Here is a 230,686-nt window from a genome sequence, read left to right on the forward strand (position 1 = left end):
CTGCAGATTGTCGGCCGTGAACGTCTGCTCCGTAGGTCCGAAAGCGATCAGATGTACGTTAAGCAGCATCAGCCAATCGAAATATTCTTGGACCGTCGCGAGGTCATGGTGGACGACCAGCACGGTCTTGCCCTGCATCTTGAGCTCGTTCAGCAAGGTAATGATGGCTTTCTCCGTCGCCGCATCGACGCCGACGAACGGTTCATCCATGAAATAAAGCTTGGCGTCTTGGGCTAACGCGCGCGCCAGGAAGATCCGCTGCTGCTGGCCGCCGGACAGCTGGCTGATCTGCCGATCGGCGTAATCGGCCATGCCGACCTTGGCAAGGCATTCCATGGCGAATTTTCTCTCCGCGCTGCCTGGGCGTCTGAACCAGCCCAGATGACCGTAACGTCCCATCATCACGACATCGAGCGCGTTCGTAGGAAAGTCCCAATCGACGGATTCCCGCTGCGGCACGTAACCGACCAGCTTACGCTGCTCCGCGTATGGCTTTCCGTAGATGGATACGTCGCCGGCCAGCCTCGGGATCAACCCCAGCGCCGCTTTGATCAGCGTCGATTTGCCGGCGCCGTTCGGACCGACGATGCCGATCAGCTTGCCCTCGGGCACCTGAAAGGTAATGTCCCGAAGCACGGGCTTCTTCTGGTAAGCGACCGACATATTGTGTATCGTCAGCGGATTTGCAGGCATGGTCTTCTCTCCCTTAGCCATTATTTGAGCGCAGACACGATCGTGTTTACGTTGTGCCGAACCATGCCGATATAGGTGCCTTCGGGCGTTCCTTCCTCGCCCATGGCATCGGAGAACAATTGGCCGCCGATGACGACCTCATGCCCCTTTTGTTTCGCGCCCTGGATGACGGCATCGATAGCTTTGCGAGGCACGCTGGATTCGATAAAGACCGCTTTGATTTTGTTGTCGACGAGATAGTCCCGCAGATCCGTGACGTCCTTCGTCCCGGCCTCGGAAGCCGTGCTCATCCCTTGCAGCGCCTTGACTTGCAGCTGATAAGCATCGCCGAAATAACCGAATGCATCATGCGCCGTCACCAGAATGCGGCTCTCTTCCGGAAGGGAGGCGATGCTTTTGGCGACATCTTCATGCAGCTGCTGCAATTGCTTGAGGTAGGCTTCGGCGTTGCTGCGGTAATCGGAGGCATGCTCCGGATCGTGGCTGACGAGGGTGTCCCGTATCGACTCCGCCGCTGTCATCCAGTGCCGTACGTCAAACCAGATATGGGGATCGTATTCGGTGTTCACCATTCCGTTCTCGGCTCCGGTCCTCAGCGCGGCGCGGTCGATATTGTCCGATACGGCGACGGTCGTCTTCTGTTTGGCCATTTTCTCGAAAATTTCGACCATTTTCCCTTCCAGATGCAGACCGTTGTAGAAGATGATATCCGCCTTATCCAGCTTGCCGATATCTCCTTGGGATGCTTTGTACAAGTGGGGGTCTACGCCTGCTTTCATAAGTCCCGTTACTTCCACGTGCTCCCCGCCGATCTGCTGGACGACGTCCGTGATCATGCCGATCGTCGTGGTCACGTTGATCTTTTCGTCCGGCCCCTTCGAACCGGCGTTCCCGCACGCGGCCAAGAGGCTCAAGCAGCCGATGCAGATAAGCGCGAACAACCTTCTAAGCGTCCTGCTTGATCTTGCGTTTGCCAAGAATTCCATCGATTCATTCTCCTCTTCCGTAGCGATTCATGCGTCCTGCTTGCGAAAGTCGAACCCTGAATTTACGTCGGACAACTCTCTTTCCTTAAGGAAATTAAGTTTACCAAAGGAAACTTTAGTGGTAAAAAAAGGGCCGATGCCTCGGTTGTAGTGTTATACTACTCCAAAAGTGTTTCATTGGCAACAAAAAGTTTCCCCGGGGAAACTTGTCCTCGGTATTTTTTCCGATCGCTCCGCGGCCGTTTAAGGGGCATCCAAATAAGCCTTGCTATTAAAACGCTTTCAATATACTTTTATGGTAATACAAAACAGCTGCCTATGGTCGAGGGGGATTAGCATGTATCGCATGTTCATCGTGGACGACAACAAATACGAACGCAACGGCCTTCGAAATCATATCGACTGGGCATCGCTCGGCATCGAGGTGGTCGCAACATTCCCGAACGGCGCGGCAGCGCTGGAACGGATCGAGGAACTCAGGCCGCATCTGATCATTACCGATATCGCCATGCCGATCATGAACGGCGTTCAATTATCCGAAGAAATCTATCGGCGTTATCCGGAGATCAAGGTCATATTCATCAGCTGCCACAGCGATTTCGAGTTTGCGAAGTCGGCCGTTGATCTGGGGATCTACGGCTATGTGCTTAAGCCGATTATTGCCGATGAGCTTGTTGCGGCAGTGAAGAAGCTGGTCCAAGATATCGATAGCCGGCAATCGCAGTCGTTGGAGAAGGAACGCATGCTGCAGCAGCTGGAGATGATGCTGCCGCTCGTACAGGAGCAGTTTTTCAAGGAGCTGCTGCTCGGGAATTTCCGCGATGAAGCGGATATCGTGGGCCGGCTGGCGTTTCTGAAGGTCGCGGCGCGGCCTCGGGACCGCATCCGCGTGCTGTCTTTTCAGCTTCAAGCTGCCGACGCTGAAGAAGCAGGCAAGACTGTCGTCGATACCTATTTAGTTTCCTACTCCGTCAAACAGAGCATAGCTTCGCTGAGCGGAAGCGGCCGAACGGTTTATCCGGTTCAATTTTCCGCCAGCGAGTACGCGGCTATTATTTTCGATTCGGAGACGGAGAACGGCGTCATGAATACGGCCGTTGCCATCAGCATGGAAATAAGCAGAAGGGCAGAGCTTGCGGCAATGACCGGGATCAGCAAGGAATCAAGCGCGCTTGCCGATATCGCCATGCTGTATCAGCAGTCTCAGAAGGCGGTCCATACGCGGTTTTACAGCGGAAGCAACCCGATCATCACCTTCGAGGAGATCGAAGAACGAACGTACAGCCCGATGGAAGAGCTTCCGAATATGGAAGCCGTCTATCAGGATTTGAAGACGCTCCTGCTTTACAGCACGGCTTCGGAAGTGAGGGAATTCGTCGACAATTACTTGGCTCGTCGCGTATCCAAGCAGGATGGCGGCTATGTGAAGAGCTTTGCCTTCATGGTCGTGCATATTACGCGGATCATACTGCAGGAATCGAATCAATCGCTGCGGGATCTGGCCGAGAACGATATGGCGGTGTGGGAGTCGTTCAGCCAGCCCGATGCGCCGGCCAACGTAAGCGAGAAGATCTATCGGTGGCTCATGACCGTCATCGATCGCCTGTCCGAGAAGAGCGAGAACAAGAATACGAAGGTCGTCGAAACCATCAAGCACATCGTGAAGGAGAAGTATCGGGAGCAAATTACGATCGAGGATATTTCCAAGTCCGTGTACTTGAGCGGCAGGTATGCCAACGCGCTGTTCAAGAAGGAAGTCGGCAAAACGATATTCGACTATGTCATCGAAGTGCGGATCGAAGCGGCGAAGAAGCTGCTGAAGCATCGCGACAGCCGGGTCGCGGCGGTGGCCGAAGAAGTCGGCTATATGAATACGTCGTATTTCTGCCTTGCTTTCAAGAAGAATGTCGGCATGACGCCCGCGGAGTTCAAAGGCAAGGCTGTCCTATGATCGGGAAGCTTACCTACCGCCACAAGATCGCCGTCATCATCTTCGTGTTCGCTCTCCTGCCGATGATCATTCTCGGCTCGCTCATGGTTCATAAAGCTTGGAGCACCAAGGCGCAGGATATTATCACGAAGAACGATATTCAACTCACCAGCAGCGTCAACGGCATCAACAATCTGTTGTCCTCGAACATGGATAAGCTGATGGCGATCAATAACAACTTCTATATCTTTAATTATTTGGATACGCGCACGGACCAGAATTTGGTCGGGGTGATGAATTTCAGCGACTACCTGCAAAGCGTGATCACGTCATTGAAATCGGATAATCCGAGCGTCAACTTCCTGATCTACGCGCTCGAGGATACGAATTACGACGGGGATTACCTGCGCAGCATTCAGAATTTGGAGCAAGTGCGCGAGTCCGCGAGCAGCAGTCTGAAAGACGAAATTCTGAACTACGACGACGCCCAGATCCTATGGAAATATCGGACCGTGGAGGCCAAGCCCGGGGAACAAGCGAGCTACCTCTACGGCTACAAGAAAATGATGTCGCTCGGCGATCCTCTGGCGATCATTGAATTGCAGATTCCGATCGCGCAGATCACAAGCTTCCTCGATTACGGCGTTCCGACCGGAAGTTTCATCGTATACGACGCCGGAGCGGAGAAGCGCTTCATCAAGGGCGATGAAGAGAAAGGGAAAGCGATGTCGGCGGAGAAGGCGGAGGACCGCTATTATGCCATCCACAAACAGCTGAAGCCGGGCATCGGCGAAGTGACCATGTACGTTCCCAAGAGCTTGGTGTTCAAGGAACTGAAGGGATACTTGGCTACCGTACTCGTTATTTTCATTCTGATTATCGGGATTCTCTTCGTAACGGTGGAGATGGTGTCCTATTTTCTCACGAAAAAAATCGAGACGCTCTTCCGCAAAATGAACACGAACGTGGAAAGCCTGATCGCCAGCGACAGCTTCGTGCCGTTCGAGGAAACGGACGACGAGTTCGGCAAGATGGGGAAGGTCTTCTACGAGCTGACGATGAAGATCAAGGAGTATTATCGCCAAATTACGAATTACGAGCTGGAAAAAACGATGCTGGAGACGCAGCTGCTGCAGGAACGGTTCAATCCGCATTTCCTGTACAATACCCTCTCGACGTTCCGATGGATCTATAACGATCCGAAGGTGCATGAAGTGGTGGATTCCATGGTGAAGTATTATCGGATCGCGCTGAACAAGGGAAGCAGCATCATTACGATCGAGCAGGAGCTGGAGATGATTCGCGAATATCTCCGCCTGCAGATGTTCGCGTACGGCAGCGAGTTTCAATACGACATTCGAATCGAAGAGGACGCCGGCCAGCATTTGGTGCTGAAGAATCTTCTCCAGCCGATCGTGGAAAACGCGTTCCTGCACGGGATTCACGGCAAGGAGAACGGCGGCGTCATTCATATTCATGTCCGCAGATCGGATGACGTGATCCGGTTCGAGATCGTCGATAACGGGCTCGGAATGGGCCAGGATAAGGTCAAACAGATTCTCGAAGGCGCCATGGAGAGCAAGTATACCGGCTACGGCATGAAGAATGTACGGAACCGAATGGAGATTTATTACGGGGCAGGGTACGGCCTCGAGATCGAGAGCGAGCCGGGCCTGGGAACGAAGGTCATGCTTACCGTCCCCAGCCATTACGACGCGGAGCGCAACATATTCGTCGCCGCCGCTTCCAATTAACCATCCGCCTTATGCCGATGTCGCTATCGGCATAAGGTCTTTTTTTGTCCAGCACAGCCATATTCCGTTATTTCGTATCCGTATATTTACTATTTCCGCTCATGAAAGCGTTCTATAATGCAATCATACCGAAGAAAAGCTAGTGATGAGAGAAGAGGGAATGGATTGAAAACGATTGCAACACCGGCGCAAGCGCCAATAAAGAAATCCGTAAGCACCCGGTTCCGGCGGAACATCCAGACGAATCTGTTCGGCTATCTGCTGATGCTGCCATCCATCGTGCTGACGTTCGTGTTCGCTTACATGCCGATGCCCGGCTTGCTGGCGGCTTTCCAGGATTACAACATGTTCGCCGGACTTTGGAAGAGCGATTGGGTCGGATTAGCTCATTTCAAGGAGATTTTCCAAATTCCCCTCCTGTGGGGCTCGGTCGTCAACACGCTGAAGTTAAGCGTACTGACCATTATCGTCGGATTCCCGGCGCCGATCGTTCTGGCGCTCATGATCAATGAATTGAAGAACGGCATCTACAAGCGAAGCGTCCAAACGCTGACGTACTTGCCTCACTTCTTGTCCTGGATTGCCGTCGTCGGTCTCTGCTACTCGTTCTTCGATTCCTACGGTCCGCTGAACGATCTGCGGGTCGCGGTGTTCGGATCGGGCACGGAGCGCGAGATGTACCTGTCCAAGCAGGGGCTGTTTCTTCCCTTGCTGCTGCTGCTGAGCGTGTGGAAGGAGGTCGGATGGGGCACGATCGTCTACCTCGCGGCCATCACTTCCATCGACCCGCATCTCTATGAAGCGGCCAAGATGGACGGGGCGAACCGCTTCAAGCAGCATCTGTTCATTACGCTGCCCGGACTGAAGCAAACGACGATTCTCCTGCTGCTGTTCACGCTCGGATCGCTGTTCGCCAGCAACTTCGAGCTCGTCTACGGGATGCAGAACGCGTTCATTAACTTCGATGTCATCGCGACCGTCATCTACTCGTCCGGCATTCAGCAAGGCAGCTATTCCTTGGCCACGGCCGTAGGGTTCGCGCAAGGGCTGGTCGCCCTGCTGCTCATCGTTATCGCAAACAAGATCGCCAAGAAAATATCGGGCGTATCGATATGGTAGGAGGACAAGATGAGTCACGAATCGAACGCATACAAAGTATTTAAATACGGCAACATCAGCCTGCTGTTCATCCTGGTCGTCGTCATGATCTTCCCTTACGTGAACGTGCTCGCGATAGCCTTTAACGATCCGATGGATTCTCAGTTCGGCGGCATTACGTTCTGGCCGCGTGTCTTCACCCTCGATAATTTTGAGGTATTGCTTCGGAACAAAGATGTCATTACGGCTGCCGGCGTATCGATCCTGCGCGTCATCATCGGCACGTTCATCGCGCTGGTCGTCCAATATATGTGCGCCTATGCCTTTACGATCAAAGACTTTAAAGGCAAAGCGGTCGTTCTGCTGTTCCTGATGATTCCGATGTACTTCAACGGCGGACTCATCCCGCAGTACCTGCTCTTCTCCAAATTGCACATGCTGAACAGCTTCCTCGTCTACGTGCTGCCGGTTTCCTTCAGCCTGTACAATATGGTGATCATTCGGTCGTACCTGTACAGCATACCGGCAAGCCTTGCGGAATCGGCCCGAATCGACGGCGCCAACGAGTTTATCATCATGCTGCGGGTCTATGTCCCGTTGTCGTTGCCGATCATTGCGGTTCTGGCGCTGTGGAGCGCGGTAGGGCATTGGAACGACTGGACGACGACGCTGTATTTCATTACCGACAAGCATCTGTATACGCTGCAATACATTTTGATGCAGATCTTGAGGGAAGGCGAGCGAGTGACGAAGCTGATGGAGGAAGCGATCAAGATGGGGACGATGGGCCAAACGAGCTCGCCGCGCCAAATGACGCCGGCAGCGATCCGGGCAGCCAATATTATCATTACGACGATCCCGATCGTCGTCGTGTATCCTTTCCTTCAGAGGTACTTCGTGCAAGGCATTACGCTGGGTGCGGTGAAAGAATAACCGGATTTAGCAGTGAATGCTGACCAGTCGTCTATTGCCGGCTGGCTGCTAGTAGAGGAGGTGAGGCCGGAGCCGAGATTATTGCGCAGCAGGTTAACGGGTCATTAAGGGGATCATCGTTCATGCGGTCAAAAAAAAAGAACACGTCGATGAGAGAAGGATGGCTAATCTGTCGCCAAACCTACTAGCCAGCCCATCTCATGAACATGTTCTCTTGCATGTGAAACTACAGCTATTATCGCACATATCTACCAAGCAGCACCATACCTAGTTAGACCATATAAGGGAGGATACTGGCGTGAAGAAACATTTAACGACGGGCGTACGACTGTCGCTGGCTGCAGCATTGTCCGTGGCCATGCTGGCAGGCTGCTCGAATAATAATAATGAACCTGCAAAGAACGATACGAATAAGGATACGGCCGCGAATACGACGGCAGCGGCTGATAATAATGCGAATACGGCTCCGGCGGAGAAGTTTTATTACGATATGTACGATCAAGTAAAGGACAGCTCGGATTTCCCGGATTGGACGGGGAAGCAGCTGAAGCTGAAAATGTGGTATGCGCACGGAACGGGAGAGCCGGAGCATCACGAGGCGGAGCAAGATGTCGTAACGCCCGAAGCGAAGCGAGTAACGGGCGTCGAGATCGATCAAGAGAATTCGTTCGATAACGGCGGCCAGGATTTGAACGTGAAGATGGGCATGCTGAACGCGGCGAACGACTGGCCGGATATCATCATGAACTCCTCCGTCACGAATTTAACGGAATTGATCAAAGCAGGCAAAGTCTACGATCTGACGGACGTCATCGCGAAATACGCGCCGAACCTGGCGAAGAGAATGCCGGCGGATAAGCTTCCTAAAGTACAAGATACGATTACGGCGGAGCATCTGGATGGCAAAACGTATGCATTCCCGCTGGAGCTCGGCGACCCGGACAACACGCTGAAGATCCTGGATCCTTCGTTCGTCAGCCCGAATTCCCAAAGCGCGCCGGATGGATCGGGCTCGATCTGGGTGCGTGACGATTTGCTGAAGAAGCTCTACCCGACGGCGAAAACGCAGGATGAAATCGATGCGCTGTACGTGAAGAACGGCGGTAAATTCACCAAAGAAGAGATATACGACGTGCCGCTCAAAACCAAAGAGGACTTCTACAAGTTCCTCCACGACATGCAGGGCCTGATTAAGAAAGAAGATATCAAGGAGAACGGCAAGCCCGTCGAAACGACCTATGCTTTCGGCGGCGGCGACAACTGGAGCACCTTGACGATGCTTCAAACGTACTTGAACCGTCTTCCTGCCAACAACAACTACTTCACGTATTATGACAAGCAGGCGAAACAGATCGAGTTCATGTTCCAGCAGGACTGGTTCAAGCAAACGATGCTGGAGTTCAACAAGCTGGTTCGCGAAAAAATCATGGATCCGAAATCCTTGCTCGAGAACCAAGCGACGCACACGGAGAAGCTCAATAACGGTCAATACGCAGTCGCTTATCTGTTCGATACCCCGGACGAGAGCGTCATGAAAGCAGCCGGCAAGAAATTCAGATACAGAAAGGTGTTCCTGGATTCGCCGGCCAACACGGATCAATTCATCTCCCCTGCCGGACCTGTCGGCAATAACCAAAGCATCCTGATCTTCAAAGACAAAGTAAAGGAAGAAGATCTGCCGCAAATCGTCCATTACCTCGATTACATGATCTCCGAAGTCGGCGAGAAGATGTACACGTGGGGACCGAAGAGCGCAGGCTTGTTCGACGAGACGGACGGCAAGCGCGTATTCAAGGATAAAGAGCTTGAAGATGCCATGGTGTACAACAAAGACAACGGAGCCAACAACAAGTACAACCTGCATAACAACAGACTCAGTTCTTCGTCCAAACAATGGCCGCCGTATCCGACTTACATGTGGGGCGGTTCTACCGTAACGCCTGGCTATGCGTACGATCGAGTGCTGTCTCCGGCCGATGGATTGAACTTCTTCAACCCGGGCAACCTGCCGAACAATACGACGTCGACGATCACGACGACCGTGAAGGTCGATCCGGCCATCTGGAATTTCAACGGTCCCGTACCGAGCATCGATAAGTTCTGGAAAGGCCGGGACGCCTTCGAGAAAGCGCTGACGAAAACGATGGCGGCGAAGGACGACGCGCAATTCGAGGATTTGTGGAAAACGTTCAGCGATATCGCAACGAAGAACGGCGCGACGGAACAAACGCTGAAGGAAGTCAACGATTACTTCCTTAAAGGCAACGAAGGCCTGCTGCCGTAACGTCTAAGCTTGCCATGCAATGCCTGATAACGCAACTGCTTCACGCATGACTTTTAGCCTCATAAAGCAGAGCCCTATAAAGCAGAGCCTCTTAGACCTACATTCCCTGGTTCCCTATTGCATTTACGCGCATAGGGGGGCCAGGGAAAAATATTGCCTTTTTTGTGCGTCGGGCACTAAAAAAACGCGGATTGCTGTAAGCGATTACAATTAATTAGGAGGTTTACTTATGTTCGCATGGCAACAATGGAATCGACCGAGGCTGCTGAGAGCCGCAGGCTCCACGCTGCTCGCATTGACGATAATCTGGCCGAACCTGGCACCTGTGCAGAAGGCGGAAGCCGCCGAACTCGGATACTATGTCGGCGGAGACAACGCGTCGGATACGAATCCGGGCACGGATTCGGCGCCCTTCGCTACCATTCAGAAAGCAGCGAGCGTTGCGGCGGCAGGCGATACGGTGTTCATCCGGAGCGGAACGTACCGCGAAACCGTCACTCCGGCCAATTCCGGGACAGATGGCCATCCGATCGTGTATCAGCCGGATGGCGATGCCGATGTCACCATCAGCGGAGCCGATGTCGTCTCCGACGATAGCTGGTCGGTGTACCAAGGCAGCATTTATGAGACCACCGTCGCGCTTCCGGTCAACGGCTACAATGATCATATGACATCGAATGATACGCTGATGGCCAACCAATTGTTCGTCGATGGCAAGATGATGATCGAAGCGCGCTGGCCGAACGTATCGAATTCGGACGACCTGCTGAACCGCGCCGATTGGAGGCCGGCGGACAACGGCACTTGGGCTGCCGCGAGTCCGAGCGGCATGACGCTTAACGATGCTGGCATTCCGGATATCGAGGGAGGCTGGGCCGGCGGTCAATTGTGGACGACGGGATGGTTCATTCCTTCGACCGCGCAAATTACGGCCCAGAGCGGAACGCAGCTTACGCTGTCGCGCAACGTGGACAGCGCGTTCCGGGAGTATTATTACCTGACCGGCAAGCTGGGCGCGCTCGACAGCGCGAAAGAGTGGTTCTATGACGGAACGAAGCTCTATCTGTGGGCACCGGATGGCGGAAGCCCGAAGAACGTCGAAGTGAAGAAGCGGAACTATGCGTTTAATTTGAACGATCGTTCCAATATCGCGATTAACGACATCCACGTGCAAGCGGCATCCCTCGTGACGAACGAGAGCAGCGCGAACATCGCCATTGACGGGCTGCAAGCCCAATATATTAATCACAGCGTGACGCTGCCGGGTCCGGATTTGACCTACTCTCACTCGGACGAGACGGGCATTCGGCTGATCGGGCCGGGAAGCAGCATCCGAAACAGCGTCGTCGCGTACGGCTCCGGATCGGGTATCGTGCTGGGCGCGGGCAACAGCGCGACGAACAACCTGGTCCATGACATTGCCTACGATGGCACTTATTCAAGCGGTATCGTGCCTAAGCCGTATACGGACAACCAATCGATCACGCACAATACGATCTACCGCACGGGCCGATCGAGCATCGACATGTACAATAACCGCAATGTCCTCATTGCTTATAACGATCTGTACGAATACGGCTTGTCCAATATCGACATGGGCGGCATCTATTCATCCAGACACTCCGATCTGACGGGCACGCATATCCACCACAACTGGATCCATGACAGCAAGGCGCCGACCGACGGGGAAGGCATCCAAGTCGGCGTTTACCTCGACCAAGGGTCCGGCCCGGCGCTGGTCGACCACAACGTCATGTGGAATAACATGGTGGACTATTACAATCAGCATGAAGAAGTCAATCCGATGAAAATATTTGATACGTACAATAATACGTTCGGTTCCATGCAATACGCTTCCTATCTGACCTATCAGAATCCGCCGATCGACAATAACGTGAACAATATTCATCGGGATTCGATTCTGTCTGCGGATAATGCGACCCATGCCATCAAACAGAAGACGGATCCGGAATTCGTGAACGAGGGCCATGGCGGCTTGAAATATCGGCTGAAGCCGGAATCCCCGGCCGTCGATAAAGGGGCTGTCGTCGAAGGCGTAACGGACGGGTATCTAGGCGCCGCGCCGGATATCGGGGCTTACGAGCTTGGCGGCGAGGAGTGGGTTCCTGGTTATTCGGCGGAAGGCTACGTGCCGACTTACTATGCAGCGGAATTGCCGCTCGAACCGACGCCCGTGCCGTCCGGCGGCCAATCCGCAATCGGAACGGTAACGGTCGACGATGACGAGACGGGTACGGGCGAGCTTCAGTACGAGTTCTCCGGCACTTGGAATGCCAGCGCCAATCCGGATGCTTACATGGAAACCGATCACTATAACAACAAAACGGATGATTACTATCAGGTGAAATTCACCGGCACGCAAGTGAAGGTATACGGCGAGAAGAATGCATCCTTCGGCATCGTCGGGGTATCGGTGGACGGCGGGCCGGAACAGCTCGTGGACTTGTACAATCCGACGAGAAAAGCGAATGCGCTGCTCTATGCAAGTCTCGTGCTGCCGAACGGCAGCCATGCGGTCAAAGTCAGATTGACCGGTACGCATAATTCGCTATCGGACAATACTTATTCCACGGCCGATCGGGTCGTCGTTACGACAGGCGTCGCAACGATCGACGATGCCGAGACCGGAACGGACAATTTGCAATACGAGTTCGTGGGCGGCTGGAATGCCAGCGCGAGCGAAACGGCCTACTCTCATACGGATCATTACAATAACAAAGCAGATGATTATTACCAAGTGAAATTTAACGGAACGGGCATCGAGGTATACGGCGAGAAGAACGCTTCTTTCGGCATCGTCGGCATTTCCGTGGACGGCGGAGACGAGACGATCGTCGATCTCTACAGCGCCGACAAGATTCCGGATACGCTGTTATTTACCGCGGGCGGACTGACTCAGGGCAGCCATACGGTGAAAGTGCGCATTACCGGCACCAAGAACGACAGCGCGAATAACAATTACACGACTGCCGATAAAGTCGTCGTTCGCTTGGGCAACTCGCTCGTCGATACGCTGACAGTCGACGACGACGACACGGGTACGGACGAGAGCCAATACGACTTCGTCGGCACATGGAGCAGAAGCGCCAACGGGCAAGCGTATATGGAAACCGATCATTACGACAACAAAGCAGGCGATTATTACCAAGTGCCTTTCACGGGCACGCAAATTCAGCTGTATGGCGAGAAAAATAACGGGTTCGGCATCGTGGCCGTCTCCATCGACGGCGGGCCGGAGGTTCTGGTCGATCTCTACAGCGCCGAACGCAAAGTGAATACGCTGCTCTATACGAGTCATGCGCTGCCGCTTGGCGGACATACGCTGAAGGTCAGAATCACGGAGCTGAAGAGTAGCAGCTCGGGCGGAAACTTCCATACGGCCGACCGTGTCGTCGTAACGGCAACGGAGCTGCCGCCGGCAGCAACGGTGACCGTGGACGATGCCGAGGTTGGGACGGAAGAGCTCCAGTATACATTCGCGGGTACGGGCTGGGGAGCCGGGACATCGAACGAAGCGGCTTATCAATCGACCGACCATTACAGCAATATTGCCGGCGACAGCTATCAAGTCCGATTCACGGGCACGCAGGTGAAGGTGTACGGCGAGAAGAACGCCTCGTTCGGCATTATAGCCGTTTCCATCGACGGCGGTCCGAATACGCTGGTCGACTTGTACAGTGATACCCAAGCCGCGAATACCTTGCTGTACACGAGCCCTGGACTGCCGGATGGCAGTCACACGGTGAAAGTAAGCATCACCGACTCGAAGAACGACGCTTCGGAAGGCAACTTCGCAACGGCGGACCGCATCGTGGTAACGACCAGCGGCGCGATCGACGTGCCGACGCCGTCTACGCTGCCTGCGGCCGGCGGTCCAGTAGATCCTGGAGAGCCGACGGATCCGGATCCGACAGTGGAATCAGAGCCGGACCCGGGCGTGGTCTATGAAGCGGAAGACGCCACGCTTGCGGGCGGGGCGGCGCTGAACACCGACCATGCCGGCTTTACGGGAACGGGCTTCTTGGGCGGTCTCGGCAGCCAAGGCTCCGGGGCGACCTTTACCGTGAACACCCTTGCCAAAGTCACGAAGGACGTCACGCTTCGGTATGCCAACGGGGATTCCGATATTCGTTCGCTCAGCTTATATTTGAACGGCGTGAAAGTGAAGCAAACGCGATTGATCGGCACCGGCAGCTGGGATGGCTGGGGCTATCGCACCGAGCAGCTGGTGCTGGAAGCCGGCGAGAATACCATTACGTATCAGATCGACGCCGGCGATACGGCTGCCGTGAATCTCGATCATATCAGCATTCCGTACGATGCCGACCATGTGCATGCGGTAGGCACGAAATACGAAGCCGAGTCTGCCGTGCTGACGGGCGGCGCGAAGGCGAACAACGATCACATCGATTACTCCGGCGATGGCTTCGTGGACGGCACCGGAAACGAAGCGGCATCCCTGGCGTTTACGGTGAATGCCGCCTCCGCGGGCAGCAAGGACGTGACGGTGCGCTATGCGGACGGCGACGATGACAGAACGATGTCGCTCTACGTCAACGGAACGAAGGTCAGACAGGTTCATTTCTCCGGTACCGGCAGCTGGGATACATGGGGCAGCAGAACCGTGAAGCTGGCGCTGGCCGCAGGCGAGAACACGATTGCGATCGCGAAGGACGCAGGAGACACCGGCCTTATTAATTTGGACTACATCAGCATCGCCAATGATTCGACGGATCCGACGGACCCGACAGATCCAACGGGTCCGACAGGCCCAACAGGTCCGACGGGACCGACTGCACCAATGCCGACGCAATCTCAGAAGTCGATCGATAGAAGCGCAGACGGCACGGCGTCGCTCACGGTGACGACCAACGCCGGCTATCTGCTCGAGCAGTTGAGAGGCACGGATAAACAGCTGATCATCGACGCTTCGACGACGGAAACGGTGGACCATGTTGAGCTCGTGCTCTCCGGCGAGGTCATCGCGAAGGCTGCCGAGCTCGGCAAGGCGATTGTCATCCGAAGCAATGGCGTGCAGCTGCAGTTCGACCCTGGCGCCATACACGCTAAACCTACGGATGTCGTCAAGCTTAGCTGGTCGATCGCGCGCAGCCAAGCGGAATTAGACGGGATGAACCCGGTGTCCGACGTTTATGATTTCGGCTTGACGGTCGGCCAAGAGACCATTCAATCATTCGGCGGCACGGTAGAAGTCCGCTTCGCCGTAGACAGCGCCAAGATCAAGGATAAAGAAAAGGCAGGGGTTTACGCCTACGACGAGACGACGGCACGATGGGAATATGTCGGCGGCACGCTCGTCAATGACGATGAATTCGGCGTTCAACTGCCGCACTTCTCCCGCTACGCGGTACTCGAGTCGAGCAAGACGTTCGGCGACATTCAAGGCCACTGGGCGCAGGCGGCCATCGAGCGACTCGCGGCCAAACAAATTATCGAGGGCGTAAGCAGTAAAGTGTTCGATCCGAATGCGACCGTAACCCGCGCGCAATTCGTCTCCATGATCGCGCGTGCCTTGCAGCTGCCGGCTTCGGCGAACAAGAGCGCATTTAATGACGTGGCTGACTCCGTTTGGTATAAGGACAGCGTATATGCGGCAAGCGCTTCAGGCATTATCACGGGAACGACTGCCGCGACTTTCGAACCGAACGCGGTCATTACGCGCGAGCAAATGGCGCAAATCATCGTCAATGCTTATCGCTATGCATCCGGCAATAAAAGCCCTGAGCCCGCAGCAGGTGGATCGTTCACGGATGAAGATGCTATTGGCACTTGGGCATTGAACGCGGTTCGAACCGCTGCGGGACTGCAGCTGATTCAAGGCTTTACGGACGGCTCCTTCGGTCCGAAAGCCGATGTAACGAGAGCGCAAGCGGCAGCAGTAATCGATAAGCTGCTGGCCATTGCCAAGAAGTAACGAAGAAGCAGTCAAGAAGCAGCCAACTGTTTTACCGGGAGGGCGGCGGCCGTTTACGAAAGTCCGCCGCCTTCCCGTCTTTATAATCCTTAAAGGATCAAAGGGGGTGGATGACGAGTTCGTTTGGCCAGATCGAGATCGTTTGGAGGAGGATGAAGCATGAACGTTTCCATGAAGAGCAGCATGCGCAAGATGGTCTTATTCGTAATGGCGGCTGCGGTCAGCATCCCTATTATTTCGCCGATTCAACCGGCAGCGGCGGCCGGCGCCGTCTACTATGTAGGCGGAACCGGCGCTTCGGACGGCAACCCGGGTTCTTCCTCGCAGCCGTTCGCGACGATCCAGAAGGCATCGACGGTCGCGGCTGCGGGGGATACGGTGAGAATACGCACCGGCACGTATCGCGAAACGATAACGCCTGCCAATTCCGGATCGTCGGGTAACCCGATCGTCTATGAACCGGATGCGGGCGCCGACGTAACGGTCAGCGGCGCGGATACCGCGGATGGCGGCTGGACGGTGCACAGCGGCAATATTTATAAGAAAACCATCTCGATGACGAACGGCTACAACGCCAACATGACCAACAACACGACGCTGCTCGCGAACCAAGTGTTCGTGAACGGTCTAATGATGATCGAAGCGCGCTGGCCGAACCTGCCGGACTCGAACAATCTGTTCAATCGCGGCGATTTCCGCGACGGCACGATCGGCAGTTGGTCAACGACGGGCGCCCAGACGGTGAACGACGCGGGCATTCCGAGCATCAGCGGCGGCTGGGTCGGCGGAACGATGTGGGTGAACGGCTGGTTCATCTCGCAGACGCGCACGATTACGGCCCAAACGGGAACCCAGCTGACCTTGTCCGGCGGCATCATCGGCGGAGATGACCGCCTTCGGAAGTTTTATTACTTGACGGGGCGTCTAGGCGCGCTTGACGTGGCGAAGGAATTTTTCTACGACGGCACGCAGCTCTACCTGTGGGCGCCGGGCGGAGGCAGTCCGACGAACGTGGAAGTGAAGAAACGGAACTACGCGTTTGACCTGAGCGGCAAATCGTACATTACGATTCGGAACATGAAATTGTTCGCGGCTTCGATTACGACGAACGCGAGCAGCACGAACATAACCCTTGACGGGCTGAACGCCAAGTATATCAATCATGGCGTGACGATCACGGATTCGGACCTGACGTATACGCATACCGGCCAAGTCGTGACGGGCGTCGGCACGGGCATTCGATTGATGGGCGCGAACAGCATCATCCAGAATAGCGAAATCGCCTATAGCTCCAGCGTAGGCGTAGCTCTCGGCGCGAGCGCGACGGCGAACAACAACCTCATCCACGATATCGATTACGAAGGGACGTACGCAAGCGCGGTCATGCCCGTGGACGGCACCGACGGCCAGACCGTCACGAACAATACGATCTATCGCACGGGCCGCTCGAGCATCGACTTCATGAACAGCAAGAATGTCAATGTCGGCTACAACGACATGTACAACTTCGGGATGCTCAATATGGACATGGGGGCGATCTACTCGTCCAGAGACTATGTCACGGACGGCTTGCGCATCCATCACAACTGGATCCATGATTCCTCGGCGTTGTCGACGGGCGAAGGCATTCAAGTCGGCATTTATTTCGACCAAGGCTCAGGCTTGTCGCAGTCCGATCATAACGTACTGTGGAACAACGTCGTTGCGGATTACTACGTTCAGCATACTTCTGCCGCCGACGTGCAGAAGATCTTCAACAACACCTTTGCGACGTCGGGGTACGCTTCCTACGTCACCTATCAGAATGATGCATTGGATAATATGAAGAATAATATTTTCCGCGACGACGTCATTAACTACAACCCGTCTACGACATCGCTCTTCCAGACGACGAATCCGCTGTTTGTCGGCAGCGGAACAGGCGGGCTGCAGTATCGCCTTGCTTCGGCGTCCCCGGCCAAAGACGCGGGAGCGGTCATCTCCGGCGTAACCGACGGCTATATCGGATCCGCGCCGGATATCGGGGCATACGAATACGGCGGAACGGATTGGGTTCCGGGCTATGTCGCGCCGGTGACGGGCACGGCAACCGTCAACGATACGGTTACCGGCACGGGGCAGAACCAGTTCGAGTATGCCGGAACAGGCTGGGCATCAGGGGCAAGCACAGGGGCTTATCAGGATGACGAGCACTACTCGGGCACGACCAACGATTATTATCAGTTCGATTTTACGGGCACGAAGGTCGAGGTGTACGGTCAGAAATACACGTCGTCCGGCATCGCTGCCATTTCCGTTGACGGCGGGGCGGAAACGAACGTGGATCTCTATAACGCCTCGATGCTCAAGAACACGCTGATCTACGCGAGTCCGACGCTGACTAGCGGCACGCACACGGTAAAACTCCGCGTAACCGGAACGAAGAACGCCAGCTCGTCGAGCTACTGGCTCGTTGCGGATCGCATCGTAGTGACGGCCGGAACTGCCGCAACGGCAGCCGCGCCGACGCTGAGCCTGGCGGCAGGCACGTACGACGGCACGCAATCCGTGACGATGTCGACGGCCACCTCGGGCGCGGCCATTCGGTACACGACGGACGGCAGTACGCCGACTTCGGCTTCCGCCTTATATACGGGAGCGGTCAGCGTAGCGTCCTCCGCGAACGTGAAGGCGATCGCGGTGAAATCCGGTATGACGGATTCGGCCGTCACTTCGGTTGCCTATACGATAACGAAGACGGTCAATGATTTCGTTACGGGTACGGGACTGAACCAGTTCGAGTTCGCCGGAACATGGGGGTCGGGCGCGAGCACCGGCGCTTACCTGGACGACGAGCACTATTCCGGCAATGCCAATGATTATTATCAAGTCGATTTCGCGGGGACTAAGATCGCGATCTATGCGCAGAAGTACAATTCATCGGGCATCGCGGCGATTTCCATCGACGGCGGAGCCGAGACGACGGTGGATCTCTATAATGCGACGCTGCTGAAGAATACGCTGATTTATACCAGCCCGACATTAACCAGCGGCAGCCATACCATCAAGATTCGCGTAACGGGAACGAAGAATGCCAGTTCTTCCTTCACGTGGGTCGTGGCCGACAGAATACTCATTACGACATAAGCCATCATCTGCGAACAGCCAGCCGCGCATGCGGCTGGCTGTTCGTTCAATTCCGGATTGCAGCATAAGTCAGCCGGATATTCACTATTTCCATGATACCGCTTGCATATAGAATGGAGAAGGCGGCACGGATCCGGCGAGCCTTCACGCTGGATCAAGAAAATTGGATTCTGAAAAGGGTTCGAACCACAAAGGAGCGCTAAGATGACGACGTATCGAGTAAACAGAGGCGTGGTGGAATGCGGGAAAGGAATTCCGGAATCGCCGAGATGGTTCTCGGACAGCCGGTTGAATTTTCAAATCAACGAGCACGCGATTACGCAGGTGAACTATCATAATCCGCTGGCCATTCGGGGCTGCAACACGATATTCCTGCAGCGGCTCTGGGATGGGTTTAAACATTATGTCGAGCTGGAGGGCGTGACGCATAGACTCTCGTATGCGAATTCCGCATTATGGCCTTTCGGCATAGCGTCTGAATGCGTCGTTAACGGAGCGATGCTCCGTCACCGGCTGCTGGCGGTCGAAGAATCGATCGTGCTGCAGGTGATTACGCCGGCAGAGCTGCCCGCTGGATTCACGTACAAGCTGGAGTTCTACAAGGATTTTGCCTTGATTCCGGCGGATTCGCAGGATTTCCGTTTCAGCGCGGGCAGTACGAGCCGCAGCTGGTCGGCATGGCAATATGACGCGGCAGCCGGGCTGCTTCAAGGCTCCTTCGTGGAGACGCCTACGGAGCGGGAAGCGGGCCACCCCGATGACGTTAACATCAACAACCCGGATGTAAGCCAGTCACGTGGCGACGATCCGGTTCCGCTTCATATCGGCATAGGCGCGAATTTCCCTTTGCGTTTCGCGGAGCGCCCGCTCAATGCCAAATACATGTTATCCAGCGCGGCGCATCTGGAGCCGAATCGGACGTACAGCTTCATCATCGCCATGCATCCGGCCAAGGAGGAGCTGTCGGACAAGATAAGCCGCCTCACGGCCGGCATGGAGGAAGCCGTCGCCAAGCAGTTCGCCCGGTATGAGCGCGTCCGCGAGAGCACGCCAGTCCTGGAGAGCCCTTATTCGTCGCTGAACGATTTCGTGAGTTTAATTCCGATGTATCACGAATCCTGCAAGGTGACGGACGTTCCGGGCGCCATCAAGGCCAAAAACAAACAATATTGGGTATGGGGCTGGGACGGCATCACGAGCAATTACGCCACGCTCTACTGGGGCGATCAGTCGTTTATCGGCGATATGCTTCGCTTCTACGAGGAGACGGCAGATGCGGACTGGGGCATCGCCCACAGCTACCGTCACGACATGTCCTTGAACAGCGTGAGCGCCCTGCCTGCGCAGAGCATGTATATCTCGCTGCTGCAGCAGTATTATGCGGCTACGGGCAGCAAGCAGGAAGTGCTGGACCGGTATGCATTCGCGAAAAGAATTTTCAATCTGATCCTGACCCGGGAGGTGCAGGGCACCGGATTTTGCGAAGGGGCTTCGTTGTTCCCGGATTTCCCGTCGTTCATGCATGAAACGGGAACCAGCGACATCAGCAGCCTGAACAATACGATCTTCTACTGCGCCGCCCGATCGATGGAATATTTGGCGGAGCTTGTCGGCGATCGCGAGACGAGCGAGCGGGCTCGGGCGGTCTTCGGAGGCATCGAGCACCATTTTCTGCCGTTATTCTATGATGCCGAGAAGCAATTCGTCGTCAGCTCGGTCGATTCCAAGACGCTGCGGAAGCGGAATTCCTTCAATGCCAACGCGGTCAAATGGGAAAGCCATTATTTGAGCGATCTTATGGATCCGGTGAAAGCGGGAGCCTTGGAATTCTTCGAGCGGAATATCGTCTGCAAAGCAGGCCTGCGGGAAGTTCCGGTCTGGTCCGATGCCTTCGACATGGATGCCAACCAGCTGCACTGCTGGTGGCCGGTCACGGGCGAGTATTACATGCAGCTGATCAACGGCGCGGACAGGAAAGATCTGATCGAGCAGTGGATCGGCTGGGTGAGCTATTGGACCGGGAAGCTGACGTGTCCGGAGGGCATCTCGTGTTATGTCGATACGGACGAGCCGGAGCTCGACCGCTGGAATACGGAGCAGGGAACGTGGCATGCCTATTCGATGCGGGGCTGGTACCAGGCGGCCATTCATGGCGTAGTAGGCGTCTCCATGGAAGCTGGCGGACTGACGTTCCATCCCTATGACGGCGAGGAAATGACGCTGCGGGGGTTGCATTACCTGGACCGACGCTTCGATATCGTCATGCTGGGCTCGGGTCCCTGCATTCAAGCGATTGAAGTGGACGGCCGGACGATTCAAGCGACCCATAAGCTTCCGGCAGACGCAGCCGGCGAACAGCCGGACGAAGCCGTTACGATCATCGTGCACCGGGTGCGATCGAATCCTTATCCAGTGAGCATCGAGAAAGCTTACGGCATCGATCTGACGAATTACGCGTACGACGATGGGGTTATTCGCGCATGCATGCAGGGAGCGGGCACGAGCAGATTGAAGCTGAACGCGCAGCGGAAGCCGATTGTTCTGCTGGGCGGACAGCCTGCCGAAGTGCACTACGATGCCGAGGCGGGCAAGGCAACGGTACAAGTGGATTTGCGTGCGGGGCAAGCGGTGGAGCTCGAGATTCAATAGTCGCTTCCAATGTGCGCGGAGATGAAAGAAGAGAGGGGAAGACCCATGTTCTCGGCACCGATCATGCTGCTGCTCGATACGAGCATGACGCTCGACCATGCCCGCATTCGCGAGGCTGTTGCCGATATTCGCCGGCAAGGCTTCGATACCGTTTGCGTGGAGTTTCGCAACAGCATCTACGATGAGTACGACCCGCAGGGCAAAGCGGCGGCGAAGGTTGTATCGGAGGAAACGCAGAAGCTTGGCATGCAATTTCTGATGATCATGCCGATGCTGGGACCGAATATCGTCAAGGATTACCCGGAAGCGCGTCAGACCTGGGCGGTCGAGCATTCGGGCCGGGTGATCGATAACAGGTTTTCCATTGCGATCAGACGCGTGAACAATGTCGGCTTTGTCCATACCGATCCGAGAGCGAGAGGAATAACAAAGGCGTTCCGCATCGTTCGCGAGGAGGGGAGGATCGTCCAGGCGGTCGACATTACGGACCGGATCACGTATGCCATCGACATGAATATCGAGACGACGCTGTCGGGCACCTGCGAGCAGGACGGGGAAATTCTCGTGTACGCGAAGTACGACACGGACTATATCGATTTCGCTTTCGGCGGCATGCATCGATCGGTAGATTCCTTCTTGGAGCAGTACGCCGGCTTGCCGCTGGACGGCTACGCGATCGATGAATTCGGCGCGGGCAGCAGGTCCAGCGAGGATGTGTACTGCGTCGGCGAACATTTCCTTCAAGCGTTTCAGGACAAATACGGCTATGATTTCGCGGATCATCTGTATTTGATGAAGAACGAGGCAGAGGGCGGCTGCGCGGGCAAGGTGCGATACGATTATTACCAGCTGACGCTCGATCTCACTTACGGCCTGCAGAAATACGTGAAGGAACGCTACACCGAACGGTTCGGCACCGAGCTGTTCGGCGGCTTCCACAGCACCTGGTGGGGAGAGGGCAATTCGGGTGACCTGTGGGCGGGCAATATCGACTATTTCAGGCTGACGGACAACTTGAGCGGCGGCTTCGTGGACGCGCAGTTCGACGCGGAGCGGACGATGGTTTCGATGACCATGCTGTCGGAATCGCTGGCCAAATATTCGTCCAGCGGGCTGGCGTACAACATGTGCTGGGACCGGAATACGACACGCGAGAAGCTCGATTATTACCAGCGGCTGCTCGCCGTCCGCAACGTGCGGTGGGTCGGCCATGCTTACGGCTACGTCGGTCCTTTCGGTCCCGGTTACCCGGATCACGTGACTTGGGAGGATACGAAGGTTTGCTTGGATCGTCAGAAGGCTTTCCAGACGTTCATCGGCAAAGCGGTCAGCAGGCCGAAGCTTGCGATGATGTATGTGTGGGAGTCGGTTGCTTTCTTCAATAACGACGATATGCACTATCACCGGCTCAGCTTGAAGGCCGTACTCGACAAAATGCTGCAGCGCCACTACGAAATCGATCTGATCCCGACAACCGAAGGGGAGTTGGAGCGATATGACGCGCTCATCGTGCTATGGCCAGCCATGATGCCGGAGTCAACATGGCAATCGATACGCGCTTACGCCGCAGCCGGCAGAAGATTGATCTTCATCGGTCCGCCGGCGCAGTGCACGACGGAAGGACGCGATATTCGCGGCGAGTTCTTGCAGCTGACAGGCGCTCAGACCGGTCCTATATTCTCGGGTAAAGCCTATGCGGGCGAGTATGAATATGCGGAATGGGATATGTGGTTCTCCGCATCCAAAATCGAGATGAAAGCATTCCCGATCACGCCGCAAGGCAGCGAGGCCAAGCTGCTTCATGACGGCGATATCTTCGGCGTCAGCAAGGGGAACGTGGACTATTACGCGTTCGAAATTGCGCTCACGCCTTATTTTGAACCCATATTAGCTTCCTTGGAGCCCATTCGCGAGTTGGATCTTCCGGATGCTGTCATTAGCAAAGTGTCCTATGACGGCGATATCGCCGTTCTATCACTGACAGGACGATGGGATTCGCGAATAAACGCCAGGTTTGCCTTCAAGGGGAATACGATCGCGATTCGCGACGGCGTGCTGGTCGGCATTCGTCTGCAAGGCGACGTCGTAATTGAAATCATCAGCGAAGCGCATGCCACGATCGAAGTGAACGGCCGCAAGATGGATTACGCGACGATTAGATAGCTGCTTCTGCTGTGGACTAAACGTTATTAATAGGCTCTGCTTAATTGCTAGTCATATCGATTCTAGGAGGGTATCTAGTGAAAACGAAACGGGCATTTCTCACGGAACCGCGGACATTCGAGCTGCGGGAAGTCGACATTCATCCGGGGCCGGATGATGTGATGATTCGAGTCGCCGTATGCGGCTTGTGCAACTGGGAGCAGAATCATTGGAAAGGACGCATGGGCGAGTATCCCCAATCGCTCGGTCATGAGATGGCGGGAACGATCGTCGAGGTAGGAGAGCGGGTGAAAGATTTCGCCGTCGGAGACGTCGTAACCGCCTTGCCTTACGGACTGACGGGCTTTTCCGAATATACGGTTCTTGAAGCAAGGACTTGCTTTAAACTCGCCCCTCACATCGATCCTCGGCACGGATTGGGCGAACCGTTGAAATGCGTCGTTACCGTGCTGCGAGCCAGCCGTCCCGAAGCTGGGGATTTCGGCGTCGTGCTCGGCAACGGACCGATGGGATTGTGGTGCATACAAGCGCTGTCGGGAAATTTGCTGGCCGGGCTCATCGCGATCGACGTCGACGACCGCAAGCTGGAATTGGCGAAGAAGTATGGTGCGACGCATACGATCAATCCCAAGTCGGAGGAAGCCTTGGAGCGAATCTTCCAAATCACCGGCGGCCGTCTGGCCGATTTCGTGATCGAGGGCACGGGGAATCCGAACCTGATCAATACGGCGGTCAGCTATTTGCGCAGAGGCCGAGGCAGACTGGTGTTGATGAGTTCCTACGAAGAGGAGAGCAAGTCCGTCAATGCGGAGCAGATTCTGAAGAAAGGGATCGAGATCATTGCCGCGCATCCCGGGTACTCGCTTGACGGCGTGGATGATTTGCGGCGGGCGGTGCAATTGCTGAACGGAGGGGTGTTCAGAATGGAGGATTTGTACAGCCATACCTTCTCGCTCGACAATATTCAAACGGCCTTCGAGACGCTGGAGAATAAACCGGCCGATTATTTGAAGGGCGTCGTTCTGTTCTGATCTGATTGTTATGCTCAGACCGTTCAGACCACTCGGACCGTTCTCCTTTGAACGTTTTCTTATGGCTGTTTTCTGTTAACAAACAGCAAAACCGCCTGCCGGCGATCATCGCCGGCAGGCGGTTTCTTTGTCCGCGTAATCGGTCACGACGGGGGCGCGTCGGTTCCCTATTCCGCGTATGCGATCGTTTGAATCGTGCCGTATTCAAGATAATGAAGCTCCGTGAATTTCACGCTGCGTTTATGGTCGACGCCGCCGGACAAAGAAGCGTCATGGTAGAACAGGTACCACTTGTCCTGGAATTGCACGATGGAATGATGCGTGGTCCATCCGAGGACGGGCGTCAGGATCGTTCCCTTGAACACGAACGGTCCTTGCGGATCGGCGCTCAACGCATAGACAATCTTGTGCGTGGTGCCCGTAGAGTAAGACAGATAATACATATCGTTATGCTTATGCAGCCAAGGGCCTTCGAAATATCTTCGTTCCTCGTCTCCGGCAAGGAGCGGCTGCCCGTTCTCGTCCACGATCGCAATCTCCTTCGGCGCCGATCGGAACGTCAACATGTCTTCGTTCAATTCCGCGACTTGCGGTCCGAGCGCAGGGGCCGATGCCGCCGGGCCTTCGCCGTCCGGCTTGAAGACGCCGGTCTGCCACTTCTCCAATTGTCCGCCCCACAAGCCTCCGAAAACCATATACGCCCGGCCGTCATCGTCGACGAATACCGCTGGATCGATGCTGAAGCTGCCAGGGATATAACTCTCTTCGGCCCGGAACGGACCGGCAGGATTCGTGCCGGATGCCACCCCGATTCGGAAGATGCCATCCTTGTCCCTGGCCGGAAAATACAAATAGTACGTGTCGTTCTTGAATGCTGCGTCAGGGGCCCACATTTGCTTCGACGCCCAAGGAACATTCCGAATATGAAGCGCTTCTCCGTGATCGGCGCATGGCGAATTCACGTCGTCCAAGGACAAGACATGGTAGTCTTCCATCGCGTACTGGTCGCCGTTATCGTTGGTTGGACCGTCATGGTCGATATCATGCGAAGGATAGATATACAGTTTCCCTTCGAATACGTGCGCAGAAGGATCTGCCGTATAGATGTGCGTAACGATCGGCGCGTTAGGCGCCGCGGGTTTCATGGAATGGGACATGCGCGTACACTCCTTCGATAGTGAAATGGAACACTCTCGCGGCTGGAAACCGAGAGGCCGAGAGACGATGCAGTCGCTAACGTCCATGTTCAGCATACATGCAGCGCCCCCGTTGGCATAACCCTACGAAGTATAGAACGTCCTGCAATTTTTTTAGATTTGCGGCCGTTGGACTGCCGATATGACGAGGTTAACCAGAACGGTCTCTTCATTTGAGCGTAAGAGCTATAATTTTCAAAGGAATATGTAAACTTTATAGGTTTCAACCGATCGGGATTTCAGGCTATAATTAGACCCTGGTTTGGAATTCTCCTAGCAACTATACTTGCAAGCGGTTACAGATACGGGCGGCATGAATCGGGAGGGGACGTCAACATGAACGAAAACGCGCGTCAAGGCGCATATTATACGGGAACCTACAGGAACGTTTTCCGCGAACTCGGCTATTCGGAGGATGAAATCTCCGATCGCGTCGAGGATACGTGGTCGAAGCTGTTCGGACCGTCGGAAGACACGCGGATCTATCATGAAGCCGGCGAAGAGATGGGCTATCTGCTCGACACGGGCAACCTCGACGTCCGTACGGAAGGCATGTCTTACGGAATGATGATGGCGGTGCAGATGGACCGCAAGGACGTGTTCGACCGAATCTGGAAATGGACGTTTACGCACATGCTCCTGACCGAAGGAGAAAATGCCGGCTACTTTGCCTGGTCCTGCGGCCCGGACGGCACGAAGCGCTCGAACGGGCCGGCGCCCGACGGCGAAGAGTTCTTCGCGATGGCGCTGCTGTTCGCTTCGCATCGCTGGGGAGACGGGCCTGGTCCGTTCGACTACGGCCGGCAGGCAAGGGAGCTGCTGCGCGTCTGCATTCACAAGGGGGAGGACGGCGTCGGTCATCCGATGTGGAATCCGGATAACAAGCTGATCAAGTTCGTTCCGAGCTGCGAATACACCGATCCGTCGTATCATGTGCCGCATTTCTACGAGCTGTTCGCGCTGTGGGCGTATCCGGAGGACCGCGATTTCTGGCGGGAAGCCGCGGCGGCCAGCCGGGCTTATCTGCATCTTTCGTGCCATCCCGTAACGGGTCTTGCGCCCGAATATGCCCATTACGACGGCACGCCGAATGACGATCGGGGCTACGGCAAGTTTTTCAGCGATTCGTACCGCGTGGCGGCGAACGTCGGCTTGGATTACGAATGGTTCGCGGCCGACGGGTGGCAGCGGGAGGAAGCCGATCGCATCCAGTCGTTCTTCGCGGAGATCCCGGCAGGCGACTATCGCCGCTATACCATCGATGGCGAGCCTTTCGAAGAGAAGGCGCTGCATCCCGTCGGACTGCTGGCTACGAATGCGATGGCATCGCTTGCTTCCGAGGGACGGCATGCGGAAGCAAGCGTCCGCCTGCTGTGGGACACGCCCGTTCGGGACGGAGACCGCCGCTATTATGATAATTGCCTCTATTTCTTCGCGATGCTGGCGCTTAGCGGACGTTTTCGGATCTGGATGCCGGCCGGCCGGTCTATAGCTTAATCTTGAGCAGCCCTTCTTCCCATCGAACGATGCGGGGAGGGGCATGTCTATTGGAAGAGGGGATTCCCATGCACAAGATCTTATTGGTAGACGATGAAATCTTCGCCAGACAAGGGCTGCGGAGCTTAATCGATTGGGAAGGGCTCGGCTTCCAAGTCGGCCATGAAGCGGATAACGGGGAAGAAGCGCTGCGGATTATTAAGGACGTCAAGCCGGAGCTTGTCATTACCGATATTCGGATGCCGGTGCTCGATGGATTGGAGCTGATCCGGGCCGTCAGGGAATCCGGCAATACGGACACGAGGTTTATTATCATCAGCGGTTACGGCGATTTTAAATATGCTCAGCAGGCGATCAAATTCAACGTCATGGATTTTATTCTGAAGCCGATCGATGAGGAGGAGCTCACGCATTCGCTTATCAACCTGTCGAAGCAAATCGATAGCGATAAGCAAATGAAGGAGGAGCAACCTGCATATCCCCTGCGTCAAGCGACGGAACGTCTGCTCTCGGGCAAAGCGGATGAAACCGAAATCGCTGCTCTCGAGAAGGCGCTGGGCTGGGATCGAGTTGGCCGCTATTACTGCCTGCTTGTCGAAATCAATTCTATTCCCGAGATCGCGGACGTGCTCGGGAATAATCTAGCGACTCGGCCCGCAAACCGACAATCCATAGAATCCTCCGACAAGGAGCTCCATCTTATGATTGCGCGTACGGCAGCGGATCAGGGGCTGGCCGTGCATCCCATTCAGAGTTTTGATCATAAGCCGAGGGTGTTCGGTCTGCTGATACGTGCCGGAGCGTCCGGTCCGACCGTCATGAAGGATTCGGCCGAGCGGCTAGCGCGCAGGCTGCGGGACCGGCTTGCGGAGCCGGTTATCGTGTATGCCGGCGACGAGGTCGCGAAGCTGGACCTTGCTCGCGAGGCGTATCGCACCGCTTGCGCGGCAATGGACTACAAATACGCGTTTCCCGGGCGCCAAGCGCTGTCGTACGAGGAGATGCGCGGCGTCGAGCTTCGCTACGAAGACTTCGAGCCGGCGGATTACGCCAAGCTCCTGGAGCAGATGGAGGAAGGCCGCAAGGACGAAATGATGGCAACCGTAGACTGGCTGTTCGAGCAGTTCCAAGCGAAGCGCTATGCGCCGGAAGCGGTGCAAAACGCGATCGGCCGCGTGGTCTTCGGCGTCATCGGCTCGATCCGTTCGATGAACGGAGACGAGAGCGAATTGGCCTCGCTCGAAGCTATCCTTCAATGGCGCAAGCATCCTTTGACGCTGGATGGCCTCAAAGCTTATTTTCAGAGCTTCATTACGGAGAGCGCATGTTTGGCCGCGAGCTTGCGCAAGAACAATGCCAAGGGCGATATCGTGAAGATCAAACAATACGTCGAGCAGCATTACAACGAGGATATCAGCCTGAAGCACATGGCCTCCCGGTTCTATATGAATCCTGTTTATCTGGGCCAGTTGTTCAAGAAGACATACGGCCTCTATTTCAACGATTTTCTGCTTCAGCTTCGCATCCACCATGCGAAGCGGATGCTTCGCCAGACGGAGATGAGAGTGTACGAAATCGCGCGGACCGTCGGCTTCGATAATCCCGACTACTTTGTCTGCAAATTCGAAAAGGTGGAAGGCCGGACTCCGACCGCGTATCGGAACGAGCTTCTTGCCAAGTAACGACGGGGGCTTCCAATGCGACTTAGCTTAAACCATGTGCGGCTGCGCGGCAAAATGATCATCGTATACGTGCTGTCCGTATTCGTGCCGATCGTGCTGACCAATCTGATTTTCTACCAAGTAACGACGCACCATGTCAAGCAGCAGAAGATGAACGACATGTCCAAGGCGATGGAGCAGGTGAGGGGCGATTTCCTGGCGCAGATCGACGTCGCGATCGGCATCTCTTCCGTGCTGTATACGGATAATCTGTTAAACGACGCGCTGGAGACCGATTATCCCGATGCCTCGTCATACGTCGAGAGCTATTACAAGAATGTGAGCCCTACGCTGTACCGCTATTCTCCGATCTACAAAGCGATTCAAGGCATAGCCATTTATACGGACAACGCATCAATCGTCGGTGGAGGCGGAGTTTTGCCCATTTCGGCAGACGTGCGTACGGAACCATGGTTCCAAGCGTTTACGGCCGAGAAGAATCAATCGCCCATGCTGATCCGCAATACGATTCAAACCAATAAAGGACCGACGGCAATCTATTCGATCATTCGCAGACTGGATTACTTCAAATACCAGAATACGATGACCAAAATATTGAAAATCGACATCAACCTCGATACCATCGCGAATTTGTTCCGCAAAACGGTGCTGCAAGGCGATTTGTACCTGGTCAATCGGCGGGGGGAAATCGATTATGCGACGGATGCAGGCCTGAATTGGCAGGATGCCAGTCTCCCCTTCGCGTCCATCGACCAGCCGCCGGACGCGCTCGCCTTTACCGAAACGTTCGATAACGTCAATTATTTGCGCAATTGGCATATCGTCGGCCTCTTTCCCGAGAAAGGCGTGTTAGAGGATGTCTATCGTTCGCGCAATTTCGTCCTTTATCTCGCCATTCCCAATATCGTCTTCCCATCGCTGATCGTCGTCTGGTTTACCAGCTCGCTTAACGTGCGGATCAAGCGGATTCTGAGGCATATGAAGAAAGTCCGCAGCCATCAGTTCGAGACGATCGACCACCGGCAATACCGGGACGAGGTCGGCCAATTAACGAATGAGTTCAACCGGATGACGCTGCAGATCAAGAGCTTGATCGACGACGTCTACGTGGCGGACATTACCCGCAAGGATCTGGACATCAAGCGCAAGCAGGCGCAGCTGCACGCGCTGCAAAGCCAAATCAATCCGCACTTCCTGTTCAACGCGCTGGAGACGATCCGAATGCGCAGCTTGATCAAGCAGGAGACGGAGACGGCCAAGATCATTCAGCATATGGCGAAGATCTTCCGCAAATCGCTGTCCTGGGAACGGGACTGGGTGACGGTGCGCGAGGAGCTCGAATTGATCCTTTGTTTCCTGGAGATTCAGAAATACCGGTTCGGGGACAAGCTGGAGTACCGGATCGACGTCGACGAATCGGCCTATGATTGCCTGATTCCGAAGATGGCCCTGCTGCCGTTCGTGGAGAATGCGAGCATTCACGGCATCGAGCAGTTGAAGGGCAAAGGGCTGATCGAGCTGATTATCCATCTGAACGGGGGAACGCTGGAGGCCACGGTAAGAGACAACGGCATCGGGATATCCGAGGCAAGGATCGCGGAGATCTATCGGCAGCTGGAACGGGAAGAAGAGTCGATGGGCGATCATGTCGGCATCCGCAATTCGTATTATCGGCTGAAGATGCACTATCAGGAACGGCTTTTCTTCCGGCTCGAAAGCATCAGCGGCCTCGGGACCGTCGTGCGAATCGCCATCGCTTCCGCGATTGACGAGAACCCGGGTCCGTGAGTCAGGATCTATGGTTTTCAAAGGAGCGTCTAAAGTTTGTGCGGTACTCAACTTTCGCGGCGGGTTCTATACTGAAAGAGCTTACAGAAAGGGCTTACATTTCAAGCGCTTTCCGGCAGCTACAGCGATATTGATATGCGAGAGGGGATTCGCTACGATGGCTCAGAAGAAATTGGCACTGCTTGGTCTTACCGTTGCCATAACGGCAGCGCTTGCTGGATGCGGAAACAATAACAACAACTCCGGTGATGCCGGTACAAGTAATACGGGGAAGGATAACGGCGCTGCCGCCGCGAACGGCAATGCCGGGACTGCGGGCACGGCGGACGAGAATACGTCCAAGGAGGACTTGAAACCGGTCACGTTCACCTATTTCAATGCAGGCTCGCAGGTGCCGGATATCGATTCCAACAAGACGGAAATCGGCAAGAAGCTCGAGGAGCAGACAGGCGTCAACTTCACGCTGCAATTCCCCGTCGGCGACGTCAACACGAAGATCGGAACGATGATCGCGAGCGGCGATTATCCGGACGTGCTTGCGCCTGATACGGCGATCGACAAAGTGCTGGATGCCAAAGCTTTTATTCCTCTGAACGAGCTGATCGACCAATACGCGCCGAACCTGAAGAAGGTCTACGAGCCTTATTACAATCAGATGAAAGCGGCCGACGGCAACATCTACTTCCTGCCGTTCAGCCCGGTCGTCGGCGATTACATCTCAAGCCCGACGATCGACCAAGGCGCGTTCTTCATTCAACGCCGCGTTCTGAAGGAAGCCGGTTATCCGAAAATCAAGACGCTGGATCAGTACTTCGATCTGATCAAGACGTATAATGACGCGCACAAGGCGGAGAAACTGACCGGCTTTACCTCCCTGATCTACGATTGGCGCACGATGGGCATCTTCAATCCGCCGATGCATCTCGCGGGCTATCCGAACGACGGCGATGTCATCGTGGACATGTCGACGCACAAGTCCAACGTCTACGCCGACGACGATACGACGAAGAGATGGCTCCAGAAGCTGAACGAAGTCAACAATGAAGGCTTGTACGACCAGTCCTCCTTCGTCAACAACTACGATCAATATTTGGCCAAAGTCTCCACCGGCAGCGTACTCGGCTTCTTCGATTACGGCTGGCAGGTCAACCAAGCGCTTCAAAACATCAAGAAAACCGGCAACGACGATATCGATTACTTGCCGATGCCGATCGTGTTCGACGAGAATACGAAGGATCAATATCTCGACCCCGCCTCCTTCGTGAACAACCGGGGCATCGGCATTACGACTAGCGCCAAGGATCCGATCCGCATCATTAAGTACTTCGACAACATGCTGAAGGAAGAGAACCAGATCATGACGCAATGGGGCATCAAGGGCGAGACGTACGAAGTCGACGACAAAGGCCGCTTCTATCGAACGCCGGAGGAGATCGACAAGCTGAAAGACAATGCGACGAATCAAAAGATCGGCCTCGCCTACTTCGAATACAGCTGGCCGATGTACGGCCAAGGCTCGACGCTCTCGGACGGCAACTCGTTCAATGCAGGCCGCCAACCGGAAGTCGCGCAAGCTTCCTTCACCGACGGCGACAAGACGATCCTCGAGAAATACGGCGTCAAAACGTTCTCCGAGCAGTTTGCCGAGCCGGATGTCCGTCCATGGTACCCGGCATGGAGCATCACGATCGAACAGGGCTCGCCGGCGCAGATCTTCCAGCAGAAGTCGAAGGACGTGAAGCTGAAATATTTCCCTAAGCTCGTACTGGCGAAGCCGGATCAGTTCGACGGCATCTGGAACCAATATGTGGCGGAGTTCGATAAGCTCGACGTGAAAGGCTTCGAAGGCACGATGGATAAACTGATCGCGGATAAGATCGCCGTCGTAACTGGCGGTAAGTAAGCTAGCTGTTGAATAGCCGGTCCAGGCCTGCGGCAGCAGGCCTGGTATAATCGGCAGTCAGCGTAAGCGGCCGCAGGGCGCGGATCCGCGACAGGGAAGGAGAGGGAGCCGTGCGCAGCCAAACAGCTACAACATCCGCAGAATCGCGCGTATTGCCGCGGCCGACGGGAGTCAGGCTCTTTTTCAAGCTTCTATTGAAGCAGAAATCGCTTGTACTGATGTCCATGCCGTTCGTGCTTTGGATTTTCGTCTTCAAATACGTTCCCTTGTGGGGATGGACCATCGCCTTTCAACATTACCGGCCGAACCTCGGCATGTTTGAACAAGAATGGGTGGGTTTATCGCAGTTTCGGTTTTTGTTCTCCGACGATTCGTTTCTACGGGTTTTGCGTAATACGTTGGCCATGGCCGTCATCAAGCTCGTGCTTGGATTCGCAACCTCCATCGTGCTCGCCATTCTGCTGAACGAATTGCGCATGGCGATGTTCAAACGATTCGTGCAGACGATCAGCTACCTGCCGCATTTTATCTCTTGGGTCGTAGCGGCGAACATTATTTCGACTGCGCTGTCCATTGACCCGGGCGGCATCGTGAACGAAGTGCTGATGAAGCTTCACCTGGTCGACAAGCCGATCATGTGGCTTGGGGTCGGGCATTACTTTTGGGGAATCCTCGGCATTTCCGAAGTGTGGAAGGATGTCGGTTGGAATACGATCGTATATCTGGCAGCGATGACGATGATCGATCCGGCGCAGTACGAAGCGGCCGAGATCGACGGAGCGGGACGGTTCCAGCGGATTCTGCGGATTACGCTCCCCGGTTTGAAGCCCGTTGTCGTCATTCTGTTGATCATGAACTTGGGCAGTATCCTGGAAACCGGCTTCGAGCCGCAATACTTGATGGGCAACGGCATGAACGCGGACTTCTCGGAGAATTTGGAGATCTTCGTGCTGAAGTACGGGATCTCGATGGGCAACTTCTCGCTGGCCACCGCGGCCGGCATATTCAAAACCGTCGTCAGCTTCATTCTGTTGTTCTCCGCGAACCACCTGGCGAAACGCATGGGCCAGGAACGGCTGTTCTAGAAAGGGATGATCATCGATGGCGGCACCAGCCACTAAAATGCACAAACGTTTCCGTTCGCCGGGCGACATCATTTTTGATACCGTCAATATCGTGCTCCTGATCGCGTTGACCGTCGTCACGCTGTATCCGTTCGTGAACACCTTGGCCGTCTCGATCAACGACGCCAACGATTCCATCCGCGGGGGCATCTACCTGTGGCCGAGAGTATTCAGCTTCGGCAACTATGAATATGTGTTCAAAGAAGCGACGATTTACCATGCTACGATGATCTCCGTGCTGCGGACGATTATCGGCACGGTCGTCACCGTGCTCAGCTCGGCGATGGTCGCTTATACGATCAGCCGGCCTGAATTCGTGCTTCGCAAATTCGTGACGATCATGTTCGTGCTGACCATGTATTTGAACGGAGGCCTCATCCCGAATTACTTGCTGGTCCGCGACCTGCATCTAATCGGCAGCTTCTGGGTGTACGTGATACCGGGCATTGTCGGCGTATTCAATATGATCGTCATTCGCTCGTTTATCGAAGGCTTGCCGGAAGGCATACTCGAATCCGCGCGGATCGACGGCGCGGGGGAATTCCGGATCTTCATGCAGATCGTGCTGCCGCTCGCCATGCCCGCGCTCGCCACGGTCGCGCTGTTTACCGGCGTGTATCAATGGAACTCCTGGTTCGATGTCTTCCTCTATAACTCGCAAAATATCAACCTGAGCACGCTGCAGTACGAGCTGATGAAGCTGCTTGCCAATTCCAATTCGAACTCGTCGATGTCCGCTTCGTCCGCTTTCGCGAACAGCGCCAACGCCAACGCGAACTTCGTGACGCCGACCTCGATCCGCGCGACGATGACGATCGTGGCCAGCCTGCCGATGATCATCGTCTATCCGTTCCTGCAGAAGTATTTCGTCAAGGGGATGACGGTCGGCGGGGTCAAAGGCTGAGCATGGTAGGTGTGAGAAAGAGTGAAAGAGTGAAAGAGTGAGAGAGTGAGAGAGTGGAAGAGTGGAAGAGTGAAAGAGTGAAAGAGTGAAAGAAATGAGTGAGCGAATCGAAACAAAGGGCAGTTCCTAAGTCATCAGACTTGGGGACTGCCCTTTCAGATTGTAGAGAAACCGATCGTTTTTCGGTATGGTTGGTTTTTACTGGTTACCGGTTCAAAATCGGGTTGAAGTCCGATTGAACTCTCAATAGACCTCCTTCTCAGGCGGATGAAACCGTCGCCGGGAGAAAATAAATGCAAAAATGCATTTATTTTCGGCTAATCGGGCAAATCGCCTAGAATAACTGTAAATGTGCACTTAATTTTAGCTTCGGAGCACTTATAAGCCTGGTTTTCGGAAAATAAGTGCAGATACGCACTTATTTCGTTCGTTGTGTTCAAAAGAGCTGAAATAAGTGCAGATACGCACTTATTTCGTTCGTTGTGTTCAAAAGAGCTGAAATAAGTGCAGATAGGTGCACCCCGTTCGCTTGGACTTTCTCGACATTGTAAAGGGGCCGTTCCCTCAGTCATCTGACTTAGGAACGGCCCCTTCGTTATGTCTGCATTCAGTTACTGGTTGCCTCGTTTGGCAGGTCGAGCATCAAGCCTGACGGCGGCGGTTTGCCGGCATCTCGTTCGCTTCTTGCGCTTTCAGCTTGGCCAGCAGCTTGTCGCCCTCGACGTCGAGGTTCGGCAGCATGCGATCCAGCCATTTCGGCAGCCACCAGGCCTTATCGCCGAAGATGGCCATGACGGCAGGGACTAATGCCATGCGGACAATGAACGCGTCGATCAGAATGCCTGCGGCCAGCGCGAAGCCGATCTGTTTGATCATCACATCCGGCGCGAAGATAAACCCGGCAAAGACGGATACCATGATGACGGCTGCGGCGACGACCACGCGGCTGGCTTGATCATACCCGTGAACGACGCTTTCCGTTCCGCGATGGCCATGGACGTAAGACTCGCGCATGGAGCTGACCAGGAAGACCTGGTAATCCATCGCCAGTCCGTAGAGAATGCCGGTTACCATGATAGGCATGAAGCTGAGCAGCGGACCGCCCGTGTCGAAGCCGAATAACGAATGGAGCCATCCCCATTGATAGACGGCCGTCGTGATGCCGAAAGTGGCGATAATGCTAAGCAGGAACCCGATCGTGGCTTTAATCGGAACGATGATCGAACGGAACACGAGCAGCAAAATAATAATCGATAGAATGACGATAATGCCGACATAGAGCGGGAACGCATCGGCCAGCTTCGCGGACATATCGATGTTGATCGCGGTGAAGCCGGTAACGCCGATCTTGACGCCGTTCTCCTTCGCCATGCTCGAATCGGAAGCTCTTAGATCATGGACGAGATTCTTGGTCGCTTCGTCCGTCGGGCCTGTCTTCGGAATGAGACTGATGATGGCCATGTCGCCGGTTTTGTTGATGCCCATAGGCGTAACCAGCGCTACGTTCTCATGCTTCTGAAGCTCTTGCGTCAGATTGTTCAGCGTTTCCGGCGTCACCTTCCCGGAAGCGTCCTTCGGCTCGGCAACCAGGAGCAGCGTGCCGTTGAAGCCCTCGCCGAAACCGCCCGAGATCGCATCGTAGCTCTGGCGCTGCGTCGTATCCAGGTTGGCGGTCGCGCCGGATGGAATGCCGAGCTCCATCTTGAGCACGGGAATCGCCGCTGCGCCCAGGATGATAATGACGCCGATCACGATGAGGAAGCGGGATTTGATGACTCCGGTAACCCAGCGGTGAGCAAAGCCATGCCGGGCGGTATTCTTAGTCGCGGCGTTCTTCAGGCGTGCTTTCTTCGAACAGATGCGTTCCCCTACCAGGCCAAGCAAGGCCGGCAGCAGCGTCAAGGCAAGCAGCACATTGACGAATACGGCAGCCGCGGCAACCAGCGCCATGGCGGACAGGAATTCAATGCCGATGACAAGCATGCCGCACAGGGCGATAATAACCGTTAATCCCGCAAAAAACACGGCGCTTCCGGCGGTTCCGATCGCTCTGCTCACCGCTTCGCGCGCGCTCAATCCTTGATCGAGCATCATGCGGCGTTGGCGGTTGACGATGAACAGGGAGTAGTCGATACCGACCGCAAGCCCGACCATGAGGGCCAGCGCGGGCGTGATGTCGGTCATCGGGATGAATTTGGAGAACGCAAACGCGCCTCCGACGCTGATCCCGACGCCCAGAAGCGCGGTCAAGAGCGGCAGGCCTGCGGCAACGACCGAGCCGAGCGTGATAAACAGCACGACGGCGGCGACGACGAGACCGATTCCTTCGGTCGAGCCCAAGGCGGGCTTGGTCGACAGCGAGTCGCTTGGAAGAACGGTAACGCCCGCTTGTTCAACGGTGTTCGCGGCTGCGATGACGGCATCCGGAACGGATTCGGGCAGCGACATTTGCTGCACCGTGAATTGGAATTGGAACAGGGCGACGCTGCCGTCGGATGCAATCATCACGCCGGGCACGGGTGCGCCGTTCACCATCATCGGACCATAGGGAGGCGCTTCGCCTGCGGATGGTTGCGCGTCATTCGTTCCTTGTGAGTCGCCTTGCGAGGCGGCGTTCGTTTGCGCTGCATCGTTTGCTTGAGCAGCGTCGTTCCCTTGCGCGGCATCCGTGGCAGAAGCACCGGCCTCCGCAGCCAATTTGGCGGGATTGATCACATAGTCGAGGTTGTAGACGTCGTTGACGGCTTTGCTGATCGCGTCGAGACGCGCCGGCGTATCGAGGCGTTCTCCCTTCGGTACCGTAAATACGATGCTGGCTTGTCCGCCTGAAGCTTCCGGCAGCTCTTGCGCCAACTGATCTAACACCTTCTGCGATTCCGTACCCTCGATTTTCATTTCGGAGCCGGTATGAATCCCGTTCACCCCGATCAGAGAGAGCACAACGCCGAGGATTACGACCCAGCTGACGATAAAATACCAGGGCTTGTCATAAGAGGACTTGCCGATCTTGTACAAGAATGTCGACATACGTGATGATTCTCCTTTATATACGATAATAATGTGATGACAACAGCTAGAAGCCGTTGCGCAAGTAACCGAACATGGTGTCTAAGTAGTCATCGAGGGGCACCGCATCCTCGGAATCGGCGGCCGGCTGACCTGGAAGAAGCACGTTCATGCTGCCGTCGAGCAGAGGCAGGACAGCTCCGTAAACAGCACCGGCGAGAAGGTGGGTATACCCGGCGGGGTAGCGTCCATGAGATACATCGTCCAACGTCTCTTGAGCCGAGGTTTGCAAACCGCGGAACGCGCTGAGGATATAAGGCTCCAGCGCATTGCTCTGCTTCGATAGGGATACGAGCTGACGCAGCTTCACGAGATGCTCGGCCGTCAGCTGCAGCTTCATCAGCTGGTGCAGCGTATCGAGCGGGGAGATGTCGCCGCTCAGCCCTTCGATCCAAACTTTCACTTCTTCGGAGCCTTTGAAAATCACGGCCGCCGTCGCTACCGCTTCTTCCTTGCAGGAGAAGTGGTTGGCGAACGTTCGTCTGGAATAACCGGCTCTCAGCACGATATCATCGACGACGAAGCTGTCCATGCCGCGCTCCAGCGCAAGCTCGAAGGCCGCATTGGCGAGTGCATCCGCGGTCGCTTCCCGTTTCTTGTCACGCAAGCTTTGTTTGTTCATTGCAAGTCGCCTATGCGTTCGCCTCATTTCATTAGCATGGGAATCGGAATTCAAGTGTCGCATAACAGGTTGTAATTATATTATTGCCCAATGGGCAACGATGCACAATGGGCAACGTTTTACGGAATTGTGACGGTTGGCGCTTTTGTCCGCCCGCAGCCGCTCGACCGCCCGAGGTTTAACATCAGGAGCAAAAAGTGATAATTTAGAGAATACCGGTTTATTCAGGCAGGGGAAAGGGAGAGCCATCATGATTCAGTCCTATTGCAAGGTGCTCATCGTCGACGATGAGCTGTTGGCCCGGCAGGGTATCAAGCATCTGTTCGATTGGGAGAGCGAGGGGTTCATGGTCGTCGGCGAAGCGGCGAACGGCAAGGAAGCGTTGGCGCTGATTCAAACGCTGCAGCCGCATATCGTCATTACGGACATCGTCATGCCGGTCATGGACGGCGAAGAGCTGGCCCGCCATATCAAGGCGGGTTATCCGGAGATCGAGATCGTCGTGCTGAGCAGCTTCAGCGAATTCGAATATGTTCGTTCGACGTTCCAAAGCGGCGCGGCGGATTATATCCTCAAGCCAAAGCTGGACGCCGGCCATCTGCTGGCGATCTTGAAGAAAATCGCCGCGGGCATTCCTTCGCTGCAAGGCTTAGGCGGCTCGAGCGCCAGCGCGAGATCGCTTCGAACCGTGCTGGACAAGCTGATCGCAGGCTTTGTCCTTAACGAAGAGGACGAAACCGTATGCAAGGAACGGTTTCCGTATGCTTCGTACGCGCTGCTCGCTCTCGAGCGGGATGAGCCCGGCGTACGGAGAGACATGCCGGCTCCGCATCCGCCCAATGCTGCCGCATCCGCCTCGCCGTCGCTCATGCATGCCTCGCAGATGCTTCACTTGGCCGAATCCCGACTCCGCGCGTTTTCAGAAGACACGCCGATCGTCTTTTCCTCCGATCTTCCGCAGGATGACGGGCATGTCAGGCTGCTGCTTAATTTCGACATTTCCTTTGAAGCGGCCATGATGGCGCACTTCAACCAGCTGGGGGAGGAGCTCGAGGCGGATTGCTTGCCGCTCCGCGCCGCGCTCAGCCCGACCTTTCATCATCTAGCCGAATTAAGCAAAGCCTATCATGCCGATGTGCCCAAATTGCTGGAAAACCGTTTTTTTCAACCGCATAAACGCGTATTTATGGAGCTTCATGCGAACGCTGACCGCGAGGCGGCCGCCTTCGACATGGCGGCTTTCAACCGGGAGTTGAACGAGCAGTCGTTTGCCCACGCGTTCGGCCGCCTGCGCCTGTTCCTTACTACGCTGCCAGCTTCGCCGGCCATGAGCATTCAGGAATGCAAATCATTCCTCGGTCATCAGGTCTTCGCGATTATCCTGGCGCTGCTGCGATTCGAATATCCGGCCGCCAAGTTGGATGAGCGAAAATACGATTACTTCCGAAGCATCCATGAGGCGAGGGACATCGAAGAGGCGGAGCGTATTCTGCTGCAGTTTTTGGAGGAAGCCGAGACTTGCGTCGCGGATCGTAGCCGGCCTTCCGGCAGCCAGTCGATGCAGAAGCTGCTGACCTATGTTCAGGAGCATTACGCCGAGCCGCTGAGCCTCGCGGACATGGCCGCCCATTTTCATTTCAACCCGTCCTATCTGTCCAATTATTTCACTTCCCATAATAAGGAAGGCTTCAGCGAGCACGTCAATCGCGTACGGATCGAGAAGGCGTGCGAGCTGTTAAGAAGCAGCGACGTAACGATATCCGAAGTCAGCAGTCAAGTGGGTTATTCGGATCACAGCTATTTTACGAAGGTATTCCGCAAGCTGAAGGGGATATCGCCGAGCCAGTACCGGCGGAACGCCGAGGATGGAAGGGGCGAGAGATGAAGCTCACGTGGAGGCAAGGAACGCAGTCCAGCTTGTTCGGTAAAATCTTCGTCGTGATGGTGATCAGCACCATCGCGGTCGCCGCCATGACGTCCTGGATGACGGTGAAAGTATCGCAGAATCTGTTCCTGAACACGTTCAGCATTACGAATTCCAAAATCATTCAGCAAATCAAACGGAACTTCGAGACGTTCAATTATTCCGTCGTTACGGCATCCAACGACGTCATGCAGAGCGGGACGATCAAGAACTTCCTGACGGAGACGAACGGCAGCTCTCTGGCCGACGTGCAAGCCTATTACAAGATGAAAGAGCAGATGAAGCACATTCTGAACGGCTTGGATCTGAGCGAGGTCGGAACCGTCGTTCTCGGAATGGGAGACCGGAGTTATTTCAGCGACCGTAATTACTGGCTTTCCTCCGCGGCGAAGCTGCAGAGCGACGCGATTACGGCGATGACGGTGAAAGAGGCGCCGAGACTATCCTATCATTTTCTGCGTGATCAGAAAGGAACGGCCGGAGATCCGATTATCGTGGCGACGCGGGCGCTCGTGTCCCGTTCCACGAAGGAGATGTACGGGCTGCTCTATTTTATGATTCGGGAGCCTGATTTCCAGCAATTTTATTCGAATTTCACGAGCACGGGCAACGACGTCATCATTATGGATCCTACGGGACTCATCATCTCCAGCAACCGGCAGGGGCTGATCGGGCAGCGTTCCGCGGATATGCTCGCGCGCGCGGAGGAGATCGAGAAGAAGCAGCTGAAGTCCAGCACGATCAAGAACGAGTCGGCCAACGTGCTCATGCTTTCGGAGTACTTGCCTGCCTGCGACTTCTATATCGTTAACCTCGTCGATAAGAAGCTGGTCGACAACATGCTGCCGGTGACATGGATTACCTTGATTTGCGCGGGGATAATATCGGCGGCGCTCCTGGCGCTGTTCCTCATTACTCGCAGACTGACGCGGTCGCTGCGCATGCTCGTCAGGCAGATGTCGAGCGTAACGAAGCGCAACTTTCACAATTACATCGCCATTACGGGCAGCTACGAGACGCGCGAGCTCGGAACGGCCTTCAATTACATGCTCGACGAGCTGAACAATTATATTCTTCAGCTCGTCGCGACGCAGCGGGAGCAGCGCAATGCCGAGCTTGCGGCGCTGCAGCGGCAGATCAATCCGCATTTTCTGTACAACACGCTCGCATCCGTTAATTTCCTCGTGCAGCGCGGCGATAACGCGAAGGCGACGGAGACCATGCATGCTCTCATATCGCTGCTTCAGAATTCCATCAGCAACGTGGAGGAGACGATCTCCGTCGGGCAGGAGGTCATCAATCTCAAGCACTACGTATTCATCAACCAGGTGCGCTACGGAACCGGCATCGCGGTCGACTATTTCATCTCGCCGGATTGTCTGGAGGCCCGCCTGCCGAAGCTGATCCTGCAGCCCTTCATGGAGAATGCCTTCTTTCACGGCTTCAAGGAGAGGGGGACGGGCTATATCTATGTCATCATCTCGCGCGACGGAGATACGCTGCGCTGCGAGGTCGTAGACAACGGCGACGGCATGAACCTGGAAGGCGAGGAGGACAAGCTGCCGGATTCGAACCGCAACCGCCATCTGTTCACGGGCATCGGCATCCGTAACGTTCATGCCCGAATTCTCCTCCTGTACGGCAAGGATTACGGGCTGACCATTCAGAGCCGTCCCGGAGAAGGGACGCGGATCATGGTACGGCTGCCTTTTCTCGTCGAGGAAACGCCGGCAGGCTGAAGCTTAGCCAATGCGAAAGCCAAAGATAATGCTAAACCCAATAGAAGTACCAGCCTCCTATGTTTGCATGCGTTTGCAACTTGCAAGAATATGACCAATCTATCTCAAATTCGTCATAACGTGCGGGTTAAAGGGAATGATAAGCTTTGGTTACGCAAAGCAAGCAAACGCTTTCGCATCACGAACAAGGGGGATTTAACGATGAAAAAGCTGATCTTTATCATGATCGCGGCGGTGCTCGTACTGACCGCATGCGGCAGCAAGTCGAACAACGCGAACGACAATGCCGCGAACAACGGCAGCAGCGGGGGCGGCAGCAAAGAAGTCACGGTTTGGGCATGGGATCCGAACTTTAACATCGCGGCCATGAAGCTGGCCAAAGATGCCTATGCAGCCGAAAATCCGGACGTCAAGGTGAATGTCATCGAATACGCGCAAGCGGATATCATTCAGAAGCTGAATACGGGCCTGAACTCGGGCACGACGAGCGGCCTGCCGAACGTGGTTCTGATCGAAGACTACCGGGCGCAAAGTTTCTTGAAGGCCTACCCGGACAGCTTCTACAAAATGTCCGATCTGATCAAGTCGAGCGACTTCGCGGATTACAAAATCGCATCCACGAGCCTTGACGGCGTGCAGTACGGCGTGCCTTTCGATTCCGGCGTAACGGGTCTCTACGTGCGTACGGATTACTTGAAAGACGCGGGCTATTCCGTAGCGGACATCACGAACGTGGATTGGGACAAGTTCATCGAGATCGGCAAAGCGGTAAAAGCGAAAACCGGCAAATTCATGCTGACGCAGGATCCGAACGATCTGGGCTTGATCCGCATGATGATTCAATCCGCCGGCTCTTGGTACCTGAAGTCCGACGGCACGACGCCGGACCTGAAGGATAACGCGGCGCTGAAGGATGCGCTCACGACCTACAAGAAGCTGATGACGGCCGATATCGTCAAAGTCACGTCCGACTGGAGCCAATTCCTGGCCGGCTTCAACAGCGGCGATGTCGCATCGGTTCCGACAGGCAACTGGATCTCGCCTTCCGTGAAGGCTGAAGCCACACAATCCGGCAAATGGGCAGTCGTTCCGATGCCGAAGCTGAAAAACACGGCAAGCTCCGTCAATGCATCCAACCTCGGCGGCAGCTCGTGGTATGTCCTGAATATCGACGGCAAAGAAGCGGCAGCCGAATTCCTCGCGAAAACGATGGGTTCCGACGTCGAGCTGTATCAAAAGATGGTTCAACAAATCGGGGTCATCGGTACGCTGAAGAGCGCGGCGGAAGGCGAAGCGTATAAAGCGGCGGACGAGTTCTTCGGCGGCCAAAAAACGGTTGCCGATTTCGCGGCTTGGACGCAGAAAATTCCGCAAGTCAATTACGGCATGCACACGTACGCGATCGAAGACATCCTGGTTCCCGAAGTGCAGAACTACATGAGCGGCTCGGACCTGGACAAGGTGCTTGCGAACGCGCAATCCCAAGCGGAGTCCCAGCTTAAATAGCAGTCTCCCGTGCAAGCATACCGTCCTTGGAGGACGGTATGCTTGCATCAGTCTGCTTGCGGATAAAGAGAGGAGTGGAGTGAATTGAGAAACGCATCTGTCGCGCGCAGCCGACTGCAACCGAGATGGACGGGCTGGCTGTTTATTTCCATAGCGGTCATTTTGATCTGCGCCTTTTATTTCTACCCGATGATCCAAGCGCTTCTGCTCTCGTTCAAGACGGGCACGGGAGCACAGATTCATTACACGGGCTTCGATAATTACGAGCGGCTGTTCAGCGATAAAGTATTCAAGACCGCGCTGAAGAACACGTTCCTGTTCCTGATCATTCAGGTGCCGGTCATGATCGTGCTGGCCTTGTTTATTTCCGTCTTGCTGAACGACAGCAAACTGAAGTTCAAGGGCTTCTTCCGAACGGCGATCTTCCTGCCCTGCGTTACCTCGCTGGTTGCGTATTCGGTCGTGTTCAAATATTTGTTCGGCAATGACGGACTGATCAACAAGCTATTCCTCAATCTTCATCTCATTCACGATCCGATCCAATGGATCACGGATCCCTTCTGGGCGAAGATTACGATTATTATCGCGATTACGTGGCGCTGGACGGGCTACAACATGATTTTCTATTTGTCGGCTTTGCAGAACATCGATAATTCGATTTACGAGGCGGCCCGCATCGACGGCGCTTCGCCGATCAGGCAATTTTTCAAGATTACCGTGCCTTTGCTGAAACCGATCATTCTGTTCACCTCCATCACATCCACCATCGGCACGCTGCAGTTGTTCGATGAGGTCGTGAACATTACCAAGGGCGGACCGGGCAACGCGACGATGTCCATCTCCCAATATATCTATAACCTCTCGTTCAAATACACGCCGGATTTCGGCTATGCCGCGACCGTGTCGTATTCGATCGTCGTCCTGATCATTTTGCTTTCCTTCATTCAGTTCAAAGCGGCAGGTGATAATAAATGAAGATGTTCAAACGATCTCCCATCTATATCTTCCTGATCATTGCGGCCGGGGTCTCGATCTTCCCGTTCTTGTGGATCATCTCCAGCGCGACGAACAAGTCCATCGACGTATCCAACGGCAGATTGATGCCCGGCTCGCATTTGCTCGATAACTTCCGCCATCTGACGGAGCAGGTCGAGCTTGGCCAAGCCATGTGGAACTCGGCGAAAATCTCGGTAACGACGACGGTTCTGGCGCTCCTCGTCGCTTCGCTCGCCGGCTACGGCTTCGAAATTTACCGCAGCAAGGCGAAGGATGTCGTGTTCACTATTCTGCTTCTGTCGATGATGATTCCGTTCGCGGCGATCATGGTGCCGCTGTTCCAGATGTTCGCCAAGTTCTCCGGCGTCCTGCCCGTGATCGGCGTGGACACGGCGGCTTCCGTCATCCTGCCGACGTTCACGACGGCGTTCCTCATCTTCTACTTCAGGCAAAGCTCGAAGATGTTCCCGAAGGAGATGCTGGAGGCCGGCCGTATCGACGGCTTATCCGAGCTCGGCCTGTTCTTCCGGATTTACGTGCCGACGATGAGAACAAGCTACGCTGCCGGAGCGATCATTACGTTCATGTCCAGCTGGAATAACTACTTGTGGCCGCTCGTCGTGCTGCAATCGCCGGAGAAGCGGACGATTCCGCTGTTGATCTCGAATTTAGGTTCCAGCTATTCCCCGGATTACGGTATCATTATGACAGCGATTGTCATTTCAACGCTGCCTACGGCGCTTGTCTTCTTCTTGATGCAGAAGCATTTCGTTGCGGGAATGGTTGGATCGATTAAATAATAACGATTATGATTCGGTGAAAGGCGTGACCTACGGTCAAAATGAGTCTCCGATCGCTGTTGTAGTTCTGATTCCACTGAATCAATAAGTGAGTAGAGGTTGGAATCTGACTACAAAGGCGAACGCTTAAGGTGATTGGTTTGCATTTGCCGACGGATGTCGGGGAATGCAGCATTCACCTGCGCTTCTCCGACTTCATTTTGACCTTCGGTCACTTGTTCACCTCCATAAAATTCGTTATTCAAAATCGTTATTTAAGAAGCAGCAAAAGGAGCGTTAACATCATGACAACGAAGTCGCCGACCGTAGAATGGCTCAGTGATGTGGCCGTATTCCGCGTGAATCGGCTGGATGCCCATTCCGATCACCGGTACTACCGGACCTTGGAAGCAGCCAAGGCCAAAGCGCCGATGGACATGCGCCGCAGCTTGAACGGGAGCTGGAAATTCCACTACGCCCTGAACGTGCAGGACCGACCCGCTTCGTTCTTCGAGACGGCCTACAGCTGCGACGGGTGGAGCGATATTCAAGTACCGGGACATATTCAATTGCAAGGCTGGGGCAGCCCGCAGTACGTGAATACGATGTACCCGTGGGATGGCCTTGATGGGGTCAGACCACCTCATATTCCGGAGGCTAATCCGGTCGGAAGCTACGTGAAAAACTTCGAGGTGCCTGCTTCGATGACGGACGGGCCTGTCTACATTTCCTTTCAAGGCGTCGAATCGGCCTTCTACGTATGGCTGAACGGCGCGTTCGTCGGTTATAGCGAGGACAGCTTTACGCCGGCTGAATTCGATCTGACGCCTTATATCAAGCCGGGCTCGAACAAGCTGGCGGTCGAGGTATTCCAGCGGAGCACGGGAAGCTGGCTGGAGGATCAGGATTTTTGGCGTTTCTCGGGTATTTTCCGCGAGGTCTACCTCTATACGGTTCCGAAGCTTCATGTCTGGGATCTGTCTGTTCGCGGTGAGTTGGACACTACTTATTCGCAAGGCAGCGTGAAGGTCGATCTTCGGCTTGGGACGAACGGGAGCGGAAGCGTCGATGGGACAGCCGCCAAGTCGGCTGCGCGGTTCGAGCTGCTGGACGCGGAAGGACGGACAGTCGTTACGGGTCAGCATGATATTGAAGGCAGCGAGCTTGCTATTGTTCTTGAGGCGGGTGAGGTGCATTCTTGGAGCGCGGAGCAGCCTTATTTGTATAAGCTCGTCATCTCGATTGTCGGCGAGCAGGGGGAATTGATCGAGGCCATCGTGCAGCAGGTCGGTTTCCGCCGCTTCGAATTGATCGATAAGCTGATGTGCCTGAACGGCAAACGGATCGTGTTCAAGGGCGTTAATCGCCATGAGTTCAACTGCCGCAACGGACGCGCGATCGGCGAGGCGGACATGCTGCGGGATATTGCGATTATGAAACAGAACAATATCAACGCGGTACGCACCTCCCATTATCCGAACCAGACGTTATGGTACGAGCTGTGCGATGAATACGGTCTCTACGTCATCGACGAGATGAACCTCGAATCGCATGGATCGTGGCAGAAAATGAGCGTCGTGGAGCCTTCGTGGAACGTACCGGGCAATCTGCCGGAGTGGGAACCGATCGTGATGGACCGCGCGATCTCGATGCTGGAGCGGGACAAGAACCATCCGTCCATTCTGATTTGGTCATGCGGCAACGAAGCGTATGCCGGGGAAGTCATTTTGAACGTATCGAACTACTTCCGTCAGGCCGATCCTGGCCGGTTGGTTCATTACGAAGGCGTGTTCCATAACCGGGCTTACAATGACACAAGTGACATGGAAAGCCGGATGTACGCCAAGCCTGCCGATATCGAGGCTTACTTGAACGAATCGCCCGAGAAGCCTTATATCAGCTGCGAATACATGCACGCCATGGGCAACTCCGTCGGCGGCATGCACAAATACACGGAGCTGGAGAACCGGTACCCGATGTATCAAGGCGGCTTCATCTGGGACTTCATCGATCAGTCGCTCGTTAAGAAGAATCGCTACGGACAGGAATACCTGGCCTACGGCGGGGATTTCGATGACCGGCCGACCGATTACAGCTTCTGCGGCAACGGCATCGTCTATGCCGACCGCGAAGTCACGCCGAAGATGCAGGAAGTGAAATTCCTGTACCAGGATTACAAGCTCTTCCCGGGCAGGGACGGCGTGAGAATCGTGAATGAAAGCTTGTTCGCAGGCACGGATCATCTGTCGCTTACGTATCGTCTGCTCCTCGATGGCCGGGAAATCTTCCGCGGTCAAGCGGACGCCGACGTGCTGGCACAGTCGGAAGCTTTCGTGCCGTTCGCGCTTCCTGAAGGCGAGCAGGCAGCGGGTGAATATGCCATCGAGACCAGTTTGGTCTTGAAGCAGGATACGCTGTGGGCACCGGCTGGACACGAAATCGCGTTCGGCCAAGAGGTTTACCGGATCGAGCCAGCTGCAGCCGCACCGGTACCGAACGGTACGCTGCGTGTCGTCGAAGGCGACGTGAACATCGGCGTGACCGGAGACGGCTGGGCAGTCCTGTTCTCGAAGCAGGCGCGCTCGCTCGTATCGCTGCGCTACGGCGGCCGCGAGATGATCGCGGTTCCTCCGGCTCCGCTTTTCTGGCGGGCAACGACGGACAACGACAAGGGCTATTCGCTCGGCTATGAGGGCGGCGTATGGTACGCGGCCAGCTTGGCTCGCAATTGCACGGGTATCGAGCTGCGCCACGAGGAGCATACGGCGACCGTCGTCTTCGCTTACGAATTCCGTACCTGTCCCGGCGTGAAAGTCGATATCGCCTATACCGTCTATGCGGACGGAAGCGTTCAGGTTCGTACCGACTATACCGGCGCCGCCGGCTTGCCGGAGCTGCCGATCTTCGCCGTCTCGTTCAAGACGAGCGCGGATTATGATCAAACGTCTTGGTATGCGATGGGGCCGGAAGAGAATTACGCGGACCGTAAGCACGGCGCGCGTCTCGGCACTTTCGAGCGCCAGGTGAAGGAGCTTCCTTCCCGCTATCTCGTGCCGCAGGAATCGGGCAATCGTACGGGCGTAAGGCGCGTGACGCTAAGTAATCCGCAAGGACAAGGGATGACGATCGACGCTTCGCTCAGCCCCGTGGAATGCAATATCTCGCCGTATACGGCGATGGAGCTCGAGCATGCAGCCCATGTCTGGGAGCTGCCGGATGTGCACTATTCGGTCGTCACCGTAGCCGGACGCCAGATGGGCGTCGGCGGCGACGACAGCTGGGGCGCGCCGGTGCATCCGGAATACCGCGTCCCATCCGACCAAGACCTGTCGTTTACGTTTACGCTTCGTCCGTATACGAAGTAGCGGCATCACGTCAACCATCAATTTAAAGCATAATATCAGAAAGCCGTACCCGGTAGTCAGTGCCGGGTACGGCTTTTTTGGTGTTTGGCGCAGGTGCCGGGGACCACGCCAGTTATTGGCTGCGCCCGGCCGCTGTCATTGCTCTAGATGGTTCCGGCACTTCGCAGGGGCGGCTGTTTTCTGTGGAATGTAATCAAGTGAAATCCTGCAGCTAAACCCACTAATACATGCAACAGATAAGGGAGATGTCCCGCAAGCCTGTCATGAACCTGTGCGAGGTGGTCGATGATAAGGAAACTCCAAGTCAGTTGATACACCAGATTCCCAAGCAAGATGAAGCTAACTATTTTCCGTTGGGCATGTTCCTTCGAACATAAGACGATCCCGAAGAAGAGCTGAACAAGACACCAAATCATCGCGATCGGCGCTGGATCTAAACCCCAAAGGCATGCCAGTACAGGTGGGAAGTACATCAGGCCCATGCCTACGGTCAAGAATCCGACGAATCGGCGTAACGTATGCTGAATAACGCATTCTCCTTCATAAGACCTCCTAGGGAGCAGGCCTATTTATTCTAGGTTTGCATCATAATGGAGGTTTTATTCTGCGCGCGGATACGAACTATTCTTATTCATGTGCAACATTCTTTATCATCGTTAGTGCGGTTCATATTCTTTCCAACGCGCGAAGCAATAGCGGTTGTCAGAAAAAGGTGAAACAAGGATGTTTATGGAATACCTATTCATAAACGTTGGAGGGGTGCCGCATGCTTCGAATCAAGGACGCGAAATGGATGTACACGATATTTCCGAAGCTGGTCGTCGCTTTTCTCCTGCTCGTTACGCCATTGTACGGCATCGGTCTGATCATTAATAAACAAGGGGAGACGAGCGTACGGAACGAGGTGTCCGATTCGCTTCAATCCCGGGTGAAATTTTACGTGAACTCGCTGGAAACGGAGAAGGCGCATATGCTCGGGCTGCTGGATCAGCTGGCGGTGGACAAGAACCTGAGCCACTTGACGTTCGTGGGCCAGTTCATGAAGATCAACGAATGGTCGGAATCCGTGCTGGCGCTCGAAAACAAACTCCAAATGATCAAAGCCTCAAGTATCTATATCAAAGCCGTCGAGGTTCATATGCTGACGCAGAATCGGACGATCTCGACCGAAGCTTCCATAACGGACAACCGCTTGTCGGACGAGTATGAAGCCATCGCTCCGAATTACAGCGCGCCGAATCGCGCATTCATCTCCTGGAAGGATCGGTTGTTTCTGAGCTTGCCGTTCCCGACCTCGCCGAAGAAAGTCCAGCCCTCGTTCGCCATTCAATTGGAACTGAATCTGACGACGCTGCGAGATGCGCTCGATCATTTTACCGATTACGAGAATTCAGGCGCCATGTTCATTAATTTGAAGCAGGGATGGGTGGTGAATAACTTCGGGGACATGCCCCAGCTGCCTTATATCAAGGATTACTTAGCCCGTCAGGCCGTCAATCAAACGGAGGGGACGGTGAGTCTGAAGATGGGCGGAAAGCCTTTCTTGGTCTCCTATAAATATTCGGAAGAATTGGACAGTTATCTGATCGTCTACGTGCCGCAGGAGCAGCTGTTCGGCAAGATCGACAACTACAAAGAGCTGCTGTGGCTGCTGTCTCTCTTGTCCGTCGTCGTCATCCTGATCTATTCGTCCTGGATTTACCGCATGATCCATCGGCCGCTCAATAAGTTGATCCGCCACTTCCGCAAGCTGGAGGAGGGGCAGTGGGAGCATATCCGCATGCCTCGCAGCAGGGACGAATTTACCGATTTGATGCACCATTACAACGCGATGGTCGACAGGCTGAAGGTCATGTTCCATGAGGTCGTCGAACAGAAGACAAGGGCGCAGGCATCGGAGCTGAAGCAGCTGCAATCGCAGATCAATCCGCATTTTCTGTACAACACGTACTTCATCCTGTACCGATTGGCGAAAGCGGGGCAGATCGATACGTTGATCCGGTTCTGCCAATACCTTGGGGAATATTTTCAGTACATTACGCGGAGCGGAGCCGATCAGGTCGAGCTGGAAAGCGAGATCAAGCATGCCCAGACGTATGTCGAAATTCAAAATATCCGGTTCTTTAATCGCATCGACGTCGAGTTTGCACCGCTTCCTGACAGCTGGCGGCAGGTGACCGTGCCTCGGTTGATCGTGCAGCCCGTAATCGAGAATGCGTACAAGCACGGCTTGGAGAAGAAGCGTGCCAATTGCCGAATCGCCATCGATTTCAAGCAAGAGGGCAAGCGGCTCCAAATGATCGTCGAGGATAACGGCGAATCGCTGCTGGACGAGGATCTCGAACGGCTGCAGAGGGACCTGTTGAATCAAGATCATCTGCTCATCGAGCATACCGGCTTGTTGAATATCCATCGACGGCTGCGGATCATGTTCGGTGATGGAGCGGGCATCGAGGTCGCTCGGGGACAGATGGGAGGGCTGCAGGTGAAAATCTGCATGGAAGCGACGCTGGCCTACTCGAATTCGAATCCAGATAAGGAGGACGAAGATGTACAGACTATTGATCGTTGACGATGAACCGATCATTGTGGAAGGGCTGTTCTATCTCTTTCAAGATCACGACGGGTTTCCCTTGGAAGTCTACCGTGCCTACGACGGGGAGGAAGCGTACGAGATTGCCCAGCGAATCCGCATCGACATCCTGCTCACGGATATCGAGATGCCCGGCTTGAACGGCATCGAGCTTAACCGCCGCGTTCATCGGCTATGGCCGGATTGCCGGACGATTTTCTTAAGCGGTTACATTGATTTCGGTTATGTTCAAGCGTCGCTGCGCGGCGGTGCGCTGGATTATGTATTGAAGACGGAAGGCGACGAAGCCATCATCGCCGTCGTAGAGAAAGCGATCCATCAGATTACCGAGCAGCTGCAGGCGGAGCAGTTGATCTCGAACGCCGAGAAGCAGGTATCCGCGGCCAAGCCGCTCCTTCGCAAGGAGTATTTGCTGGAGCTGCTGTCGGGGGAGCAGTCGACGGAAGCCGCGCGTCGGCAGCAATTCGCTTCTCTGCATATTCCGCTGCAGGCGGACCAGCCGGTATTCCTGGTTGCCGGCCGCATCGATTATTGGCGCACTGGCATCCTCCAGAAGGACAAGACGCTGTATATGTATTCCGTGAACAATATATTCGAAGAATTCGTCTCGCACAGCTATCATATCGTGCATCTTCAGTACGCGTCCGATCGGATGCTGTGGCTCGTTCAGCTAAGGCGTCCGGACGCGGATAACGGAGAAGCCATGGATGCCGGACATGCCTATCGCTATTTGCTCGAAACGATGGAGTCCATCCAATCCGCCTGCGGCAATTATCTGTCCTTGTCCTGTTCGTTCGTGGTGAGCAGCCAAGCCTACGGATGGGATGAGATTCCCGCGAGATTCGAGCGGATCGCGCTGCTCTTCAGCCGGGGCTTGGGACTCGGGAATGAGATGATCCTCTCCGATCATCATTTATTGTCGGGGGAGAGCAAGCAGGAGCGAACGAAAGTAAAACGGATCCATCTGCTGGGCCAGTATTTGGAACGCAAAGAACCGGATAAGTTCTATTCGCTGTACGATGAGATCATGCAGGAGATTTTTGACCGGCCCTCGGTCCAGTCGAGCGTCGCGCTTGAGATCTTCTATTCGCTCACGGCAATCTTTATCGCGTATTTGAATGAGAGGGACCTGTTGCAGCGCGTATCGAGCGAGATCAACGTCAATCCGCTGCTATCCTTCCAGGAGCACGCCTCCCTGCAGGACATGTCCGTCTTCTTCCGCCAGCTGGCCGAGAAGCTATTCGACCAAGGCAAGGACGAAAATGCGCAAATTACGAATGAAGTCGTTCGGCTCGTGCGATCGTTCATCGGGGACAATCTCTCGAAGGACCTCTCCCTGGAACGGCTGGCGCAAGTGGTGCATTTGGCGCCGTTCTATCTGTCGCGCTTGTACAAGCAGCAAACCGGGCAGACCATATCGGAGTATATCGGTGAAATCAAAATCGCCCGCGCCAAGCAGCTGTTAACCCATTCGGCGATGAAAATTCACGAGGTCGGTTCGGAGATCGGATACGACACCTCTTCCTACTTTACGCGCTTCTTCAAAAACGCGACGACGTTTACGCCGCAGGAGTTTCGGGACATGCAAAAGTAGACATGGGAAGATAAGGAAAGTTATCAGAATCCTGTATCGTGGCGATTCGGTAGGCTCTTATAATTGGAGATGAAAGAAAGCGCTTTATCTATATAAGGGAGGTTCACTATCGAATGCGGAAGAAACCAGTCAAGACGCTGACACTCGGTATTCTGACCACGTTATTGTTGGCATCGGCATGCTCGAACGGCAATAACGGCAACGATGGCAATACCGCGAATACCGGCAATGCCGGCACCAAATCAGATACGCCTGCCGTTTCCGACAACGCGGGCGCGGACGCGAACAAGCCGGCTTCGGGAATGGAAGAAGGGCCGTTCGGCAAATACGACCCGCCGATTACGATGACGACCGTCCGCTCGCTCCCCGACGTAGAAGAGTACCGCAAGGGCGAATCGCTGGATGACAACCTCTGGACGAAAGACTTCTCGTCAATTCTCGGCATTAACGTCGTGAACAAATGGAAAGTGAATAACAAACAATACAACAACAAAATTACGGTATCCATGATCTCCGGGGATATGCCGGATTTCTATCAAGTAGACAGCAAGCAGCTCCAACAAATCGTCGATGCGGGGCAAGCGGCCGATTTGACGGAAATCTACGATAAATATGCTTCGGATGTCACGAAGCAGTCGTTCGAAGAGTTTGGCGGCATTAAGCTGCAAGGCTCCACGTTCGACGGCAAGCTTATGGCACTGCCGCTCAACGGCGGGATGCCGGGCGCGGCGCAGATGATCTGGATTCGCGCGGACTGGCTGAAGAACCTGGGCCTGGAGCCGCCGAAAACGATGGACGACGTCAACAAAATCGCTCTGGCCTTCACGAAGGACGATCCCGATCAGAACGGCAAGAACGATACGATCGGCCTCAACCTGATGAAGGATTTGTTCGGCGGCTGGGCCGGGATCGACGGTTACTTGAACGGCTATCATGCGTATGCCTTTAATCCGGCGAATGCTTCGGGCACGGAGCTCATTATTCGCAAGGACGCGGACGGCAAGCCGGTACTTGGCGATACATTGCCGGAGGTCAAGACCGCGCTCGGCCATCTGCGAGACCTCTATGCCGCGGGCGCGATCAATAAAGAGTTCAGCGTGCTCGACGCCAGCAAAGCCGGCGATTTGGCAACGACGAATAAAGTAGGGATGGCGTACGGCGAGTTCTGGGTAGGAACCTGGCCGATCAACAACATGAAGAAAGAAGATCCGAAGGTCGATTGGAAGCCGTATCCGATCGTATCCTCCGACGATCAACAGGTTCATCCGACGGGACGGGGCGACGTTCCGACAAGCTTCATCGTGGTCAACAAGAATTCCAAGCACCCTGAAGCGGCGATGAAGATTCTCAACTACTTCCACGAGAAAGTAAGCGGACCGAACAAGGACGAGAATTACCACCAGGTCAAAGAAGGGGACAAAAACTATCAAGTATTTGGTTTGTCGCCGATCGTCGGCCCCGGCTTCAGCAACACGAACCAGACGGACAACGATTTGATCCAGGATGCGCTGAAGACGGGCGACGAGTCCAAGCTGACGCCTTCCGCCATGGTTTACTATAAAGGCATCAAAGAGTACCAGGGCGGCAACATGGAGATGTGGTTCTGGAACGCGCTCTTCGGCCCGGGCGGCGCCTACACGATCACGAACGGCTACGACAAGAATTCCCCTCCGGTCACAAGCGAATATATGGGGCAGCCGACGCTGTCGATGGTCAGCAAAGGGCCGATTCTGAGAGACTTGGAGATCAAAGTATTCACGGAAATCATCAACGGAACGCGGCCTTTGGACGATTTCGACACGGCCTTCGTCGCGGAATGGAATAAGCAGGGCGGACAGGATATTTTGAACGAGATCGCCGAGAGCGGAAGATTGAAATAATACGGATTGCAGTCAGCCGGGGATAGAGAGGCACTCTATCCCTTTCTTATTAGGAGGAGCAGCAATGGGCAATAAAAAGTGGAGATTGGAGCGGCCGCTTCACATCATGATTCTGCCGGGACTCCTATTCGTACTGATCTTCAGCTATGCGCCGATGGCGGGGCTGATCATCGCGTTCGAGGATTTTATTCCGACCCCGGACAAAGGCATGTTCGGCTCGCATTGGGTCGGTTTGGAGCATTTCAAGTATGTATACGGCCTTCCGCAAACCCGGGCCGTCGTCATCAATACGCTCTATATCTCGTTCATGAAGATCGTTGCGGGGCTGGTCGTCCCGATCACGACGGCAATTCTGCTCAATGAAATACGCAAGCAATTTTTCAAGCGGGCTATTCAAACGATCATCTATTTACCGCATTTCTTGTCATGGGTTATTCTAAGCGGCATCCTCATCGATATCCTGTCTCCGAGCAGCGGGATTCTGAATCAAGGGCTGGGCTACTTGTTCGGCGTGAAACCGATATTTTTCCTTGGCAGTCAAAGCTGGTTTCCGTACGTCATGGTCACGACCGATGTATGGAAGGAATTCGGGTTCGGCACGATCATCTATCTGGCCGCCCTGACGTCGATTAATCCGATGCTGTACGAAGCGGCTGTCATCGACGGCGCGAATCGTTGGAAGCAAACGCTGCATATTACGATTCCCGGCATGTTCCCCGTCATCGTCCTCATGATGACGCTTGCCATCGGCAACATACTCAATGCCGGCTTCGATCAAATCTTCAATATGTATAATCCTTCCGTCTACGAGACGGGCGATATTCTGGATACCTACGTCTATCGGCTCGCATTCGTGAATGCGCAGTTAAGCGTCGCGACGGCCGTCGGCTTATTCAAATCCATTATTTCGTTCCTCCTGATTTCCATTTCGTATATCATCGCGTACAGATTTGCGAATTATCGTATCTTCTAGCCTGCGAATAGGAGAATGCTGTCATGGTCCAGCACAAGTCGGCTTTACAACGAGCGGTTTATGTAGGCATTTACAGCCTGCTTACGCTCGTAGCGCTGTTATGTATCTTGCCGTTGATTAATGTTCTCGCCCTGTCGTTCAGTTCCAACGATGCGATTCAAGCGGATAAGGTAACCTTCTGGCCGGTCGAGTTCTCGACCAAGGCGTACCATTTCGTCGCCCAGAAGAAAGCATTCCTCTTATCCATCTGGGTGTCCATCAAGCGGGTCGGGCTGGGCTTGCTGATTAACATGGTGCTTACCGTGCTCGTCGCATATCCGTTGTCCAAGGAATCGTCGCATTTTCGTTTGCGGACGCTGTATGCCTGGATCTTCGTCTTTACGATGCTGTTCTCCGGCGGACTCGTTCCGACCTATCTCATCGTGAAAAACCTGGGCATGCTCGACACCTTGTGGGCGCTCGTGCTGCCGGGGGCCGTGCCGATCTTCAACGTGATTCTCATGCTGAATTTCTTCCGGGCGCTGCCCAAGGAATTAATGGAGGCTTCGTTCATCGACGGCTGCGGACATTGGAAGCTGCTTTGGAAAGTCATCCTGCCGTTGTCGACGCCTTCGATCGCTACAGTAGGTCTGTTCACGATCGTTGGCCATTGGAACGAATGGTTTGCGGGCATTATTTATATGAATGATTCGATCCATTACCCGCTGGCCAGTTATCTGCAGACGATTGTCGTGAACCTGGATATTTCGAAAATCGCCAACATTGACGATGCGACTTATCTCCAAAGCTTGAATGACCGGGCCGTTCGCGCGGCGCAAATCTTCCTGGGTGCGCTGCCGATCTTCTGCGTGTATCCGTTTCTGCAGCGGTATTTCATGTCGGGGATCGTGCTTGGAAGCGTGAAGGAGTAAGGGGCTGCGGTGGAATAAGGGAAGGGGCAGAGGGGCTTTCTCGTAAGTCATCCTAGAGATGACGATGGGGGGCCCTTTTTGTATACCAAGGTCAAGAAAGTCGGGAGAAGCTTCGCCTTCAATGGACGGATCGGCGAGAGAAGCCGATTCGTACTAGCGAGAAAAAGACTAATCGTCATCGAATTATATGGGAATAAGTCTAATCGTCATCGAGCTAACGGTTGTGAGCGTGGCTAACTTGCTCCATATGCCCATTTTTTATGGGTAACGGTTGCCAGGAAGCTTAAGTGGAGGTTTTTCGAGAAAATCGGCCGCTATGCACCACATAACGGCGCCCACAAGCGTTAGAGTTTCTATCGCCCTATTTTTCGTGAATTAGCAACGCTGGCAACCGTTAAGCTTCCGTCCGAATTCAGATTGCGTGCTTTGCTCGGAGAAGGGAGCACTATCAGCGTTTGCGCGCTTTAATACGGATCGACATCCAGCATAATGCGCATCTTTTAGTTCATTTCTCCTCCAAATCTCCCCCTGCGCTCTTCGCAATAGGGAAATTTGGAGACTAGCTTCTAGGCGAGAGGTATGATAGATTTTGGTGGATAGCATAATTATAGGGGCAGCTGCAATTGCAGGCTGCCAGTTCATCCAAGCCGGGAGGTTATCTTATGACCGCTGCACCATACCAAGGATTGAATGCGCTTTCCGAGCCCGGGGCTTTCACCGAGCTGGATCGTTTTATGTTTGAATCTTGGGGATATCTCGTGATTCCGGGCGTATTGTCAGCCGAGCAAACGCAGGCTTGCCTGGAAGCCGCGGTCCGTCTTCATGAGCAAGAGGGCACGACGGGCTGGGCACAGGTCGGGCGCGGCTTCGAGACGGAGCAAGCACTCGAGGATCTGATCGATCATCCTGCCGTTCTGCCGAAGGTGCGGGCGCTATATGGCGACCGGTTCATTCTTCAATCCGCCTGGTGCACGAAGCAGCCGGCGTTCGGCGGCTTCGGCGGCTGGCATCAGGACGGCTCGGGCGCCTATGATTTCAAGCAGCTGTCGTATCCGATTCCGCTGCTGCAGCTGCGCGCTTCGTATCTCTTGACCGACCAATCCTTGCCGCGGATGGGCAATATGGAGATGATTCCGGGCAGTCATAGGGCCCAGGTGCCCCTCCCGGCGGATATTCGGCGCGACAAAGGCGACTTGCCGATCGGGCAGGTCATCTGCGCGCCTGCCGGTTCCGTGCTGCTGTTCCACAATGCCGTATGGCATCGCACTTTTGCCCACGATGGCGATTATGACCGCTATACCGCGCATTATATTTACAGTCCGCCATGGGTTCGGTTCTCCGACCGGTTCGCGAACGACAAGGACTACTTGGCGCGCACGACGCCCGTACGCCGCTACTTGGCGGGAGAATTCGAGCGGCCTGACGCGCCGTTCGGGGCCGGGTATCCGGCCAAGGCGTTCGAGGACGATTAATTAACGCATAGGACCGCGCTCATGTTTTGGAAGAAACCCGCTTCAATCGGCGGGTTTCTTTTTTCGTCAGACCCGGCTCTATCCTGTGCGGAAGGTGGGAAATAATAACTTTTAAAGGAGACAACTTCTTCCTTTCCGGTTTATAATAGAAAGTAATGAATGCGTTTACATTCATGCCTATGCACCTTCCCGCGTTCAGATCTCAACCTTCACAAAGGAATGATGACGCTTGAACCGTACTTGGATGCACAAAATGATATGGTCCTATCTGCCAATCTTCTGTCTCCTCTTTTCCTTCCTCTTCTTCGTCTTCTTCCAAACGCTCGTCCAACAAAATAACCGCAACACGAAGGAATCCAGCGAAGTCTTCGTGAATCAGCTGCTTCAATCCGTGGACGTCAGCCTGCGTTCGCTCGACAATATGTTGATTCGAGATTTCGTATCCAATAAACTGCTCACCGATTTCTTTCAGGAGCGGGGCAAGGATAACGTATACCTCAACTACCAGATCGTGAACCAAATGCAACTAATGAAGCAGGCGATGCCGATGATTGATTCTTACTATCTGGTGCGCTACAAAGACGGCATCGTGTTCAACGGCAATACGAAATATATGGACCTGTTCGCCGACATCGACTTCATCCGGAGCCAGCAGCATAGGAAGGCGACCTATATCTCGACATGGAGCGCTTTTCGTCCGTACAGCGAATTCCCGTCCCAGAAGCCGAAGGATGTCATCAGCCTGGTCCATAACGTGTCGTTCAGCAGCAGCAAGGATGGCATGATCGTCGTCAATATCAGCCTGGCTTCGCTTCGCGCGATGATGCGCGAGATGTACGAGCCAGGGCAAGCCTTCGTCCAGCTGTACGACAATGAAGGCCAGCCGCTGTTCAAGCAGGACGGCGACACGGGCAAGCGAAAAGTGTTGGCCAGTCAGACTTCGTCGTACACCGGGTGGACTGCGGAGAGCGGCATCACGAACGGGCGGACGGGCGAGCTGATCTCCAGCCTGTCGAGCGTATGGCTGGTGCTTGGATTGCTCAGCTTCGTAGCCGGAGGAGCTTCGATCGTGTATGTGACGCGCAAGAACTATAAGCCGATCGAGGATCTCGTCTTTCGGATTCAAGATCAATTCGGCACGGGCAAGACGAAGCTCGGAAGGCTGGCCGTGGATGAATTCACGTTCATCGAGACGGCGATCAACAATTTCGCCGAGCAGACGGAGCTGTTCCGGAAGGAAGCCCGCGAGACGGCGGCCCGCAAGCAGAAGTCGCTCTTCCGCGAGCTGCTGCTGCCCGCGGGCGAGCAGACGGAATGGCTGGAGCCCTCCTTGCTGCCCCCGCATGACAGGCTGAGGGTGTTCGTCCTCGAGATCGATCATCCGGAGCAGCTGTTCAACCACTATAAGGTTCACGACCAGTCCTTGTTCAAATTCGTCATCAGCAGCGCGTCCCATGAGCTGCTCGCCGCGCAGCCCGATGTCCAAGTCTGGCTGGAATGGACGTCGCCGCTGCAGATGACCGGCATCGTGTTCATGAATGCGGATGCCGAGGATACCGCTGCGGAGACTGCCGCTCACATCACCAACTGGGTAAGCCAGCACTTGGCGTTCTCCGTGACGATCGGCCTTGGAGAGACCGAGGAAGCGGGAGCAGGGGGCGGCGACTCGAACAAGCAGGCCCAGAAGGCTTTGTCCTATAAAGCGACGCTCGGCCACAACCGCGTCATCGGCGGCATGGATATGGAGACGCAGCAGACGGATAAGGCGACCAACAAGCATCTTCAGGCGATCCATCTCCTGATTCGGCAGCTTCGGCTTCACGAAGAAGAATGGCAGGATAGCTGCGATCATTTCTTCGCGGGCATGCGCGGCTGTCGTCTCACGAGGAGCGAAATCGCGGAGCTGTGCCGGTATTTCGCGGCGCATATGGATGTGCAGCTGTCGGAAGCTTCGAAAGAATACTATGAATACTGGGTGAACGAGACGGCGCCGCCGCTTCGGCAGACCATCGAGGATTTCGATACGCTCGAGGAGCTGCAGCGTCTATTCGTCGGCATCTTGGCACGGTTCGCCGGACAGATGGAACGGCTGCAAGGCAGCCGCCAGCATCATCAGCTGCTGCAGGAGATCAGAACCTATATCGGACTCCATTTTGCCAATCCGGAGCTGTCGCTTGAATACCTCGGGGACAAATTCGGCCTGAACGCCAAATATATCAGCCAGCTGTTCAAGGAGGAATTCGGCGAGAATTTCCTGGACTATCTGACCCAGCTGCGCATCATGGCCGCGAAGAAGCAGCTGCTCGAGCAGCCGGACTCCATTCAGGAAGTCGGCGAACGGGTAGGGTATGTCAGCGCCGCGACGTTTCGAAGGGTGTTTCGCAAGGTAGAGGGATTATCTCCGGTCGATTACCGCAAGCGCAACGCGATGTGAAAAGCAAAAGAAGCAGCAGCGAGACGCGCCGGCTCGCTGCTTGGGGTTTAAAGACGGCGTAAAGGCCTCACGCAGGCAGAAACATGCTGCCTGCGTGAGGCCTTTTTTGCGTTATCGCGGGAGGGGAAGGTCAGCGGTTCGATCCTCTCCGACGGATGAGTCCACTTTTACCGAACCTAGGTATCGGTATTGCGGCTTGCCGCCCCCAGAGCCCCGCTGCGGAAAGCTGCGCGCCAGCCGAAAATTGCGCGCCGATCGCCGCCAGCCCAGGCGCGGCGCGGTCGCGGAAAAATGATCCAGCCGCGGATTAGTGGCCGTTGTCCGTTCGTTCCCGTTCCATTATCGTGAGATTCAATCAGACCGTTGGAAGCGAAAGCATCGAATGGAGCAATCTGAACGAATCATTCCGATCCGCTAATCAAGGCCGACACCGATTGAAGGGAAGTGAGAGACGACATGCCGTCCACTACGGGAGTACTCGCCAAGAAGAACGCCCAGTCGCCCGTCCGAGGCAGCTCGCTCATGCTGAGGGACAGGGGGAAGAAAATCAAGCGGCACTGGCAATTGTATTTGCTCGTTCTATTGCCGGTCGCTTACCTCATTATTTTCAAGTACATTCCGATGTACGGCGCGCAGATCGCGTTCCGGGACTTCAGTCCGGTTCGGGGCATCACGGGCAGCGACTGGGCGGGGATGAAGCATTTCTCGACCTTCTTCCAGTCCCCGAACTTCTGGATGCTGATCAAGAACACGCTGGTCATCAGCATCTACTCGCTGATCATCGGCTTTCCGGCACCGATCCTGCTAGCCCTCGCGCTCAATGAAGTTCGCAGCATGCGCTTCAAGCGAACGGTGCAGATGGTCACCTTCGCCCCGTATTTCATCTCGACGATCGTCATGGTGTCCATGATCATCTTGTTCCTGTCGCCAAGGCTCGGCTTCGTCGATCATTTGCTGAACGCGTTCGGCATGGAATCCGTCAATTTCATGGGCATCCCCGACTATTTCAGCAGCATCTTCGTCTGGTCGAACGTCTGGCAGGGCATCGGCTACGGCGCGGTCATCTATCTGGCAGCACTCTCCGGCATCAACGTCGATCTCTATGAAGCAGCGAGGGTGGATGGGGCTTCCCGTCTGCGAAAGGTATGGCATATCGATATTCCAGGCATCATGCCCGCCGCGACCGTGCTGCTCATTCTGAATGTCGGCCAGATCATGAACGTCGGGTTCGAGAAAATCTACCTGATGCAAAATCCGTTGAATACGAGCACTTCGGAAGTGATCTCGACGTACGTGTACAAAATCGGTTTGCTCGGTGCCAACTTCAGCTTCTCGGCAGCCGTCGATTTGTTCAATTCGGTCATCAATCTCATTCTTCTGATCAGCGTCAATTACGCAGCAAGACGCATATCCGAGAGCAGCTTATGGTAGGAGGCGTTCACCGATGACACGCACGAATGCAATACGAGAATCCTTTGGCGACAAAATCTTTCTGACGCTGGTGTACGCTTTCCTGGCCGCCGTGCTGCTGGTCGTCATTTACCCGCTGCTCTATATTCTCAGCTCCTCGTTCAGCTCGCCGCAGGCGGTCATCAGCGGCAGAGTGTGGCTGTTTCCGGTGGACTTCAGTCTGGCGGGCTACCGGGCGATATTCTCCAATCCTCAGATCATGACAGGCTATGGCAATTCCTTGTTCTACACCGTCTTCGGTGTGCTGATCAATGTCAGCCTGACCGTCATGATGGCCTACCCGCTCTCGCGATCGACGTTCTACGGCCGCAGCGTTCTGATGGGCATGTTGGTGGTGACGATGATGTTCAGCGGGGGACTGATTCCGTATTACCTGACGGTGAAGAACCTGCATCTCCTCGATACGCGATGGGCCATGCTGCTGCCGAGCGCGATGGCGGTCTGGCAAGTCATCATCGCCAGAACCTTCTTCCAGTCGAGCATCCCGAAGGAGCTGGGCGAAGCGGCCGAGCTCGACGGCTGCAGCGATCTCGGATTCCTATGGCGCGTTGTACTGCCATTGTCCAAGCCTATCCTGGCGGTGCTCGTCCTCATGTATGCGGTCAGCCAGTGGAACGCCTACTTCGAGGCGTTGATTTTCCTGAAGTCGCAGAACCTGTTCCCGCTTCAGATCATCCTGCGGAACATTCTCATTCTCAACTCCATCGACTCCAGCATGATGGTCGATGCGAATAAAATGGCGGCCATGCAGGGACTGCGGGATTTGCTCAAATTCTCGCTCATCGTCGTGGCCACGGTACCGGTGCTCGCGATCTATCCGTTCGTGCAGAAGTATTTCGTCCAAGGCATCATGATTGGCTCGCTGAAGGGGTGATAGGTTCTGATTGGCATGGAGGTGGTGCCGCTGCCTGTGGTTGAAAACGATTGCAACATGATGGGCTGCAAGATCGAAGCATGATACGATGGAAGATACAAGGAGGCGTCTGGATTGAAGATGAAGAATAGCATGAAATGGCTTGGCTTGATTCTAGCGGTCGCGCTGATCGTAACCGGCTGCAGCAATGACGGGGGCACTAACAACGGGGGATCGAACGCGGGAGAGAATAACGGCGACGGCGCAAGCAGCGGGAAGACGGTCACGCTGGACACTTACGTCAGCGTATCCCCGCGGATCGAGGATATCAACACCAACGACGTCACGAAGGCCGTCGAGAGCAAGCTGAACATTAAATTCAAATTCGATGCGACGCCGAGCGCCAACGCCGCGGACAAGAAGAAGCTGATCATGGCGAGCGGCGATTATCCGTCCATCTTCCTGTCCGGCGACTTCACGCAAGCCGAGCAAATCTCCTACGGCAAGCAGGGCATTCTGCAGCCGCTTAACGATCTGATCGATAAATACGGCAACGAGATCAAGCGCGCGTTCGCCGAGGACAAGGACCTGCAGGCGGCGATCACGGCGCCGGACGGCAACATCTATGCGCTCCCGCACATCAACGACTGCTTCCACTGCTGGTATTCGCAGAAGCTGTGGATCGACAAGACATGGCTGGATAAGCTGGGCTTGAAGATGCCGACGACGACCGACGAATATTACGAAGTGTTGAAGGCGTTCAAGACCAAGGATCCGAACGGGAACGGCAAGGCGGATGAGATTCCGCTGTCCGGCGCGTTTAATACGTGGCACGGCATTCCGTCCGACTTCCTGATGAATTCATTTATCTACGATAATAACGAGGATTTCTTCTTCATGAAGGACGGCAAGGTACAGCTCGCGGCCAATCAGCCGGAATGGCGGGACGGGCTGACGTACATCAACAAGCTGTTCAGCGAGGGACTCATCGATAAAGAAGCGTTCACGCAAAATAACGATCAGATGGCGCAGGTCGGCAACAGGGAAGGCGACAACGTCAGCGGCAGCGTGACGGCCGGCCATATCGGCATGTACTTCAGCTTGGTCGAAGGACAGAACCGCCATAAGGAATACGTGACCGTGGCGCCGCTTACCGGCCCTGGCGGCGTGGCTTATGCGGGCTATTACAAGGCATACGGCAACGGGCAGTTCGCCATTACGAACAAAGCTTCGGAGGAGCAAGCGATCGCGGCGATCAAAATGGCGGATTACATGTACTCCGAAGAATTCGCGATCATGAACGAGTACGGCCTGGAAGGAAAATACTGGACGAAAGCGCAGCCGGGCGAGAAGGACGTGCACGGCAATCAGTCCAAGTACACGCTGAAGCCGGAATATTGGAATTTGAGCACGACGTTCAACGACAACTGGGATCAAATGGGCATTACGAGAAGGACGCGCGCGATCCGCGAATCGTGGACGGCGCCGGCGGATATGTTCTCGCAGCAGGGCTACGAGTTCCGGCTCTTCACGGAGACGGCCAACAATTACGAGAACAAGCAGCCGGAAGAAACGTTCCCGTTGACGATCTTCATGGACGAGAGCGAAGCGAACGAAGCGATCATGCTGCGCACGCAGATCAACGAATATGTCCGCTCCAACATGGCGCAGTTCGTGACGGGTTCCAAGAAGCTGACGGACTCGGAATGGGACAGCTACGTGAAGGGCTTCGACGGATTGAATTTGAATAAATATTTGGACATTTACCAGAAGGCGTACGACAAGCAGAAGGCGAAGGCTTAACCAGGCCGATATGCGTGCATGAAAATAATCTCTCCCGCCCATCTTAGTCAAGATGGAGGTGAGCGAATGACAGGCAGGAACAACAAGCCGAAGCGCAGAGGTCCCGAATCGCATCCGAGCCGACTCGATCAATACGGCGAGCGGCTGTCGGAAGATAGCGGGAACAAGCCGCTGCAGGCGGATAACGGCAAGAGCAACTGAGCGATTGCAACGAGTTTCTATTAGAAAGTGTAGAAAGCGGCGTCGTCCAATCGGGCGGCGCCTTTTTTGGCAGTTGGAGCGGACGCTCCAGAATCCTTGCCCTAGGATCTAGAAGCATGAATCGAGGCCATGGAATATATCCCCAAGTCGGATGGCAGTTTTGACCATTCGCGAACGGGGTATCCTGTTGACGTGGGCATGAATGGGAAACCATGTCCGCTGAACGAAAAATCGGTCGCCGGAGAGGATCCTATGGAATTATTTCTAATCGTGCTCGTCTTGCTGTTGCTGCTCGCCTTATCGCAGGTCGTGCAGCGCATGCTGCCTTACGTCCCGCTGCCGGTCCTTCAGATCGCGCTCGGGGCCGCCGTCGTGTATTTGCCGTGGCATGGCAAAATTTCCTTGGAGCCGGAGCTGTTCTTCATCTTGTTCATCGCCCCGCTGCTGTTCAATGACGGGAAGCGGACGCCGCGCGACGAGCTGTGGAAGCTGAAGCTGCCGATCCTGCTGCTTGCCGTCGGTCTCGTATTCGTCACCGTCATCGTCGGCGGCTATTTCATCCACGCGCTGATTCCCGTCATTCCGCTCGCGGCCGCGTTCGCTTTGGCCGCGATTTTGTCGCCGACGGACGCGGTGGCCGTTGGCGCCATCGCGTCAAGGGTCAGGCTGCCGGCGAACATTCATCGCCTGCTGGAGGGCGAGTCGCTGATGAACGACGCCTCGGGCCTCGTCGCGTTCAAATTCGCCATCGCCGCGGCGGTGACGGGGACGTTCTCCGTCTGGAACGCTTCATGGAGCTTCCTTGTCATCTCGCTTGGCGGCCTGCTGCTCGGCGCGGTGCTGGCGCTTGCGATCATTTGGTTCCGGATGGCGCTCCGCAGATTCGGCATCGAGGATGCGACGGTTCACGTGCTCATCCAAATCGTCACGCCGTTCATCCTGTTCTACGTTGCGGAGCATATCGGCGTATCCGGCATCCTGGCCGCGGTCGCCGGCGGAATCATGCATGCGATCGAGCAGGATCGTTCCGGCTTCACGACCATCGAGCAGAAATTCGTATCCGAAATCACGTGGAACGTCATTTTATTCATTATGAACGGACTGGTGTTCGTTCTGCTCGGCCTGCAAATTCCGGATATTCTTCACAGCATCTTCAGCAGCCGATCCTACAATAATCTCAGCGCCATCATCGATGTCCTGCTGATCTACCTGCTGCTGATCGCCCTGCGCTTCGCGTGGCTGACGTTATCGGCCTGGCTGTTCGAATCGATCGGGAGACGGAGACAGGATTGGCGGGCGATCATTCTGACGTCGATGTCCGGCGTACGGGGCGCCATTACGCTTGCGGGCGCGTTCACGATTCCGCTCGTACTCGGCAGCGGCGAGCCGTTCCCGGGGCGGGATCTCATGCTCTTCCTCGCGGCGGGCGTCATCATGGTCTCGCTCATTATCTCCAGCATCGCGCTGCCGCTGCTCGCGGATGCGGCCGATGACGACGAGGCGATAGATCGGGAGCTCGAGCTGCGGGTGCAGAAGGAAGCGATCAAAGCGGCGAATCAGGCCGTCCGGCTGGCCATCGACGACGGCAATTCGCGCTCGGCCGCGATCGTCATCTCGGACAACGATCAGCGCCTATCGGACATCAAGCGGACGCAGTACGAGATGCAGTCGCGTCAATCCCGCACGGAGGAGATGCATTTGCGCCAGCTGGGCATCGCCGAGGAGCGCAGATGCGTGCAACTGCTGCAGGAGCGGGGAGAGATCGAAGAGCAGGAGGCCGCCGTCCTGGATAATATTTTCCGGAACATCGAGATGGTCGTTTCGAATCGATTTCATATTTTCTACCTGCTGCTCTATTCGCTGGTGAATCGGGTCGTGACGTTCTTCTATCCGGCCAAGCGCAGAGCGTTCGACGCCTTGAAATCCAAGGATCGCAAGTCGTTCATTCGGATGCGGATCGCGACGGCCGCATACGCGCTCGACAAGCTGCAGGTCAGCCAGGACTGCGGAGATACCGTCCTGAACCGGGTATGCGGGCATTACAAGCAGATGATCAACATGCTGAACAACCGGCTCGCAGAGCCGAATCCGGACGACATCGTCGAAGAGCAGGTGCATATGCTGCGGATGCTGTCGCTCCGGGCGGAACGCGAATCGCTGCAGGAGCAGTACCGGCAGGGAATGATCGGGCGGAAGCAGCTGAGCAAGCTGCAATTCCAGATCAGCATGCACGAGGCGGAGGTGCTGGACGGCAACTGGGGGAACTTCCTTCAAGCATGATGCCGCCAGCGCGGTTCCGCAAGAATAATACCGTATTCGGGGTATCCCAACGTCATGGATGATGGTGACGGGGATACCCTTTTTGTTTTCTGATTCTAACAACAATAATGTATTTAAATTCGCTAATTATATATTGTATAACGATAAAAAATATGATACATTCAGCTTAAAATCATTGATAAGCGAGGGAGTTTGCATGGAACGAGGGACAACGCTCTTTTTGAAGGCAACACTGATTCTGCTTGGCATTCCGATTCTTGCCATGTGCATATTTTTGGTTCCTCCGATCGCGAATTATGCGGTAGAATTGTATCCGGGTCACGGATATTTGAGAGTGCTCATTTACATCGATCTGTACGCGTCGGCGATCCCTTTTTATTTGGCGCTGTATCAATCGTTTCGCCTGCTAAGCTATATCGATAAGAACATCGCCTTCTCGGACTTATCCGTCCGCGCGCTGAAGAATATCAAATCCTGCGCGATCGCATGCAGCATTTTGTACGTGCTCGGCATGCCGCTCTTCTACTTGTTCGCGGAGAGAGACGATTCCCCGGGCGTCATCGTCATCGGGATGCTGCTGATTTTCGCATCGCTGGTCATCGCCTTCTTCGCTGCCGTTCTTCAAAGGCTCCTGAAAGAAGCAATCGATATAAAATCCGAGAATGATTTGACGGTCTGAGGTGAAGAACATGGCAATTATAATCAATATTGACGTGATGCTGGCCAAACGGAAAATGAGCGTAACCGAGCTGTCGGAACGAATCGGCATTACGATGGCGAACCTTTCGATCTTGAAGAACGGCAAGGCCAAAGCGATCCGGTTATCGACATTGGAGGCGATTTGCAAAGCACTGGATTGTCAGCCGGGCGATCTATTAGAATACAAGGGTGACGAAACCTAGCAGATCAAGAGGAGGAACGTACGAACTTATGCCTACGACTCAAGAAGAGAACACGTCGGTACCGCGCACAGTCATCAGTATTCTGGAAACAATCGACGTCGCGACGGGCGAACGCGAGACGCTGGCCGAATTCGATCATCTGATCGAGGCTCCGAACTGGACGAGCGACGGGAACCGGCTCATCTATAACAGCGGGGGACGACTCTATTCGTTCGAGCTTGCGACAAGCGAGTCCACGGTCATCGACACGGGCTTCGCGATTCATTGCAACAATGACCATGTCCTGTCGCCGGATAATTCGCGCATTGCGGTCAGTCACCATACGAAGGAGGACGGTCAGTCGCGCATCTATGTTCTTCCGCTGGCAGGTGGCACCCCAACGCTGATTACGCCGTTGGCGCCGAGCTACTTGCACGGCTGGTCTCCGGGTGGCAGGACGCTGGCTTACTGTGCCGCACGGAACGGACAATACGATATCTACGTCATTCCGGCAGAGGGCGGCGCTGAAACGCAGCTTACGGATACGCCGGGACTCGACGATGGACCGGAATATTCGCCCGACGGCCGATCGATCTGGTTCAATTCCACCCGAAGCGGGCTGATGCAGGTGTGGCGCATGAACGCAGACGGCAGCGAGCAGACGCAGATGACGTTTGACGAAAGCAACAGCTGGTTCCCGCATGTGTCGCCGGACGGCCGCAGCGTCGCTTACATCGTCTACCGCAAGGGCGACGTTGAACCGGGCGACCATCCGCCCAACAAGCAGGTCGAGCTTCGGCTGATGTCGAGCGAAGGCGGAGAATTCCGGAGCTTGGCGCGGCTGTTCGGAGGACAAGGGACGATCAACGTGAATTCGTGGTCGCCCGACAGCCGCCGGCTCGCTTTTGTCAGCTATCGGTTTCGGGAGTAGAAGAAGGTTGGGCAAGACGAAGGCGGTTAATAAGAGCGCGGTCGTTCGCTGCAGGCGGGCGGCCGCGCTTTGTTTGCATGCGGGAGGACTGAAATCATCGTGAATACGATCATTAATCGCCGTATCACTAGTTTAAGGGGTGAACATCTCAGCTTTATTAGGTTGCGATTCCGTCCTTAATCGATGAGAATGGGAACCACAACGACGAAGGGAGGACTATGAGGAGACAGCACGGACAGGTGCGCAAGAAGCAGCAAAGGAACAGCATCCCAGAACGGACTCGATGGATTGTCGCGCTATCCAAACGAAAAGGAGCAGTGAACATTCATGCGCAGAACGGGAATCATGCACAAGCCGCTATTTATCATGATCATGAGCTTCCTGATTGCCTTGGGCAGTCTGCCTTTGGCCAATCATCAGGTATCCGCCGCGACGACGTTCAGCAGCGTCACGCTGAACACGACGACGCCGGCGATGTACGACAAGTTCGAAATCGCGTTTAACTTAAGCTCTACGTATACGAACCCCTTCAATCCCGACGAGGTCAGCGTGAGCGCGATGTTCACGACGCCTTCGGGCGCCGTCGAGACCGTTCCGGGCTTCTACAAGTCCGACTCTTCGCCCAAATGGGCCGTCCGTTATTCCCCAAGGCAATCGGGCGTTCATAGCGTCGTCCTGAGCGTCACGGACGCAAGCGGTACGGGCACGTCTTCGGCGTATACCTTTACGGCAGGCGGACCCGGGAACAACCGCGGCTTCATGACGGCGCAGGGCGACCGCTTCGCCGACAGCTTCGGCTCCCAGCTGACGCTTCTCGGCACGAACTTCGCTTGGAACAATACGTCCGACCCGGTCGCGGTCACGACGGAAATTCCGAATTTGAAGCCTGCCAAAATGAACCTTCTCCGCGTCTGGTACTCCTGCTGGTGGAGCAGCTTCGCGCCGGAGTGGGGGCCGATTACCGCCAACGAAGCAGGACTGACGATTCCTTATCAGGGCATCGGCAAGTATCAGCTGGATAATCAGGCCCGCGTGGATCAGATGCTTGATACCGCGGCAGCCAACGGCGTGTACATTATGCTGACGATGAACAGCTTCGGCGACATGTACTATCAATGGAACGTAAACGCTTACAACCAAGCGAACGGCGGTCCGTCCACGTATTCCGAGAACAATGCGGACTTCTGGACGAATCCAACTGCGATCGCGTACCAGAAGAAGCTTCTCCGCTACATGTTCGCGCGTTTCGGCTACAGCCGCGGGCTCGGCATGCTGGAATACTGGAACGAATCCGATAACCGCGTCGACACGACGCCGGCCATTCGCGCCAGCTGGCACGCGACGATGGATAACTACTGGAAGAGCCTCGACTTCTATCATCACCCGACGACGACGAGCTTCGCATGGAAGGACCATGCCGGCTCCGGACAGCAGTCGTGGGAGACGTTGACGACGCTCAGCGCGACGAACGTGCACCGGTACGACTCCAGCGCGGGCGTCGTGGATGCGTGGGAGCAGCAGATCGACAACCTTCATACGCTGGCGCCGAACAAGCCGGCATTCATCGGGGAGGTCGGCAAAGTAGATACGGATCAGACGACGGATCCGACCATCGACGAGTATATGCATAACTCGCTGTGGGGTCCGATCTTCCGGGCCGGGGCAGCGGGCGGCAGCCTGTGGTGGATTTTCGAAACCGGCTTCGCGCTGCCGTCGAATTTCAAAACAATCTATACGCAGCTCGCCAATTTCGTGCAGCCGGAGGAGGATCATCTCATCAGCATGCCGTTCGTGGACTACGGCCTGCAGTCGAACAGCACGAAGGTCGGCGGCTTCAAGGACAATTCCCGCGCGTACCTGTGGATCAACGACACGCAGGCCAACCACACGGTGACGAGTCCGAGAACCGTCAGCGGCATGAGCTTCACGATTCCAATGCCGAACAACTACTACAACGTTGCCTATTATAATACGTACACGGGCACATATGGCGCGACGACCAGCATTCAGGCGACTGGCGGCAATCTCGTATTGAACAACGTGCCGGCCTTCAGCCGCGACATCGCGGTCAAAATTGAATGCGAAGGCTGCAACGCGCTGGATACGACGGCGCCGACGGCACCGACGAACCTGGCGTCGCCTTCGAAGACGGATACGACGGTCAATCTGTCCTGGTCCCCGGCGACGGACAATGTCCGCGTAACGGACTACGACGTCTACAGCGGCTCCACGAAGATCGGCTCCACCGGCGGCGCGACGACGTATACCGCAACCGGGCTGACGGCAAGCACGGCATACAGCTTCACGGTTAAGGCGAAGGACAATGCCGGCAACGTATCCGCGGCAAGCAGCGCGCTGAGCGTGACGACCAATGCGCCGGATACGACGGCTCCGACGGCGCCTTCGGGACTGACCTCGCCATCCAAGCTGGATATCTCCGTAAACCTGTCGTGGACGGCATCGACGGACAACGTCGGCGTGACAGCTTACGATATTTACCGGAACGGCTCGCTTGCGGGCACCGTCAGCGGCACCGCGACGACGTACACGGATACGGGGCTGACGGCGCTGACGACCTATTCCTACTATGTAAAAGCAAGAGATGCGCGCAGCAATACATCGGCGGCCAGCGGCACGATCAGCGTGACGACGCTCGCTCCGATTCCGGTCAACAAGCTTCAGAACCCCGGCTTCGATACGAGCAACAGCAATGGTAAGCCGGATCTGTGGGTTTGCGAGAACGATTATTTCTGCTATCGCGATACGGCGGTTAAACGCAGCGGCACGGCCTCGATGAAGATGACGGGCGACAGCGGCCCGTGGCTCGGCTTCTATCAGGATGCAGCGGCGACGGCGGGAACGGCCTACACGTTCGACGGCTATTTCAATTCGTCGGCGAACAACGGCGCGACGATCGAATTCCGCCTGCGCTTCCTGGATGCATCGAATAACGTGCTGCAAGACAATCTGCTCTCGACGCAGACGGGCAACAATACCGGGTTCGCCAATGTCAACGGTACCCGGACGGCGCCAGCAAGCACGGCGAAGGCGCGCGTCTATATCTACATGAAGGATCTGCGCGGCTCGTTGTATTTCGACGATTTCTCGCTGACGACGGACGGCAGCGGCGGTACGGCGGATACGACGGCACCTTCGGCGCCGACAGGCTTGACGTCGCCATCGAAGACAACGACGACGGTCGACTTGTCGTGGACGGCATCCACGGATAACGTGGGCGTAACGGGCTACGATATCTACCGGGGCACGACGCTGGCCGGCTCTACGACAGGCGCGACGACGTTCCAAGCCACAGGCTTGACGGCAAGCACGGCGTACAGCTTCACGGTCAAAGCGAAGGATGCGGCGGGCAACGTCTCGGCCGCCAGCAGCGCGCTGAGCGTGACGACGAACGCGGCGGCGGACACGACGGCACCGTCGACGCCGACAGGCTTGACGTCGCCATCGAAGACAACGACGACGGTCGACTTGTCGTGGACGGCATCCACGGATAACGTGGGCGTGACGGGCTACGATATCTACCGGGGCACGACGCTGGCCGGTTCTACGACAGGCGCGACGACGTTCCAAGCCACAGGCTTGACGGCAAGCACGGCGTACAGCTTCACGGTCAAGGCGAAGGACGCGGCAGGCAACGTCTCGGCAGCGAGCAGCGCGCTGAGCGTGACGACGAACGCGGCGGCAGACACGACGGCACCGTCGGCACCTACTGGATTGACGTCGCCTTCGAAGACGTCGACGACGGTTAACTTGTCGTGGACGGCATCGACGGATAACGTGGGCGTAACGGGCTACGACATCTACCGTGGTTCGACGCTGGCAGGCTCCACGACAGGCGCGACGACGTACCAAGCGACGGGCCTAACGGCAAGCACGGCGTACAGCTTCACGGTCAAAGCGAAGGATGCGGCGGGCAACGTCTCGGCCGCCAGCAGCGCGCTGAGCGTGACGACGAACGCGGCAGCAGACACGACGGCGCCGTCGACGCCGACAGGCTTGACGTCGCCATCCAAGACGTCGACGACGGTCGACTTGTCGTGGACGGCATCGACGGATAACGTTGGCGTAACGGGCTACGATATCTATCGTGGATCGACGCTGGCAGGCTCCACGACAGGAGCGACGACGTTCCAAGCGACAGGCCTAACGGCAAGCACGGCATACAGCTTCACGGTCAAAGCGAAGGATGCGGCGGGCAACGTCTCGGCGGCCAGCAGCGCGCTGAGCGTGACGACGAACGCGGCTTCGGGCAGCGGCAATCTGCTGACCAATGCCGGCTTCGAGACGGACGACGGCAACTACCGGCCTACCGCTTGGACTTACGAGCAGGATTACTACGTCTCGCGCAACACGTCGACTTATCGCTCGGGCTCCGCGTCGATTCGAATCAATGGGGACACCGGGCCATGGTTCGGCTGGTACCAGGACGTGAACGCGACGGCCGGAACGTCCTATACGTTCGACGGTTATGTGAATATCACTGCGAACACGGGCAGCACGCTTCAGTTCAAAGTGCAGTTCTACGACGCCTCCGGCAATCAGCTGGCCGATAACACGATCACGACGTACAACGGGACGACGACCTCCGGGTTCGTGAACGTACATGGAACGTATACCGCCCCGGCGAATACGGCTAAAGTTCGAATCTACACGTATTTCAAAGACATGCGGGGCACGTTCTTCTTCGACGATTATTCGTTGACGAGCGGCAGCTAGGGCAAGATTGAATATGGGAAAGGCGGTCCCTCTGCGGGCCGCCTTTCTTGTTGTTCGGGATCATGCAGCCCGGCAGAGGCTTGCATCGCCGGACGGAAGCGTCCACAATGGGAGACAGAGTATATTGGCAGACTTGTCCAACCGCGGCTGGCGGGGAAATATCCATTCACGCATTGGAGGCTGATTCAAAATGAAATTCGTAGTCGCAGGCGCAAGCGGCGTGATCGGCAGGTCGCTGATTCCGCTGCTGATCGAAGCAGGACATGAAGTCGTGGGCATGATTCGTAATCCGGAGCATGCCGCGGTACTAGAGCAAGCAGGAGCGAGATCAGTCATTGCGGATGTTTATGACCGGGATGCCGTATTTGCCGCGATTCGCGATGCGAAGCCCGATGCCGTGATTCATCAGCTGACCGCGCTCGGGGAGAGAAACTTCGCGGACAATGCGAGAATTCGCAGGGAAGGAACGCGCAATCTGGTGGATGCATCGCTAGCATCGAACGTCCGCCGTATGATCGTGCAGAGCATCTCGTGGGTTTATGTGCCGGGCGATGAACCGGCAGTGGAAGCGGATCCCCTCGATCTGGAAGCGCCGGATCCGCGGGGAATGACGGTTGGCAGCGTCCATAGCATGGAGGAGGCTGCAGCCGAGCTGCCGGAGTCGGTTATCCTGCGCTACGGTTTGCTGTACGGCGAAGGAACCTGGTACGCTGCCGAAGGTTGGATGACCCAGCAGGTGCGGGAGGGGAAGGTGCCCGCAACGGCCGGCATCAGCTCCTTCGTCCATGTTGACGATGCAGCCCGCGCTGCCTTGCTGGCGCTCGAATGGCCGTCGGGCATCTATAATATCGTCGACCATGAACCTGCTGCCGGCACCGAGTGGCTGCCTGTATATGCGGACTTGGTCGGCGCGCCTGCGCCGTCTGTTCAGCAGGGCGGAAGCGCGGGGTGGGAGCGTGGTGCGCTGAACGGCAAGGCGGTTCGGCAAGGCTGGCGGCCGCGCTACGGCACATGGCGTGAAGGGTTTCCGGCTGTGCTCGGCGGGAAACGGGAGAGCTGAATTCGGATGCTATGGCTGTCAACTACGATTAAAACGCAAAATGCCCTTCAATCCCACAAGAAACGTGGAATTGAAGGGCCTTTGCTCTTGTTCATCTTAGGCGTGTCGGCTTATTTCTTGCCGTTCGCTTTCAGCCACTCGTCAAGCTGCTTTTGGTTCTCTGCCGTTTGCTTATCGACGCCGGCTTTCTTCAGCGCGGCTGCATATTTCGGCAGTACCTTGGCTGGATCGACGGAGCCGGTTGTCAGCGCCTTGCCGTACTGTTCGGAGACGGCGAAGATGTTGACGGATTCCGTCTTGTAAGGCTCGATGTTGAAGTTGAAGCCCGATACTTCAGGGCGTTTGGCCGTTTCGTTCAGCTGCTTCGTGCGCTCCCATGTATCCGGTGCTTGACCTTCCTTCAAGTAACCGATCAGGACGTTACCGAATACCCAGCCTTGGTCGCCTTTGTAGCCGCCGTCTTGATTGATTTTGATCGTGTTGTCGCCGACCATCGTGTAGTGTTTGTCCTTGATGCCGAACGTGATGAGGTTGAAGAGCTCCGGATCCGTTGCCGTCAGCTGCAGGAATTCCAGTGCTTTCTCAGGGTTCTTCGACGTACGGCTGACGGAGTTCATCGTCGCGCGGACGCCCGTGAATTCAGGCTCGGAGACGCGGACGTAGACGACGTCGTTGTTGCCGAAGCGTTTCTTGTCGTCGGCTTCGCCGCCCGGTTTCATGGTCGTGTTCCATTCCACGGCGACTTTGCCCGTGTTCAGCAGCGCTACCAGTTGATCGCCTTTAATCGTTGCGGCATCCTTGTAGATGTAGCCGGATGTATACCATTTGCGCATCGTGTCCAGGAACGTTTTGTATTCCGGTTTGTCGATCGTATCGATGATTTTGTATTCCGGATCGCCGATCTTATATCCTTGTGCGGCATAGCCGTATTGACGGCCGAAGTCGAACATGTTGGACGTATTCGCGATCGGGATAATGTCCGGCTCGTTCTCGTGAATCGTTTTGAGGACAGGTTCGATATCCAGCTGCGTTTTGATGCTGTTCACGTCGATGTTGTATTTGTCGATGAAGCGTTTTTGAATCGCGAAGCCTTCGGCTTTAGCGGCGATTTGCATGTTCGGCACGCCGTAGATTTTACCGTCGACGCGGGTGTCATCCCAAGCGATTTGCGGAATCGCGTCCTTCAGAGCAGGCGCGTTGGCGAGCAGATCGTCGAGTGGCAGGAGTGCGCCTTTGGCCACTTTGTTGTCGTAGTCGCCGCCGCCCCAGTTGGATGTCCATAGGAGATCGAAGCTTTCGTTGGCTGCCAGCATCGTGTTGATTTTATCTTTGTAGCCTGCTTCCATAACCGGTTTCAGCTTGATCGTGGCATTGATTTTCGGTTTGATGTACGCGTTGATCGCATCTTCGACCGCTTGCTGGTCGGCAGGCATTTCGTAGACGATGTAATAGTACGTCAATTCGACGGGCGGTTCTTCTGTCTTGGCAGGCTCGTTCGCAGGTTCGTTGGTGTCGTTCGTCGCGGCTGCGTTCGTGTCTTTATTCGCATTGTTGGCCGGTGCCGGCGTATTTTCGCCGTTTGCGGTATTGCCGCCGTTATTGTTATTGCCGCAAGCGCTTACCAAAAGCATGATCATCAGGCTGGCCAGCACGAGCGGGGCCATAGAACGTTTCCAAACTTTCATGGATAGACCTCCTTGGTAATGGTTAAATGGTTCTTTATCTATTTCAACGCTAATGCCGGCAGAAATACTATTTCAACGTAACCCCCCTTTATTCCTAGGAGCCGGCATTAGATATGAAAACGGAATTTGGCTGTCGGTTACCCTTTGAGTGAGCCGACGGTTAAGCCTTTGACGAAATACTTCTGGAAGAAAGGGAAGATACAGACCATCGGGCCGCCGGCCAGAATCGCCATCGCCATGCGGGCGGATAATGACGGGAACTTGCTGACGTCGATTCCGAACTGGCTCGAGAAGTCGCTGCCGCTCGTCAGGAACTCCAGCTTTTGCAGCATGCGGACGAGCAGCAATTGAATCGGTATAAGCTTCTCGTTATCGATATACAGCAGGGCCGGGAACCAGGCGTTCCAGAAGCCGAAGGAGAGGAACAGCCCGAGCGTCGCGAGCGCCGGCGTCGACAGCGGCAGGACGATCGTGAAGAAAATGCGGATTTCCCGCGCGCCGTCTATTTTGGCGGATTCGATGATTTCGAACGGCACTTTGCTCATGAAGCCTTTCATGACCAGGATGTAGAACGGCGATACGAGGAACGGAAGAATCATGCTCCATATTGTATCGTCCAAATGCAGGTATTGTTTGATGAGAATGTAAGAGGGTACGAGTCCCCCGTTGAACAGCATCGTGAAAAAGATGAAGAAGGAGGTCGGCCCCCGATAGCGGAAATCGCGGCGCGACGTGACGTAGCCGAGCATGGCCGTGACGAGCAGCGACAGCAGCGTGCCGATGACCGTCGTCATAATCGTAATCCCGTAGGCGCGGAGCAGGATGGTCGGCGCTTCGAATATATACTGGTAGGCTCTGACCGAATATTCGCTCGGAAAGAACTGGTAGCCGTGCTCGACGATCGACGATTCCTTCGTAAAGGATATGGCGATAACGAGAATGAACGGAAGGATCATGGCGAGCGTAATGCAAGCAAACATAATATGCGACAGCAGGTTGACGAGCGAAAAAGGTTCCTTACGCGTACCGGTTTCCCTGACGGATCGAGATTTGGCCGACAGCGCTTGCGGCGTCGTGTTCATGATGGCGGTGCTCCTTTCTAGAAAAGCGAATTCTCGTCGTTGATTTTGCGGACCACGAAATTGGCTGCGATGACGAGCACGAGTCCGACGACGGACTGGTACAAGCCGATGGCCGTTGACATGCCGATATCGCCGTTGACCCGAAGCGCCCGATACACGTAGGTGTCGATGATGTCGGTTGTCGGAATCGTCATTCCGGAGTCGTTCGGGATGAAGTAATGCAAGCCGAAATCGCCGACGAAAATATGCCCAATGCTCAGGATCAGCAGCACCGTGATCAACGTGGACAGCAGCGGAAGCGTGATTTTCGTCGCCATTTGCCAGCGGGACGCGCCATCGATTTTAGCGGCTTCGTAATACTCCTGGTTGATTCCCATGATGCCCGCGAAGTAGACGAGCGTGGAGAAGCCGATGTTCTTCCATAGATAAGCGGAAATCAGAATGTACGGCCATGGTGCGGTTTCCAGATACCACATATGCGTCGAGAAGCCGAGCGCTTCCAGCACTTTATTCAAGTAGCCGTTCTGAGTGTCGAGCAGCGCTAGCGCGAGGTAGCCGACGACGACCCAGGACAGGCAGTACGGAATGAACAGCGCCGTCTGGTGGATCCGCAGCCAGCGTTTGCTCATCTCGTTCATTAGAATGGCGAACAGAAGCGCGATTACCGTCGTGAGAATCATGTACGTCAGACCGTACGCGACCGTGTTGCGTGTGATGAGAGCAGCCGTATCCGAGACGAAGAAAAATTTGAAATTGTGGAAGCCGACCCAAGGGCTGTCCCAAAACCCCAAATCGTACCGGAAGTCCTTAAATGCAAGGACGACTCCGAACATCGGCAGGTAAGCGAATACGAGGATGAGCAGCGCGCCCGGCAGCAGCAGCAGGAGCAGCTCCGAGTTTTTCTTCAGATGGTACCATTCCGATCGTGGCTTGCGTTGTTTGATCATGCCTTTACCTCCGGGGAAATACTGGACGGTGTCCGTGAACCCATCATGGCATCGGGGCGGCTGTGGCGACAACTGTGGAAACGTCAAATTCGTCCGCGGATCACTATGATTTTTGCGATTGACTGCTCAGAATGCGAAGAATAGGTGATTCATTGGTCCTAGAATGGGGTATAGCACGTAACCTGAACGTGGTGAGGAGGTAGCTGAGGGTTTGGAAGGTCGTCATTTAAGCGACTGCTGAGACTGCTTAAATGCTCGCTAAATCGGCGGAGACGGGGATTGAAGGAGAGAAAGGGGGGATTAGAGTTCTAAGCGCAGCGAGGTTAGAGATCGTGAAGGAACTTCCCGCAGTTGGAAGACTTCTTCCAGCAACTGCAGGCGCGGGGCTTGTCTTCGCGGGCTCAGTTTGTATTTTGTACAACAAAATCGGGGTCGTTCGGAGGAATAGCTTCGAAATACATACAACCATGTTGACGTAGAAGCGTGCTGCGAGCCGATTATAGCGGCGAGTCTTGTACAACATGCACAGATCCTTCGGATGACCTAGGAGCATAGCCTTATATAGTGAAGAATGCGCAGCTTTCCGGTACCCTTGATAAGCAGGCGCATCCGAAACTTCGACAAAATCGGCCATGGTGGCTAGTCAGCGCAAGGCATGCTGACTGTGCTTGACGGTCAGGGAATTTGCGAGCGGCGGCCAAGAGCAGACGCGCTGCCACGAACAAACGCAAAAAGGCCTTCCGGCATAAATCGCCGGAAGGCCTTTTAAGTTAGGGAGCATCTCGGCAGCATCCGGCTTATCAGCCGATGTTGCTCTTGAGGCGGTATTCCTTCGGCGTGACGCCGTACTTCTTCTTGAACAGCTTGAAGAAGGTGCTTTCGTTCACGTAGCCGACGAGCTCCATGATTTCCTTGATGCTGAAGCTCTTCGTCTCCAAATATTCGCGTGCCCGCGTCAGCCGGACTTCGTTCAAGTATTCGCTGACGGAGACGAGTTCGCTTTGCTTGAACATGCGGCCGACGTAAGCGGAAGTCATCTTGAGCGTTGCGGAGATACCTTGAAGGCTGAGATTCATGTCCGCGTATTGCGTCTCGATGATATCCTTGATTGCCTCGATCAGCGCGGAGTTCGTGTCTTGTTCAGCCCCGCGGCGCTTCTCGTGAATATCAAGAAGGGTGGACATGAGCAGGGCGGAGATGTCTGAAAGCGTCTCTTGATCCAATACCTGCCTGCTGAGCGCGCTGAGATCGATGGGAAGGGCGGAAATCCGATTTTGATTGATCTCGCGAATCGTCGTCTTGATGACGTCGACCACATGCAGCACGCCATGAATGATCCGGTCATAATGACATTCGTGCAGCGGGGCGAGCAGCAGCTTCACGCTGGCTTCCATGGCGTTAAGATCGTTCGTCTTGATCGCTTCTGTCAGCTTCTTCTCGGCTTCCGTCGAGACGTTGTTCTCGGTATGCGCTACATTCGGTCTCACGAGATCCGGCGTAATGAGCGAGCGTCTGCCGAACAAGATCTTATACATGGCATAATGCAGCGCGTCTGCATATTGTTCGGTGATGGCTTCATGCGAGCGTTCGATTTCGCTGAACGAGAGCGAGAGCGATATTTTATAGTACTGCTGCACGATGTCCTGCAGCTGCCGGAGCAGGTCGGGAAGCTCCAACAGCTCCGATCCGAGCGCGCCTCCGCTGAGCAGCAGCACGAGATGGTCGCTTCGCGCATCGATCATTTCGCAGGAGATCTTTAGCGGCGCTAATATTTCCCCGGCAATATTTGCGGTGGCAAACGCGTACAGCTGGCGCTCGGACTCGCTCGTGCGCGAGAGGACCGAAGCATAATCGTCGGTTTTGACAACGACGACCAGGAACGGGCCTGCCGGATCCAGCTTCATTTCGTATTTGACGATGCAGGTCTCCAGTTGATGGCGACTGAAGGAAGAGCTGCCGGTCAGAATGCTTCGCAAGTAGGAATGGCGGACGATTTCCTTCTGTTTCTCTTTCTCGTCGGTCACGACGACCAGCTTCTCCGCCATTCGCCCGTAAACGTTGCCGACATAAGCAAATTCGTCCCGGATCGGTTCGCGCGCGTCCTCGAAGGAGACGCCGCCGTGCCGGGTAACGCGGGAGAGCAGCGCTTCGATCGGGCGATACAGCTTGTGAGCGAGTGCGAACGAGAAGGCTACGGCAAGCAGCAGGAAGCTGATGATGACGATCGTGAACGTTTCTCTCATTTGAGAGACACCGCCAAGCACGGCGTCATAAGGCTGCACGCCGATGACCTTCCATCCGGATACGCCCATTTGCAGGTAGCTGACGATCGTTTTGCCCTGGTGATCGAATTTATGGGAGAAGAAGCCGAAGTTCTCGCCGCCGTGCGATTGATCGCTGCTCAGGGCATAGCTGAGATCGTTCAGTTCGGGCAAATTTTTCTCGTCGCCGGAGAGGATGAAGCGGCCATCGTTGTCCATTAGAAAAATACTGGATTCATTGGGCGCGGAGAAGCCGTTTACGACTTTCAGGTTGTCGAAGACCCATTCCGGCTTGACGTTCAGCACGATCGCGCTTTCACGGTCGTTCATGCTCGTGAACGATTCATAGATAACGACGGAGAAGAAGTCGACCGTATTCGCGCGGCCGCTGAAGTTCATTGGAATAAGCTGCAATTGCGGCAGCTTTTCGGGCTTCTTGATCATTTCGACCAGCCGGCCGGCCATATAGCTTTGTTCCATGCGGTCCGCGAGCGGCCCTAGAGCGTAGCTCTTGTCGCTGTGCCCGTTGTACACGAGTATGGAATGCAGAAACGACTGGGAATCCATCGCTTTGTTCAACTGATTGATGGAGTAGATGAGATCGATGTCTTCCTGTTCCGTGGTGGACATCAGGGGAAAATAAAACCGCTCGTCATTATAGAGCGACAAGGCGATATTGTTGATGATTTCCTGCATGAAGGTCAAGTTGTGATTGATTTGGTTCATGACCTTGCCGTTGGCTTCTCGCTGTATCTGCAGCACGCGGTGCTCCGCGCTGTAATGAATAACGGCTGAGGAGAGTGACAGGAGTATGACGAGCAAGATTGAAATGGAAAGCAGCATGCGCAGCAAGTAGCGCTTGGATTTGTAGAATTGCAGCATTCTCATCTTTTCTATGTCCCCCTCAAACGACTAGACTGTTTACTCTTAGCATTACACACGGGCGCGTGTATTGCCACTATGATATTTGCGAATCCCTGCGCAGCAATTGATGAAATTCACAGCCCTCGCAGCAGTGCTGGCCAAAACGCGCAGTTGGCGCCGGAACAGGACTTTGGCATGCTTTTATAGACAAAGAAGGGAGCAGACGGAGATGGAAGACAGGAATGCCAAGTTGGAATTTTATGTAAGTTCAATACATGGGGACACAACCGGGGACGGCTCGCAGCTGCGGCCATGGAACAGCCTTGCGGAGGCGCGGGACGCTGTCAGGCAGCAACGGGCTTCGGGGCATGCAGGTCCGGTGAAGGTATGGATAGGGGAAGGCCGTTATTTGCTGAACGAGCCGCTGACGTTCACGGCCGTGGATTCCGGGGCTGGGGGCGAGGGCCGCACTGCTTACTGCGCTCTTCCGGGCAGCGCGCCGGTCATATGCGGCGGACGCAGACTTACGGATTGGGAGCCGGCAGGAGACGGTGTCTATCGCAGTTTCGTGGGTGTCGAGGAGCTCCGTTCCTATGGGCATACGCTGTTCGAGAATGGGGAGAGAGCCTACGAGGCGCGAAGCCCGAAGCAGGGGTATTACGTGGTGGCGGGCAAAGGCGAAGGAGACAGCGGCGATGGACGCGGATTTCGGTTCGATCGCGGCGACGTGCCGCCGATTGAGGATGCTGCGAACAGCGGCTTGAAAGTGTTCATATGGCCGGGGGAAGGCGAGTGGAACTGGTTCTCGGAGACGAAGCCGGTCGCTGCCGTCGATTGGGATAAGGATACGGTTTCCTTTCACGATCCCGCGCCTTGGGGCATCGACAAAGGCTCGCGTTATCGGCTGCAAGGGGCGCGGGAGCTGCTGACGGAAGGCGGGGAATTTTACCGGGACGAGCGGGAGGGCTGTCTGTATTACATGCCGCGCTCGCTGCCGATCGAAAAGCAGGATATCGTGCTGCCGCTGATGAAGCGAGTTATCGATATCGTCGGCGGCGAAGGGCCGCTGGGACGGGCCGGTTCGGTAGGCGAAGCAGGGTTGCTGGATGAAACGGGGATGATAGATGAAACGGAGTCGAGAGACGAATTCGTTCGCCACCTGGAATTCCGTGGGCTGACGATAGAAATGTCGGATTTCGTTCCCTCCTACCGGATGCCGGATTCTAATCAGGAGCGCATGGAAGCAAGGGAGGCGCTCGTTCGCCTGGAGAACGCGGAGCGTATCACGATTGCGGATTGCGTTCTGCGTCACGCGGGCCTCAGCGGCATCCTCCTGAACAGGCACTGCGCGGACATCCGAATCGAGAACAACGTCATCGAGCATCTTGGGTTCAACGGTATCTATGCGATCGGCTTCGCTCCGGGCGAGGGGGATTTTGGGAGCGTGGCGGAATCCGATGTTAACCGCGGGCATGTAATCGCAGGCAATACAGTGCGTACCGGGGGCGAGCTGATCGGTCACGGCACGGGCATTCAACTGTATCAGAGCGGGAACTGCACGATCGACGGCAACGTCATCAGCGGGATGCCGCGGTACGGCATCTCGCTCAAAGGACTTCGGTACAAAGCGATGGAGCCTGCGTATTACGGAACGGCCGTTACGTGGGAGAACCATTGGGATTTGCTCCATGCGCGAAATAATCGAATCATCCGCAACGACATTTCGGACGTGATGAAGGACAGTCAGGACGGCGGCATGTTCGAGGCATGGGGCGCGGGACTCGGCAATGAGATCGTCGGCAATCGGTTCCATGACAGCGGCATCTATTTCTCCGTCGGCTACGGCATTTATTTGGATGACGCCGCGGACGGCTTCCTCGTATCCCGCAACGTGGTCCATGATTTATACGGTTCCGGTAAAGGCTCGCTTTGGTTCGTGATTTTCGCTAAAGGGGTCGACAACGTCATCGAGAATAACTTGCTCGTCCGCAACGGCGCCAAAGCGGCGATCGGAACGCAGGAAATGGCCGACGAACCGAATCGCGATCTGACCGTGCGCCGCAATGTCGTCCTTGATTCCGGCGAACAGCTGTATCACTTCATCAACTGGGGCGACGAGCGGCTGAAGGAGGCGGACTTCAACCTGTTCTACCGCTCGGACGGCGAGGCTCCGACGGTAAGCGGCTTCCGCGGCGGCGATACGTACGGGAAAGTACCGATTGCTTGGGAGGAGTGGCGTGCCTTTCTCGGCGGGCGGTTCGATGAACATACCCTGTCAGTTGCGCCGTTGTTGGAGGAACCCGAGCGAGGGGAATTCCGCTTCAGCCCGGATTCGCCGGTGTGGTCGTTGGGCTGGCGGGCGTTGGAGACGAAAGACTGAACGCAGCGGATGCGCGAGGAGAAGCCAGCGAAATGCAAACGGATAAGGGCCGAAACTCGGCCAATGAGCGAGATGTAGTGCACTGGGTGCACCACATGGCGGACTAATCGACAGGCGAACGAATAAGGGGTGCCCCTAAGCCAACGGCTTTTTGGGACACCCCTTATTCGCGGGCCGAATTCGGCAGCGGTGCCGAATTCGTCCAACCGATTCGATCTTACGATCGAATTCCAACCGGCTACCCTCCCTGCGGGTCCGTTTACTTCGCGAGCGCGGACAACTCGGCGAAATCTTCGTCGCTGAGCGTAATGCCAGCCGCTGCGATGTTTTCCTCCACATGCGCGACGCTCGAGGTACCCGGGATCGGCAGCATGACCTTGGAGCGTTTTAGCAGCCAGGCCAGCGCGATTTGGGACGGCTTGGCATCGTATTTCTTCGCGATGGCGTCAAGCGGTCCGCCTTCCTTGGCCAATGCGCCTGTCGCGAGCGGGAACCATGGGATGAACGCGATATCGTTCGCTTCCGCGTAGTTCAGCACGTCCTCGGACTTGCGGTCGGAGAGGTTGTACAAATTTTGGACGGAAGCGATCTTGGCGATCTCGCTCGCGGCGATCAGCTCCGCCACGCTTACTTGGCTCAGTCCGATGTGGCGGATTTTGCCTTCCTGTTGCAGGAGGACAAGCTCTCCGAGCTGCTCCGCGAGCGGCACCTTCGGATCGATGCGGTGCAATTGAAACAGGTCGATGCGCTCCAGTCCGAGATGGCGAAGGTTCAGTTCCGCCTGTTGGCGCAAATACTCCGGCCGGCCCAGAGGACGCCAGTCGTTAGGGCCGGAACGGCTTAGGCCTGCTTTGGTCGCGATAACAAGATCATCCTTGTACGGATGAAGGGCTTTGCGGAGCAGCAAATCCGCGGTGAACGGACCGTAGGAATCGGCCGTGTCGATGAAATTCACGCCGAGCTCGGCTGTCCGCTTCAAGACGCGGACGGCTTCGTCCGGATCCTTCGGATCGCCCCAGACGCCGGGACCTGTCAGTTGCATCGTACCGTAGCCCAGACGGTTGACGGTGAGCTCGCCGCCGATTGCATACGTGCCGGAAGCGGCAGCGTTATGTTGCTGAATTGTCATTGAGATTCCCTCCGATTCGAATGAAAGATTCCTATTCAATTGCCTGTGAAGCCGGGTTGTCGCCCTGTGCCAAGATTGTAGTCCAGCCGCCCGGCAAAAGCAAATCAGAGGGGCTGCCGGCTGAGACAACTTAGTAGAAATAGAGTCGGTTTACAGCGGACTCGTGAGGTGCATGCCGAACATGGCCCAGGCAAAAAAGAATAACCCGGCGCGCAAGGCGCCGGGTTATTCTTCATGAACAAACTGCGTATACGCGAGCGTCTACTAGGACAGCTAGGCTGCGATATTGGGGACTAGTGATAGATTAGCGTTTTTTGCTGCGAGTGCGAGTACGGGAAGCCGGTTTCTTGGAGGACGTTTTCGCGCGTTTGCTGGAAACGCGGACCATGACGTCTTTCTCGGTGTAAACGCAGGATTTGTGGTAAACCGGGCAGCAGTGATGTTGTTTGACAACCTCTACCGCTTGGACGACGTTCACCAATTGCGGGTGGTAGTAATCTTCATATAAGGTGACAGGTGGATCATAGACAGTTTGTGTAGGGCAGTCTGGACAGAAATGATCCGAATTCGGGTTCATTGCGTTCGCTGGGCTGACATTGTTCATGGGGTGCATGTAGCTCATCTCGTTCACTCCTCTCTCGTTCGATTCTGTATATCCTATGTCGAGAGAAGGGAAGTTGTCTGTATGAATGCCATGGTAGGACATCGGCCCTCGGGGACAGCTGAAGGGGAGCAACATATGCCGGGTAACGTCTGCCGCGGGTACGGCGATCCCGAGTCGGCTTCTGGCGCCGCATCCGCACCGGGTTCGGCACAGCGTCTCGGCTTTTAACGCATCCGTCTCTTCCGCCGCCGCGTTTCGCTCTGAAGGCATTCGCCACTTCCGTCGCCGCGTTTCGCTCTGAAGGCATTCGCCACTTCCGCCGCCGCTACGACAGCTCCGGCTCTTGATATCGCCTGGCCAGCCGCCATTCGCTCGGCGCCAAGCCGAAGCGCCGCTTGAACGACCGGCTGAAATAGTGGATGCTCTGGAAGCCGCAGGCTTGCGAAACCTGCTGCACGCTCATCTCCGAATGGAGCAGATATTCCGCGGCGGCATTCAGCCGCAGCTCGTTCAGGTAGCCGAACGGCGTTTTGCCGGTCTGCTGCTTGAACAAGCGAACCAGATAGGAAGGGTCATAGTGCGTGTAGTCCGCGATGGTCTGCAGGGTGATCGGCTGCGGGAAAACCGACTCCAGGAAGCGAAGCACCTCCGCCGCAAGCGCCTCGCCGGAAGATCGGGCAGGTGCGGGCTCGCGCGCCGCGGCGCCGCTGCCGATCAAGATGAGCAGCTTGCGCAAGTCGGATAGCAGCGCCTCCCGGAACAGGTCCCAAGGCAGCGCATCCTCGGCTTTCATGAGCATGCCGACGGCATGGAAAGCTGCCAGCAGCGCGGGATAGGGGGCGGCATCCCAGTCGATGGCGCCCTGCAGGCCGTTCCATTTGTAGATGACATCTACCGCCGGGAGCGGGTCCGAATCTTCCGTATGAAACTCCGCATACCAGTAGCGCAGCGAATGCGAGCGCTGAACGAGCTGATGCGGCGAGTTCGGCAGAATGACGAACAGGGCCGTCCCGTCCGCCTTGTAGGTGACGCCGGACCATTCGAGATCCGCCTCCCCTTCGAGAATGCAGAGCAGCTCGCAATAAGGGTGGACGCCTCCGGCGCGATCCCCGATCCTGCCGACGGCTTCGGCGAATCCGTTGCTCCTGAGCTTCATGACGTTTCCTCCCTTAGATGTAATGTCAATGATGTGCAAATGATACTACGCAATTGCAGTGCTGTATACGGCGAAAAGATCAGCTGTTTCAGTAGGAGGACAATAGAGTGCAAAGACTTCCGGCAATGAAAGCGCTTATCCTTAGGGTATCATCCGCGGCACGAAGAAGTGCGCGGAATCCAAGGAGATGAGCAGCTCATGAAAGCATTGCAAATTGACGGCGTCGGCGAGCACAGAATCGTCGAGGTTCCGATTCCGGCTATTATGGACGACCAGGTGCTGGTCCGCATTCATCTCGTCGCGACATGCCCACGATGGGACATCGCGATGCTCGGCGGCAAGGATATGTTCGACGCGACCCGCGGCCCGGACTATCCGCTGCCCCCGGGCTTTCCCGGACATGAGGCGGTCGGCGTCGTCGAGGCGGTCGGCGCTTCCGTGCAAGGCTTCCAGCCAGGCGACCGCGTCGCGGCGCTGGAGCATTTGTTCCCGGGGCAAGGCGCATATGCGCAATATTTGGCTTACCGGGAGCGGGATCTGCTCAAGCTGCCCGACTCCGTGAGCGACCGGAAGGCCGTGTCGACGGAGCTTTTGAAATGCATCGTGTTCGGGCTCGACCAGTTCGCGGATCTGAGAGGCAAAAGCATGCTGATCGCAGGCCTCGGCCCGGCTGGAATGCTGGCCATGCAGGTTGCCGCGCTATGGGGCGCGCATGTGACGGCCATCGATGTCAGCCAAGAGCGTGTAGATGCGGTGAACGCGCTCGGCATCGGAACGGCCGTCCATGCGGATGAACTTGGCGACCGGCGCTTCGATCTGGGCTATGACTGCGTCGGGGCTGCGGCATCCGTACAGAACGTGCTGGATCGGACGAACGAGCATGTCGTTATTTTCGGCGTGCTTCGCGGCAGCTTGGCGTTCCGGGATTCGTTCTGGGGAGGCGGCCTTAAGCTGGAATCGTTCAGGGGGCGGCCGGTGAATGAACGGTACCGCGAACTGCTGCTGGATCTGCTGACCCGTCCGTCGTTTAATACGGAATGCCTGCAGTCTCGGCAAATGTCGTTCCGCGATTACACGGAGGCCGTTAACGTGCTCAAGGCGCAGGGAGCGGTCAAGATTTGCTTCGATCCGCAGGAGATGGCTGAATAAGGGAATAGATGTTAAAGAGGAGGAAACCGGGATGAAAGCACAAGCCGTCGTATTCGACGATCGCAATAAAGTCTCGTTCAGAGAGGTGGAGATACCGGAACCCGGCGAGCGCGACGTCGTCGTCGAGGTGGAATATTCATGGATCAGCATCGGTACGGAATCGTCTTTCCTGCGCGGAGAGCGTATCTCCGGCGAGGTGCCTTACAAGCCCGGCGATCCGTGGCCGTTTCCGATTTCGGCGGGCTACCAGAAGGTCGGCAGAGCGGTTCAGGTCGGCAGCGCCGTCACGCATATTAAGCCGGGGGACCGAGTATTTGCATCCGTAAGCTGGATCAAAGGGATGCACTTCGATTTTGCCGGGCATGTCAATCCGGCGGTGACCGACGGAGGCCAGGTATGGAAACTGCCGGAAGGCGACGTGCCGCCAATTGCGTACTCCGGCGCCGTCTTGACGCAGGTCGGCTACAACTGCGGCAGCCGGCCGCCGGTAGAACGCGGCGAGACCGCCGTCGTGATCGGCGATGGGCTGGTCGGACAATGGGCCGCGCAGACGCTGCATAAGCGAGGTGCTTCCGTATACATCCTGGGGCATCGGGAAGAGCGGCTGCGGCTGGCGGAAGCCGGCGGGTATGCGGTTCCGCTGAACGGGCGCATCGCCGACCCCGCAGCCGAGCTTCGAGGCGCCGGCGCTTCCATCGGCATCGTCGTCGACACGGTCGGAAGCCTCGATACGTTCCGCCGACTGCAGCCGCTGATGAAGCACGACAGCCATCTCGTCTCGGCAGGCTATCTTGGCGAGAACGGAACGATCGACATTCAGACGCTTCGCGAGCAGGAAATCACGCTGCATACGCCGTCGGGCTGGAGCACGCCGCGCATGGACGAGACCATTCGGGGTATCTCCGAGGGCTGGCTGCAGACGGAATCGCTCATTACGCATCGCTATTCGGCGAGCGACGCCGCGAAGGCCTGGGAGCTGATATCGACGAAAGGAAGCCCATGCCTGGGCGTCGTGCTGGAATGGTAATTGCAATGGCGGTTTGCTGAGATTAATGCGCGTTAGGCTAAGAATAATGGACGGGCGTCTTTAAAACTTCGTCTTCTGGGTAAATAGAGTATGAGCTTGCTAGATCCATTACTCATATTCGGGAGGCTGAAGATCATGACGAAACCATTAAACAGCTATCGGCATGTCGTAGGCGTGTTTGAGTCGGAACAAGCGGTAATCTCGGCGATTGAGGACTTGAAATCCATCGGATACACATCGGATCAGATATCGGTTATTAGTCGGAGCAAGGATGAAATGAGTGCTATTCAGGAGGAAACGGGAACGAACGCGCCGGATGGCGCATTGACCGGTGCCGCAGCCGGCGGTGTGCTCGGTGGCGTAACCGGCCTGCTTGCGGGTCTGGGGCTTCTGGCGATTCCGGGCATCGGGCCGCTGCTGGCCGCGGGACCGATCGTAGCTACCATCACGGGTGCGGCAGTCGGCGCGGGAGCAGGCGGATTGGTCGGCGGGTTGATCGGTCTCGGCATTCCGAAGGAAGAAGCGGAGCTTTACAGCGATTATGTCGACGATCATAAGCTGCTGGTCTTGGTCGAAGCGGTCGGCGCGCAACGAAATCTGGCGCAGGATGTTTTCCGCCGCTACGGCACCTTGAACTCGGATATGTACGTTCGCATGGACGGCAAAGACCGCGAAGATCTTGTGGATGCAGCATCGTACGGCGACGCTGGCCTGCGTGCGGACCGGAACCGGAACCGCGGCGGCATGCTCGATTCGCGGGAGATCGATGCCAATACCGGCGAAGTTTATGACGATACGCCGGTTATCGGCGCCGGACCGGAAGGTACGTTCAGGCAGCGTTAAGAGCGCTGCGGCAGACTTCGGTTGTAATCAGCAATCAAGAACGGAAGCCGACCTTGACGGGTCGGCTTCTCATCATACAGAGAAACCGCTGTATTTTAAGGGAGTTCAGTAAGCGGCGAAAGCAGCCAATCATGCAACGTGCATTCGGGCTGGAGCTTTACGGTTGTCAGCGTTGCTATTCCACAACAAATACAGCTAAATAAACGCTAACGGTTCCGACTGACGTTATTGGGCGTAGGTGGGCTGATTGACACGGGAAAATCTCGCAATAAGCCTCCTGACAACCGTTGGTTAACTAAAAGGAGCATTTGAAAGCGATTAGCCATCCGCGCAACCGTTAGCTGCAGGGTGTTTAGGTTCATTTTCCAAGCATGACTATAATTGCGTGCATCGGCACTTAACAACCCCAAAGAGTTCCGCGATTATGCTATTTTCTCGACATGCTGGGAAGCCGACCTTGACCGGGTCGGCTTCTTTGTCATAGGCAGCGCCTGAGCTTATCGGCATCAGTCTTGGGACATCCGTAGGACTAACGTGTTCAAGCATTCCATATACTGGTTATAATAGAGGTACATTCGGGATGCGGAAGGCGGGGAAGGCGAATGAAGCGTTGGCTGTTCGTAATTGGGTTCGCGGCGTTGGTCGTATATGCGGCACTTGGATTCGATGGCGGACGATCCGCTTCTTTTTCGCTGTCGCCGCCCGAACTGACGCTGGACCAGCTGCGCGCTTCCATCGCCGACAGGCTGGCGGAGAGGGATACCGACATCAGCTTCGAATACGGCGGGAACCGCGAAGAGCTGTCCGAGCGAATCGGCTCGCTGCTCAAGGAAGCGTTCGCCGAGGACGATTACACCGCCTATAACGTGGAGTCGTATCTCTACACCATACGGACATGGGGCACTTCGGCCAAAATCAAACTGTCGGTCACCTACCGCGAATCCGCCTTGGAGACGGCGGCGGTCGACGAGCGGATCCGTCAAACGCTGCCGGCCATCTTGAAAGGCGCGACCACCGACCGGCAGAAAGCGCGGGCCATCCACGACTGGATCGTCACGCATGTAGCGTACGACACGAGCTTGCAGCGCTACACGGCTTACGACGCCTTAATGTCTGGCTCCGCGGTGTGTCAGGGCTACACGCTGCTGGCTCATCGGATGATGGCCTATGCGGGACTGGAGTCCAAGATCGTAGAGGGCACCGTAGCCTCCGGCAGCCATGTATGGAATCTCGTCCGCATCGACGGCGAATGGTATCACATGGATGCGACATGGGATGATCCCGTTCCCGACCGTCCGGGCATTGCGGGCGAGACGTATTTTCTGAAGACGGATGCGGAGATGAAGCGGGATCATCAATGGAAATCGCTGTAGCAAGCTGCTATAGCTGCTGCCTCCTCTGTATCCGCTGTCGGCAGTAGCCTCTAGAATGATTCGAAAGTGTTCGGCAGTAGTCGGCAGCGGTTATTCCGTCTCCCGTTCGGAGATGCGCACGGCCGCGCCAGCGGGGGCGGCCCGCCGGTATTCGCCTGGCGTCATGCCGAATCGGCGGCGGAACTGGGTGCGAAAATGCTTGCCGTCGGCGTAGCCGCATTCCAGCGCGATATCCCGAATCGGCGCGTCGCCTGAACGAAGCAGCAGGCTGCCGCGCTCCAGCCGGTACGCATTGACGAAGCCGGCGAAGCTGTCGTTCAGCTGCTCCCGGAATAACCGGTTCAAGGAGCTGCGGCTGATGCCGAGCTTCGCGGCCGCGTCGTCCAGCTTGATTTTATCGCGGTATTGCAGGTGGACGTATTCGACCGCCTCCTGCAATAGCCGCGTTTTTTTGCGGCTGGCGTAGTCGCGTTCCGTTGCTTGCTCGCCTTGCCGGCCAAGCTCCGCCAGCAGCGCGAGCAGGTAGCCCTTCAGCTTGATCAGGTAAGCCGGCTTCTTCTCCTCGTATTCCCGCAGCATCGCCTGCATGAGATACTCGATCTCCATGCCGTCGCTGGCATAATACTTGCGATTGGAGAACAGGGAACTCACGTCGTAGTCGACGAAACCCGGCATGATCATGCAATCTATCCATTCAAAATGCGGCGTGATCGGCTCGAAGGCATGCGTGTCCCCGGCCTGGATGACGAACACATCCCCCGCCCCCGCGCGAAAAGACTTATCGTTCAGCCGGTGAACCGCTTTGCCGGAACGGACGTAGAGCAGTTCCGCGAAATCATGCCCGTGCAGGCTGACGGATCTATACTGGCCATTGTTCAGGCGATGAATGCGGATTTGCTCTTCCGGGTGAATGTAGTTCGCATGCGTATACCGCGTATTTTCGGCCATCGGCCTCACCCCCGTATGATTTGATTCAATATACCCCGAACTTGACTCGATTCTCCCTCATCTTATCGTTGTATCCCCCTATAATGAGAATGTCAAGCGTTTACAATGCCGATACGCGAAGGGATGATAGCGATGGAGCATCAACATACATGGACGGCGGCCTGGATATGGCCGGATAACGATGGTAAAGGTTCGGAGAGGAAGCAGCAAAGAACGTTTTTCAGGAAAACGTTCCTCGTAGCGAATCCCGCTGACGCGGAGCTGACGGTGGAAGTGACCGCCGACAGCAAATACCGCCTGTACGTGAACGGGCATTTCGTATTGCGAGGGCCTTGCAAGGGCGACGCCTGGAATCAATATTACGACACGGTTAATCTTGCGCCGTACCTGCAGGAAGGCCGGAACGTCATTGCGGTAGAAGTCGTACACTATCCGCGTCTCTTGGTCGGAAGTCCGTCGGAGGGCGGACCGATGTCCGAATGGCGTGCCGATGTCGGGGGGCTGTGGCTGCAGGGCGCCCTGCGGGACAATAGCGGAACGGTGCTCGAACCGCTGGACACGGACAGCACCTGGCGCCTGGTGGCAAATGAGGCCGTCGGCATCGGGCGAGAATCGTACACGCTGTTCGTTGGCGGGACGGAAGAGGCGCAAGGCAGCCTGATCCCGGCAAATTGGAACCTTCCCGATTTTGACGATGCGTCATGGGGGGTCTGCGGCAGACCGATTGATCCGCTCGACCGTTTCTACGGACAGCTCCTCCCTTGGCAGCTGAAGCCGCGTCCGATCCCGGCGCTCTCGGAGACGGATAGCTCGTTCACGCGCGTGATGCGTGCTTCCGGCAAGGCTGCGGAAAGCGGTATCGCCGAACTTTTCCCGCTGACGCTGAATCCGGGCGAATCGATATGGCTGGAGCTGGACGCGGGCTTGCTCAGGACCGGTTATGTACAGCTGGACGTGGTGGACGGCGAGGGAGGCAGCATCGATCTGCTCTATTCCGAAGCCTACGAATATAAACATCCGGAGCAGCATGGGGGAAAACGACGTGCGGTCCGCGATGATCCGGAAGACAAGACGCTGCGCGGCAACGGCGATCGATACTTCCCGGCCGGCTGGGGCACCGCGGACAAGCCGGAAACGTACGAGCCGATGGGCCGCCGGGCATTCCGTTTCGTTCGCCTCGACGTGCAGGCAGGAGCTGAACCGCTGACGATCGCGCATCTTGGTTACCGCTTGACAGGTTACCCGCTGCAGGAGCTTGGACGCGTTCGTTCCTCCGATCCGCAGACGGACGCCATGTGGGATATCAGCTTGAATACGTTGCGCGGCTGCATGCAGGACACGTACGAGGATACGCCGTATTATGAGCAAATGCAGTACGTGATGGACGCCAAATCGCAGGCGCTGTTCACGTATGCCGTCAGCGGGGACGACCGGCTTGCCCGCAAGACCATTTATGATTTCCACAGCTCGCTTATTCCGTCGGGCATGCTTCAAAGCCGTTATCCGTCCGTGGATCGGCAGATTATCCCGGGATTCGCGCTGTTCTGGATTCAAATGGTCCGCGACCATTACGCGCACTTCGGCGACGAGGCGCTCGTCCGCAGATATTTATCCACGGTGGACGCCGTGCTCGGCTGGTTTGAACGGCGGATCGAGGACGGGCTGGTCGGCTACATTCCTGAGCCGTATTGGGCGTTCGTGGACTGGGTAGGAGCTTGGAACGAGACGGCTGGCGCTCCGCCGGCAAGACGATCCGGCGCTTTGACCGTCTACAACCTGATGTACGCCATGACGCTGCAGCAAGGGGCGGAGTTGAACGAAGCGGCGGGCCGCCGCGATACGGCATCGGAATACCGCCAGCGTGCGCAAGCCGTGAACGAGAAGGTTCGCGCTGCTTGCTACGACGAGGCGAGCGGCTTGTTCCGCGACGGCCCGGCTGTACCGATGTTCAGCCAGCATGCCCAAATCTGGGCCGTGCTCTCCGGCGCGGTCGAAGGCGCGGAAGCGCGCCAGCTGCTGGAGCGGATGCTAGCGCGCACGGATCTGCCGGCGGCATCCTTCTCCATGAGCCACTTCCTGTTCCGCGCGCTGTCGAAAGCGGGCATGTACGGCCGGACCGAGCAGCTGTGGCAGCCATGGAAGGATCAGATCGGTCTTGGCCTTACCGCATGGGTGGAAGATCCCGTGCAGCAGCGCAGCGACTGCCATGCCTGGAGCGCGCTCCCGCTGTACGAGTACCCGGCGGAAACGCTCGGCGTGAAGCCGGTGCAGCCGGGCTTTGCGGCAATCCGCATCGAGCCGAAGCCGGCCGGCCAAGCCTGGGCGGAAGGCACGGTTCCGACGCCGCAGGGCGAAGTGAACGTGCGCTGGGAGATCAAGGATGGCAGCTTCACGCTGCAAGCGAAGGTTCCGGGCGGTATTGCGGCGACCGTCGTGCTGCCGGACGGAAGCGTCCATGCGTGCACGCATTCGGATATCGTGCTGACCTGCCCGCTCGCTGCGGTGAACGTGTAGCGATTAGCATGCAGCACTAATGGCGGATAAACGATCAAAGAGCTTTGGACCCTTTGCGCGGCAAGGGGGCCAAAGCTCTTTTTGTGCTTCTCATGATCGTTGTCTTTCGCCGCGGTACGATTCCAAGGGAAGGATGGAAGATTGCTTGGTCTGAAGCAAGCCATTGCGAAGCGTTTCGACGAATGCTTCGCCTACGGAGCCGAACAACGCTCCGTCGCGTATCCGGAGAATGCCCGTGACCAGGCCGCCGTCCAAGTCTCTGATCGGGCGCACGACGGTTCCCGCCGGTGCGGGATTCACCGTGATGAGGGGGACGAAGGCAAGGCCGAAGTCAGCCTGCACGTAGTATTTGAGCGCGGCCATATTGCCGATCTCGATGCCCGAGTAAGGCGTGGCGCCTTTCTCGAGCAGCGTGCTCTCCAGCTTTTTGCGGTAAGGGCAAATGCTTGTCGTCAGCAGGAGACGCTCGTTCTGCAGCTCCGCCATCTCGATGGATTCCTTTGCCGCGAGCGGATGGGTTTCCGGAATGAGCAGGGCGACCTCTTCCGTGAACAACGGTTCGAAATTGACGTCGATGCCGGAGTCGGGCGTCGTGCAAACGGCCAGGTCGATCGTTCCTTTGTCCAGCATCTCGCTCAGAACGGTCGTATTGCCGATCTGAATGCTGACCTGAACCTTGGGATGCCGTTCCAGGAACGGCGCGAGTATGCGCGGCAGGCGATAGCTGGCGGTCGGCTCCATGACGCCGAGGCGAACCGTGCAGCTTTCCCCGTTTACCAGCTCCGACATGGCATTCTGCAGCAGGTCGTAATCTTTCAGCAGCGTGTCGGCCTTCTCCAGAAACAGGCGTCCGGCTTCCGTCAACCGCAGTTTCTTGCCGCGCTCCAGCAGCTTGACGCCAAGATCGCCCTCCAGCTTCTGAATATGCAGCGTAATCGTGGACTGCACGTATTGGAGCTCTTCGGATGCCTTCTGAAAGCTGCCCGTTCGTACGATAGCTTGAAAGGTTTTGATCGTGCGAAGATCCATAGGTTTATCATCGCCTTTCGAAGTTGCTGTGGATGATTCAGTAAAAATGAAGCCGGCCATTTCGTTTTCTCAATATACACAGGAGGCATTTTTCGGTATCATAGCATAAATCGCGGATTATTCCTACTTGATTAGTATGAAATAAAAACAATTTGGAGAGGAGCTTCCCATGCCACACGAAATCGACAGGTTCATTCGCAGCGAGAGAGACGCTCTCCTGGCTGAGTATGCCGATCGGCTGGCCCATCGTTTGGAGCAGACGGCGGCTTATTATGACGAGACCGGGACGTTTCCTTTCGAGCATTATGACTACCTGCAGCAGGAAGGCTTGTTCAAGCTGACGATTCCTTCCGAGTACGGCGGGGATGGGGCAGGACTCTACGAGACGGTGCTGGTTCAAGAGAGATTGGCCAGGGGAGACGGCTCCACGGCATTGTCAATCGGCTGGCATCTCGGTTTCTTCTTGAATTTGCGGACGGTTCGTCCTTGGAAGGAAGCGACGTTCCGCAAGCTCAGCGAGGAAGCGGCGGGCCGCGGAGATCTGCTTAATCTGTTCGTATCGGAACCGGCGGGCAATCCGGGCCGCGGAGGCCGGACGGCTACGACGGCGCGGAAGGTCGAGGGCGGCTATGTCTTGAACGGGCGAAAGTCGTTCTGCACGCTCGCGCCCGTTCTTGAGCGGTTTACGGTCTATTGCTCGATTGAAGGCGACGACGCCTTCGGCGAATTTCTGGTGGAGAAAAGTAACGGCGTTACGGTTGTCGAGACGTGGGATACGATCGGCATGCGTTCTACCGGCAGCCACGATATCGTGCTCGAGGACGTCTTCGTCGAAGCGGACGCGCTGCTTGGGGAATACGGCACCGGCCTGCAGCGGCTCGGCCGCGACGGCGGAGCCGCGCTGTTCCACATTCCCGCGGTGTACATGGGCATCGCGCTGGCAGCGCGGGATTATGCGCTCGAATTCGCCTCGACCTACCGCCCGGCGGGCCTGCAGGTTCCGATCGCGGAGCTTGGCCATGTCCGGCAGAAGCTGGGCGAGATCGAAGCGGCCGTGCGCACGGCAAGAACGCTGCTCTATACCGCCGCAGCCCGTTGGGATGCCAAGGCGCTGCCGCTGGAAGAGCTCGGCTTAGAGCTTCAGCATGCCAAATTCATCGTGTGCAACGAGGCCATCCGCATCGTCGGCTTGGCTATGCGCATAGTCGGCGGCCGCAGCCTGCATCGCTCCAACAAGCTGGAACGGCTGTTCCGGGACGTGCAGTGCGGCTTGCATAATCCGCCGATGGACGACCAAGTCACGGAAGGACTGGCTCGTGCGGCATTAGGCGAGTGGGAATCGGCGTCAAGCTCAATCCCAAGCCCGAGTCCAAGTCCAAGTCAATCCCCGGCTCAAGCCCCGAGCCTAAGCTCAAGCCCCGAGCCTAAGCTCAAGCCCAGAACAACACCCAAGCCCAGATCATCCGGCGTCCGATGACTTGATTCGAGAAGGGCGGGCAGAAGTACCATCATAAAAAATGAACGAAACCATCGAGTTTACCCATTTTACAAAAGCGAGCGTATTGATTTATAGTACAATTATTCCGATTGACAAACTGTGAATAATAGGAATGAACATATGATTGAATCAGCACGACCGGACGACCGGAGACGCTGCGATTCCCGATTGCCGATATGCGCTGGCTGACGCCGGACATACGGTTATCGGGAAGCGGCGTCTTTTTTATGAAGCGGAAAGGAGGCCGCAAGCCATGGGAAAGCTGTGCAGCTTAGGAGAAGCGGCGGCAAGCGTAAGGAACGGGGAACGGCTCGCGATCAGCGGGGGGCTCGAGACGGCGCCGATGGCGATCGTGCGGGAGCTGATTCGCCGGAACATACGGGGACTTCATCTCATCTGCAGCGGCTCGGTCGCGATGAACGCGGATTTGCTCATCGGCGCCGGCTGCGTCGATACCGTCGAGCTGTCGCATATCCTGCTCGGCGAATACGGTTTTGCTCCCCGGTTCCGCAAGGCGGCCGAGGCCGGCAGGGTTCGCATACTCGACCATTCTTGTCCCGGCATGGCATCGGCGCTGCAGGCGGGGGCGCTCGGAATTCCTTTCATCCCCGTGCTTGGATTACTGGGAACGACCGATTTGGCGATCAGGCCGGAATTCAGGTCCATCCCGAATCCGTACGGGCAGGGCGAAGAGATCGCGCTCGTACCGGCCATCTATCCGGATGTCGCGCTGTTCCACGGCTACGAAGCCGATACGGACGGCAATGTCGTGACCAGCAGCCTGCAAAATAACAAACTGCTGGCGCAGGCTGCATCCCGCGCCATCGTTACCGTAGAGAAGGTCGTTCCTGCAGGGCAGCTCGACCGGAGCAAGGGCGTGTTCGTGGCTGCGAGATATATCACGCACATCGTGGAGTCGCCTGGCGGCGCTTATCCGGCGTCCTGTCCCGGTTACTACGAAGCAGACCAGGGTCATATTCGGAGCTATGCGGAAGCGGCCAAGACGGACGAAGGCTTCAAGGCTTATCTGGAGGAGCATGTGCTGCCGGCGCCGTTGGCCCTCTCTTATACGAAAACGATTGGGGGCGGTTACGATGGGTGACCACAATGCCGGAGGAGCTGCTCCGGAGGATCGGTATACGGAGGAGGAAGGGCTGATCTGCACCTTGTCCCGGGAGCTGAAGGACGGCGAGACGGTGGCCGTCGGCAATCAGTCGGCGGTGCCGGCCGCGGCGGCTTATCTGGCCAAAGCGACCCATGCCCCGAACAGCAGGCTTCACATCCTGGGCGACGCGCGGAATTGGCCGTTCGAGGGAACGAACGAGTTCTTCTCGCACATTCAGCGCGGAGCCGTCGACGTCTTCTTCCTCGGCGGGGCGCAGATCGATCCTTACGGCAGCATCAACCTGCATGCCATCGGCAGCATCGCGCAGCCGAAGGTCCGCCTGCCCGGCGGGGCGGGCTCGTCCTTGGCGTATTACCGCTGCAAGCGCATTTATCTCGTGAAGACCGACCATCAGGCCAAAGGCTTTCCGGAGCAGCTCGATCATGTGTCGAGCCACGTTTCAACAAGCTATCGCGAGCCGGGCCATGGCATTCTTGCCGGCGTGTTATCGCCGATCGCGGTGTTCCTTCCCGATGGAGAAGGGGGCAGGCTGCGGCTATCCCGGACGGCACCGGGCATTTCCGCGGAAGAGGTACAACGCCGAACGGGCTTCGACATTGGCGCGGGCCGAACGGTTCCCGAGATCGAGCCTCCCACGGAGGAGGAACTGGCGGCGCTGCGAACGGTCGTACGGCGTCACATGAACACGGTCTATCCGGAATTTACAAGAGGAGGCATACGACGTGGTTGAATTCATTACGATGGCGCCCACCTCGGGCGATGGCAAGTATGTCGGTTACGCTAAGCAAGGAACCCAGCGTCTGGAGGGATGGACGGCGGCAGCTGAACGAGAGCCGAGTCTTGCCTATATCGGTCAGATCGCGGAGGCGGCGGAACGCGGAGGATTCGGAACATTGCTCTTGCCGACGGGCAGCAGCTGCCTCGATTCGCTCGTGATCGCGACGGCGCTGATTCCTCGGACGGAGACGCTGAAATTCCTGTTCGCGGTCCGGCCCGGATTCGTCGAGCCGGCGGTATTCGCCAGACAATACGCAAGCTTCGATTACTTGTCCGGCGGGAGAGGCCTGATCAACGTCGTGACGGGCGGATCGCCCGCGGAACAGGCGGCGGACGGCGATTTCCTGCCGCATGACGACCGTTATGAACGGACGCATGAATTCATCCGCGTGCTGAAGCGGCTGTTCGCGGAGGATGGCTTCGACCATGAGGGCAAGCATTACAAGCTGCGCAACGCGGCGCTGTATCCGAAGCCGATTCAATCAAGTCCGCCGATCTATATCGGCGGGGCATCGGAGGCCGGGATCGAGGTCGCGGCAGAGGCCGCGGACGTGTACATGATGTGGGGCGAGACGCAGGAGCATACCGCGAAGCGCATCGACACGGTCAGAGCCGCGGCGGACAGCCGAGGCCGCAAGCTGAGCTACAGCATTTCGTTACAGGTCTTTCTTGGCGATACCGAGGAACAGGCATGGGCGAACGCAAGAGAAGCGATCAGCAAAGCCGAGCCGGATGCGGTGAAGCGCAAGGCGGAGGCGAACGCGCAGGGCGATTCCGTCGGCCTGAAGCGGCTTCACAGCCTGATGGAGGAAGCCAAGGCGAACGATTTCGTCATCGGGCCGAATCTGTGGGCAGGCTTAACGCAGGTGCTGAGCGGCAATTCCATCTCGCTCGTCGGCACGCCGGACCAGGTGGCGGACCGAATCGTCGAATATGCCGGGCAAGGCTTCGACAAGGTGCTGCTGCGCGGATTCCCCCATCTGGAAACGATCGAAGCGATCGGCAGGGAAGTCATTCCGCGGGTGCGCGAGCGGCTTGCCGGCAGGCAGCCGCGTGAAGAGGTGGGCGCATGAGCTACGATTTTCAGCAGCTGGAGTCCGATATCCGGGCGGTGCTGGCGGAGCATGGAGACAGCTATCCCGCAATCGTGGATGGCGTGAAGCCGCTGCTGGAGCAGGTGCTCCGCTCGGAGACGCTGCTTCCGGAAGACTATCTCGTGCCGCGCCGGGATAAATATGCGCAGTACTTGCTGTACAAACCGGCTGACGAGTCTTTCGCGGTCGTCGCGTTCGTCTGGGCGGCGGGGCAAACCGCGCCGGTGCACGACCATCTCGTCTGGGGGCTCGTCGGTATATGGCGGGGGGCCGTGGAGGAGGTGCGCTACCGCCGGATCGACCGCGGCGAGGACGAGAATCCGCGTTATCTGCTGGAGCCGGTGAAGACGGTCAAAGCGGAGCAGGGAGAGATCTCCTATGTCTATCCGCCGAACTACGACATCCACGGCGTGTCTAATCCCTATTCGGATACTGCCGTGACGGTGCATATCTACGGAACGGATATCGGCAAGCAGCCGAGGCATATCCATGATCCGGCGACCGGCGGCGTACGGGACGTAGTGACGGCGCACGACAACGCGGAAGCGATCTACCCGCAATGAGCATCGAAGGAGAAGAAAGCCATGACGAAACGTACGACCTTAGCAAAGGAAACTGCCTCGGCGAATGATACGACCTCGGCGAATGTCGTGACCTCAGCGAAAGATACGACCTCGGCCAATGCCGCGACTTCAACGAATGATGGCAGCTTGCCGCTTTCGGGCATCCGCGTCATCGAATTCGGGCAGATCGCGGCAGGGCCGTTCACGGGCATGCTGCTGGCGGATCTCGGCGCGGACCTCGTGAAGGTGGAGCGTCCGGACAGCGGCGACGGCATGCGGGATTGGCCGCCTTTCTACGAGAGCGGCGAAGGGCCGTTCAGCGCAAACTTCGCTTCGCTCAACCGCAACAAGCGGAGCCTCGCGGTCGACTTCAAGCAGCCGGAGCAGCTGGCGCGGCTTCGCGAGCTTTGCGGCGAGGCGGATGTCATCATCGAGAATTACCGCCCCGGCGTGCTGCGCAAATTCGGGCTCGGCTTCGAGGATTTAAGCGTATCGAACCGCAAGCTCGTGTATGCCTCCATCTCCGGCTATGGCCAGACCGGTCCTTATGCGCAGAAAGGGGCATTCGACGTGACGGTGCAGGCCGTCAGCGGGCTGATGAGCGTGACGGGCGAAGAGGCGGGCGATCCCGTCAAATGCGGGGTGCCGGTGGCCGATTTCGCCGCCGGGCTGTATGCGGCGTACGCCATCGCTGCAGGCGTGCATCAGGCAAGCAGGACTGGCGAAGGCACTTACCTCGATTGCTCGATGCTTGGGAGCGTACTCGGAATCTCAGCTCTGCAGACGAGCGAATACTTCGGCAACGGAATCGCGCCGAAACGGCTCGGTACCGCCCATCCCCGCAACGCGCCGTATCAAGGGTACCGCGGCTGCGACAAGCCGTTCGTCATCGCGGCAGGCAACGACAAGCTGTGGCGGGAGGTTGCCGAGGCAGCCGGACGCCCGGAGCTGGCGGAAGACGAGCGTTTCCGGACGCAGACGCTTCGTGCCGCCAACCAGAAGGAGCTTGCCTCGCTGCTGCAGCCGATATTCGCGACGCGGAGCGCCGCCGAATGGCTGACCGAATTCGATCGGCGCGGCGTGCCTTGCGCCCCGATCAATGATTATGCGGAAGCGCTGAAGGAACCCGCCGTCGCGGAAGCGGAGCTTCTCGAGACGATGGACCTGCCCGGCGGCCGGCAGATGCCCGCGGTGAGATTTCCCGTCCGGCTGAAGGGCCGATCGCTTGGCGCTTACCGCCGTCCGCCATTGAAGGGGGAGCATACCGAAGAGGTTTTCGCGGAATGGCTCGACGGGCCGGATTGCCGGCAGGACGCCGAACCGGCAGAGGAAGGGAAAGCATCCACTCTATTGCGAAGGAGCAACAACCCATGACACAACTGCTTACGGATTCCATTCTCACGTATATCAAGCTGCACGAAGCGCTGGAACAGGAAATTGCGGATCTGAGCGAAACGGACTTAACCTGGAAGCCGTCCGCGACGGAATGGAGCGTCGCAGAAGTGCTCGGACATTTGGCCGATGCCAGCGTCGTCCATTATTACCGCGCGCGCAAAATCATCGCGGAACCGGATAATACCATCTGGGCGTTGTACGAACAAGACGCATGGGTCGCCAAAGAAGGGGCGAATGCCATTCCCGCCGCGGAATCCATCGCGTTCTTCCGGGCAGCCGCGCGGTATAACGGTTTGTTCTACGCCGGATTGTCGGAAGCGGACTGGTCGAAGAGCGGCGTGAACCAGAAGGGGGAAACCGTTACCCTCCGCCAACTGTTCGACAGTTTTATCGCTCACACGCATAATCACGTGCGGCAAATCCAGCGCGTCAAAGGCGCTTTTGCCAATCGTCCATAACGGACTAACGAGAAGGAGGCGATCCCAATGCCAGTCATCGAACGGAATCATCAGCCCGTGGAACTGTTTCCCGAATGGAGCGAGATCAATCACTACGGCATCAATCATCTGAAAGTCGGCCAGGAGGTGCCCTTGCATTATCACGACTGCAACGAATATTGGATCATCGTTTCAGGCCGGGGAACCTGCACGACGGAAGGCGATACGTACGAAATCGGCCCGGGCGATCTCGTGCTGACGAAGGAAGGCGACGAGCACTCGCTCATCGTAACGGAGGAAATGACGGCGGTATACATCTATGGCGTGCTGCCTCCGGGCGGATCGATCGGCTATCGGTATAGGGGGGAACGATGATGAGCGGGAAATTGAAGCTGATTCAGGCCGGCATCGGCGGGCATGGAGGCGGCGTGGCGCGCAATTACGTGCGTTCCTCGCCGGATTTCGAATATGCGGGACTGCTGGACCTCAACCGGGAAGCGCTCTTGGCGGCCGGCGCCGAGTTCGGCGTTCCAAGCGATAAGCTGTACACCGATCACCGCGAGGCGTTCGCGGAATCCGGCGCGGAAGCGGCGCTCATCGAAGTATTCTCTCCCGCCCATTACGAAATTGCCAAAAGCGCGCTTCAGCATGGTCTTCACGTGCTGATCGAGAAGCCGTTCACGCTGACGCTGCAAGAGGCGGAGGAGCTGGTCGAGCTTGCCGCGCGGCAGAACCGCAACATCATGATCGATCAGAACTACCGGTTCAATACGCCGGTGCTGACGCTCAGAAAGCTGCTGGACGAGCGGCCGAGGCCGTTCGGCAGGCCGATGTTCGTGGACGCGAGCTTCTTCTGCGACCATAACGGCAAACCGTACCAGCGCGCGATGGAAAATTACATTTTGCTGGAGATGACCGTGCATCACGTCGACATGATCCGTTTCCTGCTGCGAAGCGAAATCGTGTCCGCCAGCGGCCGGACGTGGAACGACCCGGACAGCGGCTATCAAGGCGATCCGCATGTGCAAGCCGTCTACGACACGAAGGCGGGCGTGCCGGTGTTTTATCTCAGCAGCCTGCTGGCCAAGGGCAAAGCCGACCCTTGGGAAGGCAACTGGCGCTTTCAATTCGAGCGGGGCTCGATCCACTTGGATGATTTGGGCAGCGGTTATGGCGTTTACAGCATTGACGCGGCCGGGAAGATCAAGAAGCATGAGCCGGTAATCAATGAGAAACCCGGCATTCATGGCGTGCTGGCCGAGTTTGCGGCCTCCATCCGCGAAGGTCGGCAGCCGGAAGCATCGGGCAGGGATAATTTGCAGACCATGGCCGCGTTGTTCGCGACGGCGGCTTCGTCCAGAGAAGGAAAAACCGTTGCGCTGGACGGACTGCTCGCGGTCAACAGCTAATTTAAAACAAGAAACGGAGAGAAGAAGCATGAGAGGAAATAAGGGGAGAACATTTTATACGCTGCTGCTGACATCCGCGATGGCGCTGACGCTGTGGGGATGCGGGAACAGCGCGGACAAAGGGAGCAATAACGGAGCGGCCGCCAATGGAGGCACGGACAAAGGCAGCACGAATACCGCAGGCAGCAATGCCGCCAACAATGCCGATGAAGGCAAGGATGCGGAGTCGGGCGAGACGGTCGAGCTGACGTTCTCGTTCTGGGGCAGCAATTTCGAGAAGCAGGCGATCGAGAAGATGATCAAGAGCTTCAACGATTCGCATCCGCATATCCACGTGACGCCGATGCACATTCCGGGCGATTACGAGACGAAGATCAATACGCTGATGGCCGCGGGCAAAACGCCAGACGTCGGCTATCTGGATACGCCGCTGGCGCTGAAATGGGGCAAAGACGGCAAAGCGCTGAACTTCACGCCGTATCTGACGGAGTTCCCGGAGCTGGAAGACCGCATCGAAACCTCGAAGCTGTATTCCGACGACAAGACGTACATCGGGACGACGATCGCGGTCGATGCCTTCAATCTCGTCTATAACAAGGACTTGTTCAAGGAAGCGGGACTGGAAGCTCCGCCGTCCAAAGCGGAGAATGCATGGACATGGGATGAATTCCTGAAGGTCGCGCAGCAGTTGACCAAGGACAAGAACGGCAAGCATCCGAACGAAGCGGGCTTCGACGAGAAGAATATCGTTCAGTACGGCTTCGATTTCGACGGCGGGTTCGGCGGCTGGTACCCGTATCTCGTCAGCAACGGAGCGGATATCACGAACGAGGACGGCACGCAGTATACGCTCGATTCGCCCGAAGCGGCGCAGGTGTTCCAGAATCTGCAGGATCTCATCTATAAATACCATGTCGCGCCGTCGCCGACGGCCAAGGCGAATTTCCCTAATCTCGTCACCCAACTGCAGACGAAGAAGGTCGCGCTCGTGCATGCAGGCGACTGGGTGCTGCTGGATCTGGCCTCTTCCAAGCTGAATTACGGCATCGCGGTACTGCCGAAGTACAAGGAACCGAAGACGCTGTTCTTCGGCGCCGGAGCGATCGTATTCGCCGACACGAAGCATCCGAAGGAAGCGCTTGAATTCTACGCGTACTACAATGATCCGGCGCAGGTCGATCTGTACAAGGTCGGATTATGGATGCCGATTCAGGAGAAATATTACACGGATCCCGAGTTAGTAAAATCTTGGATCGAAAACGAGTACCATACGCCGGAATTCAAGGAAGCGGCTGTGGATTACCTCATCAACAACGGCGTTCCGTCGCCGAACCTGTCGCTCAAGAACTTCTTGGAAATCCAAAACGTCATCAATCCGGCAATCGAACAGATCTGGACGAACAAGAAGCCTGCTAAGGACGTGCTGGCCGAGCTGAAAGCCAAAGTGCAGCCGCTGCTGCAGGGCAAATACGCGACGACGATTCAAAAATAACGAAAGCAAGCCTGCTTGCCTGCGCCGCGTCATCGCGGCGCAGGCCGGGCAAGGGCAAGGAGGGATCCTAGGATGAAGCGCATCAATCGGAAGAAGTCCGGGCTTGCCCGCATGGAGCAGAGATGGGGCATTTTGTTTGCCGTTCCGGCGATGCTCGGCTTTCTTGTTTTCTCGCTCGGACCGATCGTGACCTCGTTTATATACAGCTTGAGCGACTGGGAGATCGGCGGAAAGTTCTCCATGGTCGGCTTTCAGAATTACAAGCATGCCTTCACGGAGGATGAACTGTTCGCCAAATCCGCCAAGGTCACGTCGTTGTACGCGCTTGGCAGCGTGCCGCTCGTGATCGCTTTGGCTTTCTTCGTGGCGATGCTCCTCAATCAGAAGGTGAAGGGGCTGTCGGTGTTCCGGACGATCTACTATTTGCCGGTCATCGTGCCCAGCGTGGCGACATCGATGCTCTGGCTTTGGCTGTATAATCCCGATTTCGGACTGTTCAACCAAGTGCTGAAGAAGCTGGGGTTCGACGGGAGCAAATGGATCTACGATGAATCGAGCGTGCTGTTCTCCCTGATCCTGATGAGCACCTGGGGGATCGGCGGGGCGGTCGTTATTTTCCTCGCGGGCCTGCAGAACACGCCGGGCCACCTGTATGAAGCCGTCGAGGTCGACGGCGGCGGACCGCTGCGCAAGCTCATTCACGTTACGATTCCGATGATGACTCCGACGATCTTTTTCAATCTGATTTTATCGCTGATCGGGGCGTTTCAAGTGTTCAGTCAAGCCTACATCATGACGAACGGCGGACCGAATAACGGATCGCTGTTTTATGTGTTTTATTTGTACCGGACGGCGTTCTCGGAGACGAAAATCGGTTATGCCAGCGCGCTGGCGTGGGTGCTGTTCTTCGTGGTGATCGTGCTGACCTTGATCGTCTTCAAAACATCCCGCAAATGGGTGTATTACGAGGGGGAACGACAATGAATTCCAAAGCGGACACGCTGCATCTCCCGGTCGAACGCTCGGCGGCCGTTCATCGCCGCGTACGGGTGAAGCCGCTCCGAGTGCTGACCTACGCCATTCTGATCGCCGGCAGTTTCGTCATGCTGATTCCGTTCGCCTGGCTGCTGCGAAGCTCGCTCATGGACAGCGCCCAAATTTTCACCTTTCCGCCGGAGTGGGTGCCGCGGCCGTTCACTTGGCGCAACTATTCCGAGGCGCTGACGACGGCGCCTTTCGGCACGTACTTCCTGAACACGATGCTCATCGAGCTGTTCGTGCTGAGCGGCGTGCTCATTACGAGCACGCTGTCCGCCTACAGCTTCGCGCGGCTGCGCTGGACCGGCCGCGAGCAGGTATTCGCGCTGCTGCTCGCGACGCTCATGATGCCCTACGCGGTGACGCTCATTCCGACGTTCATCATGTGGCGCTCGCTCGGGGCGATCAACACGATCGCGCCGCTGACGATTCCCGCTTGGTTCGGCGGCGGGGCCTTCAATATCTTCCTGCTTCGGCAGTTTTTCATGGGCATCCCGAAGGAGCTGGACGAAGCGGCTTATATGGACGGCGCGAAGCCGGTCATGGTGCTGCTGCGGGTCATTTTGCCGCTATCCCGGCCGGCGCTGATCGTCGTCGCGTTGTTCACGTTCATCGACGTATGGAACGATTTCCTTGGCCCGCTTATTTATTTGAACACCGACGACAAATTCACGCTCGCGCTCGGCCTTGCTTCGTTCAAGGGGCTGATGACGGCGCAGTGGGGCTATCTGATGGCGGCTTCGACGGCCGTGCTCGCCCCCGTGCTGGTCTTGTTCTTCATCGGCCAGCGCTTCTTCATCGAAGGGATAGCGCTGACGGGAATCAAGGGCTGAGCTCGCGCCGAAGCGGAGGAAGAAGTAGACGATAAAAGCAGAGGAAGGAGGCGGTTGCCATCGCAGGCAGTGTCATTCTGGTATGCGCTTTGGACACCAAAGGAGAGGAGGCCGCTTACGTAGCCGGCTTGCTGGAACAGGCCGGGCTTCACGTTACGGTGATGGATACCGGCATTCTCGGCGAACCGGCGTACCGGCCGGACATCGCGGCCGCGGAGGTGGCGGCGGCGGGCGGAGAATTGCTCGCCTCGCTGGCCGAACGGCATGACCGCGGCGAGGCGGTGACCGTCATGATGCGCGGCGCGGCGGCGATCGTGAAGCGGCTTCATGCGCACGGCGGCGTGTCCGGCATCATCGGCCTTGGCGGCAGCTCGGGTACATCCGTCGGCACGGCCGCGATGCGGGCGCTCCCGCTCGGCGTGCCGAAGGTGATGGCGACGACGCTGGCGTCCGGCAACACAAGGCCCTATGTCGGGCAGAGCGATATCACGATGGCGAACACCGTCGTCGATATCAGCGGTTTGAACGTCATCTCCCGCGAGATGCTGGGCAATGCCGCGTATGCGCTGATCGGGATGGTTCAGGGCAGGGAAGGGCGGGACAGCGGCGGGTATTTGCGGGGCGGGGAAGGGCGGGGCAGTGGCGGGTATTTGCAGGGCGGGGAAGAGCGAGGCAGCGAACATGCGGAGCAGCCTTCGGCGGCGAATTACGGCGGCAGGCCTTCTGTTCCGATTCGCGGACGGACTGAAGGCTCGGCTTTGGAGGACGGCTCTAGTCCTGCCGGCCGCATAACTGACGATTACCTCGCTGCCGAGTCTGTGGCAGCAGCCAAAGGAGAGAAGCCGCTCATTGCGGCTTCGATGTTCGGCGTCACTACGCCTTGCGTGGACGCAGCTCGGGATTTTCTGGAGCAGCATGGCTATGAGGTGCTAGTCTTTCACGGTACCGGCGTCGGGGGAGCGGCGATGGAGAATTTGATCGAGGCCGGCTATTTTGCCGGCGTGCTGGACATTACGACGAGCGAGCTTGCCGATGATATCGCAGGCGGCCTGCTTAGCGCCGGTCCCGACCGCCTGACGGCGGCGGGCAGGCACGGCGTGCCGCAGGTCGTATCCGTCGGCGCGGCGGACATGGCGAACTTCGGTCCTCCGGATACCGTTCCGGAGGCGCTTCGGACTGGACGTCTGCTGTACCGCCATAATCCGAACGTGACCTTAATGCGCACGAACGCGGATGAGAACCGCCGCTTGGGCGAGCTGATCGCCTCCAAGCTGAACGAAAGCCGATATCCGGAGCGGACGGCCGTATTCCTGCCGCTGTTCGGCGTGTCTGCCCTGGATGCGCCGGGCGAACCGTTCCACGACCCGCAAGCCGATAAAGCTTTATTCCAGGCCATTCGGCAGGATCTGCGGCCTGAAGTCGTACTCGAGGAATGGACGGCCCATATCAATGACGAAGCGTTTGCGCTGGCAATGGCTCGAAGACTGCTTGATTTGATCGCATCGGCCGCGCAGGCTGCGGCACACTAGACCCGTTAACGGAGGAATTCCTATGACCATTACAAGAGAGCAAATATTGGCGCACTTGCACGAGCGGATCGCCGCGGGCATCCCGATTATCGGAGCCGGCGCCGGCACGGGCATTTCGGCGAAGAGCGCCGAGGCCGGGGGCATCGATCTCATCATTATTTATAATTCGGGGCGGTTCCGGATGGCGGGCCGCGGCTCCGTCGCGGGCATGCTGCCATACGGGGACGCCAATCAGATCGTCGTCGACATGGGCAGGGAAGTGCTGCCGGTCGTGAAGCATACGCCCGTGCTGGCGGGGGTGTGCGGTACGGATCCGTTCCGGATCATGCCGCTGTTTCTGAAGCAGATCAAGGAGATGGGGTTTGCCGGCGTGCAGAATTACCCGACCGTCGGTTACTTCGATGGCGTGGCGCGCCGGGATATGGAAGAGACGGGCTTCGGCTACGATCTGGAGGTGGAGATGATCGGACATGCCCGCGAGCTAGGGTTGTTCACGTCGCCTTACGTCTACACGGTGGAGGAAGCGGAGAAAATGGCTCGGGCCGGCGCCGATGTGCTCGTTGCCCATATGGGCCTTACGTCCAAAGGGACGATCGGCTCCAAGTCGGCCCAACCGCTCGATCTGTGCGTGGACAAAATCCAAGAAATCCACGACGCGGCCAAAGCGATCAATCCGGATGTGCTGGTCATCTGCCATGGCGGACCGATATCCGAGCCGGAGGACGCGGCTTACGTGCTGGCGCATACGAAGGGGGTCGTCGGCTTCTTCGGCGCTTCCAGCATCGAGCGTCTGCCGACCGAACGGGCCATTGCGGACCAGGTCCGGGCGTTTAAGGCGATTAGCTTGAATGAGCGTTGAGACGATCGTGCAGCCGAGTTGGGCGTGGCTGCGCTATCTTAGAATGGGTTTATAAAATCGGCCGCCGCGAAAGCGCTACTTGACAAAGGCGCAAGCCGCATCAGAGTAAAGTGAAAAAGCTGCCGATTGGCAGCTTTTTGGCGTGTTACGCCAGTGGGGGGCATATCCATCCTAACTGGCCTCAGCAAGCACCAAAAGTCTGCGGAACCGTGCATATCCATCCCAACTGGCCACAGCAAGCACCAAAAGTCTGTGGAGGATGCAATTTGAATTCGGGAGGGGACTTAACGGTTGTCAGCGTTGCTAAACCACGAATAAGGCTGATAATAAAGCTCTAATGGTTCTGACAGGCGTTATTGGGCGCAAATGAGCTGCTTTACACGGGAAAACCTCACAATAAGCCCTCTGGCAACCGTTGGCTATATAAAATGGGCATTTTGATCCGATTAGTCATCCTCACAACCGTTAGCTTTAGGATGTTGAGGTTCATCAGCAAGCATGGCGTCTCGACAATCTGAAAAGCTGCTGTTGAGCAGCTTTAAGCCCGAGGTTGCATCAGAGTAAGTGAGAAAGCTGCCGATTGGCAGCTTTTTGGCGTGTTACGGCTGTGAGGAGCGTGAAAAGCTGCTGTTGAGCAGGTTTAAGCCCGGGCCGCATCATCGTCAAGTGGGAAAGCTGCCGATTAGCAGCTTTTTGGCGTGTTACGGCGGCGGGGAGCGTGAAAAGCTGCTGTTCAGCAGCTTTAAGCCTGGGGTTGCATCAGAGTAAAGTGAAAAAGCTGCCGATTGGCAGCTTTCTGGCGTGTTATGGCCGCGGGGAGCGTGAAAAGCTGCTGTTCAGCAGCTTTAAGCCCAGCCCAGCTCAGCTCAGCCCGGCCCGGGCCGGGCCGGGTTCCGCTTACTCGCCGCTCTCGCGGCTGCGCGTCATCTGCTGCCAGACGGAGCCGGCAGCTTCTTCGCCGCGCTGGATGCGCTCCAGCGCGATGCGCGCCTGCAGGCTGACCTCGTATTCCGGGTCAGCCGCGGCTTGTTCCAGCGCTTCCACCGCGGTGTCGTCGCCCGCCTCGTAGAGGAAGCGCGCCGCGCGCCAGCGGACCAGCTTGTTGCGGTCGCCGAGCGCCTCGATCATCGGTCCGGTCGCGGCGGGGTCGCCGAGATCGGACAGCGTGTCGCCGGCGGTGCGCCGGACGGATGCCGACGCGTCCTTCAGCGCCGCGAAGAGCAGCGGCATCGCCTCCGGCAGGCGCAGCTCGCCGAGGTAGACGACGGCGAGCCGCCGGATGGAGGCGTTGTCGTCGACGATCGCCCGCGCGAGCGACGGCAGCATCGCCGGCTCAGGCGCCGTGCGGTCGAGCGCCTCGTAGCGGACCGACCAGTCGGGGTCCGCCAGCCGATCCGCGAGCTGCTCCGCGGTCAGCGGCGCAGGCCGCACGGCAGGCGCGGCCGCAGCTTCTTCGCCCGCGGCGGAGCCGAGCGCGAGCGCCGCTTCGACGAGGGCGTCCAGCCGCTCCTGCGGATAAGCGGCTTCCAGCTCGCGCACGAGCTCCGCGGCGATCTCGTCCGGCTCGCCGTAACGGACGCCGAGCTCCTCCAGCTTCCGCTCGCGGATCATGGATGCGGCCGCCGCGCGGGTGACCGCGTCCGTGAATGCCGCGGGCATGGCGGCACGGGACTCGCCGCCCGGCGTGCGCACGCGCACCTGCATCGGGATCCCCCGATACAGCTGCACGAACGCGTGCGCTTCGCCGAAGGCGTCGGCCGCGCCGGGCCCGCCGCCGCTGCCGGCGCCGCCGGCCTCATCGCTCTGCAGCAGCTGCCGCGCCGCGGTCAGGATTCGCTCCCAGTCCGCCCCCGGCTTCCGGTCGAGCGCGATAAAATCCGCCGTGCGGAACAGGCCCCGCACGCCGTCAATGGCAAGCAGGCTGCGCAGCGGTTCCGGCGCGCCGGCCGCGTCAGCCAGCGTATAGCTCGACCGCACGCCGGGCGCCAGCTTCTCGTCCACGTTCAGCTTCATCGAATTCGGACTTGGCGTCGGTTCAATGCCAATTAGTTTCATTTTGTTCTACCTCCATGCTCCCGCATTCGTTTATTGGATCATCCTTATCTATCTGTTTCGGCCTAGGACAGGCATCTGGAAATGTTCACGCCGGGCGAGTCAGAGCGCTGCTGCACGGCTGTAGAGTGTCAGCCTCCAATCTCATCCTCCCTACCAGTGTAAACCATCCGGCCCGCCAATCTCAAACCGCCATCTCTCAAAGCGCTTTCATAATTCCGTTGCCTAATTCGAACAACCTTGTTATCTTGATTCTATCGACAGCTGATATGACAATTTTCGACATAGACATAGAGGAAGCGAGGAACAAGCCATGCTGAAAGTGTTGATAGCGGAAGACGAGATGCTCGTGCGGATCGGCTTGAAAAATTCCATCGACTGGGACAGGCTCGGCATGAAGGTGATCGCGGACGTCGCCAACGGCCAGGCGGCCTGGGATGTCTACCAAGCGGACAAGCCGGACCTGATTCTCACGGACATTCGGATGCCGATCATGGATGGGATGGAGCTCATCACGCGCATTCGCGAGCGCGACCACGAGACGAAGTTCATTATTTTGACGGTGTACGAGGAGTTCGATCTCGTCCGCAAGTCGCTCCAATTAGGCGTCTCCGATTATATCCTGAAGCTCAACATGTCCATCGAGGAGATGGAAACGGTGTTGGCCAAGATCTCCGGCGAATTCAACGCCGAGCGAATCAAACCGGCTGCGCGCGATGCCGTCGATGCCTATGCCGACCGGGCGCATCGGAAGGAGACGGCGGTCAAGGACTATCTGTTCTACGGCCGTTACGTGGAGAACGAGTTTGCCGAACTGGCGCAGCGTATCCACCTTCGCCTCCAACCCGAACGGATCATCGTCTGCGTCATGGCCATCGACCAGTTCGCCCGGATGGAAACCAAATTCAACGACAATCACGGCAATCTCATTCGTTTCAGTCTGCTCAATATCATCACGGAGCTGCTGGACGGCTACGGCCGGGGAGAGGTCATCCACGAGAAGGACGAGAAATATTTGCTGCTGCTCAGCTTCTCCGATCTCGTCAGCGAACAGCGCATCTTCGGGCTGCTGCAAGAGATGCTGGCCCATATCAACAGCGTCATCAAGAACTATCTCAACGCTTCCGTGACATTCGGGATCAGCGCGCTGGGCAGCGGCTACTCCGGCATGAAGCAGCAGTACAGGGAGTGCGCCTCGGCCCTCGAGCAGCGATACGCGCTAGGCGAAGAACGATACATCCGTTGGGACGCGGCCGGCGCGGGAGCTATCCGGCATAGCGTCAGCCGGAAACTGGAGCAGGCAGCTGCGGCGGCGGGAGCTTTTCACGAACGGTATCAGAAAGAAATGGAGGCGGGCATCCAGACGCTTCTGCAAGCAGACAGCTTCGCGAAAGCGGACGTAGAGAGGCTGTTCACCCGCTGGATTCACTGGCCGACGGTCAACGCCAATATTTATTTGGACGACCTTTCAGCCAAGGCGCTCGATTACGTCGGCCGGATTCACGCCAGCGCGACGCTGGACGAGGCGCTGACCGTGTTTGCCCGGTATGTGGCCGACGCGCAGCAGTTCCAAGCGAAGAAGAAAGCGGTGAGCAAGGAAATCGCCGAAGCGGTGGATTACATCCGAGCGCATTATGCGGAGGACATTGCCTTGCAGCAGATCGCCGATCACGTGCAATTGAATGCCAGCTATCTCAGCAGCCTGTTCAAGAAAGAGCTGCAGCTGACGTTCGTCGAATATTTGAACCATTACCGCATCGACATGGCCAAGGAGATGCTCGTCGGCACGCATTTGAAATCCTATCAAATCGCCGAGAAAGTCGGTTATATGGACGACAGCTATTTCAGCCGCATTTTCAAGAAAATCACATCCATGAGGCCGAACGAGTTCCGCAAACGGTGGTTCGTGGAGAATGGGGAAGATCGACGCGATGCAGATGAAAACCCTATGGCGTAGAAGGACGTTATCCACGCTCGCCAATCAGCTGGTACTATCCTTCCTGGTCTTGTTTCTTCTCATCTTGACGCTAAGCTCGGTCTTCGCGTACGTCGGCATACTGAACATCCTGAAGGGCAACGCGAAGGAAAACAACGAGCAGCAGTTCAAGCAGTACGAATACAACCTGTCCGCCTTCGCGGGCGAGGTGGACCAAATCTCGCGCCAGTTGGTCCTGGACACGGAGTTGCAGAACTTGATCGAATACAAAAGCATGTCCGACGTCGAACGCGTCTACCAGATGGGCGTGGCGTTCCGCAATTTCACGCAGACGATCTCCAATTACAAATACATCGATTCCATCAGCTTCTACGGCGGTGACGGTCTGCTGATCAAGTCGAACCAGGCAAGCAACGAGATTATGACCGATCCATCCTCCCCTCAGAACGCCTTCTACGAAGCTCAAATCTACGACAAAATGAAAACGAGCGCGCAGAAGCTGATATGGTTCGGCGGCTTCACGTCCGCCGATTTCGATATTTCGCCGAGCAGCGCGAAGGCGCCGTTCATCACGGCAGCCAGGAGCATTTCGTCCAACAACCAGATCGGCACGCTGATCATCAACGTGAACATGAGTTATTTCACGAACATCTACAATCATGCCAGCGATACGAAGAACGGCGAGATGTATCTCGTCGACGCCGCCGGGGATATCGTATCGCATAACGACGCATCCAAATTGGGCACGCACACGGAAATTCCGGCGGAATTGAAGTCCGGCGCGAGCGGCGGCGGATTTTTCAGCAACGAGACGCAAGGCAAGCAGGTCATGTACTACAAGCTCAATCAATTCGGCTGGATGCTCGTGAATGAGATTCCGACGAGCGTGTTCACCGAAGATATTCTGACGCTGCGTAAAATTCTCGTCACCGTCTTCGTCATCGGCTTGATCGTAGCGGCGCTGGCCTCCAGGTTCTGGATCCGCAAAGTGACGAGGCCTCTCAGCCGTTTGACGACCGTCATGAAGAAGACGGAGCAGGGCAACATCGGCCTTACCCTCGATCTGCGGCTCAACAACGAGCTCGGCATCGTAATCAACCAGTTCAACAAGATGTCGCGCGGCATCGAGGATTTGCTGCATCATACCGAGACGATCCAGGACGAGAAGCGAAGGCTGGAGATCGGCGCCCTCCAATCCCAAATTAACCCGCATTTCTTCTACAACACGCTGAACACGATCAAATGGATGGCCATCATGATCAAGGCGGACAACATTGCCGAGAGCATCACGACCTTGAGCAACCTCCTGCATCCGACGTTCAAGAAGAAGGACATGTATTGCACGATCGGGGAAGAGATCGAGTATCTGCAGAACTATATCAAAATCATGAACTACCGGTACGCCGGAGAAGTGAAAATCAAGACCTATCTCCCGGAGGGCATCGGCGAATACCGCATCCTCCGCTTCATGCTGCAGCCGCTCGTGGAGAATGCGATCTACCATGGCTTCAACAGCCAGAACGGCGGCGAGATCACCATTACGGCCTCCGAGGAGAATCAAGATATCGTCATCCGCGTCGCGGACAACGGCGCGGGCATGCCGGAATCGAAGCTGGCGGAGGTCAGAGCATCCGTTCTCAAGCCCTCGAACGAGGAGGGCGAGGAAGAGCGCAGCATCGGACTTCGGAACGTCAACCGCCGGCTCGAGCTCCACTTCGGGCTCCTCCACCCCATCCAAATCGACAGTAAGCCGAGGGAAGGCACCGTCATCGCGCTTACGCTGCCGAAAGTCCAAAAACCTTGAAAAAGTCCAACTTTTGACAATCATGGCTTCACGAACGTTCCCTCCGGCGAAAAATCGTCCCGTATTTCTTGAATTCGTTCATTTTTATCGAACGGGTTCCGGACTACCATAGAGATACAAACCACGACGACGATACAGGTCATACAAACGGAGGGAACCATGCAAACTGCGCCGCTGCAACAACGAAAACGAAATACCGCCGGCCTGAAATATTTTCTGATCGCCATCCCATTCATTCTCTTCGTATTCGCCTTCAGCTACGTCCCGCTGTTCGGATGGATCTATTCCTTCTACGACTACAGCCCTGCGCTCAAATTCTCGCAGCTGCATTTTATCGGACTCGATAACTTCCACAAGATCTATTCGGAACGAAGCGAAGTATATCGAATCCTGCGCAACACGCTAGCGATGAGCTTCCTGAATCTGATCTTCACGCCTCTGCCCTTGATCGTCGCGGTCATGCTGAACGAAATCAAGAGCAGCAAATTCCGCAAATTCATCCAGACCACCACGACGCTGCCGAACTTCATCAGCTGGGTCGTCGTGTTCTCTCTGGCCTTCTCGATCTTCTCGACGGACGGGCTCTACTATACGCTGCTGAAGAACCTGCATCTCCAGGTGCCGATGATCGGCCTGCTGGGCAATAACGGCGCGGCTTGGTTTTTCCAGCTGGGACTCGGGATATGGAAGAACCTCGGCTGGTCGATGATCATCTATATCGCCTCCATCGCGGGCATCGACAACGAGCAGTACGAGGCGGCCCGCATCGACGGCGCGAACAAGTTCAAGCTGATGCGCCATGTTACGCTTCCTGGGCTTGCGCCTACGTTCTTCGTTCTGCTGCTGCTGTCGGTCAGCAACCTGCTCAACAACGGCTTCGATCAATATTTCGTCTTCTATAACGCGCTTGTCGCGGACAAAGTGGAAGTGCTCGATTATTACGTCTACAAGACCGGCTGGATGGTCAACGATTATTCGTACGCAACCCTGCTCGGCATGTTGAAGTCGGTCATCAGCATCCTGCTCCTGTTCTGCGTGAATTATTTATCGAAGAAGACCAGAGGCGAGTCGCTCGTATAACGGCGGCATGAATGAGAGGGAGGACCTAAGCGCCATGAAAATCAAACAAGACAACTCCGTCCTGGAGCGGCTGTTCAACGGGTTCAACGGAATCTTCATGATCCTGTTCACGTTCGTCTGCCTCTATCCGTTCTACTATTTGTTCATTTATTCCGTCAGCGATCCGAGATTGGCGGCCAAGGGCATCTACCTCTGGCCGGTCAAGGTGACGCTGGACAGCTACCGGAAGATCTTCGAGCTCGGCACGATTCCGCACGCGTTCCTGGTCTCGGTCGAGAAAACCGTCATCTTTACCATCCTGTGCGTGTATTTCTCGACGATGTTCGCTTACCTGCTGACGAAGCGGGAGATGATGTTCCGCAAATTCGTCTACCGCTACGTCATCTCGTCGATGTATCTGAGCGCGGGACTCATCCCGTGGTATGTGACGATGCGGACCTACGGACTTCAGGACAAATTCCTGCTGTATATTTTGCCCGGCGCCATCAACGCCTTCTATATCATTCTCGTGAAGACCTATATCGAGCAGATTCCCGCCTCGCTGGAAGAATCGGCGCAGATGGACGGCGCCGGATTCCTGACGACGTTCAACCGCATCATCTTCCCGCTGTCCCGCCCGATCGTGGCGACGATCGCGGTCTATGCGGCGGTCGGCTGCTGGAATACCTGGATCGACAATTACTTCCTCGTCCACAGCGAGAACCTTCAGACGATTCAGCTGATCCTGTACAACTACTTGAACGATGCGCTGGCGCTGGCCAGCAACGCCGCTCAGCAAACCTCGGGCGGTTCGGGACTGAAGATGCAGGTGTCCGCGGATTCCATCAAGATGACGATCACGATCATCTCCGTGCTGCCGATCATAATCGTCTATCCGTTCCTGCAGAAGAACTTCATCAAAGGCATCATGCTCGGGGCGGTCAAGGGTTAGCGCCGGGCGGCCTTCGGGCCGGAGGAATCGGATGACGTGGCGGTAGTCGGGCCATTAATCATAGCTAAGAACCACCATTGGGGAGGAAGATTAAAGATGAAGATGAAGAAAAGCTTAGCCGCGGCCGTGGCGATCACGGCAGTGGTTTCGATGACCGCCTGCGGCAGCAACAACAACGGCGGCAACGAGGCGCCGGCTGCATCGAACGACACGCAGACGAATGCTGCCGGCACGAACAACGCTGCTGCCGGCAATGACGCGGCTTTGTCCAAGGACCCGATCACGCTGAAGATCTTCGCCGGCAACGACGGCGACGTCAAGAATAAGGGCATTCAGGACAATGAAGTCGCGAACGTCATCAAAGAGAAATTCGGCATCACGCTGGACATCATCACGGGCGACGACGTCAAAGAGAAAACGATGATCGCCGGCGGCGATTTGCCGGACGTGATGGTATTCGAGGGCACGTCGGCTTCGCTCGCGAATTCGATGATCAAAGGCGGACAAGTCATTGCGCTTGACGATTTGATTGCCAAATACGGCTCGAATATTACCAAATACAGCAACACCGCGCTGCAGGTCTTCAAGAAATCGTTCAGCAACGGCACCGATAAAGTGTATTTCCTGCCGACGCATCAACAGAAAGCCAACACCGATCTGGTCGGCGAAAGCAGCTACGTCAACTTCTTCTCCCGCTGGGACCTGTACAAGGAAATGGGCGCCCCGGAAATGAAGAACGAAGACGATTTCCTGAACGTCATGAAACAAATGCAGGACAAGAACCCGACATCGAAAGACGGCAAGAAAGTGTACGCTTTCTCCGCTTGGACGGATTGGGGCACATGGCCGTACATCATCACGTATCCGTTCTCGCACGGCTTTACGAACCTGCCGAACGGCCAGCTGCTCAATCTGACGAACGGCGACGTCGAAGATCAATACGCGAAGGAAGACGGCGTCTTCTGGAACGGCATTCGTTTCTACAATAAAGCGTTCCGCATGGGCATCTTCGATCCGGAAGGCTTCACGCAGAAAGCATCGCAATACCAGGATAAAGTAGAGACGGGCCAATTGCTGAACTCGGCGCTGTGGACAGGCGGAGCGAAGCTGGTCGAGAACACGGGCAAAGAAGACGCGCAGATGATTTTCATCCCGGGTCCGTTCCCGGCGATTACCGGCGTTTACCAGAACGACGCGACGCTTGGCTGGAGCCTCGGCACGGCCAAAATGATCACGTCCAGCAACAAATATCCGGAGCGCACGATGCAGATGCTCGATTTCCTGAACAGCCCCGAAGGCGCGCGTTTGATCTATAACGGCGTGCAAGGCAAGGACTGGGATATCGTCGACGGCAAAGAGAAGCTGATCGGCGATATGGCGAAACCGAACAACGCGGATTACACGCAAGCGAACGGCATCGATCAGTTCTCCAAATTAGGCGCCTTGGACCAGGGTTATCCGATGGGCAACGGCAATCCGGTCGACCTGCGCAAAGTCGTGGATCCGGCGATCGTATCGAAAGCCGAAACCGATTTTGCCAAGCATTACGGCGCCGATCTGTACCCGGGCCAAGTGTACGACAAGCTCGTCAAAGACGGCAAAGCGATCGCGCCGACGCAGGACTGGATCGCGGCCCGCATCATCGGCCAGCCTTCCGATGCGTCCACGCAAATTTTGACGAAGGCGGATCAATACTTCATGGCGAACGTCGCCAGACTCATCATGGCGAAGGACGACGCGGATTTCGATGCGCAAATGAAGAAAACGATGTCCGATTTGAAGAACATGGGCATCGATAAAGCCTACGACGAGCTGCATCAGCTGTACGCCACGGCGCAGGAAGTCGCAAAAGAGATTAAATAGCGTTCCGAACCGTAGCGAACTGAAACGGAAGACCGAATACCCACTGACATGCAGAGCAGTTCAGTGGGTATTTTCTGTATCGAAAGGATGACTGGACAGATGACTATTTTCAACGAGGCCGATTATCGCAACCGCGTGCTCGGTTGCTGGATCGGCAAGAATATCGGCGGCACCGTAGGCGCGCCGTTCGAATGGAAGCGGCAAGTGAACGACGTGTCGTTCTACACGCATAAGCTGGACGGCAATCCGCTGCCGAACGACGATTTGGATTTGCAGCTGCTCTGGCTGATCGCGCTGGAGGAGCAGGGCATCCACATCAACGCGCGCGTGCTGGCCGAGTACTGGCAGCTCTATATTACGCCGCATTGGGCCGAGTATGGCATTGCCAAGATCAACATGAAGCAAGGATTGATGCCGCCGCTCAGCGGATCCCACGAGAATCCGTACAAGGATAGCTGCGGCGCGTATATCCGCTCCGAGATTTGGGCGTGCATCGCGCCAGGCATGCCTGAGCTTGCGGCACGTTACGCCTACGAGGACGCGATCGTCGATCACGGCCACGGGGAAGGCACGTATGCGGAGCTGTTCTTCGCGGCGCTTGAAGCAGCGGCATTCGTGGAGTCCGATCTACATGCTTTGATCGAGATCGGACTGTCCTATATCCCCGTGGATTGCGGCATTACCCGCGTCATTCGGGATGTGCTGGCGTGGCACGGGGATGGCAAGACATGGCTGGAGGCTCGGGATCTGGTGCTGAAGTATCACCGCGGCCGATATTCGCTCTTCGGCGGCATCTCCGCGGAAGACCGTGAGAAGGGCTTCGCCGACGGTCCCGTCGGCTACGACGCGCCGAGCAATATCGGCATCACCGTGCTTGGCCTGCTCTACGGGGAAGGCGATTTCGCGAAGACGATGTGCATCACGGTCAATTGCGGCGAAGATACGGACTGCACCGCGGCGACGGCCGGCTCGATCCTTGGCATTATCCATGGAGCGGACGCGATTCCGGAGGAATGGATCAAGCCGATCGGACGCGCGATCAAGACCGCATGCTTGAACTTGGGCGAGCTCGGCGGCTTCGGCAATCAATTGCCGGCGGACGTGGACGACTTGACCGAACGCACGCTGCGCATCGCGAAGCAGGTGCTGCTCGCGCAGAACAACGGCATCGAGATCGACGCGCACCGCGAGACGGACACGTCCGATCTGGCCGGCGGCAAGCTGTACGCGAAGGATCAGGGACGTTCCGTATACGATCGTCCTGAAGGCCCGGTCTACGCGTTCGGCACGCTCGAGGTCACGGTCGATTACGGGGATGCTCCGACGATCCGCTCGGGCGAACCGAAGCCGATCCGGCTGCTGCTGAGGAACAGCTCCAAGGCCGTGGAGATGTGGGACATTCAACTACTCGGACCGGTCGGCTTCAAGGCGCATCCGTCCGCGCAGGCGAAGATCATGACGCATACGGTGACGCCGGAGGTGCGGGTGCTGAACTTGGAGCTTGCGGTCGACCGCGCCTCGCAGGTCAACCGGTTCGTCGTTGAAGTGACGGCGGAAGGCAGGCAGACCGCCATGCACGTGCCGATCATCCTATTGAACGGGGATGCGGCCTCGGAGCGGGTCCTACTGCCGGTGGAATAGCGAACCGCGGGGGCGACCGGCGAAGCACGAACAAGAATGGCGTTGAACGGCATGACCCTTCTTAGATGCATGGGAAGGGTCGTACCGATAACGATAGATAAACCGCGAAGGAGCGATATTGATGAAGAAGACGACGAAACGCTTGAGAAATGCCGGAATCGCAACTGCGCTGCTGTTACTTGGAAGCGCTAACATTGCGGAGGTCACGCACGCCGATTACGCGGTGAGCGTGGATCCGGGAATCCGCTACCAGACGCTCGAGGGATGGGGGACGTCGCTCGCTTGGTGGGCGCACGTTATCGGCAGTCAGCCGAACTTGACGATCCGCAACGATTACGCGGATAAGATATTCAACCCCACGACGGGACTTGGGTTTACGATGGCACGCTACAATATCGGCGGCGGCGAGAATCCGAGCTATCTGCCGCCAAGCTCGACCGTTTACCTCTCGCCTCGCACGCGCGTTCCCGGCTACAAGGCGACAAGCGCAAGCGCCTATGACTGGACGCAGGATGCCGGCCAGCGCTGGATGCTGCAGGCGTCGATCGACCGCGGCGTCAACTTGACGGAAGCGTTCTCGAATTCGCCGCCGTACTGGATGACGAACAGCGGAAGCGTATCCGGCCCCGACAACAGCTATAACGATAATTTGAATTCCGCGTACTATGATGCGTTCACCGACTACTTGACGACCGTCGTGCAGCACTTTAAGGATTCCTGGGGGATCACGTTCAACACGCTGGAGCCGTTCAACGAGCCGGTATCGTACTGGTGGAAGAAGGGCAATTGGCAGGAAGGCGCGTATATCGGGAACGCGACCCAGAACACGATCATCAAGAAAGTCGGCGCTTCGCTGAATACGAAGGGATTGACCACGAGGCTGGTGTCCGCGGACGATAACAGCATCGACGAAGCCATCGATACCTTCAATTCGTACGACAGCACGGCCAAAGGTTATTTGTCCCAAATCAACGTGCACAGCTACAACGGCTATAACCGTTCGGGCCTCTTGAATCTGGCCAAATCCAACAATAAGAAACTGTGGATGACGGAATACGGCGACGGCGACTCGTCGGGCATGACCCTTGCTTCGACGATTCTCAGCGATATGCGCAACATGCAGCCGACCGTCTGGTCGTATTGGCAGCCGGTCGATTATGACGGCTGGGGCATGATGGTATCGGATTTGGACAATCCGACGAATTACGCGTATACGTTGAGCGAGAAATACTACGTCATGGCCAACTTCAGCCGGTTCATTCGCCCTGGCGCGCAGTTCATGTCCATCAACGATGGCAATTCGCTCGCGGCTTACGACAGCGCATCGAACAAGCTGACCATCGTGACGCAGAACAACTCCAATTCGGATACGAACATCACGTACGATTTGACGAAATTCACGTCCGTTACGGGCAATGCGACGCCGTACCGTACATCCTCGACGGAGAATCTCGCCCAGCTTTCTGCCGTCAGCACGGCAAACAAGACCTTCACGGGAACGGCCAAGGCCAAATCGGTCACGACCTATGTCATTACAGGCGTCACCGCGCCAGCGGCGCTGTCCGGAAGCCTGACGAACACGGGCTTCGAGACCGGATCGCTCAGCTCATGGTCGACCAGCGGCAACGCAGGCGTCGAGACGGCCCATCCGCATAGCGGCACGCACAACGCCTACTTGAATAACGGCGGTGCGATCTCGCAGCAATTCGTCGCGCCGACGACAGGCACGTATACGATGACGGCGTATGCCGCGATCACCAACGGCTCCGGATCGATCGGCATCGACCGCAATGGCACGCAGGCCGTTAACCTTCCGGTAACCGGAAACGCCTATGCGCCGTATACGGCAACCTTCACCGCATCCGCGGGCGATGTCATCAACGCGTGGGGATATTCGCCATCGTCTGCGACCTCGATGACGCTCGATGATATCACGGTGGCGCCGGCGCCTGTGACCGGGCTGCAGAACGGCGGCTTCGAGACGGGGGCGCTCGGCACGTGGATTACCTCCGGCACGGCTGGCGTAGAGACCAATTATCCTCATTCGGGCAGCTACGACGGATATCTCCACACCGGAGGCGCGATGTCCCAATCGTTCACGGCGCCTTCCACAGGAACGTATACCTTCTCTGCTTACTCGGCCATCAGCAACGGATCCGGCTCGGTCGGCGTAGACCGCAACGGTACGCAGGTCGTCAACAAGACGGTAACCGGCGGCGGGTACGCCTTGTATACCGGGACGTTTACGGCCAATGCCGGCGATACGATCAACGTCTGGGCCTGGTCGCCGACCGCGGCAACGTGGATGACGATCGACGACGTGTCGGTTACGCCGTAATAAACCGCACGCCGGCCTGTTTTGTTCGAAAATACTTGAGCTAGTCCGCACGCTAGTCCGATAGAAGGCCGTCCTCCCGCGCATCTTGGCGGAGGGACGGTCCTTTCGGTTTTCTCTCCTATTCGCCCTGCATTCCCTCTCTGCCCGCAAATGTTTCGCCTGCCGTTCACAATCCGCCCGATTATACCGCTTCCCGCCGTTTGATTAATAGAATTAACCTTGGTATCTTTGAAGTACAAGAGAGCAGTCCGGTTCCGGGAAGCGAAGAGGCGGCGCAATTACGCCGCGCGGAGATGGCGCCAGGACGCCAGCATAAGAACATACGGGAGATGTTGAGAGAAATGCGATATTCGAATTCAAATCCAGCGGCCGTACCCAAGACCTTTCGCGAAGTCAGACAATGGCGGAGGTCGCGCGGCGGTAAAATGAAGGCCAAGGATTATTCCTTCCAGGTTCCGGTCGTCGATCCCGACCTCGTATTCCTGCACGGCAATACAAGCGAGCCTACGCTGACCTGGGTCGGCCATTCCACGTTCTTCATTCAACTGGGCGGACTCAATATCATCACGGACCCGATTTGGGCCGAGAAGCTGGCTTTCCACAGACGTCTGGCGGCGCCTGGCATCAACATCGCCGACGTGCCTCCGATCGACGTGATTCTGATATCGCATTCGCATTACGATCATCTCAACATTGCATCCCTGAAGCAGCTGACCGGCAGCAAAATGCTCATCGTGCCCGTCGGCTTGGCCGACAAGCTGCGGCGCAAGGGCTTCTCGTCCATAATCGAGCTGGACTGGTGGCAATCGGCCGTCGTCCGCGGCGTGACGTTCAACTTCGTTCCCGCGCAGCACTGGACGAGGCGAACGCTCGTCGATACGAATTCCTCCCGCTGGGGCGGCTTCGTCATCGAGAGCAAGGATGCGCCAACCGTTTATTTCGCGGGGGACAGCGGCTATTTCGACGGCTTCAAGGAAGTCGGCAGACGGTTCGCCGATATCGAGGTCGCCCTCATGCCGATCGGAGCTTATGATCCGGAATGGTTCATGGGCGCGCAGCATGTATCCCCGGAAGAGGCGCTTCAGGCGTTCCGCGATACGGGCGCGCGACATTTCGTGCCGATGCATTACGGCTCCTACAAGCTGGCGGACGATACGCCTCGCGAAGCGCTCGACCGGCTGGAAGCGGAGATGCGCCGGCTGCAGCTGGCGGACGGCATCGTACGAATCATGCCCCACGGCGAGACATGGCAGTTAAACAAACGCCTGAGTCAAGTCACTTAAACAAGTAAGCATCGCCCCGCGCATATGTGCTATAATGGTGTGATGAGTAACATTATTAGCGAAGGACGGGATACCTGAATATGATCAGTACAAGCGGCATCACGCTTCGATACGGCAAACGCGCGCTATTCGAAGATGTTAATATTAAGTTCAACCCGGGCAATTGCTACGGCCTGATCGGCGCGAACGGGGCGGGCAAATCGACGTTTCTGAAGATCCTGTCCGGCGAAGTGGAACAAACAAGCGGCGAAGTGCATATGACGCCGGGCGAGCGTTTCGCGGTTCTGAAGCAGAACCATTACGAATACGACGAGAACCTCGTGCTCGAGACGGTTATCATGGGCTACAAGAAGCTGTACGAAGTCATGAAGGAGAAGGACGCCATCTACGCGAAGGCTGAGTTCACCGACGAAGACGGCATGCGCGCGGGCGAGCTGGAAGCGGAATTCGCCGACATGAACGGCTGGGAAGCGGAATCCGAAGCGGCGGGCATGCTGAACGGTCTCGGCATTACGCCGGACTTGCACGACAAGCGGATGGCGGAATTATCCGGCAACGAGAAAGTCCGCGTCCTGCTGGCGCAAGCATTGTTCGGCAATCCGCAGATCCTGCTCCTCGATGAGCCTACCAACCATCTCGACATGCAATCGATCGAGTGGCTCGAGAACTTCCTCGGCGGCTACGAAGGCACCGTTATCGTCGTATCCCATGACCGTCATTTCCTGAACCAGGTGTGCACGCATATCGCGGATATCGATTTCGGCAAAATCCAGATGTACGTCGGCAACTACGACTTCTGGTACGAGTCCAGTCAGCTGGCGCTTACGCTCATGCGGGACGCCAACAAGAAGAAGGAAGACAAGATCAAGGAACTGCAAGCGTTCATCCAACGTTTCAGCGCCAACAAGTCCAAGTCCAAGCAAGCGACTTCGCGTAAGAAGCTCCTTGATAAAATCTCGCTCGACGACATTCGTCCGTCGAACCGTAAATATCCGTTCATTAACTTCAAGCCGGAACGCGAAGCAGGCAAGCAATTGCTGCTGACCGAAGGGTTGACGAAGTCGATCGACGGAACGGTGCTGATCGACAACCTGACGCTGGCGCTGAACAAAGGCGACAAAATCGCGCTCGTCGGACCGAACACGCTGCCGAAATCGCTGCTCATGCAAGTGTTGATGGGCGAAGTGGAAGCGGACGCCGGCACGTACTCGTGGGGCGTAACGACGACGCAGGCGTATTTCCCGAAAGACAACTCCCAATACTTCGACGGCGTGGAACTGAACCTCGTCGACTGGCTGCGCCAATACTCCAAGGATCAAGACGAGAGCTTCATCCGCGGCTTCCTCGGCCGGATGCTCTTCTCCGGCGACGAAGCGCTGAAGAAAGCGAGCGTCCTCTCCGGAGGCGAGAAAGTGCGCTGCATGTTGTCCAAGATGATGTTGTCCGGTTCCAACGTCCTGCTCATGGACGAACCGACCAACCACTTGGACTTGGAATCGATCACCGCGCTCAATAACGGCTTGATCGACTTCGACGGCACGCTCATCTTCACGTCGCATGACCATCAGTTCGTGCAAACGATCGCGAACCGCATCATCGAGATTACGCCGAACGGCATCATCGACCGGATGATGTCGTACGACGAATACCTCGAGAGCGCCGAAGTCAAAGCGCTCCGCGAGCGCATGTACCCGGCAGAATAAGCGAATGATTGGCAGACCGTACTCCACGCGAGTACGGTCTTTTTTGTTGTTCTTGCGCCTTTGTGGTCCTCATACGATAGGAAGAGAGCGCGGCTGAATATTTCCGGCCGCCTTGGCGCGAATAGAAGTGATTCGGCAGGGCGGTTATGGTAAAATAAGCGAAAGCGACAAAGCTAGACGAAATTATGAAGGAGTCGATTTATTATGTCCTTTTTCGATAAAGTCAAGCAGGGGGCGTCGGATGCGGCCAAGAAAGCGCAGCAAACCGTCGAGATCACGAAGCTGAAAGCTCAAATTTCCGGCAAGGAGAAGGACATCGAGAAGCTGTGCGCCCAAATCGGGGCGGCCGTCTATCGCGGCCATCAAGCCGGCAATATCGCAGCCACCGAGCAGGAAGTGGTCGATTGCTGCCGTCAGGCGGACGAACTGCAAGCCGAGATTCGGATCCTTGAAGAGCGGATCAAGGTTACACGCAACGAGAAGACCTGCACCTGCGGCAAGGTCGTCGCGCTGGACGCCAAGTTCTGTCCGGACTGCGGAGCGGCGCTCGCCGAGGATCCGAAGATCGAGAATACGGTCGGCGAAATCGTCGTCATCTGCAACCAATGCCACACGGAGAACGAACTGAACGCGAAATTCTGCGTATCCTGCGGCGGGGGCTTGAACAGCACGGCTGCCGAGGCGACGTATTAGTAACTAGTCGTGCCTATAAGCCTTGCAGCTGCATGATGAAGAGCAATCATTCATAGGGATTCAAATAAATCAGTCTTGGCCGCATGCTGCGTTGATGCATGAGCCGGGACTGTTTTTTGTTATATCTCATGCGGCTAACGGGCGAGAGGGAGACTATTAATGGCTTGTTGAATGACCGCGCCGGACCGGACCAGCTGTTCCTGCTCGGCCGGTGTCAGATTTAGTTCCACGATCTCCTTCATGCCGGAGCGGGTTATGATGGCAGGTACGCCGAGACAGAGGTCCGAGAAGCCGTATTCGCCGTCGAGCACGGCAGATACGGCCATGATTTTGTGCTCGTCATTCAGGATCGAGCGGATAATATAGGCCAGCGCATTGCCGATTCCATAATAGGTCGAGCCCTTCAGCTTATAGATTTCAAGTCCGCTCTCCATCGTTTGGCGGGCGATCTCATCCAGCTTCAAATGGCCGAACCTTGCGGGATGCTGGGCGATAATATCGAGCAAGGGCTTGCCGCCGACCGTGACATGCGACCAGACGGGGAACTGGGAGTCGCCGTGCTCGCCGAGCACGTAGCCGCTGACGCTCCGCGGATCCACGGGGAGATAGTAGGATAGCAGCGTCTTCAGCCGCGAGGAGTCGATAGAGGTGCCGGTGCCAATCACTTGGCTGCGCGGCAGGCCGGACAAGCGCCAGACCATATAGGTGACGATGTCTACGGGATTGGAGGCGACGAGGAAAATGCCGTCAAATCCGCTGGCCATGATCGGGCCGATCAACGGCTCGTGAATATCGTAGGCCGACTCCAGCACCTCAAGCCGGCTCTGAATGTTTTTCGGCCGGATACCGACGCTCAGCACGACGATATCCGCGTCGCCGCATTGGTCCAGCGTACCCGTCGTGATCTTCGTCCTGGCGTGCACGAATTCCATGCAATGCGACAAATCCAGCGCCTGGGCATAAGCGCGCTCCGGCGTGCGGTCCACGAGCATGATCTCGTCGCAGACGGCTTGATTGATCAAGGAATAAGCACAAGTCGATCCCACATACCCGACGCCCACGATGACGACCTTCCGTGCTTTGCTTCCCATGACCTGTCATCCTTTCATGTAAGGTGTACTTCCATTGTATGGTCGGAATTTGCCGATATACACCGTCAGCCTCAAGTAAACGCTTCATAGCCATCAAAATAGGCAAAAGCTGATTCATTCGGTGCTGAAATGGGTAAAAGTGGGATAGATATAATAATGTCCTTGCGAATTTTGACATGTGGGAGGCGTTAACAATGCTGGTACCCGTGGAGTCCAAGCAAATTGCATTCTGCTCGTACAATGAGGATGAGGCGTCCTTATACCTGTACTACCATACAGGTGATGTGGCTATTTTCTCGTCGATCGGCAAGACCGATTACCAGTCCGTCATCGATTCCCCGAACCGGTACGATACGCTGATGAGCCTCATGAAGAAATGCCAGTCCGAAGAGCAGCTGCACAGTATGTTTCCGGAATATGAACAAAAACAGACGTGATTGAGCTTTTACCATTATTTACATGATTCGCCAACCGTAGGGGAAAAATAGTGCTTAAGCCGCGTTATTAGGACCCTTTGGTAAAGGAATTATGAAGCAGGTCAATCGCAGCAGATACACGCGTTTCATGCACAGGCGTCCCGTTTTGGGGCGTCTTTTTTGATGGAAACTGATCCCGGTCATGGTTCAAATTAACTACGGAGAGATTCGACAAATGAGACAGGGGATCGATATGGTCCTTAAGGAGGGTTCCGTACAATGGAGACAGCAACGAGTTGCATAGCTATTCAAAACCACTCGAACACGAAAGGGAGAGAGTATGAACAAGCGTACTTCTATGTTATTGTCCTTGGTTCTTGGCGCTTCGCTGCTGCTTCCGGCAGCCGCATCCGCTTCGACCGCGTCCGCGACCGTCGGGCAAATCCAGTCCAGCGTCAGCTTCCGCAGCCTTCCATCCACCTCATCGACTGTGTACAAGTATTTGAAGCAAGGCGAGCAAGTCGTGATTTTGGAGAAGGTAAATGCGTATTGGTATAAGGTTCAGGATGTAAACGGTTCGATCGGATACATATCCTCTGACGATAAATACGTCGACATCCTTACAGGCAGCGGGTCGAATGGCGGCTCCGGAGCGGTAACCGGCAATGCAACGATCGTTGCATCGGTATCCCTCCGCACGGGACCGTCCACCGACAGCGCAAGAATCCGTTACCTGTCCAAGGGGGAGACGGTGACCATAACGGGACAGCCGAACAGCTACTGGTATGCGGTCACGGCGTCCAATGGGACGAAGGGCTACGTCAGCTCGGATAGTCAGTACATCAAAACAAACGGTAGCTCGTCAGGCGGTTCGAACGGCGGTTCCAATGGAGGAAATAATAACGGCGACGTCGGCCAGGCGGTCGAGCGCGTCATCGCCGCAGGCATGAAGTACTTGGGCACGCCGTACGAATTCGGCTCCGACCGCAATAATACGAATACTTTCGACTGCTCCGACTTCGTGCGTACTGCCTTCCGCGAGGGGGCAAGCCTCACCTTGCCGGCCGATTCGAGCGGGCAGGGCAAGTACGTCCGCAATCTCGGCAGCGTGAAGACGGACTGGCATCAGCTGAAGCGCGGCGACCTGATGTTCTTCATGGATTACAAGGGAACGACGGCTTCTGCTTACGCCGGCATTAACAAAGCGACGGCTGACATCTCTCATGTCGGCATTTACCTCGGCAATGGTCAAATTCTTCATACGTATTCCAAGGAGTCCGGCGGCGTACGGACAAGCACCATCTCCGGCCACTGGGACTACCGGTTCCTGTTCGGCGGAAGCGCGCTGTAGGAGACTCGTAAGAAATAGCGTCAAACACGCAAAAACCTTCAACATCAGGCTAATCGCCGGCGTTGAAGGTTTTTGCGTTTGAGGGATGCGTGGACGGTAATACCTATTCGCATCAAGGCTGCGATCGTTCGTTCAGCCGCACCGCTGCGGCTGAGCCGCTGGTTCTTTGCGCCTTCGGCTTGGAATTGACGAGCAGGATGCTGCCGACAATCAGGACAAGTCCTGCCGCCAGCTTGATGCTAAGCGACTCGTTCATGAACAGGACGCTGATCAGCAGCGCAACGAGCGGGATGAGGAAGGTATACGAACCGACCTTGGCGGCTTCCCCGGAGCCGACAAGCTTGAAGTAAGCAAGCCAGCCTAGCGCAATGACGAAGATCGCGATAAACAACAGGTCCAGGACGAATGACGGCTGCCAATCGATCGCCGCCCAGCTTTCGGAGACGGAGCCCAAGAACAGCAGGACGATGCCGCCGATCGTAATTTGGAGCGCGACGACCCACGTCGTATCGGTTTTCGCGGCCATCTTCTTCATATACACGGTTCCGAACGCCCAGCAGAGGGCGCTGCCGAGCGCGAGCAACACGCCGGGTAACGAGAATTGACCTATCCCGCCGCTGACGCTGATGACCGCCACGCCGGCGAAACCGAGCAGCAGGCCGATGACGCGCAGGGGAAACATCTTCTCGCCCAGCCACAGCCAGGAGAATACGCCGAGGAGCACCGGCTGCAGGAATACGATGGCCGAGAACAGTCCGGCGGGCAGATAGAGCAGACCGACGGTTTGGAGGCCGTAATACAGCATAATGTTCAGCACGGACGAGATGAGATAGATCGGCCATGTTTCTTTCCAGCGAATGCGCTTGGCGTGAGGCAGGGCGACAACTACGAGCAGCAGCCCGCCGATCAAGGTGCGGAGTCCCGCGAATAGCAGGGGCGGCGTGTAATCAAGCGCGTATTTGGACAAGGGCCAGTTGGCGCCCCAGACAAGGACAAGAAAGGCCAGATAGATCATGGATTGTTGCCGTGACAATGGCTGCATCGTTTCGTTCATCTCCAGTTGGTTTAGGTCTGGTACTCATGTTATACTCCTGACGAGAATAAATAAAATGAATGTTTCTTATAGGGGAGATAACCATTTCGATATGAACCAATCGCAATTATCGTTATTCGTGCAAATCGCCGAGTCCGGCAGCTTCACGAAGGCCGGGCAGGAATTGAACATGACCCAGCCTGCGGTGAGCAGGGCCATCGCGGCGCTGGAAGCCGAGCTGGACGTAACGCTGCTTATCCGCGACCGCAAGAACGGCGTGCTGCTGACGGACATCGGCAAGCGGCTGCTCGTTCATAGCCGCAACATTCTGAACAGCTACGAGAAGATCAAGCAGGAGATCAAATCGGAGAAGGGCTTCGAGGTCGGCACGGTCCGCATCGGCACGTTCCCGGCGGTATCCGCGCGTTACCTGCCGGCCATTCTAAGGGTGATCGGCGAGCGGTACCCAGGCATTTCGTTCACGCTTCATGAGGGTACGATCGACGACATCCGCTCATGGCTCGAATCCCGGGTCGTCGACGTGGGCTGGATCATTCCCCCGAGCGGGGAGCTGGAGACGATGCCTTTTCTGACGGATAAGCTGTATCTGCTTCTGAGGGAAGATCATCCGCTGCAGCGGCAGGCGGTCATTGCCATCCGGGACCTGGACGATGCGCCGCTCATCCTGTGCCGGGGCGGCTACGAAGTGCCGCTCGTCGAGCTGTTCGCCCAATCCGGCGCCCGCCTCCGAACGAAATTCGAATCCCATAACATCAATACGGCCGTGAGCATGGTGCAGGAGGGACTCGGTATAGCTATTGTGTCCGATTCCTCGATGGCGATGTCGCATCTGCCGCCCAACGTTCGGATGCGTGCAATCGAACCGATGCCGGTGCGGGAAATCATGCTGGCCGTGCCGTCGATGAAGGACGCTTCGCTGGCGGTGAAGCTGTTCATGAAGACCGCGCGGGAGCTCTTTGCTGCGCCGGACGAAGCATCCGAGCCTAGTACCGGAGAAGATGAAGTGTCAGGCCTAAGCACCGCGAAGGATGAAGTGTCAGGACCAAACATTACAGAAGACGAAGTGTCTGGACCTAGCATAGTGGAAGACGAAATTTCAGGACCTAGCATAGTGGAAGACGAAATTTCAGGACCTAGCATAGCGGAAGACAAGGTGTCGGGACCAAACGCTGTTGAAGGAGAAATGTTGCCATGACCTCGCAGGTAGATGTAGAGACGTCGAAGTGCCCCATTTGCGGCAATCGCAACGCGTGCGCCGGCAGTCTTGACTGCTGGTGCGCGAAGGAGACGTTTCCGGAATCGCTCTTCACGGAGATTCCCGAGGAGCTGCTGGGAAAGGCGTGCGTATGCCAAGATTGTCTAACCCGTTTCAAGCAGGAGGAGGGTCGCAAGGGCTCGGGATCCGGATCGGAATAAAACAGCGTAGCAAGAGCGAAGGGTCGATGACTACGAGGGCAAAAAAAAGCCGTTACTGCATAAGCTGCAGAACGGCGCGCGAGCATTCCATCGGATTGTAGTGCTGATTGCGTTTGGTCAGAAGATCGTTGCGGAATTTCACGGACGAGTACGGCTCCTGCATCAGCTCGAACCATTTATCGATCGTCTCGGTCGACTCCAGCATCTCTCCGAAACCGCTTGCGACGAAGTATTCACAATTGACTTCCTCTTGACCGGGAATCGGCTCGTAGAACAACATCGGGATGCCTTTGCTGAGGCCTTCCGTGCAAGTCATGCCGCCGGGCTTCGTAATGAGCAGGTCGGACACGTCCATGAGCTTGTTGATTTCCTTGGTGAATCCGAGCACCTTGATGTTGGGATGCTGGTAATTGGGATCGGCGAGCATCCGGTCCCGTACTTTCTCGTTGTTGCCGACGCAGTAGATGAGCTGCACGCGGTCGCGCCAGCGCGTCATATAACTGAGCAGGTCGTCACTGTACATAATCCCCCAGCCGCCGCCCATAATAAGGACCGTCGGCATCGGCTTCAAGTCGAACTGCGCCTGCAGCTCCGATTTGTCGTGTGTTTGCCAGAAGTTCGGATGAACCGGAATGCCCGTCACTTGGATCCGGCTCGCGGACGTACCGCGGTCCATCAATTTCTTCTTGACCTCGTTCGTGGACACCAAGTACTTGGTTACCTCGGAGCTTGTCCATGTGCCGTGCGCGTCGTAGTCTGTAATCAGCGTATACAGCGGCGTCCGCAGGCCGAGCCGTTTCAAGCGGGATACAACGGCGTTCGGGACGGGATGCGTACATACGATCAGATCTGGTTTCAGCTGCGAAATCACCTGCGAAGTATTGGTATAAAATAAACGGTGAAGCGCAAGCTGCGTGAAGCGGTTCAACGATTTCTCGTATTTGCGGCGATAAAACTTGCCGAGCAGCTTCGGCTGTTTCGTAACGGTTTTGCGATAGGCGGACACGATAAGCGGACCGAGTACAGGGTTAAGAAAATTGCCCAGCTCGATCACGCGGGTTTGAATCGAAGAATCGAGCGAACGCAGACCGACGGCCAGCGCGTACGCAGCCTGGGTATGTCCGGAGCCGAAACCTTCGGAAAGCAGCAACACTCGTTTTTTATGCATTTTTCTCACCTGCTTCTCTTACCTGATCAGTATAGCCGTAATACTCTCTTCTCATATTACGACGGGCAGACGGCAAGCACAAGGACGGAATTAAGACTTGCGTATGATTGAGGTGTTAAATTATCCTAAATCATGGGCGTTCGAGACCATTCGGGATACGAATCACCCAATATTTGGCGCGCGGCCCATGCGGAGAGCATTGAGCCGGGTGCCGTCCAGCATGGAATGGAGCGATGAAGATGCAGGATCCACAGAAGCGGAATTATGAACCAGGTACGATAGTAGCGTTCACGAATAAAACAGGGCGTTATGCAGGCGAATTAATGGAAATAAATGGACCGCGCGCATTGGTCAAGACGCTGGCCGTGCTAAAGCATCCCGAGCAGGGCGATTTGCACAATCCGTATAATCCGGACGTGCCGATGTTCCACGAGCGCAGAGCCCTCAGCTACACGGAGAAAACGAACGTGCTGCTCGGCGAAATCGAGCCTTTCCACGGCGACGTGCCGGACTACAAGGAATCCCGTGCGCGCGCGCTGGCCGTGGAGATCGAGTCGCTTGACCGGCTGAAGCGCTGGGCGGAGCGGGGAATCGACGCGCTGCGGACGCTGGAGCGGGAGTATTAGCTCCGGTTTTGCGATGATGCTCCGGTTTTGCGATGGATGCTCCCGTGGTGCTCCGCACCAAAGTCGGGCTCCGGTTTTGCGATGGATGCTCTCGTGGTGCTCCGCACCAAAGTCGCATCCATTCGCAAAACCTGCGCGTGCAGGTTTTTTGAGAGCTGGGCTCCGATGCTGTGGTTGCGCTTCGCGCTAGGGAGGGCGGGCATGGATGCACTCCGCGCTTAAGGGGTTGGGCGCTTCAGAGTCGGCGATGCCGATGAGCGTTCGGCGGGGGCTTCGCGCCAAAGTCGGGCTCCGGTTTTGCGATGAATGCTCCCGTGGTGCTTCGCACCAAAGTCGCATTCATTCGTAAAACCTGCGCTTGCAGGTTTTTTGAGGGCCAGGGCTCTGATGCTGTGAATGCGCTTCGCGCTAGGGAGGACGGGCATGGATGCACTTCCCGTTTGACGGCAAAGCGCTGTGCTTCAGTGCCTGCAATGCGCAAGAGCAGAGGGACAGCTGCGCTACAAGGCCGGCGACGATAAGCGCCCTTAGTGCTTTGAACATATGCTGAGCACTCTATGGCACTATTCACGATCAACTTCGCTTTATGCCATCTTAATGGTGGTACTTGCCCTGCATGAAACCGGGTTGGCGATTCTTCAGGTGACCGAATGACCGGATTGAATTTTTGGTCAGTTTATGTTACGCTCTCCAAATAGAGGAATGAAGGGAGGCTACAGCGATGGCGGCAGTGAAGAAACCGGTCGATCGCAGGGCGCAGATCGTGGAGGCCGCGGCAAAATCGTTTGCCATGTTCGGCTACAAAGCGACGACGATGGAGCTCGTATCCAAAATCGCTGCGGTCGGCAAAGGAACTATCTATACGTTCTTCGCCACCAAGGAAGAGCTGTTCAGCGAAATTATCGGCCAGCTCTCCAAGGAGCTTCGCGAGGTGGCGGAACGGACGATCGACCATGACCGGCCGTTCTTCGACAATTTATCGGAGGCGCTGCACGAGCTGCTGTTGTTCCGCGAGAAGCATGAGCTGATCGTGAAGCTGTCGCAGGAGGTGCGGGACATCGGTACGCCGATGGCCAAGGACGGTATTGCCCAGCTGGAGCAGGGGATCTTGGGTTTTATCCAGCAGGAGGTTTCCTACGCGATCGACAAGGGAGAGCTGCGAAGCGCCAACCCGCAGTTGACGGCATTCGTTATGCTGCGGCTGTATTTGGCGCTCGGCTCGGAGTGGAGCAAGCAGCATGAACCATTGTCGCGGGAAGAAGCGGCGGGATATTTTGGCGAGCTGTTGCGTGATGGTCTGGCGATTCGGTGAGGGTAGGAGTAGCGGATGAGCTTCGCGCCAAGCTCGGGCAGTATGCGTGAGTTCGGAAAGAGAAAGCTAACTTTGAACGTAGGCGTAGCGTTTCTGCTTTCCCTGTGGAATGGAATGCAAAAAACTGACGATCGGGAAAAACAAACTTTCGATCAGCTTTTCAGTGTGCAGCATGGGGCTGCCTCTTTTTTTGTTCTAGAATGACCAAAAGTACGATTTGGTCAATTGTTCAATCGGCGTTTGAATGACAGGTAAATGGAGGCGCAATAACATGCAGGGACTATCGTTATTTGGCAAGGAAATGAAGCGGATCGTGCGGAATCCGAAGCTGCTTATCCCGATCCTGGGGATTTTGTTCATTCCGATCATGTACAGCGGGATGTTGGTCGGGGCATTTTGGGATCCATACGGCAAGCTCGACCGGATGCCGGTAGCTGTCGTGAATACGGACGCCGGGGCGGATTTTGACGGGAAGCCGCTGACCGTGGGGAAAGACTTGGTCGATCAGTTGAAGGACAGTCAGACGTTCAAGTGGGCATTCGTCGATGAGAAGCAGGCGGAGAAAGGGTTGGAGAAAGGCGATTATTATTATGTCATTGAAATTCCGTCCGAGTTCTCCCAGCAGGCGACGACGCTGCTGGACAAAGAACCGCATCCCGCGGCGCTTCGTTATCTAACGAACGACAGCGAGAATTATTTGGCCGCGAAGATCGGCTCCTCCGCGATCGAGAAGCTGCAGAAGGAGCTTTCGCAGCAGGTGACCAAAGCCTATGCGAAAGCGGTGTTCGGCAGCATCGACGAGGCAGCCGGTGGGATTGCGCAAGCAAGCGACGGCGCGGGCAAGCTCGCCGACGGCGCCAAGAACGCGGAAGCTGGAGCGGAGCAGCTCCGTGACGGCGCCGCGAAGCTGGCAAGCAGTACGCAGCAGCTTGCCGGCGGGGTGGAGGCGCTGGATGGCGGCGCCGGACAATTGAAGGCCGGCACGGCCGCGGTCAGCGATGGCGCGGCGAAGCTTTCCGCCGGACTAGGGAAGCTGTCGGCCGCTGGCGAACAGCTCAGCGGCGGCGCCGATAAAGCCGCTTCGGCCGGCGCGCAGCTGGCCGAAGGGCTCGCATCGGCGCAGAAGGGCAGCGCCGATCTCGCCGGCGCAGCCGCGAAGCTGACGGCGGCGCTGGATGCATACGCCGCCGCAGTGCCAGACGCAGCGCAGGACAGCGCGCTGCAAGGGCTGCTCGGCGCCGCCCGCGCGGTATCCGCGGGCGCGGCCGAGCTCTCCGGCGGCAGCGCGAAGCTGGCCGCCGGCGGGGCGCAGCTGCAGCAGGGGCAGGACGCCCTGCTGCAAGGGCTGGCCGCGCTGCACGCGCAGCTCGCAGCCGCGAACAAGGGCGGCGCCGAGCTGGCCGCCGGCGCCAAGAGCACGGCGGCGGGCGCCGCCAAGCTGGCGGACGGCGCAGCCGCCGCGGGCCGCGGCGCGGCGCAGCTTGCGGGCGGCGCCGGCAAGCTGGCCAGCGGCTCCGCCGCGCTCGCGAGCGGCACCGCCCAGCTCGCCGGCGGCTCGGCCGAGCTGTCGGGCAAGCTCGGCGACGCCGCAGCCCAAACCGCGGGCGTCACCGGAACCGACGCCCTCTACGACATGTTCGCGAACCCCGTCCATGTCGAGGAGCGCAAGCTGACGAACGTGCCGAACTATGGCACGGGCTTCGCGCCTTACGCCTTGTCGCTCGGCCTGTTCGTCGGCGCGCTGCTCTCCACCATGGTCGTGCCGATGCGTGAGACCGGCACGAAGCCGCGCTCCGGCTGGAGCTGGTTCGTCAGCAAGGCGCTGCTCCTCGGCGGCGTCGGAATCGTGCAGGCGCTTATTGCCGACGCGATCCTAATCTATGGCATTGGCATGCATGCCAATCACATGGGCGCTTTCATCGGCATGTCCATGCTGACGAGCGTCGCGTTCATGATGATCATTCAATTCTTGGTCACGCTTCTAGACCAGCCGGGCCGCTTCGTCGCCGTTATGCTGCTGATCCTGCAGCTGACCGGCAGCGCCGGCACGTATCCGGCGGAGCTCGTGCCGGCATGGCTGCAGCGCGTCGGCGAATGGCTGCCGATGACGTACACCATCCGGTCGTTCCGTGAAATTTTGACTGGCAACGAGCTGCAGTCGACCGGCGCCAGCGCGATGTACCTCGCAATCGTAGCGCTCGTATTCGCGGCGCTGACGTTGGCCGTATTCCTGATCACGTACCGCAAGGAACGGATCAGCAAGTCCACGCCAGCCGAAATCGTACTTTAATGAAGAAACAAGGGCGGGATTCCCGAGGCAGCCTAAGCTGCTTCACGGAATCCCGCCCTTTTATTATTTCTTCCTAGTCGTGCACGCCAACTTACAATCTACGAATTAACAAACACCGTCGCAATCGGCTTCCGATAATCCGCCTGATACCCGAGCCCTTTGGACAAGGCGGCGAGCGGCAGGTAAGTCAGCGAGTTTCCGCCCGATTGCTGCAGATAAGCCGGCGTCTCGAGCGCGACGGTCTGGCCGTTCACTTTCATCGTGTTCGCGCCGATCGTGAACGCGACCTTCTTGCCGCCGGAGGCGATCGTCGCCGTCCGTGTTTTGTTGTCCCAATTCAGCGTCGCATGCAGTGCGTTCGCTACATCGCGCATCGGCAGGAACGTCGTATTGTTCTTGAGCACCGGATGATTGCCCTTGAGATCCGTGCCGTTCACGACCACGCGCAGCGGAGCGCCGGCAGGCAGGGCGGCGGGATCGCGATAGTCCCCCCAGATGCCGTCAGCAAAAGCGCGGCCCATGACGTCGTAGCCGGATTGTTTCGGATGAATGTCGCCTTTTAGAATGTACGTATATACAAGTTCGTTGTCTTTGAACGGAATGGAGACGTCCACGGCCCGAACGTCGTAGCCTTCCTTGGTCAGCTTATCGGCGAGCGATTCGTCCAAGCCCTTCAGCTTCGTGACGGCCGCGGACAAAATATTATACTGCTCCTGGGTAATCGCCTTATTAAGCACGGATGGCTTCGGAGCCGGCAAATATTGATCCGCGAAGACGACGGTCGCCTTCGGATTCAAGCTTAGAATCGTGCGAAGCGACGTCTCGAGCTGCGGAATGTAATCCGCCAGCATCGTGTCCATCTTGGTCTGCAGATCCGCTGCCGACAAGCTGTTCGACTTGATATCATCGAAAATCGGGGTAAAATCATTGCCTCCGATCGTCAGCGTGACGAGATCGGCTTTCTTCAGATCGTCTGCAAGCGCGGCCGTCTTGGCGACGGTCTCGGAGGCGAGCGGATACGTCGACAAATTCGCCTGTACTTCGTCTGCAGTGATTCGCGTGCCATCGGCTGCTGCTTTCAGATACTTGGTAAGGCCTGGCGTTTTGAGCGCGATGATGCCGTAATTTTTGAGATCCGCGCGTCCGCGGTACAAGGCTTGTTCATACACGCGTTCGACGTAGCCGTATGGAATGGATGAGACGGTCATGCCGTTCTCGTATCCGACCGTCAGCGAGTCGCCGACGGCCACGATATGTAGGGGTTCGTTCGCAATTGCCTTGGGTGCAGTTGGTGCAGCGGAGTACTGGCGCACGGTCGATGGAACCGCGGGCTGGCCAACCGAGCCTGCAATCGATGTTTTCGATGTAGAAATTGTTTCCTGAGCCGACGTCGCCGAAGCCTCTGCCCAATGGCTTTCCGTCAAAATGCTTCCCGTGCCGACTGCGGCAATCAACAGCGCCGCCGTCGTCAATGCCACTGCCTTGCCCTTGGATTTCCTGAACTTGCTCATCAAATCAACCACATCCTTTTGGATAATTATGCACCTTAATGAAAAGAAAAGTACAAAAAGTGCAAATTCAAACTGCTGGTGCAGGGCTTTCCGGTAAAGAAGTCTTATCACTTTTGCTAAAATAATAAATTGATAATTGCTATAGGGTGATGATAAAATCATATAATAACGAAAATCAATCGAACCTGTCCGTTTGTCGCAAGGATGCTGATAAAAACGGCATTTTTACCCAGCCGCTGCTCAGCGTCTTTTTTTGAAGACTGTCATGAAAGCTGGAAGGAAAGGTTTTCATAATCTGCTTTTATTCTACGCCATTCAGGGGAAGAAATGAAGTCGGATTCCTGCAAATAAATCCATTCCTCCATTTGCCAATCGCAAGGCAACAAATCGCTGCTTGCTCGGTTTACGCTAGAAATCCGAGGTTGAAGCTTGGACTGCCGCCGAAGACGGGGCCGACCGATTCCATTTGTTTATTCAAAAAATTTCTCATAGAAAGGTGACTATCCAAGTGAAAGAGAACCGTTTAGGATTGCCGCCGAAGCAAGGCCTGTATGACCCGCAATATGAGAAAGACGCCTGCGGCATGGGCTTTGTGGCTAACATCAAGGGATTAAAATCGCACTCGATCATCCAGCAGGCACTGACGGTGCTTGAGAAAATGGAGCATCGCGGCGGACAAGGCAGCGAGCCGAACACGGGAGACGGAGCAGGCATCCTGCTTCAAATTCCGCATACGTTCTTCTCCCGCGAGCTGAAGGGACTCGGCATCGAACTCCCGGCTAACGGGGACTATGCCGTCGGCATGCTGTTCCTGTCGCAGGACGAGAGCATTCGCAGCAAGCATGAGCGCGAGTTGGAAGCGATCATTCGCGAGGAAGGCCAGACGTTGATCGGCTGGCGTACCGTTCCGACGAACGACGAGAAGCTCGGACATTCCGCGAAATCGGTGAAGCCGTATGTTCGCCAAGTGTTTATCGGCAGAAATGAATCGCTTCAGGATGAGCTTGCGTTCGAACGCAAGATCTACATCATCCGCAAGCGCGCAGAGCTGGCCATCCGTTATTCCGGCATGGAAGGCGCGGACAGCTTCTATTTCTCCAGCTTCTCGAGCAAGAAAATCGTGTACAAGGGGATGCTGACTACCGAGCAGGTTCGTTCTTTCTACACAGAGTTGAACGACGAAGCCATGGAGACGGCGCTTGCCCTCGTCCACTCCCGTTTCTCGACGAACACGTTCCCGAGCTGGGAGCGCGCGCATCCCTACCGTTATCTGATCCACAACGGCGAGATCAACACGCTGCGCGGTAACGTTAACTGGATGCATGCCCGCCAGACGCTGTTCGCTTCGGAATTGTTCGGCGAAAGTTTGGACAAAATCAAGCCGATCATCAATCCGGACGGCTCCGATACGGCGATGTTCGATAACACGCTGGAATTCCTGTACCTCTCGGGACGTTCGCTGCCGCACGCGGCGATGATGATGGTGCCTGAGCCGTGGTCCAACCACGAAGGCATGAGCGACGAGAAGAAAGCGTTCTACGAATACCACAGCTGCCTGATGGAGCCGTGGGACGGTCCTGCCGCGATGGCGTTCACCGACGGTACCCAAATCGGCGCGATCCTCGACCGTAACGGTCTTCGTCCTGCACGTTATTATGTAACCAAAGACGATGTCATCATTCTCGGTTCCGAGGCGGGCACGGTCCACGTCGATCCGGAGAATGTCGTTTATAAAGACCGCCTGCGTCCGGGCCGCATGCTGCTTGTCGATACCAAAGCAGGCCGCATCGTGTCCGACGAAGAAGTAAAAGCCCAAATCGCAGCGGAGCATCCGTACCGCGAATGGCTTGACGAGCATCTCGTCGGTCTCGACGATTTGCCTGATGCACCGGAGCTTCCGGAGCCGGATCACGATACGGTAGAGCTGCGCCAACAGGCATTCGGCTATACGTTCGAGGATCTGCGCAAGGTACTTGAGCCAATGGCAGGCAGCGGCGTAGAGCCGATCGCTTCCATGGGTTATGACGCGCCGCTGGCCATTTTGTCGGAGCGCCCGCAACGTCTCTTCAATTACTTCAAGCAAATGTTCGCGCAAGTAACGAACCCGCCGATCGATGCGATCCGCGAAGAGATCATCACGGCGACGGGCACGACGCTCGGACCTGAGCGCAACCTGCTCAATCCGGAGCCGGAGAGCGCGCGTCAGATCCGACTGGCATCGCCGGTACTGTCCAACGAGGAGTTCGCGAAGCTGCGCCACGTGCGCCGTCCAGGCTTCAAGTCGATGACGCTGCCGACGTTGTTCACGGCGGCTGACGGCGTAGAGGGACTGCGTTTCGCGCTGAAACAAATGTGCGAAGCGGCTGACCGCGTTATTAGCAAAGGCCATAATGTGTTGATTCTGTCCGACCGCGGCATCGACCGCGAGAACGCAGCGATTCCGTCGCTGCTGGCCGTATCCGCCCTGCATCACCATCTCATTCGCGAAGGCACGCGTACGAAGGTCAGCATCCTGCTGGAATCCGGCGAGCCGCGCGAAGTTCATCACTTTGCATTGCTGCTCGGCTACGGCGTGAGCGCAGTCAACCCGTACCTGGCATTCGAGACGCTCGACGATATGATCCGCGGCGGCATGCTCAGAGGCGTTACGCATGAGAAGGCCGTGAAGAACTTCATTAAAGCCGCAACGAAGGGCGTCGTGAAGATTTTGTCCAAAATGGGCATTTCCACGATCCAATCGTACCGCGGCGCGCAGATTTTCGAAGCAGTCGGCCTGAACAAAGACGTAGTAGATCAATACTTCACTTGGACGGAAACGCGCATCGGCGGCATCGGCCTCGATGTCATCACGGATGAAGCGCTGAAGCATCATCACCGTGCGTTCTCCGAACAAGAAGGCCGCGTCAAGGAGCTTGACTCCGGCGGCGAATACCAATGGCGCAAGGACGGCGAAGACCATCTGTTCACGCCGCAGACGATTCATACGCTGCAGATGGCTTCCCGCGCCAACGACTACAAGCTGTACAAGAAGTTCTCCGAGCTGGTGCAGGGCGAAGACAAGAAGCATCTGACGCTTCGCTCGCTGCTCGACTTCAATTATTCGGCAGCATCCGTACCGCTCGACGAAGTAGAATCGGTCGAGTCCATCGTGAAACGCTTCAAGACGGGCGCCATGTCCTATGGCTCCATTTCCAAGGAAGCGCATGAAGCGCTGGCGATCGCGATGAACCGCATCGGCGGACGCTCGAACACCGGCGAAGGCGGCGAGGATCCGAAGCGCTACATTCCGGATGCCAATGGCGATTCCCGTCGCAGCGCAATCAAGCAAGTCGCTTCGGGACGTTTCGGCGTCACGAGCAACTACTTGGTCAACGCCGACGAGATCCAAATCAAGATGGCGCAAGGCGCGAAACCAGGCGAAGGCGGCCAGCTGCCAGGACGTAAAGTATACCCTTGGGTAGCTGAAGTCCGCGGATCCACGCCGGGCGTAGGTCTGATCTCGCCACCGCCGCATCATGATATTTATTCGATCGAGGATTTGGCCGAGCTCATTCATGACCTCAAGAACGCCAACCCTCGTGCACGGATCAACGTGAAGCTGGTATCCGAAGTCGGTGTCGGCACGATCGCAGCAGGCGTTGCCAAAGGTCGCGCGGACGTCATCCTCGTCAGCGGTTATGACGGCGGCACGGGCGCATCGCCGCTCGCATCGCTCCGCCATGCGGGTATGCCATGGGAGCTTGGCCTTGCTGAGACGCACCAGACGCTCATGCTCAACAACCTGCGTGACCGCGTCGTCGTAGAGACGGACGGTAAAATCATGAACGGCCGCGACTTGGCGATCGCAACGCTGCTCGGCGCCGAAGAATTCGGCTTCTCGACCGCTCCGCTCGTCGTGCTTGGCTGCATCATGATGCGCGTCTGCCAGCTGGATACATGTCCGGTCGGCGTAGCGACGCAGAACCCGGATCTTCGCAAGAAGTTCATGGGCGATCCGAGCCATGTAGCGAACTACATGCTGTTCGTCGCGCAAGAGTTCCGTGAGTTCATGGCCTTGCTCGGCTTCCGCACCGTCAACGAAATGGTTGGCCGCGTAGACCGTCTGCAAACCAAAGATCTGATCGATCACTACAAGCTCAAAGGTATCGATCTTCGTCCGCTGCTGCACCAAATGGAGGTTCCGCAGGATGCCGCCCGTTACAACACGCAGCAGCAGGATCATAAATTAGAAGAATCGCTCGACATGGAGCATTTGCTGGCGCTGGCTAAGCCGGCCATCGAGTCCGGCGAGCAAGTGCGCGCGACGCTGCCGATCACGAACATCAACCGCGTCGTCGGTACGATCGTGGGCAGCGAAGTTACACGCAAATACGGCGCTCAAGGGCTGCCGGAAGATACGATCTCGTTCCGCTTCGTCGGCACGGGCGGCCAAAGCTTCGGCGCGTTCATTCCGAAGGGCATCACGCTTACGCTGGAAGGCGACTCCAATGACTACGTCGGCAAAGGTTTGTCCGGCGGCAAGATCATCGTTGCTCCATCGCCGAAAGCAACCTTCAAGTCGAACGAGAACGTCATTATCGGCAACACCGCGTTCTACGGTGGAACGAACGGCGAAGCTTACATCAGCGGTATCGCAGGTGAGCGCTTCGCAGTACGGAACTCCGGCGTCACGGTCGTCGTCGAAGGCGTCGGCGACCACGGCTGCGAGTACATGACAGGCGGACGCGTAGCGATTCTCGGCGTCACGGGCCGCAACTTCGCGGCAGGCATGTCCGGCGGCGTCGCGTACGTCCTGGACGAAGCCGGAGACTTCTACAAGCACTGCAACATCGAAATGGTGCTGTTGGAGCGCGTCGAAGAAGCCCGAGACATCGAAGAGCTGCAGGGCATGATCCAGCGCCACGTGGAATACACGGGCAGCGCGATCGGCGACCGCCTGCTGTCCAATTGGGAGACGTCCAAGACGAAGTTCGTCAAGGTCATCCCGAAAGACTACAAGCGCATGCTCGAGCAAATCGAGCACATGGAACAATCCGGCCTTGAAGGCGAAGCAGCCCTGCTTGCGGCATTTGAAGCGAATATGAAAGAGCTGGCTCGCGTAGGCGGTAACTAGTGAAAAACTAAACGTTGCAAAATCATTATTAGTAAGACCTCCTCAGGGTAAAATAAGATTGTATTTGATTTACCTGAGGGGTCTGCTTGAAAATGGAATAGGCATATCATGCCATCTAGGAATAACTTTATCGGCGATTGCTTCTCTGAAATCAGTCAGAGAGCGATCGCCTTAATTTATTTTAAGCACTAACCTAAGATAGCGAAGCTGCTAGAAGACGAACTCTGCCTTCGCTTTGTTATAATGCTACAATGACCAAGATGAGCTATCATTTAGTTCATTCTATTATGGTTTGGTTCTATAGTATCAGATAAGGAATTACGATCAGTTTTGTTGCATATTATGTTTTTTGAGCGCTCTAAATTCTCATCCATAACACAAAAAGACATCCCAAAGGATGCCTTGATTTTATAAAATGATTGAAATAGAGTTGTTCATCATTGCGATTTAATGGTTGTAGACTTTCGATTTAGTATCTGATTTGTGGTAGATTCGTAACAATAGATAGCTTAAAAGAATTCCGCTGCCATCAATTAAAACATCAAAAAAACGTCCATCGCGCAAAAAATACAATTGCATAATTTCTGTCAAGATAGCATAACCAATAGCTATTAATGCTGCATATCGATTCCGACCGAAATCGGTCAATACAACCGTTAATATTGCAAAACCAACAAAATGCCCGGCTTTCTGAAATAAGTACCATTTCAGGTGGAAACCATTAATATCCGTACCTGGAAGTATCAAGAATTGTTCGAAGTCTGGGTGTTTGACAAACATGAATTTTATAATCCCATGTTTTACCATTAGCTTAAAATTAATAGTACATGTGCAAACAAAAAGAAATAAACTCCATAAGATTGCGAGAACAATTCTTATCAAATATACCACGCCCTTAAACACTACAAAATAATAAATTATTATTTTACATTATGAACAAGCTGTCAAGTAATGCTTAGATTGTCGGACGGTTGCAATTTGATTACTTACTCGGAGTAAAAAGCGGATTATTACCTGGAAATCGAATATTGAGATATTAACATGCGTATATAGGCTTCAAGTTCACTAATACGTGTTTGTGTAGCTTCATATTGGGCAATCCAATAAGGCAGTGCTTGATGTGCTTCTGCAATAAAATGAGCATCCTGTGGCTTGATAAATCCTGTTAGCCCAAAGTCGCATTCCTTTTCCTCCCTGAAATATCCGAAACCAGCTTCTATTGTACGGTAAAACTCCGTATTGCTTCTTTCCGCTTTCATTTCTCTCCAGATCCCCGGCGTCGCCGCTTCGAACATTGCTTTATCTTTGGCAAGATCACGCATGCTCCGTTCCTCCGATCATTTTGTGTGCCTCACGCTTCCCTTCAGAATATAACTAGAAATATTGAAGCAATTGGAGTGACAATAACAAAAAAAGTTAATTATACATATTGTATCATAATGCGAATCGTAAATGAAGCAATTTGTATCATTGGAGAATTAATAACTTTATTTTCGTTTCGGAACTAAACTTGAAGTTCCTTTGAGGATGTTGAATTGTGATGATTTCCTGGAAGAATAACTACTGCACGATATTCGATATATTGTGAAAGGGTAATAAGATTTATTTTTGCAGAAGGATTTCTCTGGAACTAGTAGAATATTCCCATTTATAAGAAACGGGGGAAAGGTTGTGGCCGTTCACTTGACATACACAAATGAAAATGTGAAGTTCGTAATATGTAATAATCAGGTATCGGTTTTGAATGTTGATGACCATCTGCTTTATACGATTGAATACGACGATATGATTATTGCAAAAGGCACCTCGGCATTGTCCGATGATAACTCGTTTGAGATTTACATCGAAAAGTATTCGACCAAACAGTTGTTTAAAATTTCCTCAAATAAAATAGAAGACCTCTATGTCTTCTATGCCGAACTCAAATCCTTAAGAGACAATGCTTTTTGGAAACCTTATTCGCAAACAAGCTAAGGCACTGTTTTTCTGTGAAATAGCCAGACTGCTCGAAAGAGCCAACCGCATAGACGACTGCGTCTCCGATGCTCTCATTTCCTCGCGCATTGCCTGTGACGAAGCAGTAAACCAATCGCGAATCGCGAATATTAACTTCTGATGAAGAAAAAAGCACCTGTTCATATCAAAAAGCGCCATAGGGGTAAAACCCAAAGGCGCTTTTTGATTTAAACAGGTGTTGGCAGGGGATTTATGATGGCGTTCAAGAGATAATAAGTCTACTCATACTATATGGTGGCTGTTGCTACCACTCGTCTCCGAACTCAAAAGCTCCTAGATCGGGTGCAGTGCCGCTATAAGGAAGACCTGTCAAACGACCTGCGTCAATGCTGGAGCTTTCTTTATTCAGATATAGAAAATTAGAAGATTTGGTGTCAGTACTTTGAAACACCGGCTCGATTTTTAAATTCCATGTATTGTTCAGTTGTGTTACATTGTCACCGATAAGCGTTCTGCCTTTGGCCGAAATGGCATTCACGATCGTATCCGAGCCTCTGAAATCGTAGTTGTATGCGTAGGACAAACTGCCTTTGTTATTATTATAAGCCGTCGTGTTATAGAGCTTGTTCGGCAGAACGGCGCCATTATAAGTGAAACCGCTCGCATAGTTACCATAGGCTATGGATTCCCTTACCTGATTGTTGCCGCTCTTATAAGGGTTATTGCTGTCGTATTCGCCGCCTAATTTAAAACCGTTCCCGTTTCCGTTAATGAAGTGTTTCCCATGTTCGTCGAAGCCGTTGTTGAATGCGAAAGATTTATTGATGTTTGAAGAACTCCCTTCCCAAGTATCCCAGCCATCATCCGAGTTGTTCCAGGCACTGCAACGGTTGAATGTATTGTTGTAGGCACCATTCTTAATAGCGAAGCCATCAGCATTTGTGCCTCCGGTTTTCTCGTCGTAATTCAGATAGGAATTTACCCGGTCTATATAATTATCGTGCGCGCTGTTTTCCAAGTGCAAACCGGTACCGTGATTCCGGTACGTAGAAAGGGATTCGATCCGAATATGATGCGCGTAGTTTTGGATGCTGATACCAATGCCGCGTGCTTCAGTAACGTTAATTTTTGAAATAATCCAATATGATACGTTATCCATGCGGATGACTTTATCAGAATCCAGTAGAAGTTTAGTTCCGTTTACAACTACGTTTTCATTCCCATAGGGCTTTATAGTAATGGGCATTGTGCTCGTCCCACTGGATGTCGGGTTAATAGCTCTAGTAGGATAATAGACGCCGCCACGTACGTAAATCGTATCTCCTGCTCTAGCGACAGCAACTGATTTGTTGATGGTTTTGAAAGGAGCGGAAAGCGAAGTTCCTCTGTTCGCATCGTTACCATTTACTGAAACATAATAGACGGCTCCTGCAGCGGATGCCTTGTTTATTGTGTAGTTAAGACACGAACCAAAGCAAACCACCAGCACCAATAAAATTACTAATTTGCGTTTCATTCCATACCTCCAGTACGTGAAATATAAAGAAATATAAGAAAAAGTCGCCGCTGAAAGACCTACCACGATTCTACTCTACTTTTCAGAAATAGACATTGCAAGGGTAAATAGTATTGTATTCTTGGAATGAATAGTTCCAAGAACCTAATCGAGACTTTATTTTTTTATTCGTAAAGAATTCGTCTTTCGGTGGTATAAAAAAGTGGTATTGTTATCGATCTTCTGCAAAGTGGACCACGATAAGAATAACTAAGTAATGGGTGCGATCCGACAAGAAACGACATTATTTATTCAAAAATGTGGGTTCTGACGCACACCAAACGACACCTTCTTCTTGTGTTCTTAGGTATAATAACACTGAAAATTGTTTACGAGGACATGAAGGAACGGGAGAGCGGTCATGAAAAATAGAGACGATAAACTGATGGATAACAAACAAGTTCCGGCGCAAATTGAAATTAAAGTTCTTCTCGAACAATTAGGCATACCTCTCGAGAAGTGGCAGCAGTTTCTGACTGCAGAACGCAACTATACATAACGGACAGGTGAATTGATTTGCTAAGGTATTCAATTTCAGAGGCTATAGGATCGTCAACCGATTATTAGAGTCGTCATTCATTCGGCTTACTGGGCGAACAAAGCCAAAGAAACCTTTGAAGAGAGAGAGAAGAAACACTCTTTCCTACAAAGGTTTCTTTGTTTTCATGGAGATACTATTTGTATCGAAACAGGATTGAGAGCAAAATTACTACTTGACAATGTTACACTTTGTATCTTAAATTTAGAGATATCGCACGATACAAATTGTATCCGAGACAAAGTTACTTAAAACCCATTTCATGCGTTTGCAACAAGCTGGATTTATAAAGGATGGGAAATAAGAATGAATACGAGTTTGGAATCATGCTTGGCAAAAGGAATCATAGACACTCATTGTCATATATTGCCTGGCCTTGATGACGGAGCAGCTACGTTTGAAGAAGCCTTACATATGGGGAGGATTGCATTATATCAAGGTATAACAACCGTATTTGTCACTCCGCATCACGGAAAAAAGCAATACTATAACCCACCGTCGATAATTGCCATGAAAATCAAAGAGCTTCAAAGGCGGCTAAATGAAGCGAACCTACCATTAACCCTGTTACCAGGACAGGAATTTCACCTGCATCGCGATTATCGGACAGAACTTTTAGAAAAGAATTACCAAACGCTTGGAAATAGCAACTATTTGTTGATTGAACTTCCGGATGATCATATCCCTCGTTATTTTTCGGATTTCTTGGAAGAACTACGAATCAGGAACGTCATACCGGTGTTGGCACACCCCGAGCGTAACCACAGCTTTATAAAAAAACCTGCATTGCTTGCTGAATGGGTCCACAGGGGCGTATTCGCGCAAGTGACGTCACAATCGATTGTTGGTCTCTTTGGTCATAAAGTACAACACGTTGCGATCCAAATGTGCAGGAACGGATGGGCTCAATTGCTTGCATCTGATGCTCATAATACCCGAACCAGACAGTTTTGGATGAAGGAAGCTTATGAACGGCTTGTAACGGACCAATGCGAGGCCGCCGCCGCTATTTTTCAAAACAACGCGGAACTGCTGCTTCGGGGAGAACACCTCGTTGCGCAGCCGATGGAGGAACGCAACAATCTCAGAAAGCTTTGGAAATGGGGAGGAGCATAAAGGTTATGGATTTGGATTTCAAGGGCTTGTTATTAGTATTACGGAAGCGGTTATGGGCAATTGCACTAATCACAATCGTCGCTGGCATTGCAACAGGGATATATTCTTTTCATTATATTGATCCCCAATATGATGCCTCCACGAAAATAATGGTCAATAAAACAAAAATCGTAAACGGAGAAGAAGATTTGAATCTTAACGACCTGAATGCTCAAATCCGACTTATTGCTACTTATAAGGAGATTGTCCGAACGAGATGGATCATGGACGATGTCGCCAAGGAAAATCCGGAACTGCATCTGACCGCCAACCAGCTGGCTTCAAAGGTCAAGGTGAGCTCTGTGAACGATACGCAGGTCATGACGTTTTCTGCAACAGATACCAGTTATCAGCGTGCTTCTTCAATTATTGACGCAGTGACCACCGAGTTCGTTAAGAAGATACCCGTCTTAATGAAAGTCGACAATGTTACGGTACTGAACTGGGCAAGCGAGGAAAACGCACCGAGCCCCATCTCTCCAAAGCCCGTTCTCAATATCATGGTTGCCGTCATCCTGGCGTTTTTGCTCAGCGCAGCAGCTGCTTTGTTCGTGAATAATTTTGACGATTCGTTGAAATCAGAAGAAATGATCAACGAATATCTCGATCTTCCCGTGTTGGCCGCAATCGTCGATATGGATAAATCATATTTCCGTCATTCCAAAGCAAGCCAAACCTCGAATAGCGAGAAAGCAGGTGAATCCTCGTATGTTGCGACAAATCAATAGACAGGCTCTCATTACGGATACTAACCCCAAATTGCATGTGTCTGAGTCATTTCGGGCATTGCGTACACATCTGCAATTCTTGGACTTAGATGAACCACTGCAAGTCATATCCGCAGTTTCGAGCATGCCTGGAGAAGGGAAAACGACGATGCTCGTCAATCTAGGAATTTCTTTCGCTCAAGCAGGAAGACGCGTGGTCATTTTGGATGGCGATATGCGTCGTCCGATGCTTCATCAAATATTCAATATGGACAATAGGGCTGGATTATCCTCGTACTTAAGACATTCCCTAGAGCTTGAAGATATCTTGAAAGAAACGCATATCGAAAATTTACGCGTTATTCCGTCGGGTCAAATTCCTCATAATCCGTCAGAATTGCTCTCTTCAAAACGTATGTTGCAATTGATTACCGCTCTTAGAGAGCAAGCGGACATACTGTTAATCGATTCACCTCCTGTTCTGGCAGTCGCGGATTCCAAAATCGTCGCAGCTCGCTGCGATGGTGTCATCCTTGTCGTGCATGCCAAACGGTCCAAGCGCGAGTATGTCAAAAAAGCAAAAGACCAGTTAGATAGCGTTAAAGCGAACGTAATTGGCGTTGTACTAAACGGCATGAAGGCATCAAGTTTTAAAGGAATGGATAACTATTAGGCTTCCTCGTCGCTGCTGAAACGGAAGCAATGCTTCGCTAAGGTGATATCTACTTACCTTTATCAATGTAGGTACTCGGCTATGCTGTGGGCGGTATACCGCCTTAGACGTTGATCGTCAAGGGTGTAGCGTGAGGGTGGGTTAAATGCCCATTATTTTTTAATCTCATGAATTGCCTAACATTAAAAGTTTAAGGCATGCAGTTAAACATTAACTGTATTCCTTAAACTTTTATTTCGAAATGGAGTGTATCCAATCATGCGCACAGCGCGATCGGTTACGATGTCTGTTCGGCGGTCATCGAGAGTCAACACCTTCGGCAAGCAGCTAACAGTGCTTATAACCGGATCGGTGGCGTCGCAAATCATTTTGTTTTTATCTGCACCAATCATCGCGCGCATGTTTTCGCCGACGGACTATGGCATCTTTACGTTCTATAGTTCTATGATCAGTATTCTCTCTATGATTACCGGGGGGAAATACGAAATCGCGATCGTGCTGCCGGAGAGCGATGAAGAAGCTGCCAACGTCATGGGCTTGTCCATGCTTTCTGTAATTGCCGTAACGGGGTTCATTGCCATTCTGCTTGCATGCTTCGGCGAATGGTTCATGAGTATGTTTGAAGCAGGATCGGATTCGCTTTGGTTAATTTGGATTCCGATAGGGATGTTGGCTGTTGGCTGGTACCAAAGCTGCAATTATTGGAGCACGCGAAAGAAAACATTTAAAAGACAATCCATCTCCCAAGTTCTTCGTTCTACGACGGTAAGCGGCATACAATTATCTACAGGCTTTGCCGGCATTCAGGCGGTCGGGTTAATTCTCGGTCAATTAGGGGGACAGGTTATCGCTACAACAGCTCTTATGTATCAGACATGGAAGGAAGACGGAAAAAATATTCTGTCGCACCTTAAATGGGCCAAAATCAAAGCTGCTGCTGTTCGGTACAAACAATTCCCATTATTCAACATGCCGCAAACTTTTTTGAACGCGCTGAGTAACCAGATGGCGCCTTTTTTATTGGCTATGTATTATGGCTCGGCCATTGTCGGGTACTACGGCGTATCGCTTCGTCTGCTTCAACAACCGATTACGATTATCAGCCAATCAGTTCGTCAAGTTTATTTGAAGCGCGCATCGGAAATTCATAACAAGGGACAACGGTTATTTCCCGTGTTTATGAAGACGACTGCTGCTCTGTTCGTTATAGGTATTGTGCCTACCCTCATCATTATGATCTGGGGGCCGGAATTGTTTAAGATCCTTCTCGGTGAAAAATGGGGGCTGGCGGGCGAATATGCACGTTGGATGGTTTTGTGGTTATTCTTTGCGTATTTGAATCCACCAGCTTCGGTTACAGCGCAGGTGTTAGAACGCCAAAAGTCGATGCTTATTTTTGAAGTCTTTCTATTCTCTGCGCGTTGGCTCTCGCTTTGGTTAGGCTATGAATTCGGAGACGCCTTGACTAGCATTATATGTTACAGCCTGACAGGGGCTTTGTTCCAATTGATTTACATTGCCGGGATTGGCATTATGTGTTCCCGCTCAAAAATTCCGCAATAGTGAACGCTAATCAATACGAGGAAGTAGGAGTTGAGTATATGAATGCAATGGATTTAAAACGGAAAATGCTGAATTTAAAGCATCGCCATCATCGTCAAATTACGGATAAGCTCGAATATCTGCAAGCCATGCAATGGGCAGACCATGAGCGGTTTTGGAAGGAACGCGATGGACGACTTGCAAACTTGTTGAAGTTTGCGCAACGCAACGTGCCCTATTTCAGTGATATGGGTCAAATGAATGGCATCGTAACAGCGGATGGACGTATCGACTATGAACGTTACGCGCTGCTTCCACTGATGGATAAGTCTATTCTGAAGCATCAGTATAAGCAGTTGTTGTCGGATGACTTAGATACTCGCGACTGGACGGAAAATACCTCGGGCGGTTCCACCGGAACACCGGCCCGTTTCGCACAAGATCAGATATATAAAGACTGGTCACAGGGGAACAAGATGTTGTTCGACGAATGGAGTGGAAGAGTCGCCGGCGATAAACAGATTCGTTTATGGGGGTCTGTTAGAGACTTGCTCGCCGGCAAAGAAACTTGGCGAACTTACATGGGCAGATGGTTGCGCGGAGAAATTTGGCTAAATGCCTATGAAATGTCGGAAAAGCAAATGTTGGAATATGTCGAAGTTATAAACCGCTTTAAACCGAAACAAATTTTAAGTTACGTAGAAAGCATATACGAATTGGCGCGTTTCATTCAGAAAAAGGGCTTGACCGTCCATGCTCCCCGCGGGATTATGACGACAGCAGGAGTATTGCGTGCCGAGATGAGGGAAACGATTGAATCCACGTTTCGTACGAAAGTATTCAATCGATATGGCTCGAGAGAAGTCGGCGACATGGCATGCGAGTGCGATTGTCATGAAGGACTTCACGTTTCCGAATTGATGCACTACGTAGAGCTTGTGGACGACCACGGCAAACCGATTGCGCCAGGTCAAGCGGGCCACGTTGTCGTAACCTCCCTTGTTAATTACGCGATGCCTCTCATTCGATACAAAATCGGCGATATGGCGCGTTGGTCGGAGCAGCCTTGTTCCTGCGGAAGACCGCACCGGGTTCTAAAAGAAGTTTACGGCCGAGAGAGCGACTCCTTCATCACGTCTGGTGGCACAAGAATTCATGGTTCTTTATTCACGCAGCTGCTTTTTCCGCTTGAATGGGTTGAACGCTATCAAGTCGTTCAAGAGGATTTCAATCGGATCATAATCACGATCGTAAGCGGCGGCGGGGAGAGGGATCTCGCGGCAAACAGGCCTATGCTTGACCAAGTCACCCATGACATTCGCAGGTCCATGGGCGAGGAGTGTGACGTGATCTTTAAATACGCCGCTCGTATCGATACCTCCGCTTCGGGCAAGTATCGATACACGATCTCGAAGGTGTCGTTATAGTTCCCAAGTCAGTAGAGTGGAATCGAGGTGTTCCGGAGAATGAAAAAAGTTTTGTTTATTACGCCTTCGCTTCGAGGGGGCGGGGCCGAAAGAGTCATTATCAACTTGTTAAAGCATATAAGCCGAAACGACATCCAACTTTCCTTTATCGCGCTGAAGCTCGAAGGACCATACGTCGATCAACTCCCTGACGACGTCGAGGCGGTCGACTTGAACACAAGAAGAGTAAGGCATAGCATCTTCAAACTGATAAAGGAAATAAACCGGATTCAGCCAGACGTCGTCTTGTCCACGCTGGGCCACTTAAATCTCTTGTTGCTATTTATTCGGCCTTTTTTGCGGAAAACGCCGAAGCTGGTATTGCGGGAAGCAAATGCGCCAAGCTTCGCAATTCCGGGGAATACAAAAGGGCGATTCATAAAGAGGCTATATCGGATTCTATATCCAAGAGCGGACCGGATTATCGCTCTATCCTCGGGCATGGCCACGGATTTGATACGCTTTTCTCGATTGCCTGTCAGTAAAGTAACGATTATTCACAACCCGGTCGTAACAGAAGAAGTAAATAAGCGAGCCATCCAACAGGCGGAACACGCCTGGATTACGAATAAACAGCTGCCTGTGTGCATTAGCGTAGGGCGACTCGTGGAGCAAAAAAACTACGACGTGCTTTTAAGGGCATTTGCGCTCGTGCAGCAAGAAATGCCATGCCGATTAATCGTGCTCGGAGAAGGCAAAGAGCGTGCCAAGCTAGAATTGCTCAGAGATCGGCTGGGCTTGAAGGACAAAGTCGATTTTCACGGCTTCACGTCTAATCCGTTCGCGTTTGTCGCTAAAGCCGATTTGTTCGTCCTTTCTTCACGCTGGGAGGGGATGCCCAATGTATTGCTTGAAGCTCTGGCTGTTGGGATACAAATTGTATCAACGGATTGCATCGGAGTCGATGACGTGCTGGACGGCGGCAAGTACGGTTCGATCGTACCGGTCGGAAGCGAGGTTGCATTGGCTTCGGCGATCGTGAGCTCTTTATCCGGAAAGGATGCGGCTGCCTATGTAGATAGGCAGAAAGGCCGGGCTGCGTACTTCAACGTCGAACGTATCTCTAGCGAGTACCGACGACTGTTGCTCGAGGTATGAAGAGATAGAAACGCTGAATGAGTAAGGAGGTGCTAGCACATGGGGTACTATTCGATTCCGATCGCACTGCTGATCGGAGGAATCATTGGCATCGTCGAAGTGAGCAGAAAGCGAACGCATGGACCGGTCGACTTTTTGCTTGGCTTTCATATCATATATTTCTTGTCGTTTTGCGTTTCTCCGATCTTTCTAATCTCGTTCGACATTCAAAGTTTGCCGAACTGGGCATGGCTTGGCAAGTACGACTTTGACTCTAGAGTCTATTTTCGGGCATCGCTGCTCAGCCTGGGCTGCTATTTCTGCGTGTTGTTCGGCTATGCATTTATGCAAAAGCTATCCTTGAGGCGAGAGTCGCGAGGCAGAAAATCGGTCATGAAGCTGTCTTTTGAACTTCCGGATAAACAGTTGTTCATGATTGCGTCGATGGTCGGCGTCTTCGGTACGCTCAGCTTTCTTGTCTATACGCAGTCCATTGGCGGTTTCGGAAGCCTTTTCCAAAATGCCATCCTGCTTAGGGGGGGAGGGAACGTCTTTAACTCTCCGTTTGCGTTTTTGAAGAACGTCAGCCCTTTCCTGCTTATTGCCTCGTATATGTTCTATGCGTTGATGAAACAGGGTAGAAGTGTATCGGTTCGCCGCTTAGCTGCGTTGTGTTTCTCAGCTATGTTCATCTTTTCGATGATGCTGTTATTTCATAAAGCCGGGCGTATGGGCTTGATCTCCTATCTGGTCACGTTCCCGGTTGCTCAAATGCTTTACAAAGGGAAGATCAAGCTTCGGACACTCGTCGGGTTCGGGGTCTTTTTTATTTTCATGGTGCTGTTCGGCAAGCAACTGTTCAACTATTTCCTGTATCCGGAGGGTCTAACCCAGCGGGTATCGACGGTTTCCGAGAATACCTCGAACGTGTTTGCGATGGTGTTTGCGGAATTTTCTTTCCCGATCGCATCTCTGGCTAACGTGATTACCGTCTATCCCGAACAAATGAGTTTTCATTGGTTCGGCGACGTCGCGTATAGCTGGTTGTACTTGATGCCGGATACCTTATTTCCGATCAAGCTGCCTGAAACGATCTCGTTTATTAACACGCAGCAGTTTGGTGCTTCAGGAACGGTTCCGATCGACTTAGTATCGTTCGGTTATCTCAGCATGGGCATTGCCGGAGTCGTTGTTGCCGGAGTGGCCTTTGGCGCCGTGCTTGCCCTATTTGATCGATTGTTCAGCGACATGACGGAAATGATCAGCATTGTATTCCGGGTTGCCTGGATTAACTTTTTTGCGTTCAGAGTTATGTACGCTGATCCCGAAATGGCGTTTTCTGCCTCATTTACCCTAATGGCGGGTACGTTAGCCATCTTGTACGGCGTTCATGCCTATCAAAAGAAAACGAACAAGAGGCAGGTGAAGTCAAATGCAGGCCAAAAAAATAAAGCTGTTCAAGGTCATATCCGGACTACATACCGGAGGCGCGGAAATGATGCTCTTCCAGACGGCAACGAGTTTAAACCGGGAGCGGTTTGAAACGATTGTCATTTCGCTCCAAAGAGGAGGACTTCTCGCCGCAAGACTTCGAGATAACGGAATTAAAGTCATCGAGATCGGTATTAATAGCCAGTTGTCGTGGGTAAAACTGTTCTCGCTTTTTCGACTGATGCGAAAGGAAAAACCGCATATCATTCATGCGTATATGTTTCATGCAGATTTTTCTAGCCGCATTCTCGGTCGATTGGCTCGAGTTCCGATCATCATATCTTCCATCCGAAACGAAAATATCGGCGGTCGCTTGCGCGAACGGCTGCTAGGAGCAACTAAGCACATGGCAGATTGTGTAACGGCGGTATGCAAAGCGGCAGGCGAGCGACAGGTCAAACAAGGAGCTGTTTCGCAACGACAACTGCAGGTTTTGTACAATGGCGTTGAAATGGACAGATTCACCTCACCGTCTTCGGAGGCTCTGTCTCAACTCCGGAGGGAGCTCGGTATTCCCGAGAGTCAATTTGTTTACTTGACTGTGGGAAGAATGGTCGAACAGAAAAACCATCTCGGCCTGCTCGATAGTTTCGCGAGCGTCGTGAGGGACTATCCGGACAGTGCGCTCGTAATCGCAGGCGATGGCAAACTCAGACCACGAATCGAAGACCGAATCACAGAGCTTGGGCTTCAAGAGCATGTCCGATGCTTGGGCGTTCGTCAAGATATACCTCATTTGCTGCATATGTCTGACGCATTCGTTCTCTCCTCGTGTTGGGAGGGGTTTCCGAACGTGGTATTGGAAGCGATGGCATCAGGCAAGCCGGTCATAGCGACGCGAACGGGCGGTGTAGCCGAGCTAGTCGAGGATGGAGAGACCGGGTACGTGGTCGCGTCTGACGATCCTGCAGCACTGACGGAAGGGCTGCTGAAAATGGTCGCGCTTAGTCCACTGGACCGCTGGCATATGGGGAATCGTGCATTAGTTATAGTAGAGGAAAGATTTACCTTGAAGCGTACGTTAGAACAAACGGTCGAATTGTATGATTCGTTATTGAGGCGCAAAGGAGTATTGATAAAACTTGGGGAAGAGCGAACAGGATGAAAGCCCGAATCGGATGAACCGTAGAGCTTTTCTAGGTGCTGCCGGATCGCTGGTTGCTGGTTACTTACTGGCGAACGCTACCGGAGTTAAATGGCTAAACCAAATGTTCGGTACTTCGGTTAAGGAAAGCTCGGCGTTGGCCCCCGTATCGACGGAGCCCACATCAAGGGCTCTTCCAGCCTCAGAGGTGGTCGACTGGATTAACGTCAAGAATTACGGTGCCAAGGGAGACAACAAACAAGACGATACCAAAGCGATCAAAGCCGCAATTCAAGCCGCCTCGAAACGAAAGGGGAGTGTTTATTTTCCTGAAGGCACATATGTGGTGACGCAAACGTTGGAAGTTTCGAGTCCGCTTTCCTTGATCGGCGCGGGCATGAACGCATCGATCATTCGCATGAAGGCCGTCAATGCAGACGGTATCCTGGTGACGGGAACATCCGATGTATTTATTTCGCAGCTTCAGGTCCGGGACGTCAAAAATACGAAGGGCGGAGAAAATACAGGCATTCATCTTCGCGATGCCAAGAATGCCGTCGTCGAGCATTGCCGGGTCTTTAATAGCGACGATTCCGGTATTCGGGTCGGGTATGGAAAAAATTCGGTATCCAGGGGCTGCAAACTGCTCTACTGCGATATCGAGAAGACGAATCGCGGATCCGGAATTGAAGTAATCCGGGCGGCGGATACCTTAGTCCAAGGTTGCACGGTTAAAGATAGCTTCCAGCACGGCATACGCTTATGCGGAGCAACCGGCCCGGTTGTCGTAGCCAACCGGACATATGCCAGCAAATTTTCGGAAATTTCGATTCAAGGCTTCGGTTCCAACGAGGTTGTTACGCACCCGGTTACGAATTTCATGGTCAACAACAACAACTGCCGCGGAAACGGTGGTAATTCGGGATTGACCGTGTTCAACTCTGCGGAGAACGGGACCGTTTCGGACAATGTTTTCGATAACAACCTCATTGGATTGAAAATTTACGACTCAAATGGCTACGGGAACCGAGATATCGTTTTTCTAGGAAACACCGTATCGAACAACGGTACTGGCGTTTACATTCGCGGTAGCGAGCGTAGGCTGGCTTTCCGGCAAAATACGATTACCGCTTTTCAAAAAAGCCCGGATTCAGCCCAATACGCTTACGCATTTCATATAGAGGGTTACGGCAAGGCGCTTGATCTAACGATCGAGAACAACGATATCACGAACAAACGGGATGCAAGCGGCAGATTCCAAGTCGCGATAGGTATTACGAAGCTTGCGGACAAAGCACGCGTTTTTTTTCGGAACAATACGATGCGGCTGAGCCATACGCAAGACGATAACAAGTACTTTCGTTTTGATGGAAGCGGTTCGTTCTCGAATGATATGAATGGAATCGATACGAATACGTTGCTTCCTTACGAATAACGTTACGGTTTCATGGTCGTGTTCGTTTCGAGAGTTCCGAGCTTTGTGAAGACGACGCCTTTGTGATCGTCAATAATAATCGGGCCTTCCTTTGGGGTGGTGCCGATTCCGAAAGAATTGTATTTGAAGTAGATGCTACTGTCGTCCGTAAGGTTCTTGAACCGGGCTGCCGCTTGATTCTTGGAGCTATTAATCAGCGAACCCGTAACGACGTTGTTTTCCATGACAATATCCGCGATTTTCTTGTTCTTGGCGTCGACGAAGAAACCATAAGAGGTCGCGGAAGAGATCGTGTCCGTTACCAAGTTCGAAAGCACGTTCCCGCGGAAGACCAGGTTCGAATGTTTGCCTCGGATATCCACGCCGGTCTCGCAGTTAATGATCCGGTTGTCGGTGAATTGAGTATCGGAATTGCCGTTGTCGTCCGGATCGTAGACGTATATGCCGCGAATGTTGTTCTGGATTAGATTGCCGTTCACCAAGCAGTCGCGAACCGAGTTGAATACGGTAATTCCGCTTGCTTTGCCACCGCCGGCGCATTGGTTACCCTGTACGACGCACTCTTCCGTCAGCTTGCTGACATTGCCTTTGCCATCTGTGAAGCTTTGCAACGAAATATCGCTGAATCCGTTGTTCGAGAGGATGTTTCCGATCGCCGTGGCGCGAACGGCACCATCGAGCCGGATGCCGTGTTGGAAGCTCCTGTTGATGCGATTTCCCATGATGATCGTATCATCGGCTTTGATAATCTCGATGCCGGAGCCGCCCGTCGTATTCTCGATGTCGTTGAACAACACTCTGCAGGAGGTGCATACGCCTTTATCGTTATAACCTACTCGGATGCTAGTGTCATCCGTGTTCTCGAAACGGCAATGCTCGATCGTAGCGTTGGTTGCGTTACTTAAAATGATGGCATGGCTTTCGGCGTCGCCAGGATTGACGATGTCGCGCACCTGCAGCGAGGTAACGGTTACATTCGCGGCATTCGTAATTTTAATACCGTCTTTCGCTTGCGACTTCATGCTGATGATGGTAGCGATTTTACCGTCACCCATCAGCGTAAGCGGGTTATTGATGCGGATGGAATCGGTAATCGCGTACGTACCAGCCGGCATATACACGACGGCGTTAGTGCCGTTGTCGATGGCTTTTTGGATGGCCTTGATATCATCCGTGACTCCATCGCCGACAGCACCGTAATCTTTGACATTGATCCATGAAACAGCGCTCATGCTAAAACCTCCAGTAGTAATAGAGAAATAGTCTTACTTGATACAATATGTAAACAATTAAGTATTGGTATGGATAGATATACATTTGGAGCGGAGGGAAAATATGAAAGTCATCGTGACCGGCGCTGCCGGATTTATCGGTTTTCATGTCGCCAAGCGCCTGCTTGACGAAGGGTATGAGGTGGTGGGGTTCGATAATTTGAATGCCTATTACGACGTAAAACTGAAGAAAACAAGACTTGCGATGCTAAATCCTTATGAAAAATTCCGTTTCGTCGAAGGCCAACTTGAAGATACCGCTGCCGTCTTAAGACTCTTTATGGAAGAAAGATTCGATCGAGTGATTCATTTGGCCGCCCAAGCCGGCGTTCGATACAGTTTGGAGAATCCTAATGCTTATATACAATCGAACCTCGCAGGATTCACTTCCGTTCTCGAAGGCAGCCGGCAGACACAAGTACCCCATTTGCTCTATGCTTCCTCAAGCTCGGTGTATGGGGCAAACGCCAAAATGCCGTTCTCGGAATCGGATGCCGTGGATCATCCCGTCAGCCTCTACGCGGCAACGAAGAAAGCGAATGAATTAATGGCGCATACCTACAGCCATCTGTACGACTTGCCGACGACGGGGCTGCGTTTCTTTACCGTTTACGGCCCTTGGGGCCGGCCGGACATGGCGTATTATTCGTTCACGGAAAAAATAGTTCGCGGCGAAGCGATCAAATTGTTTAACTATGGACGCATGCGCCGCGACTTTACGTATATAGACGACATTGTCGAGGGTATCGTCAGGCTGATGAATCAGCCCGCAACGCCCGATGGCACCTGGAGACCGGAAATTCCTAATTCGTCGAGCAGCTACGCCCCCTATAAAGTCTATAATATCGGCAACAATCAGCCAGTCGAGCTGCTGCATTTCGTCGAGACGCTGGAGAACTTGCTCGGCGTTAGCGCGAAGAAAGAGCTTCTGCCAATGCAGGACGGCGATGTCGCCGAAACGTTCGCCGATACAAGGGCGATCGAACAAGCTGTTGGTTTCAAACCTGTTACGAGCATTGAGGAGGGACTGGGGAAATTCATTTCGTGGTATCGAACGTATAATGCTGATTTAGTTCTGGGAGGGGTATGAAATGAAAGTAGGGCATGTTTGCACAACTGCGCTCAGTCATAAGATCATGGTTGATAAGTTGGCGTTGATGCAGGCAATGGGTTATGACATTCATCTCATTTCCGACAAGGAAGGATATAATCCGGATTTGCTGATAGGAAAAAAATTGGAGACCCGCTTCCTGAAGATGAAACGTGAAATATCTCCGTTTAACGATTTGGTCTCCATCTTCCGGTACGCGATGCTGTTTAGGCGAGAGCGTTACGACATCATACATACCCATAACGCAAAGGCTGGCGTCGTCGGCCGCATTGCGGGATGGCTCAGCCGAACACCTGTGATCGTCCATACGACTCACGGCCTTCCGTTTTTCGAGGGGCAAAGCGCCAAGAAGAACAAGCTGTACAGGTTGATGGAACGCGTAGGCGCGCTCTTCTGCCATGCGGTAGCTTCACAAAATTACGAAGATATCGATAAAGTTAAAGCATTCGCCAGGCGGAAGAACGTGTACTACGAAGGGAACGGCGTGGACTTGGAGGCGCTCGACCACCATCGTCAAACGATTACTCCAACGCGGCTGCAAGCACTGAGAGTTAAATTAGGCATTAAGCCTTCCGTCCCGGTCATGCTGGTGGGGGCGAGGTTCGAAAAGGTCAAAAATCATGATTTGCTTCTTGACGGGTTGCATTGCTTAAAGCAAGCTGGCGAAACGTTCGTGTGCCTTCTTGCCGGCAGGGGCGAATTGGAGCAGAGTGTACGAGACGGGATCAAGTCTTACGGCTTGGAAGAACAGGTTATCATAGTCGGTCATCAATTGGACATTTATTCTTATATCGAGCTTTGCGATATCGTGGTTCTAACCTCTGAAAAGGAAGGAATTCCGCGAATCCTAATGGAAGCCATGGCCTACGGGAAGCCAGTCGTGGCGACGGATGTGCTCGGAACGCGCGAGCTGGTAAAGCACGAGGTTACGGGGTTATTGACGCCATATCTGGACCCAAGCGCACTTGCGCTTGCCCTGCAACGTCTGCTTCGCGATGACGTTCTTCGACATAGATTCGGTCGTGAAGGACGTTACGTAATCGAGCGGTCGTTTACTGAAGAGTTGGTCGTTCGTCGAATTCATTCCTATTACCGGGAACTCATGACGGTTGGCAGGAAACCGATATTGGCTAAAATGCCGGGATTGGGGCTGCATGCGGATAATCGTCAGGTCGAAGGAATACGGCAGAACGAGCAATAATTTTGCGATAAAGAAGGGGGAGGCCCACACTATGAAAGTCAAAAAAGCGATAATACCGGCTGCCGGATTAGGAACGCGATTCTTGCCCGCAACGAAAGCTCAACCGAAGGAAATGCTACCAATTGTAGATAAGCCCACCATTCAGTACATCATTGAGGAAGCAGTTGCCTCGGGCATAGAAGACATCATTATCGTAAGCGGTCGCGGCAAGAGAGCGATAGAAGATCACTTCGACAAATCAAGCGAGTTGGAAGAAACCCTTGCAGCGAAGCATAAGTATGATGAACTTGATACAATTCGTCGCATTAGTCAGCTCGCACATATCCATTACGTCCGTCAAGGAGAAACCAAAGGACTAGGCCATGCGATTTGGTGCGCGCGTAAATTCATCGGCAACGAACCGTTTGCGGTCCTGCTCGGCGACGATATCGTCCAGTCGGAAGTTCCTTGCCTCAAGCAGCTAATTCAGATTCATAATCATTTCGATTCTTCGGTCGTGGGAGTTCAGTCTGTTCCAGACGAGGATTTACCGAAGTATGGCGTCATCGATCCTAATGGATTGGAGATTGCTCCTAATGTCATCCGAGTGGCGAATTTAATCGAGAAACCGACCAAACAAACAGCTCCATCGAATTACGCAATCATGGGCCGATACGTGCTTAAACCTGAAATTTTTGATATCTTGGGAGAGTTGAAACCCTCGACCGGTGGTGAGATCCAACTGACGGACGGGATCCAAAAACTAAATGAGTTTCAAGAAGTTCTCGCTTATAATTTCCAAGGGAAGCGTTACGATGTAGGCGATAAGCTAGGCTTCATTAAAGCTACTATCGACTTCGCCCTTCAACGCAGCGAACTTCGACAAGACGTATTGGATTTCTTATGCGGGAAGTACGAGACCGAAATGAGCATCCAAGGAGGCAGACATCAATGAATAAGGTTGCGGTAATTGGAACAGGGTACGTTGGGCTCGTATCGGGTACATGTTTTGCCGAAATCGGAAATGAAGTCATCTGTTGCGACATCGATCCCGTAAAAATCGATAAATTGAACAACGGCATCGTTCCGATCTATGAGCCCGGCCTTGGCGAACTCATAGCTTCGAACAAGGAAGCGAAGCGCCTTGCCTTCACAACCGATATCAACGGTGCCATACAAGCCTCCGACATCGTCTTTATTGCGGTCGGCACACCAATGTCTTTCACAGGAGAGGCGGATCTGAACTACGTGAAGGCAGCTGCCCGCACGATCGGCCAGAACCTAAACAAGTATAAAGTTGTCGTAACCAAGAGTACGGTCCCGGTCGGCACAGGTCGCATAATCGCGGAGATAATAAGCGATAATCGTCCTGATCCAACGACGCCATTCGATGTCGTTTCTAATCCCGAGTTTCTGCGCGAAGGCACGGCAATCGCGGATTGCATGAATATGGAGCGTGCAATTATTGGCTCGACATCAGCTAAAGCCGGCGACATAATCGCTGAATTGCATAAACCTTTTAATACCACCGTTTTCCAAACGGACCTAGAAAGCGCCGAAATGATTAAATACGCTGCGAATGCGTTTTTAGCCACTAAAATTTCATTTATTAACGAAATCGCTAATCTATGCGAACGATTGGGAGCGGATGTTACGCAAGTTTCCATCGGTGTTGGTCTTGATAGTAGGATCGGCTCCAAATTCTTGCAAGCGGGCATCGGATACGGGGGGTCTTGCTTTCCGAAGGATACGGAGGCGCTCCGGTATTTAGCAAGCATGTGCAATTACGATTTTCGCATTATCAATTCTGTTATCGAGGTCAACAACAGCCAGCGTCTCATTATCATGGATAAATTGCACTCAGCATTGCAAGAACTGGAAGGGAAGAAAATCGCAGTACTAGGGCTCAGCTTCAAGCCAGAAACGGATGATTTGCGGTTTGCGCCATCGCTTGATCTCATTCCGATACTCATCGAGAAAGGAGCATCCGTAAAAGCTTATGATCCCGTTTCCATGCCGGAAGCCAGTCGACATTTGCCTGAACAAGTAGAGTTCGGCACGGACCTTTACGATACAGTTAAGCATGCGGATGCCTGCGTTATTTTAACGGATTGGGATGAAATCAAGCAAATGGATTTCAAGCGCGTCCATCAGCTGCTCGGACAGCCAATTATCGTGGATGGCAGAAACTGTTTCACGAATGAATCAATGGAGCAGAACGGCTTCACCTATTTCAGCATTGGCCGTGCTTCAGTGCTGACAAGGCAGCACGAAGTAGAGTATTCGCAAATTTCATAAGCTAAACGACAGACGTATCGGATACGTATGTCTCTAAGAGAGCACATTAATGGACGGCCAGGACTATTCCTGGCCGTCCTATTTTTATTTAATACGATTATTTGATCATTTTGCGCAAACAAGCGGAAGTATAAATTCGGTATGTAAAGTTGGATAAGCTGCTTGCTTCAGATGCAGGAAGGTCAAAGGCATGCTGTGTTACAAAATATTCAAATAATAATATTAGGAGTTAATTCATCAAGCGTTCCGCTCGGACGAAGGCGATAAATCGACGAGCTTCCTCAGGTGTCAGCTTACGGCCGTCAATCATTAAATCAAACTTGTTCATCAACTCGTCGTCAGCAAGTTCCAGTTGATCGACAAAGTCGCGAACAGGCACGCTTAGCTTACTGTCCTGCACCGCCGTTCGGCCGACCAGGTAATCCACGGAAACGTTAAACAAATCTGCGAATTTGGATAGCGTGTCTGTATCGGGCTCCCTGCGGTTTTTCTCATAATGAGATAAAGCCGCTCTGGAAATGCCGAGCATGACAGCGGTTTGTTCTTGCGTCCATCCTCGTCCATCTCTCAAATTAGCTATGCGGTTGCCTATGTTCATACTACTCCTCCTAACCAGCTCTATCAACATATTAATACGAAATGCTAACAAATGCATTTAAAGTTACAAAACGTATCAAATATAAAATCTATTATTACCTAAATGTCGATTTTACATGCAATAAAAAGACAATTTTATGGTATTTTTCTTATTTTTCAGCAGTGATTGCATTAGCCATTAAGAACATGCAAAAGATCGCCCATATCTCGCATGTACGCAAGATTGGAGCGATCTTCTAGAACGTGTTAGACCAAAAGGATCACATGTTTTTACTTTTCAATCAATGTTACGAAGACAAGCAGACGTTTAAGCATCACAGCGGCCTCGGCTCGAGTCGCGTTGCCCTTAGGATTGAACGTGCCGTCCACGTTACCCTTCAGTATGCCGGCAAGCAGTGCTTGACACGTAGCGCTTTCCGATTCTTTTGGAATGGAAGCTCGGTCGGTGAATCGGACCAACATAGCGGCTTCTTTTCCGTCGACGTCGAGCGATTTTCCTACGAGACTAAGCGAGTTTGCGATCATGGAGACCATTTGTAATCGTGTGATCGGCGCTTGTGGTTTAAACGTGCCGTCTTGGAAGCCTTTGATAAGGCCTGCTTTCACGGCAGTATCGACGGCATCCGAATACCAAGTGTTGGCAGTAATGTCCGAAAACGTAGTATCGGATGAGCTGGGCGATAGACCTAGGGCACGAACGAGCATCACGACGAACTCAGCTCTAGTAATTATTGCGTCAGGTTCGAATTTATCGATTGAAACTCCTTTGAGCAGCAGCTTTGATGCGAGCAGTTCGATATCCGTTTTTGCCCAGTGATGTTCGATATCCGCGAAACTCTTCTTCGATGCCACGACGGCATAGATACTATTACCCGCGCGTTTCATTTGGAATCTAATGGGAGCTTGTCCGTCTTTCGGCAAACCGGGTACGAAGACGAAGTTACCGGTGTCGGGATCGTAAACTGTAGTAGCCACGTTGCCGTCGAACGGAGTGTTAACGACAATCGATTTGGTTACGTATGTCGTGCCGAAATCGTCGAATGGCGCGGAGTTGTCTGTACCTTCAACCGTAATTCCGAATTCAAAAGCATCTCCAAGCAAGGAAATTCCTTGAGCTTCCGCTTTCTGGAGCAGCTCTTCCTTTAGGGCGCCTTTGATTTTCTTGATGCTGATCGTAATGTAGGTTGACTTCAAATCCATTCCGAGGTCGTTGACAATTTTTGCGATATCGAGCGCACCGAGAGGCAAATCATAGCCGGATGTATTCGTTTCGATGGAGATAACCGCGTTGTGGTTCGTATTCCCCGCAAGAATATCTGCTTGAAGACGAACCCGCACGATGTCGTCGTCTTCGTCGAAGGGGAGGAAGATCGTTTGGGCAGAATCGCTATTACCGGCAAGCAAAGCAAATGCCAGAATGAGCTTATCTTTGTCGAGCGTTAGGGTCGCGACTTTGTTTCCGTCCGCATCAGTTGTAGTTTGAATTAAATAGGCTTTTTCGCCCAGAGTTACCCCGCTGTCGGTTCTGCTTACGCCTTCCGAGGCGTCAGGCAGCGCGGAAGGTGACGAAGTTGAGGAATCTGAAATTTGAGGAGTAGTTACTTCCAAATTATTCGAGAAGAGATTCTGGCATGTGCTGCATCTGCCCCTAAGCTCGAATTGATACGTCGTCGCGGCATTTAGTCCGTGAACCGTTGCTTTGGAGGCTGAAGCGTTCAGGTTAATAGCGTGCTCGGAACTGCCTATTGCTTTGTAGTAAAGCGTGACTGTTACGGCATCGGGATTCGGCGTCCATTCAATGGTAACAGAATTCGCAGTCAAACTAGATGCCTCGTATCTCAAATCGGACACGTACGCGTCTTCTTTGGCCGCGGCAAAACCGGTGGAGGCAAAAGGGAGAATGAACATGCAAGCGAGCAAAAACATAACCAAGGTTTTTTTCACTGGTGTGTACACCTTTCTAATTAAAGTAAGTTACGATGATGGGCCGGGCTTCGCCGGCATTCACCCTCCTTCGGTAATCTCGTCTGATTAAAACGCAATCGATGCACATCTAGATTAGTAGTGCACATTTAGTATAATATTAGATACGAATTGTAGCAACATTTTTTTTGGGAAATTCGTTGTCGAATCACGAAAATATTGGATTTTAGTGCGTAATTGACTAAATGTTAGCTTGAAATCCATGGTAATAACTTGCTATTATGATACAAATGGTATCAAAAACCTGTGCATCAATATTCTTTCATTCGTTAAGGGGATATGAAGAATGATAAAACTAAAAAGCAAGTTGAAAAAAAGAATCATGCTTGTGGTGGGAGCTTTTCTCTTGCTAGTATTTTTATTTGCTGGCGGCTTCATTTGGTATACGTATAATTCTGTCAAACAAACGGCTTCCACGATGTTTGAACCAATTATCCGTCCAATTTACGCAAGTACGGATCCTGAAGTAAAGCCTAAGCTGGGCCCCTTGAAATTGTCAGAAAAGGAACCGTTCTCCGTGCTGCTGATGGGTATTGACCATCGTGCGAATGATCGTGGCCGATCAGACACCATGATCGTGCTTTCCGTTAATCCAGCGAAAAAATCAATTTTAATGTTCAACGTTCCGCGGGACTCGAGAACGCAAATCGTGGGGCATGATACGGTGGACAAAATCAACCATGCGTATGCTTTTGGAAATATCGAGATGGCAACTCAGACCGTTGAACAGTTCTTGGATTTTCCAATCAATTATAATATTACGGTCGACATGGAAGGCTTTGCGAAGATTATCGATACGCTAGGAGGCGTTGAGGTCGATAACCCGAATGCGTTCGATTTTTCGGGGTACACGTTCAAAGAAGGTCATTTGAAATTAAATGGTTCCCAAGCGCTTCAATATTCACGGATGCGGCACGAGGATCCTCGAGGCGATTTAGGGAGAAACGCGAGACAGCGAGAAATCATTCAAGGGATCATCCACCATGCGCTTAATATTTCGAATATCACCCGCATGCAGAAGCTGCTAAGCGAGGTAGGAGACAGCGTCAGAACGAACATGAATTTCAGTGAGATGAAAAGCTTCGTTAGCAAATACAGACCGGAATTGGATAGGATTCAGTTCGAAGAAATTAAAGGCAAGGGTCAAACCATCGACGGCGTCTGGTATTTCATCGTGGATGATTCCGAACGACATCGGATTCACGAATTAATCAAGGAGCATCAACAAGTGTCAAATCCATAATTCGCGTAGTATCACTGATTTTGACGCAACAGTTTGACCTGAGATGAGGCGTTATTAATTGCTCTCTCGGGTCAGTTTTATTCATATGGATAAGAAGATAAGAAGTATAATTGGAGGTTTAGACTGAATTGGGGCAGTGCCGCCTCGCACCTCAAGCTGGTCAGTACCGATAAACAATACAAAGATGTTCCTGCAGAGGACAGGAACCATCTTTGTATTTAAAATATGGAATTTATAAATGTCCAAGATAACTGCGCATAAATTGTTATTTCGATCGCGATTGCTCAGTCCGAAGCAACAGGCGCTGAAGGAAACTGATGAGCGGTCGGCGTGATTTATCGACAATTCCAATAAGCTCAGCACCAATTTGAAGAAAGAAAACGACTAACAGGATGATACCGAATGAGATCCAATTCGCTGCTTCCGACTGAACGATGGTGGATTGCAGAATCGCGGAAACCCCGAAGAGTGACGCAATCGCATAAATGATCAGCACGGTTCGTCGATGGCTGAAGCCAAGCTCTCGCAGGCAATGGTGTAAATGGCCTTTATCCGGAGCGAAAATCGGTCTCTTATTAATCCAGCGACGGATGATCGCGAAGAACGTATCCGACAGCGGGACTCCGATAATCAATAGCGGGGTGACGAACGAAACCATCGTGACTTGCTTAAAGCCGAGCATCGACAAAGTAGACAGTCCGAATCCCAAAAACAACGATCCAGTATCGCCCATGAATATTTTTGCCGGATGAAAATTATAGACTAGAAAGCCGATGACACCACCCAAAAGCAACAAGCTCAACAGAATAACCGGTGCGAAACCCATTATGGATGCCATAACCAGTATCGAGCCGATGGCGATAGCCGATACGCCTGCAGCTAGGCCGTCCAAGCCGTCGATTAGATTGATTGCATTGGATACGCCGACGATCCATAAAATCGTAATTGGAATACTGATCCACGAAGCGATTGGATGAATGGCTTCGCCGAACGGGATATTCAGCAGTTCGATTTTGATGCCGAAACCGAATACTACGATGCATGCCGCGATGATTTGACCGAGCAATTTAATCTTAGCCGACAATTCGAAGCGGTCATCCAACGCGCCGATCAAGACAATCATGGAACCGCCTGCAAGCATGGCGTCGATTAGATTCTTATCGTAGTTTCGAAATAATCCTTCCGGAATGAACGGCTTAATGGCAAAGTAAGCGCCGATAAACGCAGCATAAATACCCAAACCGCCAAGACGCGGCATGATCTTCGTATGAACTTTTCGGTGGTTCGGTTTATCGACTGCCCCGACCTTATAAGCGAGCTTAATAACAAGCGGAGTAAGCGTCAGGGCAAGGCATAATGAAACCAAGAATGCGATGCTATAAAGAACGACGTGACTCATTTCGATCCCCTTTCCATTACTTTTGTCAGATACACGCATGTGGATTGGTAATAAACTTTTTTCGTCCTCATCCCAGGTATAGCCACCTTTCTCGTCTTCTTCAGACCATCACTATGTAACTCGAAAAACAAAATGAAAACTGCATTTTATGAATGATACAATTCGTATCAATGTTACCATAATGAACCTATCAGTCAATTAATAATTTAGCTGTACCAAGTGCCGTTTGAATCATATGAGCTATTCAATTAGAACACAACGACGCTCGTTATCGAAGCGTAATCGTTATTTCTTTGTCATCAGCAATCTTGTTGTAATTGGAATCATTCACGTATTTCGTTAGTAGTCGAAGACTTGAAATCTCGTCAAATTTACTCTTTACCGGGAATATAATTTTGCCATTCTTTTTTACTTTTCCGTTGAATTGGTCAGTAATCCTTTGCTTGGAAAAAAGTGTATCTTCTGCTTGCTCTTTTGTGTTTAATACAAGTTGCGATTCGTCTACGTACCAAATCAATTTATCGTCCGACGTATTCTCCACGGTGACATCGAGGATAATGGCAGGCGTAATCTCAGGGGATAACGAAAATTCTTTGTATGCAGGGTCGAAGGTGACTTTTGAAACAAGAAGTTTCATCGGCCCGTTATCCAGGCTGACATCCACCTTGAAAGATTGCAAGTTTTGCGCTGTTCCATCGCTGGAAAGAATAACTGATCGAGATGCAGCGTCATACTTTATATCTACGTTAAGAAGCGTTGCAGCGGCGCGAATTGGAATATAAGTCGTTCCGTTGATTAATTTGGTTTCAGCATTGGAGAGTTTCCCGTTTACGATCAACTTAATCGATGCGGTTGCCGCAAAGGCACCGGCGCCTATCGAAAACCCTATGATTGATGTCATGATTCCGGCCGTGATCATCTTTTTCTTCACAGAAATCCGCTCCTCGAATATTTTTGCTTTCTTTACTAATGGTCCAATGACTTGAAAAGCACCGTAACTAGTAAATCAAGAGGGTTTGGTTGCTCTATGAATGCCGGCTGGTTTATCGAACGGTCTAAATCGCGCCAACGTCTCATAATGTGAAGTACCCTTACTGGACAAGGAGGTAAAGAGGATGAGGCATGGTCGCAATCATCGAAGTGGAATCGTTCATAAGCTGATTTTGGCTGCGTTCGTCGTGATTGTCATTTGGATGACTTGGCGCAATACAGCATCCAAGATGGGTTTTAATAACCAGGAGCAGCAGGCGCGGGCGGCAATAAAGCAGTTTTACTCATACGAACAATTGGGGGATTTCGGCAGCTCGTGGGAGATTTTCCATCCGCTCATGCAGGAACACTTCGACAAGGCAGCCTATATTCAAAAGAGGGCGCATATTATGCTTCAGGGTTTCGGAGTGACGACTTTTCAGGTAGAGGTCGGCTCGCCGAAACGACTGGCCCAATGGAAGATGAATGCGCTAGCGAAGCCAATCGCGAATGTGTACGAGATGCCCGTAAAGCAGACTTTTCAATCGCCCTATGGCGACTTCGATATTCATCAGAATTGCTTTGCAGCGTATGTAGACGGGAATTGGAGGCTACTTTGGTCTTATCAAACCGAATAGACCATCGCAATGAGTGACAGATATTCTACTTGACATGATACAATTTGTATCATAAATTAAATTTAAAGTCAATTATGTATTGTTTTTTCAGGTTGTTTTTCTTCTATTAAGATTGTCGAAGGCTGCGGCACGTTGGTCCGCGAGCGCAGCAACAGATGTCCGAGAAACCTCTCGAGGTAGGGTGACGCGATGAGTAACTTAATCTATTTGAAGCAGAAAATTGCCCGATTCCAAATGTCGTTCCGCAGAGAAGCCTGCTTGGTCTTCGACATGAACGGCTTGCGGTATGAACGCGTCAAGCTGGTCCGCACCTTCCCTTACTCGCTGCCGGATCAGTATATCTCCGTCCGGAGCGAAGAGGGCGAGGAGCTGATGCTGATCAGCAGCTTAACCAAGCTCGATGATATCAGCCGGCAAATCGTTCAGGAGGAACTGAAGCTGCTGTACCTCATTCCGGTCATCGAACGGATCTTGTCGATCCGCAAGCAGCAGTCCTTATGGACGTGGGACGTTCAGACGGATTTCGGGCGGACGACGTTTATGACGGAGAACGCGCATGATCATATTCATTCGGTTGCGCCAGGCCGCTGGGTCATCACCGATTTGGACGATCGCCGGTACCTGCTGGCGGACTCGGAGAAGCTGGACGCGGCAAGCCGTATCCAATGGAACCGGATTATCTAAGGCGGTGTGTTTCGTCATGCCTGTCATGTTACATTTTGTAACATTTGTAAGCGATATCGGAGCAGGGGATCCATAATTCAATGTCAAAGGCGGATAGCGGATGGAGCGGAAGCTGAATAAAGTCAGGCGCAATGTAGTGCGTATCCGGATATGGGGCGGCGTGAAGGCCGACGTTGCGATCTCGGAAATTAACGGCATGGCGGTGGATACCAAGTCCGCTTCCGTACTGATTCAGGATATCAGTCCAACGGGCATGCAGTTCCTTACCTATCTTCGTTTTCCCGTCAGCCGGGACTATAGGATTCGAATAAACCTTTCCTTCGGAGAGTGGCAGTTCAGTCTGGCAGGGCATTTCAATTGGCGCCGCTTGGACGAGAATCAATACCTCTACGGCTGCGAGTTCACGCCGGATCCCGGAATCCGCCGCGCGCTGGCTGCCGCATTGAAGGAGAAGCTGCGGCTCATGATTCCGGAGCAGAAGCGTATCTATGATCTGTATCGGCGGATGCTGGATGCCTCGCTGGAGCCGACAGCCTCAGTCATCGATAAGAGACAATAGCAGGCGGAGTACGGGCTGGGATCCGTCCTTGGGGCAGCTATTCACTGTCCCTACGACTCTACTCACTTATCCCATTTACGACTCTGTTCACTTCCCCATACGACTTTATTCGTGATTCTATTCATTGGCTCTTTGAAGTCGCTCTAAGCAGCGGCTTTTTCTCGTTGCAGAAATCCGTATCCAATTGACAGATTTAATTGAGAAATATTATCATTTACAGATGGTTCTCGCTCAGAGGCCGGCTTAATATATCTCGCTCAGAGGCCTGCTTGTTTTAGTTTGCTTTAGTTTGCTTTAGTTTGCTTTAGTTTGCTTTAGTTTGCTTTAGTTTGCTTTAGTTTGCTTTAGTTTGCTTTAGTTTGCTTTAGTTTGCTTTAGTTTGCTTTAGTTTTATTTAGTCTGCCTTAGTCTGCCTTAGTTCTCCTCGAAAGGAAGTTTCGACATTGAAGGATATCCCTCACCCTGCGCCTGCGATACGTACTATGCTTCAAGCCTATCGACGCACAAGCGAACAAAGCGTGTGGCCCGCCTTGCCTCATCTCGCTGAAATGGACATGCTCCTTGTCATTACGCGATCAACTTCGTCCCGGTTGGAAGCGGGCAAGGCCTACTTTGCTTCCGGTCGTAACGCTGGCCTCGACGCCTCGCAGGCGGAGCTTGATAAAGCCCAAGGATTTTTATTCATTATCGAGCGGCATGAAGCAGCCGGCATCTTCGAAGCGCTGACGCTGCCTGCAACCGCGCCTTATATTAGGCTTTGCGAGAATATCGTCACATCTGCGAACTCGGCGGACGCCTTGGAACGATTCCGCGGGCATGTCTACTTTCAGGAATTGCTCTATGAGCTCTATCGGCTGCGCGACCCGTGGAAGCCCAACGCCAGAACGGCAGTGGAGCATACGCAAGTCTATATGAACAATCATTTTGCCGAGGAAATTTCCATCGAAACGTTGGCATCCATGGCTGGCATCAGCCCGGCCTATTACATGGAAATCTTCAAGAAAGTAGTTGGCAGAAGTCCGATCGACTATCTGACGACGGTTCGGATTAACGCAGCGAGAAGGCTTCTGGATGATACGGGGGCCCCTGCCTATCAGGTTGCGGAATCGGTTGGCTACAAGGACCCGTTCTATTTCAGCCGCCAATTCAAACGGGTGACGGGCGTATCGCCCTCCCGTTACGCAAGAAGGAGCTCGCTCAGAATCGCTTCCCTGCATTATCCGATGACCGGACAGATGCTGGCGCTTCAGCACATTCCTTTTGCGGCACCGCTGGATCGGGAGTTCTGCCAGTTCTACAAACAGAAGTACGAACTGCAAATCCCGGTTCATCTGAGAGATCCTGCCGTGGATACGAATATGGTCTTCAACCTTCAGGCGCTGCAGGAGGCCAAACCGGATGTAGTGATCGCCGGCAATTGGCTGTCTGAAGCCGATCAATCGGCATTGAACCATATCGCTCCGACGTTATTTATCCCCTGGTGGGAGAAAGATTGGCGTGAGCATCTACTGCTGGTCGGCCAATTCCTGGGCGAGCAAGCGCAAGCAGAGCACTGGCTGGACAAATACGATAACCAGGCAGCGAAGATTCGCGGGAGGCTGCACGATCATCTGGGAGAGAGCAGCGTAATGGCCATCCATGTGCTGAACGGTCAGATTCACCAGTTTGGCACCCGTAATCTAGGCACGGTGCTGTACAATGATCTGCGATTGCGATTTGCCGGTCAGAATCGTGCGGATAAAGTCTACGAGCCGATCACTAGAGAGCAGCTGCTGGCTTGCAATCCGGACAAGCTGCTGGTGGCTGTCGCAGACGACCCTCGGTCGATAGAGCTATGGACGAACATCACGAACTTGCCAGCATGGAATGACTTGCGCGCCGTTCGCAATCATAGCGTGTACCGGATTCAACCAGACCCGTGGTTTGATTATTCCGCCATGGGCAATGTTCGAATATTGAAGGCAATCGACAAGCTGTTTTCCTAGAATCGTCCATGTTATTCCTAGCATTAGTCATGGTCAAACTAGCGTGAGCGGGGTATAGTTTCTGAGTGATAGTGATTATCAATATCAGGAGGAACCTATGTATACTACCAAAAAGCTTCATCTCGCCATCATGCTGATCGTATTATCGCTGGCTTTGTTCGGCTGCGGCAGCACCGACAACGATTCTGCAGCAGCAGATTCTTCATCCTCATCGGATGCCGAATCAACGGCCGCGGCAGATTCAACATCCGATACCGCTGCCGCCAATGCGACGCATCAAGCGACACCTCGCGTCGTGGATGACGAGCTTGGCCATAAAGTCGATGTCCCTGTCGATGCGCAGCGAATTGTCGCCCCCTATCTGGAGGATGCGCTGCTCTCGCTCGGCGTTCAGCCCGTTGCCCAGTGGTCTGCCGGCGCGCTTCTATTGAACTATCTGCAGCCGCAGCTGAAGGATGTTCCCAAGCTGGACTTTATCAAGCTGCCTCCTGAACAAGTCGCAAGCTTCAAGCCCGATCTGTTCATCGTACCGTTCGCCGTACGCGCGCAGGATGACGCCTATGATCAATTTGCCAAAATCGCCCCGACCTACGTATTCCAAGACGCGACGAAGGATTGGAGAAAGACGCTGCTGACCCTTGGCGATCTGCTCAATCGGACCGATAAGGCGAATGAAGCGTTGAAGGAATACGACACGAAGATGGCTGGAATCAAGGAAAGCCTGCAGGACAAAATAGCGGGCAAAACAGCGGCGATCATGCTCATTTCAGATAAGTCGTTTTCCGTCATGCAAGATCTGACCTACAGCGGCAAAGTGGTATATGGAACGCTCGGTTTCCAAGTACCGGAGGCGGCCAAAGGCAGCGATTGGAAGGATATCTCCCTCGAAGTGCTACCTGAGCTAAATGCCGACTACATCTTCCTTATGCAGGTAGACGGCGCCGATCCGCTCCAAAATAAAGATTTCGGCACGATTTACGATACGTCGATATGGAAGAATCTCAATGCGGTGAAAGAGGGTCATGTATTCAGCGTTGACCGCGACTATTGGATTAACACCGGATTGCTTGCCAATGAAAAAGTAGCCGAGGACGTTCAGAAACTCGTTTCCGAATAATGCGTTTCCGTATAATCCAATGATCCGCGACGAAGAGACTTGCTTGGAATAGGACGATCAACACAGAACAATCGATAGAACTGTATGCCGAAAGCTTGAGCAATCAAGCTTTTTTGTTTTGTTCCGCATCCATGAATCCATAAAAATATTTTTAATTGGAAGCGCATACAAGACAAAATACGCGTCTTTCTTCATCTTTCTCCAACGAACTGTATTGACAGGTAGCGATATTTGTCATATTCTATGTTTGCGATACGAAACGTAACATTATTAATCATACTTTGCTACAGATGGTATATACATAGAAAGAACGCGTTACATCGACAAGGGGGGCTCAATATGACGAACAAGAATCAATTTTATTGCGTAAGCTGTGGAAAAATGATGGACAATCACGAAGCGGACAAATTGTTCATGACCGGATTTTATCGAATCGTGTATCCGCTTGGCTGCTGCAGAAGCTGCATGAGCAAGGCAACGGAGTCGAATCAACCGACCATGAGCAGCTTGAGTACGGATGGAGCGCCGCATTACGGCGAGTTCGACGTGATCGGCACGGAATTCGTGAAGGATCGTCCGCTGGTCTTCAGCTAATGCCATTCGTATCTGTCAAACCTTCCAATCGCTTCCTGCATCCGGTATACTGATGGGGATGATACGCGGCAAAGCGTGACATGACCGCGGATACAGGGGGTACGGAAATGGCATATGTGACCGTTTCGGACGAGCAGCCGATTGTAAGGCTTCAGCAAGTCACGAAGGTGATCGGCAGACGAACGATCATAGACGGATTAACGCTGGACATTCCACCGGCGGAAGTATTGGGCTTCCTGGGGCCGAACGGCTCCGGGAAGACGACGACGATCCGCATGATGGTGGGCTTGATGCGGATGACGAAGGGCGACGTGCTGATCGGGGGCCACAGCGTCCGCGACGACTACGAGAAGGCCATCCGGCATGTGGGAGCCATCGTCGAGAATCCGGAGATGTATAAGTACATGACCGGCTTTCAGAACTTGCTTCACTTCTCGCGGATGGTACCGGGCATTACGAAACAACGGATCGACGAGGTCGTCCAGCTGGTCGGGCTGAAGGAACGCATTCACGATAAAGTGAAGACGTACTCGCTCGGCATGCGGCAGCGCCTCGGCGTAGCGCAGGCGATCATGCACAAGCCTTCGCTCCTCATTCTGGACGAGCCGACGAACGGCCTCGATCCGGCAGGCATTCGCGAGCTGCGCGATTATTTGCGCAAGCTGGCCAAGGAAGAGGGCATTGCCGTCTTCGTCTCCAGCCATCTCTTGAGCGAGATGGAGCTGATGTGCGACCGGGTCGCCATTATCCAGGGCGGCAAGCTGATTGACGTGCGAATTATCCAATCCGCTGCGCAATTGGCGGACACGACCGGATCCGTGCTGTTCGAGGTGGACCGGCCGGACGACGCCGTGGCGCTGCTGGCGAAGCACGAAGCGGCTCGGATGGATGAAGGGGCGCTTGTGCGGGCGGACCGGGAGACGGTCGCGCGTATCAACGCGGAGCTTGTCGGAGCGGGTATACAAGTGTACGGCATTCGCGTCCTGAACAAATCGCTTGAGGATCAGTTCCTCGAGATGACGGGAGGGAGTCCGCTTGTATAATTTTCTGCAGCTGGTCCGTAACGAGAATATGAAGATTTACCGGCGTATCGGCACGTGGATCATGTTTGCCATCATCCTAGTGATCGTCGTCGTTGTAAGTATCTTATCGAAAGTATTCGATGACAATGGCACAGGCTCCTTGTGGAACGTCATGAGCAATATCGAGTCGTTCACGTACCTGTTGATTACGATCTTCACGGTGGTGGTTTCGGCCGAAAGCGTGGCGGGCGAGTTCTCCTCTGGCACGATTAAGCTTCTGCTGATCCGGCCGTGGAGCCGCTCCAAGATCCTGCTGTCCAAGTATATCGCGCTGCTCCAATTCGCGCTGCTCATGTCGATCGTGATGCTGATCAGCTCGTTCGTTCTGAACCTCATCTTGTTCGGTTACGGCGATGCCAAGACAGCGAACGAGGCACTCGGCGTGGCGAATAACTCCGGGCCGTTCAGCTACATGCTTCAAGTCTATGTGCTCGATTATATCGGACTGATTATGATCGTCACGCTCAGCTTCATGCTCTCGACGCTGTTCCGCAGCGGGGGGCTGGCGATCGGGCTGTCGATGTTCATCTATTTCTTCGGTATCATCGCGAGCGGCCTGCTCAGCATGCTGGATTATGCATGGGTGGATTATCTGCTGTTCCTGCACTTGAATTTGAAGCAGTACCTGGGCAGCGAAGAGATCACGCACAATTTGACGATGGGCTTCTCGTTAGGCGTGCTGGCCGGTTACTATATCTTGTTCGTCGCCATCACCTGGTATGTCTTCAATCGACGCGATGTTGCGACCTAGTGGGCGGATAAAGAGACCGGTTGGTAACATGGTAAATCGCACAACAAACGAAGTCGTACAATAAGTGAAGTCGTGTAATTAGCGAAGTCGTACAATTAGCGAAGTCGTGCAATAAAGTAAAAGCAAGCGAAGAAGGGGAGTTCCGCCGTCATTCTGACCGGCTGGCGCTCCCCTTCTTCGTCTGTTTATCCGGCTTGACGGGATTTCTCCTTGCCGGCGTTCTCTTTGGCCTGTGAATGCGAATGCTGCGTCGAATCGCCCTCCTGCACAGGGCGAGACTTGGGCTCCGTCTGGCGTTCCATGCGACAATTGCCGTTATAGATCCCTCCGTCCTGAATGAGAATCGCGGGCGCCAGCACGTTGCCGTGCAGCTGGCCGGAAGCCGTGATTGTCAGGCGCCCCTTCACGGTGATGTCGCCGTATACCTTGCCCGCGACCGTCAAGTCATTGGCGACGATGCCGGCGCGCGCGATTCCGTGCTCGCCGACGATAACGTCGCCCTTGCATTCGATGTCGCCCCGAAATTCCCCTTCGATCCGAATGGCGCCATCGCTCGCCAGCTTGCCTTCCACATGCGTCCCTAGTCCGATGGACGTCTCGGCGTAGTCGGTTTTTCTGGATTCTTTAAACATCCGTCGATTCATCCTCCTCCCCCGGTGGTAACGTGCTAATAGCTATTTATTCTTACAAGCTTAGAAACATGCCTTATCGGGATGCATACGCCCCGTTGCGAGAGCGAAAGCTAGACAGATGAACGCAGCGCGGGGCAAAGAGGGGGAACGCAATGATTTGGGCGCTGGTTATACTCGTGGTCTTTATTTTTCAAATTGCGACGATTCTCGTACTGGAATTCCGGCATCCTTCCAAAACCGTCGCCTGGCTGCTGATCCTGTTCGTGCTGCCCATCATCGGCTTCGTCGTCTACTACTTCCTGGCGCAAGAATACCGCAGGAGGCGTACACTGCGCAGGCGGGGAGTCGTGACGGAAGCCGATAAGCTGCAGGCTGTAATGCGCTGCCAGCTGGTGAATCGGCTGGAGGACATGCGGGGCGAGGAGTTTCTCCAACAGGAGCGGTTGTACCATACGCTGCAAAGCATGCCGTTCGCGCCGATCACGAGCTGCAACGAAACGCAGGTGCTGACGAACGGCGAGGCGACGTACGCGTCGATTCTGGAAGCGATCGAAGGGGCTCGGCATCACGTGCATGTGGAGTATTATACGATCCGGGACGACGGCATCGGACGCAAGTTCAAGGATGCGCTCATCCGGAAGGCTCGCGAAGGAGTGGAGGTGCGCCTCATTTATGACGGCCTCGGCAGCCTGGAGCTGTCTTCCGGTTATATTCGAGAGATGCAGGAGGCGGGCATCGAGACGAAATGCTTCTTGCAGGCGAGAGTGGCCTTCTTCAACAAACGGATGAATTTCCGCAATCACCGTAAAATCATCGTGGTGGACGGGCTGACCGGCTTCGTCGGGGGCATCAATATCGGCGACGAGTATCTCGGCGGCAATCCGAAACTGGGCTTCTGGCGCGACACCCATATGCGGGTGCAAGGGGATGCGGTGTATTTCTTGCAGGAAGTGTTCATGCAGGATTGGTGGTTCACCGCCAAGAAACGGTTGACGGGGCCGGCCTATATGCCGAAGCATGCTTGCGTGGGCCGAGAACAGGTGCAGATCGTGGCTAGCGGTCCGAACAACAAGGAAGCCGCTATTCTAGAGTGCGTGTTCGCGGCCGTCGCGGTGGCAAAAACGCGGATTTACATAACCACGCCTTACTTCATCCCGGATCCTAGCGTGCTAATGGCGTTGCGGACGGCTGCGTTGAGCGGCGTCGACGTCAGAATTATCATTCCGTACGTCGCCGACACGAAGCTCGTCTTGTTCGCCTCGCTCTCGTATGTGGAAGAGATGCTGGCGGCCGGCGTTCGGGTATACCGCTATCACAAAGGCTTCGTTCATGCCAAAGTCATGATCGTGGACGAGCTGCTCGCTTCGGTCGGAACGGCGAACATGGACATGCGAAGCTTCTTCAGCAATTTCGAGATCAATGCCCTGTTGTTCGACGCGCAGGCGATCCAGCGGCTGGAGGACGATTTCATGATGGACTTGAAAGACTGCGAGGAAATGAACCGATCGGAGTTTCAGCAGCGCCCCGCCTGGCAGAAGGCAGGCGAGGTTGCCGCTAGAATGCTTTCGCCGCTCCTGTGATGGGGCGGCTTTTTCGTTGGCAATAAATGATGAACGGTCAAGGTCGACGAGAACCCAAGCAGAGCCGGCTACGCGTTCTGAAGCGATGGACGGCTCAAGCCGATGATCGGTGCGATGGGATTGCTGCGCCCTTGGATGAGATCGTGAAGCAAAGCTGCCCCCATCATGCTGTAGACGGTGCCGTTGCCCCCGTAGCCCAGGCAGTAATAGACATGCGGCCACTTGGGGTCCTCCCCGATGAAAGGCAGATTATCGCGCGAAATCCCGAAGGTCGCGTTCCATTCATAGGCAGGCTCCGCCTGAAAGGAAGGGAACAGCTCGTGGACGCGCCCTGCCAATTTGTTCGCGTTTTTTTCCCTTGCGTTGTGCCCGGACAGCGGCTGTCCGCCGACCTCGTCATAGCCGCCGGCGACCACTCGGTCGTCCGCGGTCAAGCGCGTGTAGAAATAAGGACGAGCGGTCTCCCAAATCAAGAAACGGCCATGCCAAGGGGATACATCGGGCTGAGCGGCCGTGACGATAACGCTCGTTCGGTCCATCTCCGACTTGATGAGCTGTCCGCGCAGCTCTTCCGGCTCGTAGCCGATGGCATAGATGACATGCTTGGCATGTACATCCGCTCCCGAAGCGGTTTTCAGAAGATGGTCTCCCGCCTCGTCGCTGACGTGATCGACGATATCCGATTCCTCATGAACCATCAGGCCGAATCGGTTCACGCCTTCGTCCACGACCGCATGCACGAATTGATACGGATTGACCTCCGCGTCGCCATGCGTGACGATCGCGCCCGGTTTTCGGAACGGAAAATGAGCATGGATCTGTTCGGGCTCCCAGTATTCGACGTCGAACCCGTTCGTCGACAGGGCGTCGTATTCTTGTTTCAGCTTCGGCACATCCTGTTCCGAGCTCGCGACGTACAGGCTGCTATTGCGAACGAACCCTGTCTCCGCGGGCAGCGACTCGGCAATGGACGCCAGCTCTTGTACCGCTTCCGCGCACGCTTTGTAAAAGGCCACCGCATCGCGTTCTCCGATTTGGGCGATCAGATCCGTCAGCATGACGTCGTTGCAGAACTGCAGCAATCCCGTATTGGCGAGCGAGCTGCCTCCGGCGACCCGGTCCCGCTCCAAAACAATCGTTTGCAGACCGTGACGGGCGAGAAAGTAGCCATTGATGGCACCCGACATGCCGCCTCCGACGATCGCGACATCGACATGCACCGTTTCCGTTAGCGCGGAATAAGTCTTAGGGCTCTGCAGCGTTTCCTGCCAGTATAAGCGTCCTTCGTGTAAATCCTTCATTTCATCATGCCTCCCGCGGTTATTATGTCCAAAATAGGCACAGAAAAAAGAGGGGCAAACGATCCCCTCTCCTCATCGGTGCGCGATCTATTCTTGAATGGGATCCGGAACGAGGCCCTCTTCCTGCAGCTGGCTGTTCGTCTTCATGTCCTTCATATCGTGGCCGAGACGTTTCAAATCCTGCATATCCTGGACCATGGAGCCGTTCTTCGCATTTTCGAGCGGTTCGGTCTTGCGGCCTGCCTGCCCGGCTGACGAGGCCTGCGGCTGCCCGTCCTTCAACGGATTCACTTCTGTCATCGTCGTCCACTCCTTTGCATGTTGGCTTATGAATTACTACACGCGCGGAGGCGGGTTTGAAACAGCAGCAGCAGCTGTATGAAGGGAATGATCCGACAGGGCAATAGGTGAATAGGCTGTTAAGGAATGAGGGATGGTAGGTGAAAGACTGCCATTCGTGGTAAAATAGGGTTTCGATAGGGTTAGCAGCTTGGGGAAACGGCAGGGGATCGCAATATGACAAACGATAAACCAACAGCGGCAGACGTGCTTGGCGTGCCGCTTGTGATAACGACGCGCGGCGGCGTGGTCGAGAATGTTCATGCCGGCCATGCGGCGGTCGTATCGGCCGACGGGACGATTTTGGCGGAAGCGGGAGACGCCGCGATCTGGACGTATATGCGTTCGACGGCGAAACCGGTGCAGGCGCTGCCGTCCCTTCTGGGCGGCGTGCCCGAGGCATTCAGTCTGGGCGAGGACGCGATCGCGCTGATGTGCGCGTCTCATCAAGGGACGTCAGCCCACATTGACACGCTGGAGCGGATGCTGAAGCTTACCGGCGTGCGGGAGGAGCAGCTCGTCTTCCGGCCGCAGCTGCCCGCGCAGGCGGAGGCGCGCGACGAGGTGATCCGCGGCGGCGGAGGTCCGCGCAAGCTGTACCATGTGTGCGCGGGCAAACATATCGGCATGCTCGCGCTGTGCAAGCTGCGCGGCTGGCCGATGGATACGTACGCGGAGCGGGAGCACCCGCTGCAGCAGGAGCTGCTGCGGACGGTCGCCGCGCTCGCGGAGATGGAGCCGGAAGCCGTCGGCTGCGCGATCGACGGCTGCGGCTTGCCTGTGTTCGCGCTGCCGCTATGGCGGCTCGCGCTGGTGTACGCGCGCCTCGGCGCGCTGGACGCTTCGCCCGCCCCGGCATCGCCGGCGGGCAGCGCCATGGCTGCGGCGGCGGGGCGCATCGCCGCCGCCATGCACGGCCACCCGGCCCTGGTCGAGGGGCCGGGCCGGCTGGCAAGCGTCATGCTTGGCGACGGGAACGTCGTCGCCAAGAGCGGCGCGCAGGGCGTCTTCGTCTTCGCCCTGCGCAAGGAAGGCATCGCCGGCGTCGTCAAGCTCGCCGACGGCGGGGAGTCGCCCTGGCCGGAGGCGGTCTGCTCCATCCTGGAGCAGCTGGGACTCGGCCAGGAACTTATTGCCAGCATCCGGCGGCAGATCCCGCCGGATATCGTCAACGACGCCGGCCAGGTCGTCGGCCGGCGCGAGCCGTGCCTGCAGCTGCGGCATAATGCCCGCAGCTAGCGGGCTTGGCTATTCTAAAACCTCCGAACTGGGATGCATGGCGCATCTCGGTTCGGAGGTTTTTTGCGTTCCGTCGGCATGCAGATTCTCCGTACGAAGATTCGGCGCTTTCGGGACAGCCGCGTTTCAACCCCGTCGCTGACGGTGTATAAGCCAAGTAAGCAAGTGCAGCAACAACCAAAAACGAGAAACCGAAAGGGTGATGGGTTATGTTGGGATACGCAGTTTTGTTCTTGATCGTAGCATTGGTAGCGGGGGTGCTGGGCTTCTTCACATTGGCATCGGCCGCAGCGGGTATCGCAAAAATCTTGTTCGTGGTGTTCTTGGTTCTGTTCATTCTTTCCTTCTTCTTCGGCAGAAGACGAGTCTAACGACAAGCACGAATCCGGCATAATTGGCAGCATTGTCCTGCCGCATTGAATGTGCGCACGATTAGAAGCCATTTGCTGATGATCGTCGTCGCAAGCGCTGTATATGTTAACCTCGGGAGATGTTCAATCGCTCCTTAGGCAATGCAAATAACCCCGTTCGTCCAGTCGGATGAGCGGGGTTATTTGCGTGTAGGCGTATAGGCTTGTAGTGTGTGTAGTGGAAGGATTTCAGATTTTTCATAGCATTGGGGAGTTCGCAACAGTTCGAGTAACGGTAGCGGTACGAAGTTGTGTAATCCCAAAACTCGATGGCTGTGGATTACTTCGCACTTAACCCTTAACCCGCATGGTTAAGGAGAGGGCAGATGCAGCGCTACATCTAATAGGTGAAAATTATCGGTGAACTTCGTGGTAAGTAAATTTCGTGCGAAAGAACAAGTTGTACGATACATAAATGCGGCGCGCATTGGAGCGTTTCAGTCAGTAAAGTTGTGAGTCATACACAAAACAAGGACTTGGCTGGGATAACGTATTTTAGCCATAATTTTTGGACTTTGTACACGAAACCAAGAGATATAGGGCAATAATAAGAGGAATTTTTGTATAAAGTGCGCGATAGGTCTGCCAAACACCCCTCGCGCCTAGCGCCAAGCCAAGCACCTCCGCGCGTCAAGTGCTCCAGCCCCCGCGACAAACGCGCCAGCGTCACTTGCCCAGCACCAGCGCGCCTGGCGCGCCAAGCGTCACGCACCCGGCGTCTCCCGCGCGCCAAGCGTCACGCACCTGGCGTCTCCCGCGCGCCAAGCGTCACGCACCCGGCGTCTCCCGCGCGTCACCACCGCCCTACAACGCCTTCATCGCCTCCCGGTAAGCCGTCGGCGACTGGCCGTAGAAGCGGCGGAACTGCTTCGAGAAGTACAGCGGGTCTTGAAATCCGACGGAGGCGGCGATCTGTTCAATGGTCAGCTCCTGCCGTTCGCGCAGCAGGAGATGCGCCTTGTCGATGCGCAGCTTCAATAGGAAGGTGACCGGCGTGATGCCCGTTTGCCGTTTGAACAAGCGGGACAGATAGGCGCGGTTATAACCGAGCGTATCCGCCATGTTTTCGATGGAGATGGGCTCGGCGAATTGGGTGGACAAGTAGCGCAGCACCTGCTGCGTCAGCGCCTCTCCTTCGTCGCCTCGCTGATGGGCGTCGGCGTCCGACGCCGTGAGCGCCGAAGCGTATTCCGCGAATAGCAGCTGCAGATAGCCCGTTGCGCGCAAATGCGCCGGCCGTCCGCCTTGCCGGAAGTTGCGCAGCATCTGATGGTAGAGCACCGCGATGCGGGGATTCCGCCCCGTATCGATGACCGGAGACGCGGGCTCCAGCCCGGCATCTGCGGCCAGCGCGGCTGCCGTTCCGCCCTCGAAGGCGATCCAGCGGTAACGCCAAGGGTCGTCCGCGCTGGATTCGTAGCTGATGAGCTGATCGGGATGAATGAGAAACGTATGGCCCGCGCGCAGCTCATGCCGCTGCCCCGCGCATGTGTACGCGCCGGAGCCGGACAGCACATGATGCATCAGATAGAAATCGGATACTTTGGGACCGATCAGATGTCCGGGCCTCGTCTGGCTCTCGCCGGCGAACAGGACATATAAATCGCCATGCTCGTTCAGCACGGGATTGGACAGGACCGTATAGGTCGGACGCAGCTCCATATTCAGGAAACTCCTTCGTTTACAATTCATTCATCTCACGCAGATTGTAACATAAGGACCTGGAGAAGTTCGAGAGAAGGTCACAAAATTCCATCTCAAACTCACATCAAGCCATTTCGCGCAATCCTGCCTTCGGCTATACTGAATCTAGAAACAAGCAATTACATTCCTTGGAAAAGTGGTGTGGCATAATGGCAAACCTGCAAGAACTGACACAACGATTTCTGAACGTATATGGCGAATCTTCCGAACAAATTTCCGTTTTTCATGCCCCGGGCCGCGTCAACCTGATCGGCGAGCATACGGACTACAACGGCGGCTACGTATTTCCGGCAGCTCTGACGTTCGGCACGACGCTGCTCATCCGCAAACGCGAAGACAACCAGCTCGGCCTGGCGTCCACGAACTTTGCGGAGCACAAGCATCTGCCGATTTCCCCGATCGTCTACGATGAAGCCGATGACTGGATGAACTATCCGAAAGGCCTCGTCCACGAGTTGCAAACTCGCGGCGTCGTCTTCGGCAGCGGCTACGACCTGCTGTTCCATGGCGAAATCCCGAACGGAGCGGGCCTCTCATCCTCCGCTTCCATTGAAGTCGTGACGGCTTACGCCCTGCTGACGATGGAAGGCCGCGAGACGGACACGGTCCAGATCGCCCTGATGTCGCAAAAATCCGAAAATGAATTCAACGGCGTGCAATGCGGCATCATGGACCAATTCGCGGTGGCCAACGGCAAGAAGGACCATGCGATCCTGCTCATGTGCGACACGCTGGAATACGATCTGGTGCCGTTCAACTCCGGCGACTATCAGCTCGTCATCGGCAATACGAACAAACGCCGCGGCTTGGTCGATTCCAAGTACAACGAGCGTCGCAGCCAGTGCGAGCAGGCCGTGCAGGATTTGAAAGCGGCTTTCCCGAATCTGACGCTTCTTGGCCAGCTTTCCGTGGAGGACTTCAACGCCAACAAGCATCTGATCCAGGACGAAGTCGTACGCGATCGCGCGCAGCATGTGGTGGAAGAGATCGACCGCGTGCTTCAGTCCATGAAGGTGCTGCAAACGAACGATCTTGCCGCATTCGGCCAACTGATGAATGCCTCCCACGATTCGCTTCGCGATCTGTATGAAGTAACGGGCGCGGAATTGGATGCGATGGTTGCGGCAGCGCGGACGGTAGACGGCGTGCTCGGTTCCCGCATGACGGGCGCGGGCTTCGGCGGCTGCACGGTATCGTTGGTACACAAGGACAGCATCGAGGCGTTCAAATCCGAAGTAGGCCGTCAATATACGGTAGCAACGGGCTTGGTCGCGGACTTCTACGTCTGCACGATCGGCAACGGCGTAGAACGCCTCGTTTAAATAGGATGTTTTCCATGCGGTTTCGGTTTTGAATAGAGAAGGGAGAGAATCATAATGGCAGTACTGGTAACTGGAGGCGCGGGCTATATCGGCTCGCATGCGGTCGCCGCGCTGATCGAGCGGGGCGAGGAAATCGTCATCGTCGATAATCTGCAGCAAGGACATAAAGATGCGGTACTCGGAGGCAAATTGTACGTCGGCGATCTGCGCGACGGCGATTTCCTGGATACGGTGTTCGGAGAGAACAGCATCGACGCCGTCATCCATTTCGCAGCGAATTCGCTGGTCGGGGAGAGCATGAAGGATCCCGGCAAATACTATCACAACAACGTGTACGGCACGCTTTGCCTGCTGGAGAAAATGAACGCGCACGGCGTGAAACGGATCGTCTTCTCGTCGACGGCAGCGACGTACGGCGAGCCTGAGAATATCCCGATCCATGAGGACGACCGCACGCTGCCGACGAATACGTACGGCGAAACGAAGCTGGCGATGGAGAAAATGATGAAATGGTACGACGTCGCGTACGGCGTCAAATACGTCTCGCTACGCTACTTCAACGCCGCGGGCGCGCATGCAAGCGGCCGGATCGGCGAGGACCATAACCCGGAGACGCATCTCGTGCCGCTCGTGCTGCAAACGGCCTTAGGCCAGCGCGCGCATATCTCGATCTTCGGCGACGATTATGCGACGGAAGACGGCACCTGCGTCCGCGACTATATCCATGTCAGCGACTTGGCAGACGCGCATGTGCTGGCGGTTGACCGGTTGCGCAGAGGCGGAGACAGCGCCGTTTACAACCTGGGGAACGGCACCGGCTTCTCCGTGAAGCAAGTGATCGACATCGCCCGTCAAGTGACCGGCCGCGACATTCCGGCTGTTACGGAAGCGCGCCGCGCCGGCGATCCGGCCGTGCTGGTCGCTTCGTCCGACCGTGCCCGCCAGGAGCTGGGCTGGAATCCGACGCGCAACAAGCTGGAGGATATCATCGGCAGCGCATGGGCTTGGCATCAGGCGAACCCGAGCGGTTACAACAAAGCCTAAGGCGCGCGTTCTCGCAAGGGAATCCGCTTGGGATGGAAGCAACAGCTGCGGATGCGACAGGGCATTCGCAGCGAGAAGGAGACTTTAAGATGACGGAACAACAGATACCCGGCACGAACGACGTGCTATTGCTTATCGAACGATTGGTGCAATTCGCGGCGCAGCGCGGCATGATCGAGCCGCCGCTGGATGTGTATTACTCGCGCAACGCTTTGATCGACCTGTTCGGCTTGACCGAAGCTTACGCCGGCGAGGTTCCGGAAGAACGGTTGGAAAGCCCGGTATCGCTGCTGGAGCCGCTGCTGGATTACGGCGTTTCCATCGGCTTGATTCCAGATAACACGACGACGTATCGAGACCTGCTGGACGCGCGTATTATGGGACTGCTCATGCCGCGTCCGGCCGAGGCGGCCGCGAATTTCCGCCGCACGGCGGAGCGTGAAGGCATCATGAAGGCGACGGACGACTTTTATCGTCTCAGCATCGATTCCAACTACATCCGCATGGACCGCATCGCGAAGAACCAATATTGGGAGCAGCCGACGGAGTACGGCAGTCTCGAGATCACGGTCAACCTTTCCAAGCCGGAGAAGGATCCGAGGGAAATCGCGCTGCTGAAGACGATGGCCCCGAGCAAGTATCCGAAATGCCTGCTGTGCGCGGACAATGTCGGCTACGCCGGACGCGCGGATCATCCCGGCCGTCAGAACCTGCGCGTCGTGCCGCTTACGCTCCTCGGCGAAGCGTGGTACTTCCAGTACTCGCCGTACGTGTACTACAACGAGCACAGCATCGTGTTCCACGGCAAGCATGTGCCGATGCGGATCACGCATGATACCTTCGCGCGGCTGCTCGATTTCGTGGACGCATTCCCGCACTACTTTATCGGATCCAACGCGGATTTGCCGATCGTAGGCGGCTCCATTCTGAACCATGACCACTTCCAGGCGGGACGTCATGTGTTTCCGATGGAGACGGCCGCTGCCGAGAAGTCGTTCGTTCAGCCGTCCGATAACGGCTTGACCTACAGCATCGTCGCTTGGCCGATGAGCGTCGTGCGCGTGAACGGCAACGACAAAACGAAGGTGCTGAAGGCCGCTGGCGAAATCCTCGATGCTTGGCGGGCGTACAGCGACCCGGAAGCCGATATTTTCGCCTTCACGGACAAAGGCGGCGAGAAGGTGCCGCACAACACCATAACGCCGATTGCGCGGCTGCGAGACAATGGCGAATACGAGCTGGACCTCGTGCTTCGGAATAACCGTACGAGCGAGGAGCATCCGGACGGTATCTTCCATCCGCATGCGCATCTGCACCATATCAAGAAAGAAAACATCGGCTTGATCGAGGTTATGGGGCTGGCGGTTCTCCCGGGCCGCCTCAAAGCCGAGCTCGAGGACATCGCGGCGCTGCTCACGGGCGAGACGGCAGTCGACGCGGCATCTCTTCACGGCGGCGTTCTTGGCAAGCATGCCGGCTGGATCGAATCGATGATCGCGGAGCACGGCACTCGTCTATCGGCCGAACAGGCGCAAGCGCTTCTGCAGAGCGAGGTCGGAAGTAAATTCCTCGACGTGCTGAAGGACGCCGGCGTCTATAAACGGACTGCTGAAGGTCAAGCGGCATTCTCGCGATTCCTGTTGTCGCTCGGACTTGAGCAGAAATAATGTTGCACGTTTAAAGGTTGTTTCGAAGCCACGCTGCTTCGAACAGCCTTTTTTTATATTTCATGCATACATAAATGCTAACATGGCAAAATAACTGGAATATTTTTATATTAAAAAAAGGAAAATTGGAGGTTGTGGCGAAAATTTAATGCAGAAGTGTAATTCCAGATCCGGGGGGACCTAATCAATGCCGCAGCCGATTTTACCGATTGACGACTTTCTTGCGTTATCGACCGATGAACAAGTGGAGAAGCTCAAGCAGTGGAAAATGGACTACACGCTCAAGGATATCCGAGACGCGTGGGGATTCAAGCATTCCGCTCAATATTACATGCTGCTCAAGAAACTCCGCATTTACGAGCGCGTCGTGAACAAATCCGACAAATTTTCGCCGGAGCAGCTGCTCGCCTCGCGCAATGCCGCGGAAGCTTATTCGTCCGCGCCTTTCGCAGCCACGGGCCGCGCCGTTCCGGAAGATCAATTCGGCTACGAGCTAAACGTGACGCTTAGCGGACCGGAGCTGGCGGAGAAACTCGAGCGCCTCGCTTATTTTCTGAAGGGCGAGAACAAGACGGTCTCCGTCAAACTGTCGATATCCGCTACCGGCGCGCAATCGCCGCAGTCGGATGAGGAAGACGAAGAGAATTAAGCGGAAAGTGGACGATCATTGCGCATTTGGTTGTTCAGTAAAATAGTGGAAAAAACAAAAACCGGACGCAGCGAGCGTCCGGTTTTTGAATGTCATACTATGTCGGAAAATGGTAGTAATTGTAACTCAGCGTTTTCTATTTCTCGCGCAGCTGTCCGAGCTCGGACACGATGGCTTCGACCTCGCTGATGCTGAACTTCTCTTTGCCGGCTACGATTTCGTAGACATCGCGCAGATCCTCGTATCGATCCAGGCTAAAGTTCGTCGCCTGCATGGCGGCTCCCGATGCCATGCGCAGCTTGTTTTTGATGGTGTCGATCATGAAAGCGACGTTCTCCACGTTCGCTTCTTCCAAGTTTCGCACTGTATCTCTCCTCCCACTGTACGGACTGAAGGTATTGTAGCATGCTGAGGCGCAGGCTCGCCACTGCGAGGGTGATTTGATGCGTTCGTCCGATTTCGGTACAATGAGGACAGTTGGAACGAGGAGGAAGCGGAACCCATGGGAAACCGGGCTAAAGCCCGCAGAGGACGCACGGAAGATCCCGTGCCAAGAGAAACTGTCGCGCTCGCCGGCGTGGAGGAGGTGCTTCGACATGCAGCGGCGGCACAGCCGGACCGCGATCGCGTCGCATTTCTATGTATAGGAACGGACTGCTCGACCGGCGATTCATTCGGACCGCTCGTCGGCACGCTGCTGGCGCAAGCGGGATGGAGCCACGTCATCGGGACGCTTGCCCGCCCCTGCGACGCCGACCGGTACGAATCATTGAAGGCGTCGATTCCGGATACGTTCCTGACGATTGCGATCGATGCCGGTTTGGGTAAAAAAGGACAGGAGCCGAGCTACATCGTCAGCGAAGGTCCGCTCTACCCGGGACATGCGGTCGGGAAGCGGTTATCGCCGGCGGGACATTACAGCATCGCCGGCATCGTCGGACCGAAGAGCGTGAAGCCTTACTGGACGATCCAGCACGCTTCGCTGCAGGAAGTGATGGGCATGGCCCGCGCGCTCGCGAGCGCCGTGCAAGCCGCATGGGGGCAGCCTGAAGTGAAGGCCATGCTGCTGGAATAGGATTCGATAATCGCCTGCTTCGAAGCAGGCATTCGAGATACGAGAGGATGGGAATTTCATGACAACGGATCAACGTTCCATCGCTAACCATACGTTTAAGCTGCCGGACGGTCAAACGATTGCTTATTACGACTCGGGGGCCGGCAATGCAGAAGGGGCAGGCAACGTCATCGTACTGCTGCATGGCTTCTGTGGAAGCTCTTCGTATTGGAATAAAGTACTGCCGCAGCTGGAAGCCGCTGGACGGGTAATCGTTCCTGACCTCCGCGGACATGGCCGCAGCTCCGCGCCGCAGGTACCCGTTTACGAGATGGAGGCGTTCGCTTCGGATCTCGCGCAGCTGCTGGAGCACTTAAACGTCGGGAAGATTCGCTTGTTCGGCCATTCGCTTGGCGGATATGCATCGCTTGCTTTCGCCGAGAAGCATCCTGATCAGCTGGCTTCGTTCAGCCTCGTGCATTCTACGGCTAAGCCGGACAGCGAAGAGGCGAAGGGGAACCGGGACAAGGCGGCAGCGACGCTGCGGGCGGACGGAATCGCCTCGTTCGTGGAAGGCTTGGTTCCAAAGCTGTTCGCGCCCGCTCACCGGGAATCGATGGTCGAAGACGTGCAGCGCATGATCGACGTCGGCTATGGAACGGATGCGGAAGGAGCGGCTGCGACTGCGCTCGGCATGAAGGCCCGGCCCGACCGCACGAGCGTGCTCGATGGATTGACCGTGCCGCGCCTGCTGGTGGCGGGCTCGGAAGACGGCGTAATCCCGCCGGCAAACACGTTCACGACGGACGGTCCGCACGTTACGCAGGCGCTGCTGGAAGGCTCCGGACATATGAGCATGGTGGAAGCGCCGCAGCAGCTGGCAGCGGAAATCGTTGCTTTTTTGAACGAAACGGCAAAATAAATCGTCGGATAGTGAACATTTTGCTGCAATAAACAGTCTATAGACGTGGACGGTCGGCGGCGTAAGCGGAACGGGATGGACTTAAGGAGGGACGTCGGTGGTGTTTCAACGGGATTTTTTCATGCGCATGATCGAACAGATGGGGGAAGCTGCGGGCGTCATCATGGGGTTGCGCCAACAGCGCAAGCACGAAGAGGCGCTCCTGGTCATCGATGATTTATTGGACCGGCAATTCCGGATGAACGGCAAACTGATTCGCCAGCTGTCGGATGCCGACCTCGTGCGGATGATGACGACGAACGGAATGGTCGAAACGGCGAATTTGAGCGGCGTCGCGCTATTAATGAAGGAAGAAGCGTCGATCCTGAACGAGCTTGGCCGGACGGAGCAGAGCTATCCTATCCAGTTGAAGGCCTTTCACCTGTTCATGCGGCTTGCGCTGCTGGACGCGCCGGCAATGCTGCGGACGCCGTCGGAAGAAGCGGCCGACCTGGCGGAGCAGCTGGACGGCTATGAGCTGCCCCGCGCGACGAAGCTGCTGATGTGGGAATGGCATGAGGGCGACAAGCGGTATGACGATGCCGAGAACATCCTTCATGAGCTGCTCGAGGACGGAATGATTCCGCGCGAAGAAGCGGAGGAATTTTACCGCAGGCTGCTGCTTCTGCCGGACGAGTCGCTGGAGGCGGGGGGATTGCCCCGCGATGAAGTCGTCGAGGGGCTGGAACGAATCAAGCAAGATCGGGAATGAATGAACGGCGATTACTCAAGCGGTTTAGGAGCTGAAGGACAGAAGATGGACAGCAGTAAGGAACAATGGCAGCTAGACATGGAGCAGTGGGTGTCGGAAGGACGGCTGAAGGGAGCGACATTCAGTCAGCTTCGCCGCAAAGACGGCGATATCCCGGCCAAGACGGTCATCCGGCCTGTCGAGCTCAAAGGCGCGCTCCACTATCAATTTCAATACTATTGCGATAATAAAGTCACGCACGAGAACGTTCCGCAGGAGCTGGCAGCGGATCGCATGACGGACTGGCTCGCTTCGAATTACCGTCAAGCGCTGATCCGTACCGACGATGCCGACGTTCAGGTGCTCTTCTCCAAGAAAGGCAAAGCCGCCGTGCTCAGCAAGCCTTCGGCGCCGACGGCCGCAGGCAAGAACGAGACGCTCGCCCATAACAGGCAGAAGCAGCGGGTCGTGCGGGAGGGAGAAGCGGCGCCATTCCTCGTGGAGCTCGGCATCATGACGAAGGACGGCCAGGTGGCCGCGAAGAAACAGGACAAGTTTCGCCAAATCAACCGGTTTCTCGAGATGGTCGCCGACGTGCTGCCCCATTTGCCGGCTGACCGTGAAATTACGATCGTCGATTTCGGCTGCGGCAAATCGTACTTGACCTTCGCACTCTATCATCTGCTCGCCGTGCAGCAGGGCAGGCGCATCTCCGTCGTCGGCCTGGACTTGAAGGCGGATGTGATCGCCTTCTGCTCGGAGCTCGCGAAGAAGCTCGGCTATGACAATCTTCGCTTTCAGGTCGGAGATATCGCGGATTACAAGGATCAGTCCCAAGTCGATATGGTCGTAACGCTTCATGCCTGCGATACCGCGACGGATGCTGCATTGGTCAAGGCGATCGAATGGGGAGCATCGGTCATTCTATCCGTGCCGTGCTGCCAGCATGAGCTCTTCAAACAGATCGCGAACGAGACGATGAAGCCCTTGCTGTCGCATGGCCTGCTGAAGGAGCGTTTCTCCGCGCTCGCGACGGACGCTATCCGCGCGCAGCTGCTGGAAGTACTCGGGTATCGCACGCAGCTGCTGGAATTCATCGATCCCGAGCATACGCCGAAGAACATGCTCATCCGCGCCGTCAGAACGGCGGGAAGCGGCAGCGATGCCGCACGCAAATGGCGGGAATACGAGGCGTTCCGGGATATGCTCCAGGTGTCGCCGTATTTGGAGCGGGCACTTGAACAACGGCTTAAGCAAGCCGCTATGGATGTTAAATAAGTTAACAACAATTGTTGTCGAATATCTGAACAGTGTGATAGAATGGAAGAGCATATGACAGATTGTCCCAGGTCTTTTTTCATAGACAACTATATAGTGATTTGGGTGGAGAACATGGGACTTATGACGGGTATAGATTTAAGCTTGCTGGCAAGCTTGTTCGCCATCTTCATCTATGTATTCATTAAGAACGTTATCTCTGCGCAATATAAAGTCTATCTGCTCTTCCACTTCTTCATGATGATTTGGCCGGTCGGCCAAATCGGCGTCCACACGACAGATCAACCACACCTTCAGATTGCCTATATAACCCTATCTTTCGTCGGTTTATCGATGCTCGGTTTCGGCTGGGTGCTATTTGCCAAATATCTCGTGAGCGGCTCTTATTATAAGCCGAACCTCAGCACCGTACTATTGGTTCTCGCGCCGTCACTTCTGTTGTCGGCCGCCATGATTTGGAATCCATGGCATACGTTCGTTGCTCCGGTTCATGACAGCTACGAGGAACGCGTATACGGTCCTGTTTTTTGGTGCATGGTGGTGCTGCTGCATGCTTACTTTGTCTATTCGGTCCTTCTCCTGTGGCGCAAGGCTCGCCTGCTGACAGATCGAGCAGACAAGGCGCGCATACTGAGTACGCTTATTGGCATCGTCATTATGGTTGCGCTTCCGCTTTTGGATATGTTCGTCAATGTCATCTTGGATCCTTGGCTGCCGGTCATTCCGGGCATTACGTCGTTCGGTATCCTGTTGTCGGACATCTGCTTTTTGATCTCGCTTCAGAAGCATCGTTCTTTCGATCTTGTCAAGATCGCCCAGCAGGATGTCGTGGATACGCTGTCAGTCGGCATCGTCGTTCTGGACGAGAACGACCTCGTGATCGAGGTGAACCGCAACGTATACCCCAAGCTCGGAATCGTCCTTTGGAAACCGTTTAATTTGGCGGCGATTCTAAGTTCCCATGCGCTGCAGGCCGAGGCGGGAGAAGCATTCTTGCTTGAGTTCCGCGACCATGCTTCCAAGCGCCTGCATACGGAGCTGGCCATCGAATTGCCGAATGAACCGAAGCATTATCTGTCTCTCCATACGGCACCGATTCTAGTAGGCGGCAGCTTGAAGGGCAGAGTCATCACGCTACAGGATATTACAGAGCTGAAATCGCATGTTTTGAAGTCTCAGGAGCAGAACAATTCGCTGCAAGAACGGAACCGGGCGTTGATCTATATGCAGGACGAGCTGTTTCAGGCTAACCGCAAGCTCGAACAGATGGCGGTTACCGACAGCTTGACCGGCTGCTTTAACCGCAGGTTTCTGATGCAGCAGCTTGAGCACGAGGTGCTGACGAATTTACGATACAGGATTCCGTTTGCGATTCTTTTGTTCGATATCGATTTGTTCAAGCACGTGAACGATAACTATGGCCATCTGGTCGGGGACGAGGTCATCAAGCGTACGGCAGAAGCGGTGCGGGGCTCTTTGCGCCGTACCGACATCCTGGCCAGATACGGCGGCGAAGAGTTTACCGTTTACTTGCCGCATACGACCAAGGAGCAAGCCGAGATGCTGGCGCAGCGCATTCGCGAAGTGGTGGAATCCAACGAGATTCCGGCAGGCCGCGGACGAGCGCCGATATCCGTGACGATCAGCATGGGCATGCATGTCGTGGAGGAACAGACCGACATTCAGATTACCGACGTCAAGTCCTATCTCAGGGACTTGTTCACCAAAATCGATACGGCGCTGTACCGGGCCAAACATAATGGGCGGAACCGGGTCGTTAATCATTGATTGGAGAGGGGATCAGCGAATTGTCAAAGAACGGACGAATACTTGCAACTGCCGCAGCATTGGGAATGACATCGGCAGCAGCAGGTCTATGCTATATGGCATCCAGTCAAGGACATTTGCTGCTTCCCGTCCAGCTTGGGCTCGCCGCCTTAGGGGCAGCGGCTTTCCCGGCGGCTTGGCTGGCCGGCCGCAGCTACGATCGATTGCGGATCGAGGCGACGACCGACTGTCTCACGGGCGCCTACAATCGCAGGTTCATCGAAGCGACGTTCAAGAAGCTGCTTCGGAAGGCGGGCCGAAGACGCAAGCGAATGACGGTAATCATGCTGGACGTCAACGATTTCAAAGAAGTAAACGACCGCTTCGGCCATCATCAAGGCGATACGGCGCTTGCCTTGATCGCGGACACGCTGAAGTCCTGCTCCGAACGCGGCGAGTTCGTTGGCAGATGGGGCGGCGACGAGTTCATCTTGATCTGTCCTTATGCCGACGACAAAGGAATTGAACGCATCACCAAACGAATTCACGAACAGCTGCTTGGCATTTCCAGACGGATCGGGCTTCGATTATCGGTGTCGATCGGTTATGCGGTTTTTCCCGATCAAGGAAAAGACCTAAGCCAATTGACCTATACGGCCGATAAAAACATGTATGCGGACAAATATATGTGCAAGATGCAAGATTCCGAACCGGCAGCGCTGCAGGCATGAATCATGAGCACGCGACAAAGGCGGGAGAACAACCATGAGAAAAACTAACATCCACTCCGTTGCTCCGGGAGAAAAGCTTGCCCGCCCTATATTACAGGATAATGGAAACGTATTGCTCGGTGCGGGCGTTGAGCTTAATCAACGATTTATCGACAGATTGATGGGGCTTGGCATTGATGTGCTGTTCATCGACGATCCGCTGACGGAAGGCTTGGAGCCGACTTCCGCCATCCAGGACGACACGAGGAAGCGGGCGTCGGACGCCATCTACAAAACGATGAGCACCCTTCGGGATCAGCCGGTCATGAAAGGCCGGACGATCGCGCCGGAGCTCGGAAGAACCTTTCGCAAGGTATTCGGAGACATTCTGGAGGATCTCGTCGGCCGAGAAGAATTAATGGTCAACTTGACGAACATTCATGTCGCCGACAGCTATTTGTTCCATCATTCGCTCAACGTGGCTATTCTAGCAGGTATTATGGGACTCGCCAAAGGGTATAATCGAAATCAACTGGAAGAACTCGGAATGGGCGCCCTGCTGTTCGACGTCGGGATGACCCGAATTCCGAAGGAGCTGCTTAAGAAGCCGGGCGCGTACACGAAGGACGAACGAGCGCAGATGGAGAGGCACACGGAAGAAGGCTTTAATATCATCCGGGCGCAGCACGATATTTCGCTCCTATCGGCCCATTGCGCGCTGCAGCATCACGAACGCTATAACGGCTCCGGTTATCCGCGGCGGCTGCAGCGAGATGAGATCCATGAATACGCGCAGATCGTCGGCATTGCCGACGTATACGATGCGCTGACCTCCACGAGGCCGCATCGAAAGCGATTCACGCCCTCGGAAGCGATCGAGTTTCTGTTTGCGGCGGGCAATACGTATTTTGATTTAGAAATGATCAAAATTTTTTGCAGGCATATCTCGATTTATCCCGTATCGACAACGGTACTGCTGAATTCCGGGCAGATCGGCGTCGTAGCGCTCAACAATCCGCTTGCCGTTCATCGGCCGATCGTGCGAATTATCCGGGAACGAGACGGAACGCCGCCTTCGGCAGCCTATCAAATCGACCTGAAAGACGAGCAGAGCCTCATGATTGTCAAAGAAGTGTAAGTCGTCCAATCCGACCGTCATCCACAACTTCATAGACATCGATACTGGCAAACTTGCCGAAAGGCAAGGACGCAAAGCCAAAGGGTCTAAGGTCCGTTACGACGGATAACTGACAGCCTGGCTGCCGAAATGTGCCCCGGCTTCGGCCTGGGTTCGAGAAGCGGCTCCAGTGATTGGGAAGCGCTTTTTTTCATTTTATGAAGGAGGAATCGGAGAATGGCAGGAGGAACCAAGACTAGGGCCCATGAGTTGTACGGCGGCGATAAGGCGAAATTCTCGATTAAATCCCTGCTTCACAGTCGCACGGTCGTCGAGAAGGACGGTTATGTATCAACAGGTATCTTAACGCATGCCGAAGGCGACATGATGGAAATCGAGCTGACGGAATTCAAACAGTTCGAGCTCGGCGATCCCGTCAACTTGACCCTCTACACGCCGGTGGGCATTCATCGCTTGCGCTCGTCGGTCATTGCGAAGGCTAGCGGCGCACTGGCTGTGCTGTTCCCGGAACGCTCGCTCGTCGGACTTGAGGAAAGGCGCGAATCTCCGCGGGTGGACGCTGCGGTGCGCGGAACCCTGAAGCATAAGCAGTCGCGCGAGGTCACGGTGCGGGACGAGCTGCTTACGTTCGAAGCGGAAGAGGATTTCGAGCTGGTAACGCGCAATATTAGCAACTCCGGTGTCGCTTTTCAATTGGCGTTCGGGCCGCGGCTTAGCATCGGTCAGGTCATTGATGTCTCGCTTGAGCTGGAATCGGCATTCGATTGCCAGATGGAAATCATCCGCCGGGACGAGAATACGCAGCGGGAAACGTTTGGAGCTAGGTTCCTGGAGCTTAACGAACAGCAGCGCCGCGCGTTGCGTGCCTTTCTGATCCGCGAGCAGGTAGGCGCTTATTTTCGGCACAAACAGCTGAAAGCGAAACGATAGAAAAACCTGAATGAAGCTGTGACCAACGGTAAGGGAACCATAATGAAGTCTAGATGAAATCATGATGAAAACATAATGAAACCATTATGAAACCAACCAATGAAATCATAATGATATCAAGGAAGACGCCCGACCGGGGAGCCGGCGGCGTCTTCCTTTTTTGAACCTCGGGGCGAAAGAAGCGCACCCGCGCGAGTCTGCGCCGGAGCGCGTAAGAACGAGAATGTCGGGTTGACCAAGGGAAGGTTGCGAGATGCGGAAGAATGGTTTGCTGGGCGTTGGCTCGTTCATGACGGCATTGGCACTCATGGGAGCAGCATATCAGTACGGCATGTTTTTTGACGAGTCCTTCTATGTATGGGAGTGGTCGATTAGCCTCGGTGCTCTGCTGGCTGTCGGCTGTATGTTCGTATGGAGCTTGCGTCAGCAAGAGGAGAGCAGGAACAGGGAAATGCTGCATCCGGCCGTAGTCGGCTTGTTGCTGGCGGCGCTGTTATACGGGGCCGCGCTGCTGCATGATCCGGTTTCCGTGCTGGGCAGCTTGAAGCAAGCGCTGCGTTATTGCACGTATGCGGCGTTTGCGCTGCTTTTGCAGCTGTGCTTCGGTTCGCCGGAGAAACGCGCAGGGTTGTCGGCTGCGATGCAGGCATCGGGATTGACGGTCGCCGGCAGTGCCTTGGCGGGATGGATGGGGGCGTTGTCATTCCCTTCCATGATCATGATAACCGAGGATAGCAGGCTGTCTGCAGTCGGGGCGCGGCTGGCGGGCTTCGTGCAGTATCCCAACCTCCTGGCTGCGATTGCCGCTGCCTATCTCGCGTGGTCCTGGCTGCTCCTGCTGCGGGCGGGCACAAACAAGCGCTTCTTGCTCGCTTCATTCGGCGCCGTACCTTATCTGCTCGTCTGTCTGCTGACGGAATCCAGAGGAGCATGGCTGGCCTTGGCCCTTGCGTGGCTGGCGGGCTTCGCGATGATGCGCGGCAAAGAGCGCTGCGCTTGGTTGGTCTACGGCGGCTGGACGCTGTTATGCGGCAGCGCCGCTTACCGGGGCGTGGTTGATGCCGGATTGCGGGGCACGTCTGAGGGTGCTGGCGGCTTGGCAACCGCTTCGGAATGGGGGCTGCTGCTGTTGATCATCTTCGCTGCACCGCTTGGATTTCTAGGGCTGCGCGTGTTGATGGACAGAAGCGGAAGTCGATTGCTATGGCGAATGGCTTGGGCTGGCGGGAGTGCCGCTGCGATCGTGTCGGCGTTCTTGCTGCCGGAGGCGATATTCGGTCGTCTTGGAGTCGTGAGCAATGGAGCGTATTCCACGGCTAGCGCGAGGGGACTGTTCTACCGCGATGCCTTGAAGCTCGTTCAGGAAGCTCCGCTATTCGGCAGAGGCGGGGATACATGGCCGAGTCTATTTACGAGCGTGCAATCGCAGCCTTATGTCGGCAACGAAGTGCACAGCGGTGGACTGGAGCTCTTGCTGGACTTGGGCGTCGTCGGTCTATTAGCCGGTATTGCCGTCATGGTTGTTATCCTGCGGACGGTGTGGATTCGCGAACGTACGGGGCTGCTCCCGATCGGCGTGCTGCTGGCGCATGCGTGGATCGATTTCGATTTGTCCTTCGGGTATGATTGGTTGCTGCTTCTGGGATGGATTGTTTATTATTCGAGCGGGGGTGCGGAGAGCGCCAAGGTCGTAGTACAAATCCGTGAGGCGGGAATAAGAGGACACGAGACAGGGAATGCGGCAGTGGCAAGCGGCGGCGCAGCTGAGAGCATGGCAGGGAGGTCTGCTTCGGGAACTCCGAAGCAGAGCGGGCAGGATGGCGGGATGTGCCGCGGGGTTCTCCGCGGCGGCCGCTTGGCTGCGGGCGCTCGGGCCGCGTCGCTGGCCTCGGCCGCCCTATGCTTCGCCGCCGCCGCCGTGCTCGGCTGGCGGCTCGCGGCTGCCGTGCAGCACCGCGAGACGGCGGCTGCCGTCTCCGGCGCTGCGCGAACGGCCGCGCTCCGCGCGGCGCTCGAGGCGAATCCGTACTGGAGCCGGATTCGCCTCGAGCTGGCCGTACTGGCGCCGCCGCGGGAAAGGGCGGCGCTGCTCGCGGCCGGACTGCGCTGGGAGCCGCAGTCCGTGCCGCTGCTATGGGCGCTCGGCCGGGAAGCCGCCGAGCGGGAAGACGTCCGCGGCGCCGCAGGCTGGATGCGCCGCGCGCTGGACCATGACCGCTTCGACCGGGCGAAGCAGACGGAAGCGGTCATCACGATGGCCCGGCTCGCGCAGGACCTGCGAGCCGGGCATCGGCCGGAAGAAGCTCGGCTTGCGGCCGGCGTAGCCGAAGCCTTTTTCGCTTCCTATGAGGCGCTGGACCGCCAATACGACGCGAATGGCCGCCGCTTCGAAGTATCAGCGGCTGCCAAAGCCGCCGCGGAACGAAGCCGCTTGCTTGCGGCCAAGCAGTAGCCGGCCAGGAAGCGCCCGCGCGCTTGGTGCATTGCACTTGCTCTAAGATGCCTGGTCTCGAATCACTCAGCGAACTGCGCTTCGTGCTTACTGTGTTCTAAGATGCCTGGTCTCGAATCACTCAGAATACTGCTCCCTTCGTGCTCGAATGTGCCCAATCATCACCCTACATCTCCAAGAATAGGCAAAGCAATCGAGAGGATTGTCCAATCCAGTGAGCGGCTTACGGCATAAGCTGTAGGAATTCACTGGAAGGAGTGATGATAATGGCATCTGCACGAGTAAAACCCCAATTAGGCGCTCTGAGCACCGGTAGAGTCATCAAACGCGCGGTTCCGCGTAATTTAGTCAAACAAACGGGCCCGATATTCAGTCGTTTGACGGTCGTATGGGTGGCCAATAACGGCGTGCCTTTCGATACGGCAGGCTTCTTCGCCCGCCTGATCCGCAACAATCGCGTTGTGGCTACGGCGTCCTTTGACCGCTTCGGTGTCGTACGGTTCAACAACATCCGCACGTTAACGAACGTGTCGTATACGATTCAAACCTTTAATGCAAACGGCGTATTGTTCCGTTCGCGTTTCATCCCGGCCGGCGTTGAAACATTCGCCATCATCGGCTGACCTCTTGGATAACCCTCATTAACGACAACGGCAGCACGGCTCTCTCGAAGAAGAGCTGTGCTGCCGTTCTACGTTCCGCGATTCTGTCCGTCCGTATGCACGGCGATCGCGCGAAGCATCTGACCCGTTCCTTGCCGCGGCATCCGCGCAATGAAGGCAATCATCCGCCGAAAGCATCCCGGAACGACTTGCGGAGCCGATCCGGATCCACTTCCCACAAGGCGGCGATTTCGGCGCTCACATTCTCGTCCCACCAGTCGGACAGCACCTTGCGGTTGCTGGCATGCTCGTGGATCCACTGCAGATTCAGAAATACCTTTTGGACGTAGAGCTTCTCGGCCAGTTCTACTTTTTCTTTCGGGATATAGACCCCGAGCCGTTTGACGGTACGGTACAGCTCGTTCTCGCAGGCACGTTTGATCTTGCGCGCGCTGGGGAAGGAGGATGCATGCTTCTGGGTAGATGCGGTAGGCTTCATCGTTACCGACTCCTCTCTACCCTTATATATGCGCCCTGCGTGCCTCAGGTCACTGCGTGCCCTCTTATGCGATAGCGCTCACGCCTGCACCATATACATGCACATTACGCCTATGCCTCACGACCATTCTCCGGCTTCAACGTGCACGCCCCCTTCACTACAGAACGGTAATATAGCCAACCATCGGTCCGCCGTTCGCGAGCGACGTATGCGTCAGGCATTCGATAGCGAACGTTCCCCGCCGGTCCGCCGTAAAATGCACGACCGTCGTTTGGCCCTTATTCACTTCTCCCTTAATGCCCAGCTCCTGAATGATGAACGGGTGAGAGCCGCCATTCACGCCGGCGATGCGCAGCTCCACGGACTCTCCTTTATGCACGACGATGGAGGCGGGATCCCAGCGATAGACTTCAAGCTCTTTGCCATCCGAGGTCGTCGTTTTGAATTCCCCGGTCACCAGTTGAAAAACCTGCATTTCCCTCGGTGCGGTCATCGCCGCGCGCGACTGGTTCCAGCGAAGGCAGACGGCGGTAAAGACGATGAGCAGCAGCAGCAAGTAGATCAGGCGCAGCTGTTTTTTGCTGACGACGAAAATATTGGACATGCGCTTCACCTTCCTTTTAGGACAAGGATTATTACTGCCAGTCTATGCAAGGGCTTGGCTCACGATGACCAAGCCTTGAGGCGCGTTCAGGCTGGAGGCATGTCTGCAATTATGCTAGAATACCGTAAGAGAGAGAATTCCCAGGCAGTGTCTGTAATAGAGATGAATAGGAGATGAAGAATGAGCTGGTTTCATGATCTGGTCAATGCGTTACTGGAATGGATTGAAGGCCTAGGGTACTTCGGCATTATGATCGGTTTGATGATTGAGGTGATTCCGAGCGAGATCGTCCTCGGCTATGCCGGCTATCTCGTGTCCCAGCATGAAGTATCATTGGAAGGCGCGCTGCTGTTCGGCTTCATCGGCGCCGTGGCGCAGCAATGGATCCTGTACGGCATCGGACGCTTCGCGGGCAGGCCATTCTTCGAGAAATACGGGAAATATATCAAAATCAAACCGAAGCATCTCGATATCGCCGATAAATGGTTTCAGCGCTACGGCAGCGGGATCGTCTTCACGGCTCGCTTCGTGCCTGTCATGCGCCAGGTCATTTCGATACCGGCGGGAATCGCGCGCATGTCGTTCTGGCGCTTCACCGCGTTGACGGGTCTTGCATCCATTCCATGGGTCGTGCTCTTTGTTTTGCTCGGCCGTTCCTTGGGCGAGAATTGGGAAGACATCGACGATAAGGCAGCGCCGTACGTGCAACCTGCCATTCTGATCGCCATCGCGCTGCTGATTATCTATGTCGTGTACATCGTGCTTAAACGCCGCGGGAAATCGATATAGGCCGACCTTGTTTGTGCGCACCGCGACGGGTTTGATACAATTGAGACTTAGACATAACGCGAACGAATCATAGCGCCTGCAAGGGCGAAACTTAGGAGGTCCTTAACGATGGGTAAAAATGTAGCGAACAAGCTCGGCAAGGGAATCAGTCCGCAGCAATTTATCGATGCGATGACGAAGAACCAGCAAGCGTTCCAGGACTGGGGCAGCCGCTTTGAATGGACGAATGCGGAAGATCGCGAGTTCTTCGAATCTATCAACAACCGCGACGACCTTCGCTGCGTGATTATCGCCGCGGATTGGTGCGGCGACGTCGTCCGCAACGTTCCGGTCGTATTCAAGGCGCTGGAATTGACCGGCATGCCGGTTGAAGTGCTCATTATGGAACAGCATCTCGACACGATCGATGAGTTTCTGACGCTTGGCGGCCGCTCGATCCCGGTCGTGCTGATCGTCGATACGGGCGGTGCCGTGCTTGGCCAATGGGGACCTCGTCCGACGTACATACAGGAACCGATGGTGGCGTTCAAGCAGGCGAATACGGACCGCGATGCCGCGGATTACCAAGAGAACCTGACGGCAGCGCGCCAGGAAATCGGCCGCCGCTACGGCGAAGGAACAGGATACCAGCAGCTGATCGTAGACGAACTCCGCACGCTGCTGGCTTCTGTCTAAACCGATGCGCATCGAGACGTTTACGCTGGGACCGCTGCAAACGAATTGTTATCTGGTTACCGAGGACGAAGGCAAGCGCGCGTTCGTGGTCGATCCCGGTATGGGACCGAAGCGCCTTATCGAGCGAATCCGCGAGCGCGGGCTGAAGATGGAAGCGATCGTGCTGACGCACGCGCATTTCGATCATATGGGCGGCGTCGAAGAGATGCGTCAGGCTTTCGGCTGCCCGGTCTATCTGCACGACGAAGAGGCCGACTGGCTGGAGGACGCGCGCAAGAACGGCTCCGCCCGCTGGTCCGACGTGACGCCGCCGCTGACGACGGCACCTGCCGAATATGCGCTCTCGGAGGGCCAGAAGCTGGAGCTGATCGGGCATACGTTCCAGGTGATGCATACGCCGGGCCATTCGCCCGGCAGCGTCAGCCTGCTGTGCGACGGTCATCTGATCAGCGGCGACGTGCTGTTCAAGCTGTCGGTCGGCCGTACCGATCTGCCAGGCGGCAAGGAACGCGACCTGTTCGACTCCATTCGAACGAAGCTCTATAAGCTGGATCCGTCGGTTCGGGTTTATCCCGGCCATGGGCCGCAGACGACAATCGGATTTGAAATGGCTAACAACCCTTACGTGCCGGCTTAATGCCGGTACGAAGGGTTCTATTCGTTATGATGGAGGAATGACATCTTGGCTGAGACGAAGCAGCGAATGAAGGATGAAGAAATGGACGGGCCCTCGGGCAAAATCGAGTTGACGCCGGAAGAACAGGCCGCGGAGCAAGCGGTCATCGTTAAGCGGGTGTCGGCGGAGCTGAATCTGCCGCACGGCAAAGTGAAATCGGCGGTATCGCTGCTGGATGAAGGCAATACGATTCCGTTCATAGCCCGCTACCGGAAAGAAATGACCGGCGAGCTGGACGAGAACGAGCTGCGCGCGATCGAAGAGAAGCTGCAGTACATGCGCAATTTGGAGACGCGCAAACGCGAAGTGATCCGGCTCATTGACGAGCAAGGCAAGCTGACGGACGAGCTGCGCGGCGCCATTGTCGGCGCGGTGAAGCTGCAGGAGATCGAGGATTTATATCGTCCTTATCGCCAGAAACGCAAAACTCGGGCAAGCGTCGCCCGCGAGAGAGGGCTCGAGCCGCTGGCGCAGTGGCTTCTTGCTCAGCCGCGGCAAGGCGAACCCCTTCAAGAGGCAGCCAAATATATCGATGCCGCCAAAGGCGTGGATACGGCGGACGACGCGCTGCATGGCGCGATGGACATTATCGCCGAGCAGCTTGCGGACGATGCGAAGACGCGCGCTTGGGTGCGCAGATATACGTTCGACCACGGCATCATACGCACGGAAGCGAAGGACGCTGCGCAAGAAACGGTCTATGAAATGTATTACAACTATCAAGAACCGCTCAAGAAGCTTCCGCCGCACCGCACCTTGGCTATCAACCGGGCGGAGCGCGAGGATGTGCTGCGGGTTTCGCTGGATCTTGCGTCCGACAAAATCCATGATTACATGGATCGTCAATTGCTCCGCATGGGCACGGCCGCCGGCATACGCTCCGTGCTATTGGCGACGATCGAGGATGCGTACAAGCGTCTGATCGCGCCGTCTATCGAGCGCGAGGTGCGCGGCGAATTGACGGATAAGGCAGAGGAGCACGCCATATCGATCTTCTCCACGAATTTGCGCAATCTGCTGCTGCAGCCTCCGGTACGCGGTAACGTCGTGCTGGGCGTCGATCCTGCCTTCCGGACCGGCTGCAAGCTCGCGGTCATCGATGAGACCGGCAAGCTGCTGGAAGTGGCCGTGTCCTACCCGACGCCGCCGAACAACAAGGTAGCCGAAGCGGAGAAGCTCATTAACGGGCTGATCGACCGCTACCGGGTTGAACTCATCGTCATCGGCAACGGTACTGCTTCGCGGGAGACGGAGCAGTTCATCGCGAGCCTGATCGGCAAGCGCAAGACCGACAAGCTGGCTGGCGCAAGCGAGCTCAAATATATCATTGTCAATGAAGCGGGCGCGAGCGTCTATTCGGCATCCAAGCTGGCGGCCGAAGAGTTTCCGAAGCTGGACGTCGCCGAGCGCAGCGCCGTATCCATCGCCAGAAGGCTGCAGGATCCGCTGGCCGAGCTCGTGAAGATCGAGCCGAAGGCGATCGGCGTCGGCCAATATCAGCATGACGTCAGCCAGAAACGGCTCGAGGAAACGCTCGGCGGCGTCGTGGAATCGGCGGTCAACCATGTCGGCGTCGACGTCAACACGGCATCGCCGTCGCTGCTGTCCTACGTGGCGGGCATCAATGCCACGACGGCGAAGAATATCGTGAAATTCCGCGAGGAAACCGGCATCTTCAAGGACCGGAAAATGCTGCAGAAGGTTCCTCGCCTCGGCGCCAAGACGTACGAGCAGTGCATCGGCTTCATCCGCGTGCTCGAGAGCGGCAATCCGCTTGACCGGACGCCGATTCACCCGGAATCCTACGCCGTCGTGGACAAGCTGTGCGGTATTCTGGGCCTGAAGTTGGACCAGCTCGGAAGCGAAGCGTTCCGGGCAGCGCTGTTGGCAATCGAGACGGACAAAGTTGCGGCGGAGCTCGGCGTCGGCGTGCCGACGCTGCGCGACATCGTGGACAGCCTGCTCCGTCCGGGCCGCGATCCGCGCGAGGAGCTGCCCGCGCCGATTTTCCATACCGACGTACTCAGCATCGAAGACCTGACTCCGGGCATGGAGCTGCAGGGCACGGTGCGGAATGTCATCGATTTCGGCGCGTTCGTCGACATCGGCATCAAGAATGACGGGCTCGTACACATTTCGCAGCTGAGCGGCAAATTCGTCAAGCATCCGATGGACGTCGTTTCCGTCGGCGATACCGTCACGGTTTGGGTGCTTGGCGTGGATTCGAAGAAAGGCAGAGTCAGCCTGACGATGCGCAAGCCGGGCTGATCCCTCTGCTCCGGGCAGCCGTTTAGGCTTGGCAGACGTCGAAAAGGGTGTTATCTCCGAGCAGTCGCGTGGAAACGTCACTGCAAAGAGATAGCACCCTTTTATGCTGGGATAGCTGCTGTATGATAAGGTCGCTGTAATTATAAGGTTACTGTTATTATAAGGTCAAGGGGTCGTCGCCTTGATGTTGACGAGTACGATAGAAATACCAGCAGTCGTTCAACAGTCGGATCTGCCGGCGGTCCTTCTTCAAGTAAGCGCGCATCAGTTGGTTGCACAGCCATTGCGGCATCGCTTTCGCCCTCCTTCCAGACATCGCTTGTTGTACTAAGTAGTGTATGGAAGTAGGCGAATGTCCGTGCAGGTCCAACTGACATTTCATGCGGTATATCCGCTTATAATCGGTTTACATGTCGTATTCTTCTTCGTACCATTGCTCGAGCTGCGCCTGCAAAGCGCGGATTTCGGTCAGCAGCGAGATAAGCGGGTACGATTTCTCTTCAATGCCTGCAAAATCTTGCTCCAGCTGGTTCAAGTACGCCAGGCCGGAATGGACAACGATAGATTTGTCGTGCAGCTCGACATCCGCGCATTCCGCGATAGCGTAAGGCAGTGCCGGAACGTGGCTGGCTGTCAGCTTGTCGATTTCTTTGTGCAGGCGCAAATTCAGCGCGCTCAGCTGATAAACATGCGAGGCGGGCATTTCGACGAACGAAACCTCCTGTTCGCTTTTCAAAATAATGTATCGCATGATTGCCATACTTAACCGTCTCCCTTCATGAACATCCGATGAATACCTCTTGACAGTGTAGCGTATTCGTCCTTTAAAATTCAAGTATTACCGCGCGAGGAGATTAAAGGGATGCAGGAACAAGATCATCTGTTGCAGGAATGGGTGGAACGCGTATCCATCCAACATTTCGGACTGCCTTTTCGCCACCGGGCTACCTTTAATGGGCGATTGAAGTCGACGGGCGGCCGCTATTTCACGAAAACGCACGATATCGAGATCAGTCCGCATCAGCTGCGCAATTTCGGCGAAGAAGAGACGGAGAAGATCATCAAGCACGAGCTATGCCACTATCATCTGCATATTCTGAAGCGGGGCTACAATCACCGTGACCAGGATTTCAAGCAGCTGCTCGCCAAAGTCGGAGGTTCTCGCTTCTGCAAGGCGCTGCCGGCAGGGGAGAAGCGCAAGCCGGAGCCTTACCGGTTCAAGCTGCTATGCCGCAGCTGCGGGATGGAATATATGCGCAAACGCAAGACGGATCCGCGCCGTTACGCATGCGGCAGATGCCGCGGACAATTATTATTATCTAAGCTTGACTTCATTTCCAAGACATGATACATTATTTCTTGTCACTAAATATTATTCCCTGATAGCTCAGTTGGTAGAGCACTCGACTGTTAATCGAGTTGTCACAGGTTCGAGTCCTGTTCGGGGAGCCATATTTGGAGAAGTACCCAAGTGGCTCAAGGGGACCCTCTGCTAAGGGGTTAGACTGCGTAAGTGGTGCGAGGGTTCGAATCCCTCCTTCTCCGCCATTTTTATGGCATAAGGCTTTGGCCTGCTCGGAACAATTCTATAAACCTTTCTTGCATGTTTGCGAGAGCGGTCAGCAAGGCCCGTTGGTCAAGTGGTTAAGACACCTCCCTTTCACGGAGGTAACAGGGGTTCGAGTCCCCTACGGGTCACCAATTTAGCTTCTCGATATGGACAACTTCATATCACTTCGCGGTCGTGGTGGAACGGCAGACACACCATCTTGAGGGGGTGGCGCTCACAAGGCGTGAGGGTTCAAATCCCTCCGACCGCACCAACCTTACAACGAACAGTCCTTGATCTTTCAGGGGCTTTTTTTGATGGAATCTTGAAGAATAAGTATGGGTTGAATGGTTAACAATACGTTTTGTGCCGAGATAGATGTAAGTTATTGGATTCTTATTTATTTTGAAAAATGTCTTGCTATTGAGCTTCGGGTCTGATATATTATTACTTGTCGTTTGAAAAGCTTGTCGAAAAACGACGAAGCAAGGCCCGTTGGTCAAGTGGTTAAGACACCTCCCTTTCACGGAGGTAACAGGGGTTCGAGTCCCCTACGGGTCACCAATTTTGCCTCGAATCTTGAGTCATTAGCTCAGTTGGTAGAGCACCTGACTTTTAATCAGGGTGTCGTAGGTTCGAATCCTACATGACTCACTTTTACCTCATCGATATGACAATTTCATATCACTCCGCGGTCGTGGTGGAACGGCAGACACACCATCTTGAGGGGGTGGCGCTCACAAGGCGTGAGGGTTCAAATCCCTCCGACCGCATACGAAACAAAGGCTGGTTTTCAGAATGAACTTCATTCTGGGAACCGGCCTTTGTTTGTTTCTGTCTGCATGATAGCCTCGGTAACGTCAGTCGGGCAATTCGATTAATCTTGTTCCACGCTACCGGAGCCGGATACGACGATATAATCAAGCGGGAAACTTCCTTCGTTGGCAACCAGCAGAATGCCGTACCGGCCTTGCGGCAATGCACCGCTCGCAAAGACGGATCGGGATTGCTCTGCCTGCTCCGACCAATACGACACCGTTCCGCTCAGGACGCCGTTCACATAGACGTCTGCCTTTCCCCACGCGGGAGAAGTCGGCGCATGCAGCTCAAAGCCATTGCCGATCACGTTCCATTTCGCTTTCAGGTCACCGCTGCCTACGAACGCTGCTCCCGAACGGAACAAAGAGGCGTCAACGTCCTCCGCGTTCCAATCGCTAGCCCGTTGGCCGGCGCCAAGCAGCGCGTCAAAGCCGTTGAACGCCAGCTCGTACTTCCCGGCGGCACCGTTCAACTCGAACGATCGACAAGAGAAGTTCGACCATTCGTGCGCGATCAGCGCCAGCGGCTTGCCGCCTTCCGCATCGTAAGCGACATCGGCGATTACCGTATCGCCATTCGAAGCGATGATGCGGCCGTCTGATCGCCGCAACCGTACGTTACTGATCGCGGCGTCAAAGCCGGCAGCCGCAAGCGCATGCTCGGTGCCGTCGGCGTCAACCGACAGAAGCTTGGCACTGTTGTCGTCGCTAATGCGCAGCGCTTGGTAGCCCGCAATCGCGAGCGGATGCGGGATCGCATCGCTGACGCTTTTGTTAGGCCCGAGGAAGCCCACGTAATCGAACGCGATGTCGATCGTGCCAACGAGCGTAAACGAAGCATGCAACTCGAAGTCCGCGTAGCCGGCCAGCAGCGGTGCGATTGATTTGCCGGCGTGGGCCGACAGGGTGAAGCCGTCGCTGAACGGCTGCTGCCAAGGGCGCGAGGCGACAAACAACGTGCCGTGGTTTTGTTCGTTTTTGGACGGGTACATGACGTTTAGGCGTCCATCCTGCACGAAGCCGTGGAACGTTTGTCCCCAGATGCCGTATTTCTCGTCCTCGCTCGGCCGGCTATGCCAGGCGTTGCCGTCGAATTTCAGCTGCCACGCCTCCGGTTTGTGCGCATCTTCCATCGCTGCCGCGAATACCGCCTGGTAATTGCGCGACGCTGCAACTGAAGTAGCTGGCGCGTAGATGATCCCGTCCGCGGTAAAACACGGATAAAACTCGACTGGCGCCGGGTAATAGTCAGGCCCGTCGACGGACAGCACGATCGTCGGCGGCGACCATGGACCTTCCGGTGAAGGCGCCGTCATAACGGCGAGCCCCCAAGAAAAGCAGTCGCTCGAATCGCACAATGTCAATGCGATCCAGTCGCTGCCGCGCTTCAGCAGCGTCGAGGCATACATCCGTTTGAACCGGCCTTTATGGCCGGAGAGCGCGACGTTGCTAATGTGCGGCCGCGGAAGTCGATGGAACGGGCCGGCGGGGCTTTTCGACCAAGCCAGCGCAGCTCCGGAATCGGTACCCGTTCCTTCCGGGTTGAAAATGCCTGTCCAGTCCGAATTGTTCGAGCACCAGTCGTAGCTGAGCCAGTACGTATCGGTCAGCTCATCGTACATCGCAACGGCATCGGGACAAATGTCCGAAGCGACCGTATGTCCATCGAAGATGAAGCCGGGCTCGAACGCGCGGCCAAGATTCGTCCAACTCGCGCCTTCGTCAGCCGAGCGGTAAATAACGATGTGGCAGGTGTCGCCCGGGATCAGAGCGTAGCCAAACGGATATAACCCGGCGTAATAGTACCAAGCGCCGTCCTTCGGATCGCGAAACAACGAGCCGTTGACCGCCCATTCGAATGGCGGCCGTGACGTATGAACGGCTTCGCCGATTCGTTCGAACGTGTCGAACGACGGGTCGCCTAGCACCGGATGACGCAGCCAGGCGTCACGAAGCGCAGCTCTTGCGTAATCGTTGGTCACAGGCGGCATTCCTTTCTGCACGAATCGGCCGTATTTTTTGTTGCCTTTCATTTTTCAGTAAGAATATAGCACCAAGCAATAGGAGGTTCAATAGAATAGATATCGGAATCGATGCTTCTTTTTTCGGAGAGTGGAGGTTGGTGTTTTTCGCTTCTTTTTCTGATTAGTTTCAACCCTGCAATGCGCATCGGAGCTTCTTTTTCGTGACAGGAATGAACATGTCGTGCTATAACTGAAATAGGATATATAAGGAAATAATGTTATATGCTAGTTGGAGGTTTCAGTTGCTCGGTCGGGGGATATTCGCAATGTCGTCAAGCGCAGGCAAGGCTCCGGCAATCGTGTTGGAGGATTCAGCGGAAATGGTGCTTCGGACAGCGCTCGTCGATTATTACTTGGAGACGCGCAACTTCAATGCGCTCAAGGAGCTCTTGGGCGAAGTTTGCGATGTTTATGTTCCATGCTCGGTCGTATGGGTATGGGCGCTCGATATGGACGGCGGGAGCATCTACATGCCGGAACAGGACATGGCCGCGATCCATGCGAAAATCAGCGCGATCGCGGCTGCGGGGGAGACGTACATCGCAGATCCGTTTTACTTTGTGGCCAGCAAGCGCGAGGAACTCGTCAGAGCCTATCTCGCGGACTCGCAGAGCCGCGTCTATATCGTTCCGCTTCCATAGTACGATCCGTCCTCGCGCCTCCCTTTCGGGAGGTTTTTTTGTCGAAAAGACTGTATGCGGCCCTGCGACTTCGTTTACAATTGTAAGATGAAGGAAGTGAAACCGCAGCCATGATCAAAAAACTACTAACGGTATTATCCCCGGCGCAGCTTATGTCGGGCGCTTATTTCATCGTCATCATGCTGACAGCTCTGCTGCTCATGCTTCCGATCAGCTGGAAGGAAGGCGTCTCGGTATCGCCGCTCGATGCCTTGTTCACGTCCGTAAGCGCGATCAGCGTGACGGGCTTGACGACCGTAAGCACGGGAGAGACGTTCAACGGCTTCGGAGTCGCGGTGCTGCTTGTGGCGTTTCAGTTCGGCGCGGTCGGCATCATGACGCTTGGCAGCTTCTATTGGATGCTCGTAGGCAAGCATATCGGCCTTCTTGAGCGGAAGCTAATCATGATCGATCAGAATCAGAACCAGCTGTCGGGACTAGTCGAGCTGATGCGCATCGTCCTTATTCTGACCCTGGTCATCGAGCTGATCGGCACGCTGCTGTTTACGGCTTTCATCTACGCGTCGGGTTATACGGATTCGCTCGCTAAGGCTGCGTACTACGGCTTGTTCCATGCGATATCTGCGTTTACGAACGCCGGCTTCGATCTATTCGGCGATTCGCTCATGCGCTATTCCAACAATGCGCCTATCCAAATTCTCACCATGCTGCTGATCGTGCTGGGTGCGGTGGGGTTTCCGGTGCTCGTGGAGCTGTGGCGGTTCGTGCGCAGCTGGAAGGAGAAGGGCGCGCGGTTTCGCTTCTCCTTGTTTACGAAGCTTACGCTTGTGACGCACGCGGTGCTGCTGGTCGGCGGGGCTGCAGCGATTTGGCTGACGGAGGCCCGACATACCTTCGGCGATATGTCCGCCGGCACCGGGCTCATGAACGCGCTGTTCTTGTCCGTAACCTCCCGCAGCGCGGGACTGACGACGGTCGACGTCTCTATGCTGCATCAGTCTACGCTGCTGATCGTATCCGGCCTCATGTTTATCGGAGCAAGCCCGTCGAGCGTCGGAGGCGGCGTTCGAACGACGACCGTGGCCGTCATCTTCTTGACCGTCGTCATGTTCTTCCGAGGGGAGAACGAACCCCGCGCGTTCCGCCGTTCTATTAACGGGGAGGACATCCTGAAGAGCTTCGTGTTCTTCACGCTATCGATCCTGCTGGTCATGGCGGGCGTATTCGCGCTGCTGGTGTCGGAAGCGCATAAATTCGATCTGTCGGCGGTGCTCTTCGAAGTCGCCTCGGCCTTCGGTACCTGCGGCATGTCGACAGGCATCACTTCGACCCTGCATCCTGCAAGCAAAATCACGCTTATCCTGCTCATGTTCTTCGGACGGATCGGCATGTTCCTGTTCATCTCCCTATTCAAGTCGCGGAAGAAGCCGCTGAACATCAAGTATCCCGAAGAGAAGCTGATTATCGGCTAGTGAAGGGCCGTGCTCATCTGATTTGTCTCCGGTAGGCAGCTCCATTATAATCAGATGGAGTGAATTTATGGCAGAAGGGAATGGACGCGAGATGAGTACGCTCTATCATGTACTGGGAGCCAAGCAGTTCGACCGGGAACAGCTGGACGAGCTGTTCGTTTCATCGAAAGAAATGGAGCAGGCGGCCGAACGCGGCGGCATCCAGCGGTATCCGAACAAAATCATGAGCACGCTGTTCTTCGAGCCGAGCACGCGGACGCGCTTCTCGTTCGAATCGGCGATGCACCGGCTCAGCGGAAGAGTCATCGGGACGGAGAATGCGAGTCAGTTCTCCTCGGCGATCAAAGGGGAGACGCTGGAAGATACGATTCGGATTATATCCGGCTACAGCGATCTCATCGTCATGCGGCATACCGAGATCGGCGCGGCGAAGCGAGCTGCCGCGGTGTCGGACGTCCCCGTCATTAATGCAGGCGACGGCTCCGGGGAGCATCCGACCCAGGCGCTGCTGGACTTATACACGATTCAGAAGGAATTCGGAGGCATCGATGGCGTCCATATCGCCATGATCGGTGATCTGACCTATGGCCGGACGGTACATTCGCTTAGCTATCTGCTGGCCAATTACCGGGATGTTCGCATTTCGTTCATCTCGCCCGATAACGTGCGCATCCCTACCTATGTGAAGCAGTATTTGGACGAGAAGGGCGTCGCCTATGAGGAAGCGACCGAGCTGGAGAGCCTTGCGACCACGGCGGACGTGTTCTATCAAACCCGCATCCAGAAGGAGCGTTTTCCTTCTTTGGAGGAATACAGCAAGGCGGAGGGGAAATTCATTATCGACCGCAAGCTCGTCGATACGATGAAGCGCAATGCGCTTATCCTGCATCCGCTGCCGCGCGCCGGCGAGATTCACCCGGAGGTCGACAACGATCCGCGGGCGGCCTACTTCCGTCAAGCTCAGAACGGCTTGTACATCCGGATGGCGCTGATCGAGAGATGTTTGGGCTAAGGATGGAAGACTGACGCGGAGTTTTATAACCATTGTCGGCCGGTAGACTTGCGCTTTGCATAATATCAATAAACAAAGGGCCTTTCCTTGGCAGCTGCCAGGAAAGGCCCTTCTTCATGCATGTAATTACGAATCGGCTACTGCTTGGTCAGAATGATCGGACCTTCATCCGTAATCGCGATCGTGTGCTCGTATTGAGCGGAGAGGCCGCCGTCGATCGTGCGCGCGGTCCAGCCGTCGCTGTCGATCTTGCTTTGCCAAGCGCCCGTGTTCAGCATCGGCTCGACCGTCATGACCATGCCGGCCTTCAGGCGGATGCCTCGTCCGGGAGGACCGTAATGCGGCACCTGCGGCTCTTCGTGCATGTCTTGGCCGATGCCGTGCCCGATGAAATCGCGCACGACGGAGAAGCCGTTCTCCTCCGCGTATTTCTGAATGGCATTGGACACGTCGCCCATGCGGTTGCCGACGACCGCCTGCTCGATGCCTTTGTACATCGACGCTTCGGTGACGGCCAGGAGCGTCGCCGCTTCCTCGGACACGTTGCCGACGGGGTAAGACCAAGCGGAATCCGCCAGCCAGCCGTTCAAATTGACGACCATGTCGATCGTCACGATATCGCCGTCCTTCAGCGCGGCGGACGAAGGGAAGCCATGGCAGATCACGTCGTTCACGGACGCGCAGGTCGCGAACGCATAGCCTTTATATCCCTTCTGCTCAGGCGTGGCGCCGTGCTGCTTGATGAATTTCTCGGCGAACTGATCGATCTCGTTCGTGGTGACCCCCGGCTTGATCATGCCTTTGATTTCGCGATGGCAGGCCGCTAGAATTTCGCCTGCTTTGCGCATGTTTTCGATTTCGTCTTTGGTTTTTATAATAATCATGTCACACCTCTTTAATCGCAATTATAGAGAAAAAAACGATCCAGGTAAAGAAACGAGCCGTGCGTCCCGGCCGGTCCGCGGCTGTCGCGCAGGGAGACGGACATGCCCGGAAAGGGCTGCTTTGCATGGCTTGGCGAGCGCGTCCGTCACTTCACCCGGTAGGCCGCTGGCGACACGCCGTACTTCTGCCGGAAGACGCGGAAGAAGTACGAATAGCTACCGAAGCCGCAGGTTTCCGCCACTTGATCCAAGGTCATGCTGCTGTATTTGATCCGCTCGATGGCCATGGATAACCGGACGTTTTGGGTATACTGTATGATGGTCAAGCCATAGCATTCCTTAAACAGATGGACGGTACGCGACACGCTGAGGCCGACATGGGCGGCGACGTCCGCGATCGTGAAGGAGAGCGCGGCTTGTTCGTCGATGAAATTTTTCATGCGTGTGGCGACGAACGATTTGCCCTGCAGGACGGATTGCGTGGCGACGGCGCGGTCGAGCCCCAGGCAGAGCGCGCGGAGCAAATAATCGGCGAGCTCCGAGTCTTCCTCCTCGAATCGCCGCTTCTCCAGAATGAGCGCCTGCCACAGCGACAGCCACCGTTCGTCCGGCACGACCTTGACTTTCCGCCTGCGCTCTCTGCGGTTCCACCATTCGTCCAGCCATTCTCCGCGGCAGATCACGAAATAATCGCCGCTTGAAATGCCGGTGCCGTCCGCGGACGAGACGTCCTGAAGCGGGGAGGAGACGTTGAGGCTATAGGAATCGCCGGGCTTAAACAGCAGCAGATCGCCGGCTTCGATGCGCTGCATGCGGCCGTCGACGAGCGCTTCGCAGGATCCCTCCGTTTGAAAACGGAACAGATAGGCGCGAAGCCCTTCGGGATTCGTCATTTGGAAAGGCTGCGAATGATAAGAATAGCCGCAGCTCATAATTTCGGCAAACACGAGAGCAAACCCCACTTTGCAGCAATATTGGACATGTCACTGTTATATAATACATCTTGCCATCGCTTCATTTCTACTATAATGAGTGTCAGATTGGTAAACCAAACATGACGTATGCAGCGCGATTCGCGCAGCGACGCAAATCGAAGGGACGATTATCAGATGAAAATCGGATTGCAGCTTTATACGCTTCGCGACGAAACAGCTAAAGATATGAAAGGCACGCTTCGCAAGGTTGCGGCAATGGGCTACGAAGGCGTTGAATTCGCTGGTTACGGCGACGTTCCGGCCGAAGAAATGCGCGATTTGCTGAACGAGCTGAACCTGGAAGCATTCGGCAGCCACGTTAGCCTGAGCAACCTGGAAGAGAAGCTGGAAGAAGAAATCTCCTATCTGAAAACAATCGGCGCGACGTATGTCGTCTGCCCGTGGATCTCGCCGGAGAACGTCTCCAAAGGCGAATCGTTCTGGCGCGCCCTGATCGAACAGTTCGCTGGCATCGGCGAGCGCTTGAAGCAGGAAGGCCTGCAATTCGGCTACCATAACCACGACTTCGAATTCGCGCTCAAAATCGACGGCGAGTTCGTATTCGATGCCATGTACACGAAGCTTCCTGCAGATCTGCTGAAGGTCGAAATGGATATCGGCTGGGTGCAATACTCGGGCCAGGATCCGCTTGCCTACATCGCGAAATACGCGGGCCGTCTGCCGCTGCTTCACTTGAAAGACTTCCGCAAAGGCGAAGCCGGCGGTCAAATCGATACGGTCGAGCTCGGCCGCGGCGACCTGGCGCTGAACGACATTATCGGAGCTGCCGAGAAAGCGAACGTGGAATGGCTCATTGTCGAGCAGGACACTTGCGCCAACCCGCCGCTGGAATCCGTTCAAACGAGCATGGACTGGCTGAAAACGAACGGCCACAAAGCGTAATCATCTTCAATTAAAGAGGAGCTATATTAGCATGACTAAAATTCGTGTAGCCGTCGTCGGCTGCGGCGCGATCGCGCAGCGCCGTCATATTCCGGAATACGCCGTCAATCCCAACGTAACGCTGGTCGCGTTCGTCGATCCCGTATTGGAGCGTGCGAACAAGCTCGCCGATGAGTTCGACGCCAAAGCGTTCGCTTCATACGAAGATATGCTGAGCGAAGTCAAACCGGATGCAGTAAGCGTCTGTACGCCGAACTACCTGCATGCGGAGGTCTCGATTGCGGCCGCCAACGCCGGCGCGCATGTCCTCGTCGAGAAGCCGATGGCTTCCACGGACGAAGAAGCGGCAGCGATGATCGAAGCCGCGGCGAAGAACGGCGTGTATCTGATGGTCGGTCACAACCAACGTCTGATGCCTCCTCACGTGAAGGCGAAAGCCATCTTGGATTCCGGCGTTCTCGGCCGCGTCCTGACATTCCGGACGTCGTTCGGTCACCCGGGTCCGGAGGGCTGGAGCGTGGACGGCAGAGGCAGCTGGTTCTTCCGCCGACCGGAAGCGATCATGGGCGCGATGGGCGACCTCGGCGTTCATAAGTCCGACTTGATCCGCTACCTGCTGAACGACGAAGTCGCGCAGGTAACCGGCTTCATCGGCACGCTGGACAAGAAGGACACCGACATCGACGATAACGCGACTTGCTTGCTGCGCATGAAGAGCGGCGCGATCGGCACGCTTATTGCCAGCTGGACGTACTATAAAGGCGAGGACAACAGCACGGTGCTTTGGTGCGAGAACGGCGTGATGAAGATCGGCACGGATCCGCGCGATCAAATCATCGTCGAGCTGCGCAACGGCTCGGTCGAGCGCTATAACGTCGGCGCGATTGCCACCAACGACAAGCAGGAGTCGAGCGGCGTCATCGACGCGTTCATCGAGAGCCTCGTGACGAACACGCCGCCAAGCATCTCCGGCGAAGAAGGCCGCAAATCGCTGGCCGTCATCTTGGCCGCGTTCGAATCGCAGGCGACGGGTAAAGTGATCAGCCTGTAAGGCGCGGCAATCAACACGGCAAAACAAGCAAAAAGGGAGGAAGCAGCACATCTGCTTCCTCCTCAGATCGTAGAGAAACCACCGTTTTTTTTCAAAACGGCCGGTTTCTCTTTTGTTTTTGGAGCCCATAAATGAATAAGCTTGGGCATGAGTTTGCTTTGCTTACGCCTTTCGTTCTAGGTCGATGGCGATCTTTTTCATGTTCTGTACTACGACGGCGGTCATCAACGCTTGTTGTGTAGCCCCCCGCCAACGACAATAGCGAAACCCGTGGAGCTGTTTAGCATCCGCGAAGCTTCGTTCAATCCTTGCTTTTCGTTTCGGAACAGCTTTTTGCCGTGTGCACTTCTCCAGCATCGAGCATGATCCACGAAGCGAAAAACGACCGTCTAGTCGACTTTCAAGCTTCGCGCAACAATCGATACAAGGATTTTGCATCAAATAACTGCATATCTGCCGTTATTTTCGACGATCATGTCTGATTAATGGAAATAACTGCATATCTGCAGCTAATTGACTGACTTTGAGTCTTTTTTACGATTAATTGGATAAATAACTGCACTTTTGCATCTATTCCATTGGAACCCGCTTGATATTCGAAATTAAATGCAGATTTGCATCTATTTCGGAAACAAGGTGAATCCTAGCATGTTCCATATCGCCTATACGCGCCGAATAGCTGCCGATGACCCAATGGCACCGCACCGTTCTCTACAGACAGCCTGGGGAGGAAGCAGAGTTCTGCTTCCTCCCCAGGCTGTTCTTATCATCTGCATCTTCCTGAATTGTCGTTGGAACAAAGTAATCGTGCTTTGCGGCTGCAGTTACGCCTTATAGACGAGCGGATTGAGCGGCGAAGCAGCCAGATCGCCCGGTCCGAGACCCGGGAACCAGCCGTGCATATCGTTTCTGCGGGAATTGGAATCCGGTTCTACGATGCGAACGCCGTCGGCGATATAGATAATCGTCATGACCTCGCGCATGGCGTCCGTCGGATTGCCCGGCGCGGAATGAAGCGTCCAGCCGGCATGGAAGGTAGCGTCCCCGGCCGCCAAGGCGCCGTAATTGGTCTTCGGCAGCTGTTTGCCCTCGATGAAGGAACCGAGCGTCTTATGGGATTCGTCCGATATTTCTTGGCGGGACAGGTACCCGAATGTTTGCGAGCCGTCGACGAACGTCATGGAGCCGACCTCTTCGGAGACCGGTACGAGCGGCATCCAGAGCGTGATCGTGTTCGGCGTATCCAGCGGCCAGTAGATTTGATCCTGATGCCATGGCGTATGACCGCCGCCCGGCTCCTTGAACAACGCTTGGTCGTGGTAGATGCGGACGCCTTCGACGCCCATCAATTCGGCTGCGATTTTGGCGAAGCGTCTCGCCATGACGAAACGTTTTGCCCCTTCGTTCAGCTGCCACAGGTTGCCGATTTGAATAAATGCCTTGCCATAGGTGTCACGCTCCGCGACGGGCTTCGTCATGTAATTGTGCTCGCGGACCACATCCGCGATGACGGGCTCGTAAGCGTTAATTTCTTCCTGCGTCGCCACTTCTCTCAGCAAAATATGTCCGTTGCGCTGATAAGACGCTTTTTGATCCTCGCTTAGCGAATAATCGTCGTGAAGCGAAGGAAGCTGTGCATAGTCGGCTGTTGTCGCCATGATCGTTCAACGTCTCCTTTAGTCATCCCCCAGGATGCCTGTGATAGGGTGCTCGAATGATTTCATTATAGGATGCGGCGCCTTCGGAAATCTTTGTAACAAACCGCTGAATCTTTTGTCAAAAACGACTGTCATCTCCTATAATGAATGAAAGTGAACACCGAATCGGAGAAGGGGAGGCATGTTCATGTATTTGTCCGAACTCATGGCGACGCAGCCGATTGCGCCTTATATCCGCGAGAGCGATTTTGCGGTTCGGGAACCGTGGAGCATGGCAGCGAGAAGGTTGCTCGATTATTTGCTCGTCTACATCCAGGAGGGCGACTGCCTCTTTCATGTCGACGGGAAAGCGTATGAGCTGCGTAGCGGCGATTTTTGTCTGATTCAACCGGGCAGCTTGACCGTGCTGGAAGGGAAGACGAATACGATTACGCCGTTCGCCCACTTGGATTGGTTCTACGATGCATTCAGGGAGGAACGCTTTCCGACGCGCAGCGGACAAATCGATCTGACGCCTTACAAGCATTTGCTTCAGCCGCGCTTGAATGATCTTCATGGCATCGATATTCCGGTCCAACTGCGGCCAAAGCAGCCGATCCAGCTGCGCGACAAACTATTGGAAATGGTCGACAGCTGGCAGCGGCGCAATCCGCTGATGCAGCTGCGGGCGCAGACGCTGGCCGCGGAGATTCTCCACGCGATTCTGGAGGATCATTCCGAAGACTTGAAGCAGACGGAGAAATCGGCGCCGCAGCCGATGAACTGGATCACCTCGTTCATTTCCTTCCGCCTGTCGGAGCCGCTCAGCGTGCAGGAAATGGCGGCTAGGGCAAACTTGTCTCCGTCCCGCTTCAGCGCGAAATTCAAGGAGCAGTTCGGCGTCGCGCCGCATCGGTATTTGCTCCGGCTGCGTATCCAGCATGCCATGGAGCTGCTGCGGGATCCCGATCTGGCCATGGAAGACATCGCGGCCTATTGCGGCTTCGCGGATATTCACCACTTTGCGAAAATGTTCAAGAAGGAAACCGAAGCGACGCCGGGAGCGTTCCGCAAAGCCGCGGGGACGCCGAATGACCGCTGCACGTAAAGAAAGCACGGCTTCTCTCGCAAAGCGATAGAAGTCGTGCTTTCGCAGGCATAGATAAGGCTAGGTAGTCTTGGTTAAGGCTTGATAAACTCCTGCGTCCAGTAAGGGTTCATGCTGCCGCCCTGGGCGTAGCCTACACCGAGCTGGGTGTAGTTGGCGCTGAGAATATTCTGACGATGGCCGGGGCTGTTCATCCATGCCGTCATGACGGCATCGACGGACTGCTGGCCTGCAGCGATGTTCTCGCCGGCATAAGAATAACTGACGCCGAACGATTTCATCATATCGAACGGGCTGCCGTAAGTCGGCGATTGGTGATCGAAGTAGTTTTTGTCGCGCATATCGGCCGATTTGGCTTGGGCGACCTTGTTCAAGCTGGCGCTGAGCGTCAGCGCGCCAACCCCGGCTTTGGCTCGCTCGGCGTTCACCTTGGCCAGAATTTGGTTAGCGATGCTGGAGTCCACCGTCGTTCCGGATCCCGTTCCGGCTCCGCTGCCCGTATTGCCTGTTTTGTTTCCGGTATTGCCCGTATTGCCTGTATTGCCGGGATTGTAGTAGCCATTGCCCGCGTTCCCGGCGTTGCCTGTATTACCGGGATTGTAGTAGCCATTACCCGCGTTCCCCGCGTTACCGCCCGTATTGCCATTATAATAATTGGCACTACCGGGGTACATCTGACGCAGCCAATCGTTCAGCGGGTTCAGATCGATGTTGCCCGACTGCTTGGCGCGCATGGTACCGTCGTTATAGGTCGTAACCCGGTTTCTGTCGACGGTATTCATTCCGATGCGGTGCCCGTCCTTGCTGGCAGAATGGTACGTGTTGCCGTTCGGCGTCGTGTCCCTGACGGAGTTATAAATAATTGCACCTACGCCGAATGCCAAAACTAAACCGAGCAGCGTTCCGAAAAATCGTTTCATCTCAGTATCAAGCTCCTTTCTAACCACTAATATGTTCAGCGGCAAAAGGAGCTATGCGATTTCGGAACAAGGAAGATCAAGCTAGATGCTCCACGATCAGGACGCCGCGGCCGTCAAGCACGACCTCGCCGGCGATTGCGCGGCCCGAGATCAGATCGATGCCGCTCACGCTGCCGAGATCGATCTTCGCTGCCTGTTCGTTATGATTCAGGACGAACAAATACGCTTGTCCATCCTTTTCGCGGCGGGTCACCTCTACGCCAGGCGCCTTTCCCGGAAGCGGAAGGATGTTTCTCCGGCGGCACAGCTCGCCGAGGAAACCTTGCAGGAATGTATCGTCCGGACTCGATGCTACATACCAGGCCTCGCCGGCGCCGAATCGATTGCGGGTGAGCACGGGCATGCCTGCATAGAAGTCATCCCCGTATTCGGCGATCGTTTCCGCGCTTTCGGCATGAATCAGATCGCATAGCAGGGAGCAGCTGTAGGAGCCTCCCAGCGTGCCGAGCGATTCCTTCAAGACGATGGAATTCGTGCGGGCGGGGAACAGGGCATCGATCTCTTCCGCCCATATGCCCAGCACCTTGCGCAATTCGCCTGGATAACCGCCCAGCGTCACAAGATCGTTCTCGTTCACGATGCCGCTGAAGAACGTCGTGACGAAAATGCCGCCGTCCGCAACGAAGCTTTCGATGCGCGCGGCCATTCCGGGCTTGACCATATACATCACCGGCGCGAGCACGATGTCGTACCCGGCTAAATCATCTTCGAACGAAATCATGTCGACGGCATGGCCCAATTCATAAAGCGCTTTGTAATAACGCTGGACCTCGTCGACGTATTTGAGGTCGACGCTCGGCCCGCTGGAATATTCGATCGCCCACCGATTCTCCCAGTCGAACATAATCGCGACCCGGCTTGGAAGCCGCGAGCCCAGCAGCTTGCCTTCCAGACGCTGCAGCTCTTCGCCGAGCTGCGCGCACTCGCGGAAGACGCGCGTATGCTCGTGGCCGACATGCTCGATCAACGCGCCGTGGTACTTCTCGCAGGCGCCGACGGATCGGCGCAGCTGGAAGAACATCACGCTGTCGGAGCCATGAGCGACAGCCTGGTAGCTCCACAAGCGCATGACGCCTGGCCGCTTCAACGTATTGTAGGCCTGCCAATTCTGCTGGCTTGGCGTCTGTTCCATGAGCAGGAACGGCTTGCCGCCTTTCAGGCCGCGCATGAGGTCATGGGTCATGGCCGTCAGGCTGACAGGCGTATCCATGCCGGGATAGTTGTCCCAGGCGACGATATCCATATGTTTGGCCCATTTGAAGTAATCCAGCGGCTTATAAGTGCCCATCAGGTTCGTCGTGATCGGCACATCCGGCGTATGTTTCTTCAGCACCTCGTATTCCAGCTTGTAGCAATCCAACAGTCCATCCGAATTAAAGCGCGCGTAATCCAGCGAAATGCCCTGAAAATTCGTTCTTGTATCCGACCATTGCTCGGAGAGCGCGTTTGGAAGCACGATTTCTTCCCAATCATAGAAGGTATGTCCCCAGAAACGGGTGTTCCATTGTTCGTTCAGCTTGTCCAGCGAGCCGTATTTCCGCTGCAGCCAGACGCGGAAGGCCGCTGCGCAGTTGTCGCAATAGCAATCGCCGCCGTACTCATTGGATACATGCCAAAGCAGCAGCGCGGGATGGTTCTTGTAGCGTTCGCCCAGCTTGTCGGCGAGCCGCTGCGCATAGATGCGGTAAGTCGGGCTGTTCGGACAGGAATTGTGGCGCCCGCCGAATTTGCGCTTCCGGCCTTCAAAATCCGTACGGAGAACGTCCGGATGCCGGCGGGCCATCCATGCCGGATGCGCGCCGGTGCCTGTCGCCAGGCAGGCGTATATGCCATTGGAGCTCAGCATGTCCATCATGCGGTCCAGCGTCTCGAAATCATATTGGTCTTCGCCCGGCTGCAGCATGGCCCACGAGAATACGTTGACGGTCGCGATATTCATGCCGGCCAGCTCAAGCAGGCGCATATCCTCCGGCCAGATCGAGGCGTCCCACTGCTCGGGATTGTAGTCGCCTCCATATAACATTTTGGGCAGCTTGGTTGTATCCATGTTGATCGTTCCCTTCTAGTGTCCATAGTGATAATAGGTCCATTTTATGGTAAGCTGGAGCTGACGGATATATAAAATACGATTGGCAGGATATGATAATATGGAACAGCAGGACGGGCAGAAACCAATCTTCTTCGACGCGCATATGAACCGTTACATGTTCACGCTCGGCGAATATGACCTTCCACTCTACATGGACAGTATCGGTTATAATCCAGATCAGGAATCTATAGATCGCACCAAAGGCTATCCGAATTTTCATTGGCTGCAGACGCTTGAAGGGGAAGGCGAATTTCTGCTTAACGGGCGCCGTTACTCCCTTCCGCCGGGCAGCGGCTCGATGCTGTTTCCGGGCGTTCCGCATTCTTACGCTGCCAAGGGCGGGAAGAAATGGACCACACTCTACGTCACTTTCGGCGGCGCGCTGGCAGCTTCCATGCTGGCTTCGCTTGGCATTCGCCATACGGAATGGCTCCATTGGAACGACGATGCGCCGATTACGCGGCAGCTGATGGGCATGATCGAGCAGATCAGCAAGGACGACGACCGAACGGGACTTAATGCTTCGGCTGCACTGTATCGGTTCTTGACCATGATCAAAATTTACGGACAAAAGGGCGGGCGTTCCTCCGTCTACCAGCATTTGGAGAAGCTGGATCCGCTGCTGCACTGGCTGGACGAGCATTACGGGGATCCGGAGATAGGACTTTCCGATATGGCGCATCAGCTGGACATCAGCCCGCGCTACTTGAACTCGTTGTTTCGGCAGGCCTTCGGCATTACCGCCTATGCCTATCTGATTCGACTTCGGATCATTAAGTCCAAAGAGATGATGAGCTTCGGGGACAACAAACAATCCATCAAAGACATTGCCCAACTGTCCGGTTACCGGGATTCCAGCCATTTCATCGCGGCGTTCGGAAAAGCGGAAGGCATGACGCCGGAACAGTTCCGCAAGATGCACGGACTATTGATATGAACGAAGACGAACGGACGAACGGAGCGAAGCAGAAGATGACGGAGTTGAAAGCATGCGCGGCCTGCGGCAGGGAGAAGCCGCTCTCCGCCTATACCAAAAGGTCGGGCAGCAGCGGCAGGAGAGGAACCTGCCGGTCCTGCCTGCGCAAGCGCAAGCAGTCGGCTGAGCAGCCTGAAGGGGCAGCCGCTGGCGAAGCGGTGCTTGCGATTGCCGCGGCGGAAGAAACGCCGCAGGCTGCGGAGACCGCCTCGGCGTCGCCGAAGCGCAAGCGCAGGAGAAGAATGAAGAAGCAGAAGCATTCCCTCCGCGGAGAATTGCCTGAAGAAATCGGACCCGACGAAGCGCTCGATTCGGACATTGATCTTGTCGTGAAGGTACCTGTCGATAAGGTTCCACGCGATAACGTCCATGTCGATAACGCCGCTGTCGAGGTCGATTTTGCCGAGGAGAGCGGAGCGGTGCCGCCGAAACCGAAGCGCAAACGCCGGCGCAGAAGGAAGAAAGGGACTGACTTGCGGCGTCTGGACGGGCAGGACAAGCCGGAAGAAGGTGCGGCATCGGTCGACGAACCGGAGGAACTCGACGGGGTCCAAGAAGCGGACGCAGAGCATGACGGCGGACAGGAGCAAGACGGTCAGACTGCAGCTCCGCGCAAACGGAAGCGCAAACGCCGGCGCGCGCGCGGCGGCAAATCTTCCAAACGGAAGATGGAGGCCGAAGCGGAAGCGGTCTTGGATACCGAATACGTTCGCCCGCCGGACCGCGTCATCATTCCCGTCAAAGGCAATTTCTCGTTCAAGACCTCGCTGTTGAACGACCGCGGACGCGGCATGATCCGCCTGCGCGGCAAACGCGAGACGGGCAAGCGCTGGTCGACGGAGATTCCGACCGAAATGGCGATCCGAATGGTGGAGGAAGGGGCTGCGGGCATCATTCATCCCGGCTTGATCCACAAGCTGTACACCAAGACCGATTTCAGGCTGCTCGTGCTGCAGCGCGACGATTATGTATGCCGATACTGCGGCGATTTCGGAGATACGATCGACCATGTTTTGCCCAAATCCAAAGGCGGTCTATCGACGCCGGCGAACTGCGTATGCGCTTGCGCGGACTGCAATTTGAAGAAGGCGGACAGCCTTGATTATGTCGATGACGAAGTGCTGCAGCAGTTTCATTTCCAGTCGTAATGGAAGATTTTATGGGATGTAATGCCCTTTTTCCCGTGTTACCATGGGTGGCGTCGGAAAGACCGGCAACACACTTTGACGCACGAGGAGGATTTTTCATGAAGATGCAACCATTTCGAACAGGTGTAGTAAGCGTACTCGCAGCAGGTTTGATCGCGCTTGGAGGAGGAGCAACACTGCAGAAGGCAGAAGCAGCCTCCGTGAACACTTCCGTAACGTATAAAGTGACGAACAGCGATACGATGTACAAAATCGCGCAGAAGTACGGCGTCAGCCTGGGCGCTTTGATCGCGGCCAATCCGTCCATCGCGAACCCGAATAACATTTGGGCCGGCATGACGGTTAAGGTACCGACAACAGGGACAGCGGGCTCAGCCGGTTCCGCCTCGGGTGGAACAACGTCGAATCCGGGAACGAGCACGACGGATAAGAGCACGTTCGCTGCGCAAGTCGTGACGCTCGTGAACAAGGAACGCGCTAATGCGGGTCTGTCCGCGCTGAAATCCGATTCTTTGCTGACGAAGGTCGCGCTGGATAAAGCGAAGGATATGTATGCCAACAACTATTTCGATCATAATTCGCCGACGTACGGCTCGCCCTTTGATATGATGCGTGCCTACGGCGTTACTTATTCCTATGCCGGCGAGAATATCGCCAAGGGCCAGCGTACGCCTCAGGAAGTCATGACGGCTTGGATGAACAGCGCAGGTCATAAAGCGAACATCTTGGGCAGCCATTACGGCAAGATCGGCGTAGCCTACTATAACGGCGAATGGGTACAGGAATTCACGTCCTAAGCTCATTTCGCAGCACTTCGAAGCGGCCCTCTCCGGGGCCGCTTTCTTTACATGCCGTCGGACGTCGTATAAAATGTAACCAATGGTTATATAAAAAAGGGGTCCGATACGCGATGCTGTCGAAACGAAAACAAATGACCGAAGACATGAAAGCGGCGATTCGCCAATCCGCCGCCGAGCTATTCGCGGAGAAAGGCTATCCGCATGTCACGATGCGCGAAATCGCCAAGCAGGCCGGCTGCTCGCATACGGCGATTTATTTGTATTTCAAGAACAAGGAAGAGCTGCTGCAGCAGATCGCCATTCCTTCGCTGTTAGAGCTGGAAGCCGAATTTCTGACGGAGATGAACCGCGAGAACGTTTCGCCGATCGACAGGCTCATGGCCGTCTGCGCGAGCTTCGTTACCTTCTGCCTGAGCAACGGCAGCCTCCAGACCGTGCTGTTTATTTCAGGCTCGGTACGGGTGGACGATCCGGATCCGGAGCTTCCGATCAACGTCATCCGCAATCGGTTGTTTGCGCAAATGAGGCATTCTTTGCAGCTAGCCCTATCGGCAGACGGTACGGACGGCGGCAGCGAGGAGGCCGTGACGAACAGGGCCCGCGTCCTCTTCTACTACTTGCAAGGTTTCGTCAGTACCTATACGGGGCATTCGGAGCCGACCGACAGTCTGCTGGCGCGCACCCTTCCGATTTTCCAGGGAGGCATCGATATCCTGATCAAAGGGATGAAACAACATTAATTGTTTTTAATGCCGAAGGGATTGGACCGTTCGAAGCGAATTCTTACAAGAATATCGTTTCGGGGGTTGGGACATGAGGCGCAGAGCCGTTTACTGCAATCGTTTGCTTGCTTCGCAATTGAAACGAAAGCTCGAGCTTCAGCCTGGCGCCGGCAAGGATTCCGCGCAAGAATTGCGCCCGGATTCCATGAGTTACCAGCGGCTGATCAAGTATTTGCCCGAACCGATTTTCGTCCATGACTGCGAGACGATTTTATTCACGAATCAGGCAGGACTGCGCATACTCGGCGTGACGGAAGCGGAATTGATGGCCAAGCCCCGCGTACAGGATTACGTGCACTCCGATAATTGGGAGACCGCCAAGGAGCGGCTCAAAGATATTTTGGAAACCGACGAGCCCAATGATTTTGAAGAATCCAAGTTGATCAGCGTTACCGGCGAAATCATCGACGTGGAAGCTTCCAGCACGCGAATCCGCCATTATCCCGGCAAAGGGACAGTCGTGCAGAGCGTGTTCCGGGACATCCGCGACCGCAAGAAAGAAGAAGAGGCGCTTATCCAGTCGGAGAAGCTGTCGGTGGTCGGCCAAATGGCGGCAGGCATCGCCCATGAGATCCGCAATCCGCTGACCTCGTTGATCGGGTTCTCCAAATTTCTGAAGACGAAAATCAACACCTATCACGAATACTTCGACATTATGCTCGTGGAGCTGGACCGCATCAATTCGATCGTGCAGGAATTCATGGCGCTGGCGAAGCCGCAGGCGAATCAATTTCGCCGGCATGATCTCGTCAAGACGATCCAGAGCGTGCTGACGCTGCTCGAGACGCAAGCCGTTATCAACAACGTGCAGCTCGTTGCCAGCTACGATGCGGAGACCGCCGTGCTGCTGTGCGAGGAGAATCAGCTCAAGCAGGTATTCGTCAACGTGGTCAAAAATGCGATTGAAGCGATGCCCAAAGGCGGCACGACGCGCATCACGCTGAATTCGAGCGACTCCGACACCATCTCCGTGGCGATTACCGACCAAGGGATCGGCATTCCGGAGGATCTGCTGCCGTTTCTCGGCGGCCCTTTCTTTACGACCAAGGAAAGCGGAACCGGTCTCGGTTTAATGGTTTGCTACCGTATTATCGAAGGACATCGCGGAAAAATCGATCTGTCCAGCTATCCCGGCATCGGAACGACGGTGACCATTTCATTGCCCAAAAACGGGTAAAACATACAGAACCTGCCTCAGTGGTTGTATTTACCGGTAGGTTTAGCATTCACGACTATGGTATTCTATTACGCGAGCCGAAACTTCACCGTACGGGGGATCTTTTGGGGCAAGTCATATTGCTCCGGTTCCGTCATCTGATGTCCATCACATGACGGATACACCGCGCCATGGCGCTGGGGTGAATCGCACACGATCGTGCGTAGGGTTGAACTCCTCAATCCGAATCCGACAACTAACCTCGCAGGCCGCATGCGACGAACGACGTCCACACTCCGCTTCAATCGGCGGTTCGGTCGTTGTCGCGATGACGTTCATATATCATCCGCACGGATATATGACCGTAAATCCAAGGAGGCAATCGACAACATGAATAACACCTGGAAAAAGGGCATTGCAGCAGCAGTGCTCGGCATTGCCATTCTGTCGCAATCCGGAGCCGTAAAGGCGCAAGGTCTGTACAAGGCGAATGAAGACGACACGTTCTGGAAGCTGTCCGGCAAGTTCGGCATTACGATCAGCGAACTGATGCAGGCCAATCCGTTCGTGGACGCAGGCAACATCTACGAGGGACTGCAGCTCGTTATTCCGCCTACGGTGGAGACGGCCGCAGCACCGGCCCGGAGCGGGCAGCCAGCCGTCAAGCTGATGAAATCAGCAGCAGGTGCCAACCTCGCAGCGGCGGTGGCTTCCGTTGCCAAAGCAGCCCCTAAGGCTGCAGGGGCAGAAGCTCCGAAAGCGGCGAAGAGCGCCGCTCCGAAGAAAGCTGTGAAGAAGTCCGTTGCGAAGGCGGCGCCGAAGAAATCGTCGGCAGCTGCGACGGCGAAGAAATCGAAGACGACGAAGAAGCCTCAGCTGAATCGCGTCTCGGTAAAAGGCAAATCGTATGTATATACGGATGTCGTACAAGTGAAGGCAAGCGCGTATACCGCTGCTGCGGAGGAGAATGGCTGGGGAGCCGTCGATTATTTCGGCAATCCGCTTAAGCTCGGCACGATCGCGGTCGATCCGGACGTGATTCCGATGGGGAGCAAAGTTTACGTCACGGGTTACGATTTCAACG

175 protein-coding genes, 7 tRNA genes, 1 pseudogene and 2 riboswitches (2 of these 185 running past the window's edge) are annotated in these 230,686 nt (G+C 55.1%); of the genes and pseudogenes, 141 read left to right on the top strand and 42 right to left on the bottom strand.

Annotated elements, in window-relative coordinates; translation table 11 throughout:
* On the bottom strand, nt 1-693 hold the 5' portion of the coding sequence (locus tag AC0YNU_RS14075) for a metal ABC transporter ATP-binding protein (protein ID WP_475757449.1). 75 nt of this gene lie to the left of the window's left edge; only the first 693 of its 768 coding nucleotides appear in the window; it begins with the start codon at nt 691-693; its stop codon lies off the left edge, out of view.
* Nucleotides 694-713: 20 nt separating this feature from the next.
* The gene (locus AC0YNU_RS14080; RefSeq protein ID WP_475757451.1) at nt 714-1,679 is read right to left on the bottom strand and encodes a metal ABC transporter solute-binding protein, Zn/Mn family; all 966 of its coding nucleotides are present in this window, start codon (nt 1,677-1,679) and stop codon (nt 714-716) included.
* Between the two features lie 337 nt (nt 1,680-2,016).
* Between AC0YNU_RS14080 and AC0YNU_RS14085 the strand changes: the two genes are divergently transcribed.
* From AC0YNU_RS14085 to AC0YNU_RS14130, 10 genes are all read left to right on the top strand, one after another.
* Entirely contained in the window at nt 2,017-3,630 is a 1,614-nt protein-coding gene (locus tag AC0YNU_RS14085; protein ID WP_475757453.1) for a response regulator transcription factor, read from the top strand.
* Complete coding sequence (locus AC0YNU_RS14090) at nt 3,627-5,363, top strand: sensor histidine kinase (protein ID WP_475757455.1); 1,737 nt, start codon at nt 3,627-3,629, stop codon at nt 5,361-5,363. The genes AC0YNU_RS14085 and AC0YNU_RS14090 overlap by 4 nt, the downstream gene beginning before the upstream one ends.
* Before the next feature lie 165 nt (nt 5,364-5,528).
* On the top strand, nt 5,529-6,482 hold the full coding sequence (locus tag AC0YNU_RS14095) for an ABC transporter permease (protein WP_475757457.1): 954 nt from the start codon (nt 5,529-5,531) through the stop codon (nt 6,480-6,482).
* A gap of 9 nt (nt 6,483-6,491) precedes the next feature.
* Nucleotides 6,492-7,394, top strand: coding sequence for a carbohydrate ABC transporter permease (locus AC0YNU_RS14100; RefSeq protein WP_475757459.1), 903 nt, complete (start codon nt 6,492-6,494; stop codon nt 7,392-7,394).
* 298 nt (nt 7,395-7,692) lie between these two features.
* Nucleotides 7,693-9,678: a type 2 periplasmic-binding domain-containing protein gene (locus tag AC0YNU_RS14105; protein ID WP_475757462.1), complete on the top strand. Its 1,986-nt coding sequence runs from the start codon at nt 7,693-7,695 to the stop codon at nt 9,676-9,678.
* Between the two features lie 229 nt (nt 9,679-9,907).
* On the top strand, nt 9,908-15,634 hold the full coding sequence (locus tag AC0YNU_RS14110) for an S-layer homology domain-containing protein (RefSeq protein WP_475757464.1): 5,727 nt from the start codon (nt 9,908-9,910) through the stop codon (nt 15,632-15,634).
* A 159-nt stretch (nt 15,635-15,793) separates the two neighbouring features.
* Nucleotides 15,794-18,760, top strand: coding sequence for a chitobiase/beta-hexosaminidase C-terminal domain-containing protein (locus AC0YNU_RS14115; RefSeq protein ID WP_475757466.1), 2,967 nt, complete (start codon nt 15,794-15,796; stop codon nt 18,758-18,760).
* Nucleotides 18,761-18,964: 204 nt separating this feature from the next.
* The gene (locus AC0YNU_RS14120; RefSeq protein ID WP_475757468.1) at nt 18,965-21,409 is read left to right on the top strand and encodes a glucosidase family protein; all 2,445 of its coding nucleotides are present in this window, start codon (nt 18,965-18,967) and stop codon (nt 21,407-21,409) included.
* A 45-nt stretch (nt 21,410-21,454) separates the two neighbouring features.
* Entirely contained in the window at nt 21,455-23,572 is a 2,118-nt protein-coding gene (locus AC0YNU_RS14125; protein ID WP_475757470.1) for a hypothetical protein, read from the top strand.
* A gap of 77 nt (nt 23,573-23,649) precedes the next feature.
* Nucleotides 23,650-24,603, top strand: a complete 954-nt coding sequence (locus AC0YNU_RS14130; protein WP_475757472.1) for a zinc-dependent alcohol dehydrogenase — start codon at nt 23,650-23,652, stop codon at nt 24,601-24,603.
* Between the two features lie 167 nt (nt 24,604-24,770).
* On the opposite strand, the gene AC0YNU_RS14135 is transcribed toward AC0YNU_RS14130, so the two are convergent.
* On the bottom strand, nt 24,771-25,760 hold the full coding sequence (locus AC0YNU_RS14135) for a glycoside hydrolase family 43 protein (protein ID WP_475757475.1): 990 nt from the start codon (nt 25,758-25,760) through the stop codon (nt 24,771-24,773).
* Between the two features lie 375 nt (nt 25,761-26,135).
* On the opposite strand from AC0YNU_RS14135, the gene AC0YNU_RS14140 reads away from it, so the two are divergent.
* The 6 genes from AC0YNU_RS14140 (at nt 26,136) to AC0YNU_RS14165 (ending at nt 34,697) form a co-directional block, all read left to right on the top strand.
* Nucleotides 26,136-27,296, top strand: coding sequence for a family 8 glycosyl hydrolase (locus AC0YNU_RS14140; protein WP_475757477.1), 1,161 nt, complete (start codon nt 26,136-26,138; stop codon nt 27,294-27,296).
* Nucleotides 27,297-27,364: 68 nt separating this feature from the next.
* Entirely contained in the window at nt 27,365-28,978 is a 1,614-nt protein-coding gene (locus AC0YNU_RS14145; RefSeq protein WP_475757479.1) for a response regulator transcription factor, read from the top strand.
* A 15-nt stretch (nt 28,979-28,993) separates the two neighbouring features.
* On the top strand, nt 28,994-30,766 hold the full coding sequence (locus tag AC0YNU_RS14150) for a sensor histidine kinase (RefSeq protein WP_475757481.1): 1,773 nt from the start codon (nt 28,994-28,996) through the stop codon (nt 30,764-30,766).
* A gap of 157 nt (nt 30,767-30,923) precedes the next feature.
* Nucleotides 30,924-32,669 (top strand): ABC transporter substrate-binding protein, encoded by a 1,746-nt coding sequence (locus AC0YNU_RS14155; RefSeq protein ID WP_475757483.1) that lies wholly within the window; start codon nt 30,924-30,926, stop codon nt 32,667-32,669.
* Nucleotides 32,670-32,779: 110 nt separating this feature from the next.
* Nucleotides 32,780-33,754, top strand: a complete 975-nt coding sequence (locus AC0YNU_RS14160) for an ABC transporter permease (protein WP_475757485.1) — start codon at nt 32,780-32,782, stop codon at nt 33,752-33,754.
* A 16-nt stretch (nt 33,755-33,770) separates the two neighbouring features.
* Nucleotides 33,771-34,697 (top strand): carbohydrate ABC transporter permease, encoded by a 927-nt coding sequence (locus tag AC0YNU_RS14165; RefSeq protein WP_475757487.1) that lies wholly within the window; start codon nt 33,771-33,773, stop codon nt 34,695-34,697.
* Nucleotides 34,698-35,339: 642 nt separating this feature from the next.
* Here AC0YNU_RS14165 and AC0YNU_RS14170 read toward each other — a convergent pair.
* Together AC0YNU_RS14170 and AC0YNU_RS14175 are read right to left on the bottom strand one after the other, a co-directional pair.
* Nucleotides 35,340-37,724 carry an MMPL family transporter gene (locus AC0YNU_RS14170; protein WP_475757489.1) on the bottom strand — a complete coding sequence of 795 codons (2,385 nt, stop codon included), beginning with the start codon at nt 37,722-37,724 and terminating at the stop codon, nt 35,340-35,342.
* Between the two features lie 46 nt (nt 37,725-37,770).
* Nucleotides 37,771-38,385, bottom strand: coding sequence for a TetR/AcrR family transcriptional regulator (locus AC0YNU_RS14175; protein WP_475757491.1), 615 nt, complete (start codon nt 38,383-38,385; stop codon nt 37,771-37,773).
* A 250-nt stretch (nt 38,386-38,635) separates the two neighbouring features.
* Here AC0YNU_RS14175 and AC0YNU_RS14180 point away from each other — a divergent pair, with 250 nt between their 5' ends.
* The 23 genes from AC0YNU_RS14180 (at nt 38,636) to AC0YNU_RS14290 (ending at nt 74,764) form a co-directional block, all read left to right on the top strand.
* Nucleotides 38,636-40,270, top strand: a complete 1,635-nt coding sequence (locus AC0YNU_RS14180; RefSeq protein WP_475757493.1) for a response regulator — start codon at nt 38,636-38,638, stop codon at nt 40,268-40,270.
* Entirely contained in the window at nt 40,267-42,048 is a 1,782-nt protein-coding gene (locus AC0YNU_RS14185; protein ID WP_475757495.1) for a sensor histidine kinase, read from the top strand. The genes AC0YNU_RS14180 and AC0YNU_RS14185 overlap by 4 nt, the downstream gene beginning before the upstream one ends.
* A gap of 201 nt (nt 42,049-42,249) precedes the next feature.
* Nucleotides 42,250-43,554 (top strand): ABC transporter substrate-binding protein, encoded by a 1,305-nt coding sequence (locus AC0YNU_RS14190; RefSeq protein WP_475757498.1) that lies wholly within the window; start codon nt 42,250-42,252, stop codon nt 43,552-43,554.
* 84 nt (nt 43,555-43,638) lie between these two features.
* Entirely contained in the window at nt 43,639-44,529 is an 891-nt protein-coding gene (locus tag AC0YNU_RS14195; RefSeq protein WP_475757500.1) for a carbohydrate ABC transporter permease, read from the top strand.
* Nucleotides 44,526-45,350: a carbohydrate ABC transporter permease gene (locus AC0YNU_RS14200; protein ID WP_475757502.1), complete on the top strand. Its 825-nt coding sequence runs from the start codon at nt 44,526-44,528 to the stop codon at nt 45,348-45,350. Before AC0YNU_RS14195 ends, AC0YNU_RS14200 begins: the two co-directional genes overlap by 4 nt.
* Before the next feature lie 284 nt (nt 45,351-45,634).
* Nucleotides 45,635-48,694: a beta-galactosidase, LacZ type gene (lacZ, locus tag AC0YNU_RS14205; protein WP_475757504.1), complete on the top strand. Its 3,060-nt coding sequence runs from the start codon at nt 45,635-45,637 to the stop codon at nt 48,692-48,694.
* A 766-nt stretch (nt 48,695-49,460) separates the two neighbouring features.
* Complete coding sequence (locus AC0YNU_RS14210) at nt 49,461-51,266, top strand: sensor histidine kinase (RefSeq protein WP_475757506.1); 1,806 nt, start codon at nt 49,461-49,463, stop codon at nt 51,264-51,266.
* Nucleotides 51,244-52,881 carry a response regulator gene (locus tag AC0YNU_RS14215; RefSeq protein ID WP_475757508.1) on the top strand — a complete coding sequence of 546 codons (1,638 nt, stop codon included), beginning with the start codon at nt 51,244-51,246 and terminating at the stop codon, nt 52,879-52,881. Before AC0YNU_RS14210 ends, AC0YNU_RS14215 begins: the two co-directional genes overlap by 23 nt.
* Nucleotides 52,882-52,994: 113 nt before the next feature.
* Nucleotides 52,995-54,761, top strand: a complete 1,767-nt coding sequence (locus tag AC0YNU_RS14220) for an extracellular solute-binding protein (protein ID WP_475757510.1) — start codon at nt 52,995-52,997, stop codon at nt 54,759-54,761.
* Between the two features lie 64 nt (nt 54,762-54,825).
* The gene (locus AC0YNU_RS14225; RefSeq protein ID WP_475757512.1) at nt 54,826-55,734 is read left to right on the top strand and encodes an ABC transporter permease; all 909 of its coding nucleotides are present in this window, start codon (nt 54,826-54,828) and stop codon (nt 55,732-55,734) included.
* Nucleotides 55,735-55,757: 23 nt separating this feature from the next.
* The gene (locus AC0YNU_RS14230) at nt 55,758-56,645 is read left to right on the top strand and encodes a carbohydrate ABC transporter permease (protein WP_475757514.1); all 888 of its coding nucleotides are present in this window, start codon (nt 55,758-55,760) and stop codon (nt 56,643-56,645) included.
* Nucleotides 56,646-57,307: 662 nt separating this feature from the next.
* Nucleotides 57,308-58,117: a phytanoyl-CoA dioxygenase family protein gene (locus AC0YNU_RS14235; RefSeq protein WP_475757516.1), complete on the top strand. Its 810-nt coding sequence runs from the start codon at nt 57,308-57,310 to the stop codon at nt 58,115-58,117.
* Between the two features lie 229 nt (nt 58,118-58,346).
* Nucleotides 58,347-60,551 carry a helix-turn-helix domain-containing protein gene (locus AC0YNU_RS14240; RefSeq protein WP_475757518.1) on the top strand — a complete coding sequence of 735 codons (2,205 nt, stop codon included), beginning with the start codon at nt 58,347-58,349 and terminating at the stop codon, nt 60,549-60,551.
* A 456-nt stretch (nt 60,552-61,007) separates the two neighbouring features.
* On the top strand, nt 61,008-61,982 hold the full coding sequence (locus AC0YNU_RS14245) for an ABC transporter permease (protein ID WP_475757521.1): 975 nt from the start codon (nt 61,008-61,010) through the stop codon (nt 61,980-61,982).
* Between the two features lie 13 nt (nt 61,983-61,995).
* A complete protein-coding gene (locus AC0YNU_RS14250; RefSeq protein WP_475757523.1) occupies nt 61,996-62,895 on the top strand; it encodes a carbohydrate ABC transporter permease in 900 nt (299 codons plus the stop codon).
* Between the two features lie 114 nt (nt 62,896-63,009).
* Nucleotides 63,010-64,677 carry a type 2 periplasmic-binding domain-containing protein gene (locus AC0YNU_RS14255; protein WP_475757525.1) on the top strand — a complete coding sequence of 556 codons (1,668 nt, stop codon included), beginning with the start codon at nt 63,010-63,012 and terminating at the stop codon, nt 64,675-64,677.
* Between the two features lie 66 nt (nt 64,678-64,743).
* Nucleotides 64,744-64,878: a hypothetical protein gene (locus AC0YNU_RS14260; protein WP_475757527.1), complete on the top strand. Its 135-nt coding sequence runs from the start codon at nt 64,744-64,746 to the stop codon at nt 64,876-64,878.
* 252 nt (nt 64,879-65,130) lie between these two features.
* Complete coding sequence (locus tag AC0YNU_RS14265) at nt 65,131-67,158, top strand: Na+/H+ antiporter (RefSeq protein ID WP_475757529.1); 2,028 nt, start codon at nt 65,131-65,133, stop codon at nt 67,156-67,158.
* Nucleotides 67,159-67,354: 196 nt separating this feature from the next.
* Nucleotides 67,355-67,837: a DUF2975 domain-containing protein gene (locus AC0YNU_RS14270; protein ID WP_475757531.1), complete on the top strand. Its 483-nt coding sequence runs from the start codon at nt 67,355-67,357 to the stop codon at nt 67,835-67,837.
* 10 nt (nt 67,838-67,847) lie between these two features.
* Nucleotides 67,848-68,060, top strand: coding sequence for a helix-turn-helix domain-containing protein (locus AC0YNU_RS14275; RefSeq protein ID WP_475757534.1), 213 nt, complete (start codon nt 67,848-67,850; stop codon nt 68,058-68,060).
* A gap of 28 nt (nt 68,061-68,088) precedes the next feature.
* Nucleotides 68,089-68,970, top strand: a complete 882-nt coding sequence (locus tag AC0YNU_RS14280; RefSeq protein ID WP_475757536.1) for a TolB family protein — start codon at nt 68,089-68,091, stop codon at nt 68,968-68,970.
* Nucleotides 68,971-69,297: 327 nt separating this feature from the next.
* Nucleotides 69,298-73,704, top strand: a complete 4,407-nt coding sequence (locus AC0YNU_RS14285; protein WP_475757538.1) for a fibronectin type III domain-containing protein — start codon at nt 69,298-69,300, stop codon at nt 73,702-73,704.
* A 190-nt stretch (nt 73,705-73,894) separates the two neighbouring features.
* On the top strand, nt 73,895-74,764 hold the full coding sequence (locus AC0YNU_RS14290; protein ID WP_475757540.1) for an NAD-dependent epimerase/dehydratase family protein: 870 nt from the start codon (nt 73,895-73,897) through the stop codon (nt 74,762-74,764).
* A 110-nt stretch (nt 74,765-74,874) separates the two neighbouring features.
* On the opposite strand, the gene AC0YNU_RS14295 is transcribed toward AC0YNU_RS14290, so the two are convergent.
* The 4 genes from AC0YNU_RS14295 to AC0YNU_RS14310 form a co-directional block, all read right to left on the bottom strand.
* Entirely contained in the window at nt 74,875-76,449 is a 1,575-nt protein-coding gene (locus AC0YNU_RS14295; protein ID WP_475757542.1) for an ABC transporter substrate-binding protein, read from the bottom strand.
* Nucleotides 76,450-76,586: 137 nt separating this feature from the next.
* Nucleotides 76,587-77,429: a carbohydrate ABC transporter permease gene (locus AC0YNU_RS14300; protein ID WP_475757980.1), complete on the bottom strand. Its 843-nt coding sequence runs from the start codon at nt 77,427-77,429 to the stop codon at nt 76,587-76,589.
* Between the two features lie 119 nt (nt 77,430-77,548).
* A complete protein-coding gene (locus AC0YNU_RS14305; protein WP_475757544.1) occupies nt 77,549-78,478 on the bottom strand; it encodes an ABC transporter permease in 930 nt (309 codons plus the stop codon).
* Nucleotides 78,479-79,278: 800 nt separating this feature from the next.
* Nucleotides 79,279-81,627 (bottom strand): helix-turn-helix domain-containing protein, encoded by a 2,349-nt coding sequence (locus tag AC0YNU_RS14310; protein ID WP_475757546.1) that lies wholly within the window; start codon nt 81,625-81,627, stop codon nt 79,279-79,281.
* Between the two features lie 205 nt (nt 81,628-81,832).
* On the opposite strand from AC0YNU_RS14310, the gene AC0YNU_RS14315 reads away from it, so the two are divergent.
* A complete protein-coding gene (locus tag AC0YNU_RS14315; RefSeq protein ID WP_475757548.1) occupies nt 81,833-83,983 on the top strand; it encodes a right-handed parallel beta-helix repeat-containing protein in 2,151 nt (716 codons plus the stop codon).
* A 259-nt stretch (nt 83,984-84,242) separates the two neighbouring features.
* Here the strand turns inward: AC0YNU_RS14315 and AC0YNU_RS14320 are convergent, their stop codons facing one another.
* Together AC0YNU_RS14320 and AC0YNU_RS14325 are read right to left on the bottom strand one after the other, a co-directional pair.
* Entirely contained in the window at nt 84,243-85,112 is an 870-nt protein-coding gene (locus AC0YNU_RS14320) for an aldo/keto reductase (protein WP_475757550.1), read from the bottom strand.
* A gap of 929 nt (nt 85,113-86,041) precedes the next feature.
* Complete coding sequence (locus AC0YNU_RS14325; protein ID WP_475757553.1) at nt 86,042-86,872, bottom strand: helix-turn-helix transcriptional regulator; 831 nt, start codon at nt 86,870-86,872, stop codon at nt 86,042-86,044.
* Nucleotides 86,873-87,070: 198 nt separating this feature from the next.
* Between AC0YNU_RS14325 and AC0YNU_RS14330 the strand changes: the two genes are divergently transcribed.
* From AC0YNU_RS14330 to AC0YNU_RS14345, 4 genes are all read left to right on the top strand, one after another.
* A complete protein-coding gene (locus AC0YNU_RS14330; protein WP_475757555.1) occupies nt 87,071-88,021 on the top strand; it encodes a zinc-dependent alcohol dehydrogenase in 951 nt (316 codons plus the stop codon).
* 31 nt (nt 88,022-88,052) lie between these two features.
* Nucleotides 88,053-89,048: a zinc-binding dehydrogenase gene (locus AC0YNU_RS14335; protein WP_475757558.1), complete on the top strand. Its 996-nt coding sequence runs from the start codon at nt 88,053-88,055 to the stop codon at nt 89,046-89,048.
* A gap of 135 nt (nt 89,049-89,183) precedes the next feature.
* Complete coding sequence (locus tag AC0YNU_RS14340; protein WP_475757560.1) at nt 89,184-89,891, top strand: general stress protein; 708 nt, start codon at nt 89,184-89,186, stop codon at nt 89,889-89,891.
* Nucleotides 89,892-90,493: 602 nt separating this feature from the next.
* Complete coding sequence (locus tag AC0YNU_RS14345) at nt 90,494-91,264, top strand: transglutaminase domain-containing protein (protein ID WP_475757562.1); 771 nt, start codon at nt 90,494-90,496, stop codon at nt 91,262-91,264.
* 90 nt (nt 91,265-91,354) lie between these two features.
* Here the strand turns inward: AC0YNU_RS14345 and AC0YNU_RS14350 are convergent, their stop codons facing one another.
* Nucleotides 91,355-92,212, bottom strand: a complete 858-nt coding sequence (locus AC0YNU_RS14350; RefSeq protein ID WP_475757564.1) for an AraC family transcriptional regulator — start codon at nt 92,210-92,212, stop codon at nt 91,355-91,357.
* A 132-nt stretch (nt 92,213-92,344) separates the two neighbouring features.
* On the opposite strand from AC0YNU_RS14350, the gene AC0YNU_RS14355 reads away from it, so the two are divergent.
* Complete coding sequence (locus AC0YNU_RS14355) at nt 92,345-94,726, top strand: alpha-L-rhamnosidase-related protein (RefSeq protein ID WP_475757566.1); 2,382 nt, start codon at nt 92,345-92,347, stop codon at nt 94,724-94,726.
* A gap of 90 nt (nt 94,727-94,816) precedes the next feature.
* Here AC0YNU_RS14355 and AC0YNU_RS14360 read toward each other — a convergent pair whose 3' ends face one another.
* The gene (locus AC0YNU_RS14360; RefSeq protein WP_475757568.1) at nt 94,817-95,755 is read right to left on the bottom strand and encodes a LysR family transcriptional regulator; all 939 of its coding nucleotides are present in this window, start codon (nt 95,753-95,755) and stop codon (nt 94,817-94,819) included.
* 169 nt (nt 95,756-95,924) lie between these two features.
* On the opposite strand from AC0YNU_RS14360, the gene AC0YNU_RS14365 reads away from it, so the two are divergent.
* The 14 genes from AC0YNU_RS14365 (at nt 95,925) to AC0YNU_RS14430 (ending at nt 109,805) form a co-directional block, all read left to right on the top strand.
* Nucleotides 95,925-97,232, top strand: a complete 1,308-nt coding sequence (locus AC0YNU_RS14365; RefSeq protein WP_475757570.1) for an acyl-CoA dehydrogenase family protein — start codon at nt 95,925-95,927, stop codon at nt 97,230-97,232.
* Between the two features lie 274 nt (nt 97,233-97,506).
* Nucleotides 97,507-98,355 (top strand): CoA transferase subunit A, encoded by an 849-nt coding sequence (locus AC0YNU_RS14370; protein WP_475757572.1) that lies wholly within the window; start codon nt 97,507-97,509, stop codon nt 98,353-98,355.
* Nucleotides 98,348-99,109, top strand: coding sequence for a CoA-transferase (locus tag AC0YNU_RS14375; RefSeq protein WP_475757573.1), 762 nt, complete (start codon nt 98,348-98,350; stop codon nt 99,107-99,109). The genes AC0YNU_RS14370 and AC0YNU_RS14375 overlap by 8 nt, the downstream gene beginning before the upstream one ends.
* Nucleotides 99,102-100,229 carry an LLM class flavin-dependent oxidoreductase gene (locus AC0YNU_RS14380; RefSeq protein ID WP_475757575.1) on the top strand — a complete coding sequence of 376 codons (1,128 nt, stop codon included), beginning with the start codon at nt 99,102-99,104 and terminating at the stop codon, nt 100,227-100,229. The genes AC0YNU_RS14375 and AC0YNU_RS14380 overlap by 8 nt, the downstream gene beginning before the upstream one ends.
* Complete coding sequence (locus AC0YNU_RS14385) at nt 100,226-100,813, top strand: cysteine dioxygenase family protein (RefSeq protein ID WP_475757577.1); 588 nt, start codon at nt 100,226-100,228, stop codon at nt 100,811-100,813. The genes AC0YNU_RS14380 and AC0YNU_RS14385 overlap by 4 nt, the downstream gene beginning before the upstream one ends.
* Before the next feature lie 21 nt (nt 100,814-100,834).
* Nucleotides 100,835-102,187, top strand: coding sequence for a CaiB/BaiF CoA transferase family protein (locus tag AC0YNU_RS14390; protein WP_475757579.1), 1,353 nt, complete (start codon nt 100,835-100,837; stop codon nt 102,185-102,187).
* Nucleotides 102,184-102,666, top strand: a complete 483-nt coding sequence (locus AC0YNU_RS14395; RefSeq protein WP_475757581.1) for a DinB family protein — start codon at nt 102,184-102,186, stop codon at nt 102,664-102,666. Before AC0YNU_RS14390 ends, AC0YNU_RS14395 begins: the two co-directional genes overlap by 4 nt.
* A 27-nt stretch (nt 102,667-102,693) precedes the next feature.
* A complete protein-coding gene (locus AC0YNU_RS14400) occupies nt 102,694-103,020 on the top strand; it encodes a cupin domain-containing protein (protein ID WP_475757583.1) in 327 nt (108 codons plus the stop codon).
* A complete protein-coding gene (locus tag AC0YNU_RS14405; protein WP_475757585.1) occupies nt 103,020-104,054 on the top strand; it encodes a Gfo/Idh/MocA family protein in 1,035 nt (344 codons plus the stop codon). Before AC0YNU_RS14400 ends, AC0YNU_RS14405 begins: the two co-directional genes overlap by 1 nt.
* Nucleotides 104,055-104,082: 28 nt before the next feature.
* On the top strand, nt 104,083-105,546 hold the full coding sequence (locus tag AC0YNU_RS14410) for an ABC transporter substrate-binding protein (RefSeq protein ID WP_475757587.1): 1,464 nt from the start codon (nt 104,083-104,085) through the stop codon (nt 105,544-105,546).
* Between the two features lie 81 nt (nt 105,547-105,627).
* Nucleotides 105,628-106,530, top strand: a complete 903-nt coding sequence (locus AC0YNU_RS14415) for a carbohydrate ABC transporter permease (protein WP_475757982.1) — start codon at nt 105,628-105,630, stop codon at nt 106,528-106,530.
* A complete protein-coding gene (locus AC0YNU_RS14420; RefSeq protein WP_475757589.1) occupies nt 106,527-107,417 on the top strand; it encodes a carbohydrate ABC transporter permease in 891 nt (296 codons plus the stop codon). Before AC0YNU_RS14415 ends, AC0YNU_RS14420 begins: the two co-directional genes overlap by 4 nt.
* Before the next feature lie 77 nt (nt 107,418-107,494).
* A complete protein-coding gene (locus AC0YNU_RS14425; protein WP_475757984.1) occupies nt 107,495-108,946 on the top strand; it encodes a Tm-1-like ATP-binding domain-containing protein in 1,452 nt (483 codons plus the stop codon).
* Between the two features lie 22 nt (nt 108,947-108,968).
* The gene (locus AC0YNU_RS14430; RefSeq protein ID WP_475757591.1) at nt 108,969-109,805 is read left to right on the top strand and encodes a phosphoenolpyruvate hydrolase family protein; all 837 of its coding nucleotides are present in this window, start codon (nt 108,969-108,971) and stop codon (nt 109,803-109,805) included.
* 897 nt (nt 109,806-110,702) lie between these two features.
* On the opposite strand, the gene AC0YNU_RS14435 is transcribed toward AC0YNU_RS14430, so the two are convergent.
* Nucleotides 110,703-111,860, bottom strand: coding sequence for a virulence factor (locus AC0YNU_RS14435; protein ID WP_475757593.1), 1,158 nt, complete (start codon nt 111,858-111,860; stop codon nt 110,703-110,705).
* Nucleotides 111,861-112,170: 310 nt separating this feature from the next.
* On the opposite strand from AC0YNU_RS14435, the gene AC0YNU_RS14440 reads away from it, so the two are divergent.
* The 10 genes from AC0YNU_RS14440 (at nt 112,171) to AC0YNU_RS14485 (ending at nt 127,129) form a co-directional block, all read left to right on the top strand.
* Nucleotides 112,171-113,814, top strand: coding sequence for a response regulator (locus tag AC0YNU_RS14440; RefSeq protein ID WP_475757595.1), 1,644 nt, complete (start codon nt 112,171-112,173; stop codon nt 113,812-113,814).
* Entirely contained in the window at nt 113,771-115,597 is a 1,827-nt protein-coding gene (locus tag AC0YNU_RS14445) for a cache domain-containing sensor histidine kinase (protein WP_475757597.1), read from the top strand. The genes AC0YNU_RS14440 and AC0YNU_RS14445 overlap by 44 nt, the downstream gene beginning before the upstream one ends.
* Before the next feature lie 159 nt (nt 115,598-115,756).
* The gene (locus tag AC0YNU_RS14450; protein ID WP_475757599.1) at nt 115,757-116,677 is read left to right on the top strand and encodes an ABC transporter permease subunit; all 921 of its coding nucleotides are present in this window, start codon (nt 115,757-115,759) and stop codon (nt 116,675-116,677) included.
* Nucleotides 116,678-116,711: 34 nt separating this feature from the next.
* Entirely contained in the window at nt 116,712-117,608 is an 897-nt protein-coding gene (locus tag AC0YNU_RS14455; protein WP_475757601.1) for a carbohydrate ABC transporter permease, read from the top strand.
* 96 nt (nt 117,609-117,704) lie between these two features.
* The gene (locus AC0YNU_RS14460) at nt 117,705-119,471 is read left to right on the top strand and encodes a type 2 periplasmic-binding domain-containing protein (protein WP_475757603.1); all 1,767 of its coding nucleotides are present in this window, start codon (nt 117,705-117,707) and stop codon (nt 119,469-119,471) included.
* Between the two features lie 99 nt (nt 119,472-119,570).
* Nucleotides 119,571-121,112 (top strand): ADP-ribosylglycohydrolase family protein, encoded by a 1,542-nt coding sequence (locus AC0YNU_RS14465; RefSeq protein WP_475757605.1) that lies wholly within the window; start codon nt 119,571-119,573, stop codon nt 121,110-121,112.
* Between the two features lie 121 nt (nt 121,113-121,233).
* Entirely contained in the window at nt 121,234-123,450 is a 2,217-nt protein-coding gene (locus AC0YNU_RS14470; protein WP_475757607.1) for a glycoside hydrolase, read from the top strand.
* Between the two features lie 332 nt (nt 123,451-123,782).
* Complete coding sequence (locus AC0YNU_RS14475) at nt 123,783-124,733, top strand: MBL fold metallo-hydrolase (RefSeq protein WP_475757986.1); 951 nt, start codon at nt 123,783-123,785, stop codon at nt 124,731-124,733.
* An 80-nt stretch (nt 124,734-124,813) separates the two neighbouring features.
* Nucleotides 124,814-126,436 (top strand): ABC-F family ATP-binding cassette domain-containing protein, encoded by a 1,623-nt coding sequence (locus AC0YNU_RS14480; protein ID WP_475757610.1) that lies wholly within the window; start codon nt 124,814-124,816, stop codon nt 126,434-126,436.
* 204 nt (nt 126,437-126,640) lie between these two features.
* The gene (locus AC0YNU_RS14485) at nt 126,641-127,129 is read left to right on the top strand and encodes a zinc ribbon domain-containing protein (RefSeq protein WP_475757612.1); all 489 of its coding nucleotides are present in this window, start codon (nt 126,641-126,643) and stop codon (nt 127,127-127,129) included.
* 134 nt (nt 127,130-127,263) lie between these two features.
* Here the strand turns inward: AC0YNU_RS14485 and AC0YNU_RS14490 are convergent, their stop codons facing one another.
* Nucleotides 127,264-128,220 carry an L-lactate dehydrogenase gene (locus AC0YNU_RS14490; RefSeq protein WP_475757614.1) on the bottom strand — a complete coding sequence of 319 codons (957 nt, stop codon included), beginning with the start codon at nt 128,218-128,220 and terminating at the stop codon, nt 127,264-127,266.
* A gap of 194 nt (nt 128,221-128,414) precedes the next feature.
* On the opposite strand from AC0YNU_RS14490, the gene AC0YNU_RS14495 reads away from it, so the two are divergent.
* Both AC0YNU_RS14495 and AC0YNU_RS14500 read left to right on the top strand, forming a co-directional pair.
* Entirely contained in the window at nt 128,415-128,657 is a 243-nt protein-coding gene (locus AC0YNU_RS14495) for a KTSC domain-containing protein (protein ID WP_475757616.1), read from the top strand.
* A 319-nt stretch (nt 128,658-128,976) separates the two neighbouring features.
* A complete protein-coding gene (locus AC0YNU_RS14500; RefSeq protein ID WP_475757619.1) occupies nt 128,977-129,987 on the top strand; it encodes a C40 family peptidase in 1,011 nt (336 codons plus the stop codon).
* Nucleotides 129,988-130,099: 112 nt separating this feature from the next.
* On the opposite strand, the gene AC0YNU_RS14505 is transcribed toward AC0YNU_RS14500, so the two are convergent.
* Nucleotides 130,100-131,029, bottom strand: coding sequence for a DMT family transporter (locus AC0YNU_RS14505; protein ID WP_475757621.1), 930 nt, complete (start codon nt 131,027-131,029; stop codon nt 130,100-130,102).
* 103 nt (nt 131,030-131,132) lie between these two features.
* On the opposite strand from AC0YNU_RS14505, the gene AC0YNU_RS14510 reads away from it, so the two are divergent.
* Nucleotides 131,133-132,236: a LysR family transcriptional regulator gene (locus tag AC0YNU_RS14510; RefSeq protein WP_475757622.1), complete on the top strand. Its 1,104-nt coding sequence runs from the start codon at nt 131,133-131,135 to the stop codon at nt 132,234-132,236.
* Nucleotides 132,233-132,457: a cysteine-rich CWC family protein gene (locus AC0YNU_RS14515; RefSeq protein WP_475757624.1), complete on the top strand. Its 225-nt coding sequence runs from the start codon at nt 132,233-132,235 to the stop codon at nt 132,455-132,457. Before AC0YNU_RS14510 ends, AC0YNU_RS14515 begins: the two co-directional genes overlap by 4 nt.
* A 52-nt stretch (nt 132,458-132,509) precedes the next feature.
* On the opposite strand, the gene AC0YNU_RS14520 is transcribed toward AC0YNU_RS14515, so the two are convergent.
* The gene (locus AC0YNU_RS14520) at nt 132,510-133,625 is read right to left on the bottom strand and encodes an MGDG synthase family glycosyltransferase (RefSeq protein ID WP_475757626.1); all 1,116 of its coding nucleotides are present in this window, start codon (nt 133,623-133,625) and stop codon (nt 132,510-132,512) included.
* A gap of 239 nt (nt 133,626-133,864) precedes the next feature.
* Between AC0YNU_RS14520 and kapB the strand changes: the two genes are divergently transcribed.
* The 3 genes from kapB to AC0YNU_RS14535 all read left to right on the top strand — a co-directional run bounded on the left by kapB (nt 133,865) and on the right by AC0YNU_RS14535 (nt 137,853).
* Nucleotides 133,865-134,251, top strand: a complete 387-nt coding sequence (gene kapB, locus AC0YNU_RS14525; RefSeq protein ID WP_475757628.1) for a sporulation phosphorelay system protein KapB — start codon at nt 133,865-133,867, stop codon at nt 134,249-134,251.
* A 721-nt stretch (nt 134,252-134,972) separates the two neighbouring features.
* Nucleotides 134,973-135,563 carry a TetR/AcrR family transcriptional regulator gene (locus AC0YNU_RS14530; protein ID WP_475757630.1) on the top strand — a complete coding sequence of 197 codons (591 nt, stop codon included), beginning with the start codon at nt 134,973-134,975 and terminating at the stop codon, nt 135,561-135,563.
* Nucleotides 135,564-135,834: 271 nt separating this feature from the next.
* Nucleotides 135,835-137,853: a YhgE/Pip family protein gene (locus tag AC0YNU_RS14535; RefSeq protein ID WP_475757632.1), complete on the top strand. Its 2,019-nt coding sequence runs from the start codon at nt 135,835-135,837 to the stop codon at nt 137,851-137,853.
* Nucleotides 137,854-137,951: 98 nt separating this feature from the next.
* Here AC0YNU_RS14535 and AC0YNU_RS14540 read toward each other — a convergent pair whose 3' ends face one another.
* Nucleotides 137,952-139,364, bottom strand: a complete 1,413-nt coding sequence (locus AC0YNU_RS14540) for an SGNH/GDSL hydrolase family protein (RefSeq protein ID WP_475757634.1) — start codon at nt 139,362-139,364, stop codon at nt 137,952-137,954.
* Between the two features lie 508 nt (nt 139,365-139,872).
* Between AC0YNU_RS14540 and gltB the strand changes: the two genes are divergently transcribed.
* The gene (gltB, locus tag AC0YNU_RS14545) at nt 139,873-144,477 is read left to right on the top strand and encodes a glutamate synthase large subunit (RefSeq protein ID WP_475757636.1); all 4,605 of its coding nucleotides are present in this window, start codon (nt 139,873-139,875) and stop codon (nt 144,475-144,477) included.
* 447 nt (nt 144,478-144,924) lie between these two features.
* Here the strand turns inward: gltB and AC0YNU_RS14550 are convergent, their stop codons facing one another.
* The 3 genes from AC0YNU_RS14550 to AC0YNU_RS14560 all read right to left on the bottom strand — a co-directional run bounded on the left by AC0YNU_RS14550 (nt 144,925) and on the right by AC0YNU_RS14560 (nt 147,949).
* Nucleotides 144,925-145,284, bottom strand: a complete 360-nt coding sequence (locus tag AC0YNU_RS14550) for a VanZ family protein (protein ID WP_475757988.1) — start codon at nt 145,282-145,284, stop codon at nt 144,925-144,927.
* 203 nt (nt 145,285-145,487) lie between these two features.
* Nucleotides 145,488-145,799, bottom strand: coding sequence for a hypothetical protein (locus AC0YNU_RS14555; RefSeq protein WP_475757638.1), 312 nt, complete (start codon nt 145,797-145,799; stop codon nt 145,488-145,490).
* 938 nt (nt 145,800-146,737) lie between these two features.
* A complete protein-coding gene (locus AC0YNU_RS14560) occupies nt 146,738-147,949 on the bottom strand; it encodes a right-handed parallel beta-helix repeat-containing protein (RefSeq protein ID WP_475757640.1) in 1,212 nt (403 codons plus the stop codon).
* Between the two features lie 400 nt (nt 147,950-148,349).
* Between AC0YNU_RS14560 and AC0YNU_RS14565 the strand changes: the two genes are divergently transcribed.
* From AC0YNU_RS14565 to AC0YNU_RS14610, 10 genes are all read left to right on the top strand, one after another.
* On the top strand, nt 148,350-148,487 hold the full coding sequence (locus tag AC0YNU_RS14565; RefSeq protein ID WP_475757642.1) for a hypothetical protein: 138 nt from the start codon (nt 148,350-148,352) through the stop codon (nt 148,485-148,487).
* A gap of 345 nt (nt 148,488-148,832) precedes the next feature.
* Nucleotides 148,833-149,642: a tyrosine-protein phosphatase gene (locus tag AC0YNU_RS14570; protein WP_475757644.1), complete on the top strand. Its 810-nt coding sequence runs from the start codon at nt 148,833-148,835 to the stop codon at nt 149,640-149,642.
* A gap of 5 nt (nt 149,643-149,647) precedes the next feature.
* Nucleotides 149,648-150,409, top strand: a complete 762-nt coding sequence (locus AC0YNU_RS14575; RefSeq protein WP_475757646.1) for a YveK family protein — start codon at nt 149,648-149,650, stop codon at nt 150,407-150,409.
* The gene (locus AC0YNU_RS14580; protein WP_475757650.1) at nt 150,390-151,061 is read left to right on the top strand and encodes a CpsD/CapB family tyrosine-protein kinase; all 672 of its coding nucleotides are present in this window, start codon (nt 150,390-150,392) and stop codon (nt 151,059-151,061) included. Before AC0YNU_RS14575 ends, AC0YNU_RS14580 begins: the two co-directional genes overlap by 20 nt.
* 258 nt (nt 151,062-151,319) lie before the next feature.
* The gene (locus AC0YNU_RS14585) at nt 151,320-152,624 is read left to right on the top strand and encodes a lipopolysaccharide biosynthesis protein (RefSeq protein ID WP_475757652.1); all 1,305 of its coding nucleotides are present in this window, start codon (nt 151,320-151,322) and stop codon (nt 152,622-152,624) included.
* Nucleotides 152,625-152,662: 38 nt separating this feature from the next.
* Nucleotides 152,663-154,030, top strand: coding sequence for a phenylacetate--CoA ligase family protein (locus tag AC0YNU_RS14590; protein WP_475757655.1), 1,368 nt, complete (start codon nt 152,663-152,665; stop codon nt 154,028-154,030).
* Nucleotides 154,031-154,069: 39 nt separating this feature from the next.
* Entirely contained in the window at nt 154,070-155,167 is a 1,098-nt protein-coding gene (locus AC0YNU_RS14595; RefSeq protein ID WP_475757657.1) for a glycosyltransferase, read from the top strand.
* A gap of 39 nt (nt 155,168-155,206) precedes the next feature.
* The gene (locus AC0YNU_RS14600) at nt 155,207-156,688 is read left to right on the top strand and encodes a hypothetical protein (protein WP_475757659.1); all 1,482 of its coding nucleotides are present in this window, start codon (nt 155,207-155,209) and stop codon (nt 156,686-156,688) included.
* Nucleotides 156,642-157,742, top strand: a complete 1,101-nt coding sequence (locus tag AC0YNU_RS14605; RefSeq protein WP_475757662.1) for a glycosyltransferase — start codon at nt 156,642-156,644, stop codon at nt 157,740-157,742. Before AC0YNU_RS14600 ends, AC0YNU_RS14605 begins: the two co-directional genes overlap by 47 nt.
* On the top strand, nt 157,720-159,156 hold the full coding sequence (locus AC0YNU_RS14610) for a glycosyl hydrolase family 28-related protein (protein WP_475757664.1): 1,437 nt from the start codon (nt 157,720-157,722) through the stop codon (nt 159,154-159,156). Before AC0YNU_RS14605 ends, AC0YNU_RS14610 begins: the two co-directional genes overlap by 23 nt.
* 2 nt (nt 159,157-159,158) lie before the next feature.
* Here the strand turns inward: AC0YNU_RS14610 and AC0YNU_RS14615 are convergent, their stop codons facing one another.
* Nucleotides 159,159-160,388 carry a right-handed parallel beta-helix repeat-containing protein gene (locus tag AC0YNU_RS14615; RefSeq protein WP_475757666.1) on the bottom strand — a complete coding sequence of 410 codons (1,230 nt, stop codon included), beginning with the start codon at nt 160,386-160,388 and terminating at the stop codon, nt 159,159-159,161.
* 103 nt (nt 160,389-160,491) lie between these two features.
* On the opposite strand from AC0YNU_RS14615, the gene AC0YNU_RS14620 reads away from it, so the two are divergent.
* The 4 genes from AC0YNU_RS14620 to tuaD are packed head-to-tail and all read left to right on the top strand — an operon-like array spanning nt 160,492 to nt 165,016.
* On the top strand, nt 160,492-161,517 hold the full coding sequence (locus AC0YNU_RS14620; RefSeq protein WP_475757668.1) for an NAD-dependent epimerase: 1,026 nt from the start codon (nt 160,492-160,494) through the stop codon (nt 161,515-161,517).
* 1 nt (nt 161,518) lies between these two features.
* Complete coding sequence (locus AC0YNU_RS14625) at nt 161,519-162,739, top strand: glycosyltransferase family 4 protein (RefSeq protein ID WP_475757670.1); 1,221 nt, start codon at nt 161,519-161,521, stop codon at nt 162,737-162,739.
* 31 nt (nt 162,740-162,770) lie between these two features.
* Nucleotides 162,771-163,673 carry a UTP--glucose-1-phosphate uridylyltransferase GalU gene (gene galU / locus AC0YNU_RS14630; RefSeq protein WP_475757672.1) on the top strand — a complete coding sequence of 301 codons (903 nt, stop codon included), beginning with the start codon at nt 162,771-162,773 and terminating at the stop codon, nt 163,671-163,673.
* A complete protein-coding gene (gene tuaD, locus AC0YNU_RS14635; protein ID WP_475757674.1) occupies nt 163,670-165,016 on the top strand; it encodes a UDP-glucose 6-dehydrogenase TuaD in 1,347 nt (448 codons plus the stop codon). Before galU ends, tuaD begins: the two co-directional genes overlap by 4 nt.
* A gap of 229 nt (nt 165,017-165,245) precedes the next feature.
* Here tuaD and AC0YNU_RS14640 read toward each other — a convergent pair whose 3' ends face one another.
* Both AC0YNU_RS14640 and AC0YNU_RS14645 read right to left on the bottom strand, forming a co-directional pair.
* Complete coding sequence (locus tag AC0YNU_RS14640; protein ID WP_475757677.1) at nt 165,246-165,614, bottom strand: helix-turn-helix domain-containing protein; 369 nt, start codon at nt 165,612-165,614, stop codon at nt 165,246-165,248.
* A 269-nt stretch (nt 165,615-165,883) separates the two neighbouring features.
* Nucleotides 165,884-167,557 carry an S-layer homology domain-containing protein gene (locus AC0YNU_RS14645; protein WP_475757679.1) on the bottom strand — a complete coding sequence of 558 codons (1,674 nt, stop codon included), beginning with the start codon at nt 167,555-167,557 and terminating at the stop codon, nt 165,884-165,886.
* Nucleotides 167,558-167,882: 325 nt separating this feature from the next.
* On the opposite strand from AC0YNU_RS14645, the gene AC0YNU_RS14650 reads away from it, so the two are divergent.
* A complete protein-coding gene (locus AC0YNU_RS14650; protein WP_475757681.1) occupies nt 167,883-168,839 on the top strand; it encodes an LCP family glycopolymer transferase in 957 nt (318 codons plus the stop codon).
* Between the two features lie 265 nt (nt 168,840-169,104).
* Here AC0YNU_RS14650 and AC0YNU_RS14655 read toward each other — a convergent pair whose 3' ends face one another.
* Both AC0YNU_RS14655 and AC0YNU_RS14660 read right to left on the bottom strand, forming a co-directional pair.
* Nucleotides 169,105-170,238, bottom strand: coding sequence for a glycosyltransferase family 4 protein (locus tag AC0YNU_RS14655; protein ID WP_475757683.1), 1,134 nt, complete (start codon nt 170,236-170,238; stop codon nt 169,105-169,107).
* Nucleotides 170,239-170,506: 268 nt separating this feature from the next.
* A complete protein-coding gene (locus AC0YNU_RS14660) occupies nt 170,507-171,169 on the bottom strand; it encodes a stalk domain-containing protein (protein WP_475757685.1) in 663 nt (220 codons plus the stop codon).
* 184 nt (nt 171,170-171,353) lie between these two features.
* Here AC0YNU_RS14660 and AC0YNU_RS14665 point away from each other — a divergent pair, with 184 nt between their 5' ends.
* The 8 genes from AC0YNU_RS14665 (at nt 171,354) to AC0YNU_RS14700 (ending at nt 178,617) form a co-directional block, all read left to right on the top strand.
* A complete protein-coding gene (locus tag AC0YNU_RS14665) occupies nt 171,354-171,845 on the top strand; it encodes a hypothetical protein (protein WP_475757687.1) in 492 nt (163 codons plus the stop codon).
* Nucleotides 171,846-172,034: 189 nt separating this feature from the next.
* Nucleotides 172,035-172,529, top strand: a complete 495-nt coding sequence (locus AC0YNU_RS14670; protein ID WP_475757689.1) for a DUF1854 domain-containing protein — start codon at nt 172,035-172,037, stop codon at nt 172,527-172,529.
* 100 nt (nt 172,530-172,629) lie between these two features.
* Nucleotides 172,630-173,088 carry a PilZ domain-containing protein gene (locus tag AC0YNU_RS14675; RefSeq protein WP_475757691.1) on the top strand — a complete coding sequence of 153 codons (459 nt, stop codon included), beginning with the start codon at nt 172,630-172,632 and terminating at the stop codon, nt 173,086-173,088.
* A 518-nt stretch (nt 173,089-173,606) separates the two neighbouring features.
* Entirely contained in the window at nt 173,607-175,073 is a 1,467-nt protein-coding gene (locus AC0YNU_RS14680; protein ID WP_475757693.1) for a helix-turn-helix domain-containing protein, read from the top strand.
* A gap of 97 nt (nt 175,074-175,170) precedes the next feature.
* Nucleotides 175,171-176,190, top strand: a complete 1,020-nt coding sequence (locus AC0YNU_RS14685; RefSeq protein WP_475757695.1) for an ABC transporter substrate-binding protein — start codon at nt 175,171-175,173, stop codon at nt 176,188-176,190.
* 339 nt (nt 176,191-176,529) lie between these two features.
* Nucleotides 176,530-176,784, top strand: a complete 255-nt coding sequence (locus AC0YNU_RS14690; RefSeq protein WP_475757697.1) for a hypothetical protein — start codon at nt 176,530-176,532, stop codon at nt 176,782-176,784.
* A 107-nt stretch (nt 176,785-176,891) separates the two neighbouring features.
* Entirely contained in the window at nt 176,892-177,827 is a 936-nt protein-coding gene (locus AC0YNU_RS14695) for an ABC transporter ATP-binding protein (protein WP_475757699.1), read from the top strand.
* Complete coding sequence (locus AC0YNU_RS14700) at nt 177,820-178,617, top strand: ABC transporter permease (RefSeq protein WP_475757701.1); 798 nt, start codon at nt 177,820-177,822, stop codon at nt 178,615-178,617. The genes AC0YNU_RS14695 and AC0YNU_RS14700 overlap by 8 nt, the downstream gene beginning before the upstream one ends.
* Nucleotides 178,618-178,802: 185 nt before the next feature.
* Here the strand turns inward: AC0YNU_RS14700 and AC0YNU_RS14705 are convergent, their stop codons facing one another.
* Nucleotides 178,803-179,249, bottom strand: coding sequence for a bactofilin family protein (locus AC0YNU_RS14705; RefSeq protein WP_475757703.1), 447 nt, complete (start codon nt 179,247-179,249; stop codon nt 178,803-178,805).
* A gap of 152 nt (nt 179,250-179,401) precedes the next feature.
* Between AC0YNU_RS14705 and cls the strand changes: the two genes are divergently transcribed.
* Nucleotides 179,402-180,829 carry a cardiolipin synthase gene (gene cls, locus AC0YNU_RS14710; protein ID WP_475757705.1) on the top strand — a complete coding sequence of 476 codons (1,428 nt, stop codon included), beginning with the start codon at nt 179,402-179,404 and terminating at the stop codon, nt 180,827-180,829.
* Between the two features lie 68 nt (nt 180,830-180,897).
* Here the strand turns inward: cls and AC0YNU_RS14715 are convergent, their stop codons facing one another.
* Entirely contained in the window at nt 180,898-182,130 is a 1,233-nt protein-coding gene (locus AC0YNU_RS14715; RefSeq protein ID WP_475757707.1) for an NAD(P)/FAD-dependent oxidoreductase, read from the bottom strand.
* Between the two features lie 87 nt (nt 182,131-182,217).
* Nucleotides 182,218-182,430, bottom strand: a complete 213-nt coding sequence (locus AC0YNU_RS14720; RefSeq protein WP_161698115.1) for a hypothetical protein — start codon at nt 182,428-182,430, stop codon at nt 182,218-182,220.
* A 216-nt stretch (nt 182,431-182,646) separates the two neighbouring features.
* On the opposite strand from AC0YNU_RS14720, the gene AC0YNU_RS14725 reads away from it, so the two are divergent.
* Together AC0YNU_RS14725 and AC0YNU_RS14730 are read left to right on the top strand one after the other, a co-directional pair.
* Nucleotides 182,647-183,708: an asparaginase gene (locus AC0YNU_RS14725; RefSeq protein WP_475757709.1), complete on the top strand. Its 1,062-nt coding sequence runs from the start codon at nt 182,647-182,649 to the stop codon at nt 183,706-183,708.
* 209 nt (nt 183,709-183,917) lie between these two features.
* Nucleotides 183,918-184,079 carry a DUF1328 domain-containing protein gene (locus AC0YNU_RS14730; RefSeq protein ID WP_161698111.1) on the top strand — a complete coding sequence of 54 codons (162 nt, stop codon included), beginning with the start codon at nt 183,918-183,920 and terminating at the stop codon, nt 184,077-184,079.
* A gap of 843 nt (nt 184,080-184,922) precedes the next feature.
* Here the strand turns inward: AC0YNU_RS14730 and AC0YNU_RS14735 are convergent.
* Nucleotides 184,923-185,780 carry a helix-turn-helix domain-containing protein gene (locus tag AC0YNU_RS14735; protein WP_475757712.1) on the bottom strand — a complete coding sequence of 286 codons (858 nt, stop codon included), beginning with the start codon at nt 185,778-185,780 and terminating at the stop codon, nt 184,923-184,925.
* A gap of 191 nt (nt 185,781-185,971) precedes the next feature.
* Here AC0YNU_RS14735 and AC0YNU_RS14740 point away from each other — a divergent pair, with 191 nt between their 5' ends.
* The 4 genes from AC0YNU_RS14740 (at nt 185,972) to AC0YNU_RS14755 (ending at nt 190,504) form a co-directional block, all read left to right on the top strand.
* Complete coding sequence (locus AC0YNU_RS14740) at nt 185,972-187,144, top strand: galactokinase (RefSeq protein WP_475757714.1); 1,173 nt, start codon at nt 185,972-185,974, stop codon at nt 187,142-187,144.
* A gap of 54 nt (nt 187,145-187,198) precedes the next feature.
* Nucleotides 187,199-188,188 (top strand): UDP-glucose 4-epimerase GalE, encoded by a 990-nt coding sequence (gene galE / locus AC0YNU_RS14745; RefSeq protein ID WP_475757717.1) that lies wholly within the window; start codon nt 187,199-187,201, stop codon nt 188,186-188,188.
* 89 nt (nt 188,189-188,277) lie between these two features.
* A complete protein-coding gene (locus AC0YNU_RS14750; RefSeq protein ID WP_475757719.1) occupies nt 188,278-189,855 on the top strand; it encodes a UDP-glucose--hexose-1-phosphate uridylyltransferase in 1,578 nt (525 codons plus the stop codon).
* A 187-nt stretch (nt 189,856-190,042) separates the two neighbouring features.
* A complete protein-coding gene (locus AC0YNU_RS14755) occupies nt 190,043-190,504 on the top strand; it encodes a hypothetical protein (protein ID WP_475757721.1) in 462 nt (153 codons plus the stop codon).
* Between the two features lie 136 nt (nt 190,505-190,640).
* Here the strand turns inward: AC0YNU_RS14755 and AC0YNU_RS14760 are convergent, their stop codons facing one another.
* Entirely contained in the window at nt 190,641-190,868 is a 228-nt protein-coding gene (locus AC0YNU_RS14760; protein ID WP_475757723.1) for a DUF1128 domain-containing protein, read from the bottom strand.
* A gap of 138 nt (nt 190,869-191,006) precedes the next feature.
* Here AC0YNU_RS14760 and yyaC point away from each other — a divergent pair, with 138 nt between their 5' ends.
* The 10 genes from yyaC (at nt 191,007) to AC0YNU_RS14810 (ending at nt 202,108) form a co-directional block, all read left to right on the top strand.
* A complete protein-coding gene (gene yyaC, locus AC0YNU_RS14765) occupies nt 191,007-191,579 on the top strand; it encodes a spore protease YyaC (protein ID WP_475757726.1) in 573 nt (190 codons plus the stop codon).
* A gap of 58 nt (nt 191,580-191,637) precedes the next feature.
* Nucleotides 191,638-192,480, top strand: coding sequence for an alpha/beta fold hydrolase (locus tag AC0YNU_RS14770; RefSeq protein WP_475757728.1), 843 nt, complete (start codon nt 191,638-191,640; stop codon nt 192,478-192,480).
* Between the two features lie 97 nt (nt 192,481-192,577).
* Nucleotides 192,578-193,231 carry a DUF6483 family protein gene (locus tag AC0YNU_RS14775; protein WP_475757730.1) on the top strand — a complete coding sequence of 218 codons (654 nt, stop codon included), beginning with the start codon at nt 192,578-192,580 and terminating at the stop codon, nt 193,229-193,231.
* A 45-nt stretch (nt 193,232-193,276) separates the two neighbouring features.
* Nucleotides 193,277-194,488 (top strand): class I SAM-dependent methyltransferase, encoded by a 1,212-nt coding sequence (locus tag AC0YNU_RS14780; protein ID WP_475757732.1) that lies wholly within the window; start codon nt 193,277-193,279, stop codon nt 194,486-194,488.
* 123 nt (nt 194,489-194,611) lie between these two features.
* Entirely contained in the window at nt 194,612-196,276 is a 1,665-nt protein-coding gene (locus tag AC0YNU_RS14785; RefSeq protein WP_475757734.1) for a histidine kinase N-terminal 7TM domain-containing diguanylate cyclase, read from the top strand.
* Between the two features lie 95 nt (nt 196,277-196,371).
* Nucleotides 196,372-196,986 (top strand): GGDEF domain-containing protein, encoded by a 615-nt coding sequence (locus tag AC0YNU_RS14790; protein WP_475757736.1) that lies wholly within the window; start codon nt 196,372-196,374, stop codon nt 196,984-196,986.
* 34 nt (nt 196,987-197,020) lie between these two features.
* Complete coding sequence (locus tag AC0YNU_RS14795; RefSeq protein ID WP_475757739.1) at nt 197,021-198,103, top strand: HD-GYP domain-containing protein; 1,083 nt, start codon at nt 197,021-197,023, stop codon at nt 198,101-198,103.
* A gap of 36 nt (nt 198,104-198,139) precedes the next feature.
* Nucleotides 198,140-198,232: riboswitch (cyclic di-GMP riboswitch) on the top strand.
* 87 nt (nt 198,233-198,319) lie between these two features.
* Nucleotides 198,320-199,033, top strand: coding sequence for a PilZ domain-containing protein (locus AC0YNU_RS14800; protein ID WP_475757741.1), 714 nt, complete (start codon nt 198,320-198,322; stop codon nt 199,031-199,033).
* 253 nt (nt 199,034-199,286) lie between these two features.
* Nucleotides 199,287-201,485: an O-antigen ligase family protein gene (locus AC0YNU_RS14805; RefSeq protein ID WP_475757744.1), complete on the top strand. Its 2,199-nt coding sequence runs from the start codon at nt 199,287-199,289 to the stop codon at nt 201,483-201,485.
* A gap of 266 nt (nt 201,486-201,751) precedes the next feature.
* Nucleotides 201,752-202,108, top strand: a complete 357-nt coding sequence (locus tag AC0YNU_RS14810) for a hypothetical protein (protein WP_475757746.1) — start codon at nt 201,752-201,754, stop codon at nt 202,106-202,108.
* Nucleotides 202,109-202,268: 160 nt separating this feature from the next.
* Here the strand turns inward: AC0YNU_RS14810 and AC0YNU_RS14815 are convergent, their stop codons facing one another.
* On the bottom strand, nt 202,269-202,586 hold the full coding sequence (locus tag AC0YNU_RS14815; protein WP_475757748.1) for a dehydrogenase: 318 nt from the start codon (nt 202,584-202,586) through the stop codon (nt 202,269-202,271).
* A 157-nt stretch (nt 202,587-202,743) separates the two neighbouring features.
* A complete protein-coding gene (locus tag AC0YNU_RS14820; protein ID WP_475757749.1) occupies nt 202,744-203,190 on the bottom strand; it encodes a cupredoxin domain-containing protein in 447 nt (148 codons plus the stop codon).
* Between the two features lie 180 nt (nt 203,191-203,370).
* Between AC0YNU_RS14820 and uptA the strand changes: the two genes are divergently transcribed.
* From uptA to AC0YNU_RS14840, 4 genes are all read left to right on the top strand, one after another.
* Nucleotides 203,371-203,979 (top strand): undecaprenyl phosphate transporter UptA, encoded by a 609-nt coding sequence (gene uptA / locus AC0YNU_RS14825; RefSeq protein ID WP_475757751.1) that lies wholly within the window; start codon nt 203,371-203,373, stop codon nt 203,977-203,979.
* Nucleotides 203,980-204,087: 108 nt separating this feature from the next.
* Nucleotides 204,088-204,654, top strand: a complete 567-nt coding sequence (locus AC0YNU_RS14830; RefSeq protein ID WP_475757753.1) for a thioredoxin family protein — start codon at nt 204,088-204,090, stop codon at nt 204,652-204,654.
* A 4-nt stretch (nt 204,655-204,658) separates the two neighbouring features.
* Nucleotides 204,659-205,291, top strand: coding sequence for an MBL fold metallo-hydrolase (locus AC0YNU_RS14835; protein ID WP_475757755.1), 633 nt, complete (start codon nt 204,659-204,661; stop codon nt 205,289-205,291).
* A 66-nt stretch (nt 205,292-205,357) separates the two neighbouring features.
* Nucleotides 205,358-207,598 (top strand): Tex family protein, encoded by a 2,241-nt coding sequence (locus AC0YNU_RS14840; protein ID WP_475757990.1) that lies wholly within the window; start codon nt 205,358-205,360, stop codon nt 207,596-207,598.
* Between the two features lie 157 nt (nt 207,599-207,755).
* Here the strand turns inward: AC0YNU_RS14840 and cmpA are convergent, their stop codons facing one another.
* Both cmpA and AC0YNU_RS14850 read right to left on the bottom strand, forming a co-directional pair.
* Nucleotides 207,756-207,890: a cortex morphogenetic protein CmpA gene (gene cmpA, locus AC0YNU_RS14845; RefSeq protein WP_475757757.1), complete on the bottom strand. Its 135-nt coding sequence runs from the start codon at nt 207,888-207,890 to the stop codon at nt 207,756-207,758.
* Between the two features lie 114 nt (nt 207,891-208,004).
* Entirely contained in the window at nt 208,005-208,358 is a 354-nt protein-coding gene (locus AC0YNU_RS14850; protein WP_475757759.1) for a hydrolase/acyltransferase, read from the bottom strand.
* 102 nt (nt 208,359-208,460) lie between these two features.
* Between AC0YNU_RS14850 and AC0YNU_RS14855 the strand changes: the two genes are divergently transcribed.
* From AC0YNU_RS14855 to AC0YNU_RS14890, 8 genes are all read left to right on the top strand, one after another.
* Complete coding sequence (locus AC0YNU_RS14855; protein ID WP_475757761.1) at nt 208,461-208,946, top strand: SprT family protein; 486 nt, start codon at nt 208,461-208,463, stop codon at nt 208,944-208,946.
* 28 nt (nt 208,947-208,974) lie between these two features.
* Nucleotides 208,975-209,050: transfer RNA gene (locus tag AC0YNU_RS14860), tRNA-Asn, on the top strand.
* Between the two features lie 5 nt (nt 209,051-209,055).
* Nucleotides 209,056-209,146 (top strand) — tRNA-Ser (locus AC0YNU_RS14865).
* Nucleotides 209,147-209,224: 78 nt separating this feature from the next.
* Nucleotides 209,225-209,299 (top strand) — tRNA-Glu (locus tag AC0YNU_RS14870).
* A 37-nt stretch (nt 209,300-209,336) separates the two neighbouring features.
* Nucleotides 209,337-209,421: transfer RNA gene (locus tag AC0YNU_RS14875), tRNA-Leu, on the top strand.
* Nucleotides 209,422-209,636: 215 nt separating this feature from the next.
* A tRNA-Glu gene (locus AC0YNU_RS14880) sits at nt 209,637-209,711 on the top strand.
* A gap of 17 nt (nt 209,712-209,728) precedes the next feature.
* Nucleotides 209,729-209,801: transfer RNA gene (locus AC0YNU_RS14885), tRNA-Lys, on the top strand.
* Between the two features lie 37 nt (nt 209,802-209,838).
* A tRNA-Leu gene (locus AC0YNU_RS14890) sits at nt 209,839-209,920 on the top strand.
* A gap of 104 nt (nt 209,921-210,024) precedes the next feature.
* Here AC0YNU_RS14890 and AC0YNU_RS14895 read toward each other — a convergent pair.
* Nucleotides 210,025-211,947, bottom strand: a complete 1,923-nt coding sequence (locus AC0YNU_RS14895) for a hypothetical protein (protein ID WP_475757763.1) — start codon at nt 211,945-211,947, stop codon at nt 210,025-210,027.
* A gap of 308 nt (nt 211,948-212,255) precedes the next feature.
* Here AC0YNU_RS14895 and AC0YNU_RS14900 point away from each other — a divergent pair, with 308 nt between their 5' ends.
* The 3 genes from AC0YNU_RS14900 (at nt 212,256) to pyrB (ending at nt 215,114) form a co-directional block, all read left to right on the top strand.
* A complete protein-coding gene (locus tag AC0YNU_RS14900; RefSeq protein WP_475757766.1) occupies nt 212,256-212,630 on the top strand; it encodes a hypothetical protein in 375 nt (124 codons plus the stop codon).
* Nucleotides 212,631-212,740: 110 nt separating this feature from the next.
* A complete protein-coding gene (locus tag AC0YNU_RS14905; RefSeq protein WP_475757768.1) occupies nt 212,741-214,102 on the top strand; it encodes a TrkH family potassium uptake protein in 1,362 nt (453 codons plus the stop codon).
* A 67-nt stretch (nt 214,103-214,169) separates the two neighbouring features.
* Complete coding sequence (gene pyrB, locus AC0YNU_RS14910; protein ID WP_475757770.1) at nt 214,170-215,114, top strand: aspartate carbamoyltransferase; 945 nt, start codon at nt 214,170-214,172, stop codon at nt 215,112-215,114.
* 137 nt (nt 215,115-215,251) lie between these two features.
* Here pyrB and map read toward each other — a convergent pair whose 3' ends face one another.
* Together map and AC0YNU_RS14920 are read right to left on the bottom strand one after the other, a co-directional pair.
* Nucleotides 215,252-215,998 carry a type I methionyl aminopeptidase gene (gene map, locus AC0YNU_RS14915; protein WP_475757772.1) on the bottom strand — a complete coding sequence of 249 codons (747 nt, stop codon included), beginning with the start codon at nt 215,996-215,998 and terminating at the stop codon, nt 215,252-215,254.
* A 146-nt stretch (nt 215,999-216,144) separates the two neighbouring features.
* The gene (locus AC0YNU_RS14920) at nt 216,145-216,945 is read right to left on the bottom strand and encodes an AraC family transcriptional regulator (RefSeq protein ID WP_475757775.1); all 801 of its coding nucleotides are present in this window, start codon (nt 216,943-216,945) and stop codon (nt 216,145-216,147) included.
* Between the two features lie 162 nt (nt 216,946-217,107).
* Here AC0YNU_RS14920 and AC0YNU_RS14925 point away from each other — a divergent pair, with 162 nt between their 5' ends.
* Together AC0YNU_RS14925 and AC0YNU_RS14930 are read left to right on the top strand one after the other, a co-directional pair.
* Nucleotides 217,108-217,875 (top strand): sugar phosphate isomerase/epimerase family protein, encoded by a 768-nt coding sequence (locus tag AC0YNU_RS14925; RefSeq protein ID WP_475757777.1) that lies wholly within the window; start codon nt 217,108-217,110, stop codon nt 217,873-217,875.
* Between the two features lie 31 nt (nt 217,876-217,906).
* Complete coding sequence (locus AC0YNU_RS14930; protein WP_475757779.1) at nt 217,907-218,926, top strand: Gfo/Idh/MocA family protein; 1,020 nt, start codon at nt 217,907-217,909, stop codon at nt 218,924-218,926.
* A 162-nt stretch (nt 218,927-219,088) separates the two neighbouring features.
* Here the strand turns inward: AC0YNU_RS14930 and AC0YNU_RS14935 are convergent.
* Nucleotides 219,089-219,247: pseudogene (locus AC0YNU_RS14935) on the bottom strand (transposase); the annotation flags it as partial.
* 503 nt (nt 219,248-219,750) lie between these two features.
* On the bottom strand, nt 219,751-220,584 hold the full coding sequence (locus AC0YNU_RS14940; protein ID WP_475757781.1) for a phytanoyl-CoA dioxygenase family protein: 834 nt from the start codon (nt 220,582-220,584) through the stop codon (nt 219,751-219,753).
* Between the two features lie 187 nt (nt 220,585-220,771).
* Between AC0YNU_RS14940 and AC0YNU_RS14945 the strand changes: the two genes are divergently transcribed.
* Nucleotides 220,772-221,671: an AraC family transcriptional regulator gene (locus AC0YNU_RS14945; RefSeq protein ID WP_475757783.1), complete on the top strand. Its 900-nt coding sequence runs from the start codon at nt 220,772-220,774 to the stop codon at nt 221,669-221,671.
* Nucleotides 221,672-221,745: 74 nt separating this feature from the next.
* Here the strand turns inward: AC0YNU_RS14945 and AC0YNU_RS14950 are convergent, their stop codons facing one another.
* Together AC0YNU_RS14950 and AC0YNU_RS14955 are read right to left on the bottom strand one after the other, a co-directional pair.
* On the bottom strand, nt 221,746-222,591 hold the full coding sequence (locus AC0YNU_RS14950; RefSeq protein WP_475757785.1) for a CAP domain-containing protein: 846 nt from the start codon (nt 222,589-222,591) through the stop codon (nt 221,746-221,748).
* A gap of 76 nt (nt 222,592-222,667) precedes the next feature.
* Complete coding sequence (locus AC0YNU_RS14955) at nt 222,668-224,698, bottom strand: beta-galactosidase (RefSeq protein WP_475757787.1); 2,031 nt, start codon at nt 224,696-224,698, stop codon at nt 222,668-222,670.
* 100 nt (nt 224,699-224,798) lie between these two features.
* On the opposite strand from AC0YNU_RS14955, the gene AC0YNU_RS14960 reads away from it, so the two are divergent.
* The 6 genes from AC0YNU_RS14960 to AC0YNU_RS14985 form a co-directional block, all read left to right on the top strand.
* Nucleotides 224,799-225,677 (top strand): AraC family transcriptional regulator, encoded by an 879-nt coding sequence (locus tag AC0YNU_RS14960; protein WP_475757789.1) that lies wholly within the window; start codon nt 224,799-224,801, stop codon nt 225,675-225,677.
* A complete protein-coding gene (locus tag AC0YNU_RS14965; RefSeq protein ID WP_475757792.1) occupies nt 225,674-226,864 on the top strand; it encodes an HNH endonuclease in 1,191 nt (396 codons plus the stop codon). Before AC0YNU_RS14960 ends, AC0YNU_RS14965 begins: the two co-directional genes overlap by 4 nt.
* Before the next feature lie 98 nt (nt 226,865-226,962).
* Nucleotides 226,963-227,661 (top strand): CAP domain-containing protein, encoded by a 699-nt coding sequence (locus AC0YNU_RS14970; RefSeq protein WP_475757794.1) that lies wholly within the window; start codon nt 226,963-226,965, stop codon nt 227,659-227,661.
* Nucleotides 227,662-227,774: 113 nt separating this feature from the next.
* Entirely contained in the window at nt 227,775-228,404 is a 630-nt protein-coding gene (locus tag AC0YNU_RS14975) for a TetR/AcrR family transcriptional regulator (protein WP_475757796.1), read from the top strand.
* Between the two features lie 73 nt (nt 228,405-228,477).
* Nucleotides 228,478-229,623: an ATP-binding protein gene (locus tag AC0YNU_RS14980; protein ID WP_475757798.1), complete on the top strand. Its 1,146-nt coding sequence runs from the start codon at nt 228,478-228,480 to the stop codon at nt 229,621-229,623.
* 65 nt (nt 229,624-229,688) lie between these two features.
* Nucleotides 229,689-229,888: riboswitch (cyclic di-AMP (ydaO/yuaA leader) on the top strand.
* A 104-nt stretch (nt 229,889-229,992) separates the two neighbouring features.
* Nucleotides 229,993-230,686, top strand: the 5' portion of a protein-coding gene (locus AC0YNU_RS14985) for a 3D domain-containing protein (RefSeq protein WP_475757800.1). Its footprint extends 146 nt past the window's final position; the window shows 694 of its 840 coding nt (coding positions 1-694); its start codon is at nt 229,993-229,995; its stop codon lies off the right edge, out of view.

The organism is Paenibacillus sp. J31P316, assembly GCF_056269105.1.

Coding starts and splice junctions, on each gene's coding strand:
- AC0YNU_RS14385 (WP_475757577.1), top strand. CDS start 100,226: ATGAGCTACGATTTTCAGCAGCTGGAGTCCGATATCCGGGCGGTGCTG.
- AC0YNU_RS14280 (WP_475757536.1), top strand. CDS start 68,089: ATGCCTACGACTCAAGAAGAGAACACGTCGGTACCGCGCACAGTCATC.
- AC0YNU_RS14815 (WP_475757748.1), bottom strand. CDS start 202,586: ATGAAGCCTACCGCATCTACCCAGAAGCATGCATCCTCCTTCCCCAGC.
- tuaD (WP_475757674.1), top strand. CDS start 163,670: ATGAATAAGGTTGCGGTAATTGGAACAGGGTACGTTGGGCTCGTATCG.
- galU (WP_475757672.1), top strand. CDS start 162,771: ATGAAAGTCAAAAAAGCGATAATACCGGCTGCCGGATTAGGAACGCGA.
- AC0YNU_RS14740 (WP_475757714.1), top strand. CDS start 185,972: ATGGCAAACCTGCAAGAACTGACACAACGATTTCTGAACGTATATGGC.
- AC0YNU_RS14925 (WP_475757777.1), top strand. CDS start 217,108: ATGAAAATCGGATTGCAGCTTTATACGCTTCGCGACGAAACAGCTAAA.
- map (WP_475757772.1), bottom strand. CDS start 215,998: ATGATTATTATAAAAACCAAAGACGAAATCGAAAACATGCGCAAAGCA.
- AC0YNU_RS14670 (WP_475757689.1), top strand. CDS start 172,035: ATGAGTAACTTAATCTATTTGAAGCAGAAAATTGCCCGATTCCAAATG.
- AC0YNU_RS14605 (WP_475757662.1), top strand. CDS start 156,642: ATGATGCTCTTCCAGACGGCAACGAGTTTAAACCGGGAGCGGTTTGAA.
- AC0YNU_RS14330 (WP_475757555.1), top strand. CDS start 87,071: ATGAAAGCATTGCAAATTGACGGCGTCGGCGAGCACAGAATCGTCGAG.
- lacZ (WP_475757504.1), top strand. CDS start 45,635: ATGACAACGAAGTCGCCGACCGTAGAATGGCTCAGTGATGTGGCCGTA.
- AC0YNU_RS14785 (WP_475757734.1), top strand. CDS start 194,612: ATGACGGGTATAGATTTAAGCTTGCTGGCAAGCTTGTTCGCCATCTTC.
- AC0YNU_RS14620 (WP_475757668.1), top strand. CDS start 160,492: ATGAAAGTCATCGTGACCGGCGCTGCCGGATTTATCGGTTTTCATGTC.
- AC0YNU_RS14365 (WP_475757570.1), top strand. CDS start 95,925: ATGCCACACGAAATCGACAGGTTCATTCGCAGCGAGAGAGACGCTCTC.
- AC0YNU_RS14310 (WP_475757546.1), bottom strand. CDS start 81,627: ATGAGAATGCTGCAATTCTACAAATCCAAGCGCTACTTGCTGCGCATG.
- AC0YNU_RS14530 (WP_475757630.1), top strand. CDS start 134,973: ATGGCGGCAGTGAAGAAACCGGTCGATCGCAGGGCGCAGATCGTGGAG.
- galE (WP_475757717.1), top strand. CDS start 187,199: ATGGCAGTACTGGTAACTGGAGGCGCGGGCTATATCGGCTCGCATGCG.
- AC0YNU_RS14795 (WP_475757739.1), top strand. CDS start 197,021: ATGAGAAAAACTAACATCCACTCCGTTGCTCCGGGAGAAAAGCTTGCC.
- AC0YNU_RS14675 (WP_475757691.1), top strand. CDS start 172,630: ATGGAGCGGAAGCTGAATAAAGTCAGGCGCAATGTAGTGCGTATCCGG.
- AC0YNU_RS14625 (WP_475757670.1), top strand. CDS start 161,519: ATGAAAGTAGGGCATGTTTGCACAACTGCGCTCAGTCATAAGATCATG.
- AC0YNU_RS14150 (WP_475757481.1), top strand. CDS start 28,994: ATGCGACTTAGCTTAAACCATGTGCGGCTGCGCGGCAAAATGATCATC.
- AC0YNU_RS14200 (WP_475757502.1), top strand. CDS start 44,526: ATGAAGATGTTCAAACGATCTCCCATCTATATCTTCCTGATCATTGCG.
- AC0YNU_RS14080 (WP_475757451.1), bottom strand. CDS start 1,679: ATGGAATTCTTGGCAAACGCAAGATCAAGCAGGACGCTTAGAAGGTTG.
- AC0YNU_RS14970 (WP_475757794.1), top strand. CDS start 226,963: ATGAAGATGCAACCATTTCGAACAGGTGTAGTAAGCGTACTCGCAGCA.
- AC0YNU_RS14185 (WP_475757495.1), top strand. CDS start 40,267: ATGAAGCTCACGTGGAGGCAAGGAACGCAGTCCAGCTTGTTCGGTAAA.
- AC0YNU_RS14770 (WP_475757728.1), top strand. CDS start 191,638: ATGACAACGGATCAACGTTCCATCGCTAACCATACGTTTAAGCTGCCG.
- AC0YNU_RS14945 (WP_475757783.1), top strand. CDS start 220,772: ATGTATTTGTCCGAACTCATGGCGACGCAGCCGATTGCGCCTTATATC.
- cls (WP_475757705.1), top strand. CDS start 179,402: ATGATTTGGGCGCTGGTTATACTCGTGGTCTTTATTTTTCAAATTGCG.
- AC0YNU_RS14430 (WP_475757591.1), top strand. CDS start 108,969: ATGACCATTACAAGAGAGCAAATATTGGCGCACTTGCACGAGCGGATC.
- AC0YNU_RS14835 (WP_475757755.1), top strand. CDS start 204,659: ATGCGCATCGAGACGTTTACGCTGGGACCGCTGCAAACGAATTGTTAT.
- AC0YNU_RS14350 (WP_475757564.1), bottom strand. CDS start 92,212: ATGGCCGAAAATACGCGGTATACGCATGCGAACTACATTCACCCGGAA.
- AC0YNU_RS14805 (WP_475757744.1), top strand. CDS start 199,287: ATGCGGAAGAATGGTTTGCTGGGCGTTGGCTCGTTCATGACGGCATTG.
- AC0YNU_RS14305 (WP_475757544.1), bottom strand. CDS start 78,478: ATGATCAAACAACGCAAGCCACGATCGGAATGGTACCATCTGAAGAAA.
- AC0YNU_RS14965 (WP_475757792.1), top strand. CDS start 225,674: ATGAACGAAGACGAACGGACGAACGGAGCGAAGCAGAAGATGACGGAG.
- AC0YNU_RS14720 (WP_161698115.1), bottom strand. CDS start 182,430: ATGACAGAAGTGAATCCGTTGAAGGACGGGCAGCCGCAGGCCTCGTCA.
- AC0YNU_RS14355 (WP_475757566.1), top strand. CDS start 92,345: ATGGAGCATCAACATACATGGACGGCGGCCTGGATATGGCCGGATAAC.
- AC0YNU_RS14290 (WP_475757540.1), top strand. CDS start 73,895: ATGAAATTCGTAGTCGCAGGCGCAAGCGGCGTGATCGGCAGGTCGCTG.
- AC0YNU_RS14540 (WP_475757634.1), bottom strand. CDS start 139,364: ATGAGCAAGTTCAGGAAATCCAAGGGCAAGGCAGTGGCATTGACGACG.
- AC0YNU_RS14755 (WP_475757721.1), top strand. CDS start 190,043: ATGCCGCAGCCGATTTTACCGATTGACGACTTTCTTGCGTTATCGACC.
- AC0YNU_RS14395 (WP_475757581.1), top strand. CDS start 102,184: ATGACACAACTGCTTACGGATTCCATTCTCACGTATATCAAGCTGCAC.
- AC0YNU_RS14940 (WP_475757781.1), bottom strand. CDS start 220,584: ATGGCGACAACAGCCGACTATGCACAGCTTCCTTCGCTTCACGACGAT.
- AC0YNU_RS14855 (WP_475757761.1), top strand. CDS start 208,461: ATGCAGGAACAAGATCATCTGTTGCAGGAATGGGTGGAACGCGTATCC.
- AC0YNU_RS14090 (WP_475757455.1), top strand. CDS start 3,627: ATGATCGGGAAGCTTACCTACCGCCACAAGATCGCCGTCATCATCTTC.
- AC0YNU_RS14125 (WP_475757470.1), top strand. CDS start 21,455: ATGTTCTCGGCACCGATCATGCTGCTGCTCGATACGAGCATGACGCTC.
- AC0YNU_RS14100 (WP_475757459.1), top strand. CDS start 6,492: ATGAGTCACGAATCGAACGCATACAAAGTATTTAAATACGGCAACATC.
- AC0YNU_RS14750 (WP_475757719.1), top strand. CDS start 188,278: ATGACGGAACAACAGATACCCGGCACGAACGACGTGCTATTGCTTATC.
- AC0YNU_RS14210 (WP_475757506.1), top strand. CDS start 49,461: ATGCTTCGAATCAAGGACGCGAAATGGATGTACACGATATTTCCGAAG.
- AC0YNU_RS14690 (WP_475757697.1), top strand. CDS start 176,530: ATGACGAACAAGAATCAATTTTATTGCGTAAGCTGTGGAAAAATGATG.
- AC0YNU_RS14165 (WP_475757487.1), top strand. CDS start 33,771: ATGGCGGCACCAGCCACTAAAATGCACAAACGTTTCCGTTCGCCGGGC.
- AC0YNU_RS14980 (WP_475757798.1), top strand. CDS start 228,478: ATGAGGCGCAGAGCCGTTTACTGCAATCGTTTGCTTGCTTCGCAATTG.
- AC0YNU_RS14535 (WP_475757632.1), top strand. CDS start 135,835: ATGCAGGGACTATCGTTATTTGGCAAGGAAATGAAGCGGATCGTGCGG.
- AC0YNU_RS14800 (WP_475757741.1), top strand. CDS start 198,320: ATGGCAGGAGGAACCAAGACTAGGGCCCATGAGTTGTACGGCGGCGAT.
- AC0YNU_RS14490 (WP_475757614.1), bottom strand. CDS start 128,220: ATGGGAAGCAAAGCACGGAAGGTCGTCATCGTGGGCGTCGGGTATGTG.
- AC0YNU_RS14225 (WP_475757512.1), top strand. CDS start 54,826: ATGGGCAATAAAAAGTGGAGATTGGAGCGGCCGCTTCACATCATGATT.
- AC0YNU_RS14520 (WP_475757626.1), bottom strand. CDS start 133,625: ATGCATAAAAAACGAGTGTTGCTGCTTTCCGAAGGTTTCGGCTCCGGA.
- AC0YNU_RS14590 (WP_475757655.1), top strand. CDS start 152,663: ATGAATGCAATGGATTTAAAACGGAAAATGCTGAATTTAAAGCATCGC.
- AC0YNU_RS14955 (WP_475757787.1), bottom strand. CDS start 224,698: ATGGATACAACCAAGCTGCCCAAAATGTTATATGGAGGCGACTACAAT.
- AC0YNU_RS14230 (WP_475757514.1), top strand. CDS start 55,758: ATGGTCCAGCACAAGTCGGCTTTACAACGAGCGGTTTATGTAGGCATT.
- AC0YNU_RS14110 (WP_475757464.1), top strand. CDS start 9,908: ATGTTCGCATGGCAACAATGGAATCGACCGAGGCTGCTGAGAGCCGCA.
- AC0YNU_RS14570 (WP_475757644.1), top strand. CDS start 148,833: ATGAATACGAGTTTGGAATCATGCTTGGCAAAAGGAATCATAGACACT.
- AC0YNU_RS14510 (WP_475757622.1), top strand. CDS start 131,133: ATGAACCAATCGCAATTATCGTTATTCGTGCAAATCGCCGAGTCCGGC.
- uptA (WP_475757751.1), top strand. CDS start 203,371: ATGAGCTGGTTTCATGATCTGGTCAATGCGTTACTGGAATGGATTGAA.
- AC0YNU_RS14440 (WP_475757595.1), top strand. CDS start 112,171: ATGCTGAAAGTGTTGATAGCGGAAGACGAGATGCTCGTGCGGATCGGC.
- AC0YNU_RS14550 (WP_475757988.1), bottom strand. CDS start 145,284: ATGGTAAAACATGGGATTATAAAATTCATGTTTGTCAAACACCCAGAC.
- AC0YNU_RS14640 (WP_475757677.1), bottom strand. CDS start 165,614: ATGAACATAGGCAACCGCATAGCTAATTTGAGAGATGGACGAGGATGG.
- AC0YNU_RS14325 (WP_475757553.1), bottom strand. CDS start 86,872: ATGAAGCTCAGGAGCAACGGATTCGCCGAAGCCGTCGGCAGGATCGGG.
- cmpA (WP_475757757.1), bottom strand. CDS start 207,890: ATGCCGCAATGGCTGTGCAACCAACTGATGCGCGCTTACTTGAAGAAG.
- AC0YNU_RS14495 (WP_475757616.1), top strand. CDS start 128,415: ATGCTGGTACCCGTGGAGTCCAAGCAAATTGCATTCTGCTCGTACAAT.
- AC0YNU_RS14455 (WP_475757601.1), top strand. CDS start 116,712: ATGAAAATCAAACAAGACAACTCCGTCCTGGAGCGGCTGTTCAACGGG.
- AC0YNU_RS14555 (WP_475757638.1), bottom strand. CDS start 145,799: ATGCGTGATCTTGCCAAAGATAAAGCAATGTTCGAAGCGGCGACGCCG.
- AC0YNU_RS14170 (WP_475757489.1), bottom strand. CDS start 37,724: ATGTCGACATTCTTGTACAAGATCGGCAAGTCCTCTTATGACAAGCCC.
- kapB (WP_475757628.1), top strand. CDS start 133,865: ATGCAGGATCCACAGAAGCGGAATTATGAACCAGGTACGATAGTAGCG.
- AC0YNU_RS14375 (WP_475757573.1), top strand. CDS start 98,348: ATGGGTGACCACAATGCCGGAGGAGCTGCTCCGGAGGATCGGTATACG.
- AC0YNU_RS14300 (WP_475757980.1), bottom strand. CDS start 77,429: ATGTTTGCTTGCATTACGCTCGCCATGATCCTTCCGTTCATTCTCGTT.
- yyaC (WP_475757726.1), top strand. CDS start 191,007: ATGGGAAACCGGGCTAAAGCCCGCAGAGGACGCACGGAAGATCCCGTG.
- AC0YNU_RS14470 (WP_475757607.1), top strand. CDS start 121,234: ATGAAGAAGACGACGAAACGCTTGAGAAATGCCGGAATCGCAACTGCG.
- AC0YNU_RS14370 (WP_475757572.1), top strand. CDS start 97,507: ATGGGAAAGCTGTGCAGCTTAGGAGAAGCGGCGGCAAGCGTAAGGAAC.
- AC0YNU_RS14295 (WP_475757542.1), bottom strand. CDS start 76,449: ATGAAAGTTTGGAAACGTTCTATGGCCCCGCTCGTGCTGGCCAGCCTG.
- AC0YNU_RS14335 (WP_475757558.1), top strand. CDS start 88,053: ATGAAAGCACAAGCCGTCGTATTCGACGATCGCAATAAAGTCTCGTTC.
- AC0YNU_RS14115 (WP_475757466.1), top strand. CDS start 15,794: ATGAACGTTTCCATGAAGAGCAGCATGCGCAAGATGGTCTTATTCGTA.
- AC0YNU_RS14735 (WP_475757712.1), bottom strand. CDS start 185,780: ATGGAGCTGCGTCCGACCTATACGGTCCTGTCCAATCCCGTGCTGAAC.
- pyrB (WP_475757770.1), top strand. CDS start 214,170: ATGGCAGAAGGGAATGGACGCGAGATGAGTACGCTCTATCATGTACTG.
- AC0YNU_RS14410 (WP_475757587.1), top strand. CDS start 104,083: ATGAGAGGAAATAAGGGGAGAACATTTTATACGCTGCTGCTGACATCC.
- AC0YNU_RS14180 (WP_475757493.1), top strand. CDS start 38,636: ATGATTCAGTCCTATTGCAAGGTGCTCATCGTCGACGATGAGCTGTTG.
- AC0YNU_RS14840 (WP_475757990.1), top strand. CDS start 205,358: ATGAAGGATGAAGAAATGGACGGGCCCTCGGGCAAAATCGAGTTGACG.
- AC0YNU_RS14285 (WP_475757538.1), top strand. CDS start 69,298: ATGCGCAGAACGGGAATCATGCACAAGCCGCTATTTATCATGATCATG.
- AC0YNU_RS14155 (WP_475757483.1), top strand. CDS start 30,924: ATGGCTCAGAAGAAATTGGCACTGCTTGGTCTTACCGTTGCCATAACG.
- AC0YNU_RS14705 (WP_475757703.1), bottom strand. CDS start 179,249: ATGTTTAAAGAATCCAGAAAAACCGACTACGCCGAGACGTCCATCGGA.
- AC0YNU_RS14145 (WP_475757479.1), top strand. CDS start 27,365: ATGCACAAGATCTTATTGGTAGACGATGAAATCTTCGCCAGACAAGGG.
- AC0YNU_RS14140 (WP_475757477.1), top strand. CDS start 26,136: ATGAACGAAAACGCGCGTCAAGGCGCATATTATACGGGAACCTACAGG.
- AC0YNU_RS14505 (WP_475757621.1), bottom strand. CDS start 131,029: ATGCAGCCATTGTCACGGCAACAATCCATGATCTATCTGGCCTTTCTT.
- AC0YNU_RS14790 (WP_475757736.1), top strand. CDS start 196,372: ATGGCATCCAGTCAAGGACATTTGCTGCTTCCCGTCCAGCTTGGGCTC.
- AC0YNU_RS14730 (WP_161698111.1), top strand. CDS start 183,918: ATGTTGGGATACGCAGTTTTGTTCTTGATCGTAGCATTGGTAGCGGGG.
- AC0YNU_RS14175 (WP_475757491.1), bottom strand. CDS start 38,385: ATGAACAAACAAAGCTTGCGTGACAAGAAACGGGAAGCGACCGCGGAT.
- AC0YNU_RS14435 (WP_475757593.1), bottom strand. CDS start 111,860: ATGAAACTAATTGGCATTGAACCGACGCCAAGTCCGAATTCGATGAAG.
- AC0YNU_RS14265 (WP_475757529.1), top strand. CDS start 65,131: ATGGAATTATTTCTAATCGTGCTCGTCTTGCTGTTGCTGCTCGCCTTA.
- AC0YNU_RS14190 (WP_475757498.1), top strand. CDS start 42,250: ATGAAAAAGCTGATCTTTATCATGATCGCGGCGGTGCTCGTACTGACC.
- AC0YNU_RS14120 (WP_475757468.1), top strand. CDS start 18,965: ATGACGACGTATCGAGTAAACAGAGGCGTGGTGGAATGCGGGAAAGGA.
- AC0YNU_RS14715 (WP_475757707.1), bottom strand. CDS start 182,130: ATGAAGGATTTACACGAAGGACGCTTATACTGGCAGGAAACGCTGCAG.
- AC0YNU_RS14975 (WP_475757796.1), top strand. CDS start 227,775: ATGCTGTCGAAACGAAAACAAATGACCGAAGACATGAAAGCGGCGATT.
- AC0YNU_RS14275 (WP_475757534.1), top strand. CDS start 67,848: ATGGCAATTATAATCAATATTGACGTGATGCTGGCCAAACGGAAAATG.
- AC0YNU_RS14960 (WP_475757789.1), top strand. CDS start 224,799: ATGGAACAGCAGGACGGGCAGAAACCAATCTTCTTCGACGCGCATATG.
- AC0YNU_RS14345 (WP_475757562.1), top strand. CDS start 90,494: ATGAAGCGTTGGCTGTTCGTAATTGGGTTCGCGGCGTTGGTCGTATAT.
- AC0YNU_RS14360 (WP_475757568.1), bottom strand. CDS start 95,755: ATGGATCTTCGCACGATCAAAACCTTTCAAGCTATCGTACGAACGGGC.
- AC0YNU_RS14085 (WP_475757453.1), top strand. CDS start 2,017: ATGTATCGCATGTTCATCGTGGACGACAACAAATACGAACGCAACGGC.
- AC0YNU_RS14905 (WP_475757768.1), top strand. CDS start 212,741: ATGATCAAAAAACTACTAACGGTATTATCCCCGGCGCAGCTTATGTCG.
- AC0YNU_RS14400 (WP_475757583.1), top strand. CDS start 102,694: ATGCCAGTCATCGAACGGAATCATCAGCCCGTGGAACTGTTTCCCGAA.
- AC0YNU_RS14725 (WP_475757709.1), top strand. CDS start 182,647: ATGACAAACGATAAACCAACAGCGGCAGACGTGCTTGGCGTGCCGCTT.
- AC0YNU_RS14215 (WP_475757508.1), top strand. CDS start 51,244: ATGTACAGACTATTGATCGTTGACGATGAACCGATCATTGTGGAAGGG.
- AC0YNU_RS14575 (WP_475757646.1), top strand. CDS start 149,648: ATGGATTTGGATTTCAAGGGCTTGTTATTAGTATTACGGAAGCGGTTA.
- AC0YNU_RS14515 (WP_475757624.1), top strand. CDS start 132,233: ATGACCTCGCAGGTAGATGTAGAGACGTCGAAGTGCCCCATTTGCGGC.
- AC0YNU_RS14270 (WP_475757531.1), top strand. CDS start 67,355: ATGGAACGAGGGACAACGCTCTTTTTGAAGGCAACACTGATTCTGCTT.
- AC0YNU_RS14615 (WP_475757666.1), bottom strand. CDS start 160,388: ATGAGCGCTGTTTCATGGATCAATGTCAAAGATTACGGTGCTGTCGGC.
- AC0YNU_RS14950 (WP_475757785.1), bottom strand. CDS start 222,591: ATGAAACGATTTTTCGGAACGCTGCTCGGTTTAGTTTTGGCATTCGGC.
- AC0YNU_RS14390 (WP_475757579.1), top strand. CDS start 100,835: ATGACGAAACGTACGACCTTAGCAAAGGAAACTGCCTCGGCGAATGAT.
- AC0YNU_RS14830 (WP_475757753.1), top strand. CDS start 204,088: ATGGGTAAAAATGTAGCGAACAAGCTCGGCAAGGGAATCAGTCCGCAG.
- AC0YNU_RS14465 (WP_475757605.1), top strand. CDS start 119,571: ATGACTATTTTCAACGAGGCCGATTATCGCAACCGCGTGCTCGGTTGC.
- AC0YNU_RS14445 (WP_475757597.1), top strand. CDS start 113,771: ATGGGGAAGATCGACGCGATGCAGATGAAAACCCTATGGCGTAGAAGG.
- AC0YNU_RS14780 (WP_475757732.1), top strand. CDS start 193,277: ATGGACAGCAGTAAGGAACAATGGCAGCTAGACATGGAGCAGTGGGTG.
- AC0YNU_RS14685 (WP_475757695.1), top strand. CDS start 175,171: ATGTATACTACCAAAAAGCTTCATCTCGCCATCATGCTGATCGTATTA.
- AC0YNU_RS14655 (WP_475757683.1), bottom strand. CDS start 170,238: ATGAGTCACGTCGTTCTTTATAGCATCGCATTCTTGGTTTCATTATGC.
- AC0YNU_RS14500 (WP_475757619.1), top strand. CDS start 128,977: ATGAACAAGCGTACTTCTATGTTATTGTCCTTGGTTCTTGGCGCTTCG.
- AC0YNU_RS14450 (WP_475757599.1), top strand. CDS start 115,757: ATGCAAACTGCGCCGCTGCAACAACGAAAACGAAATACCGCCGGCCTG.
- AC0YNU_RS14900 (WP_475757766.1), top strand. CDS start 212,256: ATGTCGTCAAGCGCAGGCAAGGCTCCGGCAATCGTGTTGGAGGATTCA.
- AC0YNU_RS14600 (WP_475757659.1), top strand. CDS start 155,207: ATGGGGTACTATTCGATTCCGATCGCACTGCTGATCGGAGGAATCATT.
- AC0YNU_RS14695 (WP_475757699.1), top strand. CDS start 176,892: ATGGCATATGTGACCGTTTCGGACGAGCAGCCGATTGTAAGGCTTCAG.
- AC0YNU_RS14480 (WP_475757610.1), top strand. CDS start 124,814: ATGATCAGTACAAGCGGCATCACGCTTCGATACGGCAAACGCGCGCTA.
- AC0YNU_RS14320 (WP_475757550.1), bottom strand. CDS start 85,112: ATGACAATTCAGCAACATAACGCTGCCGCTTCCGGCACGTATGCAATC.
- AC0YNU_RS14485 (WP_475757612.1), top strand. CDS start 126,641: ATGTCCTTTTTCGATAAAGTCAAGCAGGGGGCGTCGGATGCGGCCAAG.
- AC0YNU_RS14460 (WP_475757603.1), top strand. CDS start 117,705: ATGAAGATGAAGAAAAGCTTAGCCGCGGCCGTGGCGATCACGGCAGTG.
- AC0YNU_RS14820 (WP_475757749.1), bottom strand. CDS start 203,190: ATGTCCAATATTTTCGTCGTCAGCAAAAAACAGCTGCGCCTGATCTAC.
- AC0YNU_RS14930 (WP_475757779.1), top strand. CDS start 217,907: ATGACTAAAATTCGTGTAGCCGTCGTCGGCTGCGGCGCGATCGCGCAG.
- AC0YNU_RS14560 (WP_475757640.1), bottom strand. CDS start 147,949: ATGAAACGCAAATTAGTAATTTTATTGGTGCTGGTGGTTTGCTTTGGT.
- AC0YNU_RS14565 (WP_475757642.1), top strand. CDS start 148,350: ATGAAAAATAGAGACGATAAACTGATGGATAACAAACAAGTTCCGGCG.
- AC0YNU_RS14405 (WP_475757585.1), top strand. CDS start 103,020: ATGAGCGGGAAATTGAAGCTGATTCAGGCCGGCATCGGCGGGCATGGA.
- AC0YNU_RS14245 (WP_475757521.1), top strand. CDS start 61,008: ATGCCGTCCACTACGGGAGTACTCGCCAAGAAGAACGCCCAGTCGCCC.
- AC0YNU_RS14665 (WP_475757687.1), top strand. CDS start 171,354: ATGAGGCATGGTCGCAATCATCGAAGTGGAATCGTTCATAAGCTGATT.
- AC0YNU_RS14420 (WP_475757589.1), top strand. CDS start 106,527: ATGAATTCCAAAGCGGACACGCTGCATCTCCCGGTCGAACGCTCGGCG.
- AC0YNU_RS14810 (WP_475757746.1), top strand. CDS start 201,752: ATGGCATCTGCACGAGTAAAACCCCAATTAGGCGCTCTGAGCACCGGT.
- AC0YNU_RS14340 (WP_475757560.1), top strand. CDS start 89,184: ATGACGAAACCATTAAACAGCTATCGGCATGTCGTAGGCGTGTTTGAG.
- AC0YNU_RS14315 (WP_475757548.1), top strand. CDS start 81,833: ATGGAAGACAGGAATGCCAAGTTGGAATTTTATGTAAGTTCAATACAT.
- AC0YNU_RS14260 (WP_475757527.1), top strand. CDS start 64,744: ATGACAGGCAGGAACAACAAGCCGAAGCGCAGAGGTCCCGAATCGCAT.
- AC0YNU_RS14220 (WP_475757510.1), top strand. CDS start 52,995: ATGCGGAAGAAACCAGTCAAGACGCTGACACTCGGTATTCTGACCACG.
- AC0YNU_RS14585 (WP_475757652.1), top strand. CDS start 151,320: ATGCGCACAGCGCGATCGGTTACGATGTCTGTTCGGCGGTCATCGAGA.
- AC0YNU_RS14850 (WP_475757759.1), bottom strand. CDS start 208,358: ATGGCAATCATGCGATACATTATTTTGAAAAGCGAACAGGAGGTTTCG.
- AC0YNU_RS14595 (WP_475757657.1), top strand. CDS start 154,070: ATGAAAAAAGTTTTGTTTATTACGCCTTCGCTTCGAGGGGGCGGGGCC.
- AC0YNU_RS14235 (WP_475757516.1), top strand. CDS start 57,308: ATGACCGCTGCACCATACCAAGGATTGAATGCGCTTTCCGAGCCCGGG.
- AC0YNU_RS14135 (WP_475757475.1), bottom strand. CDS start 25,760: ATGTCCCATTCCATGAAACCCGCGGCGCCTAACGCGCCGATCGTTACG.
- AC0YNU_RS14650 (WP_475757681.1), top strand. CDS start 167,883: ATGATAAAACTAAAAAGCAAGTTGAAAAAAAGAATCATGCTTGTGGTG.
- AC0YNU_RS14580 (WP_475757650.1), top strand. CDS start 150,390: ATGTTGCGACAAATCAATAGACAGGCTCTCATTACGGATACTAACCCC.
- AC0YNU_RS14250 (WP_475757523.1), top strand. CDS start 61,996: ATGACACGCACGAATGCAATACGAGAATCCTTTGGCGACAAAATCTTT.